261 protein-coding genes, 3 tRNA genes, 1 pseudogene and 1 riboswitch (1 of these 266 only partly in view) are annotated in these 209,843 nt (G+C 59.8%); of the genes and pseudogenes, 137 read left to right on the forward strand and 128 right to left on the reverse strand.

The features are described from left to right. Positions 1-127: the 3' portion of a class II fructose-bisphosphate aldolase gene (fba, locus tag AAXE93_RS01000; protein WP_390127377.1), read on the forward strand. 947 nt of this gene lie to the left of the window's left edge; 127 of the gene's 1,074 nt are visible here — the last part of the coding sequence; its start codon lies beyond the left edge, outside the window; it ends in the stop codon at positions 125-127. Between the two features lie 97 nt (positions 128-224). Here fba and AAXE93_RS01005 read toward each other — a convergent pair whose 3' ends face one another. The 3 genes from AAXE93_RS01005 to purS are packed head-to-tail and all read right to left on the reverse strand — an operon-like array spanning position 225 to position 2,079. Continuing rightward, positions 225-1,178 carry an LD-carboxypeptidase gene (locus AAXE93_RS01005; protein ID WP_390127379.1) on the reverse strand — a complete coding sequence of 318 codons (954 nt, stop codon included), beginning with the start codon at positions 1,176-1,178 and terminating at the stop codon, positions 225-227. Beyond that, positions 1,178-1,828, reverse strand: a complete 651-nt coding sequence (gene purQ / locus AAXE93_RS01010) for a phosphoribosylformylglycinamidine synthase subunit PurQ (protein ID WP_114987919.1) — start codon at positions 1,826-1,828, stop codon at positions 1,178-1,180. The genes AAXE93_RS01005 and purQ overlap by 1 nt, the downstream gene beginning before the upstream one ends. Beyond that, positions 1,825-2,079, reverse strand: a complete 255-nt coding sequence (gene purS / locus AAXE93_RS01015; protein ID WP_011364806.1) for a phosphoribosylformylglycinamidine synthase subunit PurS — start codon at positions 2,077-2,079, stop codon at positions 1,825-1,827. Before purS ends, purQ begins: the two co-directional genes overlap by 4 nt. Before the next feature lie 55 nt (positions 2,080-2,134). On the opposite strand from purS, the gene AAXE93_RS01020 reads away from it, so the two are divergent. Further along, on the forward strand, positions 2,135-2,539 hold the full coding sequence (locus tag AAXE93_RS01020) for a hypothetical protein (protein ID WP_390127382.1): 405 nt from the start codon (positions 2,135-2,137) through the stop codon (positions 2,537-2,539). A gap of 38 nt (positions 2,540-2,577) precedes the next feature. Next, the gene (locus AAXE93_RS01025; protein WP_115132075.1) at positions 2,578-2,892 is read left to right on the forward strand and encodes a Tat pathway signal protein; all 315 of its coding nucleotides are present in this window, start codon (positions 2,578-2,580) and stop codon (positions 2,890-2,892) included. Here the strand turns inward: AAXE93_RS01025 and AAXE93_RS01030 are convergent. From AAXE93_RS01030 to AAXE93_RS01040, 3 genes are all read right to left on the reverse strand, one after another. Continuing rightward, complete coding sequence (locus AAXE93_RS01030; RefSeq protein ID WP_390127384.1) at positions 2,853-3,878, reverse strand: mechanosensitive ion channel family protein; 1,026 nt, start codon at positions 3,876-3,878, stop codon at positions 2,853-2,855. The two genes, AAXE93_RS01025 and AAXE93_RS01030, sit on opposite strands and share 40 nt — an antisense overlap. A gap of 65 nt (positions 3,879-3,943) precedes the next feature. After that, on the reverse strand, positions 3,944-4,561 hold the full coding sequence (locus tag AAXE93_RS01035) for a DUF938 domain-containing protein (protein WP_390127386.1): 618 nt from the start codon (positions 4,559-4,561) through the stop codon (positions 3,944-3,946). A 2-nt stretch (positions 4,562-4,563) separates the two neighbouring features. Continuing rightward, positions 4,564-4,881, reverse strand: a complete 318-nt coding sequence (locus AAXE93_RS01040; RefSeq protein ID WP_390127388.1) for an ArsR/SmtB family transcription factor — start codon at positions 4,879-4,881, stop codon at positions 4,564-4,566. A gap of 60 nt (positions 4,882-4,941) precedes the next feature. On the opposite strand from AAXE93_RS01040, the gene AAXE93_RS01045 reads away from it, so the two are divergent. From AAXE93_RS01045 to AAXE93_RS01055, 3 genes are all read left to right on the forward strand, one after another. Further along, positions 4,942-5,964, forward strand: a complete 1,023-nt coding sequence (locus tag AAXE93_RS01045) for an ArsJ-associated glyceraldehyde-3-phosphate dehydrogenase (protein ID WP_390127390.1) — start codon at positions 4,942-4,944, stop codon at positions 5,962-5,964. Further along, the gene (gene arsJ, locus AAXE93_RS01050; RefSeq protein ID WP_390127392.1) at positions 5,961-7,208 is read left to right on the forward strand and encodes an organoarsenical effux MFS transporter ArsJ; all 1,248 of its coding nucleotides are present in this window, start codon (positions 5,961-5,963) and stop codon (positions 7,206-7,208) included. The genes AAXE93_RS01045 and arsJ overlap by 4 nt, the downstream gene beginning before the upstream one ends. Before the next feature lie 89 nt (positions 7,209-7,297). Next, positions 7,298-7,519 (forward strand): hypothetical protein, encoded by a 222-nt coding sequence (locus tag AAXE93_RS01055; protein ID WP_041435027.1) that lies wholly within the window; start codon positions 7,298-7,300, stop codon positions 7,517-7,519. 165 nt (positions 7,520-7,684) lie between these two features. Here AAXE93_RS01055 and AAXE93_RS01060 read toward each other — a convergent pair whose 3' ends face one another. The 5 genes from AAXE93_RS01060 to AAXE93_RS01080 all read right to left on the reverse strand — a co-directional run bounded on the left by AAXE93_RS01060 (position 7,685) and on the right by AAXE93_RS01080 (position 10,844). Continuing rightward, positions 7,685-7,897 carry a hypothetical protein gene (locus AAXE93_RS01060; protein ID WP_390127395.1) on the reverse strand — a complete coding sequence of 71 codons (213 nt, stop codon included), beginning with the start codon at positions 7,895-7,897 and terminating at the stop codon, positions 7,685-7,687. Positions 7,898-8,111: 214 nt separating this feature from the next. Beyond that, a complete protein-coding gene (locus AAXE93_RS01065) occupies positions 8,112-8,480 on the reverse strand; it encodes a hypothetical protein (protein ID WP_390127397.1) in 369 nt (122 codons plus the stop codon). A 59-nt stretch (positions 8,481-8,539) separates the two neighbouring features. Further along, positions 8,540-9,154 (reverse strand): DUF4335 domain-containing protein, encoded by a 615-nt coding sequence (locus AAXE93_RS01070; RefSeq protein WP_390127399.1) that lies wholly within the window; start codon positions 9,152-9,154, stop codon positions 8,540-8,542. A 7-nt stretch (positions 9,155-9,161) separates the two neighbouring features. Beyond that, positions 9,162-9,710, reverse strand: coding sequence for a DUF3038 domain-containing protein (locus tag AAXE93_RS01075; protein WP_390127401.1), 549 nt, complete (start codon positions 9,708-9,710; stop codon positions 9,162-9,164). An 846-nt stretch (positions 9,711-10,556) separates the two neighbouring features. After that, a complete protein-coding gene (locus AAXE93_RS01080) occupies positions 10,557-10,844 on the reverse strand; it encodes a hypothetical protein (protein WP_390127403.1) in 288 nt (95 codons plus the stop codon). 744 nt (positions 10,845-11,588) lie between these two features. On the opposite strand from AAXE93_RS01080, the gene AAXE93_RS01085 reads away from it, so the two are divergent. The 3 genes from AAXE93_RS01085 to AAXE93_RS01095 all read left to right on the forward strand — a co-directional run bounded on the left by AAXE93_RS01085 (position 11,589) and on the right by AAXE93_RS01095 (position 13,108). Beyond that, positions 11,589-11,813 carry a hypothetical protein gene (locus AAXE93_RS01085; protein ID WP_390127405.1) on the forward strand — a complete coding sequence of 75 codons (225 nt, stop codon included), beginning with the start codon at positions 11,589-11,591 and terminating at the stop codon, positions 11,811-11,813. 275 nt (positions 11,814-12,088) lie between these two features. Then, on the forward strand, positions 12,089-12,283 hold the full coding sequence (locus AAXE93_RS01090; RefSeq protein ID WP_390127407.1) for a hypothetical protein: 195 nt from the start codon (positions 12,089-12,091) through the stop codon (positions 12,281-12,283). Positions 12,284-12,412: 129 nt separating this feature from the next. After that, positions 12,413-13,108 carry an AAA family ATPase gene (locus AAXE93_RS01095; protein WP_390127409.1) on the forward strand — a complete coding sequence of 232 codons (696 nt, stop codon included), beginning with the start codon at positions 12,413-12,415 and terminating at the stop codon, positions 13,106-13,108. A 77-nt stretch (positions 13,109-13,185) separates the two neighbouring features. Here AAXE93_RS01095 and AAXE93_RS01100 read toward each other — a convergent pair whose 3' ends face one another. The 4 genes from AAXE93_RS01100 to AAXE93_RS01115 form a co-directional block, all read right to left on the reverse strand. Then, the gene (locus AAXE93_RS01100) at positions 13,186-13,641 is read right to left on the reverse strand and encodes a cupin domain-containing protein (RefSeq protein WP_390127411.1); all 456 of its coding nucleotides are present in this window, start codon (positions 13,639-13,641) and stop codon (positions 13,186-13,188) included. A 1,318-nt stretch (positions 13,642-14,959) separates the two neighbouring features. Continuing rightward, positions 14,960-15,202 carry a hypothetical protein gene (locus AAXE93_RS01105; RefSeq protein ID WP_390127413.1) on the reverse strand — a complete coding sequence of 81 codons (243 nt, stop codon included), beginning with the start codon at positions 15,200-15,202 and terminating at the stop codon, positions 14,960-14,962. A gap of 709 nt (positions 15,203-15,911) precedes the next feature. Further along, the gene (locus tag AAXE93_RS01110; RefSeq protein ID WP_390127415.1) at positions 15,912-16,253 is read right to left on the reverse strand and encodes a hypothetical protein; all 342 of its coding nucleotides are present in this window, start codon (positions 16,251-16,253) and stop codon (positions 15,912-15,914) included. 100 nt (positions 16,254-16,353) lie between these two features. Beyond that, positions 16,354-16,971, reverse strand: coding sequence for a hypothetical protein (locus AAXE93_RS01115; protein ID WP_390127417.1), 618 nt, complete (start codon positions 16,969-16,971; stop codon positions 16,354-16,356). Positions 16,972-18,893: 1,922 nt separating this feature from the next. Here AAXE93_RS01115 and AAXE93_RS01120 point away from each other — a divergent pair. Continuing rightward, positions 18,894-19,448: an adenine phosphoribosyltransferase gene (locus tag AAXE93_RS01120; protein ID WP_390128627.1), complete on the forward strand. Its 555-nt coding sequence runs from the start codon at positions 18,894-18,896 to the stop codon at positions 19,446-19,448. On the opposite strand, the gene AAXE93_RS01125 is transcribed toward AAXE93_RS01120, so the two are convergent. From AAXE93_RS01125 to dapB, 5 genes are all read right to left on the reverse strand, one after another. After that, positions 19,439-19,651, reverse strand: coding sequence for a DUF2949 domain-containing protein (locus tag AAXE93_RS01125; RefSeq protein WP_390127419.1), 213 nt, complete (start codon positions 19,649-19,651; stop codon positions 19,439-19,441). The genes AAXE93_RS01120 and AAXE93_RS01125 overlap by 10 nt on opposite strands. Before the next feature lie 20 nt (positions 19,652-19,671). Further along, positions 19,672-20,817, reverse strand: coding sequence for an FAD-dependent monooxygenase (locus tag AAXE93_RS01130; RefSeq protein ID WP_390127421.1), 1,146 nt, complete (start codon positions 20,815-20,817; stop codon positions 19,672-19,674). 41 nt (positions 20,818-20,858) lie between these two features. Beyond that, positions 20,859-21,110 (reverse strand): high light inducible protein, encoded by a 252-nt coding sequence (locus tag AAXE93_RS01135; protein WP_114987899.1) that lies wholly within the window; start codon positions 21,108-21,110, stop codon positions 20,859-20,861. A gap of 78 nt (positions 21,111-21,188) precedes the next feature. Then, the gene (locus AAXE93_RS01140) at positions 21,189-21,845 is read right to left on the reverse strand and encodes a hypothetical protein (protein ID WP_390127423.1); all 657 of its coding nucleotides are present in this window, start codon (positions 21,843-21,845) and stop codon (positions 21,189-21,191) included. A gap of 10 nt (positions 21,846-21,855) precedes the next feature. Beyond that, complete coding sequence (gene dapB / locus AAXE93_RS01145; RefSeq protein ID WP_390127425.1) at positions 21,856-22,689, reverse strand: 4-hydroxy-tetrahydrodipicolinate reductase; 834 nt, start codon at positions 22,687-22,689, stop codon at positions 21,856-21,858. A gap of 117 nt (positions 22,690-22,806) precedes the next feature. Here dapB and AAXE93_RS01150 point away from each other — a divergent pair, with 117 nt between their 5' ends. Next, positions 22,807-26,817: a magnesium chelatase subunit H gene (locus tag AAXE93_RS01150; protein ID WP_390127426.1), complete on the forward strand. Its 4,011-nt coding sequence runs from the start codon at positions 22,807-22,809 to the stop codon at positions 26,815-26,817. 80 nt (positions 26,818-26,897) lie between these two features. Here AAXE93_RS01150 and AAXE93_RS01155 read toward each other — a convergent pair whose 3' ends face one another. From AAXE93_RS01155 to AAXE93_RS01170, 4 genes are read right to left on the reverse strand one after another with little or no spacing between them, the layout of a single operon-like run. Beyond that, positions 26,898-27,881, reverse strand: a complete 984-nt coding sequence (locus tag AAXE93_RS01155; RefSeq protein ID WP_390127428.1) for a GlcNAc-transferase family protein — start codon at positions 27,879-27,881, stop codon at positions 26,898-26,900. Continuing rightward, complete coding sequence (gene folP, locus AAXE93_RS01160) at positions 27,878-28,657, reverse strand: dihydropteroate synthase (RefSeq protein WP_390127430.1); 780 nt, start codon at positions 28,655-28,657, stop codon at positions 27,878-27,880. Before folP ends, AAXE93_RS01155 begins: the two co-directional genes overlap by 4 nt. Positions 28,658-28,700: 43 nt before the next feature. Then, the gene (gene tpiA / locus AAXE93_RS01165; protein ID WP_390128630.1) at positions 28,701-29,432 is read right to left on the reverse strand and encodes a triose-phosphate isomerase; all 732 of its coding nucleotides are present in this window, start codon (positions 29,430-29,432) and stop codon (positions 28,701-28,703) included. Between the two features lie 32 nt (positions 29,433-29,464). Continuing rightward, a complete protein-coding gene (locus AAXE93_RS01170; protein ID WP_390127432.1) occupies positions 29,465-29,662 on the reverse strand; it encodes an RNA-binding S4 domain-containing protein in 198 nt (65 codons plus the stop codon). Positions 29,663-29,701: 39 nt separating this feature from the next. Between AAXE93_RS01170 and AAXE93_RS01175 the strand changes: the two genes are divergently transcribed. After that, positions 29,702-31,447, forward strand: a complete 1,746-nt coding sequence (locus AAXE93_RS01175; RefSeq protein ID WP_390127434.1) for an ABC transporter ATP-binding protein — start codon at positions 29,702-29,704, stop codon at positions 31,445-31,447. Between the two features lie 49 nt (positions 31,448-31,496). Then, on the forward strand, positions 31,497-31,727 hold the full coding sequence (locus AAXE93_RS01180) for a DUF6447 family protein (protein ID WP_390127437.1): 231 nt from the start codon (positions 31,497-31,499) through the stop codon (positions 31,725-31,727). A 62-nt stretch (positions 31,728-31,789) separates the two neighbouring features. Here AAXE93_RS01180 and AAXE93_RS01185 read toward each other — a convergent pair whose 3' ends face one another. From AAXE93_RS01185 to carB, 3 genes are read right to left on the reverse strand one after another with little or no spacing between them, the layout of a single operon-like run. Next, the gene (locus AAXE93_RS01185) at positions 31,790-33,142 is read right to left on the reverse strand and encodes an alanine/glycine:cation symporter family protein (RefSeq protein ID WP_390127439.1); all 1,353 of its coding nucleotides are present in this window, start codon (positions 33,140-33,142) and stop codon (positions 31,790-31,792) included. Between the two features lie 56 nt (positions 33,143-33,198). Next, positions 33,199-33,864, reverse strand: coding sequence for a DUF3386 domain-containing protein (locus AAXE93_RS01190; protein WP_390127441.1), 666 nt, complete (start codon positions 33,862-33,864; stop codon positions 33,199-33,201). A 35-nt stretch (positions 33,865-33,899) separates the two neighbouring features. Beyond that, positions 33,900-37,223 carry a carbamoyl-phosphate synthase large subunit gene (gene carB / locus AAXE93_RS01195; protein ID WP_390127443.1) on the reverse strand — a complete coding sequence of 1,108 codons (3,324 nt, stop codon included), beginning with the start codon at positions 37,221-37,223 and terminating at the stop codon, positions 33,900-33,902. A 104-nt stretch (positions 37,224-37,327) separates the two neighbouring features. Between carB and AAXE93_RS01200 the strand changes: the two genes are divergently transcribed. The 6 genes from AAXE93_RS01200 to AAXE93_RS01225 all read left to right on the forward strand — a co-directional run bounded on the left by AAXE93_RS01200 (position 37,328) and on the right by AAXE93_RS01225 (position 41,627). Then, positions 37,328-37,963, forward strand: coding sequence for a DUF3318 domain-containing protein (locus tag AAXE93_RS01200; RefSeq protein ID WP_011364772.1), 636 nt, complete (start codon positions 37,328-37,330; stop codon positions 37,961-37,963). Then, entirely contained in the window at positions 37,956-38,312 is a 357-nt protein-coding gene (gene rsfS / locus AAXE93_RS01205) for a ribosome silencing factor (RefSeq protein WP_038554011.1), read from the forward strand. Before AAXE93_RS01200 ends, rsfS begins: the two co-directional genes overlap by 8 nt. An 11-nt stretch (positions 38,313-38,323) precedes the next feature. After that, positions 38,324-38,818 carry a CGLD27 family protein gene (locus AAXE93_RS01210; protein WP_115010212.1) on the forward strand — a complete coding sequence of 165 codons (495 nt, stop codon included), beginning with the start codon at positions 38,324-38,326 and terminating at the stop codon, positions 38,816-38,818. Positions 38,819-38,834: 16 nt separating this feature from the next. Further along, complete coding sequence (locus tag AAXE93_RS01215) at positions 38,835-39,803, forward strand: asparaginase (protein WP_390127447.1); 969 nt, start codon at positions 38,835-38,837, stop codon at positions 39,801-39,803. A 45-nt stretch (positions 39,804-39,848) separates the two neighbouring features. Next, a tRNA-Met gene (locus tag AAXE93_RS01220) sits at positions 39,849-39,925 on the forward strand. 58 nt (positions 39,926-39,983) lie between these two features. Then, the gene (locus AAXE93_RS01225) at positions 39,984-41,627 is read left to right on the forward strand and encodes a GMC oxidoreductase (RefSeq protein ID WP_390127450.1); all 1,644 of its coding nucleotides are present in this window, start codon (positions 39,984-39,986) and stop codon (positions 41,625-41,627) included. On the opposite strand, the gene AAXE93_RS01230 is transcribed toward AAXE93_RS01225, so the two are convergent. Both AAXE93_RS01230 and AAXE93_RS01235 read right to left on the reverse strand, forming a co-directional pair. Then, on the reverse strand, positions 41,608-41,874 hold the full coding sequence (locus AAXE93_RS01230; RefSeq protein WP_390127452.1) for a DUF2811 domain-containing protein: 267 nt from the start codon (positions 41,872-41,874) through the stop codon (positions 41,608-41,610). The two genes, AAXE93_RS01225 and AAXE93_RS01230, sit on opposite strands and share 20 nt — an antisense overlap. A gap of 406 nt (positions 41,875-42,280) precedes the next feature. Continuing rightward, complete coding sequence (locus AAXE93_RS01235; RefSeq protein WP_390127454.1) at positions 42,281-43,360, reverse strand: sirohydrochlorin chelatase; 1,080 nt, start codon at positions 43,358-43,360, stop codon at positions 42,281-42,283. On the opposite strand from AAXE93_RS01235, the gene AAXE93_RS01240 reads away from it, so the two are divergent. After that, on the forward strand, positions 43,301-44,614 hold the full coding sequence (locus tag AAXE93_RS01240) for an FAD-binding oxidoreductase (RefSeq protein ID WP_390127456.1): 1,314 nt from the start codon (positions 43,301-43,303) through the stop codon (positions 44,612-44,614). The genes AAXE93_RS01235 and AAXE93_RS01240 overlap by 60 nt on opposite strands. A 30-nt stretch (positions 44,615-44,644) precedes the next feature. Continuing rightward, the gene (locus tag AAXE93_RS01245) at positions 44,645-46,207 is read left to right on the forward strand and encodes a SulP family inorganic anion transporter (protein ID WP_390127458.1); all 1,563 of its coding nucleotides are present in this window, start codon (positions 44,645-44,647) and stop codon (positions 46,205-46,207) included. On the opposite strand, the gene AAXE93_RS01250 is transcribed toward AAXE93_RS01245, so the two are convergent. Next, positions 46,186-46,509: a hypothetical protein gene (locus AAXE93_RS01250; protein WP_390127460.1), complete on the reverse strand. Its 324-nt coding sequence runs from the start codon at positions 46,507-46,509 to the stop codon at positions 46,186-46,188. The genes AAXE93_RS01245 and AAXE93_RS01250 overlap by 22 nt on opposite strands. Positions 46,510-46,599: 90 nt before the next feature. On the opposite strand from AAXE93_RS01250, the gene AAXE93_RS01255 reads away from it, so the two are divergent. From AAXE93_RS01255 to AAXE93_RS01270, 4 genes are read left to right on the forward strand one after another with little or no spacing between them, the layout of a single operon-like run. After that, positions 46,600-47,661 (forward strand): amino acid ABC transporter substrate-binding protein, encoded by a 1,062-nt coding sequence (locus AAXE93_RS01255; RefSeq protein ID WP_390127462.1) that lies wholly within the window; start codon positions 46,600-46,602, stop codon positions 47,659-47,661. Next, positions 47,661-48,551: an ABC transporter permease subunit gene (locus AAXE93_RS01260; RefSeq protein WP_390127464.1), complete on the forward strand. Its 891-nt coding sequence runs from the start codon at positions 47,661-47,663 to the stop codon at positions 48,549-48,551. The genes AAXE93_RS01255 and AAXE93_RS01260 overlap by 1 nt, the downstream gene beginning before the upstream one ends. Continuing rightward, entirely contained in the window at positions 48,551-49,525 is a 975-nt protein-coding gene (locus AAXE93_RS01265) for an amino acid ABC transporter permease (RefSeq protein ID WP_390127466.1), read from the forward strand. Before AAXE93_RS01260 ends, AAXE93_RS01265 begins: the two co-directional genes overlap by 1 nt. Further along, positions 49,522-50,265 carry an amino acid ABC transporter ATP-binding protein gene (locus AAXE93_RS01270; protein WP_390127468.1) on the forward strand — a complete coding sequence of 248 codons (744 nt, stop codon included), beginning with the start codon at positions 49,522-49,524 and terminating at the stop codon, positions 50,263-50,265. Before AAXE93_RS01265 ends, AAXE93_RS01270 begins: the two co-directional genes overlap by 4 nt. A gap of 27 nt (positions 50,266-50,292) precedes the next feature. On the opposite strand, the gene AAXE93_RS01275 is transcribed toward AAXE93_RS01270, so the two are convergent. Beyond that, positions 50,293-50,568 (reverse strand): hypothetical protein, encoded by a 276-nt coding sequence (locus AAXE93_RS01275; RefSeq protein ID WP_136975426.1) that lies wholly within the window; start codon positions 50,566-50,568, stop codon positions 50,293-50,295. Between the two features lie 159 nt (positions 50,569-50,727). Further along, entirely contained in the window at positions 50,728-51,117 is a 390-nt protein-coding gene (locus AAXE93_RS01280; protein WP_115132039.1) for an AbrB family transcriptional regulator, read from the reverse strand. 471 nt (positions 51,118-51,588) lie between these two features. Between AAXE93_RS01280 and AAXE93_RS01285 the strand changes: the two genes are divergently transcribed. Next, positions 51,589-52,503 (forward strand): AEC family transporter, encoded by a 915-nt coding sequence (locus tag AAXE93_RS01285; protein ID WP_115132038.1) that lies wholly within the window; start codon positions 51,589-51,591, stop codon positions 52,501-52,503. On the opposite strand, the gene AAXE93_RS01290 is transcribed toward AAXE93_RS01285, so the two are convergent. After that, positions 52,494-53,078 (reverse strand): alpha-ketoglutarate-dependent dioxygenase AlkB family protein, encoded by a 585-nt coding sequence (locus AAXE93_RS01290; RefSeq protein ID WP_390127471.1) that lies wholly within the window; start codon positions 53,076-53,078, stop codon positions 52,494-52,496. The genes AAXE93_RS01285 and AAXE93_RS01290 overlap by 10 nt on opposite strands. Positions 53,079-53,137: 59 nt before the next feature. Between AAXE93_RS01290 and AAXE93_RS01295 the strand changes: the two genes are divergently transcribed. Beyond that, the gene (locus AAXE93_RS01295; protein WP_115132036.1) at positions 53,138-53,455 is read left to right on the forward strand and encodes a hypothetical protein; all 318 of its coding nucleotides are present in this window, start codon (positions 53,138-53,140) and stop codon (positions 53,453-53,455) included. A gap of 25 nt (positions 53,456-53,480) precedes the next feature. Here the strand turns inward: AAXE93_RS01295 and AAXE93_RS01300 are convergent, their stop codons facing one another. The 9 genes from AAXE93_RS01300 to AAXE93_RS01340 form a co-directional block, all read right to left on the reverse strand. After that, entirely contained in the window at positions 53,481-54,374 is an 894-nt protein-coding gene (locus AAXE93_RS01300; RefSeq protein ID WP_390127473.1) for a homoserine O-succinyltransferase, read from the reverse strand. A 17-nt stretch (positions 54,375-54,391) separates the two neighbouring features. Next, the gene (locus AAXE93_RS01305) at positions 54,392-55,717 is read right to left on the reverse strand and encodes an O-acetylhomoserine aminocarboxypropyltransferase/cysteine synthase family protein (RefSeq protein WP_390128632.1); all 1,326 of its coding nucleotides are present in this window, start codon (positions 55,715-55,717) and stop codon (positions 54,392-54,394) included. Positions 55,718-55,745: 28 nt separating this feature from the next. Next, entirely contained in the window at positions 55,746-56,417 is a 672-nt protein-coding gene (locus AAXE93_RS01310) for a hypothetical protein (protein ID WP_390127475.1), read from the reverse strand. A 43-nt stretch (positions 56,418-56,460) separates the two neighbouring features. Continuing rightward, positions 56,461-57,480, reverse strand: coding sequence for a transglycosylase SLT domain-containing protein (locus AAXE93_RS01315; protein ID WP_390127477.1), 1,020 nt, complete (start codon positions 57,478-57,480; stop codon positions 56,461-56,463). Positions 57,481-57,519: 39 nt separating this feature from the next. After that, entirely contained in the window at positions 57,520-58,095 is a 576-nt protein-coding gene (locus AAXE93_RS01320) for a DOMON-like domain-containing protein (protein WP_390127479.1), read from the reverse strand. 1 nt (position 58,096) lies between these two features. Next, positions 58,097-59,227 (reverse strand): phosphotransferase enzyme family protein, encoded by a 1,131-nt coding sequence (locus tag AAXE93_RS01325; protein ID WP_390127481.1) that lies wholly within the window; start codon positions 59,225-59,227, stop codon positions 58,097-58,099. Positions 59,228-59,297: 70 nt separating this feature from the next. Continuing rightward, positions 59,298-60,812 (reverse strand): hypothetical protein, encoded by a 1,515-nt coding sequence (locus AAXE93_RS01330; protein WP_390127483.1) that lies wholly within the window; start codon positions 60,810-60,812, stop codon positions 59,298-59,300. Between the two features lie 224 nt (positions 60,813-61,036). Beyond that, the gene (locus AAXE93_RS01335; protein WP_390127485.1) at positions 61,037-61,600 is read right to left on the reverse strand and encodes a glutathione S-transferase family protein; all 564 of its coding nucleotides are present in this window, start codon (positions 61,598-61,600) and stop codon (positions 61,037-61,039) included. Between the two features lie 24 nt (positions 61,601-61,624). Further along, entirely contained in the window at positions 61,625-61,858 is a 234-nt protein-coding gene (locus AAXE93_RS01340; protein WP_390127487.1) for a hypothetical protein, read from the reverse strand. An 82-nt stretch (positions 61,859-61,940) separates the two neighbouring features. Here AAXE93_RS01340 and AAXE93_RS01345 point away from each other — a divergent pair, with 82 nt between their 5' ends. Then, on the forward strand, positions 61,941-62,315 hold the full coding sequence (locus tag AAXE93_RS01345) for a hypothetical protein (protein ID WP_390127489.1): 375 nt from the start codon (positions 61,941-61,943) through the stop codon (positions 62,313-62,315). Here the strand turns inward: AAXE93_RS01345 and AAXE93_RS01350 are convergent, their stop codons facing one another. Next, positions 62,316-63,620 (reverse strand): Rieske 2Fe-2S domain-containing protein, encoded by a 1,305-nt coding sequence (locus AAXE93_RS01350; RefSeq protein WP_114987869.1) that lies wholly within the window; start codon positions 63,618-63,620, stop codon positions 62,316-62,318. Positions 63,621-63,802: 182 nt separating this feature from the next. Between AAXE93_RS01350 and stpA the strand changes: the two genes are divergently transcribed. The 5 genes from stpA to AAXE93_RS01375 all read left to right on the forward strand — a co-directional run bounded on the left by stpA (position 63,803) and on the right by AAXE93_RS01375 (position 67,008). Further along, positions 63,803-65,011, forward strand: coding sequence for a glucosylglycerol 3-phosphatase (gene stpA, locus AAXE93_RS01355; RefSeq protein WP_390127491.1), 1,209 nt, complete (start codon positions 63,803-63,805; stop codon positions 65,009-65,011). Positions 65,012-65,086: 75 nt separating this feature from the next. Next, positions 65,087-66,040 carry an arsenosugar biosynthesis radical SAM (seleno)protein ArsS gene (arsS, locus tag AAXE93_RS01360; protein WP_390127493.1) on the forward strand — a complete coding sequence of 318 codons (954 nt, stop codon included), beginning with the start codon at positions 65,087-65,089 and terminating at the stop codon, positions 66,038-66,040. Between the two features lie 102 nt (positions 66,041-66,142). Continuing rightward, positions 66,143-66,304 carry a hypothetical protein gene (locus tag AAXE93_RS01365; RefSeq protein WP_390127495.1) on the forward strand — a complete coding sequence of 54 codons (162 nt, stop codon included), beginning with the start codon at positions 66,143-66,145 and terminating at the stop codon, positions 66,302-66,304. Between the two features lie 3 nt (positions 66,305-66,307). Continuing rightward, positions 66,308-66,703: a GLTT repeat protein gene (locus AAXE93_RS01370; protein WP_045172888.1), complete on the forward strand. Its 396-nt coding sequence runs from the start codon at positions 66,308-66,310 to the stop codon at positions 66,701-66,703. Between the two features lie 104 nt (positions 66,704-66,807). Further along, complete coding sequence (locus AAXE93_RS01375; RefSeq protein ID WP_186540731.1) at positions 66,808-67,008, forward strand: hypothetical protein; 201 nt, start codon at positions 66,808-66,810, stop codon at positions 67,006-67,008. Between the two features lie 15 nt (positions 67,009-67,023). Here AAXE93_RS01375 and AAXE93_RS01380 read toward each other — a convergent pair whose 3' ends face one another. Further along, positions 67,024-67,479 carry a Fur family transcriptional regulator gene (locus AAXE93_RS01380; RefSeq protein ID WP_006851655.1) on the reverse strand — a complete coding sequence of 152 codons (456 nt, stop codon included), beginning with the start codon at positions 67,477-67,479 and terminating at the stop codon, positions 67,024-67,026. Positions 67,480-67,625: 146 nt separating this feature from the next. Here AAXE93_RS01380 and AAXE93_RS01385 point away from each other — a divergent pair, with 146 nt between their 5' ends. Genes AAXE93_RS01385 through AAXE93_RS01395 form a run of 3 tightly spaced genes read left to right on the forward strand, consistent with a single transcriptional unit; the run spans position 67,626 to position 68,348 of the window. Beyond that, positions 67,626-67,892 carry a DUF3764 family protein gene (locus tag AAXE93_RS01385; protein ID WP_114987863.1) on the forward strand — a complete coding sequence of 89 codons (267 nt, stop codon included), beginning with the start codon at positions 67,626-67,628 and terminating at the stop codon, positions 67,890-67,892. Next, entirely contained in the window at positions 67,892-68,125 is a 234-nt protein-coding gene (locus AAXE93_RS01390; protein WP_114987862.1) for a TIGR02450 family Trp-rich protein, read from the forward strand. Before AAXE93_RS01385 ends, AAXE93_RS01390 begins: the two co-directional genes overlap by 1 nt. Continuing rightward, positions 68,103-68,348 (forward strand): metallophosphoesterase, encoded by a 246-nt coding sequence (locus AAXE93_RS01395; RefSeq protein WP_244276120.1) that lies wholly within the window; start codon positions 68,103-68,105, stop codon positions 68,346-68,348. Before AAXE93_RS01390 ends, AAXE93_RS01395 begins: the two co-directional genes overlap by 23 nt. A 2-nt stretch (positions 68,349-68,350) precedes the next feature. Here the strand turns inward: AAXE93_RS01395 and AAXE93_RS01400 are convergent, their stop codons facing one another. Both AAXE93_RS01400 and AAXE93_RS01405 read right to left on the reverse strand, forming a co-directional pair. Continuing rightward, complete coding sequence (locus AAXE93_RS01400) at positions 68,351-68,602, reverse strand: hypothetical protein (protein WP_390127500.1); 252 nt, start codon at positions 68,600-68,602, stop codon at positions 68,351-68,353. Between the two features lie 42 nt (positions 68,603-68,644). Continuing rightward, positions 68,645-69,358 carry a putative 2OG-Fe(II) oxygenase gene (locus tag AAXE93_RS01405; RefSeq protein ID WP_114988006.1) on the reverse strand — a complete coding sequence of 238 codons (714 nt, stop codon included), beginning with the start codon at positions 69,356-69,358 and terminating at the stop codon, positions 68,645-68,647. A gap of 55 nt (positions 69,359-69,413) precedes the next feature. On the opposite strand from AAXE93_RS01405, the gene AAXE93_RS01410 reads away from it, so the two are divergent. From AAXE93_RS01410 to AAXE93_RS01420, 3 genes are all read left to right on the forward strand, one after another. Then, a complete protein-coding gene (locus AAXE93_RS01410) occupies positions 69,414-69,926 on the forward strand; it encodes a hypothetical protein (RefSeq protein ID WP_390127502.1) in 513 nt (170 codons plus the stop codon). A gap of 406 nt (positions 69,927-70,332) precedes the next feature. Further along, complete coding sequence (locus AAXE93_RS01415) at positions 70,333-71,334, forward strand: hypothetical protein (protein WP_390127504.1); 1,002 nt, start codon at positions 70,333-70,335, stop codon at positions 71,332-71,334. A gap of 43 nt (positions 71,335-71,377) precedes the next feature. Next, positions 71,378-71,725 (forward strand): hypothetical protein, encoded by a 348-nt coding sequence (locus AAXE93_RS01420; RefSeq protein WP_390127506.1) that lies wholly within the window; start codon positions 71,378-71,380, stop codon positions 71,723-71,725. Here the strand turns inward: AAXE93_RS01420 and AAXE93_RS01425 are convergent, their stop codons facing one another. The 3 genes from AAXE93_RS01425 to AAXE93_RS01435 are packed head-to-tail and all read right to left on the reverse strand — an operon-like array spanning position 71,726 to position 73,534. Beyond that, positions 71,726-72,328, reverse strand: a complete 603-nt coding sequence (locus AAXE93_RS01425; protein WP_114987859.1) for a pyridoxamine 5'-phosphate oxidase family protein — start codon at positions 72,326-72,328, stop codon at positions 71,726-71,728. Further along, positions 72,325-73,242 carry a histone deacetylase gene (locus tag AAXE93_RS01430; protein ID WP_390127508.1) on the reverse strand — a complete coding sequence of 306 codons (918 nt, stop codon included), beginning with the start codon at positions 73,240-73,242 and terminating at the stop codon, positions 72,325-72,327. The genes AAXE93_RS01425 and AAXE93_RS01430 overlap by 4 nt, the downstream gene beginning before the upstream one ends. A gap of 40 nt (positions 73,243-73,282) precedes the next feature. Further along, positions 73,283-73,534, reverse strand: coding sequence for a hypothetical protein (locus AAXE93_RS01435; protein ID WP_390127510.1), 252 nt, complete (start codon positions 73,532-73,534; stop codon positions 73,283-73,285). A 226-nt stretch (positions 73,535-73,760) separates the two neighbouring features. Here AAXE93_RS01435 and AAXE93_RS01440 point away from each other — a divergent pair, with 226 nt between their 5' ends. Then, on the forward strand, positions 73,761-73,886 hold the full coding sequence (locus tag AAXE93_RS01440; RefSeq protein WP_006850800.1) for a hypothetical protein: 126 nt from the start codon (positions 73,761-73,763) through the stop codon (positions 73,884-73,886). Beyond that, entirely contained in the window at positions 73,883-74,299 is a 417-nt protein-coding gene (locus tag AAXE93_RS01445; protein WP_390127513.1) for a hypothetical protein, read from the forward strand. The genes AAXE93_RS01440 and AAXE93_RS01445 overlap by 4 nt, the downstream gene beginning before the upstream one ends. Before the next feature lie 313 nt (positions 74,300-74,612). Here AAXE93_RS01445 and AAXE93_RS01450 read toward each other — a convergent pair whose 3' ends face one another. Both AAXE93_RS01450 and AAXE93_RS01455 read right to left on the reverse strand, forming a co-directional pair. After that, positions 74,613-74,771, reverse strand: coding sequence for a hypothetical protein (locus AAXE93_RS01450; protein WP_390127514.1), 159 nt, complete (start codon positions 74,769-74,771; stop codon positions 74,613-74,615). A gap of 155 nt (positions 74,772-74,926) precedes the next feature. Next, positions 74,927-75,124, reverse strand: coding sequence for a chlorophyll a/b-binding protein (locus AAXE93_RS01455; RefSeq protein ID WP_115010181.1), 198 nt, complete (start codon positions 75,122-75,124; stop codon positions 74,927-74,929). Between the two features lie 144 nt (positions 75,125-75,268). On the opposite strand from AAXE93_RS01455, the gene AAXE93_RS01460 reads away from it, so the two are divergent. The 3 genes from AAXE93_RS01460 to AAXE93_RS01470 all read left to right on the forward strand — a co-directional run bounded on the left by AAXE93_RS01460 (position 75,269) and on the right by AAXE93_RS01470 (position 77,951). After that, a complete protein-coding gene (locus AAXE93_RS01460; RefSeq protein ID WP_390127517.1) occupies positions 75,269-75,499 on the forward strand; it encodes a hypothetical protein in 231 nt (76 codons plus the stop codon). A 925-nt stretch (positions 75,500-76,424) separates the two neighbouring features. After that, complete coding sequence (locus tag AAXE93_RS01465; protein ID WP_390127519.1) at positions 76,425-76,685, forward strand: hypothetical protein; 261 nt, start codon at positions 76,425-76,427, stop codon at positions 76,683-76,685. 1,050 nt (positions 76,686-77,735) lie between these two features. Next, on the forward strand, positions 77,736-77,951 hold the full coding sequence (locus AAXE93_RS01470) for a hypothetical protein (protein WP_115132236.1): 216 nt from the start codon (positions 77,736-77,738) through the stop codon (positions 77,949-77,951). A 138-nt stretch (positions 77,952-78,089) separates the two neighbouring features. Here the strand turns inward: AAXE93_RS01470 and AAXE93_RS01475 are convergent, their stop codons facing one another. Further along, positions 78,090-78,251 carry a hypothetical protein gene (locus tag AAXE93_RS01475; protein WP_244272388.1) on the reverse strand — a complete coding sequence of 54 codons (162 nt, stop codon included), beginning with the start codon at positions 78,249-78,251 and terminating at the stop codon, positions 78,090-78,092. Positions 78,252-78,424: 173 nt separating this feature from the next. Between AAXE93_RS01475 and AAXE93_RS01480 the strand changes: the two genes are divergently transcribed. Together AAXE93_RS01480 and AAXE93_RS01485 are read left to right on the forward strand one after the other, a co-directional pair. Further along, entirely contained in the window at positions 78,425-78,580 is a 156-nt protein-coding gene (locus AAXE93_RS01480; protein ID WP_390127521.1) for a hypothetical protein, read from the forward strand. Positions 78,581-78,653: 73 nt separating this feature from the next. Then, on the forward strand, positions 78,654-78,815 hold the full coding sequence (locus tag AAXE93_RS01485) for a hypothetical protein (protein ID WP_390127523.1): 162 nt from the start codon (positions 78,654-78,656) through the stop codon (positions 78,813-78,815). A 745-nt stretch (positions 78,816-79,560) separates the two neighbouring features. Here AAXE93_RS01485 and AAXE93_RS01490 read toward each other — a convergent pair. The 4 genes from AAXE93_RS01490 to AAXE93_RS01505 all read right to left on the reverse strand — a co-directional run bounded on the left by AAXE93_RS01490 (position 79,561) and on the right by AAXE93_RS01505 (position 81,082). Further along, positions 79,561-79,634 (reverse strand) — tRNA-Pro (locus AAXE93_RS01490). A 13-nt stretch (positions 79,635-79,647) separates the two neighbouring features. Further along, positions 79,648-80,799, reverse strand: coding sequence for an NAD(P)-binding protein (locus AAXE93_RS01495; protein ID WP_390127525.1), 1,152 nt, complete (start codon positions 80,797-80,799; stop codon positions 79,648-79,650). 24 nt (positions 80,800-80,823) lie between these two features. Continuing rightward, positions 80,824-80,997 carry a hypothetical protein gene (locus tag AAXE93_RS01500; RefSeq protein WP_170950646.1) on the reverse strand — a complete coding sequence of 58 codons (174 nt, stop codon included), beginning with the start codon at positions 80,995-80,997 and terminating at the stop codon, positions 80,824-80,826. A 13-nt stretch (positions 80,998-81,010) separates the two neighbouring features. After that, positions 81,011-81,082, reverse strand: a tRNA-Lys gene (locus tag AAXE93_RS01505). 79 nt (positions 81,083-81,161) lie between these two features. On the opposite strand from AAXE93_RS01505, the gene AAXE93_RS01510 reads away from it, so the two are divergent. The 7 genes from AAXE93_RS01510 to AAXE93_RS01540 all read left to right on the forward strand — a co-directional run bounded on the left by AAXE93_RS01510 (position 81,162) and on the right by AAXE93_RS01540 (position 86,822). Beyond that, complete coding sequence (locus AAXE93_RS01510; protein WP_115131999.1) at positions 81,162-81,674, forward strand: gamma carbonic anhydrase family protein; 513 nt, start codon at positions 81,162-81,164, stop codon at positions 81,672-81,674. Between the two features lie 193 nt (positions 81,675-81,867). Then, the gene (locus AAXE93_RS01515; RefSeq protein ID WP_025362202.1) at positions 81,868-81,990 is read left to right on the forward strand and encodes a photosystem II protein Y; all 123 of its coding nucleotides are present in this window, start codon (positions 81,868-81,870) and stop codon (positions 81,988-81,990) included. 47 nt (positions 81,991-82,037) lie between these two features. Continuing rightward, on the forward strand, positions 82,038-83,408 hold the full coding sequence (gene trmFO, locus AAXE93_RS01520) for an FADH(2)-oxidizing methylenetetrahydrofolate--tRNA-(uracil(54)-C(5))-methyltransferase TrmFO (RefSeq protein ID WP_390127528.1): 1,371 nt from the start codon (positions 82,038-82,040) through the stop codon (positions 83,406-83,408). Further along, positions 83,405-84,370: a cation transporter gene (locus AAXE93_RS01525; RefSeq protein WP_390127530.1), complete on the forward strand. Its 966-nt coding sequence runs from the start codon at positions 83,405-83,407 to the stop codon at positions 84,368-84,370. The genes trmFO and AAXE93_RS01525 overlap by 4 nt, the downstream gene beginning before the upstream one ends. Positions 84,371-84,394: 24 nt before the next feature. Continuing rightward, on the forward strand, positions 84,395-85,951 hold the full coding sequence (gene crtH, locus AAXE93_RS01530; protein ID WP_390127532.1) for a carotenoid isomerase: 1,557 nt from the start codon (positions 84,395-84,397) through the stop codon (positions 85,949-85,951). A gap of 35 nt (positions 85,952-85,986) precedes the next feature. Beyond that, positions 85,987-86,271, forward strand: coding sequence for a hypothetical protein (locus AAXE93_RS01535; RefSeq protein WP_115010170.1), 285 nt, complete (start codon positions 85,987-85,989; stop codon positions 86,269-86,271). After that, positions 86,268-86,822: a hypothetical protein gene (locus AAXE93_RS01540; RefSeq protein WP_115010169.1), complete on the forward strand. Its 555-nt coding sequence runs from the start codon at positions 86,268-86,270 to the stop codon at positions 86,820-86,822. Before AAXE93_RS01535 ends, AAXE93_RS01540 begins: the two co-directional genes overlap by 4 nt. A 78-nt stretch (positions 86,823-86,900) precedes the next feature. Here AAXE93_RS01540 and AAXE93_RS01545 read toward each other — a convergent pair whose 3' ends face one another. The 3 genes from AAXE93_RS01545 to AAXE93_RS01555 form a co-directional block, all read right to left on the reverse strand. Next, on the reverse strand, positions 86,901-87,170 hold the full coding sequence (locus AAXE93_RS01545; protein ID WP_390127535.1) for a hypothetical protein: 270 nt from the start codon (positions 87,168-87,170) through the stop codon (positions 86,901-86,903). 173 nt (positions 87,171-87,343) lie between these two features. Beyond that, the gene (locus tag AAXE93_RS01550; RefSeq protein ID WP_390127537.1) at positions 87,344-87,481 is read right to left on the reverse strand and encodes a hypothetical protein; all 138 of its coding nucleotides are present in this window, start codon (positions 87,479-87,481) and stop codon (positions 87,344-87,346) included. A gap of 410 nt (positions 87,482-87,891) precedes the next feature. Next, positions 87,892-88,659, reverse strand: coding sequence for a response regulator transcription factor (locus AAXE93_RS01555; RefSeq protein WP_390127539.1), 768 nt, complete (start codon positions 88,657-88,659; stop codon positions 87,892-87,894). A gap of 74 nt (positions 88,660-88,733) precedes the next feature. On the opposite strand from AAXE93_RS01555, the gene AAXE93_RS01560 reads away from it, so the two are divergent. Beyond that, positions 88,734-89,006 (forward strand): DUF6761 family protein, encoded by a 273-nt coding sequence (locus AAXE93_RS01560; RefSeq protein ID WP_115131990.1) that lies wholly within the window; start codon positions 88,734-88,736, stop codon positions 89,004-89,006. Position 89,007: 1 nt separating this feature from the next. Here AAXE93_RS01560 and grxD read toward each other — a convergent pair whose 3' ends face one another. The 4 genes from grxD to AAXE93_RS01580 are packed head-to-tail and all read right to left on the reverse strand — an operon-like array spanning position 89,008 to position 90,959. Further along, positions 89,008-89,331 carry a Grx4 family monothiol glutaredoxin gene (gene grxD, locus AAXE93_RS01565; RefSeq protein WP_006851683.1) on the reverse strand — a complete coding sequence of 108 codons (324 nt, stop codon included), beginning with the start codon at positions 89,329-89,331 and terminating at the stop codon, positions 89,008-89,010. Between the two features lie 19 nt (positions 89,332-89,350). After that, positions 89,351-89,599: a BolA family protein gene (locus AAXE93_RS01570; RefSeq protein WP_038554217.1), complete on the reverse strand. Its 249-nt coding sequence runs from the start codon at positions 89,597-89,599 to the stop codon at positions 89,351-89,353. Positions 89,600-89,647: 48 nt separating this feature from the next. Further along, positions 89,648-90,175: a hypothetical protein gene (locus AAXE93_RS01575; RefSeq protein ID WP_390127542.1), complete on the reverse strand. Its 528-nt coding sequence runs from the start codon at positions 90,173-90,175 to the stop codon at positions 89,648-89,650. A 28-nt stretch (positions 90,176-90,203) separates the two neighbouring features. Beyond that, positions 90,204-90,959: a lysophospholipid acyltransferase family protein gene (locus AAXE93_RS01580; RefSeq protein WP_390127544.1), complete on the reverse strand. Its 756-nt coding sequence runs from the start codon at positions 90,957-90,959 to the stop codon at positions 90,204-90,206. Between the two features lie 26 nt (positions 90,960-90,985). On the opposite strand from AAXE93_RS01580, the gene AAXE93_RS01585 reads away from it, so the two are divergent. The 5 genes from AAXE93_RS01585 to AAXE93_RS01605 all read left to right on the forward strand — a co-directional run bounded on the left by AAXE93_RS01585 (position 90,986) and on the right by AAXE93_RS01605 (position 96,323). Further along, positions 90,986-91,735: a pyridoxine 5'-phosphate synthase gene (locus tag AAXE93_RS01585; protein ID WP_115131987.1), complete on the forward strand. Its 750-nt coding sequence runs from the start codon at positions 90,986-90,988 to the stop codon at positions 91,733-91,735. Next, on the forward strand, positions 91,732-92,052 hold the full coding sequence (locus tag AAXE93_RS01590; RefSeq protein ID WP_114987831.1) for an MgPME-cyclase complex family protein: 321 nt from the start codon (positions 91,732-91,734) through the stop codon (positions 92,050-92,052). Before AAXE93_RS01585 ends, AAXE93_RS01590 begins: the two co-directional genes overlap by 4 nt. Next, the gene (locus tag AAXE93_RS01595) at positions 92,052-92,387 is read left to right on the forward strand and encodes a hypothetical protein (protein ID WP_390127547.1); all 336 of its coding nucleotides are present in this window, start codon (positions 92,052-92,054) and stop codon (positions 92,385-92,387) included. Before AAXE93_RS01590 ends, AAXE93_RS01595 begins: the two co-directional genes overlap by 1 nt. 67 nt (positions 92,388-92,454) lie before the next feature. Beyond that, positions 92,455-93,075: a metallophosphoesterase gene (locus AAXE93_RS01600; protein WP_390128635.1), complete on the forward strand. Its 621-nt coding sequence runs from the start codon at positions 92,455-92,457 to the stop codon at positions 93,073-93,075. Then, the gene (locus tag AAXE93_RS01605) at positions 93,069-96,323 is read left to right on the forward strand and encodes an exodeoxyribonuclease V subunit gamma (RefSeq protein ID WP_390127549.1); all 3,255 of its coding nucleotides are present in this window, start codon (positions 93,069-93,071) and stop codon (positions 96,321-96,323) included. The genes AAXE93_RS01600 and AAXE93_RS01605 overlap by 7 nt, the downstream gene beginning before the upstream one ends. On the opposite strand, the gene AAXE93_RS01610 is transcribed toward AAXE93_RS01605, so the two are convergent. After that, the gene (locus tag AAXE93_RS01610) at positions 96,320-96,490 is read right to left on the reverse strand and encodes a hypothetical protein (protein WP_390127551.1); all 171 of its coding nucleotides are present in this window, start codon (positions 96,488-96,490) and stop codon (positions 96,320-96,322) included. The genes AAXE93_RS01605 and AAXE93_RS01610 overlap by 4 nt on opposite strands. 197 nt (positions 96,491-96,687) lie before the next feature. Here AAXE93_RS01610 and AAXE93_RS01615 point away from each other — a divergent pair, with 197 nt between their 5' ends. From AAXE93_RS01615 to AAXE93_RS01635, 5 genes are all read left to right on the forward strand, one after another. Next, on the forward strand, positions 96,688-100,380 hold the full coding sequence (locus AAXE93_RS01615; RefSeq protein WP_390127553.1) for a UvrD-helicase domain-containing protein: 3,693 nt from the start codon (positions 96,688-96,690) through the stop codon (positions 100,378-100,380). Beyond that, a complete protein-coding gene (locus AAXE93_RS01620; RefSeq protein ID WP_390127555.1) occupies positions 100,377-101,957 on the forward strand; it encodes an ATP-dependent RecD-like DNA helicase in 1,581 nt (526 codons plus the stop codon). Before AAXE93_RS01615 ends, AAXE93_RS01620 begins: the two co-directional genes overlap by 4 nt. A gap of 13 nt (positions 101,958-101,970) precedes the next feature. Next, the gene (locus AAXE93_RS01625; RefSeq protein ID WP_390127557.1) at positions 101,971-102,312 is read left to right on the forward strand and encodes a phosphomannose isomerase type II C-terminal cupin domain; all 342 of its coding nucleotides are present in this window, start codon (positions 101,971-101,973) and stop codon (positions 102,310-102,312) included. Between the two features lie 104 nt (positions 102,313-102,416). Further along, positions 102,417-104,198 carry a DEAD/DEAH box helicase gene (locus AAXE93_RS01630; RefSeq protein ID WP_390127559.1) on the forward strand — a complete coding sequence of 594 codons (1,782 nt, stop codon included), beginning with the start codon at positions 102,417-102,419 and terminating at the stop codon, positions 104,196-104,198. Then, entirely contained in the window at positions 104,198-104,446 is a 249-nt protein-coding gene (locus AAXE93_RS01635) for a hypothetical protein (RefSeq protein WP_390127561.1), read from the forward strand. The genes AAXE93_RS01630 and AAXE93_RS01635 overlap by 1 nt, the downstream gene beginning before the upstream one ends. A 20-nt stretch (positions 104,447-104,466) precedes the next feature. Here AAXE93_RS01635 and AAXE93_RS01640 read toward each other — a convergent pair whose 3' ends face one another. Further along, positions 104,467-104,661 carry a hypothetical protein gene (locus AAXE93_RS01640; RefSeq protein ID WP_390127563.1) on the reverse strand — a complete coding sequence of 65 codons (195 nt, stop codon included), beginning with the start codon at positions 104,659-104,661 and terminating at the stop codon, positions 104,467-104,469. A 197-nt stretch (positions 104,662-104,858) separates the two neighbouring features. On the opposite strand from AAXE93_RS01640, the gene AAXE93_RS01645 reads away from it, so the two are divergent. Further along, complete coding sequence (locus tag AAXE93_RS01645; RefSeq protein WP_011364605.1) at positions 104,859-105,146, forward strand: RNA-binding protein; 288 nt, start codon at positions 104,859-104,861, stop codon at positions 105,144-105,146. Between the two features lie 3 nt (positions 105,147-105,149). Here the strand turns inward: AAXE93_RS01645 and AAXE93_RS01650 are convergent, their stop codons facing one another. Continuing rightward, positions 105,150-105,344 (reverse strand): hypothetical protein, encoded by a 195-nt coding sequence (locus AAXE93_RS01650; protein ID WP_250396528.1) that lies wholly within the window; start codon positions 105,342-105,344, stop codon positions 105,150-105,152. A gap of 102 nt (positions 105,345-105,446) precedes the next feature. Here AAXE93_RS01650 and AAXE93_RS01655 point away from each other — a divergent pair, with 102 nt between their 5' ends. The 3 genes from AAXE93_RS01655 to AAXE93_RS01665 all read left to right on the forward strand — a co-directional run bounded on the left by AAXE93_RS01655 (position 105,447) and on the right by AAXE93_RS01665 (position 110,389). Continuing rightward, complete coding sequence (locus AAXE93_RS01655) at positions 105,447-107,204, forward strand: ABC transporter ATP-binding protein (RefSeq protein ID WP_390127566.1); 1,758 nt, start codon at positions 105,447-105,449, stop codon at positions 107,202-107,204. Between the two features lie 62 nt (positions 107,205-107,266). Further along, positions 107,267-109,366 carry a cation:proton antiporter gene (locus tag AAXE93_RS01660; protein ID WP_390128637.1) on the forward strand — a complete coding sequence of 700 codons (2,100 nt, stop codon included), beginning with the start codon at positions 107,267-107,269 and terminating at the stop codon, positions 109,364-109,366. A gap of 66 nt (positions 109,367-109,432) precedes the next feature. Then, on the forward strand, positions 109,433-110,389 hold the full coding sequence (locus AAXE93_RS01665; RefSeq protein ID WP_390127568.1) for an LCP family protein: 957 nt from the start codon (positions 109,433-109,435) through the stop codon (positions 110,387-110,389). Here the strand turns inward: AAXE93_RS01665 and psbP are convergent, their stop codons facing one another. After that, positions 110,390-110,944, reverse strand: a complete 555-nt coding sequence (gene psbP / locus AAXE93_RS01670; RefSeq protein WP_390127570.1) for a photosystem II reaction center PsbP — start codon at positions 110,942-110,944, stop codon at positions 110,390-110,392. A gap of 134 nt (positions 110,945-111,078) precedes the next feature. Here psbP and recR point away from each other — a divergent pair, with 134 nt between their 5' ends. Both recR and lipA read left to right on the forward strand, forming a co-directional pair. Then, the gene (recR, locus tag AAXE93_RS01675) at positions 111,079-111,654 is read left to right on the forward strand and encodes a recombination mediator RecR (RefSeq protein ID WP_025362207.1); all 576 of its coding nucleotides are present in this window, start codon (positions 111,079-111,081) and stop codon (positions 111,652-111,654) included. After that, positions 111,651-112,550, forward strand: a complete 900-nt coding sequence (gene lipA / locus AAXE93_RS01680; protein ID WP_390127572.1) for a lipoyl synthase — start codon at positions 111,651-111,653, stop codon at positions 112,548-112,550. The genes recR and lipA overlap by 4 nt, the downstream gene beginning before the upstream one ends. Here the strand turns inward: lipA and AAXE93_RS01685 are convergent. From AAXE93_RS01685 to lysA, 8 genes are all read right to left on the reverse strand, one after another. After that, complete coding sequence (locus AAXE93_RS01685) at positions 112,535-113,032, reverse strand: hypothetical protein (protein WP_115010232.1); 498 nt, start codon at positions 113,030-113,032, stop codon at positions 112,535-112,537. The genes lipA and AAXE93_RS01685 overlap by 16 nt on opposite strands. Before the next feature lie 34 nt (positions 113,033-113,066). Beyond that, positions 113,067-114,038 (reverse strand): DUF952 domain-containing protein, encoded by a 972-nt coding sequence (locus tag AAXE93_RS01690; protein ID WP_390127574.1) that lies wholly within the window; start codon positions 114,036-114,038, stop codon positions 113,067-113,069. A gap of 48 nt (positions 114,039-114,086) precedes the next feature. Further along, positions 114,087-115,070, reverse strand: a complete 984-nt coding sequence (locus AAXE93_RS01695) for a rhodanese-related sulfurtransferase (protein ID WP_390127576.1) — start codon at positions 115,068-115,070, stop codon at positions 114,087-114,089. A 66-nt stretch (positions 115,071-115,136) separates the two neighbouring features. Beyond that, on the reverse strand, positions 115,137-115,307 hold the full coding sequence (locus AAXE93_RS01700; protein ID WP_170950638.1) for a hypothetical protein: 171 nt from the start codon (positions 115,305-115,307) through the stop codon (positions 115,137-115,139). A gap of 159 nt (positions 115,308-115,466) precedes the next feature. Next, positions 115,467-116,462, reverse strand: a complete 996-nt coding sequence (gene bioB / locus AAXE93_RS01705) for a biotin synthase BioB (RefSeq protein ID WP_390127579.1) — start codon at positions 116,460-116,462, stop codon at positions 115,467-115,469. Further along, positions 116,459-117,241, reverse strand: a complete 783-nt coding sequence (locus AAXE93_RS01710; protein ID WP_390127581.1) for an isoprenyl transferase — start codon at positions 117,239-117,241, stop codon at positions 116,459-116,461. Before AAXE93_RS01710 ends, bioB begins: the two co-directional genes overlap by 4 nt. Beyond that, positions 117,238-118,068 carry a diadenylate cyclase CdaA gene (cdaA, locus tag AAXE93_RS01715; protein WP_115131972.1) on the reverse strand — a complete coding sequence of 277 codons (831 nt, stop codon included), beginning with the start codon at positions 118,066-118,068 and terminating at the stop codon, positions 117,238-117,240. The genes AAXE93_RS01710 and cdaA overlap by 4 nt, the downstream gene beginning before the upstream one ends. Positions 118,069-118,090: 22 nt before the next feature. Next, positions 118,091-119,470: a diaminopimelate decarboxylase gene (gene lysA / locus AAXE93_RS01720; protein ID WP_390127583.1), complete on the reverse strand. Its 1,380-nt coding sequence runs from the start codon at positions 119,468-119,470 to the stop codon at positions 118,091-118,093. 3 nt (positions 119,471-119,473) lie between these two features. Between lysA and rimI the strand changes: the two genes are divergently transcribed. The 5 genes from rimI (at position 119,474) to AAXE93_RS01745 (ending at position 125,282) form a co-directional block, all read left to right on the forward strand. Further along, positions 119,474-119,989: a ribosomal protein S18-alanine N-acetyltransferase gene (gene rimI, locus AAXE93_RS01725; protein ID WP_390127585.1), complete on the forward strand. Its 516-nt coding sequence runs from the start codon at positions 119,474-119,476 to the stop codon at positions 119,987-119,989. A 176-nt stretch (positions 119,990-120,165) separates the two neighbouring features. Next, positions 120,166-122,706, forward strand: coding sequence for an ATP-dependent Clp protease ATP-binding subunit (locus AAXE93_RS01730; protein ID WP_390127587.1), 2,541 nt, complete (start codon positions 120,166-120,168; stop codon positions 122,704-122,706). After that, positions 122,706-123,806 (forward strand): iron-containing alcohol dehydrogenase family protein, encoded by a 1,101-nt coding sequence (locus AAXE93_RS01735; protein ID WP_390127589.1) that lies wholly within the window; start codon positions 122,706-122,708, stop codon positions 123,804-123,806. The genes AAXE93_RS01730 and AAXE93_RS01735 overlap by 1 nt, the downstream gene beginning before the upstream one ends. After that, a complete protein-coding gene (locus tag AAXE93_RS01740) occupies positions 123,803-124,669 on the forward strand; it encodes an alpha/beta fold hydrolase (RefSeq protein ID WP_390127591.1) in 867 nt (288 codons plus the stop codon). The genes AAXE93_RS01735 and AAXE93_RS01740 overlap by 4 nt, the downstream gene beginning before the upstream one ends. Continuing rightward, positions 124,662-125,282: a DUF2993 domain-containing protein gene (locus AAXE93_RS01745; protein WP_186513069.1), complete on the forward strand. Its 621-nt coding sequence runs from the start codon at positions 124,662-124,664 to the stop codon at positions 125,280-125,282. Before AAXE93_RS01740 ends, AAXE93_RS01745 begins: the two co-directional genes overlap by 8 nt. A gap of 6 nt (positions 125,283-125,288) precedes the next feature. On the opposite strand, the gene AAXE93_RS01750 is transcribed toward AAXE93_RS01745, so the two are convergent. Both AAXE93_RS01750 and AAXE93_RS01755 read right to left on the reverse strand, forming a co-directional pair. Next, complete coding sequence (locus AAXE93_RS01750; protein ID WP_390127594.1) at positions 125,289-126,155, reverse strand: phosphatidate cytidylyltransferase; 867 nt, start codon at positions 126,153-126,155, stop codon at positions 125,289-125,291. Between the two features lie 84 nt (positions 126,156-126,239). Continuing rightward, positions 126,240-127,643: an aminotransferase class I/II-fold pyridoxal phosphate-dependent enzyme gene (locus AAXE93_RS01755; RefSeq protein ID WP_390127596.1), complete on the reverse strand. Its 1,404-nt coding sequence runs from the start codon at positions 127,641-127,643 to the stop codon at positions 126,240-126,242. A gap of 50 nt (positions 127,644-127,693) precedes the next feature. Here AAXE93_RS01755 and AAXE93_RS01760 point away from each other — a divergent pair, with 50 nt between their 5' ends. The 6 genes from AAXE93_RS01760 (at position 127,694) to AAXE93_RS01785 (ending at position 133,482) form a co-directional block, all read left to right on the forward strand. Continuing rightward, positions 127,694-129,343: an ABC1 kinase family protein gene (locus AAXE93_RS01760; protein ID WP_390127598.1), complete on the forward strand. Its 1,650-nt coding sequence runs from the start codon at positions 127,694-127,696 to the stop codon at positions 129,341-129,343. A gap of 71 nt (positions 129,344-129,414) precedes the next feature. Further along, a complete protein-coding gene (locus AAXE93_RS01765) occupies positions 129,415-129,834 on the forward strand; it encodes a hypothetical protein (RefSeq protein WP_006850033.1) in 420 nt (139 codons plus the stop codon). A 121-nt stretch (positions 129,835-129,955) separates the two neighbouring features. Then, entirely contained in the window at positions 129,956-130,684 is a 729-nt protein-coding gene (locus tag AAXE93_RS01770; protein WP_250396894.1) for a response regulator transcription factor, read from the forward strand. A 7-nt stretch (positions 130,685-130,691) separates the two neighbouring features. Further along, on the forward strand, positions 130,692-131,822 hold the full coding sequence (locus AAXE93_RS01775) for a sensor histidine kinase (RefSeq protein WP_390127600.1): 1,131 nt from the start codon (positions 130,692-130,694) through the stop codon (positions 131,820-131,822). After that, a complete protein-coding gene (locus tag AAXE93_RS01780) occupies positions 131,819-132,571 on the forward strand; it encodes a pseudouridine synthase (protein WP_390127602.1) in 753 nt (250 codons plus the stop codon). The genes AAXE93_RS01775 and AAXE93_RS01780 overlap by 4 nt, the downstream gene beginning before the upstream one ends. Beyond that, positions 132,547-133,482, forward strand: coding sequence for a helix-turn-helix domain-containing protein (locus tag AAXE93_RS01785; protein WP_390127603.1), 936 nt, complete (start codon positions 132,547-132,549; stop codon positions 133,480-133,482). The genes AAXE93_RS01780 and AAXE93_RS01785 overlap by 25 nt, the downstream gene beginning before the upstream one ends. Here the strand turns inward: AAXE93_RS01785 and malQ are convergent. Both malQ and AAXE93_RS01795 read right to left on the reverse strand, forming a co-directional pair. Next, entirely contained in the window at positions 133,416-134,984 is a 1,569-nt protein-coding gene (gene malQ, locus AAXE93_RS01790) for a 4-alpha-glucanotransferase (RefSeq protein WP_390127605.1), read from the reverse strand. The two genes, AAXE93_RS01785 and malQ, sit on opposite strands and share 67 nt — an antisense overlap. Before the next feature lie 32 nt (positions 134,985-135,016). Then, positions 135,017-136,045, reverse strand: a complete 1,029-nt coding sequence (locus AAXE93_RS01795) for an NAD(P)-dependent oxidoreductase (RefSeq protein WP_390127607.1) — start codon at positions 136,043-136,045, stop codon at positions 135,017-135,019. Positions 136,046-136,124: 79 nt separating this feature from the next. On the opposite strand from AAXE93_RS01795, the gene AAXE93_RS01800 reads away from it, so the two are divergent. Next, positions 136,125-137,057 carry an LCP family protein gene (locus AAXE93_RS01800; protein ID WP_390128641.1) on the forward strand — a complete coding sequence of 311 codons (933 nt, stop codon included), beginning with the start codon at positions 136,125-136,127 and terminating at the stop codon, positions 137,055-137,057. Here the strand turns inward: AAXE93_RS01800 and AAXE93_RS01805 are convergent. After that, a complete protein-coding gene (locus AAXE93_RS01805) occupies positions 137,054-137,554 on the reverse strand; it encodes a hypothetical protein (protein ID WP_390127609.1) in 501 nt (166 codons plus the stop codon). The two genes, AAXE93_RS01800 and AAXE93_RS01805, sit on opposite strands and share 4 nt — an antisense overlap. Positions 137,555-137,610: 56 nt before the next feature. Here AAXE93_RS01805 and AAXE93_RS01810 point away from each other — a divergent pair, with 56 nt between their 5' ends. The 5 genes from AAXE93_RS01810 to AAXE93_RS01830 all read left to right on the forward strand — a co-directional run bounded on the left by AAXE93_RS01810 (position 137,611) and on the right by AAXE93_RS01830 (position 140,688). Next, positions 137,611-138,606 carry a ribose-phosphate pyrophosphokinase gene (locus tag AAXE93_RS01810; protein WP_114987798.1) on the forward strand — a complete coding sequence of 332 codons (996 nt, stop codon included), beginning with the start codon at positions 137,611-137,613 and terminating at the stop codon, positions 138,604-138,606. A 147-nt stretch (positions 138,607-138,753) separates the two neighbouring features. Further along, a complete protein-coding gene (locus AAXE93_RS01815; protein WP_390128644.1) occupies positions 138,754-139,857 on the forward strand; it encodes a glycoside hydrolase family 10 protein in 1,104 nt (367 codons plus the stop codon). 38 nt (positions 139,858-139,895) lie between these two features. Continuing rightward, a complete protein-coding gene (locus AAXE93_RS01820; RefSeq protein ID WP_390127611.1) occupies positions 139,896-140,087 on the forward strand; it encodes a hypothetical protein in 192 nt (63 codons plus the stop codon). A 186-nt stretch (positions 140,088-140,273) separates the two neighbouring features. After that, positions 140,274-140,507, forward strand: a complete 234-nt coding sequence (locus tag AAXE93_RS01825; protein ID WP_390127613.1) for a hypothetical protein — start codon at positions 140,274-140,276, stop codon at positions 140,505-140,507. A gap of 16 nt (positions 140,508-140,523) precedes the next feature. Then, entirely contained in the window at positions 140,524-140,688 is a 165-nt protein-coding gene (locus AAXE93_RS01830) for a hypothetical protein (protein ID WP_390127615.1), read from the forward strand. A 15-nt stretch (positions 140,689-140,703) separates the two neighbouring features. Here AAXE93_RS01830 and AAXE93_RS01835 read toward each other — a convergent pair whose 3' ends face one another. Next, on the reverse strand, positions 140,704-141,498 hold the full coding sequence (locus tag AAXE93_RS01835) for a metal ABC transporter permease (RefSeq protein ID WP_390127617.1): 795 nt from the start codon (positions 141,496-141,498) through the stop codon (positions 140,704-140,706). After that, on the reverse strand, positions 141,491-142,180 hold the full coding sequence (locus AAXE93_RS01840; protein ID WP_390127619.1) for a metal ABC transporter ATP-binding protein: 690 nt from the start codon (positions 142,178-142,180) through the stop codon (positions 141,491-141,493). Before AAXE93_RS01840 ends, AAXE93_RS01835 begins: the two co-directional genes overlap by 8 nt. 105 nt (positions 142,181-142,285) lie before the next feature. On the opposite strand from AAXE93_RS01840, the gene AAXE93_RS01845 reads away from it, so the two are divergent. Beyond that, positions 142,286-143,203: a metal ABC transporter substrate-binding protein gene (locus tag AAXE93_RS01845; protein WP_390127621.1), complete on the forward strand. Its 918-nt coding sequence runs from the start codon at positions 142,286-142,288 to the stop codon at positions 143,201-143,203. A gap of 41 nt (positions 143,204-143,244) precedes the next feature. Beyond that, a complete protein-coding gene (locus AAXE93_RS01850; protein ID WP_390127623.1) occupies positions 143,245-144,195 on the forward strand; it encodes a hypothetical protein in 951 nt (316 codons plus the stop codon). Positions 144,196-144,277: 82 nt separating this feature from the next. On the opposite strand, the gene AAXE93_RS01855 is transcribed toward AAXE93_RS01850, so the two are convergent. From AAXE93_RS01855 to AAXE93_RS01865, 3 genes are read right to left on the reverse strand one after another with little or no spacing between them, the layout of a single operon-like run. Next, the gene (locus tag AAXE93_RS01855; protein ID WP_390127625.1) at positions 144,278-145,600 is read right to left on the reverse strand and encodes a hypothetical protein; all 1,323 of its coding nucleotides are present in this window, start codon (positions 145,598-145,600) and stop codon (positions 144,278-144,280) included. Beyond that, the gene (locus AAXE93_RS01860) at positions 145,597-146,250 is read right to left on the reverse strand and encodes a TIGR03943 family putative permease subunit (RefSeq protein WP_390128647.1); all 654 of its coding nucleotides are present in this window, start codon (positions 146,248-146,250) and stop codon (positions 145,597-145,599) included. The genes AAXE93_RS01855 and AAXE93_RS01860 overlap by 4 nt, the downstream gene beginning before the upstream one ends. A gap of 13 nt (positions 146,251-146,263) precedes the next feature. Continuing rightward, positions 146,264-147,220, reverse strand: a complete 957-nt coding sequence (locus tag AAXE93_RS01865; protein ID WP_390127627.1) for a permease — start codon at positions 147,218-147,220, stop codon at positions 146,264-146,266. 120 nt (positions 147,221-147,340) lie between these two features. On the opposite strand from AAXE93_RS01865, the gene AAXE93_RS01870 reads away from it, so the two are divergent. The 9 genes from AAXE93_RS01870 to AAXE93_RS01910 all read left to right on the forward strand — a co-directional run bounded on the left by AAXE93_RS01870 (position 147,341) and on the right by AAXE93_RS01910 (position 156,450). Then, positions 147,341-150,994 (forward strand): hydantoinase B/oxoprolinase family protein, encoded by a 3,654-nt coding sequence (locus AAXE93_RS01870; protein ID WP_390128649.1) that lies wholly within the window; start codon positions 147,341-147,343, stop codon positions 150,992-150,994. Between the two features lie 25 nt (positions 150,995-151,019). Next, positions 151,020-151,304, forward strand: a complete 285-nt coding sequence (locus AAXE93_RS01875; RefSeq protein ID WP_390127629.1) for a hypothetical protein — start codon at positions 151,020-151,022, stop codon at positions 151,302-151,304. Positions 151,305-151,422: 118 nt separating this feature from the next. Next, positions 151,423-151,728: a hypothetical protein gene (locus AAXE93_RS01880; RefSeq protein ID WP_186540562.1), complete on the forward strand. Its 306-nt coding sequence runs from the start codon at positions 151,423-151,425 to the stop codon at positions 151,726-151,728. 81 nt (positions 151,729-151,809) lie between these two features. Beyond that, positions 151,810-152,514 (forward strand): 16S rRNA (uracil(1498)-N(3))-methyltransferase, encoded by a 705-nt coding sequence (locus AAXE93_RS01885; protein ID WP_390127631.1) that lies wholly within the window; start codon positions 151,810-151,812, stop codon positions 152,512-152,514. A 34-nt stretch (positions 152,515-152,548) separates the two neighbouring features. Beyond that, positions 152,549-152,857 carry a hypothetical protein gene (locus AAXE93_RS01890; RefSeq protein WP_390127633.1) on the forward strand — a complete coding sequence of 103 codons (309 nt, stop codon included), beginning with the start codon at positions 152,549-152,551 and terminating at the stop codon, positions 152,855-152,857. Next, complete coding sequence (locus tag AAXE93_RS01895; RefSeq protein ID WP_390127635.1) at positions 152,854-153,105, forward strand: hypothetical protein; 252 nt, start codon at positions 152,854-152,856, stop codon at positions 153,103-153,105. Before AAXE93_RS01890 ends, AAXE93_RS01895 begins: the two co-directional genes overlap by 4 nt. A 27-nt stretch (positions 153,106-153,132) precedes the next feature. Beyond that, positions 153,133-153,282, forward strand: a riboswitch (cobalamin riboswitch). Between the two features lie 7 nt (positions 153,283-153,289). After that, positions 153,290-153,922 carry a HupE/UreJ family protein gene (locus AAXE93_RS01900; RefSeq protein WP_390127637.1) on the forward strand — a complete coding sequence of 211 codons (633 nt, stop codon included), beginning with the start codon at positions 153,290-153,292 and terminating at the stop codon, positions 153,920-153,922. Positions 153,923-153,994: 72 nt separating this feature from the next. Beyond that, a complete protein-coding gene (locus tag AAXE93_RS01905; RefSeq protein ID WP_390127638.1) occupies positions 153,995-155,581 on the forward strand; it encodes an iron uptake porin in 1,587 nt (528 codons plus the stop codon). Between the two features lie 320 nt (positions 155,582-155,901). Then, positions 155,902-156,450 carry a Crp/Fnr family transcriptional regulator gene (locus tag AAXE93_RS01910; protein ID WP_390128651.1) on the forward strand — a complete coding sequence of 183 codons (549 nt, stop codon included), beginning with the start codon at positions 155,902-155,904 and terminating at the stop codon, positions 156,448-156,450. A gap of 18 nt (positions 156,451-156,468) precedes the next feature. On the opposite strand, the gene AAXE93_RS01915 is transcribed toward AAXE93_RS01910, so the two are convergent. Then, positions 156,469-157,515, reverse strand: a complete 1,047-nt coding sequence (locus AAXE93_RS01915; protein WP_390127640.1) for an extracellular solute-binding protein — start codon at positions 157,513-157,515, stop codon at positions 156,469-156,471. Between the two features lie 82 nt (positions 157,516-157,597). On the opposite strand from AAXE93_RS01915, the gene AAXE93_RS01920 reads away from it, so the two are divergent. Together AAXE93_RS01920 and AAXE93_RS01925 are read left to right on the forward strand one after the other, a co-directional pair. Beyond that, positions 157,598-158,263, forward strand: a complete 666-nt coding sequence (locus tag AAXE93_RS01920; RefSeq protein ID WP_390127642.1) for a Fe2+-dependent dioxygenase — start codon at positions 157,598-157,600, stop codon at positions 158,261-158,263. A gap of 86 nt (positions 158,264-158,349) precedes the next feature. Continuing rightward, a complete protein-coding gene (locus tag AAXE93_RS01925) occupies positions 158,350-158,580 on the forward strand; it encodes a hypothetical protein (protein WP_186540552.1) in 231 nt (76 codons plus the stop codon). A 97-nt stretch (positions 158,581-158,677) separates the two neighbouring features. On the opposite strand, the gene AAXE93_RS01930 is transcribed toward AAXE93_RS01925, so the two are convergent. Beyond that, positions 158,678-160,219, reverse strand: coding sequence for an iron uptake porin (locus AAXE93_RS01930; protein WP_390127645.1), 1,542 nt, complete (start codon positions 160,217-160,219; stop codon positions 158,678-158,680). A gap of 404 nt (positions 160,220-160,623) precedes the next feature. Here AAXE93_RS01930 and AAXE93_RS01935 point away from each other — a divergent pair, with 404 nt between their 5' ends. Further along, entirely contained in the window at positions 160,624-160,794 is a 171-nt protein-coding gene (locus AAXE93_RS01935; RefSeq protein ID WP_390127646.1) for a conjugal transfer protein TrbI, read from the forward strand. A 16-nt stretch (positions 160,795-160,810) separates the two neighbouring features. Here the strand turns inward: AAXE93_RS01935 and AAXE93_RS01940 are convergent, their stop codons facing one another. From AAXE93_RS01940 to AAXE93_RS01970, 7 genes are all read right to left on the reverse strand, one after another. Further along, on the reverse strand, positions 160,811-161,095 hold the full coding sequence (locus tag AAXE93_RS01940) for a hypothetical protein (RefSeq protein WP_390127648.1): 285 nt from the start codon (positions 161,093-161,095) through the stop codon (positions 160,811-160,813). Next, positions 161,092-161,313 (reverse strand): DUF3721 domain-containing protein, encoded by a 222-nt coding sequence (locus tag AAXE93_RS01945; protein WP_390127650.1) that lies wholly within the window; start codon positions 161,311-161,313, stop codon positions 161,092-161,094. Before AAXE93_RS01945 ends, AAXE93_RS01940 begins: the two co-directional genes overlap by 4 nt. Before the next feature lie 4 nt (positions 161,314-161,317). Next, positions 161,318-161,575 (reverse strand): hypothetical protein, encoded by a 258-nt coding sequence (locus AAXE93_RS01950; RefSeq protein WP_390127652.1) that lies wholly within the window; start codon positions 161,573-161,575, stop codon positions 161,318-161,320. 258 nt (positions 161,576-161,833) lie between these two features. After that, positions 161,834-162,958 carry a CobW family GTP-binding protein gene (locus AAXE93_RS01955; protein WP_390127654.1) on the reverse strand — a complete coding sequence of 375 codons (1,125 nt, stop codon included), beginning with the start codon at positions 162,956-162,958 and terminating at the stop codon, positions 161,834-161,836. Between the two features lie 116 nt (positions 162,959-163,074). Next, positions 163,075-163,785 (reverse strand): phosphoesterase, encoded by a 711-nt coding sequence (locus AAXE93_RS01960; RefSeq protein ID WP_250396585.1) that lies wholly within the window; start codon positions 163,783-163,785, stop codon positions 163,075-163,077. Then, entirely contained in the window at positions 163,785-164,600 is an 816-nt protein-coding gene (locus AAXE93_RS01965; RefSeq protein WP_390127657.1) for a metallophosphoesterase family protein, read from the reverse strand. The genes AAXE93_RS01960 and AAXE93_RS01965 overlap by 1 nt, the downstream gene beginning before the upstream one ends. Before the next feature lie 5 nt (positions 164,601-164,605). After that, positions 164,606-165,415: a GTP-binding protein gene (locus AAXE93_RS01970; RefSeq protein ID WP_390127659.1), complete on the reverse strand. Its 810-nt coding sequence runs from the start codon at positions 165,413-165,415 to the stop codon at positions 164,606-164,608. 150 nt (positions 165,416-165,565) lie between these two features. Here AAXE93_RS01970 and AAXE93_RS01975 point away from each other — a divergent pair, with 150 nt between their 5' ends. Together AAXE93_RS01975 and AAXE93_RS01980 are read left to right on the forward strand one after the other, a co-directional pair. Next, positions 165,566-165,835, forward strand: a complete 270-nt coding sequence (locus AAXE93_RS01975; RefSeq protein ID WP_390127661.1) for a hypothetical protein — start codon at positions 165,566-165,568, stop codon at positions 165,833-165,835. Between the two features lie 8 nt (positions 165,836-165,843). Beyond that, positions 165,844-166,020, forward strand: a complete 177-nt coding sequence (locus AAXE93_RS01980) for a hypothetical protein (protein ID WP_390127663.1) — start codon at positions 165,844-165,846, stop codon at positions 166,018-166,020. Positions 166,021-166,444: 424 nt separating this feature from the next. Here AAXE93_RS01980 and AAXE93_RS01985 read toward each other — a convergent pair whose 3' ends face one another. Beyond that, the gene (locus AAXE93_RS01985) at positions 166,445-166,627 is read right to left on the reverse strand and encodes a hypothetical protein (RefSeq protein ID WP_390127665.1); all 183 of its coding nucleotides are present in this window, start codon (positions 166,625-166,627) and stop codon (positions 166,445-166,447) included. 131 nt (positions 166,628-166,758) lie between these two features. Next, positions 166,759-166,908, reverse strand: coding sequence for a hypothetical protein (locus tag AAXE93_RS01990; RefSeq protein WP_390127667.1), 150 nt, complete (start codon positions 166,906-166,908; stop codon positions 166,759-166,761). A gap of 195 nt (positions 166,909-167,103) precedes the next feature. Here AAXE93_RS01990 and AAXE93_RS01995 point away from each other — a divergent pair, with 195 nt between their 5' ends. Both AAXE93_RS01995 and AAXE93_RS02000 read left to right on the forward strand, forming a co-directional pair. Continuing rightward, the gene (locus AAXE93_RS01995) at positions 167,104-167,523 is read left to right on the forward strand and encodes a hypothetical protein (protein ID WP_188020615.1); all 420 of its coding nucleotides are present in this window, start codon (positions 167,104-167,106) and stop codon (positions 167,521-167,523) included. Between the two features lie 533 nt (positions 167,524-168,056). After that, positions 168,057-168,221, forward strand: coding sequence for a hypothetical protein (locus AAXE93_RS02000; protein ID WP_011364523.1), 165 nt, complete (start codon positions 168,057-168,059; stop codon positions 168,219-168,221). A 28-nt stretch (positions 168,222-168,249) separates the two neighbouring features. On the opposite strand, the gene AAXE93_RS02005 is transcribed toward AAXE93_RS02000, so the two are convergent. The 4 genes and pseudogenes from AAXE93_RS02005 to AAXE93_RS02020 form a co-directional block, all read right to left on the reverse strand. Then, positions 168,250-168,513 (reverse strand): hypothetical protein, encoded by a 264-nt coding sequence (locus tag AAXE93_RS02005; RefSeq protein ID WP_390127670.1) that lies wholly within the window; start codon positions 168,511-168,513, stop codon positions 168,250-168,252. Between the two features lie 23 nt (positions 168,514-168,536). Then, positions 168,537-168,776: a DUF3136 domain-containing protein gene (locus AAXE93_RS02010; RefSeq protein WP_250396592.1), complete on the reverse strand. Its 240-nt coding sequence runs from the start codon at positions 168,774-168,776 to the stop codon at positions 168,537-168,539. A gap of 83 nt (positions 168,777-168,859) precedes the next feature. Further along, positions 168,860-169,545, reverse strand: a pseudogene (locus AAXE93_RS02015) (LuxR C-terminal-related transcriptional regulator). A gap of 63 nt (positions 169,546-169,608) precedes the next feature. Then, positions 169,609-169,827, reverse strand: a complete 219-nt coding sequence (locus AAXE93_RS02020) for a CP12 domain-containing protein (RefSeq protein ID WP_390127672.1) — start codon at positions 169,825-169,827, stop codon at positions 169,609-169,611. Between the two features lie 145 nt (positions 169,828-169,972). Between AAXE93_RS02020 and AAXE93_RS02025 the strand changes: the two genes are divergently transcribed. Next, complete coding sequence (locus AAXE93_RS02025) at positions 169,973-170,200, forward strand: DUF3136 domain-containing protein (RefSeq protein WP_390127675.1); 228 nt, start codon at positions 169,973-169,975, stop codon at positions 170,198-170,200. Positions 170,201-170,352: 152 nt separating this feature from the next. Here the strand turns inward: AAXE93_RS02025 and AAXE93_RS02030 are convergent, their stop codons facing one another. Together AAXE93_RS02030 and AAXE93_RS02035 are read right to left on the reverse strand one after the other, a co-directional pair. Continuing rightward, the gene (locus AAXE93_RS02030) at positions 170,353-171,234 is read right to left on the reverse strand and encodes a GNAT family N-acetyltransferase (protein WP_390127677.1); all 882 of its coding nucleotides are present in this window, start codon (positions 171,232-171,234) and stop codon (positions 170,353-170,355) included. Positions 171,235-171,289: 55 nt separating this feature from the next. Then, positions 171,290-171,463: a hypothetical protein gene (locus AAXE93_RS02035; protein WP_006043228.1), complete on the reverse strand. Its 174-nt coding sequence runs from the start codon at positions 171,461-171,463 to the stop codon at positions 171,290-171,292. Positions 171,464-171,886: 423 nt separating this feature from the next. Here AAXE93_RS02035 and AAXE93_RS02040 point away from each other — a divergent pair, with 423 nt between their 5' ends. Next, positions 171,887-172,279, forward strand: a complete 393-nt coding sequence (locus AAXE93_RS02040) for a DoxX family protein (protein WP_186497609.1) — start codon at positions 171,887-171,889, stop codon at positions 172,277-172,279. Positions 172,280-172,295: 16 nt separating this feature from the next. Here AAXE93_RS02040 and AAXE93_RS02045 read toward each other — a convergent pair whose 3' ends face one another. Next, positions 172,296-174,059 carry a gamma-glutamyltransferase family protein gene (locus tag AAXE93_RS02045; protein ID WP_390127680.1) on the reverse strand — a complete coding sequence of 588 codons (1,764 nt, stop codon included), beginning with the start codon at positions 174,057-174,059 and terminating at the stop codon, positions 172,296-172,298. Between the two features lie 647 nt (positions 174,060-174,706). Continuing rightward, on the reverse strand, positions 174,707-174,886 hold the full coding sequence (locus AAXE93_RS02050; RefSeq protein ID WP_390127682.1) for a hypothetical protein: 180 nt from the start codon (positions 174,884-174,886) through the stop codon (positions 174,707-174,709). A gap of 185 nt (positions 174,887-175,071) precedes the next feature. On the opposite strand from AAXE93_RS02050, the gene AAXE93_RS02055 reads away from it, so the two are divergent. After that, positions 175,072-175,263, forward strand: coding sequence for a hypothetical protein (locus AAXE93_RS02055; protein ID WP_250396600.1), 192 nt, complete (start codon positions 175,072-175,074; stop codon positions 175,261-175,263). Between the two features lie 176 nt (positions 175,264-175,439). On the opposite strand, the gene AAXE93_RS02060 is transcribed toward AAXE93_RS02055, so the two are convergent. Continuing rightward, positions 175,440-175,709 (reverse strand): DUF1651 domain-containing protein, encoded by a 270-nt coding sequence (locus AAXE93_RS02060; RefSeq protein ID WP_390127684.1) that lies wholly within the window; start codon positions 175,707-175,709, stop codon positions 175,440-175,442. A 281-nt stretch (positions 175,710-175,990) separates the two neighbouring features. Here AAXE93_RS02060 and AAXE93_RS02065 point away from each other — a divergent pair, with 281 nt between their 5' ends. Continuing rightward, positions 175,991-176,461 carry a hypothetical protein gene (locus AAXE93_RS02065; protein ID WP_390127686.1) on the forward strand — a complete coding sequence of 157 codons (471 nt, stop codon included), beginning with the start codon at positions 175,991-175,993 and terminating at the stop codon, positions 176,459-176,461. Further along, positions 176,454-176,708: a hypothetical protein gene (locus tag AAXE93_RS02070; protein WP_390127688.1), complete on the forward strand. Its 255-nt coding sequence runs from the start codon at positions 176,454-176,456 to the stop codon at positions 176,706-176,708. The genes AAXE93_RS02065 and AAXE93_RS02070 overlap by 8 nt, the downstream gene beginning before the upstream one ends. Before the next feature lie 42 nt (positions 176,709-176,750). On the opposite strand, the gene AAXE93_RS02075 is transcribed toward AAXE93_RS02070, so the two are convergent. From AAXE93_RS02075 to AAXE93_RS02085, 3 genes are all read right to left on the reverse strand, one after another. Continuing rightward, positions 176,751-177,140 (reverse strand): putative quinol monooxygenase, encoded by a 390-nt coding sequence (locus AAXE93_RS02075; protein WP_390127690.1) that lies wholly within the window; start codon positions 177,138-177,140, stop codon positions 176,751-176,753. A 111-nt stretch (positions 177,141-177,251) separates the two neighbouring features. Beyond that, on the reverse strand, positions 177,252-177,497 hold the full coding sequence (locus AAXE93_RS02080) for a hypothetical protein (RefSeq protein ID WP_390127692.1): 246 nt from the start codon (positions 177,495-177,497) through the stop codon (positions 177,252-177,254). Positions 177,498-178,214: 717 nt separating this feature from the next. Further along, positions 178,215-178,430, reverse strand: coding sequence for a hypothetical protein (locus AAXE93_RS02085; RefSeq protein WP_390127694.1), 216 nt, complete (start codon positions 178,428-178,430; stop codon positions 178,215-178,217). A gap of 175 nt (positions 178,431-178,605) precedes the next feature. Between AAXE93_RS02085 and AAXE93_RS02090 the strand changes: the two genes are divergently transcribed. Next, positions 178,606-179,100, forward strand: a complete 495-nt coding sequence (locus tag AAXE93_RS02090; protein WP_390127696.1) for a hypothetical protein — start codon at positions 178,606-178,608, stop codon at positions 179,098-179,100. A 3,194-nt stretch (positions 179,101-182,294) separates the two neighbouring features. Here the strand turns inward: AAXE93_RS02090 and AAXE93_RS02095 are convergent. Further along, on the reverse strand, positions 182,295-182,426 hold the full coding sequence (locus tag AAXE93_RS02095) for a hypothetical protein (RefSeq protein ID WP_390127698.1): 132 nt from the start codon (positions 182,424-182,426) through the stop codon (positions 182,295-182,297). Between the two features lie 1,099 nt (positions 182,427-183,525). Between AAXE93_RS02095 and AAXE93_RS02100 the strand changes: the two genes are divergently transcribed. The 3 genes from AAXE93_RS02100 to AAXE93_RS02110 all read left to right on the forward strand — a co-directional run bounded on the left by AAXE93_RS02100 (position 183,526) and on the right by AAXE93_RS02110 (position 185,903). Next, entirely contained in the window at positions 183,526-183,780 is a 255-nt protein-coding gene (locus AAXE93_RS02100; RefSeq protein ID WP_390128653.1) for a hypothetical protein, read from the forward strand. 324 nt (positions 183,781-184,104) lie between these two features. Continuing rightward, positions 184,105-184,356 carry a hypothetical protein gene (locus tag AAXE93_RS02105; protein ID WP_390127700.1) on the forward strand — a complete coding sequence of 84 codons (252 nt, stop codon included), beginning with the start codon at positions 184,105-184,107 and terminating at the stop codon, positions 184,354-184,356. Between the two features lie 1,067 nt (positions 184,357-185,423). Continuing rightward, positions 185,424-185,903, forward strand: a complete 480-nt coding sequence (locus AAXE93_RS02110; RefSeq protein ID WP_390127702.1) for a nucleoside deaminase — start codon at positions 185,424-185,426, stop codon at positions 185,901-185,903. 215 nt (positions 185,904-186,118) lie between these two features. Here AAXE93_RS02110 and AAXE93_RS02115 read toward each other — a convergent pair whose 3' ends face one another. Both AAXE93_RS02115 and AAXE93_RS02120 read right to left on the reverse strand, forming a co-directional pair. Further along, positions 186,119-186,352: a hypothetical protein gene (locus tag AAXE93_RS02115; protein ID WP_390127704.1), complete on the reverse strand. Its 234-nt coding sequence runs from the start codon at positions 186,350-186,352 to the stop codon at positions 186,119-186,121. 1,164 nt (positions 186,353-187,516) lie between these two features. Further along, entirely contained in the window at positions 187,517-187,870 is a 354-nt protein-coding gene (locus AAXE93_RS02120; protein WP_390127706.1) for a DUF4278 domain-containing protein, read from the reverse strand. A 759-nt stretch (positions 187,871-188,629) separates the two neighbouring features. Here AAXE93_RS02120 and AAXE93_RS02125 point away from each other — a divergent pair. Together AAXE93_RS02125 and AAXE93_RS02130 are read left to right on the forward strand one after the other, a co-directional pair. Then, positions 188,630-188,905: a hypothetical protein gene (locus AAXE93_RS02125; protein WP_390127708.1), complete on the forward strand. Its 276-nt coding sequence runs from the start codon at positions 188,630-188,632 to the stop codon at positions 188,903-188,905. 766 nt (positions 188,906-189,671) lie between these two features. Beyond that, positions 189,672-189,833: a hypothetical protein gene (locus AAXE93_RS02130; protein ID WP_390127710.1), complete on the forward strand. Its 162-nt coding sequence runs from the start codon at positions 189,672-189,674 to the stop codon at positions 189,831-189,833. A gap of 895 nt (positions 189,834-190,728) precedes the next feature. Here AAXE93_RS02130 and AAXE93_RS02135 read toward each other — a convergent pair. From AAXE93_RS02135 to AAXE93_RS02155, 5 genes are all read right to left on the reverse strand, one after another. Beyond that, complete coding sequence (locus AAXE93_RS02135) at positions 190,729-190,878, reverse strand: hypothetical protein (protein WP_390127712.1); 150 nt, start codon at positions 190,876-190,878, stop codon at positions 190,729-190,731. A 526-nt stretch (positions 190,879-191,404) separates the two neighbouring features. Beyond that, a complete protein-coding gene (locus tag AAXE93_RS02140; protein WP_390127714.1) occupies positions 191,405-191,542 on the reverse strand; it encodes a hypothetical protein in 138 nt (45 codons plus the stop codon). A 305-nt stretch (positions 191,543-191,847) separates the two neighbouring features. Beyond that, complete coding sequence (locus AAXE93_RS02145; protein ID WP_390127716.1) at positions 191,848-192,108, reverse strand: hypothetical protein; 261 nt, start codon at positions 192,106-192,108, stop codon at positions 191,848-191,850. 635 nt (positions 192,109-192,743) lie between these two features. Next, positions 192,744-192,920 carry a hypothetical protein gene (locus tag AAXE93_RS02150; RefSeq protein WP_188020603.1) on the reverse strand — a complete coding sequence of 59 codons (177 nt, stop codon included), beginning with the start codon at positions 192,918-192,920 and terminating at the stop codon, positions 192,744-192,746. 458 nt (positions 192,921-193,378) lie between these two features. Continuing rightward, complete coding sequence (locus tag AAXE93_RS02155) at positions 193,379-193,732, reverse strand: hypothetical protein (protein WP_390127718.1); 354 nt, start codon at positions 193,730-193,732, stop codon at positions 193,379-193,381. A gap of 193 nt (positions 193,733-193,925) precedes the next feature. Here AAXE93_RS02155 and AAXE93_RS02160 point away from each other — a divergent pair, with 193 nt between their 5' ends. From AAXE93_RS02160 to AAXE93_RS02175, 4 genes are all read left to right on the forward strand, one after another. Beyond that, complete coding sequence (locus AAXE93_RS02160) at positions 193,926-194,054, forward strand: hypothetical protein (RefSeq protein WP_284500072.1); 129 nt, start codon at positions 193,926-193,928, stop codon at positions 194,052-194,054. A gap of 157 nt (positions 194,055-194,211) precedes the next feature. Further along, a complete protein-coding gene (locus AAXE93_RS02165; RefSeq protein WP_390127721.1) occupies positions 194,212-194,391 on the forward strand; it encodes a hypothetical protein in 180 nt (59 codons plus the stop codon). A gap of 253 nt (positions 194,392-194,644) precedes the next feature. After that, the gene (locus tag AAXE93_RS02170; RefSeq protein WP_390127723.1) at positions 194,645-196,033 is read left to right on the forward strand and encodes a PhoH family protein; all 1,389 of its coding nucleotides are present in this window, start codon (positions 194,645-194,647) and stop codon (positions 196,031-196,033) included. Between the two features lie 57 nt (positions 196,034-196,090). Then, the gene (locus tag AAXE93_RS02175) at positions 196,091-196,975 is read left to right on the forward strand and encodes an LOG family protein (protein ID WP_390127725.1); all 885 of its coding nucleotides are present in this window, start codon (positions 196,091-196,093) and stop codon (positions 196,973-196,975) included. Between the two features lie 12 nt (positions 196,976-196,987). Here AAXE93_RS02175 and AAXE93_RS02180 read toward each other — a convergent pair whose 3' ends face one another. From AAXE93_RS02180 to AAXE93_RS02205, 6 genes are all read right to left on the reverse strand, one after another. After that, complete coding sequence (locus AAXE93_RS02180; RefSeq protein ID WP_390127727.1) at positions 196,988-197,308, reverse strand: hypothetical protein; 321 nt, start codon at positions 197,306-197,308, stop codon at positions 196,988-196,990. A gap of 48 nt (positions 197,309-197,356) precedes the next feature. Further along, complete coding sequence (locus AAXE93_RS02185; protein ID WP_390127729.1) at positions 197,357-198,100, reverse strand: fatty acid desaturase; 744 nt, start codon at positions 198,098-198,100, stop codon at positions 197,357-197,359. Further along, positions 198,090-199,046, reverse strand: a complete 957-nt coding sequence (locus AAXE93_RS02190) for an orange carotenoid-binding protein (RefSeq protein ID WP_390127731.1) — start codon at positions 199,044-199,046, stop codon at positions 198,090-198,092. Before AAXE93_RS02190 ends, AAXE93_RS02185 begins: the two co-directional genes overlap by 11 nt. A gap of 175 nt (positions 199,047-199,221) precedes the next feature. Then, positions 199,222-199,377: a hypothetical protein gene (locus AAXE93_RS02195; RefSeq protein WP_170951393.1), complete on the reverse strand. Its 156-nt coding sequence runs from the start codon at positions 199,375-199,377 to the stop codon at positions 199,222-199,224. 103 nt (positions 199,378-199,480) lie between these two features. Further along, positions 199,481-199,657 (reverse strand): hypothetical protein, encoded by a 177-nt coding sequence (locus tag AAXE93_RS02200; RefSeq protein WP_186497626.1) that lies wholly within the window; start codon positions 199,655-199,657, stop codon positions 199,481-199,483. A 49-nt stretch (positions 199,658-199,706) separates the two neighbouring features. Next, entirely contained in the window at positions 199,707-199,886 is a 180-nt protein-coding gene (locus tag AAXE93_RS02205; protein ID WP_114989333.1) for a hypothetical protein, read from the reverse strand. Positions 199,887-200,083: 197 nt separating this feature from the next. Between AAXE93_RS02205 and AAXE93_RS02210 the strand changes: the two genes are divergently transcribed. Next, entirely contained in the window at positions 200,084-200,254 is a 171-nt protein-coding gene (locus AAXE93_RS02210) for a hypothetical protein (protein ID WP_390127734.1), read from the forward strand. 297 nt (positions 200,255-200,551) lie between these two features. Here AAXE93_RS02210 and AAXE93_RS02215 read toward each other — a convergent pair whose 3' ends face one another. Then, complete coding sequence (locus AAXE93_RS02215; RefSeq protein ID WP_390127736.1) at positions 200,552-200,779, reverse strand: hypothetical protein; 228 nt, start codon at positions 200,777-200,779, stop codon at positions 200,552-200,554. A 147-nt stretch (positions 200,780-200,926) separates the two neighbouring features. Between AAXE93_RS02215 and AAXE93_RS02220 the strand changes: the two genes are divergently transcribed. From AAXE93_RS02220 to AAXE93_RS02260, 9 genes are all read left to right on the forward strand, one after another. After that, the gene (locus AAXE93_RS02220; protein WP_390127738.1) at positions 200,927-201,280 is read left to right on the forward strand and encodes a hypothetical protein; all 354 of its coding nucleotides are present in this window, start codon (positions 200,927-200,929) and stop codon (positions 201,278-201,280) included. Further along, complete coding sequence (locus tag AAXE93_RS02225) at positions 201,186-201,713, forward strand: DNA-binding response regulator (protein WP_390127740.1); 528 nt, start codon at positions 201,186-201,188, stop codon at positions 201,711-201,713. Before AAXE93_RS02220 ends, AAXE93_RS02225 begins: the two co-directional genes overlap by 95 nt. Before the next feature lie 9 nt (positions 201,714-201,722). Beyond that, positions 201,723-201,896 (forward strand): response regulator transcription factor, encoded by a 174-nt coding sequence (locus AAXE93_RS02230; RefSeq protein WP_390127743.1) that lies wholly within the window; start codon positions 201,723-201,725, stop codon positions 201,894-201,896. Positions 201,897-202,017: 121 nt separating this feature from the next. Further along, positions 202,018-202,251, forward strand: coding sequence for a hypothetical protein (locus AAXE93_RS02235; RefSeq protein WP_115082419.1), 234 nt, complete (start codon positions 202,018-202,020; stop codon positions 202,249-202,251). A 174-nt stretch (positions 202,252-202,425) separates the two neighbouring features. Beyond that, the gene (locus tag AAXE93_RS02240; protein ID WP_390127746.1) at positions 202,426-203,295 is read left to right on the forward strand and encodes a phycobilisome rod-core linker polypeptide; all 870 of its coding nucleotides are present in this window, start codon (positions 202,426-202,428) and stop codon (positions 203,293-203,295) included. Between the two features lie 134 nt (positions 203,296-203,429). Next, a complete protein-coding gene (locus AAXE93_RS02245) occupies positions 203,430-203,669 on the forward strand; it encodes a hypothetical protein (protein ID WP_390127748.1) in 240 nt (79 codons plus the stop codon). 70 nt (positions 203,670-203,739) lie between these two features. Continuing rightward, the gene (locus AAXE93_RS02250) at positions 203,740-204,348 is read left to right on the forward strand and encodes a hypothetical protein (RefSeq protein WP_390127750.1); all 609 of its coding nucleotides are present in this window, start codon (positions 203,740-203,742) and stop codon (positions 204,346-204,348) included. A gap of 12 nt (positions 204,349-204,360) precedes the next feature. After that, positions 204,361-204,585 carry a hypothetical protein gene (locus tag AAXE93_RS02255; protein ID WP_390127752.1) on the forward strand — a complete coding sequence of 75 codons (225 nt, stop codon included), beginning with the start codon at positions 204,361-204,363 and terminating at the stop codon, positions 204,583-204,585. Between the two features lie 65 nt (positions 204,586-204,650). Further along, positions 204,651-204,929 carry a hypothetical protein gene (locus tag AAXE93_RS02260; RefSeq protein WP_390127754.1) on the forward strand — a complete coding sequence of 93 codons (279 nt, stop codon included), beginning with the start codon at positions 204,651-204,653 and terminating at the stop codon, positions 204,927-204,929. On the opposite strand, the gene AAXE93_RS02265 is transcribed toward AAXE93_RS02260, so the two are convergent. Beyond that, positions 204,911-206,149, reverse strand: a complete 1,239-nt coding sequence (locus AAXE93_RS02265; RefSeq protein ID WP_390127756.1) for a cytochrome P450 — start codon at positions 206,147-206,149, stop codon at positions 204,911-204,913. The genes AAXE93_RS02260 and AAXE93_RS02265 overlap by 19 nt on opposite strands. An 82-nt stretch (positions 206,150-206,231) precedes the next feature. Between AAXE93_RS02265 and AAXE93_RS02270 the strand changes: the two genes are divergently transcribed. After that, positions 206,232-206,483 carry a hypothetical protein gene (locus AAXE93_RS02270; RefSeq protein ID WP_390127758.1) on the forward strand — a complete coding sequence of 84 codons (252 nt, stop codon included), beginning with the start codon at positions 206,232-206,234 and terminating at the stop codon, positions 206,481-206,483. A gap of 2 nt (positions 206,484-206,485) precedes the next feature. On the opposite strand, the gene AAXE93_RS02275 is transcribed toward AAXE93_RS02270, so the two are convergent. Together AAXE93_RS02275 and AAXE93_RS02280 are read right to left on the reverse strand one after the other, a co-directional pair. Next, the gene (locus AAXE93_RS02275) at positions 206,486-206,941 is read right to left on the reverse strand and encodes a lipocalin-like domain-containing protein (RefSeq protein WP_390127760.1); all 456 of its coding nucleotides are present in this window, start codon (positions 206,939-206,941) and stop codon (positions 206,486-206,488) included. A gap of 124 nt (positions 206,942-207,065) precedes the next feature. Continuing rightward, positions 207,066-207,275: a DUF1651 domain-containing protein gene (locus tag AAXE93_RS02280; RefSeq protein ID WP_390127762.1), complete on the reverse strand. Its 210-nt coding sequence runs from the start codon at positions 207,273-207,275 to the stop codon at positions 207,066-207,068. A gap of 244 nt (positions 207,276-207,519) precedes the next feature. On the opposite strand from AAXE93_RS02280, the gene AAXE93_RS02285 reads away from it, so the two are divergent. The 5 genes from AAXE93_RS02285 (at position 207,520) to AAXE93_RS02305 (ending at position 208,850) form a co-directional block, all read left to right on the forward strand. Beyond that, a complete protein-coding gene (locus AAXE93_RS02285; protein WP_006850785.1) occupies positions 207,520-207,885 on the forward strand; it encodes an AbrB family transcriptional regulator in 366 nt (121 codons plus the stop codon). Between the two features lie 70 nt (positions 207,886-207,955). Further along, positions 207,956-208,147: a hypothetical protein gene (locus AAXE93_RS02290; protein ID WP_115132746.1), complete on the forward strand. Its 192-nt coding sequence runs from the start codon at positions 207,956-207,958 to the stop codon at positions 208,145-208,147. 48 nt (positions 208,148-208,195) lie between these two features. Beyond that, positions 208,196-208,363 carry a hypothetical protein gene (locus tag AAXE93_RS02295; RefSeq protein WP_390127766.1) on the forward strand — a complete coding sequence of 56 codons (168 nt, stop codon included), beginning with the start codon at positions 208,196-208,198 and terminating at the stop codon, positions 208,361-208,363. Positions 208,364-208,420: 57 nt separating this feature from the next. Then, positions 208,421-208,654, forward strand: coding sequence for a hypothetical protein (locus AAXE93_RS02300; RefSeq protein ID WP_390127768.1), 234 nt, complete (start codon positions 208,421-208,423; stop codon positions 208,652-208,654). 46 nt (positions 208,655-208,700) lie between these two features. Continuing rightward, positions 208,701-208,850 (forward strand): hypothetical protein, encoded by a 150-nt coding sequence (locus AAXE93_RS02305; protein WP_170950621.1) that lies wholly within the window; start codon positions 208,701-208,703, stop codon positions 208,848-208,850. Here AAXE93_RS02305 and AAXE93_RS02310 read toward each other — a convergent pair. Both AAXE93_RS02310 and AAXE93_RS02315 read right to left on the reverse strand, forming a co-directional pair. Beyond that, the gene (locus AAXE93_RS02310) at positions 208,847-209,275 is read right to left on the reverse strand and encodes a tellurite resistance TerB family protein (RefSeq protein WP_390127770.1); all 429 of its coding nucleotides are present in this window, start codon (positions 209,273-209,275) and stop codon (positions 208,847-208,849) included. The genes AAXE93_RS02305 and AAXE93_RS02310 overlap by 4 nt on opposite strands. Positions 209,276-209,385: 110 nt before the next feature. Beyond that, the gene (locus tag AAXE93_RS02315) at positions 209,386-209,547 is read right to left on the reverse strand and encodes a hypothetical protein (protein WP_244276003.1); all 162 of its coding nucleotides are present in this window, start codon (positions 209,545-209,547) and stop codon (positions 209,386-209,388) included. Between the two features lie 106 nt (positions 209,548-209,653). On the opposite strand from AAXE93_RS02315, the gene AAXE93_RS02320 reads away from it, so the two are divergent. Then, positions 209,654-209,806, forward strand: a complete 153-nt coding sequence (locus AAXE93_RS02320) for a hypothetical protein (RefSeq protein WP_170951022.1) — start codon at positions 209,654-209,656, stop codon at positions 209,804-209,806. Positions 209,807-209,843: the final 37 nt, after the last annotated feature.

The raw sequence follows: 209,843 nt of genomic DNA on the forward strand, positions 1-209,843 counted from the left end.
CCTGGACCGTTACCAGCAGTTCTGGGCTGCCGGCAACGCCAGCAAGATCCAGCAGCAGAGCATCACCTACTACTCCGGCCTCTACGCCAAGGGTGCTCTCGATCCCAAGGCTGCCGTCGCTGCCTGATCATCACGATCAACCGATTACTCGCTGGGGGCCGAAAGGCCCCCTTTTTTTGTGGTGCTGCTCGTGAGCAGCGTCACGTTTTGACCAGGCCATCACATCAGGCCATCAGGCTGAGCAGGCCGTGGTTGCCGTCCAGTTGTGCCTGCGCTCCCAGGGGCAAGGCCTGGTTGGGCCGGCCATGGCCCAGCGGCAGATTCAGCACCAGTGGAATGCCCAGATCGCCCAGGCGTTCCTCCAGGATCTCGTCCATCGTGAAATCACCGGGAAGGATGTCGTCTTCAGCCCAGCTGAAGCGGCCGCAGGACACCCCCGCCAACTGCTGCAACAGGCCTGCGCTGCGCCACTGGGTCAGTATCCGATCCACCCGGTAGGGCGCTTCGCCCACGTCTTCCAGCACCAGGATGGCCCCCTTCAGGGAGGGAAGCCAGGCTGTGCCGATCAGATGGGTCGCCACGGTCAGGTTGGTGACCACCAAGGGTCCGCGGGCGATCCCCTGCCGTCGTGGCTCGCCCAGCAGGGGCGCCACCGGACGCCCGCAGAGCAAGTCCACCGTGCGTTGCCATTGCGTCTCTGTGCCGCCGCTGGATCCATGGATGGCCCCCGGCAGGCCAGCAGCCCACTGGGCCAGCAGCAGGGAGCTGGTGTCGGAGAACCCCAGGCTCCATTTGGGATGGCGCGGAAAACGAAAACCGGCTTCGAGCACGCGGGCGGCCCCCCATCCCCCGCCAAGGGTCATCACGGCATCCACAGTTGGATCGTTCCAGGCTGACCTCAGATCCTCAACCCGTTCCTGGTCGGTTCCCGAGAAATAGCGCCATTGACGGGTGACGGCCGCGGGAATCTCCAGGTGCCACTGCTGTTGATCGCAGCGTTCGCGCAAGGCTTGGAGATCTGTGTCCGGATCCATCCAGGTGCCGGGATTCACGGCGCGGATGCGTGATCCAGGCTTCAAGGGTTTCAGCCTGCGCTGGGCCGCCATGGCCCTGGGGGAGAGCAGGGCCGCGATGATCGTGGATGCTCCTGAGATCAGCAGCGTCCGGCGGGTTGGCATCAGCCCAGCAGGGCTTCCAGCATGCGGCGGCCGTCGGTTCCTCCCGTGGCCGGATCACAGGCACGCTCGGGGTGGGGCATCAGGCCCAGAACGCTGCCGCTGGCATTGGTGATGCCTGCGATGTCGGACACCGACCCGTTGGGGTTGTTGCCGTAGCTCAGGGCGATGGCGTCGTCGTCCTGAAGTTGCTTGAGCGTGTCATCGCTGCACTGGTAGCGGCCTTCACCGTGGGCGATCGGCAGGGTCAGGGCCCCATCGTTGTACCCCTGCATCCAGGCCGTGCGCTGGCTCACCACCTTGAGGGGTGCGTCTTCACAGATGAAGTGCAGATCGCGGTTCCTGGTGAGGGCGCCGGGGAGCAGGCCCAGTTCCGTGAGCACCTGAAATCCGTTGCAGATACCGAGCACGCGACCGCCCTTGGCTGCAAAGTCGATCAAGGACTGCAGGGCTGGTGCGAAGCGGGCAATGGCGCCGCAACGCAGGTAATCGCCGTAGCTGAAACCGCCCGGCAGAACGATGGCGTCAAAGCCGCTGAGGTCTGTCTCCTCATGCCAGACCCGACGCGTGCTCATCCCAAGGCAACCCTCGGTTGCCCATTGCACATCCCGGTCGCAGTTGGAGCCGGGAAAAACGATGACCCCGATGCTCATGACTGCTCCAGCTCCAGGCTCCAGTCTTCGATCACCGGGTTGGCCAGCAAGCGATCACTGAGCAGTTCCAACCTGCGGCGGGCCTCGGCCTCATCAGGAGCCTCAAGCTCCATTTCGACTGCTTTACCGATCCGCAGCTTGCTGAGGCCTTCCACCCCAAGTCGTTCAGCGGCACCACGCGCGGCTTCTCCGGCTGGATCGAGTACGGAGGGGCGCAGACGCACGAGGACGCGGGCTTGAAAACGCGGCACGATCAGCAACTGGTCTGATCAAATCCTGACAGACACCAAACCCTGAAGAGATCCGGTGCGCCTCAACGGCGTGACCATCGCCCGGCCCCATGGTGAAAAGGAGGCCTTTCGCCAGCGTGCTGCCGAGTCTGTGTCTGTGTTTCGCATTCAGCTCTGGACCGCGGCTCTGCTGCTGATGGGCAGCTCTGCAGCTGGGGGCTCAGCAGCAGCGGCTTCTATGCGCTGCCGGATCGCGCAGCAGGCCTGGAGTCCCTGTCGGGGGGTGGCCGCCAGTCCTGGAGAGCGCTGGGTGTTGACCTGGAATCAGCAGCGCGTCGAATTTGTCCATGACGGCAGCGGCCAGATGATGATGCGGGTTGGTGAGGGCGAGGACTGGCGGGAGGTGCAGCCCTTCTGCACGGCGGACCACAGCCTCTGCTGGGGTTCTGTTTGTGCCACGGGTGACGTTCCGTTGGAGTGAAACCGGGGTGATAGATCTGAATTGAGGGCAGATTCCCCATGGCAGTTTTTTCTCTCCCTTGTTCCAGCTGTGGAACACCCGTTGAGATTCCGGGTCGTTACGGCTTCAAGTTGAAGAGTGCAGGCGTCACCAACACGGTGTGCACCCGCTGCCGGCAGGGGACATTTCTGGCATCTCGACGCGACAACCTCTCCAGCCAGATCGCCCTTGCTTCCAGTCCTGATCGTCGTCGCCTGATCCCCTTTACCGCTGCTGTGGCGGCCTTGGCCCTGTTGATCGGTGGTGTTGTTTGGCGCTCTGCTGTGCCCACGGCTCAGGAGGCTTTGCCGGCGAGTGAGTCTCCCTCCAAATAGAGCGTCCTGCTTGGGAAGGCAAAGTCGATGCCTGCTTGGGCGAAGGCCTCCATGATTCCGAGGTTGATGGCTTGCTGTTCGTTCAGAGCGACCGTGAAATCGCGGGTATCGATGTAATAAACCAGTTCAAAATTCAAACTTGAATCAGCAAATTCGGTGAAGTGGCAGCGGTTGAAGGTGCTGTGGGCCTGAGCGTCGATCACGGCCTGAACCATCGTGGGGATTGCCTTCATCTGCTCGAGCGATGTGCTGTAGGTGACGCCAATCGAATAGATCATCCGGCGTTGCGCCATTTCAGCGAAATTGAGGATGGTGGAGCCTGTAAGGGTTGAGTTGCTCATCACCACCTGTTCGCCGCGCAGGCTGCGCAGATGGGTGGAGCGAACACCGATGCGTTCCACCGTTGCTGAGGTGGAGCCCACCGTGATGAATTGCCCAACGGTGAAAGGCTTGTCCAGAAGAATCATTAGGTAGGCGAACAATTCCTGGGCCGGTTCTTTCAGGGCCAAGCCAATGCCGATGCCGCCGGCACTAAGCAAACCCCAGATCACTGTCATCTTCACGCCCAGACTCTGCAGCAACACCAAGGTGCCGATCGCCCACACCACTGTTTTCAGCAGAGGGAGCAGGCTTTGGAGGAGTTGTTGAAGATCATCCGCGCCTGCACGGCGCACCAATCCGAAAAGGAATCGCGCTCCGATTCGGTTGACCAACCGAATCAGAATGATCGTGCCAACAATGCGCAGCGATGTGTCGTAGGCCCTGGCAATGTTGTTGGGCAAGCCCAAATCATCCTGAGCAAGGATCAGCATGACCACCAAGCCGAAAGGCACCACCGAAGCGGCGAAGGCATTGAGCACAAAGTCGTCGAAGTCGGTTTTGCTTCGCTTGGTGAACCGAGGAAAAACTGTCTTACAAAGGAACGCCAGGCTCAAGGTGATGGCTGAACCGATCAGCAGCTTCGCTAGGAAATCAGTCAGATCCATCGCTCACACCGGAGATACCGCGTGATTGTCGGTGGCCTTCCAGACGCTGGCAAGCGAGATGGGGCTCAAGCGCGCTGAAACACCAAAGTCAGATTGTTGGCGGGCATGGAGACCACGTTTTCGGTGTTGAAGCCAGCCTTGGCGGCCATGGCTGTTACGTGATTCAGCTCCCGCAATCCCCATTGGTGGTTGCGTTCTCTCAGGGATTGGTCGAAGGCGGCATTGCTTGCACTGGTGTGAGCACCATTGCGCCTGAATGGGCCATAAATGATCAAGTGGGCGCCGCTGGGCAGCAACAGGGCTGATTCCTCGAGCACGGCATCCGTGCAGCTGGCTGGGCTGATGTGCAGCAGGTTGATGCACACAACAGCCTTCACGGCCCCTTGGAGGTTCTGGGGCAGGGGCCAGGGGCGGTGTTCAACATCGAGGTTGAGGGCTGCTGGCATCACCTGGCTCAGACCCTGGTGCTGGATCCAGGCGTTGATGCTGGCGCGATGGTCTGGATCCGGATCGCTGGCCTGCCAGTGCAGATGGGGAAAGCGCTGCTGAAAGCAGACGGCGTGCTCACCACTGCCGCTGGCCAGTTCCAGCACGGCTCCTGAGCCAGGCAAGAGCTGCTTCAGCAGATCTCCGATGGGGCCGCGGTTGCGTTCCGTGGCCGGGAAGAAAAGCCGTTGGTCCATCGTCAGCTCGGGCAGGGGGCAGCGCTCTGGCTGCAGTGGAGGCGTAGGTCGGCCAGCCAGGCTTCCAGGGCTGCCAGGGCGTCCGGTTGCAGGCGGTAGTAGATCCATCGGCCGCTCTGCCGATCCGTCAGCAGCCCTGCCTCTCGCAGCACCCTGAGATGGAACGAGAGCTTCGACTGGGAGAGGTTGAGCTCAGCGGTGAGGTCACAGACGCATCGTTCCCCCTGTGCCAGCGCATGGATCACGTCGAGACGGATCGGGTCGGCCAGTGCTTTGAGCAGCTGCCTCGACTGCTCCCTGTTGAGGGTGTTCTGGATCACAAGAGCAGTGTCCCCCGCTCTGTTTGGATCAACATAATTTGATTGATCAAAGGAGCTGGTATGCGGATCGGCATCAATGGCTTTGGACGGATTGGTCGCCTGGTGTTCCGGGCCCTCTGGGGACGGCCCGGCATCGAACTGGTGCATGTCAATGATCCCGCTGGCGATACAGCAACGGCGGCCCACCTGCTGGAGTTCGATTCTGTGCATGGTCGCTGGGATCGAGGCATCACCAGCAGTGCTGATGGATTCAGCGTGGAGGGATCCGCCCTCACCTGGTCCAGCGAGAAGGACCCCACCGCCGTGCCTTGGAGCGATCGGGGGGTGGAGATGGTGCTTGAAGCCAGCGGCAAGATCAAAACGCCGGAGACGCTCAATCCCTATTTCGATCAGCTGGGCCTCAAACGGGTGGTGGTTGCCTGTCCCGTGAAGGGTGTGGTTGCCGGTGAGGACGCGCTCAACATCGTTTACGGGATCAATCACCACCTCTATGAACCGGCGCGCCACAAGTTGGTGACGGCCGCCTCCTGCACCACCAACTGCCTGGCGCCTGTGGTGAAGGTGGTGCACGAGAGCTTCGGCATCGAGCACGGCCTGATCACCACCATTCACGACATCACCAACACCCAGGTGCCGATCGATTCGTTCAAAAGCGACTTGCGCCGGGCGCGCTCCGGGCTCAGCTCACTCATTCCCACCACCACCGGCTCGGCCAAGGCGATTGCGATGATTTTCCCTGAGCTGAAGGGCAAGCTCAACGGTCATGCGGTTCGTGTTCCCCTGCTGAATGGATCGCTCACCGATGCGGTGTTCGAGCTCAAGCAGAGCGTCACGGTGGAGCAGGTGAATGCTGCGTTCAAAGCTGCTGCGGAAGGGCCTCTGAAGGGAATCCTGGGTTACGAGGAACGCCCGTTGGTGTCCTGCGATTACACCAACGACAACCGCAGCTCGATTGTCGATGCTCTCTCGACGATGGTTGTCGATGGCAACCAGGTGAAGGTGTTTGCCTGGTACGACAACGAATGGGGCTACAGCTGCCGCATGGCCGATCTCACCTGCCACGTGGTTGGTCTGGACGGATGAAGCTCTCCCCTCTGCAGCAATACGGCATCGTCACCGCCAACTACTGGGCCTTCACGCTCACCGATGGAGCCCTGCGGATGTTGGTGGTGTTCCACTTCCATCAACTCGGCTACACCACCCTCGAGATCGCCTTCCTGTTTCTCTTTTATGAGCTGTTTGGGGTGCTCACCAACCTCTACGGCGGTTGGATCGGTGCCCGCTATGGGCTTCGGCTCACCCTCTGGGTGGGAACGCTGCTGCAGATTCTTGCGTTGTTGATGCTGATGCCCGTCTCCGCAAGTTGGCCGAAACTGTTGAGCGTGATCTATGTGATGACCGCTCAGGCCATCAGCGGCATCGCCAAAGATCTCAACAAGATGAGCGCCAAGAGTGCCATCAAGACGGTGGTTTCGGAAACGCCGGAGGATCAGCAGCAGGGGCAGCAGCAGCTGTTCAAGTGGGTGGCGATCCTCACGGGATCCAAGAACGCCCTCAAGGGTGTGGGCTTCTTCCTCGGTGGGGTGCTGCTCACCGCCTTTGGCTTCAATGCTGCCGTGGGCTGGATGGCGGCAGGTTTGGCTCTGGCCTTCCTGCTCACGCTGGTGCTGCCCGGGGAGATCGGAAAGATGAAGTCCAAGCCGGCCTTTTCGTCGCTGTTCTCCAAATCCCAGGGCATCAACGTGCTGTCCCTGGCGCGCTTCTTTCTGTTTGGTGCCCGGGATGTTTGGTTCGTGGTGGCCTTGCCCGTGTTCCTTGAGGCCTCCCTGGGCTGGAGTTTCTGGGAGATCGGTGGCTTCCTTGGTCTCTGGGTGATTGGCTACGGCATTGTTCAGGGATCAGCGCCTGGTCTGAGACGGCTCTGGGGGCAGACCACATCCCCGGGAGCATCTGCTGTGCAGTTCTGGAGTGCTCTGCTCACCGCCATTCCCGCCCTGATCGCGGTGGCGCTGTGGCGCCAGGTGGATGTGGCGGTCGCCATCACCGCAGGCCTAGCCGCCTTTGGGGTGGTGTTCGCGATGAATTCGTCGATCCACTCCTACATGGTGCTGGCTTACACCGATGCGGAGAGCGTCAGCCTCAATGTGGGCTTCTATTACATGGCCAATGCGGCCGGACGCTTGGTGGGCACGTTGCTCTCGGGAGCAGTGTTCATGCTCGGCCGAACCGAAGCCGCGGGCATGCAGGCCTGCCTCTGGGCTTCATCCCTGCTGGTGTTGTTGTCGTGGTTCAGCAGCCTCAGATTGCCGGTTGTGGCCAAACTCTGAATTTCTGCTGAATATCGCCGCGTTGGTAGGGGATCAGACACCCGCAAGCAGAGATTTTCTGCTGAATGGATGAAATCGCTTCTGATTCCATGCGCGACGAGCCTGGCAGCCCCGATTGTCGTTTGGTGATCGATGCCAAGCGATCCCTGGAGGATGTGCTGCGTTTGATCGCTGATCTGCCCCATACCGACCACATGCGGCGGCAGCTTTTGTCGGTCTACAACCAGCTGGAGGGCATGCACGACCTGAAACGCAGTGGTGGCGCCAATGTGTCGTTTCGTTCCGCCGATTGGAGCTCTTCGGCGAAGTGATTCGGTTGACACCGATAAGGTCAGTTGTCGCCTTTCGCTGTCTTGAAAGATGTTTGAAAACGACCGACGTCCGGCTTGGCTGAACTGGGTCTTCCTTGGAATGTTCCTCTGGTCGTCGTGGCAGCTGTTTGGTTTTTGGTCCCAGCGGCTGAGTGGTTGAAGGCTTTAGATCAACACGCCTGTCAGACGCAGCGTTCCCCACAGGTCGAAGACGCAGAAAATCAGTCCGATCACGATGATGTCCCAGGCTTTGTGGCGGATGGCCCAGGGGGCAAGGAACAACTCAGCAATCCCATGCAGTGCAGTTCCAATAGTGATGTGCTCGAGCACCAGCAGTCCATGGGCCACCAGGAACAATGCGCTGGCGATACACCGCATTAGGACTTGCCAGGAACCGAGCAAAGCCTGCAGGACTGGATGGTCGATCAACTTAAAGCGTGCTGCTGTCTGGACTCAAGCCCGCTGCAGATGACACTCCCTGTATTTTTCGGAATGTGAGGGAAAAGATCGATCGCCATTCAGTTCTGTCAGCGCTGCAATCTGCGGTGTCGATCTGGTCCGGCTTTTTACGCAATGTCTAGTGTCTTCGTCTTCAGCGCCTGCCTTGAGTGGGGGGAGAGACCACAAGGCGGATGATGCGAATCAACCTCCAGAGCGCACCAAGCAAGAGGATGCCCGCCAGGAGCGCAATGGCAGCGATCAGCACGATGGCGGCGAGCCCGAGCATGGCTTCCAGCAGTTGCTGAACGCCGCCAATCAGGTCATCGATGGCCCGGCTCAGCAGCAGCATGATGTCCACCTGCTGGGGCAGCTGATTCAGCAGTACAGCGATCCCTGCGGCAGCAGCCAGCATCAGCACGACGACAGTCAACTGACGCAAGACGGGGCCATAGGGGAAGCGACGACGGGGGCGGAAGACCCGTCGTTGATCGCGTTTGCTGCTCCGGCGCGCCTTCCTCATGGCATCGGTGTAATCAGGGTGCCGTCACTGCGGCGATTCTGAAGCGTGTTTTCTGCACGTCAACGTTCGGACTGCGTTTCAGGCTTGTCCACCGGTGCCGGTGCCGGCGATGTCTCCTTGGTCTCCTGAGGCAGAGGAACAAGCCATGCGGTGGCGATGGTGCACGCCAGAGCAACCCCAGCCAGAAGGGGAGGTCCGAGGCGTTTTTGCAGAGGAATCCGATCGACGATTTCCTGACGCTTCAAAGGGCGGTCTTCGGGGAACGTCCAGGTCATCTTGACCCGGTTATCGAGCCGCAAGCGATCGAGACAACGCACCAGATCGGCCAGTTCGGCGTCATCGAGCTTGAGCTGCAGTGGCTCAACGCCCTCTCGGCTGCTGCGCAGTTCCAGCCGATGGTTGGTCTGATCCGGCGCGATGCTCACAAAATCGCTCTCCAGGCCAAAGCGGCGTTGCACGCCAGACAGGCGATGTCTGGCGTAGGGCATCACCGCTGCCATCAGAGCCTCGAGATGATCGCGGGTTCCTTCCAGTTCCGGTGCTCCGATCAACTGCAGCCGCCAGGACGAAAGGATGCCAATCGCCTCATTGGACTGTCCGGCGGAGAGGTCGGGAAAGCCTTCCACCACCAGTCGTGCTGCGGTCTGTTCGTATTGGTATGTCGTTTTCAACATGGTTGGCCTAGGGCGTGGGATCGAGCAGGGTTGCGCGGAGACGATCGATTCCTCCTGGGCCTGCGCAGAGCGCCAGGGTGCTTATCAGCTGACGGTGCAGGGGGCCCGCCGGCTCCATTGTGAGAAGGCGAAGAACGGCTTCACGGCGCTGATTCATCCGCTCTTCAATCAGGTCGTGCAGACGCTCATGGAACAACTGCCAACGCTGTTGGGTGAGCTGTACCGGTTCGCGGCTCGAGAGGAGTTGGTGGAGCATGGGGTAGAGCCGATCGGCCATGGCACACACCAGGCAGATCAGGGATTCGGCGTCCACCGGGTCAAGCTGGTCTCGCCGGGTGGTGCGCCGAAGCGGGTTGTGACAGCGCCGCTTCCAGAGTTCAACCCGGTTGGGGAATTGCGCCTGGAGGCCCATCTGCTGGCTGGTCCAGACCATCGCCTCGCCACCGTTGAGATCAAGAGCCTCAATGGTCAGCAGCAACAGGTCGAGACGCTCAACGCCCCGCCGGCTGAGACGTGCGCCGTCGGTGGGTGCACTGGGGGCTGGAGCTTCAGTCATGGCTGCGATGACAATGCAGTCAGTCGGAGACAGGATGTCTCGAGGCTTTTACGACTATCTCGCAGTTCTCTGTCGCAGAACTCTCGCAGTACTGATGCCATGGGCAGACCGAAGAAGCCAATACAGAGAAGGTCGAACGGAGTGTATTGCGTTCAGCTGCACCTGGATGGCAGTCGTGTGATGCGTTCTTTGCAGACCAGAGGAATTGAGGTTGCTCACCTCCGAGCAGGCCAAGCAATGGCAGAACTCGAGGCTAAGCACAAGGCCAGGCAGCAAGACGTGACCAGGTGGAGAGCAGCCAAGGAGTTCGCGTACCTGCTTGATATAGCGGATACCGTCGAAATCCCACCGGCCGCCGTGGGATAAACGGGCAAGCAGGAGCGAGACGAGGCGACAGGGGATTACTTGGACAAGAACACCCAAGCATTCGCTCAGGGCGCTCTACGAGAAGAATGTGCCGCTCGTCTGGAACGATCTGATTCGTGAGGTGGAGCGGATCCGCAGGAGCAAGGATGCTGTGGCCCACCATGCCCTCATTTCGCTGTTCTGCTGACTTTTAACTGTCGCAGAACCAAGTCGTAATGCTCCGCCAGAACCCTGTCATAACCCTGTTCTTGCAACGCTTTAGGCCTTTAAACACCTCATGAACACGGTGCCACCCAAGAATGCAATGTTCGGATGACGGTTCACGAGAGCTATGGCTGGAATTCTGCGAACCCTATTCACCTCTTCAAGGAATCTGCGTTACCCCGTTTCGTGTGTCCAGCCCATCTACTTCTGCAATATGGGTACCAATATCTTGCAGCGCTAAACCTTTTGTTGACGAGGGAGGTAAATCAGGATTTCTCAAATGAAATTACATATATCGGCCACAATTCGAGATTCAAAAATATTTTTAGGCTCGCTCCATTTGCCCCATTTCATCTCATCGTTGGTAGAGTTAAAAACTCTCCTCTCGCATGCAACTGCGACATAAATTTTCTGTTTTTGATCGTTTTCTCCTGGAACTATGATTGACTTTTCCGTCTTTTTTGCTCGTGTGAAATCAAGGGTTAGACCTCCATATCCTCGCACTTCAGCTTTTGCGGAAAGTGTAAGTACAAGAGTCGCTGAGATAAATAGAAGGCGTTTCATGGTGCTATTTCGTTAAATCTATATATATTAGCGTGTTTTGTATTCCTTGATGCACTTGCTGCCAATCGGCAAGAGCTGCGAATGAGTTGCTCGCAGTTGATTTGCGCTTCTGAGAGCGGCGAGGCCATCTCTACGAGGGCAGTGGCTTCTCTTGTTCAAAAAATGAGCCCCCCGCAGCTCTATAAAAGGGGGCTCGTGTTGAATAACCAGCTAACTCTGACGACTGAAATGAGTTTTGGGTCGCTTGGTCAGCAGGCCTTATAGATGTTCGGCGCCAAGTATCACTAGCCGGCTTCAGGCGGCCGTCCCATCTCTTTCTGCTGAGTCGGCGCCCAGGGCTTGCAGTGCTTCTTCAGGTGCTGGCCCTGGTGTAATTGCTTTTGCCAGGGGTTGGAGCCGAGCATCGTGTCGCAGTGCTGGTCGACTCTGTAGATGAAGTGCTGGCAGGTGATGCGGAAGAATGGCTCTCCTTTTTCATGCCCGGCGGATCACCCTGTCTGCGATTGGTAGTAAGTGACTCGATTTCAATCCCTTCAGCAGAGATAAAACGAATTGCCGGTGATAGTCATGAAGGATCACCGGCGGCGGGGCTGCTTCTCTCATCGCTTGACGTAGGCGATGCGGCTCCGTCCACGCAATCAATGCGCTTTTTGTCGTTGGGGTTACCAACGAGACCAAATGTGACTCGTAAGTTTCCTGTACTGCTGATGTGCCGTGAGCTTGGACGTCATTGGCTTCCTACTGTTGGTCGCCCTTCTGGCGTTTGGTGCCGGGGCTTTGTGGAAACCCCTTAGAGCACTTTGGGGTCTTATTGCAGGTGATCAGGGACTGCATTGGTGGACAAAAAAGGCCTATCGCCCAATCTTTCGAGGTAATGGATGCAGCATCCCGATCAAGCGCGGTGGCCGTTATCAGCGCATCTACCTCAAGAGGGGACGCCGCTCCTTCAAGGGATATGGACGCTTCTGAGTAGTCATGCTCGGCTTGCATCGCCAAAGCGCTGCGGGAGCTGTGAGCTGCTCTTCGATTGAGCGCTGATTTGACCGGATGATGAATTCTCTGAGCGACGGCGGCTCTGTCTTTGGGTGTCCTTGCTGGCACCTGCATTCTTGGCGTTGCGGAGGCTAATGATCTACCTGCTGCCTCATCTATCAGCACAGGGATGACAGAAGAGAGAGATGTGGTCATCAGCGCTTTGGGCGCATAGCTGGATAGGGTCCGCAGATCTTTGGCCCTGCTTAGCCGTGATCAAGAACCCGATCCTTTTGAAGGCTTGGAAAGTCATCACATGGCGGTGGCGGCTTCAGCTGGCGCTCAACGCGCCTTTTGGACTCCTGTGGGTGGCAGATAAGACCAACCCAGCTGTGCACGCCTTTGACATGTCAGTGCTCGCAGCACTTCATGCCGAGTGGCTGGCTCCAATGATGGGTATTGCTTGAGTGGCTAACCCCAAGAGAAAAGGGTCCCTGAAGCTGGGAGACACTGACAGGGTTGAAACGGTAACCACCCAAGTATTGCCTTTCAGGAAAAAAACGCGATCCTGCTGCTAAGTCATTAGCTGCTGCCTGATGTTCATCACTGTTTTTGGTCAGAAAGGTGGTGTCGCCAAAACATGTAGCAGCGTTCACATTGCAGCTAGCTGGAGCCAGCAGCAAAAACGGGTCGTCCTTGTTGATGCCGACCGCAACAGATCGGCCACTGCCTATGGAGCTAGAGGACTCTTGCCCTGCCCAATTGTGCCAATTGAAGCAGCAGCAAAAGCCACTCGGTCAGCAGAGATTGTTGTTACGGATGGTCAAGCGAGTAGCAACGAGGAAGAGATGAAGAATTTGGTAGAGGGTGCTGACTTCATTTTGCTGCCCACTACTACACAAAGTAGATCAATCGAATTGACAATTGAGATGGCGCAGATGATAAACAAATACAAGATCCCCTGTGCTGCACTTCTTGTAAAAGTTGACTCACGCAAAGAGGCTGCCGCTGAAAACGCTAAAGAATGTCTTGAAGGATTCGACATCAAGGTTCTCAACGTACAAATTCCCTTGTTAAGTGCATTTGAACAAGCAGAGACAGAAGGAGTCACTGTTGATCAAGCGATTGACAAACGCGGGCGTGCGAATCCACGCCGAATGGCTGGATGGTCCGCTTATTGCTCGGCCTGCAAAGAGATCGAAGATCTATACGAAGAGCACAAAAAACTCAATCCAATTCAGTCACCGATTGGATGGGACTTTACTCCCATGGAACAGCGTGTTTCAGCATGAGGATATCTGGAAACTAAAATCTGATGGGTATTAATTCTGGGTTCAGCTAGCATTCCAATCATTTCATGATGGTGAATTCAATTAAGGAACACTGTTGTTGGCATTTCTTCAGCAGATGTTACTGTTACCCAAAGGATAGTCGGCTTGTTTCCGACATTTTCACTGTAATGAGGCGTGTCAACTCCTTTTAAAAAGGCTTGACCGGGCTTGAAAATAGTTTTGATTTCGCTCCCATCGGACATCACTCGAGTATTCATCAATGAGCCGGAGTTCACTCCTTGCACATAAACCATCATTGGAGCTGGATGCTTGTGCAGCGGAATCTTTCCACCAACTGGAATTTCAACTCGATAAAGACGCATTTCGGCCTTGCCATCAGGATATTTGAGAAAAGCTCCCTCAAGCGTTTTAGATGCCGTGAAAATCTCATTAATTACAGGCTTCGCCGAAGTAACTCCAGGCTCAGTCGGTTTGTTCGGACTGCAAGCAGACACAAGCAAAGAGATTATCCCAAGTGCAATTGCGCGCTTCATGTGAACGGCCTTAAGAGGGGGTTCTATGATTCTGACCATGTTTAGCAATAAGACCACACCTTGTAATCTAGAAGAATGGGAACTGTCTCCTGTCTTGTTGGTAGTGCAAATTTCTAACTCGATTTCAACGCTGAACTGTCTTCCTTCTAATAGGCATCAGTGATGATCGCAGCCATTTCAGGCGTTGACGCGGAGCAACACCGGCCCAAGCCTTGATGTAGCGATGCCGCTCTCGCGATCAACCGACGTACCCCTCGCAATAGCCCGAATTTGTCAGCGCAGAGTTGGCTCGGGGTCTTGAATTGATCCTTAAGGGCCAAAATACGTGACACAGATGTTGCTAGCACTAACGGGCCAGTCTTTCGTCTGTTGTACTCGCTCTATACGCCTGGAGAGCCCAATCGGTTTAGCGTACAGATGAAAGTCGCTTCCGAGCAGTGGGTCAAGGAGCTTTCTCTCGCTACTGAGTTGACGGCATATCTCACTGCCCGCACTAAGTCGAAGGCAAAGATGTGCACATACAGAGTGGTGGACACTGCCACAGATGATGTGGTGTCGACCGTTCGGTGTGGCAGGACCTTGATTCAATAGGCCAGCATCCGGCTTTTGGGCAATCTTGACGACTGCCGACCACACGTAGCCGATTTTCAGTTGTGCCGCCAGGTGTTGATCTCGTCAGTTGCTCCTCCTTGAGTGGGCTACTTGTCGACACCATCGCAAATGTCAGGGCTCGTATTCAGAACCGATTGATAGATTAAATACAGAGCCCCGACGACTATCGCCGTAATTGCAGCTGTAGCTCCCAGCTGGATCAATGCCAGGTAAAGAATGAAGTCACCAACCATTTGCTCTCCTTGCCTGCTCTCTATCAATAGACACAAACTTCACTTAGAACCTAACTTCACACTCAGATTTCACAGAAATATCTGAAGCCCATTTACGGAGAACTTTTGATGCTGCATCCCCCATGCCCCCCTTTTGCCGTTCTGCGTCGTTTAACTTTTGTAGAACTTAGTCGTGTTCACCTCAGAACCCAGTCATAACTCTGTGTTTGCAATGCTTTAGTCCTTTATAAACCGTATGCCTGTTCTGTTCCCATAGCAAGTTATGTGACAGGTCATTGAGGAACATAGCCACGAAAGTACTGCTCGCAGTTGATTCGTACCCCTGAGGGGGGCCAGGTCATCTTCTTGAAAGTCTCTGGATACGCTTGGGGCTATGCCGCAGGAGTCCAGCCCACGTCCTGCTTTCAAATTGGCGTGATGTCTTGTCTGTGCGGTTGGGTCAGGGGTTGCCGAATGCCTGAATTGATGATTGATCAGTAGACGATGGGCTTACGACCGCTTCTGCAGCTTAGGCGAGCAATTGCCAGCGAGGTGTTGATGTCGTCATCGCCGCCTGCACCTCTGAAGCTGTAGGAGAACTGGGCAGATTGTCTATCGCCATGCTCCCCCATTAGTTCTTCCATCACGCATTCTTTGAAAGCCACTTTCTTCTCCAAATAGTCCACTAGTAAAAGAGTTGGTATAGCGATCACTGCGCCTAACGCAGCTCGGGTCAACAGTGTGGTTGCTCTATTTGTATCCATGACCCCATTGTGCATTCATCCATCCTCAGGAGGCCAGCCCATCGGCTTTTGCTGCGTAGACGCTCAGATCTCAGACTCTCGGAACGATTTGGGCAGAAGGTGATGTGGAGTCTACGGAGCTCTTGAATTGCTTGCATGGATTACAAGGAGTTTTGCCTTACCTGTCTCGTCACGTTGGCGGCCATTAACACGGTGCTGAATTTGCGTTCACAACGACGGCGCTGAGCCCTTAGATCAGCTTTGAACGTCCCAGCAGGTATCCAACACCGAGGCCAGTTGCGGCCCCTTGGAATTGCCAAAGCTGTTTCCTGTATCGCCAACCAGCTCTATCCAAAGCAACACCAGCCCAGATGGATATCGCAACAATCAAAAGCAGGAGGAGGTTTTTCATCTGAGCTCTAGCTGAATTCCCACGTCACGATGACAGCCATGGCGGCTAAGAGAAGGAAAACCAACCAGTTCCCACCAGCCCCAAAAGCGAACATTGCCGCGATGAGCACTGCACTAACAGAAACCTTCAGGCGTTTATCCATTTGCAAGACGCTCACACTTCAATTTCAGTCTTCTTAGATCGCTCTGTATAGGTCTGCTTCCTGTTCTGACCTCTAAGGCTCGCTTGTTACGCCATACGGCTAGATAACCTCCAAGCCCCAACCCAGCCAGTAGGAATAGAGGACTCACTTCAGTAGCACCCCATGGCTTCATAGTCGGCTAGTACCCGATCAATGCGTGGGGCATATTTCTCGATAACTTCCTCTCTAGTTATTTCTCCGTCTGCTTCGTAGTTGGCCATTCTTATGTTCATGCAGTTAAGGATCTCGTTATTAACAAAATTTTTCATACATATAGCCTGAGCCTTCTCCATTGCTGGGAGAATGATTGCGTTTTGAGCTGCTAGTGCCTCGGCATCCATCGCAGATTTCAGGCGCGCAGCAGCCCTTTGTATTGCTTCGCATTGGACATAGTCTATTGCCTGAGCACTAGGCATTAGGCACAGAACCGAAATAAGGAGCATCTTCTTCACTTAGAATGCCCTGGAATACAACGAGTTTGGCTAGCCAGCTGCCATTTGTCACTATCACTTGCAGTTTTTGTCAAGAACTGACTTGACCTTGAAGTAATGCTTATGGTTTCTTTTCGCTCTCCCCAAGAGATAGCGCTTGGCAATACAGATCGAACGCTTCCATTACGATATCTGGTTTACTCTCGAGTAGATAAGCTTCTTTCTCTGACTTTCTGTTGCCTCTTATTTTTGTTGATGAGTCAAGTGCTGAGTCTCTGAATCCTCCAAGTGTACCGCTCCCACTTAGATTAAATAGTGTCCAGTCCTTTGAGCCTTTGCACCATTGGGCAGCATGAACAGCCTCATGCGTCAGTGTTGTACTCAGTTGCTTCTTCGCATCATTAAACTTGTCTCTTCCGGAAATATCACCAAGCCTTGGATCTTCTAGGAGATTATCTACGCATAGATAAATTGCTCTATACTTAGAGATAAAATATCCTCTCATTAGATGGTTTGTTCTGCATGTCGGAGGGTTGGCTATTATAAGGAATTGTTTTTTTAACAAGAGGTCGTGAAGGGGTCTAGTTCTTTTGTTTATGTATCGGCGATAATCTGCTGCCTGCGTACTTAGGCCTGATGTAAGAAGGATTAGTAAAACAAAGATATGCATCGTTCGCCAGCTTTTGACGCATCTGACTCCCTCTTGGGAAGGTCGGGGATTTTTGTCAGTTTCTGGCATCAGTAAGAAGCAAAGACCAGGAATTTTGAATTAATGGGAAAACGTGATTGTGAGATCGTGAAGCCCATGCCTAGGGGTATGGGTATTTGCTTGCGAAAGACGTACTCATCATATTCTTGCGTGAAGGGGGATGGTTAGTATTTTTTGGACGGCCTTTGTCGTCATGGTAAAGCCGGCAGCGATACTTCTTTGATCTTTTCATGGCTTTCGGCGATAACAGAACGTCCGTCGGGTGCGATCAGCACAATTGAACTGACCGATGGAGGTATCCCAATTACCTCCCAGCCAGGTGGGCCTCCCTGGAATCGGAATTCATATCCGCCTGCATCTCTTTTCGTCAGACAGGGGTTGTTTGTTGGATTTAGGTACATGCATCGAGCTGGGTGATAGATGCGCAATCCCCCATTGGATGCTGTAGCCGCCCCGCGAGCGAGGTTAATGGCGCGTTTTGACGCTGTTGGAACCAACTCCCTGGCTTCAGTCCGCACCATTGCTGGCATTGTGTGAGCGGTGACTAACAAGGTGCCGATTAGGAGAAATCGCTTCACTTGTGCGCAGTTCAACAGCTTCCCCATTTTGCGAAAGCCTTTCAGTTCTGGCAACAGTGCTGCAAATGTTGATCGTCTCTTGAGAGAGTGGAAAGGCGAATTTGGGATTACAATAGCTCGATAGCTTCGCTAGTGCGTGTTTCTTTTGGTTATTTTTTCTCGGCTTCAATAGATGTGCAGCATGTATAGATGGGGAAAACTTCTCCAGTTCTGTCTCCTTCGGTAATTGTTTCATTCCCTATGTGCATGCATCCAGGCTTGCGAGACAGCGACTTTACGACTTTCTTGATGTCTTGGGCTTTCTCGTCGCTTAAATAAGTGTCCTTGCAGATCGCTGGATATTTGATTTCATCGCTCATCGCGAAAAGAAGTGATGTGAGTGCTATGAGTGGGATCATTAATTGTTAGTGATTAGGTAACTGTCTCGCAAGTGACAAGCATGCGGAGTTGCTAAATATACATAATCGCTTGGCTCACCCCGACGCTGTTTGATTGCTGGTCAAATCACCTGCTCCCTTTTGCGCTGGCCTCTCGATGTTTTTGACTAATCCATCAACCAATCCAGATCATCGTCCCAGGCTTTGTCTCTTCCGCTATGTGGCCTGCGTTTTCGCGGTTTAACTGGTTCAACCAGTAGGAGGGGCGGAGGTGGCAAGAGCGGTGGGACTTGTATCTCCTTGCTTCTTGCTCGATATGGGATGACCGGCACGCGTATGGGTTCTGCAGCTTGTATCGGGACTGAACTCGTCACCAAGATTCCCAATAATGCATCTCGTATGACTCGTCCGAAAAACGACTCCTGTTTTCGATTGCATCGTTGAAGTGCTGGCTGTGCTCTCAGAAACATGTACTACGCACGTTGCCTCGCAGGAGTTTGTCATTAACTACTGCTATTGCTCCATTTCCTGCGGACGCTGCTTTGCGCTGGCGCTTGTTGCCCACCCCCACCCTCTGCGTGTGCAAACGCAGTCCGTGCACTCCTCTATACAGATGTATTAGTGCAGCCAGCTGGGTTTAGGCAGCTTGAACAGCCTGAAGAAAACAGCATCCTTCTGTAGGCCTTTCTGACGGCAGGTGCATCTTGATCCTGCAGGCCGAGAGGGGTCTGCAGCAGGGAGTCGAGGACCACTTGGCCTCCTTCCGCGCCAATGGGGAGTCGAGGTCCATTAGGCCTCTTCCCCATATCTTTCAAAAACCAGCGGAAATATTTGAAGCCCATTTATTGATGGCCTCGGATGCTGCATCCCCCATGCCCCCCTTTTGTCGCTCTGCTGTTGTTTAACTCTCGTAGAACCCTGTCGCACTACTCCGCTGGGATTCAGCTACAACCCAGTGTTTGCAACGCTTTAGGCCTTGACAAACCTCATGGCTGCGATGATGCCAGGGGCAACGCCATTGCGTCACCTGAATTTGGATCTTCAGTCCCACATTCGCTCAATTCCGGATTTTCCCAAGCCTGGAATTCTGTTTCGAGACATCAACCCGCTGCTGCGCTCACCAGAAGCAATGGCCGAGGTGATCCGTCAGCTGGGCCAGGTGTGTGACCAGGTGAAGCCTGATTTGATCGTGGGGATCGAATCCCGGGGATTCATCTTCGGGGCACCCCTGGCCAGCGATCGACAGCTTGGCTTCGTGCCTGTGCGCAAGCCCGGAAAGCTGCCCGGTGAGGTGGTAGGCCTGGACTACGCCCTGGAGTACGGCACCGATCGGCTGGAGATTCAAGCCGATGCATTTGAGAATTCACCCCGGGTGCTGGTGGTGGACGATCTGTTGGCCACCGGTGGAACGGCTGCAGCAACGGGACAACTGGTGGAGCAGGCCGGCGGTTGCTTGGTGGGCTTTGCCTTTGTGATCGAGCTGGAGGGGCTCGCAGGCCGTCAGGCCTTGCCCGCAGGCCAGCCCGTGGAAGCGTTGTTGCGCTACGGCTGACTGTTCTGCCAGTCGAAGACGTCTTCCAACTGCTGCAAATTCAACAACCCGAAGCTCCATAGCACGATCGGGAGGGGGGCTTGTTCCAGTTCCGCCTGGCGTTGCCCCAGCTCCAGGGCGCTTGGACTCAATCCCAAACGCCGCTGAAGAAACTGCAGCAAGGCGTCTGTTGCTGGGGGTTGCCGCTGGCTGGACATCACCATGGTCGCGACCCGCGCTTAGCTCAGTTTGGCAAGGCCCGCCAGAGCTGCATGGGGCCGTCACTCATGGCCCGCAGGCTGAGTTGGCGCAGCCCAGAGAACTGCTTCAGCAGCAGCAGGGCCAAACGCCGCAGGGGAAGCAACAGCGGTTGGCGGTTGGAGAACACCCGCACCAGAAGATCCGTCGCCACACCCACCTGGAGCACATCGAGCCAGCGGCTCGTCCCGTAGCGCCGAGCGATTGTTGCGGCGCTTCCTCCCCGCTCCACGGCGCGCAACAAGCCTTCCACATCACGCCAGCAGAGATTGAGCCCCTGGCCTCCCACGGGATGGCAGCGGTGGCCCGCTTCGCCGATCAGCACGCCCCGTCCGCGATGAAATCGGCGAGCCAGGAGCCATTGTTGTGGGAAGGCTCGGGGTTGATCCAGAAGGCAATCCGGTTCAATGCCCTCCGGCAGAACAGCGGCCAGCTGATCGAGAAAGGCACTGCGCTGCAGTGTGCTGCGCTGTTCGCAACGCTGCCAGGGTGCACTCCACACCACTTGGAACGTGCCCTGCCCCAAGGGCAGAACGGCGAGAGGGCCTTCCGGTCGAAACAATTCGCAGGCCCTGTCGTGGGGGAGTCCCCGCAGGGCAACTTTGGCGGTGAGGCAGCCCTGGCGATAGCGCATGCCCCAGTGACGGATGCCCCAGGCCTCCCGTGTGGGGGAGCGCGGTCCGTCAGCCGCCACGATCAGGGCATCAGCGCTCGCATCAGGGCTTGGTTCGGCCAGGTGCATGGCCACGTTGTCATTGGCCTCCAGACGAGCCAGCAACAGCTTCATCAAGGGCCGGTGATCGAGGATCCAGCCGATGCCGTCATGGTGTCGATTGGCTGATGCCAGGTCGTCCTCGCTGAAGAGAACGCGGACGTTGGTGGCCCCATCCCGCAAATCCAGGTCACGGAAAGGCACCAAGGCGTCGCGCAGGTCGTGCCATAGGCCCAGGTTGGTTAACAGCCGGCGGCTGGAGTGGGTGATGGCGTACGCCCGGCTTCTGGCTTGAAGTTCCGATGCCGTCAGCGGGTCAAACAGGACCACGCGCTGACCACGGAGGCCGAGGGCGAGAGCAGTGAGGGCGCCGGTGGGACCAGCGCCCAAAACATGAATCTCTGGAATGAATGGAGCCATTCAGGGAGTCTGGCCAGCCATCCCGATCCAGCGCTAGGCGATCAGCCCAGGCCGAGCAGCCCGTGAACGAAGGATTCGCCGCCCAGGGCCAGTTCAGTCGCCAGCAGAGCGATGAATCCGAGCATGGCCATGCGGCCGTTCAGTTTTTCGGCGCGATCGTGGAAACCCCAACCCTGGGTTGCTTCAACCACTTCCATGCGGGGTTCCGTGGCAAAGGCGTTGAGGCGGCCGCCGTCTTCCGTGGTGACCTGTGCACCGCGCACGACAGGAGTGGTGGGAGAGGACTGGGACATGGATGCCGCCGTTTGATTGATAAGAAGTGTAAACCAGGTTTAAGAAATGTTCAGCAGCGGCTGCTCGATGCCTGTTGTTCAACGCCGGCTGTTGAGGCGGAGTTGGCAGAGCTCCTCAAAGGCGGGACGGAGCAGGAAGGGGTACTCGCCAACCCAAATCCGCATGCCCGGCAGCCAGGCATCGCTGAGGGCTCCGATCTTTGAGAAATCCTTGCGCTCGCTCAGCACCAGGCAGCGGATCAGGCTGCCGCGGCGGATTGACTGGTGCTTTTTCTCCATCGGAAAGGCCACCCGGCCGAGGTAACCCTCCTCGTCTTCGAGTTCGAGCAGCATCCAGGTGCGTCGGTTCTCCACGAGTTCCAGCCGCCCGCGACTGTCGGCCTGCTCGTGGCGGTTTTCCACCCGCTCACGCGTGATCACGTCCGCCACCTCGCCCTCAAACAGGGCAGCCGCGGGATAGCGCCGCAGGGTGGCGTTGCGCTGGCCGGCCTGCACTATCGGGCCCCACAGCACATACAGAAAGAACACAACGCTGATCACCAGCCAGACAGGGCCCCAGCGGCTGCCGAGCTGCGCCTGGTTGTAGATCAGGAATGTGATCACTCCACCGATGGCGGCGATCATCAGGCGCTGCAGCACCTCCTGGGGGTTGCCGAGGGCAAAGCGGAACTGGTTGCCGGTGGCAACAGCGGGGATCAGCCGTTGCAGTTCACCGGGGCGGAGGGGAATGAGCATGGTGTCGCCTTCAGATCAGGCGCTCAAGGCCGTACACAAGGCTGCCGAGGCTGCCCACCTTGCGCACCGTGAGCAGCACCCCTGGCATGTAGGCGGAACGATTAATGGTGTCGTGACGCAGGGTGTAGGTCTCCCCTGGGGCACCGAACATCACTTCCTGGTGAGCCACCAGGCCCGGCAGCCGCACGGAGTGCAGCCGCAGGCCGCTGTCCCGCTGTCCGCCGCGGCAGCCCGCCAGGGATTCGTGCTCATCCACCTCCTCGGGATTGAAGTACTTGCCCAGCTCCTCCATCAGCTCAGCGGTTTTGATGCAGGTGCCGCTGGGGGCGTCCGCCTTGAGGTTGTGGTGCAGTTCCGTCAGTTCCGCGTGGTCGTAGAACCGTGCCGCTGCGGCTGCGGCTTGCTGCAACAGCACCATGCCCACGGAGAAATTGGGGATCACGGCCCCACCCACGGACGCTTTGGCCGAGAACTCGGTGAGGTCGTTGAGTTGTTCCGGCGAGAGCCCTGTGGTTCCGATCACGGGGTGAACGCCGTAGGCGATCGCCGCGCGGGTGTGCTCATAAACAACGGAGGGGTGGGTGAAATCCACCAATACGGCGCCGCTGCCGCTGTCCCGCACCGATTGGCTCACGGCGCAGAGACAGCCTTCGAAATCAGCTGTTATGGCCACCTCCAGCTCGCCAAGGCCCAGCTCCAGACCCACGTCTGCCCCCTCTTTGCCGGGGGTGTTGTCGATGGCGCCAACCAGGCTGCAGTCTTCGGCTCCCACCACAGCCTTGATCACCTCGGCGCCCATGCGCCCCAGGGCACCGGCAACAACGACGGGAATCGGAGCGGTCATGAAAGCGCAGCAGACGCTCAAAAGCCTATGGGTCGGCTCGTGTAACGGCCGATCAGAAATCCTCGCGCCCTATGGGCCAGTCGCCGTAAGGTTCTTCACATTGCTCAAAGCGCGCTGATGTTCACACAGGTCCGCTCCGCCGATCGCCGCGTTGCTCCTGTGGAGGGCCAGAACCACAAGTCCGTCATGAAGGCGGTTTATGTGGTGCTGGAGCCCCAGTACCAAAACGCCCTCACCCAGGCAGCGACGGCTCTCAATGCATCGGGTGGTGATCTCGGGATCGAGCTGAGCGGCTATCTGATTGAAGAACTCCGCGACGACGACAACTACGCCGGCTTCTGTGCCGACGTGGCTGAGGCTGATGTCTTTGTGGCCTCCTTGATCTTCATCGAAGATCTGGCGCAGAAGGTTGTGGACGCCGTTGCCCCCCACCGCGACCGACTCAAGGCGGCTGTGGTCTTCCCGTCCATGCCGGAGGTGATGCGGCTAAACAAGCTGGGCAGCTTCTCGATGGCCCAGCTCGGTCAGAGCAAGAGCGCCATCGCAGGCTTCATGAAGAAGCGGAAGGAAGCCGGAGGTGCTGGTTTCCAGGACGCGATGCTCAAGCTGCTTAACACGCTGCCCACCGTTCTCAAGTACCTGCCGGTTGAGAAAGCGCAGGATGCCCGTAGCTTCATGCTCAGCTTCCAGTACTGGCTGGGCGGTACCCCCGACAACCTGCGTAACTTCCTGTTGATGCTGGCTGACAAGTACGTCTTCCCAGCTGCAGAAGGCGAGGAGCGCCCCGCAATGGAGGTGGCGGAGCCCGAAGTGTTCCCCGACCTCGGCATCTGGCACCCCCTGGCTCCCTCGATGTTCGAGGACCTCAAGGAATATCTGAACTGGACCTCCAGCCGCACCGACCTTTCTGAGGAAGCTCGCAAAGGACCGGTGATCGGCTTGGTGCTGCAGCGCAGCCATATCGTCACCGGTGATGATGCCCATTACGTGGCCACCATCCAGGAGCTGGAGTTCCGTGGCGCTCGCGTTATTCCGATCTTCTGCGGTGGTCTCGACTTCTCCAAGCCGGTCAACGCTTTCTTTTACGACCCGCTCAATCCCGAGCAGCCCCTGGTGGACGGCATCGTCTCCCTCACCGGTTTTGCGCTTGTCGGAGGTCCGGCCCGTCAGGACCACCCCAAGGCGATTGAGTCTCTGAAGAAGCTCAACCGTCCTTACATGGTGGCGCTCCCCCTCGTCTTCCAGACCACCCAGGAGTGGGAACAGAGCGACCTTGGCCTGCACCCCGTTCAGGTGGCCCTGCAGATCGCCATCCCCGAGTTGGATGGCGCCATCGAGCCCATCGTTCTCTCCGGTCGCGACGATGCCACCGGCAAGGCGCACACCCTTCAAGACCGTGTTGATGCCATCGCTGAGCGGGCCATCCGCTGGTCTTCGCTGCGGATCAAGCCCCGCAACGAGAAGAAGCTGGCGATCACCGTGTTCAGCTTCCCTCCCGACAAAGGCAATGTCGGTACGGCGGCTTACCTCGACGTCTTCGGCTCCATCCATCGGGTGATGCAGGAGATGAAGGCGAAGGGTTACGACGTGCAGGATCTGCCGTCGACCCCGCGCGAGCTGCTGGAGGCCGTCATCAATGATGCCGATGCCATGCAGGGCTCTCCGGAGCTGTCTATCGCCCATCGGATGAGCGTTGAGGAATACGAGCGTCTGACGCCCTACTCCGAACGGCTTGAAGAGAACTGGGGCAAGCCTCCCGGCAATCTCAACAGCGATGGCCAGAACCTGCTGGTTTTCGGTCGCCACTTCGGCAACGTTTTCGTTGGCGTTCAGCCCACCTTCGGCTACGAGGGTGATCCGATGCGTTTGCTCTATTCCCGCAGCGCCAGCCCCCACCACGGCTTCGCCGCTTACTACACCTATCTCCAGAAGATCTGGAAGGCTGATGCGGTGCTCCACTTCGGCACCCACGGCTCCCTCGAGTTCATGCCCGGCAAGCAGATGGGTATGAGCGAAACCTGCTACCCCGATTCACTGATCGGAGCGCTGCCCAATCTTTATTACTACGCCGCCAATAACCCCTCCGAGGCCACCATCGCCAAGCGGCGGGGTTATGCCTCCACCATCAGCTACCTCACCCCTCCGGCTGAAAATGCCGGTCTTTACAAGGGCCTGAAGGAACTGGGTGAGCTGGTGGGCTCCTACCAGCAGCTGCGTGAGGGCGGCCGCGGCATTCAGATCGTCAACACGATCATTGAGACGGCACGTCAGTGCAACCTCGATAAGGATGTCGACCTTCCTGAGGACGATGCCTCGACCCTTGAACTGGAGGGACGTGATGCCCTGGTGGGCGCCGTTTACCGCCAGCTGATGGAGATCGAAAGCCGTCTCCTTCCCTGTGGCCTTCACACCATTGGCAAGCCCCCCACTGCTGAGGAGGCCGTTGCCACCTTGGTGAACATCGCTGCTCTCGAGCGTGAAGAGGATGGGCTGCGCTCACTCCCCGGCCTGCTGGCTGAGGCGATGGGCCGCTCGATTGAAGACATCTACAAAGGCAACGACGAGGGCGTTCTCGCCGATGTCGAGCTCAACCGCACGATCACGGAAACATCCCGCGCTGCTATTGGCGCCATGGTTCGCACCCTCACCGGCCGTGATGGTCGGGTCAGCCTGCGCAACAGCTTCGGTTGGTTCTACGACCTGCTGGCCAAGTTCGGCTTCAAGCTCCCCTCGCCTTGGCTGCGGGCCTGCTGCAGCGCTGGCTTCGTGCAGATCGATTCCACCGAGCTCGACAAGCTCTTTGCCTATCTGCGCTTCTGCCTTGAGCAGGTCTGTGCCGACATGGAGATGGAAAGTCTGCTCAAGGCTCTCGATGGTGAATACATCCTTCCGGGCCCCGGTGGCGATCCGATTCGGAATCCTGGTGTGCTGCCTAGTGGCAAGAACATCCACGCCCTCGACCCGCAGGCGATCCCCACCCGTGCGGCGGTGGCTGCAGCCAAGAGTGTTGTCGACAAGTTGATTGAGCGTCAGCGCGAGGAGCAGGGCACCTGGCCCGAAACAATCGCCTGCGTGCTCTGGGGAACCGACAACATCAAGACCTACGGCGAATCCCTGGCTCAGATCCTCTGGTTCGTTGGCGTCAAGCCGATGCCGGACTCCGTGGGTCGGGTGAACAAGCTTGAGCTGATTCCCCTGGAAGAACTCGGCCGCCCCCGCGTTGATGTGGTGGTGAACTGCTCCGGTGTGTTCCGCGATCTGTTCATCAACCAGATGGCGCTGATCGACCAGGCCGTGAAGATGGCTGCCGAGGCCGATGAGCCTCTGGAGCAGAACTTCGTTCGCAAGCACGCCCTCGAGCAGGCGGAAAAAGAAGGCACGAGCTTGCGAGATGCGGCCTGCCGGGTGTTCTCCAATGCCAGCGGTAGCTACAGCTCCAACGTGAACCTCGCAGTTGAGAACAGCACCTGGGAGGAGGAAGGTGAGCTGCAGGAGATGTACCTCTCCCGCAAGACCTTTGCCTTCAATGCCGACAACCCCGGTGAGATGAACCAGAAGCGGGAGGTGTTCGAGAACGTGATGAAGACGGCGGATGTCACCTTCCAGAACCTCGATTCGGCTGAGATCTCCCTCACCGATGTGAGCCACTACTTCGACTCCGATCCCACCAAGTTGATCGCTGGCCTGCGTGACGACGGCAAAGCTCCCACCAGCTACATCGCTGACACCACCACGGCCAACGCGCAGGTGCGTTCGCTGAGTGAAACGATCCGCCTGGATTCACGCACCAAGCTGCTGAATCCCAAGTGGTACGAAGGCATGCTCGATTCTGGCTACGAGGGTGTGCGAGAGGTGGCCAAGCGCCTCAACTTCACCTTGGGTTGGAGTGCCACCAGCGGTGCCGTTGACAACTTCGTCTACGAAGAAGCCAACGAAACCTTCATCAACGATCCCGAGATGCGCAAGCGTCTGCTGGAACTCAACCCCAACAGCTTCCGTCAGATCGTGGGCACCCTGCTTGAGGTGCATGGCCGCGGATACTGGGAGACCTCGGATGAAAACATCGAGCAGCTGCAGGAGCTCTACCAGGAGGTTGAGGATCGGATTGAGGGTGTTGTCACCGACTGATCGTCGACCAAGTGTTGAACATCAAGGCCAGAGTTCCTGCCGGACTCTGGCTTTTTTATTGGTGATGAATGCTATGCAAATCAGGCATTCAGGGGCTTGAATTCTGCATCTCTTGCGGCTTGGCTGATCTCTGCCGTTTGGAAATTAATTCCAGCCCATTGTTGATACATATGCAGGCTACGTTTTCTACCTAAGCCAAAGGGTTTAAGTTCGCCATTCTCATCATTCAAGCAGCGGATTGATGCCGGTGCGTTGTTGAGACTGCCGAGCAGTGTGTGTACACGTTTGAGTGCACGAAGATTGTGATCGTGCCAATTGCTGTGATCTCCCCAATGGGTGGCTGCATGCTCTTGATCTGTATGTTCTGTCTTGTAGAGATGAAACAGCAGCAGGCGATTTGGGGCGTAGATGTTGAAACCCGAAGTCCATAGTCGTGCCGACATGGCAATCTCTTCTCCATAGAAGTAGAGATCGGGGTCGTAGGGCACGTCGCTCACGATTGAGCCTGGGCCGAACAGGAAGCCTCCGGCGATAAATGCCCCGGGGATGGGGCGATCAGGTTGTTCTTCTGGAAGTTGGAATCGGCTGATGCCTCGCAGTTTGAGAATGCCGTAGGCATCGAAACTGGCAGCTGCCATCACAGGCAGGGTTGATGTCTGCAAACGGTACGGCTGTTGAAAGCCGTTCGGGTAAACACTGAGAACGGCACGCTCATCGCTGCATTCCCTCCAGGTCGTCAGCAACAGGTCATCCCAGTGCTTCACGGCCCGCATGTGGCTGTCGATCTGCAGCAGAAAGTCTTCCCCGCCGTAAACACTTTGGGCCTGTCGACGGGCCCAGCAGGCACCACGGCTTTCCGCGGCATCGAACCGGATGATCTCCAGCTCTGGATGATCCGGAAACGCGCTGGTTCCCCAGTGCGGCGGATCGTCAGCCGCCAGTTGCAGGCAGATGCCGAAGCGCAGGCGCTCTGGCTGGGCTGCCCGCTGAATCAGGTTGTGCAGTGTGGCCGGGAGATCTGGATCCCTGTATGCCGCGATCTGAACAAAGATCGTGGAGCTCACCAGAGTTCAGCCGCCATCCGCAACGTCTGGCTGATGGGGCCCACATCGTGCACCCGCAGCACGGCAGCACCCGCCTGGGCGCAGCGGCAGGCCACGGCAGCTGTTCCCCAGAGACGCGCTTTCGGTCTGGGTTCATCCAGCACGGCACCGATGAAGCGTTTGCGTGAAGGGCCGATCAGCACTGGTCGCGGCCCTGCAGTGAGTTGTTCCAGATCCCGCAGCAGCTGCAGGTTCTGCTCGTGGGTCTTGGCGAAGCCGAGACCCGGATCCCAGATGATTTGGCTTTCATCAACGCCGGCTTGAATCGCAGCTTCACTCCGCTCCATCAACGCTTCTTTCACATCTGCCACGACATCGGCATAGGTCGTGAGCTGATCCATGGTTTGGCTGTCACCCCGGCTGTGCATCAGCACCACCGGAGAGCCCGCATCGGCAACCACCCGCAGCAGGTCGGGATCACGCCGGCCACCGCTCACATCATTGATCCAGTTGGCCCCCGCTTCCAGTGCCTTGGCGGCCACCGGCGCCAGAAACGTGTCGATGGAGATCAGCGCCTCTGGGCAGTGTTGCCGGATGGCTTTCAGTGCAGGTAGAAGCCGCCGCAACTCCTCTTCGGCGCCCACCTCCTCCGCTCCAGGTCGGGTGCTTTGAGCCCCGAGATCCAATACGTCCGCACCGCGGCTCAGCTGCCGCTGAGCTTCAGCAAGGGCCCGTTCGCTCGCCAGAAATTTCCCTCCGTCACTGAAGGAATCCGGGGTGACGTTGATCACCCCCATCACAGCTGTGCGTTGGCCCCAACCCTGAGGCCAGCTGCCTGAATCAGGCCGATTGGTAGTTGGCAATCCGTCCAAAGCTTTCGGGCTCCAAGGAAGCACCCCCCACCAGCACCCCGTCGATATCGCTCATGCCCATCAACTCATCAATGTTGCTGGGTTTGACGGAGCCGCCGTACTGAATCACCAGATCGGGGGAGCCCACCCAGCTACGGATCAGACCACAGATGCGATTGGCTTCTTCGGCTGCGCAGGTCTTGCCTGTGCCAATCGCCCAGATTGGTTCGTAGGCCACCACCAGTTTCTCGGCATCGAGACCCTCCAGGCCCTGCTCGATCTGACGGCGGATCACCCGTTCAGCTTCGCCCCGCTCGCGCTGCTCATCGCTTTCGCCAACGCAAACGATCGGAATCAGACCGTTGGATTGTGAGGAGCGGGCCCGGTGGTTGATCTGTTCGTCGCTTTCACTGAAGTATTTCCGCGGTTCGCTGTGGCCCACGATCGTGTGGGTCACCCCGTGCTCCTTGAGCATGGCTGGGGAGATCTCCCCGGTGAAGGCTCCCTGGCCTTCCCAGTGCACGTTCTGGCTCGACAGGCAGACCCGGGAGTTCTGGCTGAGTTCCGCCATGGTTGACAGCGCCGTGAAGGGTGGTGCCAGCACCAGGTCGCGGTCGTCCGGGGTGTCAGCAATCAGTGGCAGGAAGGCTTCCATGAACTCCCGCGACTGGGCACAGGTCATGTGCATCTTCCAGTTGCCAGCGATCACCGGTCTGCGCACGCCTTGCTTCCTCATGGAATGTGGCAGCCAACTTACGGCCCGGTCGCGTTTTCATCCCCGACAACGGACTCCTCATCATCAAGCACAACCCGATCTCCCGGGGAAAGCCGACGTCCCCGCCGGGTTTCAACGCTTCCATTCACCTCCACTTCACCCATCTGGATGCGTTGCTTCGCTTCACCGCCGGTGGAGACCCAACCCTTCCATTTCAGGAACTGATCCAGCTTCATTGGGCAGAGTTTTGAGCTCACCATTGATACTGTGCCGCGATGCTGACCCCATCTCAGGCCGGATTTCGCCGGCTGCTGCCGTTGCTTCGCCCCCACCTGCGGGAACTGCTCTGGGGGGGCTGCTGCATGGCGATTTACGTGGGCAGCTTCCCAATGCTCGTGCAGCTGGCCGGGGACTTGTTTCCCGCGCTGGGGTCGGGTGACCTGGCTCGCGTGCTTCAGCTGATCGGGCTGGCGTTGCTGATCTTTGCTGTTCAGAAGATCGCCCAGTTCGGTCAGGACTCGCTTCTTGCCGGGCCTGCATTGCTGGTGAGCCAGGACTTACGGCGTGATCTGTTCCGCCGCCTGCAGACCGTGGAGCTGGGGGCACTGGAGAAGCTCTCGGCCGGTGATCTCACTTACCGCTTCACTGAAGACGCCGATCGCGTCAGCGAGGTGCTTTACAAGACCATCCACGACACGGTCCCCAGCGTGCTGCAGCTCGTTGCGGTGCTGGGGATGATGCTCTGGCTCGACTGGAAGCTGACGCTGGCCATCCTGCTGCTGGCGCCGGTGATCGTCTGGCTGATCAGTCTGTTTGGTGCGCGCGTGATGGCGGCCACGGAACGCAGTCAGAAAAAGGTGAGTGAACTGGCCGGTCTGCTGGGTGAGGCCATCGAAGGTTTGCCCCTGGTGCGTGCTTTTGCCGCCGAGCCCTGGCTGCAGGACCGTTTCGAGACGGAAATCGATCAACACCGGCAGGCCCGCCACCGCACCTACAGCCTTGTGGCGCTCCAGCATCCGGTGGTGGGCATCATCGAGGTGGTGGGTCTGTTTGCCGTGCTGGCCCTCGGAGCCTGGCGAATCCAGAGCGGTGATCTGAGTATTCCCGGGCTGAGCAGCTACCTGACGGGGCTGATCGTGCTGATCGATCCCATTGCCCACGTCACCAACAACTTCAACGAATTTCAGCAGGGTCAGGCGTCGCTGCGACGTCTGCGAGAGATCGAGCGAGAGCCCCAGGAGGCTGCGGATCCAGCTGAGGCGCAAGCCATCGGTGCTCTTCAGGGTGATCTGGTTTTTGATCAGGTGAGCTTTGGCTATGACCCAGCCCAGCCGGTGTTGCGTCAGCTGAATCTGCGGGTGGATGCGGGCCAGGTGCTGGCCATCGTTGGCCCCTCCGGTGCGGGTAAGAGCACCCTGCTGTCGCTTTTGCTCCGGTTCAACACAGCGCAACAGGGCGAGATCCGTCTCGATGGCACCGACATCAGCTTGATGCGCGCCCGTGAGCTTCGTCAGCAGGTGGCCCTGGTCCCGCAGCGCACAACCGTGTTTTCCGGAACCATTGCCGAAGCGATTCGGTTCGGCCGTCGTGCGACGGACAACGAGGTGCGCGATGCGGCGCGGTTGGCCAATGCGGATGATTTCATCCGTGCCTTGCCCGATGGCTACGACACCCAGCTCGAAGAACGGGGAACCAATGTTTCCGGTGGCCAACTCCAGCGGATTGCCATTGCCCGGGCGGTGCTGGGTAATCCTGCGCTGTTGCTCCTTGATGAAGCCACCAGTGCCCTTGATGCTGAAGCTGAGGCCGCGGTGCAACTCGGCCTGAAGCAGGCGATGAAGGGGCGAACCGTGTTGGTGATCGCCCATCGTCTGGCCACGGTGCAGGAGGCCGATCGCATTGTGGTTCTTGAAAAAGGTGCGGTTGTCGATCGAGGAACCCACGACGAGTTGATGCAGCGTGGTGGTCGATATCGCGAATTGTGCGAACGACAGTTCATTCGAGATCGGCAAATGTCCTGAAGCCCTCTACGATCTGGCCGCTGGTTCCACGCAATCCCGGCAACGAACGATGACTGATTCCGCGGCCAACAACCCTGTCTTGACCTTTGAGGGCAAGCGCTACGACCTGAATACGCTTCCCAAGGAGCTCAAGGAGCTTGTGCGTGGCATGCAGGTTGCCGACGCTCAGCTGCGGATGCACGAAGACACCCTCAAGGTTCTGGCGGTGGGCCGTCAGAGCCTGGCCACTGAGCTCAATGAAAAGCTCAAGTCCGTCACTCCGTTGCCCGATCAGGGTTGATCGTCTGACGACAAAAAAGGGGGGGCTTAACAGCCCCCCTTTTTTATTGCTCGCCGCTGTGCTCAGTCGCTGAAGCTGTAGGCCTTGGTGAGTTTGAACACAGTTCCGGACAGCAGGATCAAGGCCACGAGGTTGGGGAGAGCCATTAGACCGTTCAGGGTGTCGGCAATCGACCAGATCACTCCACGGTCGCCGGCGACAGCACCAATCACGACAACAGCCACCCAAGTCAGACGAAAGGGCAGAACGGCGGAATCGCCGAATATATAAGTGGTGCAGCGCTCGCCGTAGAAGCTCCAGCCGAGAATTGTGGTGAAGGCGAAGACCACCAATCCCAGGGTCACCACCACACCGCTGCCTGCGATGCCTGTGTTGAAGGCAGCGATGGAGAGGTCTGCTCCACTGAGTTTGTCGCCGGCTGCATCGAGGATCAGATTGGCTTTGGTGGTGATGATCACCAGGGCGGTCATCGTGCAGATGATCAGGGTGTCGATGAAGGTGCCCAGCATGGCCACCGTGCCCTGGCGCACGGGATCATCGGTTTTGGCGGCCGCGTGAGCGATCGGAGCGCTGCCGAGGCCCGCTTCATTGGAGAAGATGCCCCGCTTGAAGCCCATCAGCACCACCTGACCAAGGGCACCACCGGCAGCGGCTTGGCCGGAGAAGGCGTTGGAGAAAATCGTGGCGAAGGCTTCAGGCACTCTGCCCAGATTGGCCAACAACACCAGCAGGCATGCAGCGATGTAGAGGATCGACATCAACGGAACAATGGCGGAGGCCGCCTGGGCGATGCGCTTGATCCCTCCGATAACGACAGCAAAGACCATGGCCGCCAAAACGACTCCGGTGGCCAGCTTCGGGATGCCGATCAGGCTTAGGGCAGATGACACCTCAAAGGCCTGAACCCCATTGCCGATTCCAAATCCCGCCAACATGCCGAAGAGGGCAAACAGGCCCGCCATCCAGCTCCAGCCGCTGCCGAGCCCGTTGCGGATGTAGTACATCGGCCCACCCACGTGGTTGCCGTCTCCATCGGTTTCGCGGAACTGAACCGCGAGCACCGCTTCGGCGTACTTGGTTGCGATGCCGAAGATCGCGATGATCCACATCCAAAAGACGGCACCAGGTCCACCAACGGCGATGGCCCCCGCCACACCGGCAATGTTTCCCGTGCCGATCGTGGCCGATAACGAGGTCATCAGCGCCTGGAAGGGGGTGATTTCCCCTTCCGTTTGTGATGCAGCTGGCCGAAGCATCATCGAGATGCCATAGCCCAGCCGTTGTAGCGGCATAAACCGCAGGCCCACCATCAACAGAATGCCCGTCGCGGCAATCAAAAGGACGGTGGGCCATCCCCAGACGATGCTGTTGATCGGGCCATTGATGGCCTGAATGGTCGACTCGACTCCGCCCATGCCTTTCAACAGGTTTGGGCGGATGGTCTCATAGCCGGCTTGCACCGGCAATCAACTCAGAGCGATTCGAGATCTTCAAAACGGAAGGTCTGGCTTCCGGCGGGGGTATCGCCATGGGCTTCGGTGGTCACGACCCGCTCGGTCAGCACCCAGGGGCCATCTCCGGGAAGAGCAGCGAAGCTGTCTTTGAAGCTGCTTCGGCCGCCCCGGACTTCTCCCGTTGCCGGGTCGGCGTACTGACTGGTGTATGTGTGGCTGAGGTAGCCCGCACCCGTGTCGGTGACATCAGTGGTGTAGATCGTCACGACGGTGCCGTGGATGTGGCGGTGAACCATGGTCACCACGTCATCCTTGATGCGGTACTTGTCCCCGGCACCCTTGCCGCCGACCAGCACTTCGGTTCCCACTTCGTTGGTGTCACCGGCGGTGAAGGTGTTCTCACCGTGGGTCTGCTCGAAGCTGCGACGCAAGCGATGGATCGCGACTTCCCAGAGCTGGGAATTCACCGCCTTGAGGATCTCTTCGTTTTCAATGCCATCCACCTTGGCTTTGAGATCGGCACCGATCTCAAACGTGCCCTCGACCCGTTGATCGCCCTGTTGCCAGATGCAGCGGCCGCGATAGCCGGAGAATCCAGGCGCCCAGGTGTAGCGGTTCTCGTAGGCGCGACGGAAGTCATCACGCAGGTCGCTTCCAGGCTTAACGTGAACGGAGGCTGTCACAGCGGTGTGGTGGCTCCAGCAACCCTACCGGTGGCTTAACGCTGCATGGCGTGCACCTCCTGCAGGGCATGGATGCTGAGCCTCGGCTGTTGCTGGAGTGCTGAGATCGCCTCCACCGCCGCCCGTGCTCCCGCCAGGGTCGTCACCGTTGGAACGGCGTAATCGAGCGCTGCCCGACGCAGGTACTTGTCGTCGTGGGCCGCCTGTCGGCCAATCGGTGTGTTGATCACCAACTGCACCTGATTGGAGCGGATTTGATCCTCGATGTTGGGGCGCCCCTCGTGCACTTTGAGCACCGATTGCACCTTTAATCCCGCGTTGGCGAGCGCCTGAGCCGTGCCTGATGTGGCCGTCACATCGAACCCGAGTTCGATCAGCCGAGCGGCGATGGGCACCAGCGCCTGTTTGTCGCGGTCGTGGGTGGAGAGGAACACCGTCCCCTGGGTGGGCAGCGCTTCTCCAGCGCCGAGCTCAGCCTTGGCATAGGCCATGCCGAAACTGTCGGCGGATCCCATCACCTCTCCCGTGGAGCGCATTTCCGGCCCAAGCACCGTGTCGGCCCCCGGGAAGCGCCGGAACGGCAGCACCGCCTCCTTGATCGACTGAAGCGGCGGCTTCGGCTCGCTTGTCATGCCGATGTCGGCCAGGGTTTCGCCCGCCATCAGTCGGGTTGCCAGGCGAGCAAGAGGTTGACCTGTGGCCTTGGCGACGAAGGGAACCGTTCTGGAGGCGCGGGGGTTGGCTTCGATGATGTAAACCACTTCCGAGCCATCGGTGTTGCGCTGCACGGCGAACTGAAGGTTGATCAGACCCCGCACCTCGAGCGTTTGCGCCAGGGAGCGACTCCACTCGCGAATTGTGTTCAGTGCCGCCTCGCCGAGGGAAATCGCAGGCAAGCAGCAGGCTGAGTCGCCGGAATGGATTCCCGCCGGTTCGATGTGCTCCATCAGACCACCCACGATCACAGCACCGGTGTGATCGCAGAGGGCGTCCACGTCCACCTCAACAGCGTTTTCGAGGTACTGGTCAATCAGCACCGGATGGTCTGGCTCCACCTGCACGGCTTCGCGCATGTAGCGGTTGAGTTCCTCTTCGTCGAACACCACTTCCATGGCCCGTCCGCCCAGTACGTAAGAGGGACGCACAACGACCGGATAACCCACTCGGGTGGCCACGGCCCGTGCTTCCTCTTCGCTGCGTGCCAAGCCATTGCGGGGTTGGCGGATGTTCAGATCGCGGAGGATGGCTTCGAACTGCTCACGGTCTTCGGCCCGGTCGATCGATTCAGGGGAGGTGCCCCAGATGCTGGTGCCCGTGGCGCGCCCCTCATCGCTGTCCAGCCAGCGCAGCAGAGGAATCGCGAGTTTCAGAGGCGTTTGTCCACCGAATTGGACCACCACGCCATCGGGACGCTCCGCTTCGATCACATTGAGAACGTCCTCCAGGGTGAGCGGTTCGAAGTACAGGCTGTCGCTGGTGTCGTAATCGGTGGACACCGTTTCCGGATTGCTGTTCACCATCACCGTGGTGATCCCTTGATCCTGCCCGGCAAAGGAGGCATGGCAGCAGCAGTAGTCGAATTCGATGCCCTGCCCGATTCGGTTGGGTCCACCGCCGAGGATCATCATCTTGCGGCCGTCTTCACGACGACTCACTTCGGATGAAGCGGGAAGGGGCTTGAGGGATCCGTCGGCCTGCAGGGTCTGCAAGGGACGCTCGTAGGTCGAGTAGTGATAAGGAGTGGAGGAAGCGAACTCCGCTGCGCAGGTGTCGACGGTTTTGAAGACGGCGCGAACATCGAGCTGATGGCGCCGCTGACGCACCGACAATTCGTCGCTTTTGGTGTGCCAGGCGATCTGTCGGTCTGAAAAACCCAGCTGCTTGGCCTCAAACAAGCTGTCGGCATCCAGCTGATCCAGGCTTTTGCCCTTGATCAGCCTTGCCTCGGCCTCAATGATCCGCCGCAGTTTGGCCAGGAACCAGGGGTCAATCCTGCTGATCCGATGAATCTCATCATCGCTGCGTCCGCGTACCATCGCCGTTCGCACGCTGAGGATGCGCTCTGGAGAGGGGGTCCTCAGCTGACGATCTAGCTCAGTATCCGTGAGCTCCGGTTCCTCCCGGTCGCCTCCCCAGCCCGAGAACCCCGTTTCCAGGGAACGCATGGCTTTCTGGAACGACTCTTCGAAGCAACGGCCGATGGCCATCGCTTCGCCCACCGATTTCATTGAGGTGGTGAGCACCGCCGGACTGCCTCGGAATTTTTCGAAGGCGAAGCGTGGAATTTTGGTGACGACGTAATCGATCGTCGGTTCGAAGCAGGCAGGCGTCTTGCCGGTGATGTCGTTGAGGATTTCGTCGAGGGTGTAACCGACGGCGAGGCGAGCGGCGATCTTGGCGATCGGGAAGCCGGTGGCCTTGCTGGCCAAGGCCGACGATCGGCTCACCCTGGGATTCATCTCGATCACCACAACGTCGCCGTTGTCAGGATTGATCGCGAACTGGATGTTGCTGCCGCCCGTCGCGACACCGATCTCCCGAATGATGGCGATCGATTGGTCGCGCAACCGCTGGTATTCCCGGTCCGTGAGGGTCTGGGCCGGAGCCACCGTGATCGAATCCCCGGTGTGCACCCCCATGGGGTCGAGGTTTTCGATGCTGCAGACGATCACGACGTTGTCTGCCAGATCACGCATCACCTCAAGCTCGAATTCCTTCCAGCCCAGGAGCGATTGCTCGATCAGAATCTGAGACACCGGACTTGCTTCAAGCCCGCTCTTGCAGATTGCTGCGTATTCCTCGGGGTTGTAGGCAATGCCCCCGCCACTTCCCCCCAGGGTGAAGGCGGGCCGGATGATCCGGGGGAAGCTGCCGATGGCGGCCCCGACGGCTTCAGCTTCTTCTTGAGATGAGGCGATTCCCGAAGGGCAGACCTTCACCCCGATGCGCTCCATGGCCTGCTTGAACAGCAGACGGTCTTCCGCCTTCTGGATCGCCTTGAGATCGGCACCGATCAACTCAACGCCAAAGCGATCGAGGGTGCCGTTTTCCGCCAGGGTAACCGCCAGGTTAAGGGCGGTCTGTCCGCCCATGGTCGGCAGGAGAGCATCCGGGCGCTCCTTCTCGATCACCCGGGTCACCACGTCCGGCGTGAGCGGCTCGATGTAGGTGCGATCCGCCATCTCCGGGTCGGTCATGATCGACGCCGGATTGGAGTTGATCAGGATGACTTCATATCCCTCGGCTCTGAGGGCCTTGCAGGCCTGGGTTCCGGAGTAATCGAACTCACATGCCTGGCCGATCACGATCGGACCAGATCCCAGCAAGAGAATGCGACGCAGATCGGACCGCCTCGGCATGGGAAATCGTCCTTGGCCAAACAAATCAAGCCTCTCACGCGGCCCCGCCCCAACCGGGGGACTTGGCCTCGCTACGGTGAAGGGAGATCAGCACCAGAGTTGCAATGAGTGAGCTCCAGCGCCTGAAGGGGCTGCTGCCACCGGAAATGCAGAGCTGGGTGTTTGTGGAATCAGCTGCTGCAGTCGATCCTCCATTGATCACCCTTGAGGAAATCGGCCGGGATGAAGTGGAGATCCAGGTGGATCTCGACGAATGGGATGCCCTGGCGTTGGATCACCGCAATTTGCTGTTCTGGCATGAAGTTGGTCGGATCCAGAACGACACGATTCCCCGAGACGGTTGGGAGATGGCTGCTCTGGCCATCGGTCTCGGAGGTGCTATCGGTGAATTGTGGGTTCAGGACGGCCTGCTGCTGTTGATGGCTCTCGGCTTGTCCGGTTTTGCGGGGTATCGGCTTTATCTGAAGAACAATTCCGAAAAACGCCTGCAGGACGCCATCAGTGCCGACGAGCGCGCCATCGATCTGGCCTGCCGATTTGGTTACAGCGTGCCGAATGCCTACCGCAGTCTTGGGGGCGCGTTGAAGGAGCTGGTCGAAAAGACCCGCAAGAAGCGCCGCCGCAGCTACTACGAAGACCGGCTTGAGGCGCTGCGCAAGAGTGCCAGTAAGGCCAGAGCTGAAATGGCCCAACAGGAGGGCTCACGCAGCTCCGTTACCAGCGAGAACGTCTATGGATAGCGAAAAGCTTGCTGAACTTGTGGCCGATGCCTGCGATGACCGCAAGGCCACCGACATCCGTCTGATTCGTGTGGATGAGGTGTCGAGTCTGGCGGATTGGATGGTGATCGCAGGCGGTCAGTCCGACGTTCAGGTGCGTGCCATTGCCCGGTCGGTTGAAGACCGCCTGGAAACTGAGGCAGACCTGCTCCCCTTGCGCAAGGAAGGGCTGAATGAGGGGCGCTGGGCGCTTCTTGATTACGGCGATGTGATCGTTCACGTGCTGATGCCCGATGAGCGCGGCTACTACGACCTTGAGGCGTTCTGGAGTCACGGCGAAAGCCGAACCTTCTTACCGTCGGTGAAGTAGCCGCTCGATCTATGCCAGAAGCGGTGTCCTGCCCCGTTCCGCCGGAGCAGCGGCCTCTTGAGGAGTTTCAACAACTCTGCGAGTCATGGTTCTTCTCTTGGCCAGCGGGTCAGGAACCTCGCCTGAGCCAACGCCTTGCAGGCTTCTGGCTACTGATGTTGCCGGTGTGCAGCCTGATCGCCAGTGGTAGTTGGACCCTGAAGCAGGATCCGCCCCGGCTCCTGGCCGCAGCCGCTGTGGCCGCTCTTGTGCTTCCCCTGCTGTTGCTGGTGCGGCAATGGCTGGGCTGGACCTACGTCATGCAGCGGCTTCTCCGTGAGTCCGTCGACTACGAGGAATCCGGCTGGTACGACGGGCAGACCTGGGAAAAGCCTCTGTCCTGGCGGGAACGCGACCTGCTGGTGGCCCGGCATGAGGTTCGTCCGATCCTGGGTCGTCTGGGACGGGCCATGGCCACCTCAGCGGGTTTGATGCTGGCCGGTGCCAGTCTCTGTCAGGCTCTCTGAACCAATCGGGGTTCCGATGACTTTGCCCTCGGGCTTCAGCCCTGCAGCCCGGACCGGGATAGCCCCCCTCGAGGTCTTTTTGAGGCGCGGATCGATCACGGAATCGGTGCATCGCGTTCATGCCGTGGTTTGTGATGGCCGAGGACGGGTGTTGATGTCGGCAGGAAACCCCGGCTTGGAAAGTTTCATTCGTTCGGCTCTGAAGCCCTTTCAGGCCCTGCCGTTTCTCAGCAGTGGAACCGCCGACCAACTGGATGTTGATGAACGGGGCATCGCCATCAGCTGCGCGTCCCATGCGGGCACCAATGCCCACGCCCGGGAAGCCTTCCGGTTGCTCTGGAAAGCGGAGTTGGACAGCGCTTCACTTCAATGCCCTGTGCCGAATGGGGCTGATAGTCCTCTTCAGCACAACTGTTCCGGCAAGCACGCTGCCTTCCTGGCCACAAGCCGAAAGATGGGCTGGCCGATCGAGACCTATCTCCAGCAGGACCACCCTCTCCAGGTCGAAGTGAACCGCAGGGTCGCTGAACTGATCGGCTTGCCTGCTGAGGAATTGGTTGCCGAGCGGGATGACTGTGGCGCTCCCACCCTGGTGTTGCAGTTGGCTCAGATGGCCTTGCTCTATGCCCACCTCGGTGCCTCACAACATGCCGAACTCGAGCAGATCAGTCGGGCGATGCTGAGTCACCCCGACCTTGTGGCTGGTGAGGGTCGTTTCGACACCGAGCTGATGCGGCGCAGCCACGGTCAGGTCTTGAGCAAGGGCGGTGCAGAGGGCATTCAATGCCTCAGCCGCGTGGGTGAAGGTCTTGGAGTAGCCATCAAGGTGGAAGACGGCTCCCGTCGTGCCAAGCAAGCGGTTGCACTGCATCTGTTGCGTCAACTCGAGTGGCTCACACCCATGGGGCTAGACGAGCTCGATGAGCAGGTGCTGGTCGTGAACCCGAGCGTCAAGCTCAGCGTGTCCGGTGCCTTGCAGTCCTGACTTTGCTGTCACCTGCGACACCGACATGTATGATTTTTGGGTCGCCGCGGGGTAGAGCAGTCTGGTAGCTCGTCGGGCTCATAACCCGAAGGTCGGGAGTTCAAATCTCCCCCCCGCCACCAAATCTGATTGAATCAACAATCTCCCTTTCGGGAGATTTTTTTTGTCTGTCGTACCCCCATGAGCAGTCGCTCCATGAACTGCGATGGCCCCTGGGACGCCATTGTTGTTGGCTCGGGAGCGAGTGGCGGCGTGGCTGCCATGACCCTGTCTGAAGAAGGAGCGCGGGTGCTTGTGGTGGAGGCAGGACCTGACCTCAACAGCACGCAAGCCTTCGGGGCTGAACCGGAAAATCTGCTGCGTCGGATCGTGGGCCTGACCAGCGGCAGCCATCGCCAGCAGTCCCAGCATCCCGGCTACTGGAAAGCAAACCCTCGTCTGTATGCCGACGAGCATCTGCATCCCTATGAACACCCGGCGGATCAGCCGTTTCTGTGGACGCGAGGCCTGCAGGTTGGCGGCCGCAGCCTCACCTGGGGTGGCATCACTCTGCGTCTCTCGGATGAGGATCTGGCCGGTGTGGATGTGGAGGGTGAACAGGTCCGTTGGCCCTTGCGCAGCGGTGAACTGACACCGCACTACGCCGAACTGGAGCGCTGGCTGGGCGTTCATGGTGGGCGTGATGGTTTGCAGCATCTGCCGGACGGTGAAACGCAACCGGCTCTGGCGGCGACGCCGGCAGAAAAGCGTTTTGCCGAAGCTGTGCAGCAACGGTTGGGCTATCCCGTGATCCCCTCGAGGGGGTTTGGTCCGGCGCCGCAGGGAGAAGATCCCGCCTGGCCCCGCTCCAGCAGTCGCGGCAGCAGCCTTCCTCGCGCCATGGCAACAGGACGCACCCAGCTGCTCTCTGCGCATCTGGTGGAGCATCTCCTGATGGATGCAAGTGGAGCTAAAGCCATTGGAGTGGTTGCCGTTGACCAATCCAATGGCAACCGCAGGGAGTTGAAGGCGGATCTCGTTGTCTTGGCCGCTTCCACGATTCAGACCGTCTCCATCCTGTTGCGCTCCCGTCGTGGCGAACAGAGCAACGGTTTGGACGACCCTTCAGGACGACTGGGCACACGCTTGATGGACCATGTCTCCACATCGCAGTTTTTTGCCTTCCCCGAGCCTGTTCAGGGGGAACAGCCCATGCTCACGGGCGCTGGAAGTTTTTTCGTTCCGTTTGGCCGACACCTGCCATCGGCTGATTTTCAGGGCGGCTATGGCCTCTGGGGTGGCATTGGACGGTTTGATCCGCCGCGATGGTTACGGCGTTGCCCTTCAAGCATCACTGGGTTCCTGATTGGTCACGGCGAAGTTCTTCCCAGGGCTGACAACAGGGTGACCCTGAGTGAGCGCACGGATCGCTGGGGTGTGCGTGTCCCCTCGATTGCCTGCCGTTGGAGCAGCAATGAACTGGCCATGGTGAGGCACATGCGCACCTCGATCCAGGCCTGCATCGCCGCCGCCGGAGGCGATGCCAAATCGATCAAAGACCTCTTTCACCTCCCCTTGGTTGAACCTTTCCTGGAGGGTGCTGTCGCTCTGTCTGAAGGTGCAGCCCCCCCGGGGTATTACATCCATGAGGTGGGAGGGGCTGCGATGGGGGGAAGCGAGACCAGCAGCGTCGTTGATTCGTCCAACCGTCTTTGGCGTGCGCCCAACGTTCTTGTGGTGGATGGCGCCTGTTGGCCGACGTCGGCCTGGCAGAGCCCAACGCTCACGATGATGGCCTTGAGCCGTCGTGCCTGCCTGCTGGCCCTCAGTGGTCGGGGCGGATGAACAGATCGTCGAGATAGCGCTCGGTCACGGCGCGGTCGTCACAGCCGTTCTGAAACAGGAAGTGGGCAAGAGCAGAGCTCATCACGCGGTATTGGTCCCAGGTGGGGTGCTCCACGATGAAATCCTTCATGCCTCGATAGAGCACCTCGGGAATTTCCGTCTCAAGGCTCACGTAACTGGCTTTTGAAGCAGAGCCGTGCTCCGTGATCCCCATTTCATGGCATCGCTCGAGGTGATTTCGATCCATTCGGTCCAGCTTGTCCCTGTCCAACGCTCACCAAGAAAGCCACACAACCGGCGCTTGCGTCAAAGCCGTCGCCATTTGTTGAATTGCGGCTGAGACGAGATGAGACGGCAGTCTGTGACTGGGTTTGGGAGTACGGGAAGTGACGATGCGCGGTTGCTCTAGGCCGAATAGACGGTCTGTCAACCCGGTGGTGCGATTCCCTCGGAAATTCACAGGTTGACCGTCACAGCCGGCGAGCCAACTTCAGCCTGTGGAAAACGACGTTTTTTTGTGTGGAAAAAGAGGGTGAACCCTGGCGAAGCAATTTTGATAAGAAAGCCTGATCTTTACTTCGTCGCTGCTGTCGCTTTCGAGAACCGTGTCATTGGTGACAAGCCAGCTGCAGGTTCTCTTTGGATCCACGGAGTCAATCTTTAGAGATCCCGGTATTGCGTTTCAACGTGGTAGGCCCCAGCGGATGGTCGGCATGGGGATAAGGGGGGTGATGGTGGTCATGGCTGTGGTCTGAAGGGTGACTGTGGTCATGGCCAATCGGGATGCCGTCGGGTTGGCAGACACCCGTGCACTCCAGTTCGCAGAGCGTGCAGCTTTCCGCAAGGCCTTCCACGTGGTGGTGATGGCTTTCCTGGGCACGTCCCACGTCCTGTTCGAAGCCCAGCACCTGGGCGCGGTACTTGCAGAGTGAGCAGTTCATGGCGGTGTCTCCCCGCAGCACCTCCTCAACCCGTTCTTTGAAGGTGTCCACCACCAGGGTGTGGTCGCCCAGATAGCCCGCAGAGAGAAACTCCACCTCGGGATGATCAGCAGCTACCAGCTCGGTGTGTTGGCGGATTCGGCTCACCAGAACCCCTGAAAAGAGGAAATAGGGCACCACCACCACCCGGCGGAAGCCCAGCTTCACGGCGTGACGCAGGCCAGGTTCCACCAGGGGGAAGGTCACGCCCGAATACACCGTTTCTCCCCAGCCGAAACCAAATCCCTCCACCAACAGCCGGGTCACCTTGGCCACGTTGGAGTTGGCGTCTGGATCCGAGGAGCCTCGGCCCACCACCACGAGCAGGGTTTCGGCCAGGGGAACGTCGTGCTTCGCCGCATCCAGGCACTCCTGAACGCGAGCTCCGGCGGCCGACACCATCAACCGGTCCACCCCCAGCTCCCGGCCGTAATCGATCGGTAACCCCGTTTCGGCTGTGTACGTGTTCAGAACGGAGGGGATGTCGTTCTTGGCATGCCCCGCTGCGAAAAGCATGGCGGGAATGGCCAGCACCTTGGTGACGCCTTTCTCGCGGAGCGCTTCAAGACCATCCCGAAGGATGGGGCGGGCAAATTCCAGGTAGCCGTGTTCCACCGGCATCGGGGCCAGCCGAGGCCGCAGGGCGTCCACCATCTGGGCGAACTCTTCAACGGCCAGTCGGTTGCGACTCCCGTGGCCGCAGATCAGAACGCCAAGACGCTCGTTGCCGGTTTCCGCGTGCTGTTCGGCCAAAAGGTCGCTCTGCTGTTCCAATGGTTTGACGATATCGGTCGCATCGCAATGGATTCAGACCGTCCCGTTTTCTTCAATGCGCAGGCGGCTGATGCGAGGCGATCCGGTCTGGTCTCCCCTCGACCAGCGGAGTTGGCGGAGTTGATTCAGAACTGGTCGGGTCCCCGGCCGCTGCGTCTCTGTGGCGGGGGCACCACATCTCGGGCCGCCGTGGCCGACCACTGGACCCTGGATCTGCAAACCCATTTCCAACGTGTGGAGTGGCAACCCGCGGATCAGTCGGTCTGGATTGGAGCGGGCTGCCGCATGGGAGACGTGCTGGAGGCCTTGCTTCCCCACGGCCGAAGCGTGGCGGCTGGTTTGTCGGGTCTGCCTGGGCTTGGCTATGTGCTCACGGGTGGCATGGGACCGCTGAGCCGGCAGGTGGGGCTTGCTGTGGATCAAGTGCTCGAGATCCATGGGGTCTGGGGTGATGGCAGCCCCTTTGCCCTGTCTCGGGCTGCCGATGCCGGTTCGCTGGAGTGGAGAGGCCTCTGCGGTGCAGCCCCGTTTCTGGGGGTGGTGAGCGCGCTGCGCATGGCCACCCAGCCGCTCCTGCCGCTGTGGGTGGAGCAGTGCGTGGTGTCTCCGGATCAACTGCCTGAGCTCATGCTCCAGGCGGAAGCGTCAAACGCCAGCAACAGCCTGCAGTGGCATTGGGAGAGGGCTGACGCGGTGCAGTTGCTCCGGATTGCCGATGCCCCCTGGGCCGGTGCGCAGAAGATCGAAGGGTTGCACCAGCTCCCACCCTTGCGGGGATCGGCTCCGATGCCTTCGCGATCTCACACGGAGGTGGTTGGCTTGCTGGGGCCGGCAGCTGCTGAGCTCTGGGGGGTCGTGATGCCGGATTTATGCCGTTTGCTGCAGCATCGTCCTCATCCCTTCTGCAGCCTGGCCTGTCAGCAGCTGGGGGCGGCAACGCAACAGGTTGCCGCGGAGGCCAGCTCGTTCGTGCATCGCACTGCCGAGTGGAAGCCCTGGATCACCGCCGCCTGGACTCCGGGAAATGCTCCGGGCCAGAGACGCAGCCTTGCTTGGTTGGAGGAGGTCTGGCAGGTCCTTCAGTCGGTCTGCCCTGGTGTGCATCTGGCGCAGTTTCATGACCATCTGCCCTTTCATCACAAGGAGTTGGAGGCGGCGTTCGGTTCCTGGTTGCCCGAGTTGCGAAAGCTGAAACAGCGCTTGGATCCAGCAGGCACCCTGCCGACGCTCTGATTTACGGTCGCCCCTAATCGGCATCCTTTGATGGCCAAACGATCCAGCCCAACCCTGGTGAATCAGTGGTTGGCCAACCCCAGCAAAGATCTGCTCTCGGGTCTGGTGGTGGCTTTCGCGATGATTCCCGAGGCCATTGCCTTCTCGGGGATCGCTGGGGTGGACCCCAAGGTGGGCCTTTTCGGAGCCTTCTGCCTGTCGCTGACCATCGCCGTCGTGGGTGGTCGCATGGCCATGATCACCTCGGCCACGGGCTCCACGGCCCTGTTGATGACAGGCCTTGTGGCCACCGGTGAAGCCCGGGGGCCAGGCCTGGGGGTCCAGTACCTGATGGTGGCGGGGTTGGTGACGGGTCTGCTGCAGATCCTCTGGGGGTATCTGCGTCTTGCCTATCAGATGCGCTTTGTTCCCCAAGGGGTGCTGAGCGGCTTCGTTAATGCGCTGGCCTTGCTGATTTTTCAGGCCCAGCTGCCCCAGCTCGGTCTCAACCTTCACGCAGGAGATGGCGACCATGTGGCCTCATCGTTGCTCCCCCACGGTGGCCAGATCCCCGTCGTCTGGGGCTTGGTCCTGCTGGGCCTGGTGATCATCTATGGCCTTCCCCGGATCACCCGGGTGGTGCCTTCACAGCTGGTGGCCATCATTGTGCTGACCGCGATCAGTGTGGGATTCAGCTTTGACATCCCCACGGTCAGCAGCCTCGGCACCCTTCCTGCAGGTCTGCCTTCCTTCAGCCTTCCCTTCGGTCAAGGGGGCGTTCCTTTCAGCTTGGACACCCTTGGTTTGGTGCTCCCCACCGCCTTGGCCATCTCTTTGGTGGGTCTGATGGAAACCTTCCTGACCCAGGACATCCTCGACGACAAGACCGACACCACCACCAACAAAAACGTTGAGGCCCGGGGCCAAGGCATCGCCAACATCGTCTCCTCCCTCTTCGGTGGCATGGCCGGTTGTGCCCTGGTGGGTCAGTCCGTGATGAATGTGGACAACGGCGGCCGCACGCGACTGTCCACCCTGTTCTCGGGGGTGAGCCTGCTGGCGATGATCCTGCTGGCTGGGCCCTGGCTCAAGCAAATTCCGATGGCGGCTCTGGTGGCCGTGATGATCAGCATCGCTGTCAGCACCGCTGACATCAACGGTCTGCGCAACCTGCGTCGCATCCCCAAGAGCGACACCTCGGTGATGCTGATGACCTTTGCCGTCACCATGCTCACCACCCCGCACAACCTCGCCCTTGGCGTTTTGGCAGGCGTGGCGCTGGCAGGAATTCTTTTCAGCCGCAAGGTGGCCAAGGTGATTCAGGTGGAGGCCGTTGAGATCAGCGATCAGGAGCGGTTGTACCGGGTGCAGGGGCAGCTGTTTTTTGTGAGCAAGGTGTATTTCCTCCAGGGATTTGATCTTCACGACCATCCCGAGCGCATCACGATTGACCTCTCCCAAGCCCACATCTGGGACCAGAGCGGCGTGGCTGCACTGGATCAGGTCATCCGCAAATACCGCAGCGGTGGATCTGTTGTCAGCGTGATTGGCCTGAACGAGGAAAGCCTTGATCTGTTCGAGCGGATCGGTGGTCAGGAATCAGCCCATGCATGAGCCTCGGCTTGGTTGGCAAGACAGGCCATGAGGTCTTGGCGCATCGCCATGAGCCGCTGCTGGATCTGCACGTCCTCAGGGTTGGTCTCCACGTACCGCCCGGTGACGTCGTTGCTGATGCTCATCAACAGGCAAAGGGTTTGAACATCACCGCTAGCCCGCTGCTGAGCACTCTCTAGAAGGAAGCCCAACAGCGCCATCTTGTTGTTGTAGGTCCCACGGTCGTGCTCGTCACCCGCGACAGCAAAGGGAGTCGCGCTTCCAGCGATCAGTCCGGCCAAAAGGCAGGCCCAGACCTTCATTGCAGCCAGGCTGATTGCCGTGAACGTAGGTCGGATGTGGGGGATGTGCTGGGGATCTGGGAAAATCCCACCCGATCCGTACCAATGCTGATGTTCCGATCCAGTTCACGTGTTCTGATCGTTGCGTTGGCCGGGTTGTCCTCATTCCTGGCGTCCTGTGCCTCACTGGACAGCGCAGCTGGCTCGCGTCTGGATCTGGTCAAAGCGCGTGGTGAGGTGCTTTGTGGGGTGAGCGGCAAGATTCCAGGCTTCAGTTTTCTCAGTCCTGATGGTCGTTACACCGGCCTGGATGTCGACATCTGCCGTGCCATGGCTGCCGCTTTCGTTGGTGATGCCGAGAAGGTTCAATACCGGCCTTTAACCGCGCCCGAGCGGTTCACGGCCTTGCGATCGGGCGAGATCGATCTGTTGTCTCGCAACACCACCCACACCCTCAGCCGCGATGCGGTGGGGGGCAATGGGCTGCGCTTTGGACCTGTGGTCTTCCATGACGGACAGGGCTTGATGGTGAATGCCGTCAGCGGAGTGCGTTCGCTGGCTGACTTGAGCGGCAAGTCCATTTGCGTGGGATCGGGCACCACAACCGAGCAAAACCTCAACGACGCCTTTGCCTCCGAGGGGCTTCCCTACACACCGATCAAATATCAAGATCTCAATCAGGTGGTGGGCGGCTACCTCCAGGGGCGCTGTGCAGCCATGACGTCTGATCGCTCGCAACTGGCGGCGGCACGCTCAGGGTTCAGTGATCCCCAGGCGCATCTGATCCTCGAAGACCGGATCAGCAAAGAGCCTCTGGCTCCAGCTGTGGTGGGTGGGGATCAGCCCATGGGTGATGCCATGACCTGGGTGATCAACGCTCTGATCGAAGCCGAGGAACGGGGCATCACCCAAGCCAATGTTGATGTGGTGGTGAAGCAAGCCGCAGCTGATCCCTCCCAGACCGCTCTTCGGCGTTTCCTGGGGGTGGACCCAGGTCTGGGTCGCAAACTCGGACTCGCCGATGACTTTGTTGTTCAGGTGATCCGTGCCACCGGCAATTACGGCGAGATCTACAACCGCCATCTCGGACCCGACAGTGCCGTGGCGATTCCCCGGGGGGCGAACCGGCTGGCCGGTGAAGGTGGTTTGATGATTTCCCCACCGTTCACCTGATGCGGCAGCGTCGTCTCCTGGTTCAGGTTGCTGTCGCCGCCGTACTGCTGGGCCTTGTGGCTCTGCTGGTTAACAATCTGGCGGTCAACCTGATTCGAACGGGCTTGGGACTGGGTTTTGGCTGGCTGGGCCGACCCGCTGGTTTTGCTCTGGCGGAAACAGCTCTCCCCTATGCCCCATCCGATAGCTACCTCTGGGCCCTGACCATTGGTTGGCTGAACAGCCTCAAGGTGATCGCGGCTGGCCTGGTCTTGGCCACCGGCCTGGGTGTGGCTGCCGGTGCAGCCCGCGGGAGCAACAACCGTCTGCTGCGCAGCCTGGCCGGAAGCTACGTGGCCTTGATTCGTCAGATTCCTCTGCTGCTGCAGTTGCTGTTCTGGTATTTCGTTGCCTTCCTTGGCCTTCCCTCGGTGCCGATCGGTGGGTTGATCCGGCTTTCGAATCAGGGCATTCAGCTGTTGGGCCTGAACCTCAGCGTTGAATTTTGTACGGTTCTTGTGGGGCTCACGGTGTTCACGGGTGCATCGATTGCCGAGATCGTGCGCGGTGGCATCAATGCGGTGCCACGGGGCCAGTGGGAGGCCTTCCGCAGCCTTGGGCTTGGAGAAGGGCTTGGGCTGCGTCGGATTGTGTTGCCTCAGGCCCTGCCGGCGATTCTTCCTGCGCTCACGAGCCAGTACCTCAATCTCGCCAAGAACAGCACCCTGGCCATTGCCGTGGGCTACGCCGATCTCTATGCCGTCAGTGACACCACCATCACCCAAACCGGCCGCGCCATTGAGGGCTTCCTGCTGCTGTTGCTCAGCTTTTTGCTGCTGAATTTGTTGATCAGCGGGGGCATGGCTGCCTTGAACCGTGCCGTGCTGGGTCGTCTGAGCAGGAGCCGCTGATGAACCGTTGGTTGGATCGTGGGATCACCCTGCTGCTGCTGGCTCTGCTCGGATGGGCTGGCTGGTCCATGCTGCATTGGCTGCTGATGGCAGCCGACTGGTCTGTGGTGACCGCCAATCTGCCGCTGTATGCGGTGGGCAGTTTCCCTGCGGATCAACGCTGGCGTCCGTTGTCGTGGATGGCAGCACTGATCACGCTGACGCTGCTGACCCTCGTTGGTCCGAAGCGTGGCTGCGTTCGCCGTTGGTTGCCGTTGGTCTGGATCGCGATGGCGCCGCTGGGGCTCTGGCTGTTGGCTGGAGGTTTGGGTCTGCTGCCGGTGGGGACACGCAGTTGGGGTGGTCTGACGCTCACGCTGCTACTCACGGGAGGCAGTGGAGCTTTGGCGCTTCCGTTGGGGATCCTCCTGGCACTCGGCCGGCGCAGTGAGCTGCCGGTGCTGCGTTGGAGCAGCGCCGCCTACATCGAGTTGATGCGGGCTGTGCCCTTGATTGCGGTTCTGTTCTTTGGACAACTGCTGATCCCGTTGTTCCTGCCGCCAGGCCTTGAGATCAATCGGGTTCTGCGGGCGGTTGTGGCCTTCGCCTTGTTTGCAGCGGCCTACATCGCAGAGGATGTGCGCGGTGGTCTGCAGGCGATTCCGCCCACCCAGCGGGAAGCCGCAGCCGTGCTGGGGCTGTCGCCACGCCAAGTGCTGCAACTGGTGGTGCTGCCTCAGGCGCTACGGGTTGCACTTCCATCGCTCACCAATCAGGCGGTGGGTCTGCTGCAAAACACAAGCCTGATGGCCATTCTCGGTTTGGTGGAATTGCTCGGCATCAGCCGCAGCCTCTTGGCGAATCCGGCTTTCATCGGCCGCTATCTGGAGGTCTACCTCTGGCTTGCTGCGGTTTACTGGCTGGCGTGTACCGCCATGGCGCTGCTGGCCCGCCACCTGGAAGTTCAGCTTGACCCTGCCCGCTCCGCTTCATGACTGTCGCCATTCGTGCCACTGATCTGGTCAAGAGCTATTCCCAAGGGGTTCGAGCTCTCGATGGCGTCACCCTTGAGGTGAACAGCGGCGAAGTGCTGGTGGTGATGGGGCCTTCCGGCTCCGGCAAGAGCACGCTGATCCGTACGTTCAACGGTCTGGAGTCGTTGGATGGCGGCGCCTTGGATGTGCTGGGGGTTCGCTTGGACGCCACCCATGCAGAACGTCAGGTGCGGGAGATCCGCAAGCGCGTGGGGATGGTGTTTCAGCAGTTCAACCTTTTCCCTCACCTTTCCATCCTCGACAACATCACCCTTGCCCCGATCAAGGTGCAACAGCGTGGCAAGGCGGCTGCCGAGCAGCGGGCAATGGATCTCCTTGACCAGATGGGCATTCGCGAGCAGGCCCACAAGTACCCGGCGCAGCTCAGCGGTGGTCAGCAGCAGCGGGTGGCGATCGCCCGGGCTCTGGCCCTGGATCCTGAGGTGATGCTGTTCGATGAGCCCACCAGTGCCTTGGATCCGGAGCGGGTGAAGGAGGTGTTGGATGCGATGCGCCAGCTGGCGAAAGGCGGCATGACGATGGTGGTGGTCACCCACGAACTGGGCTTTGCCCGTGAGGTGGCGGATCGGGTGATGTTCATGGATCGGGGCCAGGTGGTGGAGACCTCCGATCCAGAGACCTTTTTCAGCAATGCCAGGGAGGAACGCAGCCGCAGGTTCCTCAATCAGATGCAGCACTGAACGGTTTGCCAAACCGTGTGACGTGCTTCAGGCCGATTGTCGTTCTCTCCAAGCCTCAGTGGGCTTTCGGCTGTGCTTGTCCTGCGTTGAATTTTTGCTGACCGTCCGAGGTGTCGACTGCTTGCCCTGCCAACGGAAGTAGGCCGTCACGCAGATCAGCCAAAACGCCACAAAAGCAAGGGTCAGCGCCAGTCCGTGCATCCGAAAGAAGGTCAGCACGACATGGATGGATAGGGCGACTGAGCCCCCCAACAGAAACGTATTGCTTAGGAACGAAGCGACGGTTGCCTTGAAGGATTTCAACTCTGTCGCGCCAATCCGGCTCACATTACCGAGCAACAATTGTGATGCCAGCCCCAGTGTGGTTGCCTCAGGGCCTCGGTTGCATCGTTGCGCAAAAAAAGCCCCTCCGGGTAGGGGAGGGGCTGTAGGGGATTCAGCTTGGGGTGATGGATCAGTTGATCACTCGTCAACCTGGTCGGCAGCTTCGCTGTGCTCCGCAGCTGCACCCGTAGGGATCAGACGGATGGCTTTCTTGCCGAGCTTGATTTCGAACTCGTCGCCGGGTTCGAGGTTCAGCATGGCGGTGTAAGCCTTGCCGATCAGCAGATTGCCATTGCCCTGAACTTTGGCTATGTAGCTCAGTTTGCGACCACCTTTGCCAATCGCAGCACCACCAATGCTCAGATTCACGCCCTTGGCCTCGAGCAGGGCCTCGTAGAACGCTGTGAAATTCAGGCGATCGCCACCATTTTTCTTGTCAGAGACGTATCCGCAAGCTCTCACCAGATCGGATTTGGAAACATCTCCAAGTTCTTTGACCTTGGCAAGCAGCTCAGAACCGGTCAGCATTTTAAATGCGTCTCAATGAATACATAGTTCCTAACTGGTTGGCTGGCTGGATGTCAATCAATCGAGCCGATATTGTCAAGGCTCAGTGCTTTGAAAGGTTTGTATCTAGGGATGCGTCTCTGTGGTCTGGCTTTTGAGACTGCCCTCCTGCGATGAAGCTTGCGGGCTGATGTTGAGGCGTCCTCAGTGGTTTAAACCTCAGCACTGTCTGAGGGTTCAGAAATGATCGTGTACTCGACACGATCATCATCAGAGCAGCAAAAATCCCCGTAGTAACGCTCGAGTTCATCGTAGGCAGCGTTGTAGCTGTCAAAGCGCAGCCTTGTCAGCTGATCCTCTGACTGATCACTGCGCACGATGCGATGGCGTGAAGCTGGTTGCATCAGCTGAATCCACGCGGCCAACCAAAAGTCAGATTAAGCCTGGGGCTGAGGCATCAGTCACCACAGCTTTCTAGGGTCGATTGATCTGATGGAGGTGTCCATTCTTCGGTTCTTGCTGGAGCTTGTGCCCTCCCTTCTGATTGGGTTCTGGGCTGGTCGTCGCCATGAAACCCTGTCCACTCGCTTGGCCGCACCGCTGGTGAGGTTCGGTGTGCCGATCAGTGTGATGGGCCTGCTGTTGAAGGGTGGCCTCAGCGGCGACATGTTGCAGGCCGCAGGCCTTGCGGTGTTTGCCATGGGTCTTGTTCTGCTGGGGGCCGCGCGCCTGCCGGGATTGGCTGAGCTGGCGTCTCCCACGCTGCGGCTTGGCAGTTGCACTGGAAACACGGCCTATTTCGGGGTTCCTCTCGCCCTGGCTTTCCTTCCCGATGAGGCTCTGCCCATCAGCATTGGCTACGACCTCGGGGCGACTCTGCTGGTCTGGAGCCTGGGACCGCTGCTGATCGAGGGGCAGGTGGATGGTCCCCAACGATTGCGAGGGTTGCTGAGCAGCGTTGCTGGGAGTCCGGCAACCCGCGGGCTCATCGGAGCTTTGCTGGTTCAGGCGACCCCATGGTCTGCATCGGTGGCCGATGCGCTGTGGTGGCCTTCGCGCTGCGTGATTGTGCTGGCTCTGATGGTGGTGGGCATGCGCCTGGGCAGCATTCATCGCCAGGGCATTGCGCCGGAGGCACGTCCTCTGCAGCTGCTGAAGCCACTGGTGGCCAAGCTGCTGCTCTACCCGTTGCTGCTTTGGCTTCTGGCGTCTCTGCTGCAGTTCAAGTCTTTGATGGTTCAGGCGGTTGCTCTGCAAGGAGCCGCGCCGACGGCAATCTCTCTTTTGCTCATCGCAGAATCAGTGGGTGCTGATCAGGAGCGGGCCGCAGGGCTGGTGTTTTGGAGCACCCTGCTGGCCTTGATCACAGCGCCTGCATGGGGTGTGCTGCTGCGATCTCAGTTCTGAAAACGGCGAAAGGTGAGGTTGATGCGGGTGCTCTGCACTTTGCGCCGCTGAGGAACACTGTGCATCCATCGGCTCTGACAGCCCGGGTGCATCACCAGAAGGTCACCATCGGCCAACGGCAGAGACATTTTTATGTGTGCAGTTTTGCGGTGGCGGAGCTGAAAATCCCGCGTTGCCCCGAGTGAAAGGGAGGCAATCGGAGCCCGCTGATCAATTTCCGGTTCGTCATCGGCGTGCCAACCCATGCGGTCATCGCCATGGCGATACCAATTCAGCAGGCATCCGTTGAAGTTGGTTTCACAGGCTTCATTCACCTGGTGCAGCAATGGCTTGAACCATGCAGGCCAGCCATCACCGGTGTGCATGGCACCGCTGTAGCGGTAGTGAATTCCTTCATTGGCAAGAAACACCGTCATTCGCGGGACCGGGTGGTGCTTGCCATAGACCTGAACCACGGGCTGCTCCCACTGAAGCTGGTGTTCAAGCTGTGTTTGCCAGTGCCTGGCAAGCTCTGGCTTCAGCCAACCCCCATACAGGGACCAGTCCGTTTCAGCTGCAGCTGGATGGATGGTCATTCGTGACGTCGGATGACGAGGTCGGTTCGTTCCCGAGACTGTCCCATACATTCGGTCGCATGGGAGCCCGAATAACCCAAGACGAATTCCTCAAGCGCGCCGTGCAGCGCTTCGGTGATCAATTCGATTACAGCTTGATCCGCTGGCGCAGTTACAAGAGTCCTGTTCAAATCCGTTGCAACGCCCATCCGGTTCAACCGATCACGATTACACCGGAAAAGCATCTGCAAACCCTGGGTGGATGCCGTCATTGCCTTCGCGAGAGACGCATCGCCTCGCTGGAGCGGGAACTCAATCGCAAATCCGCTGAGCGTCCAGATGCCATCGCTCAGGAGCCTTCGGCCAATCTGGAACCCACTCCGAAACGACACGGTTAAGGGGTGCTGCTGCAACCAAGCCTGATCAGGCCTTGAGGCTGACCCGCTGATAGCAGAACCAGAGCCACTGCTGGAACAGAAGGTTCCGGTGGGAGCGCCAGAGGGTCTGGGGTTGGGCCGCATCGAAATTTTCGGGCGGCGGAACATCTCCCCGGGCTCGGTCGCGTTCCATTTCTCCGAGGATCCGCCCCACGTTGTATTCGGGGTGGCCGAGGTGCATCAGCTGCCGCTGATCCGGTGTCTCGAAAATGGTGTAGCCCACCTGTTCGCCATGGGCGAGCAAGCGAAGACGTCCGTCCCGTTCGGCGGCTTCCATCGCGGCATCCGGCAGCCCGGCATGTCGGCTTTGGGGGCAGACGAAATGGTCGTCCTGGGTTCCCATCAATGGATGCCCCGGGACAAGGCTGCGCATCGGGTAGATCCCGAACAGCTTCTGCTGGAAGGCCACCTTGTCGACGCCCGAAAGGTAGGCGAGGGCGAAACCGGCCCAGCACAGTCCGAGGGTGCTGGCACAGGTGCTGCGCGCTTCCTCAATCAACTGGACCAGTTCGTTCCAGTAACTGACCTGTTCAAAGGGCAGGTGTTCCACGGGGGCACCGGTGATGATCAAGCCATCCAGAGGACCCTGGGACAAGGCTTCATCCCAGCTCACATAGAGCTGGTCGAGATGGTTCTGATCCCAGCTCTTGTAGGCGTGGGAGTTGAGGCGAATCCATATCGGTTCGATCTGCAGCACCGATAGGCCCAGCGGATGCAGCAGGTTGAACTCGTACTGCTTGCCCAGCGGCATGATGTTCAAGATGCCAATCCGCAGGGGCCGGATGTCCTGGCGTTCAGCCTGTTCGGGCTCAATCCAGGAAATCCGGTTGCGTTCAACCTCCGCGATTTTGTGGTAACTGCCAGGAAGGATCAGCGCCATGGAAGCTGGGACGTCATTCAGCTGAGAACGGCGAGGGCCTGTTCGAAGTCGGCCTTGATGTCGTCGATGTGCTCGAGTCCCACGGAGACCCGCACCATCGTGGGGGTCACGCCAGCCGAAGCTTGTTCCGCCTCACTGAGTTGTTGGTGTGTCGTGGACGCGGGGTGAATCACCAGCGTTTTGGCATCGCCCACGTTGGCGAGGTGGCTGGCCAGCTTGAGGCTGTCGATGAAGCGAACCGCATCGTCGTAGCCACCGTTGAGGGAGAACATCAGCATGCATCCCATGCCACGGCCTGTCAGGTATTTCTTCGCGGCAGCGTTGTAAGGATCACTGGCCAGACCGGGATAGCTCACATGGGCGATGGCGGGATGGTTCTGCAGCCAGGTGGCCAGCGCCATGGCGTTTTCGGTGTGGCGCTCAACGCGCAGGCTCAGGGTTTCCAGACCCTGCAGCAGCAGGAAGCTGTTGAACGGACTGACGGCCGGCCCCCAATCCCGCAGGCCCTCCACCCGGGCCCGCAGGGCGAAGGCGATGTTGCGGTCATCGGGCAAGCCAAGCATTTTGCAAACGTCACTGCCGAAGCCAAAGGCATCCCAGTGCACCAAGCCGTGATAAGCCGCGCTGGGCTGGCTCATCAATGGGAACTTGCCGTTGCCCCAGTTGAAGGTGCCGGCGTCCACGATCACGCCCCCCAGGCTGGTGCCGTGACCCCCGATCCACTTGGTCGCACTTTCAACGACCACATCAGCGCCGTGGTCAATTGGCCGCAGCAAAGCTCCACAGGCTCCCAGGGTGTTGTCGACGATTAAGGGAATACCTTTCTCTTTGGCAAGCGCTGAAAGACCCTCAAAGTCGGGGATGTTGAAGCGGGGATTTCCCATCGCTTCCACGTAGAGCGCCTTGGTGTTGTCGTCGATTTGCGCTGCAAAGCTCGCGACGTCGTCGCCTTCTGCAAAGCGCACGTCGATTCCCAAGCGAGGGAACTGCACCTTGAACTGGTTGTAGGTGCCGCCGTACAGGTAAGACGTTGAAACGAAGTTGTCTCCCGCCTGCATGCAGTTGGTGATCGCCAGGAACTGAGCCGACTGGCCTGAGGCTGTCGCCAGTGCGGCCACCCCGCCTTCAAGGGCGGCGACGCGTTTTTCAAACACGTCGGTGGTGGGGTTCATCAGGCGGGTGTAGATGTTCCCGAATTCCTTCAAACCGAAGAGGTTGGCTCCGTGTTCGGCGTCATTGAAGACGTAGGAGCTGGTCTGATAGATGGGAACCGCCCGCGCGTTGGTTGCACTATCCGGGGACTGCCCGGCGTGCAGCTGCAGGGTCTCGAAGCGGTGAGACATGGTCATCGGCGGGGCCACTGCCCCAGTTCTAGTCGTCAGAGAGCTCGGGTTTGTCGGTTTCCGCCAAAGAAGGGAATGTGTTGCGGATCACCTCTTGAATCTCGCGGTGCGCTTCGCTGCGGAATCCAGCCACGCCATCGGCGCTGAGCAGGGGATAGGTGCGATCACTTGCATCCACCTCGCGCAGATGCTTCCAGCGGTTGCTGCTGTCTTCTGCTTTCAGCGCAATCAGGGGCGCCTGGAAGTCGTAGGCCTTGGTGTTGCCGAGAGCAGCCACTTGGGCCGTGAGCTTTTCACGCACAGGGCTGAGGGCTTTGGCTTTCAACGTGTCGGGCAAGCCGAGCACGGGCTCGTAATGGTCGAGCAAACGGAGTTCAGCCTCCAGCAGCACCGGCCATGCTCCGCGCTCACCGTCGCCAAGGCCCATCCCCGCCTCGGCTTCGGTCATCGCATCGAGATGGAAGCGCAGCCAGCGGTAGTAAGTCTTGTCTTTGATTGATTTCTTGGCGGCGGCCCGTCCGGTCACAATCGCCGGCAGAGCTTTTTCGGCTTTGCGCAGGAACAGGCGATCCTCCCGTTCCAAATTCATGGCCCCCCAGCGCTGCCGGTATTCCCACAGCTCGACGTAGCGAGCCACATCAGCCTCGGACCAGCCGAGACCCTTCAGTTCATCACCGCGATGGGAGGTTTCCTTGGACACCCGCTTCCTGGATCACGCCAGGTCTCAGCGTAGGTGTCGATGCTCACCCGTTTGGTGATCTGCTGGCTGGGTTGGCCTGAAGATGCTGCTCAACCGTGATGCGCTGCGGTTGGTTGTAACCCACCGGCAGCCAAAGATCACCCGCCGCTGCATTGAAGTGGATCTCCCAGTGATACAGGCCGGTGTAGGCCGCAGGGTCCTCCTTCATCAGTGAGGCATAGAGCAGCACGGCGCGGCCGTAGTAATCGCTGTTGTTGTAGCCCCAGAGGCCGCGGCGAATGTCCTGCAGTCCGCCCCGCCTCACCAGGTAACGCGCTGCTGCCTGGATGGCGTCGTGGGGATCGCGGATGTTCCCGGCGCCAATGCCGGGTTCGGCCCAGGTGGTGGGCAGGAACTGCATCGGGCCCTGGGCATTGGCCACGGAGATGCCATCGATGCGTCCCATTCCGGTTTCCACGAGGTTCACGGCCGCCAGAACCTCCCATTCGATCCCCGTCGCCGCCTCGGCCTTGCGGTAATAGTTCAGCAGATTCGCCGCTGGTTCGGGCTGGATGATCCGCCAGGCGGGGAGCATCGTCGGTCCACGGCCGCGGCTCATGCGAACGAATTCACGCCGTGCTGCCAGGTGGCGTTCCGCCACGCTGCGCCAGCCCGGGGGTAACGCGTCAACGACCTGCTGAGATCTGGGTTGGTCCGTCGACAAGACCCGGTAGATCACCTGTTGTTGGTGGCCGAGATCGGGCAGGGCCTCGGCCGCTGTGGCGGGATCCCTCAGCGCCTGTTCAACGGCCGCCAGCAGTGTTGCCAGCTCGGCTGGCTCAGCGGGCACAAGGGGGTACTGCCGGCCATCTTTGGTTTTCGGTTGGCTGGCCTGGGCAGGAAGCAGCACAGGTGATTTCACCCCTGGCTCAGTCACCCCGGGCTTGCTGACAGCCTGCTTGGAGACAGCTTGCTTGGAAACAGCCGCTTCGGCTGCGGCCTGCGGCTGTTTTGGTCTCAGCCACAGCCCGCTCAGCAGGCTTGCCGTGATGGCTGAGACAACAAGCACATTGCGGCTGCGCATGGTGGGGCAGGGGCGCTGTGTTGACCCTACCGGTGCGGTTCAGGCGTCAAGAAAGGTGCTGCGGTCGTGAAAGTCGGCCTTGGGGCCGTGGCGGAGGGCCCAATGGCTCAGCCCCTCCTGTTCAAGGTCAATCACGGCTGTCAGTGCCAGGTCTGGGCAGACGTCTGGTGTCCACCAGGGCTCCAATGCAATACGGGCGTCGAGCCGCAGTTGGTGCAACCCACGTTGCAGCCGCACCGTTGGGGGTGTGCTCAGTTCCTGTTGCGTTTGTCCACTGCGATAGCCATCGAACCGATAGAGCGCCCAATCGCCATTGGCAGCCAGATTCACTTCCCAGTAACGCTGCTCCCCGGGGGCAGCGATGAAGGCTTCGAAGCAGGTGGTGGTCCAGAGCTCATTTTTGCGCTGCCCCTGTTGGGGCCCATCGTTCAGCCCTGCCGGCAGCTTCAGGACGCCAATGCCCTTGGCCGCGCGGGCCAGAACCCCATAGCTGAGTTCCAGCCAACCCTCGCGCCTCCACACCAGCTCAGCGCTGATCTGGACCCCAGCTGGAATGGACCGTTCAAAGGGAATCAGGCGGCAGGCCTGACGCAGCATCACGGCAGAACGCGCCATCTCAGAGGTTTGGACTTGGCTGCTGCTTCAGCCGCGCAACCAGTTGCTCCAGGGCGTTGAACTGCTGCTCCACCGCTTCGGTAAGTCGGAACTGCACCAGGGCCCGTTGCAGGTTGTGCCCAGGTCGATCGCAGCGGAAATACACATCGCCCTCCAGGTGATCCGTGAGAAAGCGCAGGCCAAGCTCCAGGGGGATTAGGCGGATGCAGTGGGGCAGATAGTGCAGATCCCAGTCACTCAGGAACCCACCAGCAACGGAGAGATAGCCCGTAAGGATCGCCTCACAGAGCTCCATGTCGAAGTTCACATCGTCGAGGCAGAGGGTTTCCTCTCCGGCTGGATTGCAGCAGGAGCGCACACAGTCGCCGATGTCGTAGTGAACAAGCCCCGGTTTGACGGTGTCCAGATCGATCAGACCGATCGCCTGGCCGCTGGCCTCATCGATCATCACGTTGTTGATCTTGGGGTCCCCATGGATGGGGCGGTGATGGAGTTCACCGCGGCTGAGCGCTGCTTCCAGCACATCGACGCCCTGACGACGTGCCTCGATGAACGCGCAGGCGTCACGTTCGGCAGGCCCAAGGCGGTCTGTGGCTTTGGCGACCGCATCGAAGTGTTGGAGGTAGGCCGGCGTGACGTGGAAATTCTCGAGGGTGTCCGCCAGTTGATTGATGGGCAGATCGCTGATCAGGTGGTGGAACATTCCCAGCCCGTAGCCCACTTCCTGGGCATGGGCACTGTCCCGGATGACATCGCTGGTGGTTGCTGCGTCGATGTACGTGATCGAGCGCCAGAACTCTCCGTTCTGTTCGATCCAGGGGGAGGCCTCTCGCCGACAGGGAACCACCCTGGGCACTTCCCAGCGCCGCCCCTTCAATTGTGGGGGTGGAGAGGCGAGACGGCGTTCCATGTGGTCGCCCAGGGCCTGCAGGTTCTGCATCACCAGGTCAGGCCGATCGAACACGTTTGTGTTCAGGCGTTGCATGACGAACGCGCCGTCCTGTCCCTCGTGGGTCACGAGGAACGTTTCGTTGACGTTGCCCGAACCAAGGGAACGGATGGCTTTGATCCCCTCACGAGGATGGAAGCGATCGGCGATGGCTTCCAGGGCCTCGGTCATAAACGGTCGCATGGGTCTCACATGGCACCTTGCCGTTCTTCCGGTGCCTTGCCCCATTCAGGTGTGCAGAACCACGGCCGACTCAGGCATCGAGCTGGCTTTCGATCACATTCATGAGCTCCAGGTAGGCCGGTGCCCCGGTCTCACCGTTCTCGTCCAGAGCCATCTTGCTGCCCATGGCCTGATTGGCGTTGTTGGCAATCACGGCATTCACCACCAGCTCGAGGGCTTTGGGAACATCGAGGTTCTGAAGTGCCTCGGCGTAGCGACGGCTGTGGCTGGGCCGCACGGATTCCTGGCAGTAACTGGAGAGTTCACGGCTTTCCGTCATCACCCGGTAGGCGGTCTCCTTCACGCCTGCCCGCCCGTAAATCGCCATGTACAGCAGGTTCACCATCGAGGCGTCGTTGGCTGGGATGGCGTACTTGCGGGCGATCTGAGGCCAGTACCGCAGGGATTTGAGCCCCTCCAGTCCACCCTTGCGCAGGCCTGCGGCTTCACACCACTGCTCCAATTCCTCCATGGAATGGGGGCAGCGGCCTTGATCGCGCATCGCCTCGGCCATCACTTGCCCGGCCTGGAAGTTGCGGGTGGGGCTTCCGGAGACCGGCAGCATCATGCTGCCGCGCACATCGGCCACCATCGCCGTGAGTTGGCTGAAGGTGTGGTCACGCACCCGCTCAAAGTCGCCATCGCGCACCAGGGTGGATTCAATCCTGGGGACGGCGTAGCCCAGTTCCGTGAGCGGAAAGGGCTGCCGGTGGTACAGCCGTTGACGGTCGGGGCGTGCCATCGACACGGTGGCCGCCTGGTCCAGGCACTGGTTCAGCAGCAGGGTCAGCAGCGTTGGCAACACCCCGGGATTGTCCTGATGGAAGCCGTAGCCGAAACCGGCGAACACCGAGGCCATGTTTTTGGCGGCCTTGATGAACTGCCCCTCCACGTTGTGAACACCGGCGGAGACCTGGATGTTCGGGGACAGTTGATCCATCAGTTGAGCCCCCAACATGGCCGTCAGGGCATTGGGATGGCAGAAATTGGCGGTGAAGCTGTCGAAGGGGTTGCGCAGAGCCCCATGGCGATGGAAGCCGGAGAAGAAGGCGAGCTCGGGTTGTTGTTCGCACAGCACATAGGCGCTGTTGCTGATCGGGTCATGGCTGAAGGATCCCGCCAGGCAGGCCAGCACCACCTGCTCCCGATGGAGCTCCTTGCGCAGGCGGCAGGCTTCCTGGAGGTCTTCTTCGATGTGATTGCTGTTGGCGCTGAGCACCACAAGCTCGCAGCGCTGGATCAGATCGCTCAGGGTGTTGGCAACCAGCTCACCTCCGATGCGCTGGCCGCCCATGTTGAGCACGGTCTCCACGTGCTCATCGTCCATCGTCGCAATTGTCTCCTGGGGGAAGGCTCCCAGGAGGTCCCGGCCGGGGCGAGGGGCCAGCAGCAGACGCCCTTTGGCGTTCTGCATGGCGCAGTTGTAGGCCAGTGAAGCTGGATAAAGCCCGACGCTGTAGAACCCCACCTTGCCGGTCGAGAGCTCCTGCACGCGCCGACGGATTGCGCCGGCGTCGAGGCTCTGATCGAAGAAGGAATTGCGCATGCCGGCAAGACTAAGCAGCGTTCCTGATGGGGCTGCTCACAGCAGACAGACGCCAGTCCCTTGGGTGATGCCGAGTTTTGTCAGGACGCGTTCTGTCCTGACCCAATTCAATCGGCCTTGATTACTGCGATTACTGCAACTTGTTTTGGCGGTCTAAGAATCATCGAGCAGGGCAGAAAGTTAAATACAAGCAGAACGTGAAAATTCAACGGCAATTGAATGATTCAAAGGCCCATGATTGCTCTGTAATTCGGGTTGGATCGTGTTCGCTCATTGAGAGCTTGGATTTCGGGATAAGCCGAGAGATCTTCGTTGGGATAGAAAATGGGGAGATAGCCGAGGTATGCATTGACGGCGCAGTCTGCTGCGGTCCAGGTATCCCCCACTAAAAACTGTTTCTTGGTGTAGATATCATTCAGGGTTGCCATCAGTCGGGGAAACTCCCGTTCCTTGTTTGAGGGAACGAACAAGGCGATCGCTAAAGTCGAGTTTGCAAAAAGAATCCACTGGCTGATCGAAGCACGTGTTGCGGCGTCATGGACTTCGTTGGTGTAATTCTCAGATAAATACTGAAGAATGGCGCCTGACTCAAACAGCACCAAGCCATTGGTGTCGTCTTTGAGGGCGGGCAATTTGCCGAAAGGATTCACTTCCAGATAGCTCGCTGCAAGGTTTTGACGAGCTGCCAGGTCAATGTTGACGTATTCGTAAGAAATTCCTTTTTCTGCCAAGTACCATTTCGGCATCGAAACACGGGTCTTGGGGCCTCCGTAGAGATAAAGCGTCATCCCTGGTCTTTAATTTCATCCATTTTATCTCTTGGGATTGACCGGTGTCGTTGTTGCGTGGTGCAAGCTCTGGTCGGGTTTGATATCAATGTTGCCTTCCTTGTTGGATGCCTTGTTGGACGCATTGATGGGGATCCCGTTGTGCTGGACATGTGACATGTCAATCCTTTGCGTCGGCGTACAAGCAAAAAACATCTGGTCGACAGCGGCCTGATGGGGCTGGGCGGGCGTTATCACGGGCAGGACCGGTTCAAACACGCTGTAATGCGCTCAAACCATTGCCTGTAGGCCTGTGACCAGCCGTGATCTGCTGATGGCGTAGCGCTGGCCTGCAGCGGTTGTGTTGTCCAGCCTGGTACTGGCGGTCACGGCCGCCAAGCTGTTGAGTCGGCCCATTTCCATCGCGATCAAGGGCGGATTGCAGGTCGACAAGTTGGTGCTTCCGCCCAGTGTCACCATCCGCTCCGATACGGCTTTACCTGTTGTGGTTCAGGAGCAGGTCACCATTGGTGGCGCTGCGCCCCTGGCGATCGAAGGCCCGGTGACCATCAGCGGAAATGCCCCTCTGGCGGTTGAAGGAGATGTGTCCGTCACAGCTGAAGACCCGCTTGCGGTACGGGCAGACGTGTCTGTCGACAACAAAGTCACCATCGGCGGCAAGGTCGATATCCAGGGCAAGGTGAAGCCGACCTTGCTTCCTGTTCCGGGGCTCTGATCAGCGGTTGCGGGGGGCCGCGCCGCTGCCAATGGTCAGCCCCTGCTCCCAGCGGTGGAGTTGCCGCAGTGCCAGGGCCGACAGTGCGGCAGTGACCAAGCCGGTGCTGCTCCAGCCGCTGCCCTGCTGGATGCCCACAAGCACGGCGGATCCCCAGAGCAGGGCCCAGGCCCAGGGGCGTGCCGCACGAATCCGCTTCAGCGCCGACGAGCAGCTGCGGCAATGGATGGTGTGGCTGTTGTATCGATCCATCAGCGCCGTGGTGCTTTGCCGTGGAGGTAGGGGTTGTCCTGCAAAGGGCTCGCCGCCGTTGGCGTTCAACCAGCGATGCAGCGCCGCCACGTAGACGTCTGCCGTTGTGGGCATGAAAAAACTGCGTTCCACGGCGGGGCTGCCGCCGGCTCGCTCCAGCACCCGTTCCTGCCAGTGCAGGAACACCTGATCGTCTTCCAGCACCTTGTGATTGCCGATGTGTTGCAACCAGCGGGGTCTTAATCCGATCAACAGCCGGGGGACGGCGGATTGGAACTGGAAGGGGAAGCGGGCGAAGAGGCGGCACTCGCCGCGGCGAATCGGAACGGCGTAGACCACCGTGAGAATTCGCCCGAAGCCCTTGGCGGTGAGGTCATGCCACATCAGCTGCGGGGCATGAAAGGTGGTGGATTGGGCGCCGAGTTTGCCCCGACGCGGCCCCTCCTCCCAGTGGGCCGTGAAGCCGCCGGCGTCTTCCCCCGTGATGGAAGCTTCCACCGGCGCGGCGTTCTCCCGTTTGCCGACGGTCTTGTGGTGGGTGAAGGGAACGTGGCTCACATCCAGCACGTTCTCCAGCAGGGTCACGGCATCCATCGGCAGATCCCGGAAGGTGTCCTGCACCGTCCAGCTGTCGGGGTTCTCCTCCAGGGCTGGCACCAGGGGGAGCTGACTGGGGTCCGCGGCGTCGGGGGCTCCCATCCACACGAACAGCAGCCCCTGCCCCGTGGCTGTGGGAAGGCTGGCGCAGCGGGATCGACGGTTGTTGGGCTGGGTGTTCTCAAGAGCCTGCGGCACGCGCTGGCACTGGCCGCCGCCGTCGAAACTCCAGCCGTGATACGGGCATTCCAGTAGCCCTTCCTCGTTGATCCGCCCTTCGCTGAGTGGCACCAAACGATGGGGGCAGACATCCGGGAAGACCCGCCAGCTCGATGCGGCGCGATCCCACCAGATCACCAGATCCCGTTCCAGCAGTGTGAACCGGCTCGGCTGATTGGGGTCGAGGTCCTGCTCATAGCTGATCGGCCACCACTGTTCGGTCCAGGTGGGGTGCATGGCAGGAGCATCAAGGCCGTCATGTTCGCTGGCCGGATGGCTTGGCTGCGGTGTTTCGCTTGTCATCCGTGCTTCTGACTGCCTCCCCCCCCACTGGACTTCTTACGGGTTTGGCACTAATCAGTTGCGCGATGAAAGTGCACCGCTGTTCCGTCGGCTGCAGCGACCTCCCCTGAACCTCCATGCCCCGTTTGACGCCCGACCAGTTGCTGCAGGAGCTCACCGGTGCTGAGGATCTGCTGATCGTGCAGGACCTTGACGGCGTCTGCATGCAACTGGTGAAGGATCCACTGACGCGGCGCATGGACCCGTCCTATGTGGATGCGGTCGCCGCTCTGGATGGTCAATTCGTTGTGTTGACCAACGGTGAGCATGAAGGGCGGCGCGGGGTGAACCGCCTCGTGGAGCAGGCCCTGGGGAATTCCGATCTCCCCAGACATGAGGGCCGTTATCTGCCAGGCCTGGCGGCTGGAGGGGTTCAGCTGCAGGATCGCTTTGGCGACTTGAGCCACCCCGGGGTCTCGCCGGCGGAAATGGCGTTCCTCGCTGCAGCCCCCACCCGAATGGAAGCTCTATTGATGGAGCGATTGCCCGGCCTGCTGCCGCAGCTGGGTGTGGATGATCTGGCCGAGGTGGCCAAAGCCGCGGTGTTGGACACCCAGGTGTCACCCACCATCAATCTCAACGGGATTTTTGAACTTGTCCCCGCTGATGTCAGCACTCAGCAGGCCCTGCAGACGATGCTCTCGGAGCTGATGCATCAGTTGCTTGCTGAGGCGGCAGGCCAGGGTCTGGAGGAATCGTTCTTCCTGCATGTGGCTCCCAACCTGGGCCGTGATGCGCAAGGTCAGGAACGGATCAAGCCCGCTGCTGCAGGTGATGTGGGAACCACCGACATTCAATTCATGCTTACCGGGTCCATCAAGGAGGCCGGCCTTCTGGTGCTGCTCAATCAGCACATCCAGCGCCGTTGGGGTGAATCTCCCTTGGGTGAGACGTTCAATGTGCGAACGGCTCCCCACGATCCCGAAGCGCTGTTGGCGTTGGTGCAGCAGCGCATCCCCGCGGAACGGATGCCGTTGCTGGTGGGTGTGGGAGACACGGTCACATCCACGGCATCGGCTGATGGCACGGGCTGGTTGAGGGGTGGCAGTGATCGCGGTTTCCTCAACCTGCTGCAGGACCTCGGTGCCTGGTGCGGTCGATCCAATCGCGTTGTCCTTGTTGACAGCAGCCATGGAGAGGTGGATCGCCCCAGCCATGCCGATCGGACTTTGCGAGGCATCACCGATCCGGAGGATCCCCTGCGGATTGACACGCTCATGCCCGATGGCCCGGAGCAGTACATCGCCTGGTTCCGTCAGCTTTCTGAGCGTCGCCGGGTGGGTTGAGCAGCTGCGCAGCAGCGGGAGCATCCGTTTCTTTCGCCAGGACATGTTCTGTCTGGAAGAATCAGCCTCATCCGCTTGGAGCCGGTGGCTGTTGTTGAGACCGTTTTCCCGCCCCTGAAGCGCGGACAGCTCACAACGTTGCAGGTCAATCTCGGCTACCGCTGCAACCAGAGTTGTGCCCACTGCCATGTCAATGCAGGGCCCACCCGCACCGAGATGATGAGTGCGGATCTGCTGACGTTGATTCCGCAGATCCTTGAACGGCATTCCATTTCCTGCCTCGATCTCACGGGGGGAGCACCGGAGTTGCACCCGGGTTTTCGCGCGTTGGTGCGCCAGGCACGTTCACGCGGCACCACCGTGATTGACCGCTGCAATCTCACGATCCTCAGCGAACCCGGCCAGGACGATCTGGCTGAATTCCTGGCGGAGCAGGGCGTTTGCATCACCGCCTCCCTGCCCTGTTACAGCGCCGAGAACGTTGACCAACAGAGGGGCGATGGCGTGTTTGAGCGCAGCGTTAGCGGACTGCGCCAGCTCAATGCCCTGGGCTATGGAACGGGTGATCCAAACCGGCAGTTGGATCTCGTCTACAACCCGCTGGGTCCGGTACTGCCTCCTCCCCAGCAAGCCTTGGAGGCGGATTACAAGAAGGTGTTGGGCGGGTTGGGAATCCGTTTCGATCGTCTGCTCACGTTGGCGAACATGCCCATCCAACGTTTCGCCAAGCAACTGGAACGCAGTGGAGATTTGCAGCGTTATCAGACCCTTCTTGAGGATGCGCACAACCCGGACAATCTGGGGGCTGTGATGTGCCGTCAGCTGATCAGTGTGGATTGGCAGGGCCATCTCTACGACTGTGATTTCAATCAGCAGCTCGGCCTGCCCTGCCCCGGTGAGGTGCGTCACCTTCGGGATTTGATCCACCTTGAAGCCGTTCCGGCGGATCAGCCCATCCACACGGCCCCGCATTGTTTTGGCTGCACGGCTGGCGCCGGGTCAAGTTGTGGCGGGGCGCTTCAGGGCTGATCAGCGCGTTATGGGCATAGTGGGTGGATCCTTGAAGAGGCCACCCCGTTGCAACGCATCTGTTTTGCGGTTATCGCGTTGATCGTGTCTGCGACATCGGCTATGGCCAGATCCCACGGCAAGCCCAAGCAGGCGATGTTCAAAACGCAGGCTGAAGCTGAGGCGGCGGCCCCAGGCTTTGGCTGCACCGGTGCTCACCAGATGGGTGAAATGTGGATGGTCTGCGACAAGCACGGTGAAGCGGATCACCAAGGAGCTCACTGATCCATGACTGAAGGCGGGCACTGCGGCAGCAAGCCGAAGCGGATCGCGATCGGCGTTGCTCCCCTCGGCACCATCTCCATCGGCATCGTGCCGATGGGGGTGATCTGCATCGGTGTGGTGCCTATGGGTGTGGTTTCGATTGGTGTGGTGGCGATGGGCGTGATCAATGCCGCCATCGTGGGGATGGGATTGGTGGCGGTTGGTGTCAACACCATGGGGGTGATCACCGCCGGCCCGATGAGCATGGGCTTGATTCAGATCCGCTCCACCACCAATCCCCGCTATCTGGCTTATCCCAGTCGCGAAGAGGCGGAGGAACAGGCGCGCCAATTGGGTTGTGAGGGTGTGCATCGCATGGGCGATCGCTACTGGATGCCCTGCAACGAGCATCCTCAGTAAGCAGCCCGCGCTTCCGCTTCACAAAAGCTTCGGAAGACTTCTGTTGCTCACGCCTTTTCAGAGGCTGTGCTGCTGGCTTCAGTGTGTGAAACAGGGCGCATCTGATGTCACCATCGTCGCCACGCCAACGTCTTCAAACCCTGCTGAGTGCCCGATGGTTGGAGATGGGTGAAGTGTCATTGATCCATCACCGCCAGGTTCAGATCTTGCTGAACACGTTGAGACGCGAAAAGGAACTGGTGTCCGTTCAGCTGATCGAGCTTCTGGTGGCTGATCTCTACGACAAGGAATTTCGTGCCGAATGATTCCGGTGATGCGATCTATCCCTGACATTTGGGGCAAATCGCACGCACATTCAGGCTCGACTCAATCAACTGAAAACCAACATGGGCAGCGGCGGCAGCTCCTGCTGCCAGCACGGGTTCACTTTCGAATTCCTCGGTGCGGCCGCAGCGGATGCACACCACATGGTGATGTTGGCGGTGATCGTCAACGGCAAGCTCGAAGCGTCGACCCCCTTCGCTGAGCTCCAGTTCCTGGAGCAGACCCATATCGGCCAGCAGGCGCAGGGTGCGATACACCGTTGCCAGAGACACCTTCATCTCAAGGGCTGCCAGCTGCTGGTGCACCTCTTCGGCACTGAGGTGGCAGCCGGACCCACAGCGCTCGAACAGCTCAAGAACCCGTTTGCGCTGCGGGGTCAGACGGCGACCGTCCTGATGCAGCCCCTGCTGCAGGGTGATGTCCGTTGCGGCAGGCGCGGAGGACGATGTCACAGCTTCTCCTCGCTCATTCTCAAGAGTAGGCCTTAATGAGAGTGATGTCTCGCCCTCAGGATCAGGCCCCTCGTCGGATCCCAACGGTCGCCGATGAGGACGATGAATGTTGGTGATAGCGTCCGCCGACACTGTTGTTCTGGTCGATGGAAACCCACGTCCTCACCTTCACCATCACCAAGTCATTTGCCGAATGGGTCGCCACCTATGACGCATCCCTGCCGCTTCAGAAAATCGCTGGCATCACCTCGCTCTACCGGGGTGTCAGCAAGGACGACCCCAGCAAGGTCTGCGCGGTGATGCAAGCCGCTCCCGGGGTGATGGAGCAATTCATCGCCGACAACACCGACATGATCGCGGCTTCGGGGCACGTGATTGAGAGCACCGTGAGTCAGGTGTTCGTCGCCAGCTGATGGCCTGGCGTCCTGCCCGGGCCTGGACCAGCCAACACCCGGTGGCCGGTTACCGCCATTTCGAGCTGATCACGCAAGGCGGGCGTGGTCCGCAGCGATGGGTTGAGTTGGCGGCTGTGCTGGCTCCGTCGCATCGCGAGCGGGTGCTCTGGAGTGAGCTCAAGGATCCAACCCGCTGGAGCAGCGGCTGGCAGTCCATTCCGGAGAGCGATGAGGATCCTTCACCTCAGTGATCCACACCTGGTGGCGGCTGATCAGGGGCAGGTGCGCGGCCGGCCTGCCCTGGCTCACTTCGAGCGAGCTCTCCAGCTTGGTGGGGCCTTGAACCCCGATCTGATGCTGGTGACGGGGGACCTTTGCCAGGACGAAAGCTGGGGTGGCAATGCCCGGCTGCTGCTCGATCTGACGCCAGATGGAGCCGTTCAGCACCGGGTGCTGCGCTACAGCAGCATCTGAATTCAGCCCATTCCCTTCTGCGACTCGCGGAAAGCCTTGAGTTTGTCGATGTCCTTCTCTTCGTCGATGGAGTAGTCCGTCAGGATCAAGGCCTTGCCGATGGTCCCGAGGGCGTATTCGATCCGGTCGAGGTCGCGGCGTCCGTCGTCATCCAGTCGTGCTGCACGAATCACCTCAGGGCGCAGCTGGTCGGCCAACTGCTCTAGCGCCGCTGCGATCGCTTTGGCCTGCTGGAGCGCCGCGGAGTCACCCATGAATCCTGAACAGATGCAATCTGACGACTCTGACAGTTCCCCTCAGAATCCTTTGGCCGTGGGTCGCTGACTCGAGAGCGAAACGTTGCCCAGGGGTTGTTGCTGGGCGGCGGGCTGCTGCATCGCTGTGGGTGGAACACCGGGGGCCGCCACCACATTGAATGCCAGCGACCAGCGTTCCCCGTCCCCGCGGAAGGGCATCACCGAATGGGGTTGCCAGGCCGGAAACACATAGAACTCACCGGGCACAGGCAGCACATAGTGCGCCATGCCGGTGCGGAACGATTGAATGTGCCAGTCTTCCGGGCCGTGGAAGCAGAGTTGGCCATCAAAACTGTTGGCGTTGATCTGCGGTGGGACCTTCAGAAAGATCACTCCGGAGAAGCTGCCGCCATGGGTGTGGGTGGGGTTGTAATCACCGGCGGTCTGGCAATTGAGCCAGAGATTAATCATCTGCAGGCGGTAACGACCGGGAACCCAGGGGCCGCGACCCTGGGGAGGCTGACGGTCCATCACATGGCGGATCCAGCGATCACATGCCGGCAGCAGGTGGTTGTTGCTGAGCTCCTGCACGCCGGGTTGATCAGGTCTCAGTTCGCGCTGCTGACGCAGTTGACCAGCCAGCTTCGCTGATGCATCGGGGCTGGACTCGGGATGGGCGAGCACGCTTTCGCTCAGCGCAGTCAGCTGTTGGAGCAGAGGATCCGGAAGGGTGCCCCGAAGGATGGAGCGGGGAAACAGATCGAGAACGTCCACCAAGGCTTGGCCTGCTGCAGGCCATCGTGGCAGCCCCAAAGTGGGTGCACCGTTCATGACGATCCTGATGCTGCGCCACGTCCTTCTGGTGCCTGTGCTGCTGGGGAGTTGCGTCGCTGCAACGGCCGCTGATCTCCCTGGGCAACAGGGGCCCACAACAGCGCTGCTGCAGGGCGGCCCACTGCAGCTCAGCACCCGTCGTACGGCCGAGCTGTTCCCGGACGGCAACCGCATCTGGAAGGTTGAACTGCATCGAGGCCCGCGCTTGTTGGCCAGCTGGCCAGCGGCCAGTGGTGTGGCCCGGCGTCAGAGTGCTGATCGTCGCTGGAGCCCCGGCAATGCAGCCCCTTTGCCCGCTGGTGAGTACAGCCTGGGGCGTCCGGAACCGTGGGGGCATGATCTCTGGTTTGACCTGAGCCCTCGCTTCGACACGACCCGAAGTGCACTGGGCATCCACCGCTGTTACCCCGGCACGGGTTGCATCTGCATTCCCGAGCGGGCTGATATCGATGCGCTCGCCAGTTGGGTCAAGGCCACTGGGATTCGCAGCCTGAAGGTGGTGAACTGATGCGACAGCCTTGACGTGCAGCTGTCCCAAATTCGGTCTCGAACGGAATTTGTGAGTGTCGAAAAATCGTCGCTGACAGTCCTGCAATCTCGTTCCTTTCGGCTCATTGTACGTGGGCCAAGCCGCTAAGGGGCTTGGAAGCCGGGCCGAGCGATGCCCGACGGGAACTGCGATTTGGCTTCGGCATTGGCTGAGGTCAAATCCGTTCGTTATTAAGACATTTGGGTGTGTATCCCCTAATACCGATCCGTCCGTCAACGTACTTTCGTGGTCGAATCACTCCGGTAGTGCATCACCGTCGACCTCACAACATTCTTTGATCACGACACGTTTGAGTGGCCTGGAGCACCGACGTTCCTCTTAGAGCTCCTTACAAGGAAGGCAAACCATCGGCTTGATCGGATTCATGGACGTCAGCATCTGGATGCTCGTCGGATTCCTGCTGGCGGCCTATTCCGTGGTGGCGAACGATTCGCTCCAGACCCTCGGCACTTATCTCTCCTCCAACCGGAAACGCACGCCGAAGCCCGTTCAGATGCTGTTCATTTGCACGGTCACCTGTGGAGTGCTGCTGTTGGGCTGGTTCCTCAACAACGGTGATCCCACCTGGGGGCGCCTCAGTGTGCCTGGCAAGGAGTTTCCTTGGCCCGAGGCGTTCACCTGGGTCTACGTGATTCCAACGCTCGCTGTTGTGGCCTTGACCCAGTGGGGAGCACCGGTGAGCACCTCATTTCTGGTGTTGTCATCGTTCATGCCAGCCAACATCGGCACGCTGCTCAGCAGCTCGCTGACGGGGTATGGCCTCGCCTTCGGCGTGGGTCTGGCGGCCTATGGCCTGGGGTTGTGGTCGCTGGAGCGCTGGGTGTTCTGTCGTTCCCAGGACGGCAAAGACCCCAGCAAGGTCTGGTACGGCCTGCAGTGGTTCTCCACCGGCTTCCTCTGGTGCATGTGGCTGGTGCAAGACCTGGCCAACATTTTCGTGTTCCTGCCGCGCCAGTTGGACCTCGTCCCGATGCTCATCTGCACGCTGGTGATCTGCGTGGGCCTCTGTGTTCTGGTGGCCACCGGGGGAGGGCCGATCCAGGCCGTGCTCCGTACAAAGACCAACAGCTCCGATTTGCGTTCAGCCACGCTGATTGATCTGTTGTTCGGTCTTTGCCTGCTCTACAAGGCCTTCATCTCCAGCTTCCCCCTCAGCACCACTTGGGTGTTTCTGGGGCTGATCGGCGGCCGTGAGTTGGCCCTGCGGATCAAGCAACAAACATCAGATCTCCCGTTCACCAACAGTGAGGGGGGCAGTCTGGCCAAGGTCATCGGCACGGATCTCTGGAAAGCCGCCGTTGGCGTTGTGGTGAGTGTGGTGATCGCCCTCAGCATTCAGCCCCTCGCTCAGCTCACCGCAGGCTGACCCCAGTGGTCAGCGCTCTGATCCATGGCTAGGTCAGAGAGGGATGAGCCTCTCCATGGCCCGTTGTGTTGTCTTTTCGCTGTTGCTGCCCTGGTTGGTGGGCGGGTCTGGCTTGGCCAGACCTGAGCCGCAGCTCAGCGCCAGGCAAACCATCCTCGAGGCGAATCGCCACCTGATTGCCGATGGCTGGCGTCCCGCGCCGGAAAAAAAGCCAACGCCTGAGGAGCGGCGCTGGGCCTCTGTAGCTCTCGAGAGCCTTTCGGCCTGTTCCGGCACGGGCGTTGGCTTCTGCCGCTTTGATTACCGCCGAGATCTACAGCGGCTGTCGGTGGTGACGGTGCCCAGTGAACCGGGCCGGCCGTCGGTTGGTCGCGTTGAGCGTTGGTGGTGATCAGGGGTTCAGCGGTTGCTCTTGCCAGAGCGTGTCCGCGCTCCAACGCGTGCGTTGATGGGGATGGGGGCCGAGGTTGAGCCGCTCAACGCTGATCACCTGCAGCTTCAGCACCACGAAATGCTCTGGCAGCGGTGCAGTTTCAGCCAGTTGATCAGGGAAGGCCGCCGTGGGTTCCAGTGGATCCGCCGGGGTAGGCCAGCCCCAGACAGCTCGTCCTGTGTCGGAGAGCTTTTGCCAGCGCTGCTGGCAGAGCTCAGGTTGTTCGGTGGCTTTGATCAACGTCACCTTTCCCCGCAGGCGGTACTGCTGGCGAGCTTTGGGGAACAACCAGCACAGTTCAGCTGCTCCGTCGTTGGCAAGTTCCGTCACCTTCTCGCTGCGCTGATCGCTGAACAGTTCGAGCTGGTCTGCACCGGCCCAGCCGCGGAACACCAGGGTTCGCACCCGAGGTGCGCCATCGCGTCCTGTTGTGGCCAGTTGCACCCAGCGGGCTGCAACGGAGCGTCCCTCCCGCTGCATGGCCGCGCGCAGCAGAGGTCTCCAGGGGGGCATGGCCCGAGTGATGGGCTCAGTGATGGCCCCAGAGATTTCCTCAGTCATGGAAGGTCGAACAAGCGAGCCTGCTCGGCAGCAGCACGCACCACGATGGCGTGGCGCTGCACCAGGGGAGCGAGAGCGTCGTAGCCTCCGCCGATCACCGTTGCGGTTGGAATCCTGCGGCGCAGACAGGCATCGAGCACGAGTCGATCGCGCATCTTTAATCCCTTATCGCTGAGGGCGAGTCGGCCGAGCCGATCATCGCGATGGGGGTCGACGCCCGCGTTGTAGAGCACCAAGTTCGGGGCGATGCTGTCCAAGGCATCGGGCAACCGGTCGGCAATGGCAGCGAGATAGTCGTCATCGCTGGTGCCGTCGGCGAGGGGGATGTCGATATCCCCGTTCACTTTGCGCAAGGGAAAATTGCTGGCGGCGTGCACCGAGAGGGTGGTCACCCTGGGGTCGTGTTGAAAGCAGGCTGCCGAACCATCCCCTTGGTGCACATCGAGATCCACGATCAGAATTCGCCGCACCTCCCCTGTTCCCAGCAACACCCGAGCGGCGACCGCACAGTCGTTGAAGATGCAGAAGCCACTCCCGAAGCCGGGGTGGGCGTGGTGGGTGCCGCCCGCCAGATGAGAGGCCAAGCCCCGCTTGAGAGCCAGTCGTGCCGTCAACAGGGTCCCGCCCACGGCAAGCCAGGTGCGCTGCACCAAAGGCCGCGTGGCCGGCAGCCCGATGCGACGTTGCTCCGGTCGGGTCAGGTGATCACGGCTGAAGGCTTCGTGATAGCTGCGTGGATGAACGCTCTCAAGATCTCTGCGGGAGATGCTCAAGGGCCGATGCACCTCGTCGGCCTGCACGACCCCCTGCTCCAGCAGGAGTTGATGCAGCAGCCGGAACTTCGCCATTGGAAAGCGATGGGTGCTCGGCAGCGGCGCGGAGTAGTGCGGGTGGTAAACGACCGGAAGCGGCAAGGGGTTGTCTCACCCGGGATGGCTCAGCCCCATTCAAGGGTCAGGCAGGCTGTTGGTGCAGCAACCAGTCGTTGAAGCCGCTGGTGTTCAGTTCGCTGATGCAGCTCTGCAGTTTGCGCAGATGGCTTTGCTTGATCTGGGTGAGTCGCTGCCCTTCCGGGGTTGTGGGCCCGACGCGGATGCGCTGCTGATTGAGCAGATCCATCTCGCGGTCGAGATGTTCCATCAGGTTGAGCAGGGCGTAGCCCTGCTTGATCTCCTGCGCGCTGAGCTGCCTAGCGAAATGAACCATTGGGCAGCCCTTAAGGATTGCTTAATCATCCCATGATGAGGCGCGCTGGACTCATGAAGGGGTCTTGGTCAGTGTGTGAGGGGTGCCTCGTTCCCCGAATGAAGTGTGATGGCAGTGGTCTTGTGAAGGATGACCAGGTTGTGGTGAGGCGTCCCCAGGTGTGACTGGCGTTTGCGCTGCTGCTTCGGCCCGGACTGGTTAAGGTCCGCAGAAATGGGGACATGACATGGGTGACTACACGACAGCGATATGGGTCACCATTGGCCTGACGGTCGCCCTCACCGTTCCTGTCGTTTGGCAATTTCTGCAGCCCAACGATGATGATTTCGGTGATCTCACCCGCAGAAAGTGAGCCAACATGACGCGGTCACCATCCGTTGCTGGCAATGGACGGGTGAAACAGCACTCGAGGACATGGTTCTCGGGGTTGACGAACGTGCTGTTCGTGACGGGATCAATGTGCTTACGTCCGACGATTTCGATGCCTGTCTGGCCATCGTGGTCTGTCGCATCGGGCCCAATTTCTATGCGCACCTCTCGCAGGTGGCGGGGCATTACAAGGGTGACGCCAGTGGCATCTGGGACCGCAGTCGCGGTTCCGGTGCTTCCGAAGGGACGGCCTATGAGGTCAAACCTCTCACGCGCATTCATCGTGTTCCCGAGGCGTTGATCGGTCCCGACTCCCCCGAGGGCATTGCTGTGTCCCATCGGGTGCTGTCATGCACTATCTGCTCGACATGGGATAGGCGAAGAGATTCGTTGTAGAGGCTTCAAGCCATCTCCGTCTTCCCTAATTGATTTGGGTTCCGGTTCTGGAGAGATCTGGATGGCATGACAGCAGTCCGCCCACGATCGATCTGCACCCTTCAGTTTTTCTCGGCAGCTCCACAGATCAACTGGACGACCACCGTTCTGTTGATTGAAATGAGTGACGCCAATCCAGCCCATGAATCAACGACCTATCAAGGGCGGCATAGCCATCCCGCGTTGGCTTGATGGGAGTTGGAGTGGATGGCCACACTCCAGTTCATGAGTAAAAGGGTTTATTTCTTAGTCTGCTACAGGCTTGAGGTGCCTGTCAGTTGTTGGGGCGGTGGAAGGGGGCTGCGGACGACTCGAGCTTGGCGTGGGCCTTGTCTGCCTTTCTCAAGATCTTCTGAGCTTCATCGCGGGTCAGGCACTCCTCAGCGGCGAGCTGGAGGGACTCGAGGCGTGAGTGGGCGGTGCTTGTCTTCATCTCTTCATAACCTATTAATAACCTTTTATCGCAAAACGCCTGCAATATCAAGCGTTTCAACCAAAAAAATGGGATCTGTCAGAGCTTGGCGACGGCCAATGGGGTGAGGAACGTGTGATTTCAATGGATCGTTCTGCCCCATTGGCCTGATCGATTCAGTTGCAGCCGAACACGCCAAAGGTGATCTGGCTCACGATCCCGTGCCCCGTCAGAGCTTCCGTCAGCACGCCCACCACAAAGCCGATCATGGCGGCGCGGCCATTGAGGAGTTCTGCTCGTTCGAAACGCTCGCTGCGGATTTGAGCTGCTGCGGCGCTTTGGAACCAGTCGTCGTTGGGAGTTGAAGAAGCCATTGCTCGTAGGAAAGTTTCGAAATGTTAAGGCCCTTGTAACGGTTTGTAAATGGGTGGCGCTTCGGCTCCCTACGAAGCATCACCAATTGCTGCCAAGTAGCTCGGTCCGTAGCCAGACCGGATGTAGGTGCAACCGCTCCAGTCATGTCAACGTCGCGAAACCGAGCCCACAGCCGCTTCTCCTCCCGTCGAATCGACCAGGAGCTGCAGGGGGCTCAAGACGCTTTGATTGCTTTTGAGGGTTATGGCTCCAATGGACCAATGCTGCATGCCTCGGCGTTGCAGCGGCCTGCTGGTCGGCGCTCAGGCACCTGGCTCGACAAGCTTGTCGAGCCGATTCATCAACTCCTGGCTGCGTTCAGTCGTCGGAATTGAATGAACGGGTGGTGCGAACACCGCGTTGTTGATTCCTTCGTTGTTGGGATCCAACGGCCAGGTGGTGAAGTTCCTCTGGATTCAATGGACGCACTGCAGACATCAGTGCCTCATCAGTCCAATAGTCGGAACTATCGAGAACTCCCAACCGCAATGGGCAGGATGGGCCAGAAATCATGGCTTCTCCTTTAAGGATGTCTTCAGCATGAAGCATCACAATTCCGAGGGGTTTGGACCTCCTGCTCCAGATTTAGTGTCTCCTCGAGGCGGGCTCCCTTGCACTGGATGCGGTGCTGCTGTTGCGTTATCTGGCCACTTCACGCATGTTCACCAGAGTCTTAAGTGAGTGTTGACGTCCACTACATCTGGTGTTTGGTGGGTATTATTTTTTCATTGCATCAAAGATTGGTGCAGATCGTCGGGTGATGGGGATTGCCTTGGCTATTGAGCCGCTCCAGGGATGGAGCGGTTTTTTGTCTGCACCGAACGATTTATACCCTTGGTGCCCTGTGGATCAAGTCCGCTGCGGCTGGATCAGGTCAGCTGTGCATCTGCACCTTTATGCCTTGCGTTGTTTTGCTGCACGAATTGTCTTCTACCGCTTAGCGCCATTGTTCAGGGCAGAGTCTTTGATCAAGAAAGTTAGTCCTAGCCAGCCAATCTGGCTTGCCGAATCGATTCAAAATCGATACCCATCACTTTGGTTAGAACGAGGTATCCGCCCCAAGCGACAACGTTGAGGCCAAGGGCCCAGAGATAAAGCGTGCGTCTGGCTTGGGTTGAGTCATCGCTCATCGGTTATTTCCGGTTCAACAGGCACCAGGCACCATAAAGGGCAAGGCCAAGCAGGATCCAGGGAAAGATTGCGCGCAGCAGTGTTAATCCAATAAGGACGACCACAAGTGTGATCGCAGATCGCTTCACCATGGCTTTGCTGCTGTCAGTCATGAACTGCCAGCGAGGAATCAAGGCCATTACAACAACGATGCTGAACAGCGTTCTAGGAGACTTGGACGCAAATTGCCAACCTTTCTATCAGGCTGGTCAGTTCGCCATTCAAGGCTTTGGTTGGATGCCTGTTACGTCGCTGTTTTTGCTTCTGATGAATCAGCTTGCGGCTTCAGCAATCGTATTCGAGATGAGATTTCTGCTCACGCTTGCCAAAATCGGCCTCTTTCATCTGTGATTCGTCATAAGCCCAGTCGCTGTAAATCCTTGATTCTGAAAAGCTCTTTTTAAGACGAAGTGCAGTGATGCGTTGGCCAAGTAGTTCGAATGACCACTTTGCTGCTGAAAGAACCTTGCCCATGACACCTCTTTGCAACTCTACTCATGTGATAGCCCATGGATATCAATTGAACATTGGTGCATATGCTCATTGAGGCTCGGTTTGATTCAAGCCTCCTCGACGGAATTATTGGCGTTTTGTTTGATGCCCTGTTGGCGTCGACTTGATTCACAGTTCCGGCACTCCTGTTGATCCAAGCCAAAGAAATTGAGAGGTTTGATGTCACCACAGCTGATGCACTGACGTCCCTCTGCTGGGGGGGGCTTCAAAGGCCATGGTGGTCACTCCTTGGTGTTGATCGGCGTTGGCTTGATCCGTTCTGACAACGCCTGGGGAGACCATAGGCGCCTCTGTTGATGGCACTGGGGGCAGTCCCCTCTCAGGCTCGAGTGCATGTGACCACAGTGCGCACAACAAATCAGTGCCATGGCTGTTGTTGCTGATGCACCACGCTGATTGTTCAGATCGAATCAGGCATCGGTGTTTGTCCCTAGTTCGATCCCAAGGTTTGGCGGTTCTCAGGATTGATCAAAGATCTTTTGCAGGGTAGTTCGCTCGTTTTGAAGCGAATTTGCCCTCATGGGTTTGCCCAGTGGCCTTGGCTGCCGGGGTCGATTCAAAAAGACCTTGCTGAGCCACCAGAGCTGAAGCCCGACAAACGCCAGGGCCAGTAGTGCCAGTTCAGTTGCCCCTTGCATCAGTAGTGCTTTCCGCGATTGTCGATGGCGTCTGATTTAAAGCACTCCAACTCTTCGGGTGTATGCAACGGAGGTTTCTCCCGTTGGCCAGCCCATCGCCGAAGCAGCTGCAGCAATCGTTTCATCCCTTTAATGATGGTTCATCAAAGCCATGTGCCATCAGGCTATGGCAATCCCGATTTCATTCGAAATCGGGATTGATTAATGTCATTGGATCTAGGCTTGTCCGAAGCAGAACAGTTTGTTTCTCGTGACCTTTAAAGAGCTTGTGGCCAGTTTCAACAAACAAGGCACGAGCTGGGAAGAGCTTTGTCTTGAAATCAGGTGTGAGAGCTGTTTTGCATCGGTTTTTGATGAAGTGAACGAGCAAATGGGCTCTTCAAGTGATGTACTTGCTCGGCTTGCCGATGAATTTCCCAATCACTACAAGAGTTATGCCAAGGAGAGGGGCCTGGTTCAGCCGTGACCAATCAGCCTTGATCAAGAGGTGTGAGAGAGGCAGTAGGTCGTGACACCACCCACCAAATCAAGCAACCACGCCCGAAGAGGTCTCCCTCTCACCTTCAAACCCTAGTTGTGGCTCGGGCCTCCGTCAGCCCCGGGTTCACCGAGAGGCAGCCAAGTTCGCTTTCGCTGCTTTTAGGGCTTCCTCGCAGGCCGCTCGGTCTTCGCTGTCGATGTCACCCTGACTGCCGTTCAAGCGTGCCTCCAGGAAGGCGATCTCATCAATCCAGTAGGCCCTGTCTTTGCCTTGTTGTTCAGTCACGCGTTTGGAAAGGTGCCAGTCCATCGCACCCTTCATAGAGGAATGCTGCCCAGGCGGCTGCCACCACTGTCTGGTTTGTTCATCGCTTTGGGCTTGTGCGCTTAGAGGACGCAGACTGGGTGGATCTGAAGAAGGAGCGCATCGCTATCGACGAGACGTCTCCAGTTACGCCCATGACCGCGCTGGTCATCGATGCCGATGGGCATCTGACGTACATGGGTGAAGACGGATGCCGCCGGCAGATTGTTGGTGATCCAGAGCTCTTGGCGCGTCTGCAACAGCTGCAGGAGAAGGACTGTACTGATGGCGATGGCGATTGGCAGTTGTAGTTGGTCTCGCCAGATCTCCCAAGATCAGCCGAAGATTTCTTCTTTCTTCGGAGCTGAATGAGTCTTTTGACCGATGGGCTGTTTTGTTCGCTTTCCTTATGACGAGCAAAGCCATCTTGAAGTCATGGAAACAATGTTTTTCGTTGGCGTGAATGCGGGGCTTCTGATCCTGCTGATTTTTGGTCTTGTATCTGCCAAAGCCAAGATCAAGGCCGGCCGTAAAGAGATCATCTGAGCCACCAACGAAACCGGTTTCATTGCTGGTAGGGGCAAGAAAAAACTCCGGCGCGTGACGGCACCAGGAATCTCTTCATCACGAAGATCAAAGTCCTGTCGATTCGTTCAGGGCTTTTCCTCGGTGGTCGTCAGAGCTGCCAATGCTCTTTCGATTTGTTCAATCTCCTCTTTTTGGCGTATGCCATCGCCCTTGTATGGGGGGGAAGCGGGTTGTCGTTCAGAGTCCTAAACCCAATCATCTGAATACTTTGTCTTGGTGGCGCTCAGTTCACGGATGTCTTCTGTGAGGTGCTGTGCTGCCCACATGCCTCTGACGACTTGGCAGACACCTTCCTGGTCGCAAACCCTGTAGTACTCGAAGCCCTCTGGAGCGGTGGTGAGTCTGGTCTTGGTTCCTTTCATGTTCTTGATCTCCGCTGATCCAACAAATAGACAACAAGATGAGTCCCGACTAGGCGAATTGAGACAAAGAGTTCGGCTTGTTACAAATCCTTGGATGGCTTAACAGGCGCAATTTCAATTCAGGCCCTTGGCGCGATGTGGGTGGCCAGGTCAGTGTTGAGTCAGTTGATATGGCCGTTGTCCACCTCTGCGACCTGGACGAGGGTGGGACCTTGGGATCTCTGGCGCCACCGCGTAGTGAGAAGCACGTTCAAGCAGCTTGCTTGAGCAGGGAGAGCAATAAAAAAACCGCCCCTTGCGGGACGGTTTAAACACCAGCTGGGAACTGGTTTTTGATCGCATCGGGGAGACAGGATTCGAACCTGCGGCATCTTGCTCCCAAAGCAAGCGCGCTACCAAACTGCGCCACTCCCCGGCGCACACAGAGATTAGCGGTCAGCGTGCAGCTGTTCAGCCAGGTTGACGCCGCTGCTAATCGCTCCCTCCGCTCTGCCGAAGCCAGGCCCTGCGATCCAGTCGCCACAGAACCCAACGGCGCTTGTGGGGCACCACTGCAGTTCTTGTGGCAAGGGGTTGTTGAGGGGCCGTGAGGCGCCCCAGCGCATCACACCCAACGGCGTCGCCTGGTTCAACGCAGCTGAAACAACCGGCAGGGCTTGCAGCAGTTCGGGCAACAGCTCCACAAGGCGCTGTTGCTCCTGAGCCAGCAGGTGCCCCTGGCTTTCGGGCGTGATTGCTTCCCCGGAATCCAATCCATGCACCACAAGCCCCCAGCGTCCATCGCTTTGCGGCTGCAGCACGAGGCGTTCCACCTTCCAGCGCGCCTTGGCGGCGTCGTCCAACCAGATCTGAGCGGGCAGTTCCTCAGCGTTGAGCGCTAGCACGCCCAGATCCACCATCAGGTTCCAGCGCACTTCGGCTTGGCTGTGTTGCAGCAGGCTCAATGCCTTGTCGAGGTCGTCATCCACGCCTTCTGCAACGGCTGTGCGCAGGGGTACGTCATCCCAAGCCAGCATCTTCAGTGAGCGGGGATGGGCCAGCAGGGTTCCACTGAGCACAAGGCGCTTGGCCCTGAGGCTCCAGGTTCGATCCTCGTTCTCCAGCAGCCAATGGTCCTTGCGGTGCTCCAACCAGCGCACACGGGTTTCGAATTGGCGGCTCAGTTGCGCGGTGCCAGCCGTATCGAGAAGCGCCTCGCAGATGCTGGCCATGCTGGGAACACCATGCCACCAGCCACCATTTGGCCTGGCGTCTGGGCTGTTGGCAGGCGACAAACCGGCTTCGACATCGAGCGAAAGCACAGCTCGCTTGTCCCGCTGAAGCACACCCGCTGCCCGCAATGGCTTCAGTAGTGGATTCATGCCCTCCGGCATGGATTCACTGAGGTTGAACCCCGGTGCTCCATGGTTGAGCAGCCAGCCACTTTGGTCGCGTCTCCTGCGGGTGGCCGTGCGTCCACCTGGCCCCCGGCCGGCCTCGATCAAAGCGATGTTGAGTTCGGATCCCAGCTGCTGGAGCCGGCCAATCAGGCTGCAGCCAGCAAGCCCTGCACCGATAACGGCGAGATCAACCTCAGCCACGTCTGCTGAAGCCTCTGTCGCCGATCACATCCAATAGCGCTCTGCGGCCACTCGAGAAAACAAACCACCCAGCAATGCCAGAAGAATCGTGACGCCAAAGAATGCGAAATACGCCATCTGAACTGTTGGCCTGATCAGAGATTCACGGCTTTCTAACAGCCGCTCGGTCGTCGGCTCAGTTGAGTCACGAGACGACATCAAATCGTGGATATGGGTCGCCTGAGATTCGAACTCAGGACCAGCCGGTTAAAAGCCGGATGCTCTACCGCTGAGCTAGCGACCCGTGCCCGCTTGGGCATGCCATTTCGGCACCAAATGAGGTTATCACTCAGGTCGCCGGGGAGACTGGTGGCTGCTGAACCATGGCCATGACTGGCTCCAAGCCCTGGCTCGATCCCCAGATTGATGCCAATGCCTGGGTTGCTGAATCCGCCGTCGTGATTGGCAATGTGCAGATGGCAGCGGGCAGCAGCCTCTGGCCCACGGCCGTTGCGCGCGGAGATCTCGAGCAGATCAGTATCGGAGCGGGCAGCAATGTTCAAGACGGTGCCGTGCTCCATGGCGATCCCGGACAGCCGGTTCGCCTCGGTGATGACGTCACCGTGGGGCACAGAGCTGTCATCCACGGCGCCACGCTCGAGGATGGATGCCTGGTGGGCATTGGGGCCATCGTTCTCAATGGCGTCACCGTCGGTGCAGGCGCCCTGGTGGCTGCTGGTTCTGTTGTCACCAAGGATGTGCCTCCCGGAACCCTGGTGATGGGCGCGCCAGCGGCGGTGAAGCGGGAGTTATCACCTGAGGCGATTGATGAACAGCGCTGCCATGCCCGGCGCTACGCGCAATTGGCGGCATCCCACGCCCAGATCAGGCCTTGAACGCACTCCTCTGATTGCTGCGAATTCGATCAGCTTTCAAGGAAGGTCGTGGGATCAACGGAGAAGTCCGTAAGATCAGCGACACAGATTTCCGTTTTCAAGAATGGTCCGAGTTGCCATCGGTCTGGTCCTCATCCTGGTGATCGTCGGTTACTCGGCCTTCAGCGTGATCACCACGGGCCAGGTTCTGGGTATCGATGCCCGCCTGTTCCTAGTGGTTGCCCCGATCTTGGCCGCCGTCAGCTGGGCTGCTTTCAACATCGGCCGTGCGGCTGTGGGTCAACTGCAGCTGATGCTCAAGCGCAGCCGCGCCTGATCCAGGCAAGCGAGCTTCGTAGGCTGAAGGCTGCTTGATGCAGCCGATTGTTTCAATCTCCCCATGTCACCGTTCTTGGTGCCGGTCTGGCCGGCACAGAGGCTGCTTGGCAGATCGCCCGAGCAGGTGTTGCGGTCACTTTGGTGGAGATGCGTCCGATTCGACGCTCCCCTGCGCACCACAGCGGTGATTTCGCTGAATTGGTTTGCAGCAATAGCTTTGGCGCTCTGAGCAGCGACCGTGCCGCTGGCTTGCTGCAGGAGGAACTTCGCAGGCTTGGCTCTTTGGTGATCGGCACGGCCGACACCCATGCCGTGCCGGCCGGCGGAGCCTTGGCCGTGGATCGCGGTCGCTACAGCGCTGCCCTCACTGAAGCTCTCGACCAGCATCCTCTGGTCACGATCGAACGGCGTGAGCAGCAGGCTCTACCGCCGGAGGATGTGATCACCGTTTTGGCGACGGGGCCGCTCACGAGTGAACCGTTGGCGGAGGATCTGCGCCATTTCACCGGCCGTGCCGACTGCCACTTCTTTGATGCGGCCAGTCCGATCGTGCATGGGGACAGCATCGATCTGTCGGTGGCCTTCCGCGCCAGCCGCTACGACAAGGGGGATGCCGACTACATCAACTGTCCGATGGACAAGGAGCAGTACCTGGCGTTTCGCCAGGCCCTGCTGGAGGCGGAACAGGCGGAACTCAAAGACTTCGACAAGAACGACGCCACCTTCTTTGAAGGCTGCCTGCCGATTGAGGAGTTGGCGCGTCGTGGTGAAGACACCATGCGTTATGGCCCCCTGAAGCCGATCGGGCTCTGGGATCCCCGTTGGGGCGATGTGAACGATCGCGATGTGCGCCGGGCCAAGCGCGCCTACGCGGTGGTGCAGCTACGGCAGGAAGACAAGGACGGGCGCCTCTGGAATCTGGTGGGTTTCCAGACGAATCTCAAATGGGGTGAGCAGAAGCGAGTTCTGCAGATGATCCCCGGGCTGGGCCAGGCGGAATTCGTGCGCTTCGGGGTGATGCACCGCAACACCTTCCTGGAGTCGCCGCAGCTGCTGCAGCCCACCCTGCAGTTCCGCCAGCGCCCCAACCTCCTGGCGGCAGGCCAGATCACCGGCACCGAGGGCTATGCCGCCGCCGTGGCCGGTGGCTGGTTGGCCGGCACCAATGCGGCCCGGCTGGCCCTGGGCCTGGAGCCCATTGATTTGCCGGCCACCTGCATGAGTGGAGCCCTCACCCATTTCGTCAGCGAGGCACCAACGGCCAAGTTCCAGCCGATGCCCCCCAACTTCGGTTTATTGCCGGAGCTGCCGGAACGCATTCGCGACAAGCGAGCGCGCTATGGCGCCTACCGCGATCGTGCCCTGCAGGACTTGGAGCCGATGCGGGCCCTCCAACCCCAGACCGTGATGGCATGACAACCCCTGCGGAGGCTCGCCGGATCGAACAGCGCTCCCTGCGCTTCGGGGTTGGAGCCAACGCAGTGATGGCCCTGGCTGGGTTTTCCGCCCATGTGCTCACCGGATCCTCGGCCCTGCTGTTGGACGGCCTTTATTCCGCCGTGTTGGTGGGGTCGTCCTTGATTGCCAGTCGCATCAGCTGCAACGTGGTGCGGCCACCGGATCGAGCCTGGCCCTACGGCTACGAAGGCCAGGAAGCCCTGTATGTGCTGTTTCGCTCCCTGGTGCTGCTCGGGGTGATCGGCTTTGGCGTCGGCAGCTCCTGCTCCACCTTGATCGATTGGTGGCGGGGGAACAGCATTGCGCCGCTGCATCTGGAGCCGGTGGCGCTCTACACCGCTTTGATGACGGCACTGTGTGGATTGCTGGCCTGGCGGCACCGCCGGGATTGGCGCCGCACGGGTCGTGTGTCGCTGCTGCTGCTCACAGAGGCCCGCAATGCCCGGATCGATGCCGTGATCACCCTGGCCACGGGTCTGGCCTTGCTGGCGTCGCCGCTGCTCTTGGCAACGCCGTTGTCTGCCCTTGCGCCGATCACCGATGCCCTGCTGGTGCTGGCGGTGAGCCTGGCCTTGCTGCGCGAACCGCTGGTGGCGCTGCGGGATGCCATGGCCCAGGCCGCGGGCTGTGCTGCTGACCCGGATGTGCTCCAGCGCACCCGCATGGTGTTGATGCAGGAGCTGGTGGGGCTTCAGCTGCAGATGATGGATTTCACGGTGCAGCAGCTGGGCCGCACGGCCTTTGTCGTGGTTTACATCAATCCGCTGCAGCCCCAGGAAAGTCGGGTGATTGATGGGTTGCGCCATCACATCGATGCCCGCTGCAGTGCCGAACTCGGACGTCCTGTGCGCTCTGAGGTGATCCTTACGGTGATGCCGCCGATTCACCGCCAGGATCCAAGGCCGCAGACGGCCCCTTAGCGTCACCCCCAAAGAAGCGATGCCATGAGCGAGAACCAGCAGTGGGATGCCGTTGTGATCGGTTCCGGCATCGGTGGTTTGGTCACCGCCAGTCAGTTGGCGGCCAAGGGAGCCAAGACCCTCGTTTTGGAGCGGTATCTGATCCCCGGCGGTAGTGGTGGTGCCTTCAAACGCGAGGGCTACACCTTCGATGTGGGGGCCTCGATGATCTTCGGCTTTGGCAAGAAGGGTTTCACCAACCTGCTCACCCGGGCCCTCGCCGATGTGGGGGAGCACTGCGACACCATCCCCGACCCCGCCCAGCTCGAATACCACATGCCCGGTGGGCTGCGCATCGCCGTGGATCGCGACTACGAGCAGTTCATCGCCGATCTCACGGCGCGGTTTCCCCATGAGGCGAAGGGGATCCGCCGCTTCTACGACACCTGCTGGCAGGTGTTCAATTGCCTCGATGCCATGCCGCTTCTCTCGCTGGAGGATCCGGCCTACCTCACCAAGGTGTTCTTCAAGGCACCACTGGCCTGTCTGGGGCTGGCCCGCTGGCTGCCGTTCAACGTCGGTGCGGTGGCCCGCGAACACATCAAGGATGAGCAGCTGCTCAAGTTCATCGACATCGAGTGCTTCTGCTGGTCGGTGATGCCGGCGGATCGCACGCCGATGATCAATGCCGGCATGGTGTTTTCCGATCGCCATGCGGGCGGGATCAACTACCCCAAAGGAGGCGTCGGCGTGATCGCCGAAAAGCTTGTGAAGGGATTGGAACGTCACGGCGGCGCCATTCGCTACAAGGCCCGAGTCACCGAGGTGTTGATCGAAAACGATCAGGCGGTTGGCGTGAAGCTGGCCGATGGAGAGGTCATCCGCGCCAAGCGTGTGATCTCCAATGCAACCCGCTGGGACACCTTCTCGGATGCGGGTGATGAGCAGCGCCGCTCCGGCCAGGCCCTGGTGGATGCCGCCCACACGCCGGGCAAGGAGCAGTTCTGGCGCAAGCGTTATGTGCCTTCCCCTTCGTTCCTTTCGCTGCATCTGGGGGTTCGGGCTGACCTGATTCCGGCCGGCACCCACTGCCATCACCTCCTGCTCGAAGACTGGAACCGGATGGAGGACGAGCAGGGGGTGATCTTCGTGTCGATGCCCTCGCTGCTGGATCCGGATCTGGCCCCGGCCGGGCATCACATCGTTCACACCTTCACGCCCTCATCGATGGAGGCCTGGCAGGGACTGACCCCCAGCCAGTACTGCGAGAAAAAGGAGGCGGATGCTGCACGGTTGATCCAGCGCCTGGAGGCGATCCTTCCCGGCCTCGCCGATGCCATCACCCACAAGGAAATCGGCACGCCCCGCAGTCACCGGCGTTTTCTGGGTCGCTTTCAGGGCAGCTACGGCCCGATTCCGGCGATGCAATTGCCGGGACTGCTGCCGATGCCGTTCAACCGTACGGGCCTGAAAAACCTCTATTGCGTGGGTGATTCCTGTTTCCCCGGCCAGGGCCTCAACGCTGTGGCCTTCAGTGGGTTTGCCTGTGCCCATCGGGTTGGGGCCGACCTGGGCCTCAATCCCTGGGCGCTGCCGGCCTGATCTTCTTCCTAGCGTGATCGCCCATAGGAGTTGGGATGCCGCCTGAGTTTCAGCCGTCGTCGGACGATCTGGCCCGCTACCTCGAGCAGAGGGGCGAGCTGACCAAGCCCTGGAATCTGCAGATGCTGCGGCTCAAGAAGCTCAAGGAAGCAAAGGACTCGATGGATCCTCAGCTCTACCTCGAGAAGGTGCAGGAGGCCCATGCTGATCTGATGCGGCTCGGTCAGTTCTGGAAAGGCCGTGAACAGGAGGTGTTTGGTGGCACCTACCAACCGTCTGAACTGATTGAACCGCTGCCCGGTTCTCCAGACGACCGATGAACGGCATCGAACGTTTCGGGTTATCGCCCCTGATCCGCTTCACCCTGCTCAGCCTGTATGGGGCCTTGGTGCTGCCCTTGCCATTGCTGGCCCCTGCGGAGTCGCGCTGGCTGATGGTGGCAGGGCTGCTGCTGGGCTTGGTGTTGGTGATCGGTCTGTTGAGTGAACGGGTGGAGACCGATGCCGAAGGCATTCAGGTGCGTTACCCCGCCTGGATCCGCTGGTTGCTGCGGCGCGGCTGGTCCATGCGTTGGCAGGACATTCGGGCCCTGGTTCCCGTTGGCACCAGTCAGGGGGGAACGGTGTACTACGTGAAGGCAGTCGATCTGCGCCACCAGCTCCTGCCGCAACGCATTGAGCGCTTCGATCGATTCCTGGAGCTGCTGGCCGCCAACACCCCTGTGTCGACAAAGGGCATCGGGCGTCTGACCCCGCCCTGGACGTATCAGCTCTTGGCTGGATTGGCCGTGCTCATGATCGCCGGCGAACTGGTCACGTCTCTGGCGCTGGCCCAGGGCTGGATCAGTTTGCCGGCGGGTTATCCAGGCTGATCAGAGCTGTTTCTTTCAATAGAAAACCCCGCCAGTGCTGACGGGGTGAAATGGCTTGATTTGCTATTGATCGATGGATCAGTAACGGACGCATCCACCACGACCGTAGTAACCGCGAGCACAGGCACCATTGGGACCTGCAACAACACCCCGACCTCTGTAATAGTTCGGACCGTAGTTGTAATAACCGCGGGGACCGTAGGTGGTGCCGCGATTGATGACGACACCGCCTCCAACATTGTTGTTCCAATAAACACCACCTGCCTTGGCTTCGGGAACAGCAGTGATCGCAAGACCAAGGGCAGCGATTGCAGTTCCGATTGCGATTCCGAGAGTTGTGGTTTTCATGATCATTCCTCCTTGCTTGGTCTGTAGGCTTCAGCCCTGTATTCACACCATCTCCGTTCCTGTCTGAGAACAACTCCCCCATTTGAGGGATTTGTTCACCAGCGCAGCTCCCCCATTCCAGGGATGTCGTCCCACGAGTCCCTCCCAATCCAGACTTGAAACGCTTTCTCGGCTCAGACCGGTATTGCCGCTTCGATCTCCCAGCCGTCGTTGAGCAGCTCTTCGGCCCGTTTCGAAGCCTCTTCAGAGGCAACATCGATGAGGAGAAATTTTTCTCCCTGGTTGCAATACAGCCTGGTTAATCCGATCACGGCGGGGGCTCCCGGGTGTCGACAGCGCCATGTTGACCCGGCTGCGCTGATCCAGCAATGAAGACGCTCCTGCAAACAACTCTTGATTTTGTCCAGATGTCTGGCGTTGCCATGGATCGCTCAGACGTTGAAATCGATGCAGTGGTTCCGATCGGATGACAACCGAACTCACCAACCTCCCCTGCGGAACGGTTCAGCTCAAAGTCTGCGCGAATCACCTCTGTGAATTGGGTTGGGTGACATCGCACCATTTGGTTCCGACCAAAGAGGCCCAGCTGAAGCAGGCCCTGCTTCAGCGAGGACGAATTGAGGTCTCTTCAAGGGGCTTGAGCACTAAGGTCGCTTAGTGTTGGCGTTAATTGGCCCTGACCCCAGAATTCCAGTCGCTGACTGGAATGAATTCACTTGATTCAGCTGGCCGGCAGATTGTCGAGGCTGAAGCGGTAGCCCCGCTGACGCACGGTGGTGATTCCACCGCCCTCGCCAAGACCGGCCTGCTCCAGCTTGCGGCGCAGGGTCAACACCTGAGTGTCCACCGAACGGGGGCCACCGCTAAAGGGAGGCCAAGCCATTCGCAGCAGTTCCTGTCGGCTGCGCACCAGCCCAGGCGGCATCAAGAGTGCGCAAAGCAGGGCAAATTCGCGGGGGCTGAGCTCCACCGGCTGCTCCCGCAGCGTCACCTGGCGGAGGAGCAGATGAACCTCGAGAGGCCCAACGGTGACCCGCTCTTGAAGGCCGCTGTGCCCCCGCTTGAGCAGGGTGCGGCAGCGGGCGGCCAGTTCCTCGAGGCCAAAGGGTTTGCGCAGCACATCGTCTGCACCGTCATCCAGCAGGCCCACCACCGGCTCGGCTCCGGCCCGTGCGGTCAGCACAATCACGGGGCAACGCAGCTGTTCCGCCAAGCGCAGGGCGGAGCTGCGCTCCAGCAGTTCTGCACTCACCAGGAGATCGGGAGACTGCTCCTGACAAACCTCTAAAGCTTCAGCGGCGTTGGCAACTGCTGCGGTGAGATGACCGTCCTGACGCAGCCGCTGCACCAGCACCGTGCGCAGGGTGGGGTGCGGTTCTACCACCAACACTCGCGAAGGTTCCTGACCGGTGTTTGCGCTTGGCATCACCACCGGATCGGCGCTGGATGCAGACGCTTCCGCCGTGAGGTCGTGGGGAGTGGAGGTCACTGGATCGGCCCGGGCGCGCCTACGCTAAGCCGAAATTCCTGGCAGGCTGGTAGCAGGGGCTGCTGTTGTATCTCATGACATCACTCGACGACCCTGAAGCCATCCGTCATTTCCAATCGCTCTGCGATGCCTGCCAGGAGCTGACGACGAGATATCACACCCCGTCGGAGCTTCGGCTGTATTCCGACGGCTACCTGCATGCACTGCGGAAGTCAGGATCGCTTGACCCCCGCTCCCAGCACCGCCTAGAACAATTGATCGATCGCTGGATCATGGATCCCTCCAGCTTTATCGGCCCTGACGGGGATGTGAGCACCTTGTACATGCGCCATCCCCAGGGCTATTGAATTAACTGGCGAGAGCGATTTCAAGTTTTTCGCGAAGTTCGCCGGAGTTGTACATCTCGATGAGGATGTCGGAACCGCCGATGAATTCCCCTTTCACGTACACCTGGGGGATGGTGGGCCAGCTGGAAAACTCTTTGATTCCCTGACGAATCTCTGGATCAGAGAGAACGTCGAATGTCTCGAATGCCACACCGAGGGAGTGCAGGATCTGCACCACATTGTTTGAGAATCCGCACTGGGGCATCAGCTTGGAGCCCTTCATGAACACGAAGATCGGGCTGGAAGCGACCAGAGTTTCGATGCGAGCTTTGGTGGAGGGGTCCATCGTTGAGCGTGAGTTGGCGTTAAGCGGACGCAGCGTCCGAAGGGGTTGAGGTGTTGAGGGCGAGGGCGTGAATGGCTTCGCTGGCCAATTCCTGCTGCAGGGCGCCGTACACCATCTGATGCTGACGGATGCGTGAAAGGCCAGCAAAAGCAGACGACACCACTGTCACCTGGAGGTGATCACCGCCACCGGTGAGATCTTCAACGGTGACGTTGGCGTCGGGAATGACATGTTGGATCGCGGCTTCAACGGCATCCGGCTGCACCATGGCGGCGGTTGTGCAAAAAAGGACTGGCTCAGATGCTGACAGACCGGCTCATTGCCCGGCTGTCGATGCACCCCGGAATTCGGTTTCAACAAAGCCCAGTTCCAGCAGGCTCTGATAGGCCTTCTGACCCTGGGGTTTAGCCGGCGTCATCAGCTTGACCACCTCGACAAGCACCGGAACAGCCACTTCGGGCTGGTTCTGACGGCGGAACAGAGCTGCCAGGCGGAGGTTGGTTTCCGCCAGCAGTTCCAGAGCTTCACGGCCCTTGGTGTCCATCTCACGGGGGATCCGAGCATCAAGGCCCCGGAAGGCACCGCTCAGGTCGCGATAGAAGGCCAGAAGTTGCTTGGAGGCTTTGCGGGCTTTGTCGTAATCAGCCCGCGCTTCGGCCAGGTCTCCCCGGCTGGCTGCTGCATCGCCCTCAGCCAGCATCGAACGAACGGCCGCCGGGTTGAATCCACCCTGGCTCTGAGCCAGAACGCGGTTCTCGGCTGAGGTTTGGGCGATGCCGGGAGCTGCAGTGACGCCCAGGGTTGCCACCAGTGCAGCAGTCGTCAGCAATGCGCGACAACCCATGAGACCAGCAAGAAAACGTGGGCGGACTTTAGAAGCTCTGAAGCGGTCGGCCAACGGCAGCACGGGCCGCTTGTTCAGCCGTATGCATCGCCGCAGCGAGTTCGCTGTTGAACTGCCGCGTCGCTTCCCGGTCTCCCTTGGCTGGCACGCTGAGCGGTGCTCCGAAACAGAGCGCTGCCCGGCTGAAGGGCCTCGGTGGGGCCTGGCTGTAGCCCAAGCCAACGGGAACCACAGGAACGGAAACGCCGCGGCTCTGGGCCAGTTGGGCCAAACGCACCAGGCCGGGCCGCAGCTCAATCGCCGCGTCCTGCCGGTGAATCCTGCCTTCGGGGAACATCACCACTTGCTGTCCGTCGGCCAACAGGTCGATGGCCAGACGCAGGGTGGTCATCGAAGGCCGTCCCTGGTCCACCGGGAAGCAGCCGAGCCGTTGCAGAAACCAGCCCTGCAGCCCCCGCATTTCGGTGGTGGTCACCATGAAGCGGCAGTCGCGGCCACTGACCCGACGGCCAGCGGCCATCGGCAGCATCAGGGCATCCCAGCGGGCGCGGTGCGTCGGTGCCAGCAGCACCGGGCCCTTATGGGGGAGATGCTCTGGGTTGAGCACCAGACGCTCACGGAATTGAAGGCGCAGCACCAGATCCTGGGTGGTGAACATCGCCAGGGGGGCCCAGAAGCTGTCGATGCCGACACGCAGACTGTTTTCTCGGGTCGCCAGGGCCGCTTGCAACGGGCTGATCGGATTCGATGCCTGAGAACCTAAATCCCCTAGGCAAAGCTGCATAGGATCCAGCCAACGACTGCCCCGTCATGGCCAGCCTCGGCGTCAATATCGACCACATTGCCAACATCCGTGAAGCGCGGCGGACCGTCGAGCCAGACCCGGTGTCGATGGCACTGCTGGCTCAACTCGGTGGGGCCGATGGGATCACCGTGCATCTGAGGGAAGACCGGCGTCACATCCAGGATCGGGATGTGGAGTTGCTGCGCCAGACCGTGCGCTCCCGCCTCAACCTGGAAATGGCCGCCACCGAGGAGATGGTGGCGATTGCGCTGCGGATCAAGCCCGACATGGTCACCCTGGTGCCGGAACGGCGGGAGGAGGTCACCACGGAGGGGGGCCTGGATGTGGCCGGACAAGAGGCCTCCCTGGGGGCCATGGTGCAAACCCTTCAGGCCGCCGGGATACCTGTGAGCCTGTTTGTGGATCCGGAGGCCACCCAACTCCAGGCCTGCAAAGCCACGGGGGCCTGCTGGGTGGAATTGCACACCGGGCGCTATGCCGATGCCGACTGGAGCACCCAGCCCCAGGAGCTGGCGCGCTTGCAGGAGGGGACGGCCATCGCCCGGCAGCTCGGTCTGCGGGTCAATGCCGGCCATGGCCTCACGTATCAGAACGTTGAGCCCATCGCGGCCATCCCTGGGATGGAAGAACTCAACATTGGCCACACGATCGTGGCCCGCTCTGTCGCCGTCGGACTGCAACAGGCTGTGCGGGATATGAAGGTCTTGGTTCAGAATCCCCGCCTTGATCCCCTTTTCGGACAGGCGCCCGGATGACCACCTATCACTTCGTTGCAGCCAGCGAGCGCTTCCTCACCGTGGAGGAGCCGTTGGAGGAAGTGCTGCGGGAGCGCCAACGCAACTACGCCGAAACCGGCAAGACCATCGATTTCTGGCTGGTGAAGCAACCGGCTTTCCTCTCTTCTCCTGAGCTGGCTGAGCTCAAGGCAACCATTCCCCAGCCCGCTGCCGCTGTGGTGTCCACCGATCCCACCTTCATCACCTTCCTCAAACTCCGTTTGGAGTACGTGGCTGTGGGGACCTTTGAAGCTCCCTCCGCGGGGATTCCCGATGCACTTGCCGGTGCCGTCTGATGAATCCCAGTTCCCTTCCCGTTCAGCAGCGCATTGCACTCCTGGTGCAGGCCCTCGATGGTGCGGAGAAAACCAACAAGGCCTTGGCCACCTGTCCCGATGGGGACGCGATGGTGGACATCCTGCTGGGGGCTTCGGCCAAGCTGGGGTTGGGGCTGACCCGCCGTGATCTCACGGAGACGCCGCCGATTCGCGACTGGATCTGGTTCAAGAACAACGATCCCCTGGTCACCGTTGGTGATGCCAAGCCCCGCTACCGCAGGGAAACCCCCGAAAGACCCAAGCCAGACCCGAGCCAACCCAAGGAACGCAAGCGCTTTCTCGGTTTGTTCTGATCTGCATGCCGGATTCTTGGCGCTGCCTGGCTGAGCATCAGAATTGACGCATCTCCAGGTTGTTGCTTTGAACCTGCACAGCCGCTGGCACTGGGTGATTGGAGATGTGCATGGCTGCTATCAGCCCCTATGCCAACTGCTCGCCACCCTGCCGCCGAACGACCATCTGGTCTTCTGCGGGGATGTGATCAACCGTGGTGAGGCCATTCCCGCCACGATGAATCTGGTCTGGGATCTGGCCCAGGCCGGCCGTGCCACGTGGCTGCGCGGGAACCATGAGCAAGATCTCATTGATGCCCTGGAATCCAGGGACGGCTTGAGTCAGCACGCCACCTATGCCCAGTTGGGCGACAGCAGCGCTCGCCAATGGTTGCCGCGCCTGCAACAGCTCCCGCTCGTCTATCGCGGTGACGGTTGGTGCGCCACCCATGCCGGGTTCGATGCAGCGGGTCAACCGGACCTCTCCATTCGTGATCCCTTCTGGGAGGCCTATGACGGTCGTTTTGGCCAGGTTGTTGTGGGCCATACGCCCCGTCCCCAGGTGGATCGCCTTGGCGCGATTGTTCTGATCGACACCGGTGCGGTCTACGGCGGTTGTTTATCGGCCTACTGCCCGCAAACCGATGCGGTCGTTCAGGTTGAAGGAGCTGCAACCGATGCCGTACTGGCTGGAGTTGGCCCTTGCTGACGGTTTATCGAAGCAACAGGGCTGAATTTCTGGCTCGCTTGCTCTCCCGTCAGTTGATCGAGCAGCAGCCGGGCCCCCTTGAAACGGTGGAGGTGATGGTCAACACCTGGCCCACCAGCCGATGGTTGGGGGAACAGCTAGCCATGGCCAACGGCATTAGTTCCCTGGTGCGCTTCCCCTTCCCGGGTAGTCGCCTGCGGCAGCTGGTGCGCCAGGTGCTGCATCTCCCCGCGCAGGAGGACGATCCCTGGCGGGCGGGCCAGCTGGTGTGGGCTGTGCTCGAGCTGCTGCCGGAGCTGTTGGAGCAGCCCGTCGCCCAGCCGCTACGGACCTGGCTTACCCAGCGTGAAGGAACCGCCTCGGGGTTGACGCGGGACCGTTGGCAGCTGGCACGCACCATCGCCGATGCCATGGACGATTACGCCCTCTACCGCCCCGATCAACTGGAGCAGTGGAAACGGCCGCGGCCCGATGACGACTGGCAGCCCGTGCTCTGGCGACTGCTGGCCCAACGGCTTCCCCGGGCTCCCTTTGGCCTGCAGGTGCGTGAGGCCGTCGATCGTCTCCGGCGAGGAGACGTTGATCCAGCCCTGCTGCCGGAGCGGCTGCGGCTGTTTGGCATCAGTGCCCTGGCACCGGTGCAGGTGGATCTGATTCAGGCCTTGTCCGGTCTGCTGGAGGTGGAGATCTACCTGCTCACCCCGTGTCCGGATCTGTGGCAGCGCTGCGGCAGTCGGCGTGCCTCGATGGGGGATGACTGGCTGGTTCCGCCCGATGGGGGCTGGTTGGCGGAGGCGCCGCGCCTGGAGGCCGTGCTTGGGCGGATGGGTGCCGAATTTCAGCAGTTGCTGGAGGGCTCCGGTGAAGCGCAGCTGGGGGAGCGAAGCGAGGGGGATCTGTTTGCAGGTTCTCTGCAGATGGCCGCAGCGGAAGAGCGCCAGCCCACCCTGCTCGATCAGCTTCAGCAGCAGCTGGTGGATGCCGACAGCGTTCCCGCACTTGAGCGTTCTTCCGACGATCAGTCGCTGTTGTTTCAGGCGGCACCGGGGCCTTGGCGGGAGGTGCAACTGGTGCGTGATCGCATCCTGCAGTGGCTGGCGGCCGATCCCGATCTCGCGCCCCGCGACGTGCTGGTGATGACGCCGCAGATTGAGCGCTATGCACCGCTGCTCAGCTCCGTGTTCAACGACACGGCGCCCATCGGTGTCGATTTGCCCTGGCGCCTCACTGACCGCAGTCAGCAGAGCAGTCCGGGGTTGTCGATGGCGATGTTCACGCTGCTGGAGCTGGCTGCCACACGCCTCACCGCCACGGGGCTGGAACGTCTGCTGGCCAATCCGGCCCTGCAGGGCCAGCAGGGACTCACGCCGGAGGAGGCGGTGCTGATCACCCAGACACTGCAACGCAGCGGTTTTCGCTGGGGCTTGGATGCCCGCGAGCGGGGCGGGGACGAGGTGCACAGCCTGCGTTGGTGTCTCGACCGTTGGCTGCTGGGCCTGGTGCTGCCGGTGGAGCCGGGCCTGGCTCCAGCAGGGGCGGCACCGTTCCAGCAGGAGCTGGATCCCGATCGCCTGGTGCGCTGGTGGACTTTGCTGGACCGTTTGGTGCGGATGCTCGATCGCTTGCGACAGCCCCGGCCTTGCCATGACTGGGTGCAGCTGCTGCAGTCCCTGTTGAAGGAGCTGTTCGCTGAGGGTGGGGCCTGGGCCGATGAGTCGCAGAGCTGGGCGGCAGCCCTTGAGGAGTGGCGATTGCGGGCCCATGACTGCCCTCTGGACCTCGATGCAGCCGTGGCCTTGGAGGTGTTGCAGGAGGCCTTGTCGGTGGACAGTGGTCGCTTCGGTCACCGCAGTGGCGCCCTCACCATCAGTGCCCTGGAGCCGATGCGGGCGATCCCCCACAAGGTGGTGGTTTTGATGGGCCTCGACAGCGCCGACTTTCCACGCCCGAGCCGCCGCCCTGGCTTTCATCTGCTCGAGCAGCAACGGCGCCTGGGGGATCCCCGCAGCAGCGACCAGGACCGCTACGTGCTGCTGGAGGCCTTGATGTCGGCACGCCGTCATCTGCTGATCAGCTGGTGCGGGCGGCTGGAGCGCACCGGTGAGCCCCAGCCGCCTGCTGCGCCGGTGGAACAGTGGCTTGCGGTGCTGCAGGAGCAGTTGCAACGGGCCGGTTCCTCCACGGAGGGGTTGTTGATCACGCCGGCGGCCAACCCCCTCTCCCGAGAGAACTTTCGGCCCGAGGCGCCGCTCAGCTGTGATCGCCGCCAGCTGGAGGCCCGGCGCTGCCTGGATCGTGCTCCGGTGTCGGATCAGGTCCAGGGGCTGGCCTGGGCATCGCTCTGGCAGCAAGACCTGAACGATGTCGATGACGAGGTAGAGGCCGAGGGACGTGACCGAGACGACCTGGCCCTGGACCCTGAAGCCTTGCTGGCCTGGATGCAGCAGCCCCAGAAGGCCTGGTTGCAGGCACGGGGGTTGCGGCCTGGGGAAGGCATTGAGGCGGTGGAGGATCTTGAGGCGCTCGAGTTGGAGGGCCTGCAGCGCTATTTGCTGCTCAACCACGAGCTTGAGGAGCAGTTCATTCTTGGATCGGCTCCGGATTGGACGACGTCGCTGGCGGGCCAGGGTGTGCTGCCGGCGGGGGCTGGTGCGGCCCTTGAGCAAGAGGAACTGCAGCAGCGTTGGCAGGCCCTGCAACGGCAGCTGGCATCGCTTGGTCCCTGCCGCCGGGAGGTGCCTGTGCTCGCCGGTCTGCCGATGCCCCTGCTCTACGCCGGCGACACCCAGGTGGTGGTACAGCCCGGCATGCTCACGGCCGCGGCGGTGATGCGCGGCTGGTTGCAGCATCTGTTGCTGTGCGCTGAGGGATTGGCGCCTGCTGCCGGCTCAGCGGTGGTGGCCCGCAGCACCCGGGTTGCCGGCGCCGAGGTGCACTTGCGCTGGTCGGCGTTGCCGACGGCTGAAGCCGAGCACCAGCTGCAGCAGCTGGCGCGGCTCGCGCAACAGGGGCTGGAGCGGTGCTGGCCGGTCCCCCCGAAGAGCGGCTGGCAGATGGTGGCCAAAGACCGGCGCAAACCGGGGGAGGGGCCGCAGGACTTCCGCAAGACCTGGCAGGACGAAGGGGCCACCCCGGTGATGCAGCTCTGCTTCGGCACGGAGATCGCTGCGGAGCAATTGATGGATGAGGCCGGATTCCAGGAGGCGTGTCAGCTGCTGTACGGCCCCCTTCTGGCCCAGCTGCGTTAGTCGAACAGCTCGTCGAGCATTTCGCGCATGCGTTCGTTGGAAATCACCATGGGCTCGCCGGCCAGACGGCGGAAGAAGTAGGCCCGATGTTCCTGGTTGATGCTTTCAACAGCGGCGGCTTTGCGCACCAGCAGCTGGGCCAATTTCTGACGACGTTCGGGGGACACAACAGGCCGGTGGCTTTCACCAACGTGTTGGCCTGATGGCCCCGCACCCGCACAAGCCCCTGTTCTCTCAAGGGTTGGGTTGCATCCGTTCACAAGCCCATAAAAAAGCGAGGGTTCTTCAGGCCCCCGCTCAGGTCGTCTTCTGTTCTGGGGTGTGACAACACCCAGTCCAGTTCGCAGCTTTCGCCGGCTGCTTCATGGAAGTTAACACTGGTTTTGAGGCCGAAGTTGAGCAGACTCCATCCATGGCCCAGCGCTTCGATGCCAACACCTACCCCCTCGGCCCTGGGGTCCGCCTGCTTGAGGCCAGCGCTGGCACCGGCAAAACCTTTGCTCTGGCGCATCTCTGCCTGCGGCTGATCACGGAGGCCGACCACGCCCTCGAAGCGTTGTTGGTGGTGACCTTCACCGATGCGGCGGCCGAAGAGCTGCGCTCCCGCATCGGCCAGCGGCTGCAACAGGCGTTGCAGGGTCTCGAGCAGCTGGAGCAGGGGATGGAGGCTCCCGCTCCAGACCCCGTCCTGGCGGATTGGCTGTCGGGTTCCGAACCAGGGGAGGCGCGTCAGCGGTGGATTCGGCGCTTGCTGGTGGCCCTGGAGCAGTTGGACAGGGCCGACATCACCACCATCCACGGCTTCTGCCGCCGCAGTCTGCGCCGTCTGGCCCTCAGCAACGCTGCGGCCATGGAGCCTCAGCTGGACACCGAAGCCACCGCGCTCCAGGCCGAGGTGGTTCAGGACCTGTGGCAACAGGAGCTGCTCAACCTGCCGCCGGATCAGTTCAAGGCGTTGCGTCAACGCGGCCTCTCGCCCCAGACCCTGCGCAGGGGGTTGGCGCAACTGGATGGCGAACAGCAGCCGCGGTTCAGGGCCGTTGATGGGGTGATCGATCTCGACCAGCCCCTTGCCCCACAGCTGGAGCACTGGCTTGCGCAGCTCTGGAACGACTTCGTGCCGCTCTGGCAGCGGGACCATGCCGCCCTGGATGCCGGGTTCCGTCAGGCGGCCGAGCAGTGGAAAGCCCAGGGCTGTGGAACCACCACCCCTTATTCGGCCAAGCCCAAGAGCGATCGCTGCTCGCAGATCAACCAGTGGCTGCATGGGCAGACCGCAGTGCCGTCACTGCTGGAGATTGCCGCCCATGAGAAGCCGCTGAAGGAGTACTTCCACCCCGGCAGTTGGTGCAAGGTCGCGCGCAAGTGCGGTGAGACCGACCCCAGCCTGGTGACGCCGGCTCTGCAGGCCGCTGTTGCGGCGCTCTGGGATGCACCGATTGAGCGCACCTGGCAGTACCTGCTGGAGCGGGGTTTGCAGGAGCTGGACCGCCGCCGTCGCCGCCGCGGGGTGATCACCTTTGGCGGCTTGTTGGCTGCCATGGACCCCGGCGATGGCGACGTTGCCTGGCTTGCTCCTCTGCAACAGCGTTATCGGGCGGTGATGGTGGATGAGTTTCAGGACACCGACCCCGTGCAGTGGCGTCTTCTGGATCGCGCCTTCGGTGGTGGTGAACGCCACCTGCTGCTGATGGTGGGGGATCCCAAGCAGGCGATCTACCGCTTCCGGGGTGGTGATCTGGCCACCTACATGGCAGCGCGGGATCAGGTGGAGCGGATCGATCACCTGCTCGACAACTTCCGCACAACGGCACCGCTGATGGAGGGGTTGAACCGCTTGATGGCTCCGGGGCTCCCCCGATCTGAACTGCCTGTGCCCGCGGTGCAGCCCCGCAGCTCCGCCACCCCACCGCAGGATGCCCCGGCGTTGCAACTGCTGCTGCTCTCCACCGAGGCGCCCTCCAGCCGCACTGCCCTGGAAGCAGAGCTGCCCCAGCGGCTCGCCGCGATGGTGCTGGAGCAACTGCAGCAACGGGACGACCTCACCCCTGCAGATCTCTGCGTGCTGGTGAGTCGTCATCAACAGGCGGAAGACCTGCGCCGCGCCCTTGGGGTCTGCGGACTTCCTACCCGCCTGGTGACCCAGGGCGATGTGCTCGACAGTGAGGCTGCCTTGCTGTTGCAGTGGTTCCTCGATGCCCTGGCGGAACCGGGCGATGACGCTCGCTTGCGTCTGCTGGCCTGCTCGGGACTGATGACCATCGCGCCCGATGCCCTGGAGCCGGCCCTGTTGGATCAGCTGGCGCTGCAGTTGCGCGGTTTGGCTGAGGCGATGCCGCGGCTGGGCCTGCTCGGGGCGCTGGCTGATCTGCTCAAGGGTGAACAGATGGCGGGGCTGTCGGAACGGGGCCGGATGCTGGGGGATCTGCAGCAGGCGGCGCGGCTGGTGCAGGAGGCGATGCACCGCCAGGGGCTTGATGTGGCCACCGCGGCGGATTGGTTGCGGAGGGAGCGGTTGCACCCCAGCCAGCCGGTGCCTGAGGCTCGCCAGCCCCACAGCGATCAGGCCGACAGCGCCATCGCCGTGGTCACGGTCCACCGCAGCAAGGGTCTGGAATATCCGGTGGTGATCTGCCCCTACCTCTGGCAGTCCCCCCCAGCTGTGTCCGGTCCGCTTTGGCGTGACCCCCGCTCCGGAGAGTGCCTGGTGCGGGTGGATGTCCACTGGGGGGAGGGCTGGCAGGCGGCGCAACGGGCGCAGCGGGAGGCAGCGGCCGAGGCCGAGCGGCTGGCCTATGTGGCGGTGACCCGAGCCCAATCCCAGTTGGTTCTGATCTGGGCCAGGGCCAACGGCCAGGAGGACTCCCCCTTGCCCGCCTGGTTGTTCGGTGCTGAGTCCGCTGGGGATGCGATCGACAGCCTCACCGATGAGCGGCTGAGCCAAGCCCTGGCAGAGCGACAGGTTCCGATCAGCATCGATGGCCTGGTCGAGAGCCTGCCCAGCGGCAAGCGTTGGCGGTCTCCGCTGCTGGCCGAGCCGTTGGCCCTTGGTTCCATCCCCAAGCGGATCGACCGGAGCTGGGGCCGGGCCAGTTATTCGGCCTGGATTGCCTCATCCGACGACGTTCAGCTGCATGAACAGGGTCGTGATCGCGATCCCGGCGCCGAGGAATCGACGTTGGAATCGATGTTGGAATCGGCGGTGGAATCGACGGCGGCGAGGGCAGAACCGGCATGGTCCGAGACGGGGCCGCTGGCGGCCTTCCCGCGCGGGGCCGGGGCCGGGGATTGCCTGCACCGGATCCTCGAACAGTTCCCCTTCTCTGCGGCGGAGGCCTCTGAGCCCCGCCAACGGCTCGAGCTGATCGCCGCCGAGTTGCGCAGGGCCGGGCTTGATCCCGATCTTCAGAACGATGTGTTGACGGGGTTGGAGCAGGTGTTGCAGACGCCCCTGGGGGGACCGCTGGGAGCGTTATCGCTGGATCGGCTGGGGCCGCACCAGCGCCTGCCTGAACTCAGTTTTGATCTGCCGGTGCAGCACGTGCGCACGGCCGATCTGGTGGCTGCCTTCGGTTGTGATGCCGAGGCCCGTTTTGGCCGCACCTACAGCCCGGCGCTGGCATCGCTCTCGATCAACAGCCGTGGGTTTCTCACCGGTTCCATCGATCTGGTGTTCCAGGACCCCCAGCACCAACGCTGGTGGGTTCTCGACTGGAAGAGCAACTGGATCGGTGAACGGCGCACCGGTTCTGAGCCGGGGCTGTGCGGTCCGCATCACTACTCCCAGGAGGCGATGGAGGAGCAGATGTTGCACCACCACTACCCCCTGCAGGCCCACCTCTACCTGGTGGCTCTGCATCGCCATCTGCGTTGGCGGCTGCCGGATTACGACCCGGAACAGCATCTGGGGGGCTACGTCTACTGCTTCCTGCGGGGGATGCCCGGAGCGGTGATTGCCTCTCCGGAAAATGCTGTTGGGCCGGGGCGCATCGTTGAACCCGTGCCGCTCAATCGCATTGCGGCCCTAGATCGAGCCCTGGGGGAGGTTCCGGCGTGACGGAGCTGCTGCCCCAGGGAACCAGCACTTGGCCCTCCAGCTTCACGGCCGGACTTCATGCCGCCCTGCGGCGACGGATCCCGCCCCGGGCTGATGGCCCCGCCTTGGAGGAGCTCAGCCGAGATCTGGTGCTGGCCTTGGAGCAGGGGGAGTTGACGGTGGCGCTGACGCCGGAGCGGCTGGCAGCTGCCCAAGCCAGTGGATGGCTGGAGGGGGATGCCTCCCCCCTGCTGCTCCAGGGTGATCGGCTGGGCTGGCGCCGCTGGTTGCAGGCCATGGAGCAGGTGGTGGCCGAGCTGGTGGAGCGGGCCCATGCTCCGCTTCCCAAACCCGTCGAGGCTGTCGATCCCGAGCTGTCGGATCGTCTCAACGCTGAACAGTGCGCCGCCGTGCGCGCCCTGGATCAGGCCTCGGTTGTGCTGCTCAGCGGTGGTCCGGGCACGGGCAAAACCAGCACGGTGGTGGAGATTCTGGCCCGGGCGGAAGCCCGCCATCCCGGCCTGCGCATCGGTTTGGGGGCCCCCACCGGCAAGGCTGCCCGGCGCCTGGGGGAGGCGGTGATGGCGCAGCGGGCTCCGTTGCCCTGCAGCACCCTCCACCGCTGGTTGGAGGCCGGAAGCCGTGGCTTCGGCAGGCACCGCCAGCGTCCCCTGGAACTGGATCTGCTGGTGATCGACGAGATGTCGATGCTGGATCTGGCCTTGACCCAGGCCCTGCTGGAGGCGTTGCCCAGTGCTTGCCGGCTGCTGTTGGTGGGGGATCCAGCTCAGCTGCCGCCGGTGGGGAGCGGAGCGGTCTGGCATCGGCTTCAGCAGCCGGACGTACGCGGCCGTTTCGGTGCCGGCGCCGTGCATCTGGAGCGCACCTACCGCAACCGTGGTGCCCTGGCGCAGGTGGCGCAACAGCTGCGCCAGGGGGATCTGCAGGCCTTTGCAGCGGATCTGGTCGCCTTGCCTGAGCAGGCCAATCTTCAGGTGCATCCCTGGCCCCTGCGTCGTTTCCCTGCCTTGGTGCGCCAGCGCTGGATCCAGCGCCTCCAGCAGTTGCAGGCACTGACGGTTGATCTCGACCGCTGCACCGAGCAGGAGCTGATGGCGGCATCCCGGCCTTTGTTTGCGCTGCTCGAGCAGGACCTGTTGCTCTGTCCACGTCGCCGGGGGCCGTGGAGTCTTGATGATGTGCACCGCACGCTGCTGGGAGCCAATGCCGCCGGCAGGGTCGAGCGTTGGCCGATCGGCTTGCCGGTGATCTGCGGCAGCAACCAACCGGAACTCGGCTTGGCCAACGGCGACCTCGGGGTGGTGATCGGGGCAAGCTCTGAACGACGCCTGTTGTTCCAGGTGGTGGATCCGGACGGCCAGCTGCAGGTGCGCCGTTTGCATCCAGCCCGTTTGCGGCGTCTGGAGCCGGCGGTTGCGCTCACCATCCATCGGGCCCAGGGCAGTGAGGCTGACCGGGTGATCGTGCTCTGGCCAGATCCCCTGGAGGATGGCCCGGCTGCAGAACATCAACGCCGATTGCTGTACACAGCCATCACCCGTGCCCGTGCCAGCCTTGACTTAGTGACGCTGATCTGACGCGGGTGGCCTGATGCGGGTTGAGCGTCCCTGGGGCTGGTACGAAACGCTGATCCAGGGGGACAACTATTTGGTCAAACGGCTGCTGGTTCGTGCCGGGCAGCAGTTGTCGCTGCAGCGGCATCGTCATCGCAGCGAAAGTTGGACCGTGGTGTTCGGCTCGGGGGCTCTGCTCTGCGGAGACATTTGGCATCCCGCCAGTGCGGGCGTCATGCTCTCGATCCCCTGCGGCGCTGTGCATCGCGCCCGTGCAGACGGTTCAGATCTGCTGATTCTGGAAGTTCAGCACGGTGATGATCTGCGGGAAGACGACATCGAACGGCTGCAGGATGATTACGGCCGGGTGATAACTTGATGGCCAACCTTTGAAGCGTAGGCAACACAACCAGAGCGCAACTCTTACGTTGCAGGGAGGTTGTGAGCCTGATTTCAGAGATCAATCAGGCGAAGCCACCTTTCATGACTGAACAGCAACAGCAGCGCGACGATTCCGCCTGCGCAGTGGATCTTTCTGCATCCGACCTGCCGGAATCGAACTCCAATGCTGAGGTGTTCACCACCACCATCACATCGGCTGAACCGGAATCCGGTTTTGTCGGTTTTGGTTTCAGTGAGGCCCTGCTCCGCACCCTGGCGGACAAGGGATACAGCGAACCTTCCCCCATTCAGAAGGCGGCCTTCCCCGAGCTGATGCTCGGCCGCGATCTGGTGGGTCAGGCCCAGACCGGCACCGGCAAAACAGCAGCCTTTGCCCTGCCGTTGCTCGAGCGTCTCGAGAGCGGCCAGAAAACACCCCAGGCCCTCGTGCTCGCTCCCACACGGGAGCTGGCGATGCAGGTGGCCGAATCGTTCAAGGCTTATTCCGCCGGCCATCCCCATCTGAAGGTGCTGGCGGTGTACGGCGGCACGGATTTCCGCTCCCAGATCAGTGCCCTCAGGCGCGGGGTTGATGTGGTGGTGGGCACCCCCGGCCGGGTGATGGACCACATGCGTCAGGGCACGCTCGACACCAGCGGTCTGCGCAGCCTGGTGCTCGATGAAGCGGACGAAATGCTCCGCATGGGCTTCATTGACGATGTGGAGTGGATCCTCGATCAGCTCCCTGAGCAGCGTCAGGTGGTGCTGTTCTCCGCGACGATGCCTCCTGAGATCCGTCGCCTGTCCAAGCGTTATCTCAAGGATCCGGCTGAGGTCACGATCCGCACCAAGGATCAGGAAGGCAAGCGGATCCGCCAGCGTTCGATCACGGTGCCGATGCCGCACAAACTCGAGGCCCTGCAGCGGGTTCTCGATGCCTGTGGTGGTGAGGGTGTGATCATCTTTGCCCGCACCAAGGCGATCACCCTGACCGTGGCCGAAACCCTTGAGGCCGGTGGCCATCAGGTGGCGGTGCTCAATGGAGATGTTCCCCAGAACCAACGGGAACGCACCGTGGAGCGGCTGCGCAGTGGATCGGTCGACATCCTTGTGGCCACCGACGTTGCAGCACGGGGTCTCGATGTTGAGCGCATCGGCCTGGTGATCAACTACGACATGCCGTTCGACAGCGAGGCTTACGTGCACCGCATCGGCCGGACGGGCCGGGCTGGACGCACCGGAGAAGCGGTTCTGTTCGTGACTCCACGGGAACGCCGTTTCATCCGCAACCTCGAGCGGGCCACGGGCCAACCGATCGAAGCGATGGAGGTGCCCGGTAACACGGCCATCAACCAGGGACGGCTGGACCGCCTGCGCAAGCGTTTGAGTGATGCGGCCCAATCCCAACGCCCTGATGCCGATGAAGCGGCCCTGCTCCAGGAATTGATGCAGCGCGTGGCCACGGAGCTTGAGCTCAGCCCCGAGCAGCTGGCCATGGCGGCGCTCAACCTGGCCATTGGCCCCGATGCGCTGCTGCGTAAGGGCGACGACGACTGGATTCAGAACACCCGTCGCAACGACCGCGACCGCGATCGCCATTCAGGCGACCGCCGCGAGCGGCGCGAGCGTCCGGCCCGGGCTCCTGAGGAGAACATGCAGCGCTACCGCGTTGAGGTGGGTCACCGCGATCGGGTCAAACCCGGAAACCTGGTGGGTGCCATCGCCGGCGAGACCGGTCTGCAGGGCCGGATGATCGGCCGCATCCAGATTTTTGACAATCACAGCCTGGTGGATCTTCCTAAGGGCATGCCGGAAGATGTGTTCAACAGCCTTCAGCGCCTGCGCGTGATGAACCGCGAACTGCAAATCAGCAAGGCCTCTTGATGCGTCTGCTGTTGGCCGTTGGTCTGATGTCGGCTCCCCTGGCTGCTTCAGCCTCGGACAACAGCCTGATCGCCCAGTTCTGCAAAACGGCCGTTAAGGCCGAGCTGCATAGGGCTGGGACCGTGGCTCCGGAGGAAATGGTGGATGACACCTGCCGTTGCTTCCTGGCCGATGTGCAGAACGGGGCGGGGATTCAGACGGCCCAGGCCACCTGCAAGGCCAGAGCCGCCGAGACCTACGGCCTCTGATCCCCTGGGATCAAAAGCCGTCAGAAATGGCTCACCTGAACGGTGACCTCGGGCTGGAGCAGGGCCAACTTCTCCACCACCTGAATCAACTCGATCTGCTCGCTCGGCGTGCCCTGCCGGATCAAGTTGTTGAGCAGCACAAGTTTGTCCACGGGATCCAGTTCTCCGTCGGCGGTCCAGGCCAGGGCTCGGAAACAAAGGCCGTCGAATGTCATCTCTCTCCTTCGTCAGGGTCTTCTGACAATGGAGTGGATGGCTCGGTTGCGGGCGAGTCTTCGCAATTGCTTCTTTTTTTTGTGTTGATTCGTGCGACTGCCCTGTAACGTCATCGGGTTCAAGCTTGAGCACTGGCCCTTTCCGAGCTTTCGGAACCAGCTCAAGCGACTGAGCACGTTCAACGGTTCCACGGTCCATGACCATCTACATCGGCAATCTTTCGTTCCAGGCGGAGCAGGAGCACCTCTTCGATCTCTTCAGTGAGTACGGCGAGGTCAAGAACTGCAGCCTGCCCCTGGATCGTGAGACCGGCCGCAAACGCGGTTTCGCCTTCGTTGAAATGGTCAACGATGCCGATGAGCAGAAAGCCATTGACGATCTTCAGGACGTGGAGTGGATGGGCCGCATGATCCGCGTCAGCAAGGCCACCCCTCGGGAGCGCTCCGGCGGCCCCCGTGGTGGTGGTGGCGGTTACCGCGGCTGAGGCTCAGGCCTCGGCCTCCATCAGGTCCAATTCCATTTCACGCCGGCTCAATCGACGCAGCACCTCAGCGCTGCTGTCGGTTGGGCCTTCCTGATGCTCACGGGCGTCCTGGAACTGGGGCAAGACAGCCCGCAGTCCGCGGCGTTTCTGCTGTGCCAGGTAGCGGTGAAAGCGGTTGAACGACCTTGATCGGCTCATTGCACCTCCTCCGATTGTGATTCCGTTGTAGTGCGTCTTCAGAGGGAGAAAACCCTGTTGGAACGAACCCTCAGCAAAGCTTCAACAAACCGCTCTCCCTTGATGCGGTTGTTGCGCCATCTGGCGCCGCAGCGCCGCCTGGTGGTTGCAGCGGTGATCTGCTCCCTGTTCAACAAGCTGTTCGATCTGGCCCCGCCGATCTTGATCGGCTTGGCCGTGGATGTGGTGTTGCTTAAAGAGCAATCCGTGCTGGCGGGTTTTGGTCTGAGGACCGCCGGCCAGCAACTGTGGGGTCTGGCCCTGCTCACCTTTGTGATCTGGGCGGCGGAGTCGCTGTTCGAATACCTCTACGAGGTGCTCTGGCGCAACCTGGCGCAAACCACTCAGCACAGCCTCAGGCTCGAGGCCTACGACCATCTGCAGAAGCTGGAGCTGGCCTTTTTCGAGCAGGACAGCACCGGTCGCCTGATGGCGGTGCTCAATGACGACATCAACCAGCTCGAACGGTTTCTGGATCGGGGTGCCAACCAGATCCTGCAGTTGATCACCACCGTGCTGGTGGTGGGCATCGGCATGGCGATGGTGGCGCCGGAGGTGGCCCTGTTCGCCTACCTGCCGATCCCGGTGATTCTCTGGGGATCGCTGCATTTCCAGCGCCAGCTGGCGCCGCGCTATCGGGAGGTGCGGGCCCGGGCGGGCGACCTCGCCTCCCGGCTCGCCAACAACCTGGGGGGGATGCTCACGATCAAGAGCTTCACCGCTGAGGCTCTGGAACTGGAGCGCCTGCGGGCGGAAAGCCTGGCTTACCGCCTGAGCAATGCCCGGGCGATTCGTCTCTCAGCGGCCTTCATCCCCTTGATTCGCTTCGCGATCCTGTTCGCCTTTCTGGCGATTTTGTTGATCGGTGGTTTCAAGGCCCTGGCCGGGGAACTGCCGGTGGCCACCTACAGCGTTCTGGTGTTCATCACCCAGCGGCTGCTCTGGCCGTTAACCGCCATTGGCCGCACCCTAGATGAGTACCAGCGCTCGATGGCCTCCACGCAACGGGTGCTCGATCTGATCGATACGCCGGTGTTGATCCAGGGAGGGACGGTGCCGGTGGACCCGCAGCGGCTGCAGGGTGAGATTCGCTTTGAAGCTGTTGATTTCGCCTACGCCGGCCGATCAACGCTGCTGCAGGGCTTCGATCTCACCGTGCCAGCGGGATCGACCCTCGGCATCGTCGGGGCGACGGGGTCTGGCAAGAGCACCGTGGTGAAGCTGCTGCTGCGCCTTTATGAGCGTGATGGCGGACGCATCTGCCTGGATGGAGTCCCCATCGACACCCTGCAGCTGCAGGACCTGCGCCGCTGCATCGCCCTGGTAAGTCAGGACGTCTACCTCTTTCACGGCACCGTGGCCGAGAACATCGCCTATGGCGTTGCAGATCCCGATCCGGTGGCGATTGAGCAGGCCGCTCGCCTGGCTGAAGCCGCTGGCTTCATCGACGCCTTGCCCCAGGGTTACAACACCCTTGTTGGGGAGCGGGGGCAGCGCCTCTCCGGCGGACAGCGTCAGCGCATCGCTTTGGCCCGCGCCATCCTCAAGGATGCGCCTGTGCTGGTGCTCGATGAAGCCACCGCTGCGGTGGACAACGACACCGAAGCCGCCATCCAGCGCTCCTTGGCGCAGATTACCCAGCAGCGCACCACAGTGGTGATCGCCCACCGGCTCAGCACGGTGCGCCATGCCGATTGGATTGTGGTGATGGATCAGGGACGGATTGTGGAGCAGGGCAGCCACGACAGCCTTGTGGACCAGGGCGGGATCTACACCAACCTCTGGCAGGTCCAGGCCGGCGAAGGGCTTATCGCTTCCTGAAGCAGCTGTTGTTGCCGGCAGATCCCGCGACCATGCTGGGTCCGCAAGCCGGCGGTGCAGCCATGGCCATGCAGGCCTCGATCAGCCACGTCCTGCATCACCCCCTCGGGGTGTTCTCGATGTTGGTGGCGATCAGTGCGGCGGTGCCGCCGTTGATCCGGCGGCTGGGTCTGCCCGACCTGGTGGGGTTGCTGGCGGCTGGTGTGGTGGTGGGCCCCCATGCCTTGAACTGGGTTGACAGCAGCAGCGAAACGGTGCGGCTGCTCTCCGATCTCGGGGCGGTGTATCTGCTGTTCACCATGGGGCTGGAGATCGACCTGGAGGAGTTCAACCGGGTCAAACGCCGCTCGTTCATCTATGGCCTGCTGATCCTGTTGATCGGTGTGGGCACGGGCGTGTCGATCGGCCTGATGGCGGGCTTCGCCTCGGTGTCGTGCCTGTTGCTCGGCGCCCTGATGGCCACCCACACCCCCTTGGGTTACCCGATCGTGCGCAGTTACGGCGCCCAGAAGGATGAGTCGGTGGTGGTGAGCGTGGGCAGCACGATCTTCACCGACATCGTGGCTCTTCTGCTGCTGGCGGTGGGGTTGGGGCTGGGCCAGGGCAGCCTCAGCGGGCTGGGCCTGGGCCTGCTGCTGCTCAAGATCTGTGGCTTCGCTCTGGTGGTGGTGATCGGCATCCGCTGGCTGGGCCGGCGCCTGGTGCTGCGCGGCATCAGCGATGAAAACCGGATGGTGCTTGCTGTTCTGGTGGCCCTGTTCCTGGCCTCCCTGGGGGCTGAGCTGGCCGGCGTTGAGAAGATCGTCGGCGCCTTCCTGGCTGGTTTGGCGGTGAATTCCGTGTTGCCCGAGGGCCGGGTGAAGGAGCAGGTGATCTTTGTGGGTGGCGTGCTGTTCATCCCGATCTTCTTCATCGATCTGGGATTGCTGCTGGATCTGGGCAGCCTTGGCGAGAGCCTGGGCAACTTTCAGTTCACCGCGCTGATGCTGGTGGGCGCCATCGGCGGCAAGGGTCTGGCGTCGTGGATCAGCGGACGGCTGTTCGGTTATCGCCGCGCCCAGATCCTGATGATGTGGTCGCTGACGATGCCCAAGGTGGCCGCGACACTGGCCACGGCCTTCATCGGCTACCAGGCGGGCCTGCTCAATCAGACCGTGCTGAACAGCGTGCTGGCGGTGATGGTGGTGACCGCCACCCTGGGGCCGATCCTCACTGAGCAGTCGGTGACCCGGCTCAAGGATCCCAGCCCCGATGCGGTGCCGGTCAGCTTCGGTGAGGAAGCGGCGGTGCTGGACGGCGTTAACGAGGTGGTGCAGCGCCCCCTGCGCATCGTGGTGCCGGTGGCCAACCCCAGCACCGAGAAGGGGTTGCTGAGCATGGCTGCTCGGCTGGTGCAGGGCTCATCGGGGGCTGAAGGTGTGCTGTTGCCCCTGGCGATGGTGAATCCCAGCCTCGAGGAGATGCGCGGTGGCTTGAACCGGGCCGTTGCGGCAGCGCGCGGACGCCTTAGCACGGCGGAGAGCATCGGCGCCCAGTTGGCTGTGCCCACCCGCAGCCTGCTGCGGCTGGATGAAGACATCGCCGGCGGCATGAGCCGCGCAGCCCTGGAGCAGGCCGCGGATCTGTTGCTGATCGGTGCCGCCCGCAGCGATCAACTCCGGGCCTGGCTGATGGGCGACATCGTTGATGGGGTCTGCCGCACGGCCCACTGTCCGGTGGTGGTGGTGAATCTGGGCCGTGAGACCGATAGCGGTCTGGGCCGGATCCTCGTGCCGATCAAAGACCTCTCCGCCAGTGCCCGCGAGCAGTTCGAACTTGCGCTGCGGGTGATCAACTCAGCCCCGGAGGATCAGCGCGTGCGGATCACCCTGCTGCATGTGCACGACCCCCGCTTCAGTGGCCAAGACCGTCATTGGATGGAACAGCAGCTGATCCGCTGGCGCCCGCCGGGGATTCCGGAGGAGCGGTTCCACATCGTGATCGTGCGGGGGCCCGGCATCGACGGGGCCATTCATCGCCTCAGTCGCGAACACGATCTGGTGATCCTGCGCACCCAGCGCAGGCGGGTTGCCGGTCTGCCGATTCCCGGAAGTGATCGCACCAGCAAATTGATCCGTCAGCTCCCCTGCGCCTCGATGGTTATCAGCGATCCGTTGGTTTAAGGGAGGCCTGCGCCCCTCTACCCGAGATGGGACGAGCGCGCCAAGATGCTCTACAGCACGTGTTCCATGCCACAAGCCCCCCCTGCTAAGGCGTCATCTGAGGCCATCAATTGGCCGGTGGTTGCTGCTGTGGTGGCGGGTCTCAGCGGTGGCCTGATTCTTTCGGTTCCGCTGAGCCGGTTGATCACGGCGCCATCCAGCACGGCAGATCAACCCTTCGCGCTGCCTCAGCCTCAGCCTCAGCCCGCACCGCTGGCCAACCCGTTTGCCGGTTGGACAGGCTTCGGGGCCAGGGAGGTGGTGGTGCTGGGCCGGGACCGCACCAGTAGCAACACCGATGTGATCTTCACGGTGCGGGTGGATGGCACCACCACATCGATCACCCAGATCCCCCGCGACAGCTACATCGATGCCGAGGGCTTCGGCGGCATCAAGCTCAATGCGCTGATGGCCTACGGCGGTGTGGAGGCGGTGGAGCGGGAGTTGTCGCGCCTGATGAACCGCCCAATCCGTCATCACATCGTGGTGCGCCTGGATGCGATCGAAACCCTGGCCAACCTGGTGGGGGGCATCGAAGTGGATGTTCCCAAGCGCCTGTACTACGTCGATCGCAGTCAGAACCTGTTGATCGACCTGCAACCAGGACCTCAGCTGTTGAAGGGCAAGGATCTGGAGGGCTTTCTTCGTTGGCGCAACGACGGCCGCGGTGATTTCGGCCGTCTGGAACGGCAGCAGCTGGCTCTGAAGGGGCTGTTTGAACAGATGAAACAACCGCAGAATCTGATCCGCCTGCCGGCCTTGATCACTGCGGCGGGGCAGGCGTTGGAAACGGATCTGGGGCCAATGGAACTGGGCGGGTTGGTCACCGCCATGGGTACCACCGAACTGAAGGCCTCCAGCCTGAGGGCGGTTCCGTTCGATGCCGACGGCATCAGCTATCTGGATACGGAGTGGCCGGCGCACTCGAGCACTGGCGCCGATTCAGGTGACCCCAACGGCCGGCGTTTTCGCTTTCTGTTCTGATCAAATCAGCAGGGTCAGTGAGCGCACCACTCGGCCGCAGAGGTCACCCACCTTGCCCCAGCGGTCTTCATTGACGCTTGTGGCCAGGGTGTAGAGCCGGCCGCGGTCCACCACGACGGTCGCCAACTCGTGGCGGTCGCGGTCTTCCAAGTGCACGGCGTATTCAAGGTCGTAGAAGGTGTGGCCATTCACTTCACGCTCCTGCGCTTCCACCAGCTCGGCGGTGCGGCCGCTGCCGGCGGTGGCGATCACTTCACGACGCAGGCGCTCGCCAACGGCAATGGCGCTGCCCAGTTCACTCAGCTCGTTGTCTTCGTTCACCTTGTTGATCATCAGGCTCACGGTTTCATCGCTGTGGATGAGGTCGTGAAACACCACCCGGGGTCCGTTGCTCACCTGCACCTCGGTCCAGCCGGTGGGATAGAGGAAGGCGAAACGACCATCCGGGCTCTGGTACGACTGCAGCCCTGCCGTTGGTCCCGCCGCGCAGGCCCCCAGCACCAGAGCCAGAACGCCGCAAACGATCACGCGACTCAGAGACTGGAGGAGCTGCATCAGCGGGGCGATTAATCCACGGGCCATTCTGCCGTTGTGGCCTGATGGTCGTGGCCCCTGTTGCGGCAGATGATCTCCGCAACTCCTACATTTCCCGCATCGGCGGCAGACCCCTGAGCGGCTTCACCAAACCGTTGGCTCGACTGATTGATCAGTTCGAGCGTCTGCCCGGCATCGGCCCGCGCACGGCCCAGCGGCTCGCGTTGCATTTGCTGAACCAACCGCAGGAGCAGATTCATCAGTTCGCTGACGCTTTGCTGGCGGCCCGCACCCAGGTGGGCCAGTGCCAGACCTGTTTCCACCTCTCCGCCGATCCCGAATGTGAGATCTGCCGCAACCCCGAGCGCCGCAATGGCGTGATCTGTGTGGTGGCGGATTCCCGCGATCTGTTGGCGCTGGAGCGCACCCGCGAATTCCAGGGGCGTTACCACGTGCTCGGTGGTCTGATCTCACCCATGGATGGCATTGGTCCGGAGCTGCTGCACGTCACCGAATTGGTGCAGCGCATCACCAATGAGGAGATCAGTGAAGTGATTCTGGCCCTCACCCCCAGCGTGGAAGGGGACACCACCAGCTTGTATCTGGGGCGGTTGCTTAAGCCCTTCTGCTCAGTGAGCCGAATCGCCTACGGCCTGCCGATGGGCAGTGAACTGGAATACGCCGATGAGGTCACCCTGAGCAGGGCTCTTGAAGGCCGCCGGCCGGTATGAGCAAGTACAGCGCCATCCCCCCTGCCGAGCGACTGCCGGACTGGCTGCGGCGGCCGATCGGCAACGCCTCGGAGTTGGAGCGGGTGCAGGGGCTGGTGAAGCAGAACCGGCTCCACACCATCTGTGAAGAGGGGCGCTGCCCCAACCGCGGCGAGTGCTACGCCGCCGGAACGGCGACGTTTCTCTTGGGTGGCTCGATCTGCACCCGCAGCTGTGCCTTCTGCCAGGTGGACAAGGGCCAGGCCCCGATGCCGGTGGATGCCGCCGAAGCCGAGCGGGTGGCCGATGCCGTTGAGGCGATGCAGCTGCGTTATGTGGTGCTCACGGCGGTGGCCCGCGATGATCTCGCCGATCACGGCGCCAGCCTGTTCACCAGCACCATGGCGGCGATCCGAGCCCGCAATCCGCTGATCGCCCTTGAAGTGCTCACCCCCGATTTCTGGGGGGGCGTGTCGAATCACGATCAGGCGTTGGTGGCTCAACGGGAGCGATTGGCCACGGTGCTGGCGGCCCAGCCGGTGTGCTTCAACCACAACCTGGAAACGGTGCAGCGGTTGCAGGGGGAGGTGCGCCGCGGTGCCACCTATGAACGATCCCTGGGTCTATTGGCGGCCGCCCGTGAGCTGGCGCCGGACATCCCCACCAAGAGTGGCCTGATGCTCGGCTTGGGGGAAAGCCGCGACGAGGTGATCGCCACCCTCAAGGATCTCCGCAGCGTGGATTGCCAACGGATCACCCTGGGGCAGTACCTGCGCCCCTCGCTTGTGCACATTCCGGTGGCCCGCTATTGGACGCCCCAGGAGTTCGATGAGCTGGGGGATGTGGCCCGCGAGCTGGGCTTTGCCCAGGTGCGCAGTGGTCCGCTGGTGCGTAGCAGTTATCACGCCGCCGACTGACGCCAGCCCCGCAGGCTGCGCTCCAGCACGGTGGCCACATCACCACTCATCAGGGCCCCGGCGCCGCCCCAGACCATGCGCAGGGGCAGATCCCAGAGCGCCGCTTCCACATCGCGGGATTTGCTGAAGCCGCGTTGGCGGAAGTAACGCACCAGCCGGCGGTGCTGCTGCTCATCGTCGCGGATGGCCAGCAATCGGGCCCGGGAGCAGGGGGTGGCCTCCTGGGCCCAGGCCATGGTGGCCGCCCAGATCAGATCGCCCACGCCGGCAGGCGCCTTTGGCATCACCCGCATCGTGTCGAGCTGCAGGCCTGTGGCGGCGGAATAAGCCCATCCCTTCATTTCCCCCAGCAGCAGCAGGTTGCCGCTGGAGCCTTGCTGGGCCACCACCAGCCGCAGGCTCCACAGCCCCAGGGGGCGGCCCACCTGCAACCTCAGCAGCAGTCCCCGATCACGGGCTTCGGCTTCCAGTTGCTCAAGCATCGATTGGGATCTGGCCACGGTCATGGTCGTCCGGTCATGCTGCTGCGGGCATGGTGCCGACCGAGCGCACTGCCTTCAAAGGCAGCGGCCCGTAGAGATGGGGGAACAGTTCGCCGGTGGGGATGGCATCGGCCCGCAGGGGAGCGTTCACGGCGGCGGGATCAATCTCCAGCAGCTGCACCTCGCCGGCGTCGGCGTAGAACCGCTCAAAGGTGGCCTGCACCTGCTCTTGCCAGGAGCAGTGGATGAAGCCCACCTGCTCCAAGCTCATTCCCCGGGTGGAGATGCGGTAGCTGCCGTTGACCTGGGCGGCCTGCCAGTCGGCCTTGAGGGCCAGGTGAAACAGGGCTTGATCCTTGGGAACTGCCACGGCATCGGCGGGGAAGTGGTGTTGTTGCCCCCCGGCATTCCAGGGGTCGGCCCGCTGCATCAGCCGCTCAAAGCGGGGATCCTCGAGGAAGTGCTGGAGCCAGTGGCGAAGAGCTTCCAGGCTGTTGTCGTTGTCGAATCCCTCGGGATCGGCGATCCGCCACTGCCGCACGAACGGCCAGAGGGCGGCATCCGCCAGCGAGCAGCGCTCGCCCAGCAGCCAGCCCTGATCAGCGATCCTCTGGTTCCAGTCCTGAAGGATGGCCAGCCCGGCGGCGCGCTGCTTGTCTTTGTTGGTGCCGTGGTAGCGGTCGGTGTACTTGAACCGGTCGAGATGATGTTTGAAAGCACCGTCGTTCTGCTCGATCAGCGCTGAGGCATCGCCGGCGCTGCGCAGCTCGCGAGGGTCTGCTTGATCCAGGGCCCAGTGCATCACCGCCAGGCTTTCTTCGATCACGCTGCCGTCCGGCAACACCAACACGGGTACGGTGCCCTTGGGGGAGACCGCCAACATCTCCGCCGGTTTGGCCTTCAGTGCGATCTCCCGCCACTGAACCAACACCCCTGCTTCCAGCAGAGCCCAGCGGGCGCGCATGGCGTAGGGGCAGCGTCGAAAGCTGTAGAGGATCGGCAGCACGGCATCGGGGTGGTCCCTGGCAAGGATTGTCCGATGCGGACTGACTGCTCAGGCCCGCCGCTGGTCGATGTTGTGTTGGTCGATCTGACGTTGATCAATCTGGCGTTGCCGCATGGCGAAGCGTTCCCGGTCGGCATCGCTGAAGCGATCCACGCAGTGCACGCACTGCACCCCTTTGATGTAGCTCGGCAGTTCGCGTTGCTGGGCTGACACCGGCAGGCCGCAGGCGTGGCAAAGGCTGTGCTCTCCAGGTTCCAGCCGGTGGTTCAACGCCACCCGTTGATCAAAAACAAAGCACTCCCCTTGCCAGCGGCTCTCGGCTTCCGGCACCTGCTCGAGGTACTTGAGGATGCCGCCCCGCAGGTGGTGCACCTCCCCGAAACCCTGTTGCTGCAGGTAGCTGCTGGCTTTTTCGCAGCGGATCCCGCCGGTGCAGAACATGGCGATGCGCTTGCTGCCCTTCTCTTCGATCAGGGGCCGCAGCGTGGACTCTGCCCATTGCGGAAAGTCGCGGAAGCTCTCGGTGCTGGGGTCGATGGCCCCTTCGAACGTGCCGATCGCCGTTTCATAGCTGTTGCGGGTGTCGATCACCAGGGTGTCGGGATCATCCACCAGGGCATTCCAGTGTTCGGGTTCTACGTAGGTGCCCACGCTGGTGCTGGGATCCACGCTGGCCACGCCGATGGTCACGATCTCCTTTTTGCGGCGGGCCTTGAAGCGTCGGAACACCGGTTTTTCGGCCCAGCTGCGCTTCACCTCGAGCCGCGCGTAGTGGTCGTCGCCCAGATCTAACGAGGCGCGCAGGTGATCCAGCAGCGCATCAACGCCGTGCTCGGGTCCGCTGATCGTGCCGTTCACCCCTTCATGGGCCACCAACACAGATCCGAGCACGCTGCCTTCGCGAGCCAGGCTCGGCAAGCTGCTTAGCAATGCCTCCCGACGCTCGTTATCCAGGGGCGTGAAGGCATAGAACGCTGCCACCAGGAGTCTGCTGTCCTTGGCCAGCACAGGCTCCAGGTTGCTTGGATCCACGCTCTTACCGGTTCAACAGTCCTCCAGCCTGCATCAGGCCGGAGCGTGCCACCGCGTTGTTGCTCCTCAGGCTTTCCTGCTGATCCGCACCGAAGCCGGCTTCAGGGGACAGGCCAGGGCATGGAAGGGCTTGTGCCCTCCTTCAAAGATCAGGCTTCCCATCGGTTGAGCGTTGGCGCTGTCGATCTTCATGGCTGAGCCACAGACCAGCACGGTGTAGCTCAACCGGGATGCCACCCACAATGAGTGTTTTGTGCAGTGTTTCCGGTTGGTGACAGTCGGGATGGCAGATGGTCAGCTCAGCGATCGTCGGGCCGTTCCTCGATCCCTCCTCCAGTTGATGTGGAACTACCCAGCAATCCCTCAGTTGATGGTGGTGTTGTCAACCTCTCCTGATCAGCGGGGCGAGCAGCTGGCCGGAGCCGCCGCGCCCTCATGCCAGTTGGCGGTCACCCCCGCATCGGCGAGCAGTTGGCGGTCGGCCTCCACGTCTGGGTTGCCGGTGGTGAGCAGAACATCGCCGTAGAAGATCGAATCGGCTCCCGCCTGGAGGCAGAGGATCTGCGCTTCCCGGCTCATCGATTCACGGCCGGCGCTCAACCGCACCCGGGCATGGGGCATCAGGATCCTTGCCGTCGCCACCATCCGAACCAGCTCCAGCGGTTCGAAGGGAGCCTGCTCTTCCAAGGGGGTGCCTTCCACCGCCACCAGACCGTTCACCGGAACGCTTTCGGGATGGGGGTTCATGCTGGCCAGCACCTGCAGCATGGAGGCGCGGTCCCGCAGGGTTTCACCCATGCCGATGATGCCGCCGCAGCAGAGAGTGACGCCGGCCTTGCGCACCCGTTGCAGGGTTTCCAGCCGTTCCTGATAGGTGCGGGTGGAGATGATCCGGTCGTAGTGCTCGGGGCTGGTGTCGAGGTTGTGGTTGTAGGCCGTGAGGCCGGCTTCGGCCAAACGTTCCGCCTGCTGGTCGGTGAGCATCCCCGCGGTCACGCAGGCTTCCATCCCCATGCCGCGCACCCCTCGCACCATCTCGAGCATCGCCTCAAAGGGAGCGCCATCGCGGATCTCCCGCCAGGCCCAGCCCATGCAGAAGCGATCAGCTCCGGCTTCCTTGGCGGCCCGGGCCCGCTGAAGCACCGGCTCCACCTGCATCTGGGCTTCAAAGGCCGTCACGTCACTGCTGTTGTGGATCGACTGAGAGCAGTAGGCACAGTCTTCTTCGCAGCCCCCCGTTTTCACGCTCAGCAGCGAGGCCAGCTGCACCCGGTAGCCCGGGTTGGCTTCCCGATGCACGGTTTGGGCCTGCCAGAGCAGCTCCATCAAGGGAAGTTCCAGCAGGGTCTGGATCTCCTCGGTGGTCCAGTCGTGGCGGATGCTGAGGGTCATGGGCGGATCGGATCAAGACCGCCGAAGCGGCGGTGGCGACGTTGGAAATCGAGCAGGGCGGCTTTCAGTGCATCGGCATTGAAGTCAGGCCAGAGCACATCGGTGACGTGAATCTCGGCGTAGGCCAGTTGCCAGAGCAGGAAATTGCTGATCCGGTGTTCGCCGCTGGTGCGGATCAACAGATCGGGATCCTGTTCGCCAGCAGTGAACAGTTCGGCGGCGATGCTGTTCTCGTCGATGCTGTCGGGGTCCAGCTCCCCGGCAGCAGCGCGTTGGGCCAGACGCTGAGCGGCTTGCACCAGCTCCCGTCGGCCGCCGTAGTTGGTGCACACGTTGAAGTGAATGCCGTTGTTGCCCGCCGTCCGGGCCGTTGCATCGGCAATCAGCTCCTGCAGTTTCTGGGGCAGGGCCTTCAGATCGCCGAGAAAGCGAATCCGCACCTGTTCGGCCTCGAGGGCCTGCAGTTCGGCCTGCAACACCCGTTCAAACAGGGTCATCAGGAAGTTCACTTCCTCCCCTGGGCGCGACCAGTTCTCCGTGGAGAAGGCGTAGGCCGTGAGGGCTTGGATCCCCCAGTCGCTGCACAGTCGCAGGGTGGCTTTCAGCGCTTCAACCCCAGCCCGATGCCCCATCACGCGGGGCAAACCGCGGGATTTCGCCCAGCGACCATTGCCATCCATGATCAGGGCCACGTGCTGCGGTAGCCGACCCGGGTCGAGGTCCGCAGGCAGAAGCGAACGATCGGCCGTGTCAGTGCTGGTGGCCGGAGGGCGGCTCAAGACAGCGATTCGGACGGAGCGCTACCCACCGTACGCCGTGCTGGCGGCATCGATTCGGCGGTGCTGAACAGCTCCCTGAGCAGTTCCTGGAGGCGTGAACTGGTGATCGGTCGTTCCAGCTTGCCCTGGTTCGCCAGAGACAGCGTGCCTGTTTCTTCCGACACAACGATGCAGATGCAGCGATCGAAGCGTTCCGTGATCCCGAGGGCCGCCAGATGGCGGGTGCCGAAACGGCTCACGCTGTCCCTCGACAGGGGAAGAATCACTCCCGCCGATTCGATGCGATTGCCCCGCACCAGCACGGCACCGTCGTGGAGGGGGGTGTCGGCGGCGAACAGGTTGAGCATCAGCTCGCGACTCAGCACCGCACCAATGGGGATGCCGGGATTGAGAAAGTCCTCAGGCCTCAGGTCGCTGCCCAGGTCCACCACAATCAGGGCCCCACGCCGCAACTGCGACAGCCGGCCTGCTGCCTCGGTGATCTGGCTGACGGTGCCTGCCGAAGCGCTGAACTCTTTCTGGGGATTGCCCAGCAACACGGCCAGACGGCCAGTGCCCAGTAGTTCCATTAGACGCCGCAGCTCCCCTTGCCAAAGGATGGCCAGGGAGAGCGAACAGGCCATGACGAGCGCGTCCACCAGCTTTGTGGTGAGGGGCAGGTTGGCGAAGCGCTGGACGAACCAGGCCATCGCCACCAAAAACAACCAACCCCGGAGCAGCCAGAGGGTGCGCTGCTCGTTGACGCGGGAAAAAAGCAGAAAGCCGATGGAAGAGGCAAAGAGAACGTCGAGCACAAGGCGCGGATCCACCACCGCCAACACGTTCACTCCGCCCTTCTCATCACTGCTGTCAACGTAACGCGTTGAATCGTTCTGGCAAAACGTCGTAGCGCAGCAGGTCATCCGGCTGCTCCCGCTTATGCACCAGTTCAGCTGCCCCGTCGTGCACCAGAACGGCAGCGGGCCTCGGGATCCGGTTGTAGTTCGAACTCATCGAGGCGTTGTAGGCACCGGTGGCAAACACGGTGACGATGTCACCGCTCTCGGTGGTGGGCAGGGGCAGGTCCTTCAGCAGCACATCGCCGGATTCGCAGTGCTTGCCCACCAGGTTCACGCATTCGTCTGGCTTGGCCAGGGGGCGATCGGCCAGGCAGCAGGTATAGAGCGACTGGTAGGTGATCGGGCGAGGGTTGTCGCTCATGCCACCGTCGATGGCCACGTAGGTGCGCACGTTCGGGATCGTCTTGCGCGAGCCCACCGAGTACAGGGTCACGCCGGCGGTCGCCACCAGGGAGCGGCCCGGTTCGCACATCAACCGCGGCAGCTCGAGGCCCCGTTCCTGGCAAGCGGTGGTGACGGCTTCGGCCACCACCTGGATCCACTGCTCAATGCTCGGGGGGTCGTCCGACTCCACGTAGCGGATGCCCAGGCCGCCGCCCACGTTGAGGTCGCTCACGGGATGGCCCAGGTCACGGGCCAGTTTCAGCTTGTCGGCCATCACCGCCGCCAGATCCCGGTGGGGCTCGAGTTCAAAAATCTGGGATCCGATGTGGGCGTGCAGCCCGGTGAGTTGGGCCCAGGGCTGTCCCACCAGGCTGCGTAGCACGGGTTCCACCTGGTCGGGATCGAAGCCGAACTTGCTGTCCAGGTGACCGGTGCGGATGTATTCGTGCGTGTGGCACTCGATGCCTGGGGTGAAGCGCAGCATCAGGCTCGCCGGTTCGGCTCCAGCGGGCACCAGTTCGGCGAGGCGATCGAGATCGTGCTGGTTGTCCACAACGATCGTCACCTTGTTGGCGTACGCGAGCAGCAGCTCCTCGTCGGATTTGTTGTTGCCGTGCAGCACCATCCGCTCTCCGGGCATTCCCCCACGCAGTGCGGTCAGCAGTTCACCGGCTGACACCGCATCCAGACCCAGCCCCTCGGAGGCCGCCAGGCTGCTCATCACCAGAGAGCTGTTGGCCTTGGAGGCGTAGATCGGCAGGGATGGCCCGGCGTAATGCTTGTCCAGGGCCTGGCGGTAGGCCCTGCACGTGGCCCGAACGGTGGCTTCATCCAGCACATACAACGGTGTGCCGTAACGCTCGGCCAGATCGCTGAGACGACACCCGCCCACAACAAGACGGTCGGTGTCGTCGAGTTCTGTGGTGATCGGGGTCAGGTTGCGATTGGGGCTCTCCGCATCCCGGTTGGCCTCGAAGGGCCGTTGACTGGTGATGGTTTGGGTCACGGAGTGGCGGCGTCGAAGGGCAATCTAGGAATCGACCCTGCAGGGGGCGGACCGACTGCGCAGATCCTGCGCCTTGACCCGTCCTGGCAGCAAGCCTGTCAGGTACTGGATCAACGGGCTCTCAACGGCCTCTGGACCGCAGAGCAATGGCGGCGTGAGCTGGACGACCCCCGGCGCCTCTGCATCGGTCTTGTGCAGCCCGAAGCCCTATTGGGGGTGGCCTGCGGCTGGATGGTGGCCGATGAACTTCACATCACGGCGGTGGCTGTGGATCCCGACAGGCGTCGCAGCGGCCATGGAGGTGTGCTTTTGAAAGCACTGTTGCAACGGGCACGACAGCACGGTGCCGTGCACGCCACCCTCGAGGTGGCCAGCGACAACGTTGCCGCTCTGGCGCTTTACGCCAAAGCCGGTTTCCGCACCGCAGGCACCCGTTCCGGGTACTACTCCGATGGTCGCGACGCCCTCATTCAGTGGTGTCGCATCCCGTCAGCGCCGTCGCCCACGTCGGCGGCTTGAAGTTGTTCGGTTTCCCGTCCCTGGGAGACAAAAAAAGCGGTGAATCTTGTGGGATTCATTGTTATTTTTTGTGCGCTTCAGGCCAGTCTCAGACTGGAAAGTGACCGAACAAACCGAACACTCGCAGCAGTCCCTCAACCCTGATAGCTTGGTCACATCACTGCATTGGCCCAGCGATGTTTGAACGCTTCACCGAGAAGGCCATCAAGGTGATCATGCTGGCCCAGGAAGAGGCCCGCAGACTTGGTCACAACTTCGTTGGTACCGAACAGATCCTCCTCGGCCTGATCGGCGAGGGAACGGGGGTTGCCGCCAAGGTGCTCAAGTCCATGGGGGTCAACCTCAAGGATGCCCGGGTTGAAGTTGAAAAAATCATCGGCCGTGGATCCGGCTTTGTCGCTGTTGAGATCCCCTTCACTCCTCGTGCCAAGCGCGTCCTTGAGCTGTCTCTCGAAGAGGCCCGTCAGCTCGGCCACAACTACATCGGCACAGAGCACCTGCTGCTCGGCCTGATCCGTGAGGGCGAAGGTGTTGCTGCCCGTGTGCTGGAGAACCTTGGCGTCGATCTGGCCAAGGTGCGCACCCAGGTGATTCGCATGTTGGGTGAAACCGCTGAAGTCTCCGCCGGCGGCGGTGGCGGCGGTGCCAAGGGATCCACCAAAACCCCCACCCTCGACGAGTTCGGCAACAACCTCACCCAGCTCGCCACCGAGGCCAAGCTTGATCCGGTGGTGGGGCGTCACAACGAAATTGATCGCGTCATCCAGATCCTGGGTCGTCGCACCAAGAACAATCCCGTTCTGATCGGCGAGCCCGGTGTCGGTAAGACCGCCATTGCTGAGGGCCTGGCCCAGCGCATTCAGCAGGGGGACATTCCCGACATCCTTGAAGACAAGCGCGTCCTGACTCTGGATATCGGTCTGCTGGTGGCCGGCACCAAGTACCGAGGTGAGTTCGAAGAGCGCCTCAAGAAGATCATGGAGGAGATCAAGGCGGCCGGAAACGTGATCCTCGTGATCGACGAGGTGCACACCCTGATCGGTGCAGGCGCTGCTGAGGGGGCGATCGACGCCGCCAACATCCTCAAGCCGGCCCTCGCCCGCGGTGAGCTGCAGTGCATCGGTGCCACCACCCTCGACGAGTACCGCAAACACATCGAACGGGACGCCGCCCTGGAGCGCCGTTTCCAGCCGGTGAATGTGGGTGAGCCGTCCATTGACGACACCATCGAAATCCTTCGTGGCCTGCGCGAGCGTTACGAGCAGCACCACCGCCTCAAGATCACCGACGACGCCCTTGTGGCAGCCGCAACTCTCGGCGATCGCTACATCTCGGATCGCTTCCTGCCCGACAAGGCCATCGACCTGATCGATGAAGCCGGTTCCCGCGTGCGTCTGCTCAATTCGAAGCTGCCCCCCGCGGCCAAGGAGGTGGACAAGGAACTGCGTTCCGTCCAGAAGGAAAAGGAAGATGCCGTTCGCGATCAGGACTTCACCAAGGCCGGTGAACTGCGTGAGAAGGAAGTGGAACTGCGGGAGCAGATCCGTTCACTGCTTCAGGCCAACAAGGACGAGGTCAAGGCTGACGCAACCTCTGAATCCGGTGAAACAGCTGCAACTGAAGTGCCTGCTTCAGACAGCTCACCGATGGTGAACGAGGAGGACATCGCCCAGATCGTCGCCTCCTGGACCGGTGTTCCGGTGCAGAAGCTCACCGAAAGCGAGTCGGTCAAGCTGCTCAACATGGAGGAAACCCTCCACAAGCGCCTGATCGGTCAGGACGAAGCCGTCAAGGCGGTGTCCAAGGCCATCCGCCGTGCTCGGGTCGGTCTGAAGAACCCCAACCGCCCGATCGCCAGCTTCATTTTCTCCGGCCCCACCGGTGTGGGTAAAACCGAGCTCACCAAAGCTCTGGCCACCTACTTCTTCGGCAGCGAAGAGGCGATGATCCGCCTCGACATGTCGGAATTCATGGAGCGCCACACGGTCAGCAAGCTGATCGGCTCGCCTCCGGGCTACGTGGGCTTCAACGAAGGCGGTCAGCTCACCGAGGCGGTGCGTCGCCGGCCTTACACCGTGGTGCTCTTCGACGAAATCGAAAAGGCGCACCCCGATGTGTTCAACCTGCTGCTGCAGCTTCTGGAAGACGGCCGTCTGACCGATTCCAAGGGCCGCACGGTCGATTTCAAGAACACCCTGATCATCATGACCTCGAACATCGGTTCGAAGGTGATCGAGAAGGGTGGCGGCGGCCTCGGCTTCGAGTTCTCCGGTGAAAGCGCTGAGGAGTCTCAGTACACCCGGATCCGTTCCCTGGTGAATGAGGAGCTCAAGCAGTACTTCCGGCCTGAATTCCTCAACCGTCTCGACGAAATCATTGTCTTCCGCCAGCTCAACCGCGACGAGGTCAAGGAGATCGCCGAGATCATGCTCAAGGAGGTCTTTGGCCGCATGGGCGAGAAGGGCATCACCCTGACCGTGTCCGACGCCTTCAAGGAGCGCCTGGTGGAGGAGGGCTACAACCCTGCCTATGGCGCACGTCCGCTGCGCCGGGCCGTCATGCGCCTTCTCGAGGATTCCCTCGCCGAAGAGGTGCTGTCGGGTCGGATCAAGGACGGCGACCACGCCGAAGTTGATGTCGATGAGAACAAGAAGGTGGTGGTCCGTCACAAAGGTCAGGTGGACACGGCACCGCAACTCGCCGGTGCCAGCGTCTGATGGTTCGATCCATCTCGTCCCACTCCATTGCCCCCTCCAGCGTCTTGCGGGGGGATGGAGCCTGGGATGAGGCCTTGCCTCAGATCAAATCTCTCTGTTCACGTCCGCTGGTGCTTGGTCGTAGTGCCTCCACTGCCGATCAGCGACAGCGTTTGGTGTCGGATCTCTTGGCCCATGGGCTCCAACCTCTTCAGGCTCAGCTTCAGTTCGACTGCTGTGAGCAGGATCTCCAGAGGGTGGCTGCTGAAGCCCATGGCTGTGACGCCGTTCTGGCTGCCGGGGGCGGAAAAGTGCTGGACGCCGGCAAGTTGCTGGCCCATCGCCTTTCCCTGCCCTGTATCACTGTTCCACTGAGCGCCTCCACCTGTGCCGGCTGGACGGCTCTCTCCAACATCTATTCCCCTCAGGGTGCTTTCGAAGGGGATGTGGCCCTTGATCGCTGTCCTGATCTTCTTGTCTTCGATCACGGCCTGGTGCGTCTGGCCCCACCCCGCACGCTGGCCAGCGGTGTCGCTGATGCCCTTGCCAAGTGGTACGAAGCCTCGGTGAGCAGCGGCGACAGCAGCGATGGCCTGGTGCAGCAGGCCGTGCAGATGGCACGGGTGCTGCGGGATCAATTGCTGATCGACAGCCTTACGGCGCTGAAGGATCCAGACAGTGAAGCCTGGGTGCGCACCGCCGAAGCCTGTGCTCTCACTGCTGGCGTGATGGGGGGACTGGGCGGTGCCCGTTGCCGCACTGTTGCGGCCCATGCCGTTCACAACGGCCTCACCCAGCTGGAGGCTTGTCACCACGTTCTGCATGGCGAGAAGGTGGGCTTCGGAATTCTTGTGCAGCTTCGCCTGGAGGAACGTCTGGGCGGCAACCGGCTTGCAGGCCAGGCACACCGCCAGCTGTTGCCGTTGCTGCGGCAGCTTGGTTTGCCCGTCAGCCTTGATGATCTGGGTCTGGCGCAGGCCAGCCTCAGTGAGTTGCAGGAGGTGTGCCGCTTCGCCTGCCGCGAGGGTTCCGATCTGCATCATTTGCCTTTCGCTGTGACGCCTGGTGCTTTGCTGGAGGCCCTTGTGGGCGCTGCCGAACTCAGCCCCAGCAGCCTTTGAAGACGCTTCTGGATCAATTGCGGCCGGCTCTGCTTGACCCGCAGGCCGAGTGCCTGGCCGCTGAGGTGCAGTGGTGGACGTTGCCAGGTCTGGGTGTGGATGATCCGTTCCCGGTGGCTGTGCTCGGCCAGGGCGCACCGTTGTTGCTGCTGCATGGTTTCGACAGCAGTTTTCTCGAATACCGGCGCCTGGCTCCCCTCCTGGCCGATCGCTTTCAGCTGTTCATCCCCGACCTGTTCGGTTTTGGTTTTTCGCCGCGTCCCCGGGGCCTGACCTACGGGCCAGAGGCTGTGTTGCGGCATCTCGATGCCCTGCTGGAGCGGCTTCCCACGGACGCTCCCCTGAGCCTGATCGGGGCCTCCATGGGAGGGTCCGTAGCCGTGGAGCTGGCCCGGCGTCATCCCGAGCGTGTGGCTTCTCTGCTGCTGCTGGCTCCTGCCGGTCTCACGGGGCGTCCGATGCCCGTTCCGCCCCTGTTGGATCGTTTTGGTGCCTGGTTCCTGGGTCGTCCCGGCGTTCGGCGGGGGCTGTGTCGCCAGGCTTTCGCTGATCCCGATGCGGATGTGGGTGCTCCGGAAGAGCAAATCGCCTCGTTGCACCTGCAATGCCCCGGCTGGGCAGAGGCCTTGGCGGCCTTCGCCCGCAGCGGTGGTTTTGCCGGATGTGGGGTTCCACTCCCCTCTCAATCACTGCACGTGATCTGGGGTGACAACGATCGGATTCTGCGTGCACCGCAGAAGCAGGCGCTTCAGGCCTTGTTGGATCAGCCGGTGGAGACCTTCCCCTCCTGCGGCCATCTCCCCCATATCGATCAGCCCCGCAAGGTGGCTGAGCGGTGTCAGGCGCTGTTGACCCATGGCTGATCCCGTTCTCAATGTGCTGGCAGGGGCCCTGCGCCTGTGGATTCGCAGCCAATGCGACAGCATCGGCAGCCTCGAACTGGCCCTGAACGGCTCCAGCTGGTCATTGCTGCGGGGGCGTCTGGATGGTGTGACCCTCACGGCGAGGGATGCCTGTTTCCAGGGGCTGCCCTTGCAGCATGTTGAGTTGCGCAGCGGTTCGATTGCGGTGGACATGAAGCTGCTCAGTCCCGGTCAGATGCTGGCCCTGAAGCAGCCGTTCCAGGTGGCGGGCGAGGTGAGCTTCAACGGCCGTCAGCTCAACAGCGCGTTGCTGGCCGAACCCTGGCGCTGGCTCGGGGACTGGATGGCTGAACAGTTGATGGGGCTCAGCCCGTTGGGGGCGCTGCGCATTGACGTGGATCTGCTCGAGTTGCAGGTACCCGTCGCGGCCCATCAAGACCCTGTTCGCCGTCGCTTCCGCCTCAATGCGGAGCAGGGAACGTTGTGCTTCCGGCCGGAGACCGCCGATGAACCGCGCACCTTGCTGCCGATGGACCCCGCCATTCGAATCGAGCAGGTGCAGCTGGCGGGGGGCCAGCTGGCCCTCAAAGGTCAGGCCAGCGTCACCCCATAGCGCTGCTTATGGGGCCAACAGCGGTTGGCATAAAGCGATCGCGTAAAAGACCACCGCTGGGGTGAACAGATAGCTGTCGATCCGGTCCAGGATCCCGCCATGGCCGGGCAGCACGTCACCGGAGTCCTTCACGCCTGCATCGCGTTTCATCATCGATTCCGTCAGGTCTCCCACCAGGGCGAACAGAGCGATCAGCGCCCCCAGCAGCAGGCCCGGCAGGCCTTGCAGCGCCCAGCCCATCAGCTGGCCGCAGATCAGGCCGATCAGCATGGCCGAGATGAATCCCCCGATCGCCCCCTCGATGGTTTTCCCTGGGGAGATCGGTGAGAGGGGCCGTCGCCCGTAACGCCGTCCCACGGCCCAGGAGCCGATGTCGGTGGCCACGATCATCAGGCAGGCCGACAGCGTGATCTCCAGACCGTTGTCCAAACCGCGCAGACTCAGCCAGTGGCTGGGCAAAAAACCCAGGTAGAACAGCCCGAAGATCGATGCCGCAATGTCGGCGATGGAACCCGTCACCGGTTGCAGCAGCAGCCAACCGCAGATGGCGGCTCCAGAGAGCGGCAGAACAGCGTGAGCCACATCAGCCGGCAGCCCGCCCTGGATCGCCCACTGGGTGGTGAACAGCAGCAGTTGGCAGGCCACCAGGGTGGTTTTGGTGGCGGGGCGAATTCCCTTGAATTGCGCCATCCGGAAGAACTCCAGCAGGCCAAGGTGCACCATTCCCCCAAGCGCGGCGGTGAACCACCAGCCCCCCAGGCTCACGACAAGCAGGCCAAAGCCCCCCACACCGAGGCCACTGATCAACCGCTTGCGCAGGGCTGCTCGGGCCGCTGGTGCTTGGCTCTGATCGAGGACAACCTCACGGATCACGCTGATTGGAGGCGTCCTGGATTCACACTATCAATCGCTGTTGGCCGTGATCTCGAGGCTTGAGGCCACCTTTGCTGTCCCAGCTCAGCCCCCACTCACCACAGTCAGCGCGTCTGGGATCTGGTCTCCCCAGAACAGTTGCTGGCGTTCGAGCCAGCTTTGTCGCTGGCGATCCAGCCGTTCGCCGGGAATCAGCAGGGGGATGCCCGGTGGGTAAGGGCACAGCAATTCAGCCGCGATGCACCCCTCCGCATCCTTCAACGCCACCTGTTGATGCTCCGCCGTCCAGGCCTGGGTCGGTGACTGGGCTGGGGAGGTGACCAGCGGAAGCGGTGGGGCTTCGAAGGCTGGCAAGGGAGGGCGATCGGGGAAGCTCCGCAGCAGGTTCTGCCAGTGGTGTCGCATCTGCCGTCCCAGCCCTCGATGGCGTGCCAGCCCCAGGCAGAGGGTGAGGCTGGCTGGCTCCGGTAATTCGCCCACCAAACCGCGGGGCAGGAACCAATCGTCGGCATCCAGGCCGGTGATGCCAGCCTGCCCCGTGTGCAGGATCAGGCGCAGCGGATCCTGGTTGCTCAGCAGAGGCACGCTGCTGTGGCGCAGGCCATTGGCGAGCGCTTCAGCCTCCTGCAGCCGCCGCAGCAACTGACGGCGCCCCTTGGGCCGCTGCCAGTGTTGAAGGGCTTCTTCGCAGGAGGCCAGCAGCAGCGCACTGGGGCTGGTGGTTTGCAGCAGGCCCAGGCTGCGTTCCACGCGCACGGGATCCAGACGCTCCCCCTGCATCCAGAGCACCGCTGTTTGCGCCAGTGCTGCAGCCGACTTCTGCAGGGAATGCACCACCAGATCAGCGCCGCAGTGCAGGGCGCTGGGGGGGAGGGGATGGTCCACCCCAGCGGCGAAATGACAGCCGTGGGCTTCATCCACCAGCACGCAACAGCCCTGTTGCTGCAGCCGCTGGATCACCGCCGTTGGGTCATTGGCATAGCCCTGGTAGGTGGGATGCACCAGAACCGCAGCACGGATGGGGGCTCCATCGCGGGGTAGGGCCTGAAGCACCCGTTCGATCCAGGCCGAATCCGCCGGTGCCGGCTGGCCCCGGTCGCTTTGAAAGGGGAGATCGAACAGCACAGGCCGGAGGTCCCCAAGAACGCAGGCCTGAATCAGGCTGCGATGCACGTTGCGGGGCAGCAGCACTCGCTCTCCGGGCCGGACAATGGCCAGCAGTGCGGCCTGCAGCAACCCCGTGGCCCCGTTCACCCCATACCAGCAGCGCGCCACCCCCATCGCTGCCGCAGCGGAGCGTTGGCTCTCTGCGATGGCGCCGTCCGCCTCGAGCGGACCGCCAAGGGCTGGCAGTTCCGGCAGGTCCCAGACGCCGGCGCGGCGTCGCAGCAATTGACGCAGTCCATCCGGAAGGGCAGCCCCCCGTCCGTGGGCCGGCAGAAACAGGGGCTGAGCGAGGCGACGGGTGAGCTGGGGCAGAAGCGCCATCAAATCCCCCTGATCTCCTTAAAGTCTCTCTCTGTACTCAGCGCGATGCGATGCGTTACGACCCCGGGCGGGATCTCGGCTGGCTTCTGCTGCGTCCCTGGGTCGCCATTCCGCGCCTTGTTCAGGTGATGTGGTCCCTGGCGGGGCTGGTGCTGGTGCTGTTGCTGCGTGGAGGCAGCAATGACCCCGCCGTTCAGCAGGGGCTGGCGCGTCGCATTCTCAACACCCTGACGGGTCTGGGGCCCTGCTTTATCAAATTGGGGCAGGCCCTCTCCACCCGACCTGATCTGGTGCGTCGGGACTGGCTGGAGGAACTGACACGCCTGCAGGACGATCTGCCGGCCTTTCCCCACTCCACCGCCCTGGCTTGCATCCGCGAGGAACTCGGTGCGCCGGCCGAGGAATTGTTTGAGGAGTTTCCCGACACGCCGATCGCCGCCGCCAGCCTTGGCCAGGTGTACAAGGCCCGTCTGCAGGGCCAGCACTGGGTTGCGGTGAAGGTGCAGCGGCCCAATCTCACCTTCATCCTGCGCCGGGATCTGGTGTTGATCCGGGCTTTGGGGGTGATGACGGCGCCGCTGCTGCCGCTCAACCTCGGTTTCGGGCTGGGCGGAATCATTGATGAATTCGGCCGCAGCCTGTTCGAGGAGATCGATTACGGCCTGGAAGCGGCCAATGCCGAGCGGTTTTCGGCGCTTTTTGCAGATAACGATGCGGTCTACATCCCCAAGGTGGAGCGGATGCTCAGCTCCACCCGGGTGCTGACCACCACCTGGATCGATGGCGCCAAGATGCGCGATAGCGAGGAGCTGCGTTCCCAGCGTCTTGACCCAACGGCGTTGATCCGCACCGGCGTGATCTGCGGCCTGCAGCAACTCCTGGAGTTCGGCTATTTCCATGCCGACCCCCACCCCGGCAATCTCTTCGCCCTGCCGGGTCGCACCGGCGATCTCGGCCATGTGGGGTACGTCGATTTCGGGATGATGGATTCCATCAGCGACAGCGACCGGCTCACCCTCACCGGTGCTGTGGTGCACCTAATCAACCGTGACTTCTCCGGGTTGGCCAAGGACTTCCAATCCCTCGGGTTTCTCAGCCCCACGGCCGATCTCACGCCGATCATTCCTGCCCTTGAAGAGGTGCTCGGCGGTAGCCTCGGCGACTCGGTTGGATCGTTCAACTTCAAGGCGATCACCGACCGTTTTTCGGAGCTGATGTTCGATTACCCCTTCCGGGTTCCGGCTCGCTTCGCCTTGATCATCCGGGCCGTCGTCAGCCAGGAAGGCCTTGCCTTGCGGCTGGATCCGAACTTCCGAATCATTGCTGTGGCCTATCCGTACGTGGCCCGTCGACTGTTGGCGGGTGACACCAGCGAGATGCGCGAGAAGCTGCTGGAGGTGATCTTTGATGAATCAGGCCGCCTGCGCCTGGATCGGCTGGAAAGCTTGCTGGATGTGGTGGGTCAGGACGCTCCCGCTCCTGGGAAGGAATTGATCCCTGTGGCTGGGGCAGGTCTGCGGCTGCTGCTGAGCCGAGATGGTGCCGACCTGCGCAAACGTCTGCTGATGACGCTGATCCGTGACGATCGTCTGCACACCGACGACGTGCGTGCCCTGTTCGGCCTGCTGGGTCGCACCTTCGGCCCAGGGCGTCTGGCCGGCGGCCTGTTGCAGCGCCTCAACCCGTTGGCGGCAGCGTGATCCTGAGATCACGATTCCAGCGGGATTGTGGAACCCACCGCTAAGGTCTCAGCTCTTTGAGATCGGCGTCGATGCCTGAGGAGATCAGCGCCCAGGAGCTTGAGCAGCTGCTCCAGATGATGACCCTGCCCCAGCCCCCCTACCTGCTGGCGGGCATCGGTTTGTTGATGGGTGTGCTCTGCGGCCTCACCTTCGGCCGTCAGGTGCAGAACAAACTGGATGGCTGGAAGCAGGACCGACTCCCCCTGATGCCTCTGGGGACTGCCGAGATCAACCTCAGCTACGCCGGCACCCTCATCGGGGTAACCCTGTTCATCGGCTGCTGCCTTCAGATCTTCGGGTTTGCCTCTGGCGCTGCCCTGCTGGTGGCCCTGCTGCTCTCGCTGCTGACCGGTGGTGCCTTGTTCTCTCAGCTGGAGCGCCTGATGCAGCAGGTGGAAGCGGGCAAGTTCAAAGCGGTTGATTTCGACAACTTCGACGAATTCTTCTAAGCCTTTTCTTCTGAGCGTTGTTTCGCCGGGCCTGTTTCTCTGGGATCTGGGCCATTAAGCGAAGCCGCTGTTCTGCTTTGTCGGGTTTCGTCCTCGGTCAGAATGGATGCGCTCCCGCCTCATGGACGTGACAACCCTGTCTGCGGCTGTCTCCACCCGTCGTCTCCTCGTGGTGGAAGACGACGACAGCATCCGGGAAACAGTCGGAGAGGCCCTGCGCGCGGAAGGTTTTGAGGTGCAAACCTGCGCCGATGGCGCCTCAGCCCTAAATCTGATCACCGCTGAAACTTCAGATCCGGTGGATCTGATCGTGCTCGATCTGATGCTCCCCGGCTTGGGGGGGCTTGACCTTTGCCGCGAGCTCCGTCGCATCAACAACACCACCCCGATCCTGGTGATCAGCGCCCGAGACAGTGAGACCGATCGGGTGCTGGGGCTTGAGGTGGGCGCCGACGATTACCTGGTCAAACCCTTTGGGCTGCGCGAGCTGGTAGCCCGCTGCAGGGCCTTACTGCGGCGATCCAGTCAATCGGAGACGTCGCCCTCCCAACCGCATTCCTTCACTCACGCCAACCTGTGCCTGTATCCCAGTGAATGCAGGGTCACCCGGGATGGCACGGATTTGACCCTCTCCCCCAAGGAGTACAAGATCCTCGAGCTGTTCATTCAGAACCCCAAGCGCGTCTGGAGTCGCGATCAGCTGCTGGAGAAAATCTGGGGTGTCGACTTCATCGGTGACACCAAAACCGTGGATGTTCACATCCGCTGGCTGCGGGAAAAGGTTGAGCAGGAGCCCTCATCGCCTCAGTTGATCCGTACGGTTCGCGGTTTCGGGTATCGCTTCGGCTGAGGGTGCTGTGGTGATCTCCGCCGCACTCGGCTTTGCAGCTGGCATTGGGATCACGCTTCTGCTGCAGCGTCGACGCCGCGTTCTGGCGTCCAAGCGAACGTCAAAGGATCGCTCCATCGTCTTGAACGCTCCCCAGCTGCTGGCCTGGATTGATGCGGCCACCCAGGGCTGGATGATCCTGGCCCCGGACCACTCCATCGCCTACATCAACGACAGGGCCGAACGCCTTCTTCATATCCCCTCCAATCGCCTGGTTCGTGGCATGAAGCTCCGGGATGTCCTCGACATTCCTGTCTTGGAGGAGTTGATTTTCAGCAGCCGCTATCAGCTGCGTTCCCAGCGTTGTGAATGGGATCAACAGGGGACCCCGCTGGAGGCGGTTGTTCTGCCGGGCAGTGACGAATGCTGGCTGGTGCTGATCCAGAGCCGTCAGTCCCTCGAAGCCCAGCAACAGCAGCAGGAACGCTGGGTGAGTGATGTGGCCCATGAGCTCAAGACCCCCCTCACCGCCCTGATGCTGGTGAGCGATCGGCTGGAACTGGCCGTCAAGGAAGACGACACGGCTCTGGTGCAACGGCTGCAGAGGGAACTCCGGCGTCTTCAGCTGCTGGTGGAAGACCTGCTGGAGCTGTCGCGGTTGGAAAACAGCCTGCCGCAGGACGACAGCGAGCATGTGCCCCTCACCCTGGAGGATCTGGTGGACAGCGCCTGGGGATCCATTGGCCCGATCGCGGAGGAACGGCGGGTGACGCTGCAGCTGGACCGCAGCGAATCCGGCCCCCTGCGTGGTGATCAGCGCCGGTTGCACCGTGCGGTGCTCAACCTTCTCGACAATGCCCTGCGCTACTCCCCTGATGAGAGCAGCATCGACGTGTCCGTCCGCCAGAGCGGGGGCTGGTGGTTGCTCAGCATTCGTGACCATGGCCCTGGCTTGAGTGAGGCCGATCTCACGCGCATGTTTCAACGCTTCTATCGGGGGGATCCCTCCCGCACCCGCTCCAACCGCAGCGGCAGTGGCCTGGGACTGGCGATCGTGCAGCAGATCGCCGTCAACCATGGCGGTCGCATCGAAGCTCGCAACCATCCCGCCGGTGGAGCCTGCATGGATCTGCTCCTGCCTCGGGAACCCCTGCAATGACGCGCCAGCGCCTGCAGAAACTGATCGCTGCTGCCGGCCTCTGCTCCAGGCGCCGGGCTGAGGAATGGTTGCAGGCCGGCCGCGTGACGGTGGATGGACAGGTCGCCCGCGTTGGCGACCAGGCCGATCCGCAGCAGCAGACGATTCATGTGGATGGTCAGCCGTTGCCGTCCCGTGGTGTGGCGCGGGTGTTGCTGATGAACAAGCCGGTGGGGGTGATCTGCAGCTGCGATGACCCGCAGGGTCGCCGCACGGTGCTGGACCTGCTGCCCCCGCAGCATCGGGCTGGTCTTCACCCCGTTGGCCGTCTGGATGCCGACAGCCATGGTGCGCTTCTGCTCACCGATCTGGGTGAGCTCACCTTGAAGCTCACCCACCCGCGTTACAGCCACGCCAAGACCTACAGGGTGTGGGTGAAGGGTGTGCCGCCGGAGCCGGTCCTCGATCGCTGGCGTCGGGGTCTGCCTTTGGATGGACGCTTGACCCGCCCCGCTCGGGTGCGCCGGTTGCGGGCCTGGGGTGACCGCTCGCTTCTGGAGATTGAGCTGCGGGAAGGGCGCAATAGACAGATCCGCCGGATGGCGGAAGCCCTGGGCCATCCGGTGCTGGACCTGCAGCGCACGGCCATTGCTGGGTTGCCGCTCGGTGATCTGGCCGAGGGGTGCTGGATCTGGTTGAGCGAGGGAGAATGGAAGCCCTTGCTCGAGCGGGCTGATCCGATGGAGTGTCCCAACAGCCCATGCGACTGAAGCGTCCAGGACTCTGGTGGCGACGTCCGCGCAAGGGTTCCAGCCCTGATGCCGGCATGGTTGAGGCCCAGGAGCAGCAACGCCAGGATCTGGGGCTGCTCCTGCGACGGCGCCGCGAGGAGCTGGGACTCTCATTGCGTGATCTGGCCAATGAGACCCGAATCACCACCCCCGTGATCGAGGCTCTGGAGCGGGGCTGGCGTGATCGCCTGCCCGAGCGGGCCTATCTCGCCTCGATGCTTCCTCAGATCGAGCGTCGCCTGGCCCTGCCCGGGGGATGCCTCGACCCCCTGCTTCCCCCGCCGGTGTTGCTCCGCCGCGGACCCGCCAAAGCGGGCCTGGGTCGCTTCACCCTGGGCAACATCGATGTGTTCACCACCTGGCAGGGAACGGTCGTTTATGCGGCGGTGATCGCCTTCAGCCTGCTGGCCATCAATCGTCAACAACAGGACCTGGCCCTGCGCAACAGCCTCAGCCTCGAGCCAGTGCGTGCTGATGTGGAGGCGATCAGCCGTGGTCCGAACCCGGTGGGTTCAGACGAAGGCATCGCAGCCTTGCGCCCCCTGGAACAGGTTCAGAAACGCACGCCTCAGCAGTGGCTTGATCTGGTGCGGGATGCCCTGCCGCAGTCCCAGGGGGTGCTGGAGATTGTTGTGGCTGAGCCAAGAGAGCTGCAGCTCTCCAGCGGTGGGGGAGATCGGGTTCAATTCGCAACGAGCGCCGGCACGCTGACCCTGCAGTTGATGGCCCCGATCGAGGTGCGCCTTGACCCCCCGGCTGGTGCTGAGGATCAGGTGCTCTGGAATGGAAAGCCTCTGCCTGTGGATCAAGAGCGGCCGGGGATCTATCGGGTCAACAAATTGCCTGCTCCGGAGAGCGACCTCCCCCAGACCGCTCCCCTGCTCCCGTAGCCGCCCAAGGCATTCCCCAGCGCGGCATCAAAGCTGCCCAGCCTCCAGCTCCAGTTGCCTTCGCAGGTGCCGGGGGTGTTGAACCTGGACCGGTCGTCGAGGTGCATCAGGTCCTGCAATGGGGCGATCACGAGGCCTGCGGTTGTGGCAAAGGCCATGTCGAGCAGATGCCAGGCCGGGGCATTGATCTCACCATTCACCCGCGTGGCGATGCGGGCGCGGCTGTCGGCATCCAGCCCGTTCCACCAGCCCAGGGTTGTGGGGTTGTCGTGGGTGCCGGTGTAGACGACCCAGCGATGCCCATCGGTGTTTTCTGGCAGATAGGGGTTGTCGGATGCGCCGTCGAACGCGAACTGCAGCACTTTCATGCCCGGCAACCGGAAGGCATCGCGGAGTTGTTCCACATCCGGTGTGATGACGCCGAGATCCTCGGCAATCAAGGGAAGGGAGCCACCGGCATCCTTGCGCAGCTTGCGCAGCAGGGCGTGACCCGGCGATGGCTGCCACTGACCGTTCTCTGCGGTGCTGTCCCCTCCGGGAACGGCCCAGAAGGCCGCAAGGGCCCGGAAGTGATCCAGGCGCAGCAGATCCACCATCTCCCGCTGGCGTGCAATTCTTTGCCGCCACCATCGGAAGCGCGTGATCCGATGCTGTCCCCAGCGGTACACCGGTGAGCCCCACAGCTGTCCGGTTGCCGAGAAGTAATCGGGCGGAACACCGCTCTGGGTGGTGAGCTGGCCGTTCTCCTTGACGGTGAAGAGTGAACGGTTGCTCCAGACATCGGCGCTGTCACTGCTCACATAGAAGGGCAGATCGCCAAACAGCTGGATGCCCAGGTTGGTCGCCTGGCGGCGGATCGCCTGCCACTGCCGGTCGAGCTGCCATTGGATCAGCTGTTCCCGCAGCAACGCGTCATCGTGTTGCTTCGCCCAGGCCTTGAGGGCTTTGTTGTCATGCCGGGCCAGCGGCAGCGGCCACTCCCACCAAGCGGTGTTGTGTTGATCGTGCAGAACCTGGAAACGGGCATGGTCCCGCAGCCAGCTGCGCTGCTGTTGCGCCCAGCGATTGAAGGCGTCATGTCGCACTGGATCCTGCGCAGGCCAGGCGTCAAGCAGGGCATCCCCCAGGGCACTGGCCCGTTGCTGGGCCAGCTGGAACTCCACACGCTCCGCACCCTCCAGCGCTGCATCAGCCCCTGGAGCGGCCCTGAGCGCTTCTTCGCCGATGAACCCCTCGTTGGCCAGGTCCTGGCCGTCGAGGAACCAGGGGTTCAGGGCATTGCAGGAGGGAGAGCTGTAGGGCGAGCCGGTGGGATCCGGCGGGGACAGGGGCAGCATCTGCCAGACGCCGATGCCATGGTCGGCCAGCAGCTGGAGCCAACGGCGGCAGGGCTCACCAAAGCTGCCGCAGACGGGGCTGCCAGGCAGAGCAGTGGGATGCAGCAGCACCCCGGTGCTGCGCCCCCTCCCGGCCTTGGCCGGGTCAACGGTGGACTGATCCATGGGGGGGCCTTGGTCATCCAAGGATGGCGGCTTCAGAACACCGCCGCATCCCCCAGGTCCTGCCCGGCCATGCCCTCCCGGGCCACGCGCTCAAAGAACTGCTCCAGCGTGTCGGTTCCATAGGACGGCGTTGCATCCGCGTCGTAGCACTGCTTCTGCTCATCCCAGACGAGCATCGATTCGCTGGCGTAGTAGCGGCCGATCCGACCAAATTCCGCCGTGTCGTTGATACCTGGGAACACGCGAGCCAGGGCGTCCAGCACGGCGATCGGTGCATCCATCAGGGCAATCGGCACCGACAGCATTCGTTCGGGCTTGTTCAGAGCGCGGAAGAGCATCTCTCCCTGCTCCCGGGCGCTTAGTGCCGGACCCGGCCCCCCAATGGGCAGCACCTGGTTGCTTTTGGACTCGTCATGGATGCAGTCGGCCATGAACCGGGCCAGATCGGCTTCGCTGATCGGCTTGCAGCTGGCGAGGGTTCCACCTCCGAACATCACGTAGGGGCCGCCCTTGCGGCAGCTTTCCACCTGTCCGCCCAGGCTTTTGAAAAAGGCGGTGGGGCGAACGATGGAGTGGCTCATCTCCTCATCCGCTTGCAACACGGCTTCGAAGGCCAGCTTCGCCTTCTGAAATTCCAGCAGCGGCTTCTGCACACAGATGGCGGAGAGCAGCACGTAGTGGGCCACTCCGGCCGCCCGTCCCTGTTCGTAGGTGTTGAGGGTGGCTGCGTGGTCAATCGCCCAGGAATCCTTACGGCCACCGGTGCGGGACGCCAGGCAACTCACCACCACATCCGTGGGTTGATCGAAGGCCTCGGCGGCGATTGAGGCTGGATCGGTGACATCCCCGAAGCGCACCTCAGCTCCCGGGAAATCCGCGATCACCTCCTCCCTGCTCTGACGACCACCGATGCCGCTGCGCTCGCGGGCGAAGGCGATCACCTGGTAGCCCCGTTCCACCAGTTCCTTCACCACAAATCGGCCGATGTAGCCCGTGGCTCCGAACACCACCACGCGCACCTGTTCGGGTGGTCGGCTGCGGTAGTCGTGGCGGAGGGACATCGATGACGGCTTCACGGGGCCCAGGCTAGGAACTGGAGATCTGGGCGAAACTAAGCGCCATTGCGGTTCGTCCAGCGAAATCAACTGGTTGTCGCCATCCCGAGTTCGTGGTGCGCTGTGTGTCGGTGCTGCCGTGATGGGGATTGGTGTGACCGGGTGGTTGATGACGACCCTCTGGCCAAAACCCGATCGCGTTGCCGCGGGCGCTCCGCTGAGTGCGGATCAACCTGAAACTCTGGCCCCCTTCCCGGAGGTCCCGGTGACGGTGTTGGTGATCGGTGTTGATGCGGATCGGCTGGGTGCCGCCTCCAATCAGGCCGCGCCCAAGGGGCCCCCCAATGCCGATGCACTGCTGTTGCTTCGCATTGCCGCCCAGGAGCCGCTTCAGGTGCTCCAGATCCCCACGGAGCTCGGTGTTCAGCTCCCTGGTGAAGAGAATCCGGGCAACTTGGCTCAGTTGTGGCGACGGGGTGGCGTCAGTCTTCTCAGCGATGCCATCCGCGACATTGTTGGTCTTCAGCAGGGTGATCCCAATCGTTATGTGGTGATGCCCCGTGCGGCCCTACGCCACCTGGTGGATGGTCTGGGCGAGGTGGAGGTGGTGTTGAGCGACTCCTACAAACGCCAGGACAAGACGCAGGACTACACCGTCATGCTCCAGGCCGGACGACAGCGTCTCAACGGTGCCCAGGCGGAACAGCTGGTGCGCCATCTGCCCGATCCCAAGGCTGTCTCCCAGCGTCGCCAGCGCCAAAACATCCTTGTTGAGGGTCTGATCGAACAGGTCAAGGCCCCCAGTGGAATCGAAGTGATCCCTGGTTTGGTGAACCAACTGAACACTGAGGTGGAGACCAACCTCAGTCGTTCGGAGCAGCTGAGCCTGGCCGCGGCGATCATCGCCAGCCCTGAACCCGCACGGATCAGCCGGCTGCCCTTGGCCGAGCGGGCCGGTGAGCAGACCTTGCGCCAGATCGACGCCGGCGCCAGCCTTCCCCTCTGGCCCCAGCGTTAAGCGGGGCTGCGGAGTTGCAGCCTCCGGGCGAGGGCGTCGACGCATTCGGTCTGTTCCGGATGCTGTTCATCGGGAATCCAGCCCAGCCAGCTAAGGCCGTCCCGGCGTCGCGCTGGGCCATTCCAGGGGCCCTGGAGCTGCACCAGGCCGAGCAGGGGCACCTGAAGTTCCCGGCAGAGGGCGGCGTAGGCCACCGCTGCGCCAGAGATTGAACCGTCCTGTTCAGCAGTGGTCAGCAGCAGTACCGGCTGACGCCAGTCGGCCAGGGCCTGCAGCCAGCTGATATCACCCTGCGGGGTCGGCCGGGCTGCGTCGCCGCTGAGCCGCACCAGCCCTGTTGCCGCCAGGTTGGTCTGCAGAACCTTAGCCGGTGATGCACCACTGGCCACCGTGGTGAGAGGGCATCGGCAAGCCCGTGCCAGGGCTTCGCAGGCCTGACGCATTTTGAGTTCAGGCAGGGGGCCCGCACCCACCAATAGTGGGAAACCTGTGGACATGGGGGCACTGCTCACCTCTACCATCGGATTACAGCAGAATTCGTTCCGCGGGCGCCGTGACAAGTTTCCTGACAGCAGCCCGTTCCGAACAGGAGCAGATGACCCCGGACAGTCGCCGTCTGCGCCTGTTCAGCGGCACCTCGAACTCTGCTCTGGCCAAGGAGATTTCCGCTTATCTCGGGGTGCCTGATGGTCCCCGCGTCTGCAAGCGTTTTGCCGACGGTGAGCTCTATGTGCAGATCCAGGAGTCGATCCGTGGCTGCGACGTGTTCCTGATCCAGCCCACCTGCGCACCGGTGAACGACCACCTGATGGAGCTGCTGATCATGGTGGATGCCTGCAGACGGGCCTCCGCTCGGCAGATCACCGCGGTGGTGCCTTACTACGGCTACGCCCGAGCCGACCGCAAGACCGCTGGTCGTGAATCGATCACCGCCAAGCTCACGGCCAACCTGCTGGTGACGTCGGGCGTGGACCGCGTGCTGGCGATGGACCTGCACTCCGCTCAGATTCAGGGCTATTTCGATATTCCCTGCGATCACATCTACGGCTCACCCGTGCTGGTGGACTACCTCTCCACTCAGGATCTGGGAGATGTGGTGGTGGTGTCTCCCGACGTTGGGGGCGTGGCGCGGGCCCGGGCCTTTGCCAAGCAGATGAACGATGCTCCGCTGGCGATCATCGACAAGCGCCGCACCGGCCACAACATGGCTGAAAGCCTCACGGTGATTGGTGATGTGGCGGGGCGGACGGCGATCCTGATCGACGACATGATCGACACCGGCGGCACGATCTGCGCGGGGGCACGCTTGCTGCGGGAGCAAGGGGCCAAGCGGGTGCTGGCCTGTGCCACCCATGCCGTCTTCTCTCCCCCCGCCAGCGAACGTTTGTCCGTTGAGGGCCTGTTTGAGCAGGTGGTGGTGACCAACAGCATTCCGATTCCGCAGGATCGGGTCTTCCCTCAGCTGAAGGTGCTCTCTGTGGCCAACATGCTGGGCGAAGCGATCTGGCGCATCCACGAAGAGAGCTCCGTGAGCTCGATGTTCCGCTGATCGTTGGCTTGCCGGCCATGGACTGTTGGATGAGCGGGCTTGGTTCGGCTTGATCACGGTTGATCCGCGCCATCCTTGAGGCCCGGTGCTTCAACGGTGTTGGCTCAGCGGTGGAGGCTTCTGTTTGGCGTTGCTTTGGCCAGCCTGATGGCGGGACTTCCGGCACCTCTGATGGCCGAGTCCCGATTGGACCGGTTGCTCCGAAACCGCAGCACGATGGGGGTGTGGCTGACCAACAGCCCCAGCCAGCTTTATTACGACCGGAAGCGCATCAGCGCTGCAATGAAGCAGCTGCAGGATGCGGGGTTTAATCGTGTGGTTCCCAACGTCTGGAGCCGCGGCACCACGTTTCATCGCAGCCGTTTCGCTCCAGTGGAGCCGTCGCTGCAGAAGGCTGGGATCGGTCTTGATCCCATCTGCACCCTGGCGGCGGAAGGTCGGCGCCGTGGCATCAAGGTGATGCCCTGGTTTGAGTACGGCTTGATGGAGCCGGCCGATTCATCCGTTGTGCGCAACAACCCCAGCTGGGTGTTGGCGAAAGCCAATGGCCAGCGTTGGATGGCGATGCATGGCAACCACCGGATGGCTTGGCTCAACCCAGCCCATCCGGAGGTTCGCTCCCGCTTCATCGGCTTGGTGGTGGAAACCCTGAAGCGCTGTCCGATGGATGGCCTGCAACTGGACGATCACTTCGCCTGGCCGGTTCAGTTCGGTTATGACCCCACCACCGTGGCGTTGTACCGGCAGGAGACGGGACTGGCACCTCCTCGGGATCACAGCAATCGGCAGTGGATGAAATGGCGGCGCAACCAACTCACTTCTCTCTTGCGTGAGTTGCGGCAACGTCTCAAGCAGGAGCGCCTTTCCACCCGAATCAGCCTGTCTCCAGGTCCCTTCCGTTCGGCCTACAACCTCTGGCTGCAGGACTGGGAGCTCTGGGCTATGGGCGGGCTGATTGAAGAGTTGGTGGTGCAGAACTATGCCTATTCGGTTCGTGGATTCGCCAAAGACCTGGATCAGCCGGCGCTGCGCAAAGTGCGCAGCTGGGGCATCCCTTCGCAGATTGGCGTGTTGGCGGGATTCGGCAAACGCACCACCTCGATGGCCGTTCTGGAACAAAAAGTCCGCCTGGCCCGTCAACGTGGTCATGGCGTGATTTTCTTCTACTGGGAAGGCTTATGGGGCAAACATGTGGCGGAGCGGTATCGAGATCCTCGCCGCGCAGCATTCACCAGGCTTGGATCTGATTGACCAACAGACCTGGCTCGACACGATCGTTATTGAGTTGCATGAAACAGTTCACCGAAACCAGTTCCGACCCCTATGACCGTCACCATTACCGCGTCTGGTTGTGTGATGGGTCGTTCAAGGATGTCGAGAGCTACGACGCAGCGCAACGCGTTTGGTATTCCAGCAAGACACGGCTAACAACAATTGAAGTGATGCAACCGAAGGGGCGAAGACGTGCCAAAGGCTTTTAGATGTTTGTTCAACGTGCTGTTCATTGATCGGCTTAGGATTAATTCAGGCAGATGCATTTATCTCTCTTGCGCGAAAGGGTCGCGTTGAGGCAACAGCCTCGCTAAAGTGCTGGAGTATTCAATATAAGGTTTCTAGGAATAGCCCTTTAATGATGAATAGGCGGAAAAGTTTAGGGTTTTTGAGCTATGAATCAGTTTGAGCTCAACCAGATTCGTTCCAAGCTGCGGCGGCTTGACCTCGATGATCAATTCATCGAGCGGTACATCGATAAGTTGATCCGGAACAAAGAACCGTTTGTAACGGCATCGAAGGCTATTGATCGTTGGGAGAGGAAAGATTCAGGCCAATTTGTGCTTCAAGCCCTCGCCTGTGGCTTGATTGCAGCCCTGGCTGGTGGTTGGTTCGCCGTTGTGCAGTAGCGGGTTGGATGGAGCCATGAACGATGCAAGCTTGATCGCCCTGTTCAGCGTGGGGATGGCCTCAACGCTGACTGTGTTGTTCCTGGCCTTTCGGCGCACCTTCCGCCTGGAGCAGGAACGCACATTGATGCGGAGAATGCGGCGCCGCCTTGATCGGATGTTCTTGAAGCAAAAGCCGTGAAGAAGGCTTCTTTTGTCACTGTTGTTCTGCAGTGTTGACCCTGTAGGTGAATAGAAGTGCCAAGCACAGTGTTCCGATCAGTGGGCCCGGTGGCAGGTCAACAGCAATCGCCAGCATCATTCCGCCACCACATAGAAGCAGCCCCGTGCTCGCGCTGCGCAGCATGAGTTCCTTCAGGCTTCGGCTGCGCTCCACGTGCATCAGCACTGGAGCGCACAGCAGGCCAATTACCAGAATCACCCCCACGGCAGTGATGGCGCTGATCACCACCAGGGCGGTGATCAGGCTGCAGATCAGCCGGATCAAGATCACCGGTCGTTTGGCGATGGCTGCTCCCTCGGGGTCGATGCCAACGAACACCAGGTCGCGGTAACCCCACATCACCATCGCGATCAGGGCGCAGGTTGAAAGCGCTGTTCGCAGCAGATCTGTTGTGTTGGCGGCAAGCAGGTCTCCGAACAGAATCGTTTCCAGGTCCACTCGGGCATCCAGCAGCGGAACCAACAGCACGCCCAGGGCCGTGAAGCCGGCCAGCACAGTGTTCATGGCGCCCTCTTCCCTGCCCTTGAAGCGCCGGTTCAGGCGTTCAGCCACCAGGGCGCCCAGCAATCCACTGATCAGGCCACCGATGCTTGGGTCGATACCGATGGCCAGGGCGACCACCAAGCCGGGCAGAACGGAATGGGCCATAAGGTTTGCCAGCAACACCCGGCGTTGGGTGATCAGCAACGCTCCAGTGGCCGGACAGATCGCTCCGATCAGCAGCGAGATCGTGAGTGGCAGAAGCCACCAGATGTCGGGCTCAACCACAGCAGGAGCTCCCCATCATGCAAGTCAGATCGCTCAGTTTTTCGCGGACGGTGTCGGGTGACCCGTTGGCCAGGATCTGGCCGTCCATCACGACCACCTGGTCGTAGCTGTCGAGAGCACTGCCCCAATCGTGGCTGCTCACCAGCAGCGTCTGGCCGGCTTCCGCCTGGTCCCGCATCACCTTGAGCAGGTGCTCGCGTGTTGGTGGATCAATGGCGCTGCAGGGTTCGTCCAGCAGCAGGATCTCGGTCTGCTGCATCAACGCTCTGGCTAGCAGGACGCGTTGTTGCTGGCCGCCGGAGAGCTGGTTGAGGCGTTGGGATCCCATGGCTCCCATGCCGACCCGCTCCAGCAACTGATCGCAGTGGTCCGCTGCTGTGGTCTTGCCCTTTCTGGGCGCCCCCAGCCGCACCATGTCGCGGGCGGTGATCGGAAACGACCAGTCAATGGCGGCCCGCTGGGGCATTAGGCCAATTGGCTTGCTGGAGTTGACCGTTCCCTGGCTGGGTTTCAGTCGCCCCTCCAGCAGGTGCAACAGCGTCGACTTGCCGGCTCCGTTGGGACCAACCAGTGCTGTCAGAGTTCCCGCTTGAAGTTGCAGGTTGACTCGGTCGACGGTGTTGCGCTCCCCGTAGTTGAAGCTCAGTTCGGTTGTGCTCAGCACGGACAGCGATTCGTTCATCAGCCTCTTGGCGGCCTGGCTTGGGCCTCTTGTTGTTTTGCACACCCCATGGTGGCAATGCGTCATGCGATCGACAGAATGATAATCATTCTCACAAGGTCGCCCATGCGTCCTTCCTTGGCTCAATCAGTAGGGGTCTGTTTTGCCCTGGCTATTGGCGCTTCCGTTGTTCCGGCCCATGCGGGTCAACCTGTTGTTGTTGCCGTCGACGGCACGCTGTGCGATCTCACTAAGACTTTGGCTGCAGATGCCGCCTCGGTGACTTGTCTGATCCCTCCGGGTGGTGATCCACACTCCTATCGCTTAAAGCCTAGTGATCGTGCAGTGATCGCCAAGAGCGATCTCATTTTCCATATCGGTTTTGGGCTTACACCTTCTGCCACAAAACTCAATTCACCAGGAATGGTTGTGGCTGCGGGTGAAATTGCCCTGCCGTCGTATCGCGGCAGCGACCCCCACGTTTGGCATGATCCAGTCAATTCTGCTGGAATGATTAGTGTTATTTCCAATTCTCTGGCACCTCTTTTGGGGGACAGTGATCGTTCGGCTTTGCACCAACGAACAGCTAAAGCTGTAGCTGTATTCAAGGCCCTTCAGGCATGGCAAGCAAAGCAGTTTGGTTCTTTGCCGCCGGCCCAGAGAGTTATGGTCACCGACCACAAGACGTACAGCCATCTCGCCGAGCGCTTTGGGCTTGTTGAGATTGCGATGTTGGACAGCCACACAACAGGTGGAGTTTTGCGACCCTCCAGTCTCAAAAAAATTACTGAGGAGGTGAAGTCTTCTGGCGCAAAAACAATCTTTTCTCCTACTGCATACCCGAATAAAACGCTAAAGCGCATCAGTAAGAGCACTGGTTTGCCTATTTTGAAAACTCCGCTCTACGGAGAAGGTATTCCTGCAGGTCGTAATGCTGTTTCAACTGCGACCATTAATGCTTGCACGATTGTTAATGGTCAGGGAGGTACCTGTGATGTCACAGGTGCTAACACTATAAATGCTGAATGGTCTTCTATTCGTTGACCAAATCTCTGCTCAACTTCTTCTTCCACTCTTCCTAATCTATGTTCCGTTCTCGTCTTCTTCTCTTGGCTCTATTTTTGAGTCCTTTTGCTTCCATGGCTCCAGCCCATGCACATGGTTCACATGGAGGCGGTGCAGAATTGGAGGCTGGTGAATTTGATTTCACTCCCCTTTTGACCGTAGAGGGTCATGCTGGATTAGACGATAATCTTGAAATTCCAGAAAAGCACTATGCCGCTGACTTTTTAGTTGGTGGCGAATTGGCTTGGGGTCTTGGTAATAATAAGCAGTTTTCTCTAAGTGCTTTTGTGGGACCTGCTTTGGTTAGAGGCGGAGCAGAGCACTTCTACGGTGAAATCCACGTAGAAGATCATAGTGAGGAAGAGCATGAGCATGAAGCTCATCCAACTCGCTCAAGAGTTGATTTCAAGGCTTATTTGGAGGCTAATTACAAGCACTCAGATAGACTTAGCATGCAGGCTTATTGGAACCCATATTTAGTCACAAGTGACGAACTCGAATTCCATGCTGATGAGAATGAGTGGGAAAAATTTGAGTCTAAGGGTATTAAGAATGAGTTGGGCGCAAAGATCAAATATGCTTTTGGTGATGGTGACGTCGACTTCGGCCTGGGAGATTCTGTTTCTGATCTGATCGATGGCGCATACGTATCAGTTGATCACCGCCAAGGTTGGGGTGTGGATGGAGTTTTCATTGGAAATTACACTGATCCTCGCCTCGGAGTTGGTTTTAATTATGGAGAGACATCTTTCCAGGTCGAAGCTGGTCCTCGTTACTACACCCCTGGAAGCTATGCCAGCGATCTTGATTCACGTACTGACTTCGCGGGCGAGATAATGATCTCTCGACCAGTCAATGATGACGTTGAATTTTTTGCACATTGGAAAGTAGTTTATTCTTGGGACAAGACTGAAGGTTGGGGTCGCGGTTATCAACATCATGTCGGAACCGGTATTACATACAAACTGTAATTCAAAGCTATTTAGTTAAGCCTCGCCAATTTATTGGCGAGGCTTTTCGTTGTTCATTTTTTGAAGAGGTTGAATCTGTTGCTCATCCTGCATTGAGCCACTGGGCTTCGCTGATAGGTGTGTTTATCACCTTGATGAGCTTCAAGCTGTCGCCACCGATCAGGCCGGCACGGGCATGGGGTTGATTCGCTCGCGTCAGCGTCATCAGCAATTGATTCGTCACCGGGTTCCACTGGATGGGGCTGCCCGCCTTGAGCGTCCACGGCTCCAGGGCCCTGCGTTTTTTCACCTCTCCCGCGTCGCTGATAAGCACCAGTTCGTGATTGCCCCGTTGCTGCTCCCAGCGCCCCAGCAGAGCCCAGATCCGTTTGCCGCGGTTGTCGCAGGCCATCCCCAGCACCGCCTGATCACCGAGGTGCAGTTGCTTCGGTGCCTGCCCTGGAACCACCAGCTCGATCGAGCGCCTGTAATCCGGCCAGTGCCGGATCAACACGGCCCGTCCTGAGGCACCGCAGAAGGCCCCCAGCTCCCGACTCCCCGGCAGCATCTGGGGCTTTTGCTCGGTTGCTTGCAGGGGGCGGAGGCTCAGGCCGTTGCTGGTGGGCATCACCACGCCCCCTCCCGCCGGCAGCAACTGCATCGGCCCGGAGGGTTTCAGGGCCAGAGCCTTGCGTTTGCCATCGGCCTGCAGCAACAGGGCCCGGTCGCTGCCCGGCTGGAACCCACCGCTCTGCACCAGAAGATCACCATTGAGATTGCTGCTGAGATGAGCGAAGAGCACCTCGCCTTTCAACAGTGGTTCCGTGCGGCTCAGCGTTGGTGGCCCCAAGGCCGCCCGGCGGTTGGCGGTGCTGCGGGGCGTCAGTTGATCCCACCACACCTGTTCGGTGCCGTTCTGATCGCGTCCCACCAGGGCAATGCCCCGGCCATTCCCAAGGGGGACGACGCTGGGGATGGCGGGCCAGATCCGACTGATCGGCGTCCACGCCCCCGATCGCGTCTGCAGTTGAACCTGCTCGCCTCCCTGCACGGGCCGTGTTGCGATCAGCCAGGGTCTCGGGTCCCACCACCATTGCTCCTCCCCTAGGGGCAGACCGCGTTGGTCGTCCCCTGTGATCGACAGCTCGAGCGGAGCCGTGAGCACGACATCCGCATCAATCACCATCCGCAGCGGTGTTGCCTCCCCCAGCCACTGATGGGGCACGGCCGGAGTGATTCTGGTGGCCTCGCTGACCCGGGGCCGGTCCATCGGGCGACTGAACTGCAGATCCAGGGCCGCGCTGCCACTTTGCACCTGCTGGGGAATCAGGCGCAGCAGCCGTGGAGCCTGTCGCAACAGCAGCTGTTGCTGCGCCAGAACAGCGGCGCAGGCCATCAGCATCAGCAGCAATGGCCGCCGCGTCATGGTTCCAGAGGCCGCTCGGGCCTGGCAATCGGCGTGATGTTTTGTGGAATCACGACGGGGATGCGCCGTTCGTTCCGCGTCTGCACGCCCATCGTTCCCTTGATGGCCAACCACTGGTTGGTTTGGGGGATGAACGACTCCGGCCACTCCACCGTCAGGCCAGCGGGCGTGGCGTCGGCCAGGCAACAGCGCACCGTGAGCCGGGCGATCAGCGGCGGGCCCTTGGGTTGCCTCCAGACAAAACCGCTGATGCGCACAGGATTACCGGCCACAAGGTCGGGATCGGGCTGGCTGCGCAGCAAGCGCACCCATTCCGTGAGGCTGCGTTGTTCGGGGGGCAGAACAAAGGCCAATTCCGGTGGGTCGGGCAGGCCCTGGGGGCGGTTGCTGGCCAGATCGCTGAAGGAGGGACTCGGCGGAAGGACCAGCACCAGCGCAGCCATCACGCCGCTGAGCAGCCAGGGCCAGCGCCAGCGTTCGTTTTGCTTCTCTCTTTTCAGCAGAAGGGCCACGCCCAGCATCAGCAAGACCAGGCCGGTGACCCCCACCAGGCCATGGAAGACCCCCCGCAGCAGCAGATCGAGGCGACCGCTGTGGAAGCTCCACAACAGCGTCAGGCCCCAGAGCAGCAGCAGGGTTCCGCGCTTCAACACGACTGGCCCCTCACAACAGCCACAGGTTGATCCACTGACCGATCAGCAGCACGCCAAGACTGGCACCGATCGCTGTGATCAGGATTGCCCTTGGTCGCATCAGCACGGTGAACAGGCCCGCGAGTTTGAGATCCACAACGGGCCCCAGCAACAGGAAGGCCAGCAGGGCTCCTGGGGTGATCTGAGCGGCAAATCCCAGGGCCAGAAAGGCATCCACGCTGGAGCAGACCGACACCACCACCGCCAGCAGCATCAGGGCCAGGATCGATGCCGTCGGGGCGCCCCCCACGGCCAACAGCCAACTGCGCGGGAGCCAGGTCTGCACCAGGGCCGCAATTACGCACCCCAGCACCAGCAGAGCCAGCAGATCGAGAAATTCGCGGCAGCTCTGGTCCAGCACCTGCCAGGCCTTGAGGCGCTTTCCGTTTATCGATCGGGGGGGGCTGGGTGATCCGCCGATCACACCACTGCTGCGCTGCAGCAGCCCCAGGTTGCTGAGGGGCTGGCTCATGCGGCGTTCCTCCAGAAGCGCAGTGGCCAGGAGCTGCGTCTCGGGCAGTTGCACCAGTAACAAGCTCAGCAGGATCGCCAACAGAAACGCCCCCAGTGGCCGAGCCACCAGCAGCCAGGGCTGATCGGGAAACGCGGCCCAGGTGCTGGCCAGCACGATGGGATTCAGCACCGGAGCTGCAAACAGAAAGCCGAAGGCTGTGCCCATCGGTGCCCCGCTGGCCAGCAGACGGCGGGCGACGGGAACATTGCCGCATTCGCAGGCTGGGAGGGCAAAGCCCATCAAGGCCCCGATGATCGGAGCCAGCACGGGGTTCTTCGGGAGCCGCTCGATCCAGGCACCCGGTGGCACGGCCCAGCGGGCCAGCCCTGCGATGGCAACGCCGAGCAGCAGAAACGGAACGGCTTCCAGCAGTAACCCCTGAAAGATCGCCCAGGCCGTGGCGAGCTTGTCCAAGCGTTCGGGCGGCAGTTGCTTCTCAACGTTCTCAGTTCAGCTCGCCCATCGGGGGGGCGTCGACATGGTTTGTTGATCGGCCTGCGCGGCAGGCTGGGGCGACGTTGGCCAGGGCCTGAAATGGGGTGGTGCTTCTGGATTGATCGCGGTGGCACCTTCACCGATCTGATCGGTCGCGATCCAGAAGGCCAGCTGCACGTGCGCAAGGTGCTCTCGGAGCAGGCCGGTGCTGGAGACCCTGCGGTGTCGGCCATGGAAGCGATGTTGGTGTCGGCTTCACCGCCCGTGGATCTGGGGGACGTCGATGACGTGCGCCTCGGCACCACCGTGGCCACCAATTCGCTACTGGAGGGGGCGGGTGCTCCTTTGCTGTTGCTCACCAATGCCGGGCTGAGGGATCAGCTGTGGATCGGCGATCAACACCGCGACGATCTGTTCGCGCTTGAGCAGCCCCAGCGCCCCTTCCTGGCGCGAACGGTGCTGGAGCTGACTGGTCGGCTCGATGCCCGGGGTGAGGAGGTGGAGCCCCTGGTGCTGGATCAGCCGCTGCGGCGGCGTCTTGAGGAGCTGCGCCGTTCCGGCCTGGACGTCGCCGTGGTGGCGTTGTTGCATGCCCAGCGCAACCCAGCCCATGAGCAGCGCTGTGCTGCATTGCTGCGGGAACTTGGCTTTCGCACCGTGGTCTGCTCCCACCAGGTGAGTGTGATGCCCCGCCTGGTGCCGCGGGGGCAGACGGCCTTGGTGGAGGGGGCCGTGCATCCGGTGCTGGATGGCTACCTGCAACAGGTGCAGGGGGCGTTGGGTGCCGCCACGCCCCTGCGGGTGATGACCTCCAGCGGAGCATTGCAGGCTCCAGACAGGCTGCAGGCCAAAGACACCATCCTTTCGGGGCCGGCGGCGGGGATGGTCGGGGCGATCGCCGCGGCGCGGATGGCCGGCTTTGACGGGGTGCCGGTGCTCGGCTTCGATATGGGGGGCACGTCGACGGATGTGTTCTGCGTGGCTTGCGCCGATGCGCAGGCTTTGCGGCAAGTGAAGGAGCAGACCGAGATCGCCGGCCTGCAGTTGCTGGCCCCACGTCTGCCGATTGAAACCGTGGCGGCCGGAGGCGGATCCGTGCTGGAGCTCCAGGGGGAGCGGCTGCGGGTGGGGCCCCGCTCCGCCGGAGCGCAACCGGGCCCGGCCTGTTACCGCGCCGGCGGACCGCTCACCATCACCGACGCCAACCTGCTGCTGGGGCGTCTGCAGGTGGACCGCTTCCCGGCGGTGTTCGGACCGTCCGGGGATCTGCCACCGGATGTGGAGGTGGTGCGGCATCGCTTCGCCGAGCTCGCGGCAGTGCTGGGGCAGACCCCGGAGCGGGTGGCATCCGGGGCGTTGCAACTGGCAGTGGAAACCATGGCTGCTGCGATCCGCCGGGTGTCGCTGCATCGCGGTGAGGACATTCGCGGCGGGGTGTTGGTGGCCTATGGGGGGGCTGGTGGTCAGCACGCCTGTCGCCTGGCGGATGAACTGGGGCTGAACACGGTGCTGATGCATCCCATGGCCGGCGTTCTCTCCGCCTTCGGCATGGGTCAGGCCCGCCAGCGCTGCCGGCGGCAGATGCATCTCGCCGCTGCCCTCTCGCCTCAACTCTTGGCGGCCCTGCCGGATCAGGTGAAGCGGCTGATGGGTGAAGCGCAGGAGACCTTGCATCGCCAGGGGGATCGCGCTGATGCCGAGGAGGGGGAGCCGGAGGTCTGGGTCAGCCTGGCCCTGCGTTATCCCTCTGCCGAGCAGACCCTGGTGCTCCCCTGGTCCGCCGAGCAAGGTGTTGATGCCGTGATCTCGGCCTTCCAGGCGAGCCATCAGCAACGCTACGGCTACTGCATTGATGCCGATCAGGCCCTGATCGTCGAACAGCTGAATGTTGAGGTCACAGCTCCCCAACAGTTCGACGCCACAACCGCAGCCACAACAACAGCCGCAGCTGAGAAGGCCGAACCAACGCCAGAGGTGCAGCCATCGCCGCAGGTGTCGATGCACCTGGAGTCGAGCGGCTGGACGCAGGTGCCGTTGCTGAACCGCAGTGCCCTGCGGCTGAATCAGCGGCTTGCAGGCCCGGCCCTGATCGCCGAAGCCACGGGCTGCACGGTGCTGGAGCCGGGCTGGCAGGCCCGGGTGGCGGAGGGGGGCACGCTGTTGCTGGAGCGCTCGCATCCCGCAGACGAATCACCGGAGCTGGCCCAGGCCGGTGCCCACGATCCGTTGCAGGCGGAACTGTTTCGCCACCGCTTCATGGCGATCGCTGAACAGATGGGGGAACAGCTGCGGCAGAGCAGTCGCTCTGTGAACATTCGCGAGCGCCTGGATTTCTCCTGTGCGTTGTTCGATGCCATGGGGGCCCTGGTGGCCAATGCCCCCCACATTCCGGTGCACCTCGGATCGATGGGCGACAGCGTCCGCGACCTGCTGGCCCAGGTGGCGACCGGTGATGTCGCACCGCTGCAGCCCGGCGACACGCTGCTCAGCAACGACCCTTTCCACGGCGGCACCCACCTGCCCGACATCACCGCTGTCTCGCCGGTGTTCTGCAACGGGGATCAGCCCAGCTTCTTTGTGGCCAGCCGTGGCCATCACGCCGATGTGGGTGGCATCGCTCCCGGGTCGATGCCGTCCTTCAGTCGCACCATTGCTGATGAGGGCCTGCTGCTGCGCAACCAGCTGTTCGTGCGCCAGGGCCGGGTTCTCGCCGCTGATCTGAAAGCGGTGTGGAGCGGTATGGAGATGCCGCCCCGCAACCCTCCGGAACTGCTGGCTGATCTGCAGGCGCAGGTGGCGGCCAATCAGGCGGGGATTGTGGCGCTGCAATCCCTCGTGGAGCGGGAGGGGCAGACCCTGGTGCAACGGCAGATGACCCTGCTGCAGCAGGACGCAGCCCGCAGTGTTCAGCGGCTGCTGTTGCGCCTGACGGACGCCCGGCATCAGCTGGCTCTGGATGACGGCTCCTGCCTGGTGGTGCAGGTGAGCCTCGACCCGCAACGCCAACGTTTGCGTTTGGATTTCAGCGGAACATCGCCCCAACGGCCGGGCAATTTCAACGCCCCCCTGGCGGTGACGCGGGCGGCTGTGCTGTACGTGATCCGTTGTCTCCTCGACAGCGACATCCCCTTGAACGAGGGCTGTTTCGCGCCACTCGATCTGGTGGTGCCGGAGGGCTGTCTGTTGAATCCGCGGCCCCCCGCCGCTGTGGTGGCCGGCAACGTGGAGGTGTCTCAGGCCCTCTGCAATCTGCTGTTCGCGGCTTTCGGCGCCCAGGCGGCCGGCCAGGGAACGATGAACAACGTCAGCTTCGGCAACGGCCGCTGCCAGTACTACGAAACGGTGGCCGGTGGTGGCGGCGCTGGTGAGGGTTTTGTTGGATCGGTGGGCCTGCAGTCGCACATGACCAACTCGAGGCTGACGGACCCCGAGGTGCTGGAGAGCCGTTATCCGGTGCGCTTGGAATCCTTCGCGGTGCGCTCCGGCAGTGGCGGCCAGGGCCGGTGGCCCGGGGGCGATGGCTTGGAGCGCACGATCCGTTTCCTCGAGCCGATGAGTGTGTCGTTGATCAGTGGCTCGCGGCAGGTGCCCCCGTTCGGTCTTAAAGGTGGGGCCAGTGGTGCCTGTGGCGAAAACCTGCGGCTGGACCGTGAGGGGGTGGCCCATCCCCTGGCCGGTGCCGTGCAGCTGGAGCTCCAGGCGGGCGAGGCCATTCGCATGCTCACCCCAGGGGGAGGCGGCATGGGACGTTGAGGGGGGGATGCCTTCTGGTGGTGTGATGCTGATGCGATCACAGGGTTGGTTGTTGAGCGTGCTGCTGGGTTGCAGCCTCAACGGGGCTGCCCATGCCAAAGGCCTCGACCAGCAGATGTTCCAGTTGCAGCTGGTGATGGATCAGATCCGTCTGGCCCGTTCCGTGGGGGATCGCGTTGGCGTTTGCGTTGAATCCCGCCGGGCCAACAATCTTGTGCTCGATCTTCTTCCGGCCCTGCAATTGCACCGTCCTGGTCTCAATCACGCTGGCTTGCAGGACCGGATCCTGTTGGGATTTGATCAGTGTTGATCGAGCCTTTGATCGATCAACACTGATCGGCTTTGGTGTCGTTGTTTGAAAACCAGCATGACGACCCATTGTCGATCGGCATCTGCGGATTCAATCTGAATGCAGCAAAGCTGATGGCATGGGTTTGCTTCAAACGATCCAGGGACGGTTGCTTCAGTACGACTCCCCGTCGCGGCAGTTGCAACAGGCCCATTTCGACGCAGCCCGACGCCTGGCCCAGGCTCAATTTCAGCTGGCTGATGCTGAATTAAGCCAACGCCTCTGGCAGGACGTGGCTGATCGTGATCTCGATGTTGATCGGATCCTGAATCTCCTTTATGGCTGCTGGTTCCAGGACGATCCTGCGGCGCTGCGTGCTGCCGACGCTGAGTTTCAGGCGCGCCGCGAGCAGGAGTTGATTCCCGGGGTGTTCGAACACTGCTGAGGATTGTTGGCCGTGGGGATGGTTGTGCTGAACTGACGGATCTGTTGGTGACGGCGTGCTGTTGATCCCTGAGATCCAGCCATGAACATCGTTGTTCTCAACCGTTCGGATTGGCTGGATGAACGGAGGGTTCGTCTTGTGGATCGTCGGGCGAATCACATCCGTTCGGTGCTACGGGCTGCAGTCGGCGACAGCATCCGGGTTGGTGAGCTGAATGGCGATCTGGGCCAGGGCCGCATCTCTGCCCTGGATGCAGATGCCGTGGTTCTGGAAGTGGACCTCAACCAGCCACCGCCGCCCCGTCATCGGTTCGACATTGTTCTGGCCTTGCCGAGACCAAAGGTGCTGCGCCGTCTGTTCCGCACTGTGGCCGAATACGGCGTGGCCAACCTTCATCTGGTCAACTGCGCCCGGGTTGAAAAGAGCTATTGGCAGTCGCCTTTGCTCGCACCCGAAAAGGTGCACGAGGCCCTGCTTGCGGGGATGGAGCGCGCCAGCGACACGGTGGTGCCCCGGGTGCATCAGCACCGGCGCTTTCGACCCTTTGTTGAAGACCAGCTCAAGGAGCTTTGTGCCGGACGGCCCTGCTGGATGGCACAGATGGGGGCCTCCCGTCCCTTGCGCGACACCCCAGCGGGGGCGGCTGTGGTGATGGTGGGGCCGGAGGGCGGTTTTGTTCCGTTTGAACTGGAATTGGCCCAGGCGGTGATCGCGCAGCCCGTGCATCTGGGATCGCGCACCTTGAGCGTGGACACGGCCCTCACCACCGCTCTGGCCCAGGGATGATGGTGTTGCGTGTGTTGCTTCAACGGCGACGGCAATGAACGATCTGGCTGGCTTGCAAGCTCTTGTGGAGGACGTTGGGTCCGGCAACGTCATCGATGCCGAACTGCTCGATGGGTGTCCGGTGGAAGCCCACGAACTCGATGAAATGGATGTGTCCCAGGCCGCGCAGGTCGCCGCCCATTGCTTCGGCCTGCTCTTCGATCACAAGGTGGAGCAGCTGGAGGGAATCGAGGCGGATCTCGATGCGGGCCTGTGGACCGGCACCGTTGATGGCTTCGGATTTCAGATCAGCCGGGATGACGTCGGCGATCTGGTGCTCGATTTCTCGAGTCAGTCGGCGTGACGGTTGATGAGCTGCGCAGCGACCTGACGGCCCGGCTTGGTGAGCAGGTGGAGCAGGTGTTCACCCGGGATGGAGCCCCTGTTGAAGACATCACCGAGCTCTATCAGCCCTCTCCGGCGGGTTTTGGCGGCCAGCTGCGACTGAAATGCAGCGGCCGCCGCCTGGCCTGGGAGCTCTGGCTGGAGGACGGTGATCGCTGGAATTTCCACACCACCGACCTTGCCGATGCACCGCCACAGGCCGAATGATTGTTGGTCAGGCGCGACGGCCAAGCGCCGGTAGGGTGGGGTGCTGGTTTCAGCGGGGAACAGCCGCTGAAGGAAACGGGGAAAGAGCAGTGAAAATCTGCCGCTGTCCCGCAGCTGTGAAACGTCGGCTCTCTGCCCACGTCAGTCAGAACGCCCGCCAGATCAAACCGACGAGGATCGACTTTTGAATTCTTTGCCACTGGCCCTGCGCAGGCCGCTGCAGATCGCCGGCCCTGCGCTTCTGGCGGTTCTTCTTTTGGCCAGTCCAGCGTTCGCCCACCATCCCTTTGGCATGGGCGACAGCGCTGAACTCACCCCCCTGCAGGGATTGCTCAGTGGCATGGGTCACCCGCTGCTGGGTCCTGACCATCTCCTGTTTCTGCTGGCCATCGCCTTCATCGGCCTGCACCGTCCCCGCGCCTGGGTGATTCCTCTGCTGGCAGCTGGCCTGGGCGGCAGTGTTCTGTCGCAATTCATCCCCCTGCCGGATGCTGTGGCCCCCTGGGCGGAGGCCATGGTCTCCCTCAGCCTGGTGGTGGAGGGTTTGATGGCCCTCACTGTGGCCTCCACCCGTTGGCTGCTGCCGCTGGTGGCCCTGCATGGTTTTCTGCTCGGCAGCACCATCGTTGGAGCGGAACCCACCCCGCTGTTCACTTATTTCCTGGGTCTGCTGATTGGTCAAGGCGCGCTGCTGCTGGTGGTGAGCAACTGGTCCAAGTCTCTGGTTGAGCGCCTCGGCTCTCAGGGGCAACGGCTTGGTGCCGGCATCTGGATGGGTATCGGCATGGCCTTTGCCTGGGTTGCCCTGATCGACTGATCACGAGCACGCCGTTTCACCGCTTCTGACCCCAGGGATCACCTCTGGGGTTTTTTTTATCTCCTCCAAGTCATGACGTTTGTTCAGCAATTGCTGGTGGCTCCTGCCGCCCTTGGGCTTCTGGTCCCTTTGGCTGTGGTCAACACCCCAGCTGCCCAAGCCACCGAGTTGAACATCAACGGCGTTTCTGATTACGCGGCTACTGCCAGTGGCAACAGCCTTGATCAGGTCACCAGCGTCACCCAGTTCTCTGACGTTGTCCCCACCGACTGGGCCTATCAGGCTCTGGCCAACCTGGTGGAGACCTACGGCTGTGTCGCCGGTTACCCCAACGGCACCTTCCGTGGCAACCGGGCCATGACCCGCTACGAAGCGGCTGCCCTGCTGAACGCTTGCCTCGACCGGATCACTGCAGTGACCGACGAGCTGCGTCGTCTGCTCAAGGAATTCGAAACCGAGCTGGCCATCCTCAAGGGTCGCGTTGACGGCCTCGAGGCCCGCGTCGGCGAACTGGAAGCAACCCAGTTCTCCACCACCACCAAACTCAAGGGCCAGGCCACCTGGGTGTTCGGAGCCAGCCGCTTCAAAGGCTCCGCGTCCCGGCTGCGTTCGGAGAGCAATGAGGCGTTGGGCGGAACCACGTTCAACCACGACCTTCAGCTGGCTCTGGAGACCTCCTTCACCGGTAAGGATCAATTGACCACGGTGTTGCGTGGCGGCAATTTCGACGGAGATGGCAACGTCTTCGGCAGTGGAGGGCCGTCGGGTCTGGCCACCCTGGAAACCGCGTTTCAGGAGGGTGATCGCCCCAATTTGGTGGCGATCGACAAACTCTTTTATTCCTTTCCGTTGGGGGATGAGATCACCATCACCACCGGCCCGATTGTTGGCCAGGAAGACATGCTCGCGATCTGGCCGAGCGTCTATCCCAGTGATCCGATCCTCGATGTGCTCACGGTGAATGGAGCGCCGGGGGCCTACAACAAAAACAAAGGTGCGGGCGTTGGCATCAGCTGGGCAGCGGAAAGTGGAGCCCGCGCGTCGGCCAACTATGTGGCGGCCAATGGTGCATCAAGCGACACCCGTTCCGGTGGTTTCGCCACCGACGAGGCGGGCGGCACCGGCACCCTTCAGTTGGGTTGGGAGGGTGAGCACTGGGGTGTTGCTGCCCTGTATTCCAAGGTTCAGAACGGTCAAGACCTGATCGTGTATGCCTCACCCTTCGCCAGTGATCGCTTCAGTGATCGGGGCGTGACCCACGCCTATGCCCTCGGTGGTTTCTGGCAGCCATTGGAGAGCGGCTGGCTTCCATCGCTGTCCCTCGGTTGGGGCATCAATCAATCCGACACCCAGCGCAAGGGGCAGGTGAGCACCAGTCAGTCCTGGAGGGCTGGACTGGAATGGAGCGATGTGTTGATGGCAGGGAACAACGCCGGAATGGCTGTGGGCCAGCCTGTTTTTGCGACTGATCTGCGTGGTGGCGATACCCCTGCCGATGGCCAGTTCATCTGGGAGTGGTGGTATCAGTTCCAAGTGACCGACAACATCAGCGTCACCCCGGCACTGTTCTATCTGTCGCGACCGATGGGTGAGCTCACACCGAATGGTTCAACCTTCCAGCAACTGGGCGGTCTGATCAAAACGACATTTGTGTTCTGAGCCGTGAATCAATAGCGACGTTGCGCGGTTGCAACGGATCAACCCCTTGTTGAAAGCCCCGTCGAACGTGGTGGCAGCCCGTCACCACACCAATGCTTCGGATACAAGGGGATGCCCAGTTGCTCCGCGCCCTGCTGTTGCACGCCAACGAGCAGGTGTCGACCGCAGTTGAGAAAAGGTCTCAATTCAGGGGCCTTATTGAGAATGACTTGCAATATCGACAAGAGATCTGTACTGTTGCGAGTAATTCTCAATCGCGATAATCCGTGACCGCGTCCGCCTACCGCTTCCTGCCGGACAATCCGATTGCTCCGTTGAGCATGCCCCGCTCGCAGACAGTGCTGATTGATCCCGCCGGGCGTGATCAGGCCACGGTTCTGGAGGTCATTGAAGGTGTGTGCCGCGTGTATTGCCCCTGCGAAGAAACGGAGGGAATGACCCTGGCGTTTCTGCAGTCAGGCGATCGCCTGCGCACCGATCGTCTGTGCAGTGATGGCGTGTGCATCGAGGCCCTTACCGCCTTGAAATTTCGGCGTGATGCTGTCTCAACGGATGAGCTGGGTCTTGATGCGGTGAATGAATGGACGCTCCAGCTCCTGCGCATCCGTCATCTGGGTCAGGCCGAGCAGCGGCTGCATGCCCTGATGGCGCTGCTGGTGAACCGACTCGGTTTTCGTTGCCGCGATGCGTTTCAACTTCCGTTTCGCCTCACCCACGACCGCTTCGGTGAACTCATCGGTGCAACCCGGGTGACTACCACTCGCCTGATGTCGAAATGGCGTCAGGCGAAACTGGTTGCCATGGCGTCCGGTGATGTCACGATGCAGCTCTCACCAGAGTTGATCGCAACATCACCACTTCAGTTTTGATGTTGTGACTCGCCGGCCTCAGCGCCAGCCAGCCTGCGCCATCACTTGAATCGCCTTCTTCTGGTTGGCACCGATCGCGCTGATGGGCACGTTGTCGGGGGTGAACCGTCCGTACTGTTTCAGCACGTTTGAGGAGCCCTGATTTTTCAGCGGATATTCATGGGTTGGCCCAGCGAGCGCCTGGCTTCCCTGCGGGGATGAGAGGAATTCAATCAACTTCAGCGCTTCCCGTTTGTTTTGGGCTGAGATGGCAATGCCAGCTGCACTGATGTTTACGTGAGCTGGATTTGGCATGATCAATTTCACATTCTTTGCCAGCTCCTGATCACCCTTGCCATTGTCTCCGGCTTGCATGCGTGCCAGGTAGTAGTGATTCACAACGCCCACAACACATTTGCCCTGGCCAACGGCCCGAATCAGGGATGTATCTCCTGAGAAAAAGGGCTGTTTGACATTGCCCACCATTGACCTGACCCAAGCTGTTGCTCCGGCTTGACCCTTTAAAACAATTTGGTCGGCAACAAGGGATTGGTTGTAGACATTCTTTCGCTTGCGCAGGCAAAGCTTTCCTTTCAGTTCTGGTTTGCCGAGATCGTCGTAGCCATTGATCGTGGAGGGATCAACCAGCTTGGGGTTGACGATGATTGAGCGCACGCGTCTTGTTAAGCCAAACCAGCGGTTGGAAGGGTCCCGATAGCGCGCCGGGATGTTCGCTTTCAGTCTGTTGCTCTGAACTGGCTGCAGCAGTCCTGCATTGGCAGCATCATTGATGCGTGCAGCATCCACCAAGAGGATCACGTCTGCCTTGGAGTTGCTGCCCTCTCGTTTGAGCCGCTCCACTAAAGAAATTCCGGTGGCTTCAATCAGGCGAACTTTGATCCCTGTTTTCTCGCTGAAACGTTTAAAAACCTGTCGGTCAGTGTTGTAGTGGCGACCTGAATAAACACGCACTTCCTGCGCACCAACAGCTGCGCATCCAACCAGTGGAGCGACGAGGCAGAGTCCAGCGAGAACCTTCAACATGGCTTTACTCTTCATCTCACCATCATAGGTCTTGGATGTCATCTCACCGAGCCAGTTTGTGCGATGTTTTTGTATCATTTGGCCGACTGCCTAGGGTGGTGCAAAGGTTTTGCACTCATTGCGGATGGATCATCTTGTGCGTCCACTGCTTTTGCAGGCTGATGTTGATTCCATTCATCAGCAACTGAGTGCTGCTGACCTGCCTTGGCTGGATGGACGACTCACGGCGGGAGAGCAAGCGGCCTCGGTTAAAAAGAACCATCAACTTGATCCTGAATCTGCTTTGGCAATTCGGGTGGCGAACTCGGTGTCGAAGGCCTTGAAAGCAGATCCTTTGATTAGGAGTTTCGCTTTGATCCGCAAGGTGCACAGTGTCTTGATTTCCCGCTGTGCACCTGGCGATGGATATGGATGGCATGTGGATAATCCGTTTTCCCGTTATGGCCGGCGCGATCTGTCCTTCACCGTTTTTTTCAGCGAGCCGTCCTCCTATCAAGGGGGAGTTTTGCAATTGCAGACGGGGCAGAATGGTGAGGAATTTCGTTGTTGTGCTGGTGAGGTTGTTGTGTACCCCAGCTCCTTATTGCATTGCGTTGCGCCAGTAACGCAGGGGATGCGCTACGCCTGTGTTGGCTGGATCGAGAGCTATGTGAAATCCGCTGAGGATCGTTCCTTGTTGTTCAACCTGGATGCTGGGGCGCGCGGATTGCTGGCCAAGCATGGACGTTCGGATGAGCTTGATCTCATTTTTCAGGCCTACTCCAACGCTGTGCGGCGGCTCTCTGATTGATGGTGTTTCAAATGATGCGTTGACTTGGCTCATTCGTAGCGGCTTTGACGCTAGCGTTGTTGATAATGATTTTTTGGCGTTGGAACATGGCCAAACCCTCTGCAGTCACTGTGTTTTTAGCCGCTTCATCCCTGCTGTTGGCTTCGGCTGATTTACCGGTGGTGCAGGCCCAGGATGGGGGCGGATTGAAGGAGTGGTCGACGGATCAAGCTGTCGATGATGACAGTGTGATGAATGAAGAGGCTGAGGCTCTTCTCAAAAAAGCTGAACAAGAAGATGTTTGTGTTCCCATTGGTGAGGGTGAGAACTGTTGGTGAATCCGTGATACATGTCGTTTGAGGGGCGCTAGCCCCTCTCTTTTTTTGCAAAAAAAAGCGCCCCATAGGGCGCCATTTGCTTGATTGATGTTGGCAATCAGAATTTGAATGTGGTCTTGACCAGACCGCCAAATTTGTTGGCACCATCAACTTGATCTTTGCCATTGGCATCATCAACCCAGAACACCGCAGGTGTAATGGTGATGTTGTCGGTTACGGCGAAGTCGTAGTAAGCCTCGATGGCGAAGTTCTGATCGCCACCATTGGGCCGGTCACGAATCTCGGTGGCGTAGCTGGAGTAGGAACCGAAGCCCAGCCCCAGTTTGTTGCCTTCGACAAAAGCATCCTTCCAGTTCAAGCCGACCATCCAGCCTTTCACTGCCTCGGCATTGCCGTAGTAATCACTATCCGCCCAGCCGAAGTCCAGACCCGCACTGATGGTGGGAATGAATCCGCTGTCGTCTGGTGACCAGTAACCACGCAGACCGACGGCATGAAGGGGGTGAGCCAGATTGTTGGCAGTTGGGGTCGAATACCCTATTGCTGCCTTGGCCTCCGTAACGCCATCGTCTTGTTGCGCATTCTTCAGCGCATAGAGCGCTGAGATGAACCACTTGCGGTTGCCATAGCCCACTTGGCTCAGCAGATAGGCATCGGTGTTTTCACCGAACATGCCTTTTTCTGAATTGCTCAGGGCACCGTCACCACCATCGGCGACGTAGTTCACTGCGATGTTGAAGGCTGCATCGCCAGGATCAGCATCCTGACGCCATTGCACACCAAAGCCCTGGCCTGTGCTTGCACCAAGAACTGCACCGTACCCGCCCAGTTTGAACGCCTTCAGGATCGGCTTATAGCGGGTGGGCGTCTCGATCATGTAGTAATTCTCGATCAGCGCACCAACGGTGACCTTGAACTCATTACCGATGGGGAAGCTGTACCAGAGCTTGTCCACCTTCAAGGTGTTATCACCACTCTTGGCATCAGACAGATAAGAGTCTGATTGCGTCCAGACGTTGTTCATGTTGCCCGCCCGTAGACGGGTGTACAGACGATCCTTCCCGGTAAAGGATGTGTTGAGGTTCAGGGTGTAGCGATAGGAGAAATTGAAGCCATCGTCTTCGCAGGCGCCTCCCTTCTTGTTGCACTCATTGCGATCGGCATACTTCACGGCTCCCGTGAAGAAGTCAGCCTTACCTTTCAGCTTGGTGGTGGTGGAGAACTGGGTTGCTTCCAGTTCGCCCACCCGGGCCTCGAGGCCGTCAACGCGACCCTTGAGGATGGCCAGTTCGGTTTCGAATTCCTTGAGCAGGCGACGCAGCTCGTCGGTCACTTCAGTGATCCGCTCGAGGCAGGCGTTCAGCAGGGCAGCCGCTTCATAGCGGGTCATGGCACGGTTGCCACGGGTGCTGCCGTTGGGGTAGCCGGCGACGCAGCCATAGGTCTCCACCAGGTTGGCCAGAGCCTGATAGGCCCAGTCGGTGGGAACAACGTCGGCGAACTGGGTGACGCTGGTGACCTGCTCAGCGGAAGCCGCGTAATCAGAAACGTCGTTGATGTTCAGCTCGGCGGCATTGGCGCCACTGGCGATCAGGCCAAAGGCAGCAGGAGCCACCAGCAGTTGCTGGAAAAGCTTCATGGGGGTTCCTCACACAGGAATGCCCGTTAGGGCTTGCTTACTTTGACAACCTGCTGAATCGGTTGCACCTTCTTTGAGCTGATGGAGCGTATCTTTTGATACCTGCGCAGGAGCTTGGTTGCTCCCTTGGAGCTTTGATGCTTGGTCTGGCGGAATATGAATCGATTTTGTTGTTTCAACGTGCAGCGTTGATTGATTTGATTTCGTCGGTATTTGTTTTCTCGATTGGTCGTTTTAATTATCCAGGTTTTTGATTGATTCAGGTTTCCATGTTGCTGCTCCGGCGTCTTGTCTGGGGATGAGAATCGTTATCGATATTTCCGTATGAATTGTGTGTGGAAATGGTGTGTTTGTTCTAGGGTCATCTTTTTTCGGCCTAGACAACAGTGAGTTGATTGGTTGTGATGGCTCCCGCTACGCCCGGTGCCTGTCCGCGTTGCACCTGTGAAGTGAAGGCGTCCCAAGCTGTTGTTCGAGACGGGCAGAGTTTCTGTTCAGAGGCCTGTGCCACCGGTCATCCCAACCACGAGCCCTGCCATGGCAGTGGCTCCTGCGGCTGCACCTGCGCGGAGTGAGGCAGTCGGGTTGATTTCAACCCCCTGTTGTGCGGGCCGGCCTGAGCAGCATCATCAGCCCAGACACGGTCACAACAATGGTGAGAGTTCCAAGCAGGATTGGGTACACGGGCTGAAGATTGAGCCAGCCGAACTGTCCTGTGTGCAGTTTGAGCAGCCAGAAGGCATCAATGTTCTGCTCCAGCAGCAGGCTGTAGAGGGAGCCGGTTCCTGCGGTGATCAGCAGTGGTGCTGCGGCGATCGGCACCAGCCAGCGATGGATGCGCCGCGCCTGCCGGCTGTTTGGTCTGGAGGCTTTCATTGCTTGCGCAGCTGTTGGTGGAGTTCCCGCTCATCCGTGCAAGGCATCCAGCGTCCGTTGTTCTCATGAACGCTGTTGCAACCGATCTCAGCTGCCCGCTGCCGGGCTTCGGCTTCGGTGCCATAGAGCCCCTTGCCGTGGGCCATTCCTGGCGTTGTGTTCATCAACAGGGCCAAAACCCCGAAGCTGAAAGCCAATAACGGTTGGATGGCGTTCATCGGTTTAGAAGCCTTCGCAATGTTCGACGGCTTTGAGGTAATTCATCCTGCCGGCAGCTGTGCCTCCCTTGGGATTGATGCTGGCCCGTAGGGCGATCTGTGCATCGATGCAGCGGTTGTAGCGATGGGTTTTGACGGCTTGCGGGATCAGCAGAACCGTGATGCTGAGCAAGCTGAGACTGCTGACGGCTGCCAGTACGGGGTAGGTGTGGGCCCGCACCATCTCGCGAGCTGTGAGCTGTTGTTGGATGTGGTCCACCATGCGTCGCTTGTGTTTGGTTTACACGTATGAACAGCCTTGCGCGTTGATTGGCTTCGAGCAACGTTGCTGATTTGGCGATGCAGCAGAAGAACGTGGAAGCTTTGGTTAGCGCGCTTCGCCATCTCGACCCCATAACAAAAAAATGGTCGCTCTGGGTGTTGAGCAAAGGCGATTCCGTTGTCACGCGACCTACGAGAACCAGCGTCATGACGGAACAACCACAACTCGAGTTATGGCGTGGGTGCGGTGTCCTTTGACTCAATGCGCCACACAGGCCTGGAGTTGTTCCCGCAGGGTGGTGTGGTTGATGTCGCGGCCGATCAGCACCAATTGATTCTTGCGATCACCGGTCCAGTCGGTGTCGTCGATGGAAAAGCGTTTGCCCGCCAGATGGAACACATGGCGGCGTTCGCTTTCGTTGAACCACAAGACTCCTTTGGCCCGGAACACCTCCTGGGGCATCTGGTTGTCGAGGAAGTTTTGGAACTTGCGCAGAGAGAAGGGGCCATCACTTTGGAAGGACACGGAGGTAAATCCCTCGATGTCCTGATGGTCACCGTGGTTGTGGCTGTGGTGATGGTGTCCGTGGTCATGACCGTCCCCATGGCTGTGGGCATGACCGTGATCGTGCCCATGGCTGTGATCGTGCCCATGGCTGTGATCGTTTTCATGACCGTGATCGTGGTCATGGCTGCAGTGGCCATGGTCGTGGTCGCAGTCGCTGTGATCCAGGCTCGGATCGTCGGCGGGAGAACTCACCTTGTCGGATTCGAACAGTCCAACGCTGAGCAACAGGGCAAGAGGCACCTCCCCTTTCACCGACCGCAGGATCCGCGCATCGTTCTTGACGGCTCTGAGTTGCTGTTCGACGCTCTCAAGCCGCTCCTCTGAGACGAGGTCGCACTTGTTCAGCAGCAGGATGTCGCCATAAATCACCTGGGCCCGGCCAACTTCCGTGTCCAGAACGACGTCGTCGAAGTTTTCTGCATCGATCAAGGTGATGATCGAATCCAGGCGGGTTTGGTCCCGCAGCTCACTGCCAATGAAGGTCATGGCCACCGGCAGGGGATCGGCCAGACCGGTGGTTTCCACGACGATGTAATCGAGTGGCTCGGGCCGTTCAATCACCCGTTCCACCGCCTCCATCAGCTCGTCGTTGATCGAGCAGCAGATGCAACCGTTGCTCAGCTCCACCATGTCTTCATCGGTGGTGACGATCAGATCGTTGTCGATACCGATTTCACCGAACTCGTTCACCAGCACCGCGGTCTTCACCCCCTGCTGATTGCTCAGGATGTGATTCAGCAGCGTGGTTTTTCCCGCTCCGAGGAAGCCGCTGAGGATGGTGACCGGGACGCCGGGACTGGCTGGTGCAGTGGTCATTGGGTCAGAAAAACAGAGGTGATCTTTGGGATCAAAGGTTGTGAAACGATGTTCTTGTGATCAGGCGAGCAACTCACTCAGTAGTTGTTGCGACAGAACATCTCGAGACGTGGCAGTCAGCCAAAGCCCCGCCCTGAAGCGTTGGAAGGTTCCCCCGCAATTCGAAATTCGATGTGATCTGTGGAGGGGTCGTAGAGGGTGTAATGCCTCCCTCCGCCAATGCCGATCACGCTTCGTTTGGGCACAGCCTGTTCGCTCTGCTGTTCACCGGCATGGTCTTTGACGTGGGATTGGATGGATCCACCGGAAAGCTCCAGTCGGAACTGACGCTGACAGCGCGCCGTAAACAGCCGGTTCACATCCAGCCGCGTCAGCCGATCCAGAAGTACCAAGGCTGAAGTGTCTTCCGTCAGTCGGTCGCCGACGTCAGCGGAGCTGCCATGAATCAGAGCGCAGTCGAGTTCGATGAAGCCGAACTGCAGCGATGCCAGCCAGTTGAGATGGTCGGCGTCCACCGCAGCGAGAAGTTCTCCGACCGCCGCCTCGCCCTGCTCGGCTCTGAGCCCTTCAGCCTTGCGTTCGCCGCGGTAGCCACACTCCGCCAGAAGCTGTTCTTCCCACCAGCCATAGATGCAGTCGGGCTGAAGATCAGCGCGCTTCGGCTGCCGCAAACGATCGAGCAGTGCATTGCACTTGCGTTGTGATCCGATCAGATCACCGAGAACGAAGAGATTGGCAACACCCCGTTGTTGCTTCAACTCCCTCTGAATCTGTTCGTACAGATCCAGGTCTCCTTGGAGACCACTCACCAGGGCCCAGCGTTCCATCAGCGCTCACACACGTGGCTGGCGTCTTCAGCCCGCTCGGCATATTCGAAGCCGTGGCTGAGCCTCCAGGCAAACACCTCCGGTAAGCCCGCATCAACGATCTCTCGACAGGTTTTGGCGACGTCGTAGTCGACCTCCCGAATCGTCACCTCTCCGGTGTTGTCGTTATGGATCACATAGGTGGCCTTGGTGCTGCCATGACGCGGTTCCCCCACAGAACCAGCGTTAACGATCCGCCGCAACGGCAGTTCAAGCTCCCGCTCTGTTGGTGCGCCTTGATCGCGTTGTTGCACCTTCACTCGAATGGATCCCTGGCGTAGTTCGCGCACATAGGGCTGATGGGTGTGGCCACAGAACAAGGTTTCCGCCCCTGCTGTTTCCACCCGTTCAAGGGCCGCAAAGGCATTCATGTCGGGCAACAGATATTCGTGCTGACTGTTCGGACTGCCATGCACAAACAACAACTTGTCGCGCCGCAGTGTCATCGGAAGTTCAGCCAGAAAGGCCTTGTTCTCCTCCGTCAGCAGATCGGCTGTCCAGTGATGGGCGCGATGACCTCGTCGTTCCGCCAGCTGGGAGGGATAGCTGCATTCACAGGCATTCAGGCCGTCAATGATGTCCTCATCCCAGCAGCCCTGGCAGGTGGGAATCTCGCGCTGACGCACCAGTTCCACCACCTCATTGGGCTGGGGTCCGTAGCCCACAAGATCGCCAAGGCAGGTGATGGTTTGGATGCCCTGGGAGTCGATGTCGTCGAGCACCGCCTCCACGGCGGCAAGGTTGGCGTGCAAACAGGAGATGACGGCGTGGTTCATGTCAATCAGCCTTGAGAGGAGGGTTGCTGTTGCTGTTGCTGTTGCTGTTGCTGTTGCTGTTGCTGGAGCTGTTGTTGCTGCATGGCGAGCACGTCATCCGTGAGCAAGCAGTCGCTGATGGTGGCTTGAATGCCTTCAGGGTTGAGTGCCTTGCCCTGAACAACGAGCTCGGAGGTTCGACTGGGGCGACCCTCTGGCGGTGCCGTGGCGTCCAGGGGAAGGAACTGGGATGACTCCTGGCTCACCATCCAATTGCAGAAAAATGCCCGCCCGTCAGGAAGATTCATCAGGCCTTTGGCGCGGTACACATCGCCGTAAGCACCGTTCACGAGTTCAAACCAAAAGCTGCTCAGGCTGTTGGGATCCCAAACACAACCCGAAAGAGAGGTGTGCCAGGCCTCGAGCTTGCTGAACCCCAGGGTGTCCTTTGCAGGCAATTCAGGGTCTCGCCCGAAGTGCAGGAGTTGGTCGGGGTGCAGCTGCAAGGCCACCAGCTTGGAGCGAACGTCGTCTCCGAGCCCTTCAATTCCCTCCTGGCTGGGGGGATGGAACTGCTGAACTTCGATCAGGGTCAGCCCATCGTTGTCCTGCTTCAGATCCGTTGCGTTGGCTATTGCCAGTTCCTCAAGCCTGGGCACCTGGTCCTTGAGCCAGGTCAGGTCGATTCCGCTGTCATCCCCCTGTTCAAGCCCCGCTGCCTTTTCTCCCTCCAGCCGCAGGTAGGCGCAGGGGCCTTGATGCTGCTGAAGCCTTTGGAGCGCCCAGGTTGTTTTCCCGCACCCCGGAGGGCCTGAAATCAGGCACACCTGGCCCATCGCAACCTCCTCGACGTCCGAGAATCATTCTCATTATGAGCCGCCGTCGCTGCCCTGTCCCGTTCTTCCTGTGCCTTTGGTCGCTTGGTATCGCTTGCTATGGCGCTCCCTGCGTCTCTCGCTAGGGTCATCGGAACCCGGTTTTGATCTATGCAGGCCTTGGAGTTCCTCGCCCTCGTGCTGGTGAACTTGGCTCTGACGATTTATCTGGTTGAAAAGGGAGCAAAGTTCTGGAAGGAGCAGCGCCGCCTCAAGCGCCTCGTCAACCAGCATCCTGAAATGAAGGGGGTGCATCCCGATGAGGATGGTCTCTTTGTGTTTGAGAGCGATGATTCGCTCAAGGTGCTCGTGCTGGAGAACGATCAGCCCGGTTCTGATGAGCCCTTCTACGTCACAGAAGAGGATCTGGAAGAGGACTGAATCAATTGGTGCAGGAATGGAACGATGAGTTCATCACCCAGGCTCAGCATGAGCTCAAGGGAATGGTGGCTGACTGGAAATATGACTACGGCGTGAGTGATTGCGATTGCTCGGCCATGTTGCTTTGGATGCTGATCAAGCTCAATCCCGACGCCAAGATCGATGCTGGCCTGCTTGATCGCTGATGCGACTGTTCACTAGGTGCAATCACCGATGCCATTTGGTTCCTGTGGATACAGAATGAACAGGTAACCCCCAGCTCAGAACAGGGGGAAACTGCGTCGAACAGGGGAGGGACTAGGGAACCCTTCCTTTTTTATGGACTCCCTTTGCAGTGTTTGCCCCGGCGCTACATCTGGGGTTTTGCCACAAAAAAGCCCGCCGAAGGGGCGGGCCGGGTGATGGGGTCTCTCAATATAACGAGCAAGGCCACCACATGCAGTGTTGACGTGTGATCAAGGGGCTTTGCATAAGTAATCGTGCTCCCCCTAGATCTGGGGCTGGATGAGTATTATCGAGCCAACGCATCAAGATCTGGTGCTGTGAGCCGGGTGATGGGGATTGCTCCGGCTTGATGATTCGCTCCATTGGTTGGGGCGAATTTTTTTGTTATCGATGTGAGCTGTGGTTGTGTTCCACTTCCGGCACGTTGCGGCTCAGGTAGAGAGCGTTGCTGAGCCCCATCACAACGGTGCATCCGGCTGGTCCGCAGACCCGATACAGGTGATTGCCGATGGATTCCACAGTTCCATTGCCTTGAACGGAGTAGGGCAGATGAAGGGTCTCGGCCATGGGATCACGCTTGAAACTCAAGCCGTCCTACGGATTCGTATTTGGACTGGTCTGCGACAACCGATACGGGCTTGACTTTCTTTGCGTCTCTCAGCATTCCTTAAGAATTGCGCTCCCGTGGCCTGGAGGCCTCAGGTGCCTGGAAAATGGCTGGCCCTGAGCCGATTGAGGTGATCGCGCACTTCCAGATCGGGCATGCGCATCACCCGTTGCATCAGGTTCTGCCGGTGGGCATAAAGCCCTTTGCATCCCTTCAGCGGTTCGATCAGCAGATCGAGCAATTGAGCTTTCGCGGTTGTGTTGGTAATGGTTTTCGGTGCTCCTCGCCTCGTGTTTCATCAGCATCGGCAAAGCCTGTGGGCCACACATCACTCACTCGAGGGGTTGTGGGGTGGTGATTCAAAGCAATGTCTCCCTCATCTGAGGGGACGGTGTCTGATGTCTCCCCTTAACGTGACCTGTCTTCTGGGGCTCCGATGAAGGTTCTGCAATCCGTTCTGGCGTTGCTGCTGGTGCTGGTGCTGGGTTGTGCAACAACCTCAACAGTGTCTGCGGCAACGCTTGAAGAAGCGGCCAGTGGTGATCTGATTGCCACGCTGGAAAAGGCGCGGGATGTTCGCGAGCAGGCCGATATCAAGATTCGGGAAAACCTCAAATTGATGGCGTCGAGCTGTCTTTACATGAGCGATTCGTTGAAGGAGTTGATGGCTCTTGAGAATCAGTTTGAAGACCGCCAGATCGAAGATTTCACCGTTGGAATGGCGGACGCGGTTGAGCTGGAGTTGCTCGATGAGGAGTCACGCAAGATCAAAGCGCTTTACCGCAGATCCCACTGTGATGATCCGATCATCCTTCGTGAGCAACTGCGGCAGGCCGATCAAAAGCGCAAGGCCTGAATCAGCAGCAGACCCCCGGTCCCTTTGATGGAGGGGGCCGGGGGTCTGTGTTTGAACGGTGGTGTTCAGGGTTGGTGTGGCCGTCCCATTCCGGTGAACAGGCGGCCTAACTCGCTCGTTTGTGCATGACGCAATCCATCAGATGGGGCTGAAGGAAGGTCGAAGCGTCTGGCTTATGGCGCCTGGGGCCATGTTCCAAGGGGTCGGGTGATGGGAGCTCCTTAGGGCACCTGGCACGGTGCAGATGGAGTGCCGATCGGCCTGGCCTTTCGCACAAGGCCTGTCGAAGGGCGCACCCAACAAGAGGTGTGAAAACTGTTGGAGCAGGGGCCTGAAAGTCAGCTTGCTTCTGACGTCTGCTCGGTTGGACCGTCGTCTCGCATGGACGCCTCCGATCTCGATGCACACAGTCTTGGGGCTGGGCCAGGCCCTGGCAATCAGCACGAACACGCATTGCCTTTGAGGGCAGAACCAGCTGAAAGTGGGGCTGGCGTGGATGCGATCTGATTAGAGTGGACCACAGCGTGTGGCTGATGACGATTCCCTTCGGCACGCCTGAGCCTTCGGACGGTCTGCTTAACAAGTCGGTGTCATCCACCCGACTGCGCGCCTGGTTGAACACCCGCCTCCGCCAGCTCGCGGTGGGGCAGCGGATTCAGGATGCGCGGGCCTTGCGCAGCGAATTCCTGGTGGAGTGATGCTTATCGCGTGCTGCTTTCGTGAGAGTCAGAGCTTGCCCCACTCACCCTCCAGACGGCTTCTATCGATCCAGGCACACATTTGCCGCAGTGCGGCGTCATCCATCTGCACAAGATGATCGGTCCACTCCTGCATGATCAGTTCGAGGTGATCGGGATTGTGGATGGTGAGGTCTGGGCCCATCAGCACGTATTTGATGCTGAGCAGTTTCCAGGCCTGGGCCTCGAGCAGCCAGGGGTGAGCTGCCTTCAACCGTTCCACCCGACTAATCGGCTGATATTCACTGTCCATGGTCTGATTTATTGCCAAGACAACTAGGCCGCCTTTTGGCTTCGCTGGTGCGCCTGAAGTGAAAGGAAGAGTGCGCGCGGATTGCCGTAACGGTTTGGAAGGGCCTGATGCAGTCGGTTCAGGCGTCGCCAGCAGACGCTCTTGCTGGCTTCTTCTTCCTTCACGCCATCCGCCACCAGGTATTTCATGGCGCGGGTGTATACCGATTCCGTTTCCCGCAGTTCGGCCAGGGAAGGTTCATTGGTGAAGGTGATTGCAGCCATCTGTTCGAGATATCACTTATCGCCATTCATTGACGCCTTGGCAGCGTCTGGATTTCTACCCCCATCTGGGGTGAATCGTTCCCTCAGATCTGAACCATGCCGCAGCGCATTCCTTTGAGGACGGCCTGAACCCTGTTGTTCACTTCGAGGGTTCGCAGGAGCCGTTTGGTGTAGGTGCGTGCGGTTTCTTCGGTGACGATGAGATCCTCGGCAATTTCTTTATCGGACATGCCGCGGGCGAGGCGGTCGAGCACTTCATATTCCCGTGGTGTTAGTCGCGGGCAGCTCAGATAGGGCAGTTCATCTGAGCGCAGAGATGGGCTGCGGTAGGAGTGATGTCCCATCACCGCAAGCACTGCTGCCTCAAGAGGTTTGCGGTCTTCGATGATGTCGGCTTCGGCAACCACGGCTTCCAGCCAGGATGCGTTGTCGTACTCCACTGGAATGGCATCGCTCAACGCCAGCACCACCACTTTTAAACCGGGTTGAAGCTCCCGGGCTTTGCGCGCCAACTCAAAGCCATTGCCTTTTTCAAGTAGATCTGTGCAGAGAAGCAGCTCAAATGAATCCTTTCTGAGATAACTCAGACAGGACTCTTCATCCGTAACAGCACAGCCGATGCGAGATCTTTCGCTAAAACTTTCGCAGAAGCAGCGCAGGAAAATCGTCCCTTCATTGCCAAGGCAATGCTTCCGTTGATGGCAACGGAAAGCAGGGGCTCTTCGTCTGCAGATTTGGGTTCGCTCTGCAGGTACGGGGTCAGATCCATGCGCGTGCCTGCATCTTTGATCCATCCTTGCGGGCCAACCTGCCCATCTGGTTGCGACCGTCGTCAGTCGTCATAGACGCGGCATTCCGGAGCGTCGGGATTCAGGTCGCAATGCACTTCGAGGGAGGTGGGGTCCTTGTGCTCTCCGGGATGGTGGCTTTGGTATGTCTCGAGTCCCTCAAGCTCGGTGGCGTAGTGACGCGCCTTGGCCTCATCACCGCTGGCCTGAGCCTTGGCCAGTTCCTCACGGTCTTTGGCGATGTGGGTTTCGATTGATTCCACGCTCAAAATTGCAATCAAAGCCATCTAACGCGCTGGCTGGATTATTGAGCTACCCCCATCCGGGGACAGAACGATTGTCCCCATTTGGGAGGCGATAAATCGGCCTCATTCATTGCACAGTTCTGCCTGGCAGCGTGAAGGTTCCATGAGCACATCCAACCTCAGTATCGGAGAGCTCGAAGCCAAATATCCGCTGTACTGCAAGGCTTTGAAGATGCTGATCAAGCAGGGAAAAACAAGCGCTGAACTTGAGCGAACACTTTGCTGGGATCGTTTGCGCCTGTTGCATCGCTCCTTGCCAAGGCAATACAAATCTCCTGAGCGGTTGATGTTGATGATTCAGGCCGAGTTTTCGTCAGTAACTGATGCCTAAGGAGGAATGATGTCAATCGAAGCTGATGCCATCATGGCTCAAGTTGTGAGCGAGGTGATGCAGAGGATTGCAGCCCTTGATCAAGAACAACGCTATGAAGACAGCTATGCGTTGACTCAGGAATTCAGGGAGTGGTTGCTAGACCCGCAGATTCAACCGAGTTCGAGGCAGGCCAGGCCATAAACGTTGCGGTCGTGGCCCTCCGGCATTGGGCCTTTGTACATGCGCACGGTCGAGCCCATGGGTTTGAAGCCCTTCGCCGTTGTGATCGTTTTGGCAGATGGGTTATGCCCCGGGGTGTCGATCAGAACGATTCCCTTGTGGCGATCGATGGCGTTGTTCAGTAACAGCGATGCTATGACGGGATCTTCTGCCAGCCAGGGCCCCACCCGCCAACCTTCACCGATGGGGAGTAAGCAAGGCCGAATGCGCACGTAGCCGTGGCATGTTCCCTGGGAATCTCTTGCCACAAACACGTCTCCTGCCCTGTGGCGTAACCACAGTTCAAGGAAATGGGGCCGTGGACTGATTTCGTGGCGTTCGTCGTAGCGCTGAATCGCCTCGAGAGAGATCTCACGCAGTGGCACAACGGAGATGTCGCTGCGCTGGAGCAGGGTGGTGTTCGGGTGTTGTGATTGATCGCTGCGGCAGAGCATCTGCCGGCGTGTGGTGACGCAGTCCTTTTGAAATCCGGCTTTCTCGTAGAAGCCCACCATCTGGACTGCCGCCTCCAGGCCGATGCACTCCACGCTGCTGAGGTTTTTCAAGGCGTGTTGCCAGAGGCGACGGCCAATTCCCTGACCCCGATGCTCTGGCTTCACCACAAACAGGCCGATGAAGGCGTAGCTGGAGCTGTAGGTGACGGCGGCGATGCAGCCCACTGGCACGTCGTCTTGCCAGGCCAACCAGATCCCCTGACGGTCGGTGTTGGCGTAGATCTCGATGTCGCCCACTCCTGGAGCAAAATCCTGTTCACGGGCCATCTCGGTGATGACGTCGAGATCGGCTGGCGTGAACGGTTTGATCTCCAGCATCGACAGTCAGGCGAGGGATCTGCAACCTGAGTGTTCGATCAGTGCTCAGGCGGCGTCAGGCCGCCTGAAGAATCGAATCAACACTGGTTGGATATCGACGCACGTAGGCATCGGTTTCCATGGCGACGATGCGCGCTTCTTGGCGATTGGCCGCGTGGAGTTGGAGCGTGTGTTGGCTGCCGTCGTTCTTCTTGTATCGAACGACAAATCGTTGTGGTGCAGTTGTCATCGCTCTGTGACCTTCCTTCCGATGCGCACAGTTGCTGGCCGCAGGGCGCAGGCAAGGGCATGGAATGGGCGGTGAGTCCCCTCAACAATGAGGCTTCCCATGGGTTGTGCTTGAGCAAGGTCGAGCTTCATGGCTTTGCCTCGAGTGGAACTGTCTTACTGCTTCTGAACGCGTTGATCTATCCCCCATCTGGGGACAATTCGTTGTTTGCATCCATCGGCGCATGCGTGATCCGAATCGTTTTAGGCGGTTCTCCTCTCCCCACTGTTCAGGTTTCCCGCGATGGTGATGGCGGACGAAGGTTCATGAGGGCAACAACCCCTGAGGCTCACTCCTCGGGGGTTTTTCACGTCTGTTCCCAGTGAACAGTTGCTCTCTAGTGTGCTGATCACGACTCCTCTTCCCCAAGAGCTTCTGATCCCCATGACTGCTTCGAAGCTGTTCGATTTCCTCGGCCGGGTGCTGATGGCGGCTGTGTTTGTGAATGCCCTGCCGGCCAAATTCACCAACTTCGCTGAAACCGCAGGCTTCATCGCCTCCAAGGGCATCCCCGAACCCCTGGCTTCTGTGCTGTTGGTGGCGGCGATTGTGGTGCTGATTGCCGGATCGATCCTGCTGGTGTTCGGCAGCAACACGGTGCTGGGGGCCTCACTGCTGCTGCTGTTCCTGGTGCCCACCACGCTGATCTTCCACACCTTCCCGGTGGACAGCGGCTTTGCGATGAACCTGGCCCTGATCGGCGCGTTGATCTTGGCTATCACCCGTGCCTGGGGCAATGGCGTGCCCAGCTTCACGCACCTGCGCTCCAAGGGTTGATTGCCGGTTGGCTGGATCAGGGCAGGGCCAGGGCCGTTCCTTCGCGGCGCGGATCAGCGGCCCCCTGCCAGCCAGCACCGATTTTTTGAATCAGAGCTGTGCCGCTGCCGATGCTCTGACGCCGCGGGCTTGCCTCGCTTTTGAGCTGCTGCAGCTGAAACGGCCAGGGCAGCGGCGGATCGCTTTCCAGCACAAGCGTTGTGCCACGCCGAGAGAGATGGGGCAGCCCCACCGCCCGCGCTGGCGGTTCGTTCCAGACCAAGGCCGCCAGCAACACCCGGCTGAGTAGATGGGGGATGCTGCGGCCGCCTGGGCTGCCGAGGGCCAGCACCGGCTCGCCGTTGCGGAAGACCAGCGTCGGCGCCATCGACGACATCGGCCGCCGTCCAGGCAGCCGGCGGTTGGCGACCGGTTTGCCGCCAAGGCTGGGCTTGAAGGCGAAATCGGTGAGCTGATTGTTCATCACCATGCCTCCCACCAGGTGCCGACTCCCGAAGATCGTCTCCACCGATGAGGTGTAGGAGGCGATGTTGCCGCTGGCATCCACGATGGTGATCTGGCTGGTGCCCTGTTCGATGCCACGATTCGACCGACCGTAGGGATAACGATCGATGCCTGGGGGTAGCCCTGGCGTTGGCCTTGAGCCGTTGGTGCCCTGCATGGCTCTGGCCCGGCTGGCGATGTAGGCCGTATCCAGCAGGGCTGTGCTGGGCACCGCTCCATCGATGGGGTCGTGCACCCAATAGAGGCGGTCGGCATCGGCCCAGGCCTGGGCGCGGGCCAGCTGCCGCCACACCTGCGGCTCAGCTGCGCTGGAGCTGGCCAGGTTGCTGCTCTGGTTCAGCAGCGCCAGGGTTTGCAGCAGCGCCAAGCCACCGCTGCTGGGGGGCGGCACCGTGCAGATCCGGTGCTGCAGCTGCTGGCTGCACAGGGGGGTGCGCCGGACCACGGCATAGCTGCTCAGATCAGTAGAACTCCAGCCTTGGAAGTTCGGCTCGCTGGCCCGCAGGGCATTCACCTCGTCCAGGATCTGCTGCGCCAGAGGCCCTTGATAAAAGGCTGGTCCCCCTTCCCTGGCCAGCAGTTTCAGGGTGCGTGCCAGGGCTGGGTTACGGAAGGGTTGATCCGCTGCTGGTGGCTGGCCACCGGGCAGGTAGAGCGCTTGAAACGCAGGGCTGTGGGCCACGCCGAAACGCTGGGCCAGGCGAATCGAGCGCACCATCCGCGGGCTCGGTAGGAAGCCTGCGCTGGCCAGGCGGATCGCCGGTTGCAGAGTTTGGCTCCAGGGCAGCTGGCCGTGGTTTTGATGGGCCTGCCAGAGCAGGGCCACGGTGCCGGGAATGCCGATGGCGTTGGCTTGGCTGGTGGCCTGACGCCAAGGGAGGGGATCCCCCGCGGCGTCGAGCAGATCGCTGGGGCGGCTGCGTTCGGGTGCCACTTCACGGCCATCCAGCACTGCAAGCTGGCGTTGCTTGGCCTCCCAGTGCAGCAAAAAACCGCCACCTGCCAGACCGGAGCTCTGGGGTTCCACCACCGCCAGCACCGCCTGGGCTGTCACCAGAGCATCGATGGCGCTGCCGCCGTTGTTCAGCGCAGTCAGCGCTGCCGTGCTGGCGAGGGGATTTGCGGTGACCACCACGGCGGATCCGCGGGCGGTGGAGATGCCTCTGGTGCTGGGGTCGCTGGATTCCGGATCGTCGCGGCTGATCGGGGCTGCCGCTGCGGGGAGGCTGCTCCAAAGGCTCAGCGCCAGCAGCAACGCTTTGAGCTGGGGGAGCACGGCGTTGGATCGGCTGGTTTCAGTCTTGTGGCTGGTGAGGCGGACTGCTGGCCTTTGCTGGCCTTCTGATCAAAAAAAAGAGGCGGCCCCTCAGCCCGCTCCTGCTTGACGCATTGAAGGCACCACAGCCTTCACCTCAAGAGTGGATCAGTGGAGGGCCGTTCGAGGTGCGATTGGAGCGTTTCTCAGGGAATTCTCAGGAGGTGGAATAGGCATTTCAGCTCAATGAGAATCATTCCCGTATGGCCGATGATCGTGCCGGCGCGAGCACCACTGCAAACGCTTCTGGAGGGAATAGGGAGCAGGTTCCCTCGCCTGCTCCTCTCCTCTCGGCTGTTAGCGAGAAGCGGCCGTTCATTAGGAGGAAATGTATCCGCAGGCCCACCTACGGGATACATCACACACCTGATTGAAACTTACCCAAAAAAGGTTCCCGAAGAGCCCACTCCCCGGGAACGACTCGTGCATGCAAAGAGAACTTAATGCTGCGCAATCTCCCTTAACAATGGGTAATTGTGCTCAGCCAGAGATGGCTGGGTCTCGCTTTGATTGCCCTGGCTCTGAGTCGCTTGGCGCGTCCCAGATATCCAATAAAAAACCCCTGCCTGCTGCAGGGGCGCATAACCGTTTTGTTGTGGAAGATGGGCTCAGAGGCCGAGGAATTTGGCTGGAATTCCATCCAGGCTGTTGTTGCCCATCATCTGGAAGATGACGTTGATCAGCATTCCTCCGATGTGGAAAGCTCCCACCAGAGCCAGGCCTCTCCAGAGTTTTTCGGCTGCTGCTGGGGGCTGATTGTTGGCCCAGGTGCCGTTTCCGTTGGTCATCGGTTTATCGCAACTTCAATAACGTTGGCGAAAGAGGCCGCAGGGGGCCAGCACTCGTCACCGAGATTCATCAGCTCAAGGTTGGAGGGCTCTGGCGAGTGCCAAGAAAAGTTAGGTATTGCTGCTCTGGAATAGCTCTATCAATCCGTCGTAAGGATCAAATCATCAGCCCAAAGGAGGCTGTCATGTTTGAGGTTCTTAAGGGTCATACCGGCAGCTGCCAGCGCAGAACCTGCCTGAAGTGGGAAATCAACGGTGAGTTGTCAGCTCTTGATCGAAAGAACCTGATGCAGCTGTTGTGCCAAGTGGACAAACAAGCCTGTATCGATGATGTCGGCCTCGAGCTCGACGCAGAGACAGAGATGGATGGAATGTGATTGACGCTTCTTTCTCTACGCCTGATCGCCCTTTCGTCAAGGCGTCATGGCGCCCATGGTTCCACTCGTACACCCAAGCCCATCACCGTGGAGTCCAATGGAAAGGGCTAAGACCAAGCCAAGTGTTTTTCTGATCGCGTCATGCCGGTCCCGGAAGGGATCGGTCTTTTTTGCCATCAGCGCACCGGTGGTGGACAGCGTCGCCAGCCCGTTTTGAGCATGGTGTTCCAGGCTTCGATGGCGTTGTGCCGAAGCATCCGTCGCCGGGTCTGGGGCACCGGTGGATTGGGCGGAATCCAGCTGTAGCTGCGCACCACCACCCACTGAGCATGGGCGGTGGATGCATCTGGCTTGAACTGCACCACCTTCTGCTGCTCGGCGCTCACCAGCCAACCCTCTCCGCCTTGCTGTTCCGGTGGTTCGTGGGTGGCGCGGTAACGGGGCAAGGGGGTGGGGCGACGGCAACAGAGAACAGCTCAGCAAAGCATCTTCTGCCGAGGCGACGCCCCGGCTTCACGATGGCGAATTTGCTGCTTGAACGGTGGGCCAAATCGAGCAGGACGCTGTTCAGGCCTCAAGGACGCTGGCGAATCCGACGGAACATCAATGGATGCGGTGTTGTTTTGCTCGAGGGAAAGAAGCTTGTCTCAGTCAAAACGAGGCTTGAGAGAAGCTCCTGTTGGCCTTGGCTTGCGACCACGGTCCAACCAAGGCAGGGAACCTTTGCATGGGTCGATGCATCGATCGATGGTTTAGAGAAAGACGTCGAGCATCTTTTTGTTTCTCCAAGAAAAAACATAAAGTTTTGTCATTGATCGATAAGCAAAACTTCGAAGTTCAACGCATTGGCTCAAAAAGTTATTGGGTCTTCATTCTTTTCTCGCATACATTCCGGCAAACCCAGAAAGCGATGCCCTGCCGTCAGGTTGAAGATTTTTCTCAGAAAATTGCCTCAGACTTTGCCTCAGCTTGCAGGACTGATGAGGAGAGTGAGGATTGTTTTGGTACTGCTTACAACTATGGTCGCGACCATGTGACCCGACTGACGCACGAGATCATTCGACTTCAGCGGGAGAGTGGTTTGTCGCGAAAGGAGATCGTTGAATCGATCAAAGATCTGGCTAGTCATATGAATGCTCTCTCTTATGTGTTTCTCATGGCGGCCGATGTTGCCGAGAAATCCCTGGATCATGATTGATCCTGAGGATGCACCCGCACACAACGAGTCAGCTGAAGATGCTCCTTGTTATGCCCCGCGAGGCGATTTTCTGATCGGTCTTGCTCAGGAAGCGCTTTCCTTCACGAGGAGACGGAAGCTTGAGAAGGAGATTGCAGTGATCAAATCAGCGCTGAAGGGCCATGACGAGAAACCCACAACCCGTCGCGCCAGGCAACTCAAAACCCGTCTTGACAAGCTCAAGGATGAACTAAAGAGCAATTCATAGGCATGACTGCAAAAACTCGAGGGGTTCTTTCCGCCAGCTTGTTCAGACCCTGCTGTATCCAAGCTTGGTTTCAAAGATCTTGAGTGGAAGTCCAAACGACTCCATCAGCTGCCGGCAGTCATCGCCCACCGTTCCGTAAACCTCAACGCTGAAGCCATCGCCAAGCTCCGCATGCTTCTGCAGATACTCCTGAACGGGAGGATTGGAGACGTGGGCGCTGAATGCTTCGTCGTTGGAGTAGACCTCAGACCACACGAACGCCTGAGGATCGTCTGGGTCTTGATCAAAGGTGTGATGAATCATGCCTGGCTCAGAAGCCTGAACGGCTTCGTCGGTGACGCGGGCAAGCTCCAGGTACTGGTCCACACAACCGGGCTTGACGTGGATTCGCGCCAGCAACATGAAGGGTGTGGACTGGTCGAAGCTGGCCATGGGCTTTCAGGCGGTGCCCAAGTGTTCCATAGATTCAGGTTGAAAACCCCTGGAAGTGCACTCCCCAGGGGAACTCACGCTTGTCTTCAAGTCTCGTTTCAGTGGAGACGATCAGGCGGCTAGAGGTTGTTGTTTCAGCGATAAGCGACCACCAGCCATCGAGTTGTGAACCAGGTCTTCGGCGTAGCGGCGGCCTGCTTGTTGCGCTTCTCGAACGCTTTTAAAATTGCCGACAAAGTCGTATTCCTTTCCATCAACCGTTGCCGCAACCGCATAGAGCCTGTCAGCAACTTTGCTCACAGACCAGCGCAAAAAGCAGGCCGGGGAGTTCTTCTGGCTGTGCATACTGTCCTCCATGAAATAACGGGACGACTTAAGCACTTGATTACTTGTTTGATTTCAAAGCTTTAAATATTGCAAATAGGTAATTATATTTCTTTCATGATTTGCTCATCAAGTACTTATTGAATCGATTGGTGTGCAGGGGCGTGGCCGAGGTTTTTGAGCAGCTCCCTCTGCCGCGATGGCTGACCTTCAACCAAGCTGCGACTTAACGATGTGGAGCCACGGAACCGCGAGGAGAAGCGAGTCCTCCCCGAGCGATGCGGTATCCGCATAAACACGTTCGTCACGTCACACTGATTTGCGCCTGATGCACTGAATTTCTACAGCTTTTAGACACAGAGAGGTTCCCCCATTGATCGCTCTCAACGGGGAAACTCGTCTGCTAGCCCCAGGGTCGCTCTCCCTGTGCTGCTCAGCACCACACTGGTGTGCGGGCGACTGAGGGCTCAATGATGGGGCCATTCAGCAGGCTTGTCTGGAAATTTCTGAAGATGTGCTGATCCTCCAAAAATTTCGGTAGATCCCTGCGATGGTTTCGACTGATACGGACTGCCTAAAAGCTCGATTGGCCTCGGGAGAACGGCTGGATTCGCTAGACAAACGGACCCAGCAGTTGCCGCTGACATGGGTCCGCGTCCCGGGCTAGGTGCATGAGACCAGGACCCGATACAGATAAGCCATTGGAGCCAGTTGATTCAGCGAAATCCGCTACTCAAATTGCTCCACATGTCATGCGGGCGCTTTGCGGAAATTGGTTGAATACGGGAACCGGTAGCCAAGCTCCATTTCCTCCAGCTGCTCCTCGGCGAGGTAGAGGCTGCGCGTGAAGAAGCACACGTTCTCGCTGTCGCACACCAGAAATTTGCCGGCCTCGATTTTTTGGATGGATGAGCCGCGCGGAGTCTGTACGATTAAGTCTGCTTGAGCCATGGAGCGTTCTGGCAACTCTTCCCTGTCATGGCTTTCATCGTTTTCGTTTGGTCGTTACAACGCTCACACTTCGACAATGTCATTCCTTCAAGTTTCTTGGTAACAACAGATACTCGGGTTAAGCGATAAAAAGAATCTTTCTTGCCAGCCCAAAAATGGGCTATTTACGGTCTCGTTTGATAACGATGCGATGAAGTGGCTGCTCTCGAAACTCGGTTTACTCAAGCGGCATAAAAAGACCCAGGGTCCGAAGGACGACCTTTCGTTTTTTAAGACCTCGCTTCAGGCCAATGCCATTGCATGTCAATGGCTTCTAAGGAAGCAAACACAGCTCTTACTGAGGCAGAGCAAGGGGTCAGCATTAATGATCAGAATTAGGGATGCATCCGGTGATGGCACGGTTGCGAGCAAGTTGGTGGAGCTCAGCCTCAAGGCAACGCAGGCACAGATTGAAGCCCCATCTGCAAGCGGCCAGATGCTTCTTGAGCTTGGTTATCGCACTGTTGGTGGGGACTTCATCACGCTTGAGTATTCCTTCATTGACCTGGGCCCCAAAAAAGTTCTGCAGCCAGAGTTGACCAATTGGTTCAGTAATGAATCGGACAATATTCACCAAGACATGTACAACTTGGCGACTAAAGGGAAAGACCTTGGTGGATCTGAAGTTATGCCCTTGGGTCGTTAAGCGGAATTGCTCGTGCATGGGGGAGTGAACGGTGTGAGTGATAAAGAACCAGCCACTGATCTATTGATCAAGACGGGAAAACGAACGAAACAGGCCGGTTGTTCCCTATGTATTTCTGTGTGGCAGGTTTAGAAATAGATCCGACGAAGGGAGGCCCAGATGCTTTACACCCTGTTCCTCACAGCAGCAGCCTGCGCGGCAATCCTCGGCGTGATGGTCTCGTTTACGGCACTGTTCGGTGGATGCAGAATACCTAGGGATTTTCGGCGTTTTCGGGGGCTAGATGGGTCGGCTCATGAAAACCCATTGCGGATTTGGTGGCTATCTGGGCCTGGGGTTTCATGCCGCATACTTGGACGCCTCAAAACCCGTCAAGAAAAGACCTCTGAAGTTTTTCCTCCTTCAGAGGTCTGCGCCCCTCGTTTGACGCTCTCCCCAAAGGTGGGTTCGGTTTAATTCCAAAGGAACGGCGAGGTTATAAAAATAATTCTCATTCTTTGATGGTCGTCCCCAATAAATACTCATTTGAGTTTGGTTAATTTCGTGTCTGTGGTTTGCTGTGCCGTCATAGCTTATTGATTGTTGGAGAGGCTCATGCATTTTCCACCAGAAGCCCAGCAAAAGCGCTTATCTAAGGCGCAGTTCTTACATCTAGCGAAGGATGCAGAAGTCGAGGCAAACAAGCGACGCTGGAGCGTAATCTCCGAGCGTTTTCTCCATCAAGTTAAGTGAGCCTTCGATCGATTCCATTGTCGGCTCTTTCCGTCTGTTGAGTTGGCAGCGCCTCACCGCACTACCAGCATCATCGCTTGGACTGTGTTGAAACAGCCCCTTGCGTTTTGATCGGAAGCCGATAAGTAGGGTCATCTGCGCATGAGCCGGGTGTGATGCCCCGGCTTTTTTTTGCCCTGCGCTCCTTTCTATGGAGCCTCTGGAGGCATGGAACAGGCTCAAGGGGATGAGCTGGAAGACATGAGCTGTCGTTCTGCAGTTCGGCACCTACCACAGATCATCAGCGCCTTAGCTGGGTGGATCTGAATAACCCACAGCTGGGTGAGGCACGCCATCAACACATTTGCTGCTTTTGCCCCAGAAGGCAATGAGCGTTAACTCGGATAGCCATTAACCGCTGACGGGTGGAAAGTATGTCCATCGAGATCGGAGGAGCCAATGACGGCCGACACTCCACCTGAGCAAACAGCAGAAGCTGACTGACTTTCTGGCCCCTGCTCCAACAGTTTCCACTCATCCGTGAGGCTGGTCCTTTGACGAGGCGAGCGAAACGCCACGCCAATCGACACTCCAACTTGCACCGTCCCGTAGGCCAAAGCTTCATTGCCTCAGGTGCCCCGGAGCTTCATCAGCCACACCCCTGGACCCAATGGCCCCAGGCGCCACCACGCCAGACGCTTCGCCCCTCGCCAGAGATGGCACTACGACTTGACCTCTGCTCCTGATGGGATGGAAGGGACAGTTGGTGTCGGAAGCGAGGAATAAGAGAGGCCACCTCATTCCTGTCGTAGGTGGGCTGGCCTCTCAACACCCGACTACATCACGGGTTCAAGCATGCACAAACGAGCGAACTAGGCCGTCTCTTCCAGCTGGGAGGGGCGGCCTTCCACTTTGAGAGCAGATCAACTGTTCGCCTACGACGACGTGTTGTTTTTGCAGGGGCGTTCACCTCGCTTCAACTTGAGCCACATCGCTTTCTCAAGTGCTGTCAGCTTTGGAGAGGTTTCATGCAACGCAGCTTCGGCACGTCGCCTGGCGGCAATGATGAAACGGTCTGTCTTGTCTACTCCGTCGAATCCCATGTCCCTGAAGAGGACGACACTCGCAACGTAGACATACGAATCGTGTGTGCATCGAATGCCAGTGAGCCCTCACTTCAAGCGATGGCAAGAGCTGACTGGGACTCCCCTCACCCAATCAAATCTTGTCCGTCGCGAACGACCGCTTTCACATCGTTAGTGGTCTGGTCAACAACTCTGTAACTGCATGCCTTGACCCTCGACATGACACGTGCCCGTAGATAGGCCCTCACCTCCGTTTTAAAGCACAAATCCTTAATCCAATGATCAGGAGCGTCCTCTTGTTGGATGCAGTACAAGGCTCGTCCTGACTCACTCCTATCGGTGCTAACACAACCTGGCGTCTATGTTCGAGGATTGATTAAGCAGCTTTCTCGTCTGCAAGAGCGGTCATCAGCAGCGCACGGCACTGGGCTGGTCGCAAGTTGAACTCATCGATCAGCAGGCGTTGTATCGCCCCATGTTTCCTTCGTTCTCGCGCCAGCTCACGGGCACGTTGGATTTGTTCTGAGGAAAAGGTCATTCCCCCCTCGAAGCAAGTGATTGGTACTAAGTGACAAGCTCTCCAGAGCGTGATGGCCTCAATCAGGGGATCTTGGTGACATTCAGACCAGGTCTCTTCTCAAGAAGTCGCTGGACTTCCTGCATTCCCCTGACCACATGACAGACGCCTTCCTGGTCGCAGACCCTGTAGTACTCAAAACCTTCAGGCGCGTTGGTGAGCTTGGTAGGAGTCATCTCATCCATCCGGTTTTGGCCTGTGTTTTGTCTTCTGCTTCGGCACGAAGGAACCGTTTGTGTTGAGGTGACTCAAGACCAGCCATCTGAGTGCTCGGCCTTCCCAGAGGTTTGTCCTCGGCCTTGCTATCTGGCTTGTCCAACCCCATCAAAAGGGGATGAATTCCTCTTCTGCTCATTGTTGAGACCTCCTATGCAGATCTCGCGTTGTGGTCTTTCGGCCCTTCCGCGTGAGACGAACTTCTCACCTATATGAGAAGCCTGATACCCCCATGCGGGGGTATTGGCATCCATCCAACAGAAGTTGATTGAACAAGCCGGTGGTGTCGTTAGAAACTCCGCTGGTCCTTGAGCAAAAGCCCTGGTCCTGAGACGACCAGTGCTTTTCTCTCGTATCCGAAGCAAACCCTGGAGCCATCACTCCGGGGTTTTTTCTATGGATCGAACGCTCGATACGTCGAGCGTGGTTGTGTCAACAACGAAATGACAGGACAGGGCTCGACGTACCAAGTCCGCTGTTGATCCCATCTGGGGGTAGCTGTAGACGGCCTCGCAGCCGTTAAGTGACAGGGCAGAGAGTTGACCCGGAAGCAGCTCTCAGCTGTGCAGACTGATCTGGAAGTGAAGCCGCTTCCAGATTTTTTGTTACAGCTTTCCCCAGCAGTGCAATGACTCCTTGCTCCAGTAGTCGAGATGGGCCTCGGCGGTGGCCATGTCGTCACAGTAAACACGGCTGCCGTTGAACTCGGCTAAGTAACGGGGAGTGCTATCACCCACCAGCATGTGAATTGTCCCGCCTAGAGTTGTTCTCCGAACAAGTGAAGGGGCAAGAGACATACTCACCTCCAATTCATTCAAAAGAGAAAATATGATGATGGCTTGTAAGGGTCAAGCTTGTCATGAATGAAAATAAAGTACCTAGGTATTTATCCTCTCAAGTTCGTTTCCCTAGTGTGGGTTAAGTACCTAGTCCCAAAAAAGAGACTTCCGTCCTAGGACTAAGTCAGTTCCAAATGAGAGGTTGTATGAAAGGTTTCCTGAAGTGGTTTGGAGATGCTTTCGCCCATGCCATGGGCGCGATTGATGCAGAGGAGAAGAGCCATGTTCCTCCCCCAATTGGCACGACTCCTTACCGAGATCAACCGATGAAGAGAGGCCACGACTACTAGGTGTATGGATTGCTAGGTCTGAGCATTTTCGATGCCACCTCTAAGGGCATTGATTGATGGGGATCAGACTTGCCTCCTGCTTTCTTTGAGGCAGGAGGATTTTTTGTGGGTTGGTTGAGCTGATATTTGCTTTTCACTCAGCAAATCGCTTTCAATTTCGACGATTTTGCCTTGTAAGGCAATGAGCGTTAAGACCGATTGCCTGATGTGTGTCCCCTGACGAGAGTGAGTCCACTGAGATCGGAGGCGTCAATGAGAGACGACGGTCCAACCGAGCAGGTTTTAGAAGTCGCCTGACCTTTCGAGCATCTGCTCCACGAGTTTTCTCACCATCCATGGGCTTGCCCTAAATCCCGGCGCCATCACCGCTGGGGGGCACTCACCATTGAGTCAGAAAGTCCATCACCTGGAACCTTGGCCCCAGGAGTTTGAAAGGCCCGACACTTCGCCTCTCGCCAGGAATGGCATGCGGCATGGCCCCTGTTCAGCAACCACAGGGGTGTCGGAAGCGAGCAATAGGAGAGGTCACCCCATTCCTGTCGTAGATGGGCTGGCCTCTCATCCCCCGATCGCATCGCGGGGTCAAGAATGAACTAACGAGCGAGTTGTGCCGTCTTTTCAGGGGGAGAGCGGCTGCCCCTGCCTCAATGCTTTCCAGGAGAACCATGCAGACACAATCGAAGTCTCTAAGCCAACAGCGCCTTCTGATGTCTGTGGGTGCAGCGATGGAATGCCGCATCCGCAATGACAGGCAAAGCTATTTCGCTTTGGCCCGTGAGTTGGCCCATGCACAATTCATCCTTGCTGACTCGGAGTTGAGCTGTCGTCTTTGGCAAGATGTCGCCGACCGGGAGTTGGATGTAGCGAGGCTTCTTCATCTGCTTTATGGCGGCTGGGATGTTGAAGACGATGAAGAGATGCTTGAAGCAGACCAGCAGTTCCTGTCTCTCAAGGTGGTTTGATTTTCGGATACAGCTCGATTGAGCTGTTTTTCAACTCGTCCATAACAACATCAACAGGCCGTCTTCCTCTCATGGAGAACGGCCTGTTTTATTGTCGCTTGATATCTGACAACAAAGTACCTCGGTTAATCAAGGCATCAGATCATCCTTGCACGCTTTGCTGAAGCCCCACTCGCAGAACATTCATTCGCTGTCAGTGCACTGCATGGGGAATGATAATCATTCAGGAGTTAATCCTCAGGCATTACTCATTTGCGTTTGATTAACCTAAGGAAGGGGGTGGGACCTTGTCCTTTAGTGTTTCCATAATGTCTGAGGGATGTGATGAACACGATTCCAGACTCCGTCAGCTTCAGTCAGCTCTGCAGCTTTCTCAAGGCAAAGGTATCGGAAGATGATTTCGCCCAAGAAGTTGCTCTGGATTGGGAGCATCGCTTAAGCGAAATTCTTTTTGAGTTTGAAAGCTCTTTGGACGACTCCACCCAGGAGAAAACAGCCGACCAGCTCATGGCTCTTGGATCATTTCGAACCTATTTGATGCTGAGCCTGAGAGCCCTTAAATCAGCAGGGCTCTGAGTTTAAGAAGCCCTCTGCTGCCTCAAAGACTTTTGGGAGCAGAGGGACAGGAGACCTAAGCCTCATGGCATGCCAGGAGACTTAGCGTCTTGTAGTTTGCACATCCAGAAATTCCCGGGCTGTTCAACAGGCTCGGATGAGTCGTTAAGGGATAGAGCCGTAATCCAATCCCAATCTGTAGCCTGATTCCGTGGGAAGATCACCAAGCCCAGGGATCAAATTGATCCATGTGTGTTTTGGAGGGTCAATGTCTACCCTCCAGTCGCCGAAATAGCAAACTTCTGCGCTTTCGCAGATCAAGGTTGGACAATCACCGTGGGCGAGGGGCAAAACATGAATTGACATGATCGTTCTCCTTTACTCGTCAAAAATCTTGCAAGCTGAAGCAACTGGATCTACTGAGCAGCGATTTTTCCAGTAATCCTCCCTGCGGTTGCGAAAGTGCCTTTCGGCCAGCTGCCAGGAGGGGGACGGCTTTAAATTGTTTGGCCTCAAATAAACTGGCTTGATGCGTTCAAGCGAGCACTGCTTAGGGCTACAAGACATACTTCTCCTTATCCTCCTCTCACTATTTATCATCAAGAATGGAAAAAAGAAATAGGTACTTAACCAACCTCAATCATCTGGTCTTGTCCCCATTCGTCGCCCTCGTGATAAGCAGAAAAGCTGATACCAAAAATCATCTTCCTGTGTAGACAGGAAACAGCCACCGAGGACGCGATGAAAAGACTGACTCCAGCGCACCAGCTCAAGCGACGGATTAGTAGAGATGTCGAATTTGCCAAAGGGCTGCGTGCGTTAACCAGCACCACTGAAGCTGCCTGGTACTGCAACCTCAATGGAATCGCTATTTCTGCAAAAGAGTTGTTCTTTGAGCGAGGTCGTCTTTGCTCAGATGGAATTCCAACCTGGTCGGCTTAATTAGTCTTCCTTAGTTGGCGGTAGGGGGTATGGGCGAGCAGCCATCCCTCACTGGCTTGGGTGAGTAAGCAGAGGCAAGGCGTTTCATTCACGTTTCTGAGGCTTTCCTGCTACCAGCTTTGGAGGAGTTTCTGAACCGGGACGCCATGGCATCGGATCAAGATGAAACCTTCATGCGGCGGGCGATCCGGGTGATGAGGGATGCCGGTGTGGTGTACAAAACCGGTGGTCCCTTTGGTGCGGTGATCGTTAAGAACGGCCAAGTGATCGCCGCCGCAGGCAACAGCGTGATTCAGGACAAGGACCCCAGTGCCCATGCTGAGGTCAATGCCATCCGCCAGGCCTGCCGCACCCTCGACAACTGGGATCTCAGTGGTTGCGTGATGTATTCGAGCTGTGAATGTTGTCCGATGTGTTATTCCACCGCCTACTGGGCCAACATTCGCCAGGTCTTCTATGCAGCATCTTGGAGCGATTACGAGGATCTTTTCTCGGATCGGGCGATCAATGACGACATTCGCAGACCGGTGCCGGAAAAGGAAATTCGAATGCAGCAGATCCTTCAGAGCGAAGCCCAGGCGGTGTGGGCCGAGTTTCGTCAGTTGCCTGACGGTGCTCGCTACTGAATCACCGATCCACTCAGAAAGAAAACCCCAGGATTGAAGTGAACTCCCCCAGGGTTGCTTTGGCTTCGAACACGGGAGACGGGGTCCAAGACGTCTCCCTCTTGCCAATCAACTTCTGTAAAGCACAACTCGATACCCCCATCTGGGGCTGTCGTCGCTGCCAAGGGGATTGATCTGCCCTACCGCAGTGGCTTGCTGGACAGCAACCCTCATGATCATGCTGCAGTTTCTTTTCCGCCGACGTCGATTTCCATTCCCATTTCGAACGCCATGGTCACTTCTTTGAATGTCGAGTCATAGACCCTGTACGTTCCCATGGTCTCTGTTGATTTCGTCATGGCTGAGACATAGGCGTCGAACTCAGTCTTGAAACAGCATTGATCGACCCATTGACCATGAGCAACTTGTTTGTGAACGCAGAACATCTCACTCACCTCAAGTGCATCCACCAAAATGATCCACCTGTCACTGTGCCAGTTTAATCAGGACGGATTCAAACCTGTCTGAGTTCAGGGTGTCTTTTTTTGACAGTGTGGCCTGCTAGGCATTTTTGTTTGTAACCACTCGATGCAGTCTTGGAGGACTGTCTTAGAACTGAATTAGCCAATGAGTGCCTATGGATGTTTATTCTTTGTTGCTGATTATCTGTGTCATTTACCTGCTTCTCGTTGACACGAGTGGAGGTCATGGTTGGCATCGATAATTTGGTGATGTGTTATCGAGTTTGATCTGAGATTCGGGCGCTTCGTGGGTCGAGGCGCTTTTTTCTCTCGATTAGTGTTGGAGCAACCCTCGCTTCAGCCAGCGTCAGGAGCGAAGAGCATCCCGACGGGTGGTATGAGGCAGCTGGTGTGACCATCCAGCAATGTGCGGGAATGGTTTGCCTGTCTTGAGAGGGCTAATCGCCCTTTGAGGTGGGGAGGCATGGCGTTTTGAAAACCCATCACCGTGCACGCAGCCCACACGCTTATGAACACTGAACGAACCACATCAAGCATTTTCAATGCTTTAAGAAGTCTCAGGCTTTGGCGTGCCACGGCACTACCCCCATTTAGGAGTATTCGTGCTTCACCACGTTCAGGAATCCAACCTCATCTCGAGGGCATGCCTGACTTGATCACCAGGGCGACAAAGCTTGTTCCAGCGGAATGGAGTTGCTGCAAGCATCCAGCTACAGCAAAGCAACAGTATTGCTTGTTGGTTCTCTAATTTTATGTAACAAAACTGCTTTTTTATTGGATCTCAAAATTATCGGATCTAGACCAGAAGTAGCTCTTTGAGGAGCAGATGTTTGAACCACTTGCGGTCCAACTGCTCATTGGTCTCTATATCCTGATGATCATGCTTGAGGCTGCCAAAAAAGATGCATCCAGACAACATGGGATGGGATCATGATTGAACCTGTTGTTGTTCCATTCATCTGGTTGATTCTTTACCTTCTTATCGTTATCCACGATGCCGATCAACAAGAAGACAGCACACACCATCAGTGAACCTGAGGCAAACGAGTCATGACGTTCAGCGCTCGGCTCACTTCGAGCTGGTCTTTGGTTGCATCATCGAACCAGGCGTTAACGTCCTGACCCACGTGTCAGCTCCTATTCCATCAGGAGTTATCCCCGGTGCTTGATGTAAGAGGCTCCTCGATAGGTGAGGTGAATCTGGTCGATCGGTCGTGATCCAACCTGCCGGCATGTGTTGTAGTGCTCCTGCCTGTACGTGAGCTCCAAACAAGTCTTTGGCTTGGGTGTGGGTGCTTTGTAGGTGTGACCTCGATAGAGCAGATCATTCATGGGGATGTTCCTCGAATAGGAAAGAAACCCTGGTCGTGACGGCTCCAGGGTCTCCCTCAGCAACCGAGAGAGGTGTTCCGAAGCCTCCTTCGGTATTCGAAGAGCAAACACCTGCAGTAAGAGACAGGGTATTTGCTCGACGGCTGATGGAGTTACCAGCAACCCCATCGGCATACCCAATCAACCCGTGCTCATGCGTCTTAGCTACCCCCAATTGGGGAGGGTGTTGTTTACCGCCCTATGCCTGATCGCAACGTGGCTAGACCTGGATTAGCCAATAGGAGAGCGATGACAAGCCAATGCTGGACCATCATGGGTGGAGGAAGGATTTGCACCGATGACATCTCCAAAAAAAAGACCCCCTTTCATCTCTATCTCACCAAGGTTTTGCCGAAGGTGAAGAAGGAGTCTTGATTTTGAGCGGTAACCATCTTCGGAGCAGCCAAAGCCCGTCAGCCATTCGCCAATCGAGTACAAACGCCTAGTACGTGCAAGTACTAAAAAACCTAGGCTTGGCCTAGGTCCGTTCAGCGCTTCGTTTTGAAGCTGACCTGATCTGTTGGGGGCCGCCGCCAAGCTCGCCCCCTCCCAACCTTCAGGCTTTCGAAGGCTTGTTGCTTAAAGCTGCGGACATGGCAGTGGCCAACAGCATGCAGCCGGCGACAGCGAGAAAACCCATGGGTGTGAATTGGCTTTAGGAATCATTCCCGTTCACCTACCCACATGCCTGTCGCCGTTGTGACAGAACCGAAAGGGCGCTCATGAAGGCTGGCCAGCCTGAGTTGTCCCGATCCAGCCGCTCGTTGCGGATGGAAAGAAAGCCTCTTTTCTGCTGTATTCACTTGGATCAACCAGTAAAAATACTGTTGTAATTACACCACTTTTAGCAATCGACCTTGAGGAATAAGTTGTCCATAGAGATGAGGAGTGAAGATGGCTTTCCTTAATGTTTGCTTCTACTTGCTCGCTAGTTTTGCGTTGCTTGATTATCTCGGAAAGCTCTTCTATGAGCGATTATCTGAATGGCAGGAAGCGCGCCAGCTTGTTGGTGGTCATCCAGAGATGCGCGGAGTTGATCTTGAGCGAGATGACCTCATTTATTTCAAGGCAGATGACGCTATCCGTGAGGCCGTTCTCGGCAATGACGAAGCGGGTACCAATGATCCGTTTCTCGGTGACCTCTTCCTTCTTGATGAAGATGGTTTTTGACGAGACGCAAAATGTGCAAGGCCATCTGCGACTTGGCCGCCAAAGGCAGAGCCCTTGGTGGAGCTGAAGCCATGACTCTGGGCTGGTGAGCCTGATTGCAGTAGCTTGAGTGTTGGTGCGCTCCATTGGTCGGAGCTGGGGGGGGGTCTGCAGATCTTTTTCAGGCGAAACCACCGGTCAGGTGACCGCTCGAAGTTGGTTCCGCCGCCCCTGAGTGGTTCGGGCCGTCCCGGGGCACTTCAGTCGTAGCCCTGTCGAACCAGGATGAGACGTGCCACCTGCTACACGCTGGTCGTGTAAGCCGTACGCATAAATACTTAGTCGCTCTGTTAGGGCTGGGGTACGTCATGAGAGACGGAGGTCCCGGCATCGAACACCGGGACTTTTTCTTGGGCATCACTCACGGTTCGTCCGAAAAGGTTTGAACATGGACCAGGGTGTAGGGATACCGCCCCACCGTCTTCCGCCCCACCGTCTTTTGCCACAACTCCTTCTGATGAGCGATCAGGCAGAGGGACAAGCCATAGGCTGTCCATAGTTTGCTTCCCCATTTCCCATCCTCTAGGAACGATGAAGTTGTGAGGGAAATACCTCATGGGATGGAAACAAGGTCGCATCCCTGAGATTGTCTTTAGGCCTTTGGCGGAGGTCTTTTTTTGACTGCCCAGTTGTGAAGAGAGCTGTTTTCTTGTTCTCGAGCTTCAGGTATCAGCAACTACTGCAGCCAGTGTCAGCCCTGCCATGATTAATTAACTGCACAAAGTAAGTGACGCTTGAAGAGCAATACATCACTCTGATGGATGCGGCTGGAAGGGTTACGGATGAATGGTGTCGGGAAAAATTTATTCAGGAAGCAGACAATGTTTTACTGCACCTTAATGCTCAAGTTCTGAAGAACAGGCAAGAGCTCAACGCCATGTCTGCCTAAGGCGGTTGTCGTTCAAGCAGTGAGATCCCCGCTGGAAAGAAGGGTTGTTAATGGCTTGTGCCGATGAGCTTGCCTATCGACTCGCCAGTGCTTGTAAGACAGAGTTGCAAAAAGCGACCAAAGCACGGTGCTTGCGAAGCGGTGCTCTAAGGCCAACCGACGGGATGTGCTCCTCATCAGTAGGTTCCGTGGAAAACCGTTGCGATTACTGAAGCAAGCGAGCAAGTCAACAACGCAAGCAGTGCGAACTCCATGACGGTTGTGGTGTGGCCTGCTTCTGTCATGCCTCGGGTTGAAGTAGAGCTGTCGTAGCGGTCGGCACCAGAGAGCCCTGATACGCGCTTCTACCCATAGCGGCGAGGGACCTTGGCTTTTTCTTGGGGTGCTGACCACACACCTCGTTTTGTCGTGACGGCGACGACCAGTCGTTGAATCTCACGTCATCATTCGGTTGCTTCTTCGGTGAAGGGGCGATGCGTCGAACGCGGGGGTGCATAGGGAACACCCCCATTTTTTTGGCAGTTCGTTAACGATGCCCACGGCACCGCAGGCTGATTGAAGAGGGTGGTGTGGCTGGGACGCCAGCACCTTCGACGCATTCGTCCCCTTGATGATGGGCGGCATTCCCTGCCGCCTTTTTTTTGCCTCTGGTCGACCGAACCATGGCCGGTGTCCACGACCTGTTCCGACGGTTCTCCTACTCCCTTTCACGAGTTACCTCGATGAAAGTGAGGTGGTCGTCAAACGAGGGACACGGGCCTCTGGAGGTGAGATCTCCAGGGGCCTTTTTGTGTTCCTTTCGGCTCTTGTTGGGGAATCTCCCGCCCAGGGCTACAGCCCAATCGATGAGGGCTAGTTCAGTCGAATATGTTCAATTAATTGCACGAACTATTGGCTATGCAGCGATATCTTGATCGATATAGTCCAGAAAATGAATCACTCTTCTTTCCTTCTTCTCTTGCAAAGCTTCCTTGGCAAGAGTCAGCAGCTGATTTTCTCGGGCTTTGATGGCGGTTCTCCAACGTTTGGGTTTGGGATTGGTCACACGGAAAGGCCCTGAGAGTGGAGAAGTCCTTGAAGGCACAAGTCTTTTCAAGCCGCACGACGCTAGTGGTCACAAGTAAAAACCGCCAGGATGCGTGATGGTTGTTGATAAAGGTTCCTTTAGATACCGTTTATTTGTATCAGGCTGAACTCTCAGTTTGGCTGTGACAACAAGAGAAATTGCTTCAAGCGTGAAACCATTTCCAGGCACCCTTCGTGCGGAATCTCATGGGAACAGGGCTAATTGAAAAGCCTAGAGAGATTCGATGCGCAGTTGAAACCGGGAGCGGTTTGAGCCACAACTGGTTTGTCGCAGCAACTCAGATGGCTTCCAGCACTGAGCAACGCAGAACAGAAACCACGAGCTCCACTCGCATTGCAGCTGGACTCATCCTTGGGTTGGCATGTTTCGCTGCGGTGCTCACCGGAGGAATCTTTGTTGGGCAGACCATCGGTGAAGCATTGAGCACGCTCCAGACAATCGACCCAGTTCAGATGAACCCGCTTCGCTGAGATGTTGGAGCCGATCAGGCTTCAACGTCAGCCTTGTCATCGGCGTTGTGGTGGGCCTCAACTGAAGTGGCTTCGGCTGATTTGCTGCGAGGGCAGTCAGCAGCGTTGGCGGCGCCAATAAAAACAACCACCGCCATGATTGCGACGATCACGGAGCCGCCTACAAAAGCGAGGTTCGGACCTTTCACTTCAGGTGTGTGCTGATGGTCTGTGACCCTAGTGCTGGATTCAGATCTACGGGGCAACGTGGGTGGCACGGTCAGTGTTCACCCACGTGGTGGCCTCTATTGATCCTTGTTTTCTTTGTATCTGGGCAGGTCAGTCGGCTGAGCCAGCACATAAACGACAGCAGCAGAGATCACCACGGTGACCACGATGAGAGCGGTAATGGCTGCTGAGTAGTCGTTCACTGAAGTCTCCAAATAAAGAGGTTAGGGCTGACGCTTTCCTGGTTGCGTCAATTGCCCGAAAGCGCCTGGCTGTGGATCGTGGTCATCGTGTTGTTCAGATCACCCACATCCCGTAGCCCTTCGGCACTGAACCAGGGTGCGTTCTCCCAGCTGAAGCCTTCACCAAAGGTGTTGTCGGGTGCCGTGACGTACCAGTGACAGTCCACATCCGGCGTGTCAACGGAGCACTGCGACCAGTCCGGCTCCCATTGCGGCACTTGAACCCACATCACTGCTGCAAAGACCAGGGAGAACAAGGCTTTGAGCATCAACCGAGTGCGCCTTATCGAAACTTAACACGATTTGGTCTCAGGACTGGAATCGTCACTGGCATCGACGATCGCACCCTGAAGACTCAAGCAAGAACGTACTTCTGTAGTGGGTGACTCGATTTCAATCTGTTGAGCGGGGATACAACCGAAGTGCCGTGCTGTGCGTTCGAGGGCACACCGGTGGCGGAATCGCATTCCCTCACCGCTCGACGCGATGTGATTCCGTCGTGTGTCTCCAACTTGTGCATTCAAATCTGATCGACGTTCAAGGCGAAAGAACAACTTTGGAGAGTGTTGGCACCTGGCTTCGCGTCATCAACTGAAGACGTGATCCCGAAGCTGGCCTGTCGATTGAGGCCAAGCAGTCGCAGCCTCATCAAGCTGCGTGTCCTCCATGCTCTAAACGATGTACTGCGTTGAGCGAAGTGATGGGCCCGACCAATGGGTTCAAGAACAGTGCTTCAAAACTGAGTTCAAGGCGTTCGTGAATGCACGCGCCAAGTCGCTTGCTTTAGCGAACGTGTACCGCGTCATCTATCAAAGCCCTGGGCTCTCAGGTGAAGTGGTGAGAGTTGCGAAAGGAAAGGCGCTTTTAAATTCCAATGACCGGCTCGTTGGCTGAGCCGTTCAGATCAGGACTCTTGTGCTGGTTCCTCCTGGGGAATGGCACTGGAGTTGAGACTCGATGGGTCGGCGCCTTGGCTCAACTCTTCCGCTTTGGCCAATCGCTCCACCAGGCTGAGGGTGTCGTTGGGAGACAACTCGCCGTCATCACCCCACTTGAGACTGGCAAGGTCAAGTGGGCACATAGGGGAGCGTGATACTGCTTGGAAGCTATGGGCACCGAGATGCCTTCTGAGGCAATGCTCCCTGAAGATTCACGAAAGAAATCCTGAACTGAGTAACCACTCGATACTCATTGGTTGGTCACGCTTTCGTCCACGCACGATCCTGCCTTCATGGCGGCAGGCAATCGGGAAGGGTGGCTTCCTTGCTCTGTGCCTTCCCCCCTGCCACGTTTTCACACTGCAAGCTGCTGCAAACAAGAAAACCCCGGAGTGACGGCTCCAGGGCTTCCCTTATTCACCCGAAAGAATCAGTTTCAAAACTCTCTCGGATTCGAGGAGGAAAACCCCAAGAGCATGGAGGACCTCAGGGCATTCACTCGACGACCGCCGACAGATCGCTTGAACTGCCGCCGGTGTGATCAATCAACTCCTGTGCATTCGCTTCTCGATACCCCCATTTGGGGTGGCCATCGCAACGGTCATCTCAACCAAGGCGATTGCGTCACCTCCAGGGTGTACTCCCCTGTGCGGGTGAAGCGCAGCGGGATCGAGTTGATGCGGATGTAGGTCTCGCCCTGCTCGGCAGCCAGAAAGTTGAACTCATGCTCAGCACTGTTCACCATCACGTTGCCGCCGCGCTGCATGAAGTCACAGCGAAAGGTCTCCACGGTGGTGTTGGGGCCGTCGTAGCTGAGCAGTCGACAGGTTGAGGCAACAATCTCAGCACTTGCCGGAATGGCTGTGGCGATGGCAAGGCATGCCGCGGTGAGGCTGGTTCGAATGCAAATCATCGGAGCACCCCGCAGTGCGTTGCGTTCGATTCGTGCCCTCACTCTGCAGCCTCAATCCTTTCCAAGCCGGCGGTGTTGGGTGACTCGCAAGATTCTCTTAAGCATTGCGGGGCGCGTCTGCAACTGATCTGCGCGATAGTTGAACTACGCGAAAGGGCCTACAGACCACGACGCGAGATCTGAATAAGAGGAAACTTCAATGAGCAGGAGAGGTATCCATCCCCTGTTGATGGGCTTGGACAAACCCGAACGCAAACCCGCTGAGCCTTCAAAGGCCAATGATTTGTCTGGCAACGAATCGGCTCAACGCAAGCGGTTCATCCGTTCCGAGGAAGAAGATTCAGGCAATCAGCAGGCTGCTTGATCAAGTGATCAGAGCGCAGATGAGTCCATCCATCTGCGCTATCCGTCAACCGTTCTTCCTCTGGGAAGAGCGGTTGTCCTTGTGTAAAGGAATGGGTTAAGTACCTATTGATTCTGGAATGGGGAGGAGTAGAGATAAGTCAGCGACAAGGAGAGAGATGGTCACGATCTGCTCAGGTTTTTTCGATCTATGCATCCCGCTCAACGCCTTTGACAAGACGCAGCCAGACCAGGCGGATGCACCCAAGCAAGCGATGAAGTCTCAGCACGATCTGTACTGGGAGGAACGTTGCGACAAGTCCCCAACGGCACCGGGTTGCAAGATCTACGACGACTGATCGCCGCTCACTCGAGTTGAGACACGCGAGGCAATCCAATGAATTGCCTTCTGGTCAAACTACAACTCTTGGTTGTTCTGCTTCGGGTTGTTGTTTGCCATCCCGGAGGTCTTGCTTTGCCTCCGTGATATTTGCAAGAGAAGCGAAAAGCCCACCGTTGATGTGGCAAAGCACAATGCTGTGGCTTTTTCTGCTCGCTCAGAAGTTCAGGGTTGGCATGTCAACGCCAATCAACGTTCCGGTGTGAACTCTAATGAAAGACAAAATTGTCGTTCTCGACACGAATGTGCTGCTCCACGATCCTGAGGCGCCGCACCGCTTTGGTGATCTAAGGGTTGTGATCCCCATGCAAGTGGTTGAAGAAATTGATCGCTTCAAGAAAGATCACTCTGAAAAAGGCCGAAATGCCCGGCGGATTTCAAGGCTCCTGGATTCCTACCGGGCCCGCGGAAGCCTTGCCGATGGCGTTCCGATTGAGGGGACGAACCACGGCATGCTGCAGGTGATTTTCTGTCAGGCCCAAGCCCTTCAAGACTTACCGGCAGAGTTGCAGGGTGGTGGTGGTGACAACAACATCCTCGCGGTGGCCCTCGAGCAGATGCGATGCAGCGGGCTGAAACAGGCGCCCGAGGTTGTGTTGATCAGCAAAGACATCAACCTGCGAATCAAGGCTGATGCGGTGGGCCTGCATGCCGAGGACTACGTCAACGACAACGTTTCGATTGACGATCTCTACGCAGGCTTCCGTGAAGTCAGCACCGATGTGGAGACGATTCAGACCCTGCATGACGAGGATCAACTCCCTTTGGAAGCTGTCGCCGATCCCGAGGAGCAGCATCTTCAGGCCAATGAAGGTGTGGTGCTGGTGGATCAGCACAACGACAGCCACACCCTGCTGGCCCGGCATCAAGGCAACAGCAACATCATCAAGCCGCTTCAATGGTTGAATCGCGCGCATTTGGGCCGCATCAAGGCCAGAAACCGCGAGCAAAGCTTCGCGCTGGATCTGCTGCTCGATCCATCCGTCGCTCTGGTGACTTTGGTGGGCAAGGCCGGCACAGGCAAAACGTTGCTGGCCATCGCCGCGGGTCTGCACCAGGTGGCCGACACCCATCACTACGCCCGCCTGTTGGTGACGCGCCCACCGATCTCCCTCGGCAAAGACATTGGCTACCTGCCGGGCACGCTTGAGGAGAAACTCGGCCCCTGGATGAAGCCGATCATCGACAACATCGATTTCATCACCGGTTCCTCCCCTGGCGAGGAGGCTGAGCAGACGAAGAAGCAGCGGCACCGCGAACCACGCAATGCCTGGGCCGACCTGCAGGGCATGGGCTTGTTGGAGGTTGAAGCGATCAACACCATCCGAGGCCGATCAATTCCCCATCAGTTCCTGGTGGTGGATGAGGCGCAGAACCTCACACCCCTGGAAGTGAAGACGATCGTCACCCGGGTGGGTGAAGGAACCAAGGTTGTCTTCACCGGTGACCCCTATCAAATCGACAATCCCTATGTGGATGCCGAAAGCAACGGACTCACCTGGCTGGTGGAAAAGCTCAAAGGTCAGCCCCTGGTAGGCCACATGACCCTCACCAAAGGAGAACGCAGTGAACTGGCTGAATTGGCGGCCAACATCCTCTGACGCAAGACGACAACGCCGATATCGCCGACATCGCTACCACCAATGACTGTTAAACACATGAGCCAATTCCCAAATACTGCATCACCTGAGCAAGCCAACCTGGATGCAATTCTGAATTCCCCCACTTACAGAATTGCCCACGAAGATCAAGACCTTCTGAACAGCAACGACATGCGTGGTGTGCGCATGCTGCTTGAAATCACCAAGCCGGATCTGCATCTGGAAACAGCCGGGATTGAATCGACGATCATTGTTTTTGGTGGCGCCAGGATTGTCGATAACGACACCGCAGCAGCGAAGCTTGCGCAAGCCGAACAACGGCTCAGTGAAAATCCAGGCTCATCGGCGTTGAAGCGCCAAGTCGTCCATGGGCAACAGCTCGTGGAGTTGTCTCGTTTTTACGATGCAGCTCGGGAATTCGCCTCACTGGCGTCCCGGCACGGGCAGTGCAACAGGGAACAACCCCACGATTGCTCATCTCACGTGATCGTGACCGGTGGTGGGCCGGGAATCATGGAAGCCGCCAACCGGGGTGCCTTTGAGGCCGGCTGCCGCTCGATTGGGCTGAACATCACCCTTCCGTTTGAGCAACATCCCAATCCCTACATCACCCCTGATCTCTGCTTCAAGTTCAACTACTTCTCACTGCGCAAATTCCATTTTGTGATGCGCTCGATTGGCGCCATCCTCTTCCCGGGCGGGTTTGGCACGCTCGATGAACTGTTTGAGCTGCTCACCCTCAGGCAGGTTGGCACCAAAGGCAGCATGCCCATTGTTCTGTTTGGAACAGAGTTCTGGCGAAGGTTGGTGGATTTCGATTACCTCGCCGAGACGGGCTTAATTTCAGATGATGATCTTGATCTGATTCATTTCTCGGATTCAGCGGAAGAAGCCTGGGATTTCATCCGCAGCCGAACGGGAGAAGAACCTGAGAGTAATTGATCAGATTATTGATCAAAACATCGACATGGCTTTGATCTTGCTCAGCTTCAGTTGATTGAGACCATTCAGGTCGTCGTAGTTGATCAGCTTCTGCTTGATCATGTCGGCCAAGGTGAACAGGATGTTACTGAAATCAAATTCCATCCTTCCTTCATATTGATAGCGCTCCGTACTCAGATAATCGTGAAATTGCCAGATTGATTCAGGCGTGTCCAGCTTGGTGCTCAAATTCTTGAGATTGTCAATCAAGATCACGATGGATCGCTGTTTGCCCAGATCAAAAGCCTGCCGGGCAACCGCTTCTTCTTCAGAGGTCCAATCGGTTGCAGACATGGAGTGTGAGGAGGGAGAGAGCGTAGGGAAACTGGTTCTGTTGAGAACTCAGTGCACCAATCGACCAGTGCGTAGTTCCGGCAACAGGAACCAGGGCGCTTTGGGATGGTTGTGATGCTCGCGATGGTAGCCAAAATGGTAACAAGCGAGCAGTGATACAAACGGATGAAGATTCAAGCTTTTGATTGAAACTTCGTGGCCTGTTTGTGTGTGTTCTTTTCGATGGGGCAGGTAAGTGCCAACAAAGAAAAGTTGTGCGGTGCTGATCAGCAAAGGAAGCAGAAAAACCACAGAAACTGTGATCAACGGCTGGCTCTGATGCGGTTGCGCTGCAAGCAGCAGAACCGTGAGAACGAGGACCAGTCGGCTGAGTTGTGCTGCGTTGAGGTAGTTGCGCATAAAGCGAACCAACCAAGCCAGCAGCGATCGGTTGTTGGTGGGGCAGAAGTCGGGGTCAGCCACCGATTCAGGCATGCGGTGATGCCGATGGTGGTTCCGTTTGCAGGCGTCGTAGTTGAGGCCGGCGTAGAGCCATAAACAGACCCGGCCGATTCCTTGGTTGATCCCTGTATGGCCCGGCACCAGGCTGTTGTGCATGGCGTCGTGGGCAAGGATGAACAGACCGGTGTGCAGGAAGCTGCGGACCAGAACCCAGGCGGTGATCATCAGGGGATGCAGCTGATCCAGGTCAAACTGCAGGCCGATGACCAGGGTCACCAGCCAGGAGAAGCCGATCAGGGCTCCCAGCTGGAGACCGCGCCAGGCGCTGCCCTTCAAGTTGTCACTTGGCACCAAGCTTGAGCAGTTCAGCGGGCGAGGCGAGCAGGTCGATGGCAACGAAGTAGATCTTGTCTTTTTCATCGAGCAGGAAGCGCCAGGCCACGTTCATGCCCACTTCGCGGCCGAACCAGGGGGTCTGCACTTTGCCGGTGACCTTGATTTGGTTGAAGCCACCTTCTGCCGGTTCGCCGAACCCGCCCTGGGGCATCAGCTTCAGGTTCTGGCAGTCGCGCTTGAAGAACTTGAGGATCGCTTCGCGGCCCACGATCGGACGCTGGAAGGGGGGCTGTAGCGCGCCGTCGTCGAGGAAGAGATCGATAAGCTGATCGAAATCGTTGGCGTTCAGCAGCTGCATGTAGCTGAGGATCGTCTGGTTGAGCACGCCGGGGATGAAGATTTCCTCGCGTTCTTCCACTGGCGTGGGGGCGACGATCGGCTCGGCAACGATCTTGTCGTCGTCAATGTTGGGATCGAATCCCATGTCGACGACGAAGTTACGCAGCAGGGTGATCTGCTGGCCCTGCTCCACCTTCTTCACCGCCTCGAGCACGGAGTTGGCGTTAGCGGAGAGCTTGTAGCCCTGGGGGATTGGGGCGACTTTGCCCTGGCGCATGTATTCGCCCAGCTCGTACCAGAAGCAGAGCTTCACGTTCACCGACCAGTAGGCGTAGGTGCTGGAGATCGGGCTGTTGATCTTGGCGGCCAGGTCGCACATGACCTTGGTCTGCTCGTCGAAGCTCATCGCCAGGATCTGGTCGAGGATCGGGCGAGCCAGTTGCATCCTTGCCGCCCCGGGGGCGGCCACGGTGATGGTCTGGCCCATCTCGAGGTAGGCGAACCAGATCAGGGCGAGTTGGTCTTCTGCCGAGAGCAGCTTGAAGCGTGCGGTGATGGCCGGAACGGCATCAGCAGTAAGGGTGTCCGGGAAAATCTGGCGGGCTTTATCGAGCGTGAACATCCAGGACGGATCGAGGGGTTTGCGGACTGTAACACTATGTTTCGTTATGTAAACGGGTCCCTCTGCCCGGCTTTTCGCTCGTTAGCGAACACTCCCTGCTGCAGGGTTTTTCCTGATGTCTCGCCCGCTAACGGGGTTCTTCTCTGCTCCTGTTTGGTCGGTTTAAGGCAGAGGTCTACGTCTGCTGGCGCAGTTTCTTGAGTTGATCCTCGATCTGAAAGCGCAGCTGCCTCAGGTTTTCAACATTGATCTGGTGTTCGCCAGAACTCCAGTGCTGCGGGTTGGCGACACGGATCTCCAGCTCGCGCAGGCGGGAGCGATCAGATTGCATGGCGAACTCCACGGCCGGATCAAGTCTGTTGCCGCAGCTGCCGCCACTACATGAGTTTTTCTACTGGGTAAGGGAAAACGACTGATTTGCTTCGGAAGTGGACTCAGATGGATCCCGATTCCAGCAGGTGGTCCATCAAGGCCGCATAGAGCTGGGTCTTCATGTTCAACAGGCAGGCCTGTTCGTTGGCATCACCACCGGGCCAGTTGGCGTAGGCCTCTGATACAGCTCGGTGCAGAAGACGCAAGGCATCCATTTCCACCGAGATGGTGGTGATCATTTGGTTGTCTTCCATCGTTATTAGTTGTGAGCAACGAAAGCAGCTGACTTCAGAGGCCCTGGGACTGCTGGCGCACGATCCAGGCGGAGGCGGCTTGCTGTTGTTTCCAGGCCACCAAGAGGTCTTTGGCAATGCTTTTCAGAGCTGCAAGATCATCCGAGTTGTCGATCTCGCGTGAGAATTTTTCGATTTCAAATTTCTGGCCCAGAGTCAACGCGATCGGTTCCATTGGCTTGTGGCTTGGTGAGCGGAACGTACCCCGGATCTTCTGGAGCAGCAAATCAGAAACGTAGTACTTGCAACCGATTTGCGGAAAGAATGCTCAACTCAATGCATTGCTTGCATTACAGAACATTTCTGAATGCCGCTGATCGCTCGGATCGCAAAGGCTTATGGCCTTAGAAAGCATGTACAGGCCTGGAGCTGATGCATTTCTCCTGGGAAAAACATCTGGAATTGTCCAGAAATGTAGCTGTTGCCTCAGACAAAAATCAGGGCACAGCTCTTGCCCTGATGGGTGTTGCGCTCACCATGCTGGCCACGGATCTTCTGGCCCATGAATTGAAGGCCTCGGTCTTGCCCACCTCCAGGGCTTGATTCAGAGAAAGTCCATTTCGTCTTCGTTGTTGTCGTCTTCCCTCGATTGAATCCAAAGGGCTGAGAGCGGAAAGATAAAGCAGCCGGCAATCAGGAATTCCATGGGCTTTGGACTTGGTTGAAGCCACGATCTGTTGGATTCCAACGAGAAGCTGTATCAACCGCTGTCGTGCTTCTTGAATTTGGTTGCCGATCAATCCGTTTAATCGTGTTGAGTGTTTGTGCTTAATCAGCCGATGCTGATCAAGGTGACACCGGCCACAAACAGCAGAACAGACAACACCAGCAAGCCACTGTTCATCGGTTGCTGGCGCGTTTGATCGAGTCCATCCCCAGGCGTGCAGCCCGTCGGCCCAGGCCCACTGCCGCTTGGGCGGTGCTTTTGATCACATCCTTGGCGGTGCTGCGGACCCGGCGGGGACTGCGTTGCATGGCATCGGGCCAGGATCCTTCCGGCCAGCGCTGAACACGGCGACCAACACGGTCACCGAGTTGAAGCAGGGATCGACGCAGCCGACTGGCCACAGCTTTGAAGCAACAGCATCAATGTGCTGTCTCCAATCCAGTGGTGTTGTGCCAAATGACACGAAGGGGGTTTGGTGATTACGTCGTTGCTCTACATCCCTCAATTGAGGGATATGGCCATACAGATGGCACCCTCAACTGAGGGATGTGGAATCCATTGGCGTGTTGCTCAATAAAAGCGCGCCGCCGGTTTGCATGTCTCCTCTGTATGACCTGATTCTTCAGCGCAAGGGAGAGCTGCAGAACGAAACGGTGCAGGTGGTCGATGCCGCCCAGGCCTGGCGCCTGGGGCGTGAGCGCTATCCCCACTGCATCCGGGGTGTTGTCCGTAGGGATGCTGAGTGTGATGGCTCTGCAGCTGAGCCATCCAAACGCCGCTCAAAGAAGGGCATCCGAACAGCCTGGGATGGAGCTGCGGCTCGAGTCGCGCGCGCTGAACGAAGCCGTCGAAGCGACGGCGCAGTTTTTCAAGACCGAGCGGGTGGTGGCCTGCTGCGGTGATCGCCTCACCCTGGCTTGTCTTTGCCTGGCGGAGCCGATCCGCCGTGCCGTGGTGGGTGCCGCCACCACTGAAGAGGAAGGCTTTGAGCTGGTGCTGCGCCACAAGCCGAGCCTGCTGATCTGCAGTTCGGATCTGGAGACCGGCTACGGCATGAACCTGCTGCGGCGCGTGAAGGCGGAGCTGCCCACCTGCCAGCTGTTGATCGTGCTGGTGCGCGAAACCCAGGCCGTGGTGCATGAGGCGATGGAGGCCTACGCCGATGCGGCGATCTTCAAATCAAGCCTCGGCACCGGCAAGGGCGATTTCGTCCAAGCCCTCCAGACCCTTTCTGAAGGCGGGGTGTATCTCCCCGAAGAGATTCGCCAGCTCGGTGCTGCCCAGGCGCCGAACCCCAGTCTGCCGCCGTTGATTGAAGAGCTCATCGAGCGGTAACTGGAGGTGGTGGCCGGCGTCGCTCGCGGCCTCACCAACCAGGGCATCGGCAGCAGCCTCGGCATCTCGGTGGAAACGGTGAAGACCCACGTGGTGAACGCCAAAGACAAGTTGGGCGCCGCGGATCGCACCCAGCTGGCGGTGATGGCGTTGCTCTACGGCCTGATCGATCCCCTCGGCTGAGTCCTAGTGGGGGTGTTCGGTGATCGCTTTTTCGGTGATCGCCTGTTCGGTGATCACGGTCGTGATCGTGCTTCGGTTGGCTTTGCTTAATCCATAGGGTCACTCCGTTGATTTTTGAGTGATGTCCGAGGAAACCACCAACCAGCAGTCCTGCGGCGGCAAGAAGCGGGCGATGCTCGCCTATGGCCTGGTTCAGATCTCCGCCACCGTGGTGTCGGCTGTGTCGTTGGCGGCCATTGCCGTTGGCCTTTGCGCCGTGAAGCAGGAGAGCCGTCTATTCAATGGCTGCGTCGAAACTGTTGTGGCTGAGGGCCGCTCCCAAGCCGAAGCCGTTCGCTACTGCAACGGCGGCTGATTCCGCAAGAATTCAGTTCAGAACTGGCTTTTCAGTCGTTTCAAGTTGTGGCGATCACGCCGCAGTCAGCAGCTTTGATTGCGCCATGTAACGCTCACTTTGAACTATTTATAAGTTCATCAGCGCGCGTGAAGTCATCGCCATAACTTGAACTGAATTTCATTGGTCTTTCGGATGCCAGCTCTGAAGTACAAGCGGGATTTCACCCACGATCAACGGGTGTCCTTCGCCTTTGCGAACTCCGCGACTGCCACCAAGAGCGCCAGCTCCAACGCCGGCAAAGCTGCATCCAGCACCGCTGAATACAAGCAGAACCAATGCGCCTCGATGGGCATCGGCATGGGTCCTCGCATCCATGAGGTCTGCCCCTTCGGAGCGGTGAACCACTCCTACGCCGCCACCGGCAGCTCGGCCTTGGAAACCGCCATCGCTGCTGCTTATAAGCAGGTGTTCGGCAACATCGGCATCGCCGACAGCCAGCGCCTCACCTCCCTGGAAGCCTTCCTCTGTGATGGCCGCATCAACGTGCAGGGCTTCATGGGCGGCCTGGTCAAGTCCGACCTCTACAAGCAGAAGTTCTTCCACGCCGTGTCGCCCATGCGCGGCATCGAGCTCACCACCAAGCACCTGCTGGGCCGTCCTCCGGTGAGTCAGCAGGAAATCAGCGCTGGCATCCAGCTGATTGCTGATCAGGGCTTCGATGCCTTCGTCGACAGCCTCACCCACTCCGAGGAGTACCTCGAGACCTTCGGCACCGACACGGTTCCCTACCTGCGCGGCTTCAAGTCGGAAGCCCGGGCCGCCTGCTCCACCTTTGTGGGCATGGCTGACCTCACCCCGGCCAACGCCAGCGCCGAGCACGTGATGTACACCGGCCCTCTGCTGGTGAAGCGCCTCACCAAAGACCTCAGCGGCTTCACTGCTGGCAGCGGTGCCTTCTCCGGAGATGGTGCTGGCTTCTCCTACACCAACGCCGTCAAGAACGCCCGCAACAGCGCCTACCGCCGCATGTATGGCGGCAAGTTCAACTACGGCAGCTATTGATCCCCTGCTTCAAGCAGCGATCAACAGATCAGTGAACGGCAGGAGGGACAACCCTCCTGCTTTTTTCATGAGTATTCCTACTCATTGAGAATGATCCTCGTTCCCGTAAGGTCGGCAAACTGTTTGCCTTGGGCATGCATTACTTCGGGCTATTGGTGCACGAAAGCGGCCAAGTGACGCCGTTGTTTGGCACTGAAGTTCTCGAAGTAGCTGTCTCTAAATTCTTTGAATGCTGTCTGAGAGCGGGATATAAGCCCACTGAAGTTCATCTGCGTCTGATCAAATCGGCATCCCCGCAATTTCCGGCTGAGATCTGTTTGGATAAAAATCTGTTGGTGTCGGGCTACAACCTTCAGGTGGAAAATTATCAATAACCTGCCGATGGTTTCGCTGCGGTTCGGCGAAGCGGATGACATCTTGGGGATTGCCCCCGCTTGATGCTCCGTGGCCAGCCCCGCCGACGCCGACGCCAACCTCAAGCGGGCCCTCGAGCAGCTCAATGAGAACGAGGCGGCTGTGGCCGAGGCGATCAATGAGGCCCGCGCCGAGCATGCCCGCAGTGAACCGCCCCTCACCGGGGCGGCCTTGCTGGAGCGGATCGATCAGCTAGTCAGCCAGCGGTCCCTCGACAGCCAGGACGCGGCGCTCCTCTGCCACTGGCCCGATGCCGCCTCCATCGGCCAGGCCTGGTTTGAGCTCAAGCACCCGGGCAAGACTGTGCCCAGCCCAATGCTCGTGCTCGACGCCTACCTCGTTGGCGCCCCGCCATTTCTGAGCAAGGCCCAGCGGGATCTGGTGGGTGACTGGTACCGCAGCAAGGTGAGCGCCAATCCCGAGTACACCGATGCAGTCACCGGGGCGGCCAAGGCCTTCGTGCTGATCGGTGATCTCAATGCCAGTGCCGCCGGCATGGCCTGGCAGACGATCATTCCCGATCTGCTCGAGCAAGGGCACGATCTGGAGTTCAACGTCACCAAGGAACAGGTGACGGCGGCGGCGGCCCGCTGGATTGTTGCGGTGGCCGACACCTTCGCGCCACCATCGCTGGATTAACGCGAGCGATCGATGGGTCTGCAGCTGGTTTCCGCCGACTACCTCCATGAGGACGGCATCACCTACCGGATCCGCCGCGACAGCCTCGAGCAGGACTTCAACATTGAGGAGAAGCGCGACGGAACCTGGGTGGATTGCGGCCTGGATCAGGCGGTGAAGGATGTGAACTTCGCTGAGTTCAAGCGCCTCGGCCTGCTGATCAAGAAGGTGATGGATGCCGATCAGTGGTTGGCCTGAAAGTCCTTGGATCGCAGCTGCCGGCCGGCCGCGCCAGGATGTAACGAATTCGTTACACGTTTCTCATGACCGTCGGAGAAATCTTCCTGGAGAGCCTCTCCACCGGGGTGATCACCGAGCACGAGGTGAACTGGCTGGCCTCCCACCAGACCAGCTTTGATCGGCCTGAGGAGGCTGCTGCTATCCGGCTCGGACGCCTCATGGACCAAGGCCAGATCAACCTCGGCTGCCGCCTGCCGGAGCCGATGCTGCGCCACCAGGAGGTGCTGGTGGACTGGATTGAACCCCTCGGCCGTCGCCGTCGCCGTCACCGTCAGAGTCAGAGTCAGCGCGCGGTGGCCTGAACAAGCAGCCCGTCCTTGGGAGTGGGGCTGGGGATCAGCTGCAGCGCCAAGTCTTGATCCGGTTGCAGCTGCAGCTCCACCGTCTGCAGCAGCCCCACCGCCATCAGCCGGATCTCCAGTTCCGCCAGGGCCTTGCCCAGGCAGACCCGTTCGCCGCCGCCGAAGGGCAGCAGCGTCTGCTTGAACGAGCCATCCAGGTGGCGTTGCGGTCGGAATGCCGCCAGATCCTCGTCATCACCGGCCGACGTCGGGCTCAGCACCACCTGAATCACGCTGCCTTCGGGAACGGCCACCCCCGCCAGCTCGATCGGAGCCAGGCTGCGCCGGAAGAAGCCTCCCACCGGCGGTGTCAGCCGCATCACCTCCAGCACCGTTGCGTCCAACCGTGCTGATGCCGCTTCGCTTGTCAATCCATCGCGCAACCAGTTCTCCACCTCCGGGTTGAGCAGCAGAGCCCGGAACAGGCAGCTCAGCGATGAGGCCGTTGTCTCGTAGCCGGCGAACAGCAATAGCAGCAGCTGTTCGGCCAGATCGTCATCGTCCAAAGGAATGCCGGCTTCATCCAAGCCTCCGCTCAGCAGATCAAGCCCGCCTTGGTTGGTCCCCGCCTGGAGCACGCCCTTGATCCGGTTCAGCAGCCGTTGGCGTGCCGCCATTGCCTTGGCGAAGGGGGTGCCGGGAAGTGCCAGCGGAATCGAGAACAGGGCCCGGGTCCAGATTTCGAAGTCGGCGAACAGGGCATCCCGGCTGGTGCCATCCAGCCCCAGCACGGTGGTTGCGATCACCGCAAAGGCGAAGCGCCGCATCCGTGCCGCCAGCGGCAGCGCTGTGGTGGTGGTGATCAGCTCCTGGCAGAGCTCTGCCACCATCTGCTGAATCGATGGGGTATAGCGGGCCAGTGCTGCGCTGGAGAACAGTTGCCCCACCACCCGGCGCCGGGCTTTGTGCCCCGGACCACTGCGGTTGGCCAGCGATCGGCTGCCCAGCAGTTGCCGCACGCTTTCGGGCCACCAGCCCTGCAAGGCATCCCCCTGCCCCAGCAGGTCGCCGATGGCCTTTTCGCCGCGGATGAACACCATCCGCTGGGCCAGCAGCTTGGTTTCGAACACATCGCCGTGGGTCTCAAAGCGCCGCTGGGCGAAGTCCCCTTGGGTGAAGAAGGCCAGGGTTTCCCCCAGTCCGCTCACGGCACCTGTGCTGGGGAGGGGGGTGGTGGCCATCGCAGCTCGGCGTGAGCTGACGTTCTAAGGCTGACAGTGCTGCAGACGCTGGCTATCTCAACGGGTGTGCTGCGCCTTCTCCGTGGAACTCAAGTCTCTGCTGTTTGTGCTGATCGCTCATCTGATCAGCGCTGGCCTCTCGAAAACCGTTGCCGCCCAGAAGGCGCGCAACAGCAACCGCTGGGCTGTTGCGGGTTTTCTGTTTGGACCGTTGGGGTTGATCGCTGCCGTTGGCATGCCGGACCGTCATCAGATCGTTTATCTGCGCTATCTGGCTGAGCAGCAGGGCTACCAACCCCGCCACGCCTGTGCTGGCAAGAAAGGCGAAGCCTGAATTCAGCGGCAGCGCTGAAAACGAACAATGCTGCGGGTGAGGCCTTTCTCGGGCCAGTTGGGCATCACCCGCCAGGGGGTGTGCACCGTGAGCATGTCGCCGTCGATCGCGAAATAGCGGGTCTGTTCCGTGCCCACCCATTCAGGATTCCAGGCCACATCCACCTGGGTGATCCAACGGTCATCCTCGAGCCGATAGATGCCGGTGTAGGCGATCATGCTGCTCAGCAGGGCTGATCGCTCCTCGGCATTGCTGCCCGGTTGGCGACCTTCCGCTGAGAGCATGAAGGAGAGACGCCCCTCCGCCGTGAAGATCACATAGCCGCTGGGGTTGTTCCCCATCGGTGCGAAGGTTTCGCCGTTGGATTGTTGTTCAACGTCGTAGCTCAACAATTGCCACGAGGCATGCACGCTGGTGGAACTGATCGCTTGGGTGGGCTGAACCGAACTGACGCTCACAACTGAATCTGTTCCTGAGCGGCAACCTATCGATCGTGGTCTGGCTTTGACAGCCTGAAGCGAGGCATTGCTGCGCAATTGATGCCATTGATTGCCGAACCAGTAGCGACGACAACGAAAGTGATCAGCGTGCTGGAGCGCGGCAGGGCCGCCAGCCCTGTTTCACCATCCCGTTCCAGGTGTCGATCGCGTTCTGATCAAGAACGCGGCGATGGCTGAGGGCTTGCGGTGGTTTGGGCGGGTCGTAGTGATACGTCCTGATTGAGACCCAGGCCGTGGTTTCTGAATTCAGTTCCGGCTTGAAATGCACCAGCCGCTGTTGGGTTGTGTTCACCAACCATCCCTGTCCACCCTGGTCAGGGTGTGATTGGGATTTTGATTGGTGCTGGGAGTTGGCCATTTGAACGCACTCTCGAGGCCAACTGTTTGACGCCGAGGGCTTTGTCAAACCACCAACACAAGCTGTTAACGCATGCTGATTTTTTGTTTTTGCAGCCAATGAACTGAATTCAATCCTTTTTCCCCTTGTGAGCAGCACAATATTTGTTCTAATAGAGAAGTAACGACCTCACAGACCCATGCTTACCGGAGCTGAATTGCTCAACCGCGTCAAGGAACTTGGCGATTGCGCCAAAACAGATCTGGCCAGAGGTTGTGGCTACGTCGTCAAAAAGAAAGACGGCTCAGAGCAGGTGAAATTCACCGCGTTCTACGAGGCTCTCCTTGAAGCCAAGGGACTTTCGTTCTCCACCGGTGGATCCGGTGTGGGCAAAGGTGGCCGCAAGCTGTCCTACAAAGCTGTGGTTCAGGGCAACGGCAATCTGTTGATTGGCAAGGCCTACACCGCCTTGCTGGAACTGCAGCCCGGCGATGAATATGAGATCAAGCTTGGACGCAAGCAGATCCGCCTGATTCCCGTTGGCGGTTCCGAAGAAGAGGATTGATCTCCGGTTCAGCAGCAACACCATTGTCCCCGTGGTTCCCTTAGGTTCCACGGTGACTTTTTTGGCTCCGATGCCCTATCAACCCACCAAGGAGCATCTGGACCATCAGATTCCAGACGCGTTCAAGAGCATCAACAGTTTGATGCGACAGCTGAAGCAGGACATCGGCATGGATGACCGCTACATCGCCCTGATGCTTGATGCGCTCTCGCGGGAGTATTCCGCCAAGCAGCCGATCCGAGAAGGTTTCGGCTTCCGCTGAAGATCAAGCTGTTGCTATCAACCGGTGGAACGGCGTCTCCCTTCACCCATGAAACGACTCCTGCTCGTCCACAACCTGGTGCACGGTCAGAGCGTTGTTCATGAATTGGATGACATGGACTTCGCCGTGGAGCTGGTGGAGGGCGATCCGGAAACCGACGATCAGGGCGAGATGGATGTGGAGAGTCGCTTTTTCATCCGCGTCGACAACGAATGATCCCGAGTTGACCTCAATGCCGACTCATCTCCCGTGCGCAGCTCAGCACAGAGATGATTGATCGGGTTGAATCAGCGCTATCGCGAAGGAATCCGTGGGTGGAAGGTGATGGCAACGCGCTACGTGCTTCGGACGGGGGAGGTGATCCACTCCAACCGCAACCCCGAGGAGCTCGACGTCTACTGCTACCGAACCGGCGCCAACGACCACACCTGTCTGCTGCTCTCCGATCAATCCGAAGCGGATTTCCTGCTCCGCTATGGATCTGACGAGTTGAACGTGGCCTATTGACGCCGCTCGGATCGTGGCCTGAATGGGTGGGCATCTAGGCAACGCCATGGACGACGTCAGGCTGCAACAGCTGCTTCAGGAGGCAGAAGAGCATCTCCGTGCCCGCAGCTGCCGCCAGCGCTATGAGCGCGCCGTGGTCCGTCTGCCCGACAGCCGCCGTGGCATCTGGTTCGGCGATGACAAGCGTGCGGCCTAAGACGCGCCGTTGACCAGAAGGGCTGGCTCCAGGGGGGCGTGCAGCAACTCAAAAACCGAATCGATGCGCTCAGCCTCCACCTGCGAGATCGAGAGCATCAAGGCCAGCAGATCGAGCCGTCGTCGCTCCTCGGCGGAATAGGGCCCATCCGAGCGCATCAGTTCTGAGGCCATGGCGTAGGCCGTGAGCGCTTGATCGGCCGTGAGTGCCTTGGCGGCCTCCAGCATCAGCGCCTTGGTGCCCCGCTCCAGGCGCATGGCCAGCACCGCATCCATCAGCAGCACCACCTCGTTCTCACTCATCCGGCAGTAGGGCTCGCGGTAATCGAGGGCATGCCGGAAGGCCCTGGCCCCAGCCCGGCTGAGGGTGTCGTCCCACGACACCGCGGTGAGGCCAACGGCCGCAAAAGCAGTGACGACATTCATCGGGAATGGCGCAAGCGTTGGCCAACTGTCAACGAATGGTCGCGATCCCTGTTGTTAAAAGCGCAACAGCTCTATGCAGATGAGTCGTTGCACCTAGTCGTCCTGACGAATTATTCCGGCAGGCGCTCCACGGCCACGTGCATGAACCGCTTCACCATGGCGATCGGCCAGCCTTCCCGCTGCAGGCCCTCAGCGATCTGATCGATCTGAATGCTGATTTCTTCGGCAACCAGCTCTTCCAGCAGCTGGTTCGAATGTTGCGTGGTGGTCATGGGCCGAGAGCACTGCATCGGGCCTAACCCACCTCGGCTGTGTTTCGCCACATTGATTTGGTCGCGTTCGGTTGCGGGCTTGCGAGGCTCCTGCCAGCTTGAAGGCATGAAACAGGCTTCCCTGCTCCGGCGCATCGGCACCTACCTGCTCGGCTTGGTGGATGAGTACTGGGCGATGCGGCGTCCCTGGCAGTACGGCGCCAAGCAACCCCAATGCGGGCTGCAGTGCGATGGCGACCATTGCGACCCCGTCGACTGAGTCGTCCCTGCAACGCGCACACCAACCATTTTTGATG

This window comes from Synechococcus sp. HIMB2401 (assembly GCF_042883245.1).
Lineage (GTDB): Bacteria > Cyanobacteriota > Cyanobacteriia > PCC-6307 > Cyanobiaceae > Parasynechococcus.

Excerpts from the sequence above, each read along its gene's own strand:
- AAXE93_RS01005 (WP_390127379.1), bottom strand. The coding sequence starts at position 1,178 with ATGCCAACCCGCCGGACGCTGCTGATCTCAGGAGCATCCACGATCATC.
- purQ (WP_114987919.1), bottom strand. The coding sequence starts at position 1,828 with ATGAGCATCGGGGTCATCGTTTTTCCCGGCTCCAACTGCGACCGGGAT.
- AAXE93_RS01025 (WP_115132075.1), top strand. The coding sequence starts at position 2,578 with ATGGCAGTTTTTTCTCTCCCTTGTTCCAGCTGTGGAACACCCGTTGAG.
- AAXE93_RS01030 (WP_390127384.1), bottom strand. The coding sequence starts at position 3,878 with ATGGATCTGACTGATTTCCTAGCGAAGCTGCTGATCGGTTCAGCCATC.
- AAXE93_RS01035 (WP_390127386.1), bottom strand. The coding sequence starts at position 4,561 with ATGGACCAACGGCTTTTCTTCCCGGCCACGGAACGCAACCGCGGCCCC.
- AAXE93_RS01045 (WP_390127390.1), top strand. The coding sequence starts at position 4,942 with ATGCGGATCGGCATCAATGGCTTTGGACGGATTGGTCGCCTGGTGTTC.
- arsJ (WP_390127392.1), top strand. The coding sequence starts at position 5,961 with ATGAAGCTCTCCCCTCTGCAGCAATACGGCATCGTCACCGCCAACTAC.
- AAXE93_RS01055 (WP_041435027.1), top strand. The coding sequence starts at position 7,298 with ATGCGCGACGAGCCTGGCAGCCCCGATTGTCGTTTGGTGATCGATGCC.
- AAXE93_RS01060 (WP_390127395.1), bottom strand. The coding sequence starts at position 7,897 with ATGCGGTGTATCGCCAGCGCATTGTTCCTGGTGGCCCATGGACTGCTG.
- AAXE93_RS01065 (WP_390127397.1), bottom strand. The coding sequence starts at position 8,480 with ATGAGGAAGGCGCGCCGGAGCAGCAAACGCGATCAACGACGGGTCTTC.
- AAXE93_RS01070 (WP_390127399.1), bottom strand. The coding sequence starts at position 9,154 with ATGTTGAAAACGACATACCAATACGAACAGACCGCAGCACGACTGGTG.
- AAXE93_RS01075 (WP_390127401.1), bottom strand. The coding sequence starts at position 9,710 with ATGACTGAAGCTCCAGCCCCCAGTGCACCCACCGACGGCGCACGTCTC.
- AAXE93_RS01080 (WP_390127403.1), bottom strand. The coding sequence starts at position 10,844 with ATGAAACGCCTTCTATTTATCTCAGCGACTCTTGTACTTACACTTTCC.
- AAXE93_RS01095 (WP_390127409.1), top strand. The coding sequence starts at position 12,413 with ATGTTCATCACTGTTTTTGGTCAGAAAGGTGGTGTCGCCAAAACATGT.
- AAXE93_RS01100 (WP_390127411.1), bottom strand. The coding sequence starts at position 13,641 with ATGAAGCGCGCAATTGCACTTGGGATAATCTCTTTGCTTGTGTCTGCT.
- AAXE93_RS01115 (WP_390127417.1), bottom strand. The coding sequence starts at position 16,971 with ATGCCAGAAACTGACAAAAATCCCCGACCTTCCCAAGAGGGAGTCAGA.
- AAXE93_RS01120 (WP_390128627.1), top strand. The coding sequence starts at position 18,894 with ATGATGCCAGGGGCAACGCCATTGCGTCACCTGAATTTGGATCTTCAG.
- AAXE93_RS01125 (WP_390127419.1), bottom strand. The coding sequence starts at position 19,651 with ATGGTGATGTCCAGCCAGCGGCAACCCCCAGCAACAGACGCCTTGCTG.
- AAXE93_RS01130 (WP_390127421.1), bottom strand. The coding sequence starts at position 20,817 with ATGGCTCCATTCATTCCAGAGATTCATGTTTTGGGCGCTGGTCCCACC.
- AAXE93_RS01135 (WP_114987899.1), bottom strand. The coding sequence starts at position 21,110 with ATGTCCCAGTCCTCTCCCACCACTCCTGTCGTGCGCGGTGCACAGGTC.
- AAXE93_RS01140 (WP_390127423.1), bottom strand. The coding sequence starts at position 21,845 with ATGCTCATTCCCCTCCGCCCCGGTGAACTGCAACGGCTGATCCCCGCT.
- dapB (WP_390127425.1), bottom strand. The coding sequence starts at position 22,689 with ATGACCGCTCCGATTCCCGTCGTTGTTGCCGGTGCCCTGGGGCGCATG.
- AAXE93_RS01150 (WP_390127426.1), top strand. The coding sequence starts at position 22,807 with ATGTTCACACAGGTCCGCTCCGCCGATCGCCGCGTTGCTCCTGTGGAG.
- folP (WP_390127430.1), bottom strand. The coding sequence starts at position 28,657 with ATGGGGGTGATCAACGTCACCCCGGATTCCTTCAGTGACGGAGGGAAA.
- AAXE93_RS01170 (WP_390127432.1), bottom strand. The coding sequence starts at position 29,662 with ATGAAGCTGGATCAGTTCCTGAAATGGAAGGGTTGGGTCTCCACCGGC.
- AAXE93_RS01175 (WP_390127434.1), top strand. The coding sequence starts at position 29,702 with ATGCTGACCCCATCTCAGGCCGGATTTCGCCGGCTGCTGCCGTTGCTT.
- AAXE93_RS01180 (WP_390127437.1), top strand. The coding sequence starts at position 31,497 with ATGACTGATTCCGCGGCCAACAACCCTGTCTTGACCTTTGAGGGCAAG.
- AAXE93_RS01185 (WP_390127439.1), bottom strand. The coding sequence starts at position 33,142 with ATGGGCGGAGTCGAGTCGACCATTCAGGCCATCAATGGCCCGATCAAC.
- carB (WP_390127443.1), bottom strand. The coding sequence starts at position 37,223 with ATGCCGAGGCGGTCCGATCTGCGTCGCATTCTCTTGCTGGGATCTGGT.
- AAXE93_RS01200 (WP_011364772.1), top strand. The coding sequence starts at position 37,328 with ATGAGTGAGCTCCAGCGCCTGAAGGGGCTGCTGCCACCGGAAATGCAG.
- rsfS (WP_038554011.1), top strand. The coding sequence starts at position 37,956 with ATGGATAGCGAAAAGCTTGCTGAACTTGTGGCCGATGCCTGCGATGAC.
- AAXE93_RS01210 (WP_115010212.1), top strand. The coding sequence starts at position 38,324 with ATGCCAGAAGCGGTGTCCTGCCCCGTTCCGCCGGAGCAGCGGCCTCTT.
- AAXE93_RS01215 (WP_390127447.1), top strand. The coding sequence starts at position 38,835 with ATGACTTTGCCCTCGGGCTTCAGCCCTGCAGCCCGGACCGGGATAGCC.
- AAXE93_RS01225 (WP_390127450.1), top strand. The coding sequence starts at position 39,984 with ATGAGCAGTCGCTCCATGAACTGCGATGGCCCCTGGGACGCCATTGTT.
- AAXE93_RS01230 (WP_390127452.1), bottom strand. The coding sequence starts at position 41,874 with ATGGATCGAAATCACCTCGAGCGATGCCATGAAATGGGGATCACGGAG.
- AAXE93_RS01245 (WP_390127458.1), top strand. The coding sequence starts at position 44,645 with ATGGCCAAACGATCCAGCCCAACCCTGGTGAATCAGTGGTTGGCCAAC.
- AAXE93_RS01250 (WP_390127460.1), bottom strand. The coding sequence starts at position 46,509 with ATGAAGGTCTGGGCCTGCCTTTTGGCCGGACTGATCGCTGGAAGCGCG.
- AAXE93_RS01255 (WP_390127462.1), top strand. The coding sequence starts at position 46,600 with ATGTTCCGATCCAGTTCACGTGTTCTGATCGTTGCGTTGGCCGGGTTG.
- AAXE93_RS01260 (WP_390127464.1), top strand. The coding sequence starts at position 47,661 with ATGCGGCAGCGTCGTCTCCTGGTTCAGGTTGCTGTCGCCGCCGTACTG.
- AAXE93_RS01265 (WP_390127466.1), top strand. The coding sequence starts at position 48,551 with ATGAACCGTTGGTTGGATCGTGGGATCACCCTGCTGCTGCTGGCTCTG.
- AAXE93_RS01270 (WP_390127468.1), top strand. The coding sequence starts at position 49,522 with ATGACTGTCGCCATTCGTGCCACTGATCTGGTCAAGAGCTATTCCCAA.
- AAXE93_RS01280 (WP_115132039.1), bottom strand. The coding sequence starts at position 51,117 with ATGCTGACCGGTTCTGAGCTGCTTGCCAAGGTCAAAGAACTTGGAGAT.
- AAXE93_RS01285 (WP_115132038.1), top strand. The coding sequence starts at position 51,589 with ATGGAGGTGTCCATTCTTCGGTTCTTGCTGGAGCTTGTGCCCTCCCTT.
- AAXE93_RS01290 (WP_390127471.1), bottom strand. The coding sequence starts at position 53,078 with ATGACCATCCATCCAGCTGCAGCTGAAACGGACTGGTCCCTGTATGGG.
- AAXE93_RS01295 (WP_115132036.1), top strand. The coding sequence starts at position 53,138 with ATGGGAGCCCGAATAACCCAAGACGAATTCCTCAAGCGCGCCGTGCAG.
- AAXE93_RS01300 (WP_390127473.1), bottom strand. The coding sequence starts at position 54,374 with ATGGCGCTGATCCTTCCTGGCAGTTACCACAAAATCGCGGAGGTTGAA.
- AAXE93_RS01305 (WP_390128632.1), bottom strand. The coding sequence starts at position 55,717 with ATGTCTCACCGCTTCGAGACCCTGCAGCTGCACGCCGGGCAGTCCCCG.
- AAXE93_RS01315 (WP_390127477.1), bottom strand. The coding sequence starts at position 57,480 with ATGCGCAGCCGCAATGTGCTTGTTGTCTCAGCCATCACGGCAAGCCTG.
- AAXE93_RS01320 (WP_390127479.1), bottom strand. The coding sequence starts at position 58,095 with ATGGCGCGTTCTGCCGTGATGCTGCGTCAGGCCTGCCGCCTGATTCCC.
- AAXE93_RS01325 (WP_390127481.1), bottom strand. The coding sequence starts at position 59,227 with ATGCGACCGTTTATGACCGAGGCCCTGGAAGCCATCGCCGATCGCTTC.
- AAXE93_RS01330 (WP_390127483.1), bottom strand. The coding sequence starts at position 60,812 with ATGCGCAATTCCTTCTTCGATCAGAGCCTCGACGCCGGCGCAATCCGT.
- AAXE93_RS01335 (WP_390127485.1), bottom strand. The coding sequence starts at position 61,600 with ATGACGCTTTATCTCTACGGAGGCCCCAAGACCCGTGTTTCGATGCCG.
- AAXE93_RS01350 (WP_114987869.1), bottom strand. The coding sequence starts at position 63,620 with ATGCACCCCACCTGGACCGAACAGTGGTGGCCGATCAGCTATGAGCAG.
- stpA (WP_390127491.1), top strand. The coding sequence starts at position 63,803 with ATGCCCCGTTTGACGCCCGACCAGTTGCTGCAGGAGCTCACCGGTGCT.
- AAXE93_RS01365 (WP_390127495.1), top strand. The coding sequence starts at position 66,143 with ATGGCCAGATCCCACGGCAAGCCCAAGCAGGCGATGTTCAAAACGCAG.
- AAXE93_RS01370 (WP_045172888.1), top strand. The coding sequence starts at position 66,308 with ATGACTGAAGGCGGGCACTGCGGCAGCAAGCCGAAGCGGATCGCGATC.
- AAXE93_RS01375 (WP_186540731.1), top strand. The coding sequence starts at position 66,808 with ATGTCACCATCGTCGCCACGCCAACGTCTTCAAACCCTGCTGAGTGCC.
- AAXE93_RS01385 (WP_114987863.1), top strand. The coding sequence starts at position 67,626 with ATGGAAACCCACGTCCTCACCTTCACCATCACCAAGTCATTTGCCGAA.
- AAXE93_RS01390 (WP_114987862.1), top strand. The coding sequence starts at position 67,892 with ATGGCCTGGCGTCCTGCCCGGGCCTGGACCAGCCAACACCCGGTGGCC.
- AAXE93_RS01395 (WP_244276120.1), top strand. The coding sequence starts at position 68,103 with ATGAGGATCCTTCACCTCAGTGATCCACACCTGGTGGCGGCTGATCAG.
- AAXE93_RS01400 (WP_390127500.1), bottom strand. The coding sequence starts at position 68,602 with ATGGGTGACTCCGCGGCGCTCCAGCAGGCCAAAGCGATCGCAGCGGCG.
- AAXE93_RS01410 (WP_390127502.1), top strand. The coding sequence starts at position 69,414 with ATGACGATCCTGATGCTGCGCCACGTCCTTCTGGTGCCTGTGCTGCTG.
- AAXE93_RS01415 (WP_390127504.1), top strand. The coding sequence starts at position 70,333 with ATGGACGTCAGCATCTGGATGCTCGTCGGATTCCTGCTGGCGGCCTAT.
- AAXE93_RS01420 (WP_390127506.1), top strand. The coding sequence starts at position 71,378 with ATGAGCCTCTCCATGGCCCGTTGTGTTGTCTTTTCGCTGTTGCTGCCC.
- AAXE93_RS01425 (WP_114987859.1), bottom strand. The coding sequence starts at position 72,328 with ATGACTGAGGAAATCTCTGGGGCCATCACTGAGCCCATCACTCGGGCC.
- AAXE93_RS01435 (WP_390127510.1), bottom strand. The coding sequence starts at position 73,534 with ATGGTTCATTTCGCTAGGCAGCTCAGCGCGCAGGAGATCAAGCAGGGC.
- AAXE93_RS01440 (WP_006850800.1), top strand. The coding sequence starts at position 73,761 with ATGGGTGACTACACGACAGCGATATGGGTCACCATTGGCCTGACGGTC.
- AAXE93_RS01450 (WP_390127514.1), bottom strand. The coding sequence starts at position 74,771 with ATGAAGACAAGCACCGCCCACTCACGCCTCGAGTCCCTCCAGCTCGCC.
- AAXE93_RS01455 (WP_115010181.1), bottom strand. The coding sequence starts at position 75,124 with ATGGCTTCTTCAACTCCCAACGACGACTGGTTCCAAAGCGCCGCAGCA.
- AAXE93_RS01460 (WP_390127517.1), top strand. The coding sequence starts at position 75,269 with ATGTCAACGTCGCGAAACCGAGCCCACAGCCGCTTCTCCTCCCGTCGA.
- AAXE93_RS01465 (WP_390127519.1), top strand. The coding sequence starts at position 76,425 with ATGGCTTTGCTGCTGTCAGTCATGAACTGCCAGCGAGGAATCAAGGCC.
- AAXE93_RS01480 (WP_390127521.1), top strand. The coding sequence starts at position 78,425 with ATGACCGCGCTGGTCATCGATGCCGATGGGCATCTGACGTACATGGGT.
- AAXE93_RS01485 (WP_390127523.1), top strand. The coding sequence starts at position 78,654 with ATGGGCTGTTTTGTTCGCTTTCCTTATGACGAGCAAAGCCATCTTGAA.
- AAXE93_RS01500 (WP_170950646.1), bottom strand. The coding sequence starts at position 80,997 with ATGTCGTCTCGTGACTCAACTGAGCCGACGACCGAGCGGCTGTTAGAA.
- AAXE93_RS01510 (WP_115131999.1), top strand. The coding sequence starts at position 81,162 with ATGGCCATGACTGGCTCCAAGCCCTGGCTCGATCCCCAGATTGATGCC.
- AAXE93_RS01525 (WP_390127530.1), top strand. The coding sequence starts at position 83,405 with ATGACAACCCCTGCGGAGGCTCGCCGGATCGAACAGCGCTCCCTGCGC.
- crtH (WP_390127532.1), top strand. The coding sequence starts at position 84,395 with ATGAGCGAGAACCAGCAGTGGGATGCCGTTGTGATCGGTTCCGGCATC.
- AAXE93_RS01535 (WP_115010170.1), top strand. The coding sequence starts at position 85,987 with ATGCCGCCTGAGTTTCAGCCGTCGTCGGACGATCTGGCCCGCTACCTC.
- AAXE93_RS01540 (WP_115010169.1), top strand. The coding sequence starts at position 86,268 with ATGAACGGCATCGAACGTTTCGGGTTATCGCCCCTGATCCGCTTCACC.
- AAXE93_RS01545 (WP_390127535.1), bottom strand. The coding sequence starts at position 87,170 with ATGAAAACCACAACTCTCGGAATCGCAATCGGAACTGCAATCGCTGCC.
- AAXE93_RS01560 (WP_115131990.1), top strand. The coding sequence starts at position 88,734 with ATGACATCACTCGACGACCCTGAAGCCATCCGTCATTTCCAATCGCTC.
- grxD (WP_006851683.1), bottom strand. The coding sequence starts at position 89,331 with ATGGACCCCTCCACCAAAGCTCGCATCGAAACTCTGGTCGCTTCCAGC.
- AAXE93_RS01570 (WP_038554217.1), bottom strand. The coding sequence starts at position 89,599 with ATGGTGCAGCCGGATGCCGTTGAAGCCGCGATCCAACATGTCATTCCC.
- AAXE93_RS01575 (WP_390127542.1), bottom strand. The coding sequence starts at position 90,175 with ATGGGTTGTCGCGCATTGCTGACGACTGCTGCACTGGTGGCAACCCTG.
- AAXE93_RS01580 (WP_390127544.1), bottom strand. The coding sequence starts at position 90,959 with ATGCAGCTTTGCCTAGGGGATTTAGGTTCTCAGGCATCGAATCCGATC.
- AAXE93_RS01585 (WP_115131987.1), top strand. The coding sequence starts at position 90,986 with ATGGCCAGCCTCGGCGTCAATATCGACCACATTGCCAACATCCGTGAA.
- AAXE93_RS01590 (WP_114987831.1), top strand. The coding sequence starts at position 91,732 with ATGACCACCTATCACTTCGTTGCAGCCAGCGAGCGCTTCCTCACCGTG.
- AAXE93_RS01595 (WP_390127547.1), top strand. The coding sequence starts at position 92,052 with ATGAATCCCAGTTCCCTTCCCGTTCAGCAGCGCATTGCACTCCTGGTG.
- AAXE93_RS01615 (WP_390127553.1), top strand. The coding sequence starts at position 96,688 with ATGGAAGTTAACACTGGTTTTGAGGCCGAAGTTGAGCAGACTCCATCC.
- AAXE93_RS01625 (WP_390127557.1), top strand. The coding sequence starts at position 101,971 with ATGCGGGTTGAGCGTCCCTGGGGCTGGTACGAAACGCTGATCCAGGGG.
- AAXE93_RS01630 (WP_390127559.1), top strand. The coding sequence starts at position 102,417 with ATGACTGAACAGCAACAGCAGCGCGACGATTCCGCCTGCGCAGTGGAT.
- AAXE93_RS01635 (WP_390127561.1), top strand. The coding sequence starts at position 104,198 with ATGCGTCTGCTGTTGGCCGTTGGTCTGATGTCGGCTCCCCTGGCTGCT.
- AAXE93_RS01640 (WP_390127563.1), bottom strand. The coding sequence starts at position 104,661 with ATGACATTCGACGGCCTTTGTTTCCGAGCCCTGGCCTGGACCGCCGAC.
- AAXE93_RS01645 (WP_011364605.1), top strand. The coding sequence starts at position 104,859 with ATGACCATCTACATCGGCAATCTTTCGTTCCAGGCGGAGCAGGAGCAC.
- AAXE93_RS01650 (WP_250396528.1), bottom strand. The coding sequence starts at position 105,344 with ATGAGCCGATCAAGGTCGTTCAACCGCTTTCACCGCTACCTGGCACAG.
- AAXE93_RS01655 (WP_390127566.1), top strand. The coding sequence starts at position 105,447 with ATGCGGTTGTTGCGCCATCTGGCGCCGCAGCGCCGCCTGGTGGTTGCA.
- AAXE93_RS01660 (WP_390128637.1), top strand. The coding sequence starts at position 107,267 with ATGGCCATGCAGGCCTCGATCAGCCACGTCCTGCATCACCCCCTCGGG.
- AAXE93_RS01665 (WP_390127568.1), top strand. The coding sequence starts at position 109,433 with ATGCCACAAGCCCCCCCTGCTAAGGCGTCATCTGAGGCCATCAATTGG.
- psbP (WP_390127570.1), bottom strand. The coding sequence starts at position 110,944 with ATGCAGCTCCTCCAGTCTCTGAGTCGCGTGATCGTTTGCGGCGTTCTG.
- lipA (WP_390127572.1), top strand. The coding sequence starts at position 111,651 with ATGAGCAAGTACAGCGCCATCCCCCCTGCCGAGCGACTGCCGGACTGG.
- AAXE93_RS01685 (WP_115010232.1), bottom strand. The coding sequence starts at position 113,032 with ATGCTTGAGCAACTGGAAGCCGAAGCCCGTGATCGGGGACTGCTGCTG.
- bioB (WP_390127579.1), bottom strand. The coding sequence starts at position 116,462 with ATGACCCTCAGCATCCGCCACGACTGGACCACCGAGGAGATCCAGACC.
- AAXE93_RS01730 (WP_390127587.1), top strand. The coding sequence starts at position 120,166 with ATGTTTGAACGCTTCACCGAGAAGGCCATCAAGGTGATCATGCTGGCC.
- AAXE93_RS01735 (WP_390127589.1), top strand. The coding sequence starts at position 122,706 with ATGGTTCGATCCATCTCGTCCCACTCCATTGCCCCCTCCAGCGTCTTG.
- AAXE93_RS01745 (WP_186513069.1), top strand. The coding sequence starts at position 124,662 with ATGGCTGATCCCGTTCTCAATGTGCTGGCAGGGGCCCTGCGCCTGTGG.
- AAXE93_RS01755 (WP_390127596.1), bottom strand. The coding sequence starts at position 127,643 with ATGGCGCTTCTGCCCCAGCTCACCCGTCGCCTCGCTCAGCCCCTGTTT.
- AAXE93_RS01760 (WP_390127598.1), top strand. The coding sequence starts at position 127,694 with ATGCGTTACGACCCCGGGCGGGATCTCGGCTGGCTTCTGCTGCGTCCC.
- AAXE93_RS01765 (WP_006850033.1), top strand. The coding sequence starts at position 129,415 with ATGCCTGAGGAGATCAGCGCCCAGGAGCTTGAGCAGCTGCTCCAGATG.
- AAXE93_RS01770 (WP_250396894.1), top strand. The coding sequence starts at position 129,956 with ATGGACGTGACAACCCTGTCTGCGGCTGTCTCCACCCGTCGTCTCCTC.
- AAXE93_RS01780 (WP_390127602.1), top strand. The coding sequence starts at position 131,819 with ATGACGCGCCAGCGCCTGCAGAAACTGATCGCTGCTGCCGGCCTCTGC.
- malQ (WP_390127605.1), bottom strand. The coding sequence starts at position 134,984 with ATGGATCAGTCCACCGTTGACCCGGCCAAGGCCGGGAGGGGGCGCAGC.
- AAXE93_RS01795 (WP_390127607.1), bottom strand. The coding sequence starts at position 136,045 with ATGTCCCTCCGCCACGACTACCGCAGCCGACCACCCGAACAGGTGCGC.
- AAXE93_RS01805 (WP_390127609.1), bottom strand. The coding sequence starts at position 137,554 with ATGTCCACAGGTTTCCCACTATTGGTGGGTGCGGGCCCCCTGCCTGAA.
- AAXE93_RS01815 (WP_390128644.1), top strand. The coding sequence starts at position 138,754 with ATGGCGGGACTTCCGGCACCTCTGATGGCCGAGTCCCGATTGGACCGG.
- AAXE93_RS01820 (WP_390127611.1), top strand. The coding sequence starts at position 139,896 with ATGAAACAGTTCACCGAAACCAGTTCCGACCCCTATGACCGTCACCAT.
- AAXE93_RS01825 (WP_390127613.1), top strand. The coding sequence starts at position 140,274 with ATGAATCAGTTTGAGCTCAACCAGATTCGTTCCAAGCTGCGGCGGCTT.
- AAXE93_RS01830 (WP_390127615.1), top strand. The coding sequence starts at position 140,524 with ATGAACGATGCAAGCTTGATCGCCCTGTTCAGCGTGGGGATGGCCTCA.
- AAXE93_RS01840 (WP_390127619.1), bottom strand. The coding sequence starts at position 142,180 with ATGAACGAATCGCTGTCCGTGCTGAGCACAACCGAACTGAGCTTCAAC.
- AAXE93_RS01845 (WP_390127621.1), top strand. The coding sequence starts at position 142,286 with ATGCGTCCTTCCTTGGCTCAATCAGTAGGGGTCTGTTTTGCCCTGGCT.
- AAXE93_RS01850 (WP_390127623.1), top strand. The coding sequence starts at position 143,245 with ATGTTCCGTTCTCGTCTTCTTCTCTTGGCTCTATTTTTGAGTCCTTTT.
- AAXE93_RS01855 (WP_390127625.1), bottom strand. The coding sequence starts at position 145,600 with ATGACGCGGCGGCCATTGCTGCTGATGCTGATGGCCTGCGCCGCTGTT.
- AAXE93_RS01870 (WP_390128649.1), top strand. The coding sequence starts at position 147,341 with ATGGGGTGGTGCTTCTGGATTGATCGCGGTGGCACCTTCACCGATCTG.
- AAXE93_RS01875 (WP_390127629.1), top strand. The coding sequence starts at position 151,020 with ATGCTGATGCGATCACAGGGTTGGTTGTTGAGCGTGCTGCTGGGTTGC.
- AAXE93_RS01880 (WP_186540562.1), top strand. The coding sequence starts at position 151,423 with ATGGGTTTGCTTCAAACGATCCAGGGACGGTTGCTTCAGTACGACTCC.
- AAXE93_RS01885 (WP_390127631.1), top strand. The coding sequence starts at position 151,810 with ATGAACATCGTTGTTCTCAACCGTTCGGATTGGCTGGATGAACGGAGG.
- AAXE93_RS01890 (WP_390127633.1), top strand. The coding sequence starts at position 152,549 with ATGAACGATCTGGCTGGCTTGCAAGCTCTTGTGGAGGACGTTGGGTCC.
- AAXE93_RS01905 (WP_390127638.1), top strand. The coding sequence starts at position 153,995 with ATGACGTTTGTTCAGCAATTGCTGGTGGCTCCTGCCGCCCTTGGGCTT.
- AAXE93_RS01910 (WP_390128651.1), top strand. The coding sequence starts at position 155,902 with ATGCCCCGCTCGCAGACAGTGCTGATTGATCCCGCCGGGCGTGATCAG.
- AAXE93_RS01915 (WP_390127640.1), bottom strand. The coding sequence starts at position 157,515 with ATGACATCCAAGACCTATGATGGTGAGATGAAGAGTAAAGCCATGTTG.
- AAXE93_RS01920 (WP_390127642.1), top strand. The coding sequence starts at position 157,598 with ATGGATCATCTTGTGCGTCCACTGCTTTTGCAGGCTGATGTTGATTCC.
- AAXE93_RS01925 (WP_186540552.1), top strand. The coding sequence starts at position 158,350 with ATGGCCAAACCCTCTGCAGTCACTGTGTTTTTAGCCGCTTCATCCCTG.
- AAXE93_RS01930 (WP_390127645.1), bottom strand. The coding sequence starts at position 160,219 with ATGAAGCTTTTCCAGCAACTGCTGGTGGCTCCTGCTGCCTTTGGCCTG.
- AAXE93_RS01935 (WP_390127646.1), top strand. The coding sequence starts at position 160,624 with ATGGCTCCCGCTACGCCCGGTGCCTGTCCGCGTTGCACCTGTGAAGTG.
- AAXE93_RS01940 (WP_390127648.1), bottom strand. The coding sequence starts at position 161,095 with ATGAAAGCCTCCAGACCAAACAGCCGGCAGGCGCGGCGCATCCATCGC.
- AAXE93_RS01945 (WP_390127650.1), bottom strand. The coding sequence starts at position 161,313 with ATGAACGCCATCCAACCGTTATTGGCTTTCAGCTTCGGGGTTTTGGCC.
- AAXE93_RS01950 (WP_390127652.1), bottom strand. The coding sequence starts at position 161,575 with ATGGTGGACCACATCCAACAACAGCTCACAGCTCGCGAGATGGTGCGG.
- AAXE93_RS01955 (WP_390127654.1), bottom strand. The coding sequence starts at position 162,958 with ATGACCACTGCACCAGCCAGTCCCGGCGTCCCGGTCACCATCCTCAGC.
- AAXE93_RS01960 (WP_250396585.1), bottom strand. The coding sequence starts at position 163,785 with ATGGAACGCTGGGCCCTGGTGAGTGGTCTCCAAGGAGACCTGGATCTG.
- AAXE93_RS01965 (WP_390127657.1), bottom strand. The coding sequence starts at position 164,600 with ATGAACCACGCCGTCATCTCCTGTTTGCACGCCAACCTTGCCGCCGTG.
- AAXE93_RS01970 (WP_390127659.1), bottom strand. The coding sequence starts at position 165,415 with ATGGGCCAGGTGTGCCTGATTTCAGGCCCTCCGGGGTGCGGGAAAACA.
- AAXE93_RS01975 (WP_390127661.1), top strand. The coding sequence starts at position 165,566 with ATGCAGGCCTTGGAGTTCCTCGCCCTCGTGCTGGTGAACTTGGCTCTG.
- AAXE93_RS01985 (WP_390127665.1), bottom strand. The coding sequence starts at position 166,627 with ATGGCCGAGACCCTTCATCTGCCCTACTCCGTTCAAGGCAATGGAACT.
- AAXE93_RS01995 (WP_188020615.1), top strand. The coding sequence starts at position 167,104 with ATGAAGGTTCTGCAATCCGTTCTGGCGTTGCTGCTGGTGCTGGTGCTG.
- AAXE93_RS02000 (WP_011364523.1), top strand. The coding sequence starts at position 168,057 with ATGACGATTCCCTTCGGCACGCCTGAGCCTTCGGACGGTCTGCTTAAC.
- AAXE93_RS02005 (WP_390127670.1), bottom strand. The coding sequence starts at position 168,513 with ATGGACAGTGAATATCAGCCGATTAGTCGGGTGGAACGGTTGAAGGCA.
- AAXE93_RS02010 (WP_250396592.1), bottom strand. The coding sequence starts at position 168,776 with ATGGCTGCAATCACCTTCACCAATGAACCTTCCCTGGCCGAACTGCGG.
- AAXE93_RS02025 (WP_390127675.1), top strand. The coding sequence starts at position 169,973 with ATGAGCACATCCAACCTCAGTATCGGAGAGCTCGAAGCCAAATATCCG.
- AAXE93_RS02030 (WP_390127677.1), bottom strand. The coding sequence starts at position 171,234 with ATGCTGGAGATCAAACCGTTCACGCCAGCCGATCTCGACGTCATCACC.
- AAXE93_RS02035 (WP_006043228.1), bottom strand. The coding sequence starts at position 171,463 with ATGACAACTGCACCACAACGATTTGTCGTTCGATACAAGAAGAACGAC.
- AAXE93_RS02040 (WP_186497609.1), top strand. The coding sequence starts at position 171,887 with ATGACTGCTTCGAAGCTGTTCGATTTCCTCGGCCGGGTGCTGATGGCG.
- AAXE93_RS02050 (WP_390127682.1), bottom strand. The coding sequence starts at position 174,886 with ATGACCAACGGAAACGGCACCTGGGCCAACAATCAGCCCCCAGCAGCA.
- AAXE93_RS02055 (WP_250396600.1), top strand. The coding sequence starts at position 175,072 with ATGTTTGAGGTTCTTAAGGGTCATACCGGCAGCTGCCAGCGCAGAACC.
- AAXE93_RS02065 (WP_390127686.1), top strand. The coding sequence starts at position 175,991 with ATGGGTCGATGCATCGATCGATGGTTTAGAGAAAGACGTCGAGCATCT.
- AAXE93_RS02070 (WP_390127688.1), top strand. The coding sequence starts at position 176,454 with ATGATTGATCCTGAGGATGCACCCGCACACAACGAGTCAGCTGAAGAT.
- AAXE93_RS02075 (WP_390127690.1), bottom strand. The coding sequence starts at position 177,140 with ATGGCCAGCTTCGACCAGTCCACACCCTTCATGTTGCTGGCGCGAATC.
- AAXE93_RS02080 (WP_390127692.1), bottom strand. The coding sequence starts at position 177,497 with ATGGAGGACAGTATGCACAGCCAGAAGAACTCCCCGGCCTGCTTTTTG.
- AAXE93_RS02090 (WP_390127696.1), top strand. The coding sequence starts at position 178,606 with ATGAAGTGGCTGCTCTCGAAACTCGGTTTACTCAAGCGGCATAAAAAG.
- AAXE93_RS02100 (WP_390128653.1), top strand. The coding sequence starts at position 183,526 with ATGTCTGTGGGTGCAGCGATGGAATGCCGCATCCGCAATGACAGGCAA.
- AAXE93_RS02105 (WP_390127700.1), top strand. The coding sequence starts at position 184,105 with ATGAACACGATTCCAGACTCCGTCAGCTTCAGTCAGCTCTGCAGCTTT.
- AAXE93_RS02110 (WP_390127702.1), top strand. The coding sequence starts at position 185,424 with ATGGCATCGGATCAAGATGAAACCTTCATGCGGCGGGCGATCCGGGTG.
- AAXE93_RS02120 (WP_390127706.1), bottom strand. The coding sequence starts at position 187,870 with ATGCCGATGGGGTTGCTGGTAACTCCATCAGCCGTCGAGCAAATACCC.
- AAXE93_RS02125 (WP_390127708.1), top strand. The coding sequence starts at position 188,630 with ATGGCTTTCCTTAATGTTTGCTTCTACTTGCTCGCTAGTTTTGCGTTG.
- AAXE93_RS02145 (WP_390127716.1), bottom strand. The coding sequence starts at position 192,108 with ATGCTCAAAGCCTTGTTCTCCCTGGTCTTTGCAGCAGTGATGTGGGTT.
- AAXE93_RS02150 (WP_188020603.1), bottom strand. The coding sequence starts at position 192,920 with ATGTGCCCACTTGACCTTGCCAGTCTCAAGTGGGGTGATGACGGCGAG.
- AAXE93_RS02165 (WP_390127721.1), top strand. The coding sequence starts at position 194,212 with ATGGTCACGATCTGCTCAGGTTTTTTCGATCTATGCATCCCGCTCAAC.
- AAXE93_RS02170 (WP_390127723.1), top strand. The coding sequence starts at position 194,645 with ATGAAAGACAAAATTGTCGTTCTCGACACGAATGTGCTGCTCCACGAT.
- AAXE93_RS02175 (WP_390127725.1), top strand. The coding sequence starts at position 196,091 with ATGAGCCAATTCCCAAATACTGCATCACCTGAGCAAGCCAACCTGGAT.
- AAXE93_RS02180 (WP_390127727.1), bottom strand. The coding sequence starts at position 197,308 with ATGTCTGCAACCGATTGGACCTCTGAAGAAGAAGCGGTTGCCCGGCAG.
- AAXE93_RS02190 (WP_390127731.1), bottom strand. The coding sequence starts at position 199,046 with ATGTTCACGCTCGATAAAGCCCGCCAGATTTTCCCGGACACCCTTACT.
- AAXE93_RS02195 (WP_170951393.1), bottom strand. The coding sequence starts at position 199,377 with ATGCAATCTGATCGCTCCCGCCTGCGCGAGCTGGAGATCCGTGTCGCC.
- AAXE93_RS02200 (WP_186497626.1), bottom strand. The coding sequence starts at position 199,657 with ATGATCACCACCATCTCGGTGGAAATGGATGCCTTGCGTCTTCTGCAC.
- AAXE93_RS02205 (WP_114989333.1), bottom strand. The coding sequence starts at position 199,886 with ATGGAACCGATCGCGTTGACTCTGGGCCAGAAATTTGAAATCGAAAAA.
- AAXE93_RS02210 (WP_390127734.1), top strand. The coding sequence starts at position 200,084 with ATGCATTTCTCCTGGGAAAAACATCTGGAATTGTCCAGAAATGTAGCT.
- AAXE93_RS02225 (WP_390127740.1), top strand. The coding sequence starts at position 201,186 with ATGGAGCTGCGGCTCGAGTCGCGCGCGCTGAACGAAGCCGTCGAAGCG.
- AAXE93_RS02235 (WP_115082419.1), top strand. The coding sequence starts at position 202,018 with ATGTCCGAGGAAACCACCAACCAGCAGTCCTGCGGCGGCAAGAAGCGG.
- AAXE93_RS02240 (WP_390127746.1), top strand. The coding sequence starts at position 202,426 with ATGCCAGCTCTGAAGTACAAGCGGGATTTCACCCACGATCAACGGGTG.
- AAXE93_RS02245 (WP_390127748.1), top strand. The coding sequence starts at position 203,430 with ATGCATTACTTCGGGCTATTGGTGCACGAAAGCGGCCAAGTGACGCCG.
- AAXE93_RS02255 (WP_390127752.1), top strand. The coding sequence starts at position 204,361 with ATGGGTCTGCAGCTGGTTTCCGCCGACTACCTCCATGAGGACGGCATC.
- AAXE93_RS02260 (WP_390127754.1), top strand. The coding sequence starts at position 204,651 with ATGACCGTCGGAGAAATCTTCCTGGAGAGCCTCTCCACCGGGGTGATC.
- AAXE93_RS02265 (WP_390127756.1), bottom strand. The coding sequence starts at position 206,149 with ATGGCCACCACCCCCCTCCCCAGCACAGGTGCCGTGAGCGGACTGGGG.
- AAXE93_RS02285 (WP_006850785.1), top strand. The coding sequence starts at position 207,520 with ATGCTTACCGGAGCTGAATTGCTCAACCGCGTCAAGGAACTTGGCGAT.
- AAXE93_RS02290 (WP_115132746.1), top strand. The coding sequence starts at position 207,956 with ATGCCCTATCAACCCACCAAGGAGCATCTGGACCATCAGATTCCAGAC.
- AAXE93_RS02295 (WP_390127766.1), top strand. The coding sequence starts at position 208,196 with ATGAAACGACTCCTGCTCGTCCACAACCTGGTGCACGGTCAGAGCGTT.
- AAXE93_RS02305 (WP_170950621.1), top strand. The coding sequence starts at position 208,701 with ATGGACGACGTCAGGCTGCAACAGCTGCTTCAGGAGGCAGAAGAGCAT.
- AAXE93_RS02310 (WP_390127770.1), bottom strand. The coding sequence starts at position 209,275 with ATGAATGTCGTCACTGCTTTTGCGGCCGTTGGCCTCACCGCGGTGTCG.
- AAXE93_RS02315 (WP_244276003.1), bottom strand. The coding sequence starts at position 209,547 with ATGACCACCACGCAACATTCGAACCAGCTGCTGGAAGAGCTGGTTGCC.
- AAXE93_RS02320 (WP_170951022.1), top strand. The coding sequence starts at position 209,654 with ATGAAACAGGCTTCCCTGCTCCGGCGCATCGGCACCTACCTGCTCGGC.